Genomic DNA, 225,707 nt, shown 5'->3' with positions numbered 1-225,707 from the left:
GGAGCTTCTCGAACCACTACACCAAGGGCAAGTTCGTGGCCGACAACAAGTGGGACCCGAACGCGGTGTCGAAGCAGTGCGGCGCAGCGGTGATGCTGAAGGCGCTTGTCGAGGCCGGCCACATCGCGCCGCCGGCGTAACGCGCGCTCAATCGAACGACGGGCGGGACTGGCGCAGCTTCTTCACCGACCCGCGGCGCACCTTGGCGTCGACGCGGCGGGCCTTGGCAGCACGGCTCGGCTTGGTGGCGATGCGCGTCTTCGGCTGAGGCAGCGCGGCGCGCACGAGATCGACGAGCCGGGCACGGGCATCCTCGCGGTTGCGCTCCTGCGTGCGAAAACGCTCGGCGCGGATGACCAGCACGCCCTCGTCCGTCAGGCGCCGGCCGGCGAGACGCATGAGACGCTGGCGCACGGCCTCGGGCAGGCTCGGCGAGTGGCCTACGTCGAAGCGGAGCTCGACGGCGGTGGAGACCTTGTTGACGTTCTGCCCGCCCGGACCCGAGGCGCGTATGAAACGCTCCTCGAGCTCACGCTCGTCGATCGAGAGGCTTTTGCTGATCTCCAACATGGCGCGGGTGTAGCAGAATTTTTGGCAGGAGGCGTCAAAGAAGCGAAACGATCGCCAAGGCGATGGCAAGCACGATCGCCGTGGTCGACCATCCCTCGCCACCGACGAGAAAGGCAGCAAGCGCAGCGCACGCCACCAGGATCGGAAGCACCAAATCCGTGAGAACGAACGCCGTTGCGCTCGGCGTAAGGGGACCCGCGAGCCGTTCGCGGCGCTCGCTCCAGGCGTCGGCAAACACGACGACGGCCAGCGTCGCGCCGAGCAGCTTCATCCACCACCACGCCGGTGACGCGCTCTCGCCATAGGCGAAGATCGCGAGTGCGAGCACGATAAATGCCAGCACCATCTGCACGGTCAGGCTTTGCTTCATGTCAGTCGGGTGTCCTCGAAGATCAATCGCTCGACGCAGGCCGCAGCTCCTTGCTGCCAGGGCGGCAGGCGGAGCCCGAACGTGGCCTCGAATTTTGCGCAGTCAAGCTCGGCGTTAGCGGGACGGGGCGCCCGCGATGGATAGTCCGACGAGGCGATCGGCTCAAGCGGCGCGCCGTGCAGCCCGCGCTTGGCGCCCTCCGCCAGAAGCTCGGCAGCAAGGCCATGCCACGACGCCGTGCTCGTGCCGGCAGCATGGTAGGTGCCCCAGGCTTCTTCGCCGAGCTCCTTCGCCGCGAGCTTGTGGGCAATGTCGAGGATGGCTTCGGCCAGATGCGGCGCATACGTGGGGTTGCCGTGCTGATCCGCGACGATGCGCAATGGCCCGTCGCCGCCGGCCGCTTCCAGGACGCGCCGCGCGAACGTCTGCCGCTTGGAGCTGAACACCCAGCTTGTGCGCAAGATGATGTGGCGAGGATTGGCGTCACGGACGGCTTCTTCACCGGCGAGCTTCGAGCGGCCGTAAACCGTAACGGGAGACGGTGCATCTCCCTCGGCGTAGGGCTGGTCCTTCGTGCCGTCGAAAACGTAATGCGTCGAAAGATGGATGACGGGAATATTGCGCCGTGCGGCTGACTGGGCCACCAGCCCCGCGCCATCCCGGTTGAGCGCGAAGGCGCCGTCCACGTCCGTCTCGGCCTTGTCGACGGCGGTGTAGGCGGCGCCGTTGATGACGAGGGTTGGCTCGAGATCGCTGAACGCCCGCGCGATGGAGCGCCGATCGCGAACATCGAGGGCGGGGCGGCCGGCCGCGAGCGCCTTGATCTCGGTCCGCGACGGCGCCGCCTCGATGAGCGCGCGGGCGATCTGACCGTGCCAGCCGGCAATCAGCAATCGCATGGGGCCCCCCGGAGTTGTCTAGGACGACATTGTAGCAGGCTTGGCGGCGTGCGTGCCCGGCAGACGCATCATTGCGCCAACCACAAAACGGCGCCACCGGACCGGGGTTCCGGTTTCGAAGTGCGCCAGTTCGCCATGAAAGGTTCGTCATCCCATCAGGACGAAGCCGTGCGCGCCGGAACGTGCGATAACGAAGCGCGGCCAAAGGAAAGCCTTGAATGTCCGCAAGCCCAGCCAAACCGGAATGGCTTCAAGCCTTCCCTCCGCTCCCCTGCTGATGGATCTTGGTGCATGGATCAGGAAGAGCTCTTTCGCCGCCTTGCCGTGGCACTTGCCATCGGCCTGCTCGTCGGGCTCGAGCGTGGCTGGCAGACGCGCGAGGAAAGCGACAATCAACGCGCGGCAGGCCTGCGTACCTTTGCGCTGACGGGGCTACTTGGCGGCATCTGCGGACTGCTGTCGATCGCAAGCGGACCCGTCGTGCTCGCCGCGGGGTTCTTGGCACTCACGGGGGCCATCGGCAGCTTCAGCTACCTTGAGGCGCGCAGCGAACAAAACTTCAGCGCCACCGGCGTCGTAGCCGCGGCTCTCACCTTCGCGCTCGGTGCCTACGCCACGCTCGGCAACGAGGCCGTTGCGGTCGCCGCGGCCGTGGCCATGGCCATCCTGCTCGCGCTGCGGGAGTCGCTCCACAACTGGGTGCGCAAGCTCACCTGGCTCGAGATCCGCAGCGCTTTGATGCTGCTGGCAATGACGTTTCTCCTGCTGCCGATCCTGCCGAACCGGCCGATCGATCCCTGGCAGGTCCTCAACCCGGCGGAGATCTGGCTGTTCGCCATCCTGATCGCTGCCATCTCGTTCGCCGGCTATGTCGCGATCCGCGCGCTTGGCGAGCGCAAGGGCGTGGCCGTAGCCGCGATCGCCGGCGGGCTCACCTCTTCGACAGCGACGACGCTCTCCTTCGCACGGCTCGCCCGCGACAATCCCCAGAGCACGCGCCTTCTCGCAGGGGGCATTTTGCTTGCGGGCGCGACCATGCTGGCACGCCTCGTCGTGCTGGCGGCGATCATCAAGCCGGCGCTGCTCACCGTGATCCTCGGGCCTGCCGCAGCGGCCGGGGCGGTGCTCCTCACCGCGGCCGGCCTGCTCATGTGGCACGCGGGCGGCGATGGCGCGAAGGCGGCCGCGCTCGAGCTACGCAACCCGTTCGATCTCACCACGGTGCTGCAGCTCGGGGGCCTCATCGCCGTGATCATGGTCGTGGCCAAGGTGCTGGCGGACCGGGCCGACGCGGCGGGGCTCTACCTTCTCGCGGCCGTATCGGGCATTGCGGACGTGGATGCGCTCACGCTCTCAATGGCGCGCTTCGCGGGGACGCAAGTCGGATTCACCGAGGCGAGTACCGCCATTCTCGTCGCGGCAGCGGTCAACACGGTTGCAAAAGCCCTGATGGCGGGCGGCGTCGGCGGGGCCCGGCTGGGCACATGGGTGGGAGGATCGAGCGCTGCGGCCCTCGCCGCGCTTGGCCTCGCGCATTTGGCATTCCGCTAAGGTGCCGTTCTGTTTCAACGCGTTATGTCAGGCCTCGCTAAAAGCGGTGACCGAAACAACGTTGCTACACAAACGCGTGATCGGGAAAAAGCCCCGTTGCGGGAGGTGTTATAGTATAGCATAACCTGCGATGTGAGGGTGATGTTGCACTTGCAGCGGCGTCGATACCCAAACAGCCGGATCAGCGGGCCGCCACCTGCCTCCGGCGTGACGAAGGACGGGCAAGAGCGCGATCGAACAAGCTTTCCTCCTTGCTTGATTGGGTCCCTTCCGTCCGAGGTCGACAGGATCCGGCCGCCCGGCTTTCCGGTGCTATCCGGTCCGAATGAGGTCACGCGGCCGCGAGCGTCAGCGAACTGGCAACGCCATGATCATTTCGCAAGCTCGCGGCTGCGCCCGGCTCCCGCCAGGACGGCCTCCGTCAGCAGATCCGGCACGCCATTTTCCCGCATAAGAACGGAAAGCGCCGCCGCCGTGGTGCCGCCCGGCGAGGTGACGTTCCGGCGCAGTTCGCCAGCATCGAGATCCGAACGAGCGAGAAGCTCGCCGGAACCGGAAACCGTCGCACGGGCGAGGCGGCGGGCAAGCGCGGCATCGAGGCCCGCGGCGATCGCTGCCTTCTCGAGTGCCTCGGCAAGCAAAAAAACATAGGCGGGACCGGAGCCAGAAACCGCGGTCACCGCATCCATGAGCGCCTCGTTCTCGACCCAGGCGACCTCCCCCACGGCCGACATCAAGCCCTCGCAAAGTTGCCGATGCGCGGGCGTCACGTGCGGGTTGGCGGCGCAGACTGTGATGCCGCGGCCAATGGCGGCGGGCGTGTTGGGCATCGCACGAACTACGGCGGAGCCTGGCGGCAGAAGCGTCTCGAAGCTTTCGAGCATTCGGCCGGCGGCAATGGAAACCGTCAACGTGCCCGCATCGGCGAACCTCGCCACGGAGGGAAAGACGTCGTCCATAACCTGGGGCTTGACGGCGGCGATGATGACGCCCGGAGGGGATGGCATCGCCTCGATGCGCGCTTCCGCGGCGATGCCATGGCGGCTGAGGAAGGCCGCGATCTCGGATGGCGGAGCAGGGTCCTGCACCCGCACGCGGCTCGGGGCGAGACCACGCGCGATCAAGCCTTCGAGCAGCGCGCCGCCCATCTTGCCGGCCCCTACGAGAAGGAGCGGCCCCTCGAATGCAAATGCCATGGCCTTACCCGATTGAATGCGAGCGCTGGTGAGCTCTTAGGACTATAGGTCTCCAGGGCCATGTTATGCGGGCCGGGGAGATCCTGTCACGCAGCGGCCCCGGGTCACTCCGAGAAGCGGCTTTCCTGCGGCCGGCTCCAAGCTCAAGCCTGGCCCTCGGTCTGGAACATCGTCGAGACGAGCGCCTCACGGCTTTCCTTGCCCGCCCAGACGACGAACTGGAACGCCTGGTAATAACGCTCGCACGCTTCCAGCGCCGCCTTCAGGATGGCCTCGCACTGGCCGGGCGTCACCACCGCGCCGTTGAGAAGCAGGGCGTGGCGAAACATCACCAACCCCTCCTGGGTCCAAAGATCGAAATGGCCTAGCCAGAGCTGCTCGTTGATCTGGGCGATCAGGCGGTACATTTCGTTGAGCCGGTTCTCCGGCACGCGGAAATCAAACGCGCAGGCGAGATGCAGCGCCTCCAGATCGTCACGCCAGTTGAGCGAGACATGATAGTCGGTCCAATCGCCGCCAACCACGAGCGTCAGCTCATCATCGGCTAGGCGATCTGCAGTCCAGCCGTATGCGGCAGCGAGCTGCTCCACGAGATCAATCGGGTGGATCATGCGCTCGTGGCCCTTTTCGGACGATCCCATTCTGGCTCCTTGAAAACCGGCGACAGCTTTGTAACCGCCGACCGCCCGCGCGGTCCATGACGGGATAGGGCGAAACGCGACTTGTCCTTGGTTAATTCGTCAGATGCGGACGAAAACAGACGACGGGACGAATCGCAAGGCGGCGGCAATCTTGTCCACGAGCATTGTGCCAGCGGCCCCCATCGCACGGCGGAAGCGCTGCAATTGCGCATCGCTCGCAACACAAAACGGAGAGCAAGATCGAAGCGGTGTGGAAACGGCAGGCCACGCTCTCGACAAAATGGGCGAAGCAGCGTGCGACGCATGACTGCCGCACGGAGCGATGCCGCTTCACGCTCAATCGAGGATCGGCATCACGCTGTTTAGCCGACGGCGCCTTCCGCCAGAAAGCCGTCTCCGCTTCCCAGAGCATTCTAAATCAGTCCGGCCTGCGTCGCTGCGTGCAACCGAGGGGAGGCTCGCCTTCGGGCGCGGCTCTTTCCAATCATCGCCCCCGAAAGAAGCACTTTTAAGAGGCGGACCCGCCTTTTTCGAGCGCCGCCACGCGCGCCTCTAACGCAGCAATCACCTCCGCAAGGCGCTCGTTCTCGGCGCGCGCCTTCTCGGCCATCGTACGCACCGCGTCGAACTCCTCCCGCTTCACCATCTCCATGCCATCGAGCATGCGCTCGGCCTGGGCGCGCATGAAGCCCTCAGCCTCCTGGCGCAACCCCTGTGCGGCGCCCGCGGCGTCCGTCATCAGCTTTGCGACCTCGTCCAGCAGGCGGTTCGATGTCTGTGTCATCGGCGTTCCTTCAAGCTCGCGTCGCCTCGAGGCGATCGCCCGACCTTCAAACCGGGACTATGGTAGCTCCGCCGCTGCCGTTCAAGCGGCTCGCCAGCCGTTGCTTGACACTCACACCCAGACCCGGCAGCGTCCGCCGCGCATTCCGAGGGTCGGCAGGCAGCACCTGTCGCGCCGTCCCGACTTTCCTCGCAAACAGGCCTCCGCCCATGAGCCTTCTCGCCATTCCGTTCCCGGACTTCGACCCGGTCGCCTTCTCGATCGGCCCGCTCAGCGTCAAATGGTACGGCCTCGCCTATCTAGCCGGACTGCTCCTCGGCTGGGCCTATATCAAGCGCCTGCTCGCGACGCCGCAGCTATGGCGGAACGATACGCCGCCGTTTCCTCCGGCGAAGGTCGATGACCTTCTGCTTTACATCACGCTTGGCGTGGTGCTCGGGGGGCGCCTCGGCTACGTCCTCCTCTACGAGCCCGCCACCTATCTCTCATCTCCGCTCGAGATCTTCGCGATCTGGAAAGGCGGCATGAGCTTCCACGGGGCCTTTCTCGCCTCGGCGCTGGCGATCTGGCTCTTCGCACGGCGCAACGGCGTCAGCGTGCTCAGCACCGGAGACCTGGCCACGGCGGCACTGCCGATCGGGCTCTTCTTCGGCCGCCTCGCCAATTTCATCAACGGCGAGCTGTTCGGCCGCGTCACGGACGTGCCGTGGGCGATGGTGTTTCCGCACGCCCGGATGCTCTACCCCGCCGTCGAACCCGCGACGCGCCACCCGAGCCAGCTCTATGAGGCGGCCCTCGAAGGGCTACTTCTCTTCATCGTCCTACGTGTGCTGACGCACGCTTTGGGAGCGCTCAAATCTCCCGGGCTCGTGACGGGCACCTTCCTTACCGGGTATGCGCTGGCGCGGTCCTTCTCGGAAATCTTCCGCGAGCCGCACGATGTGCACCTCCTGAACATCGGACCGCTCACGGCGGGCCAAGTCTATTCGCTCCCCATGCTGGCGGTCGGCCTTTACCTCATCTGGCGGGCACGCCGCGAAAATGCGCCAAGCGCCCGATGACGGATACGCCGCTCTCCGCGAAGCTCAAGGCGCAGATCCGGCGCAATGGCCCGATCAGCGTCGACACCTACATGAGCGCCTGCCTGCATGATCCGGAGCACGGCTACTATCGGCGCCAACCGGCTATCGGCGCTGGCGGCGACTTCGTCACAGCGCCCGAGATCAGCCAGGCGTTCGGCGAGCTGATCGGCCTCTGGGCGGCTGTCGTCTGGCAGCAGATGGGGGCGCCCGAACGGCTTCATCTCGTGGAGCTCGGCCCGGGACGCGGAACGCTGATGCGCGACGCGCTGCGCGCGGCCCGCGTCATGCCCCGGTTTCGCGCGGCGCTGGCGGTGCATCTGGTCGACAGCAATCGCACGCTGCGTAAAGCGCAGGCGGATACGCTCTCCGATGCTGGCGTGCCGCTACAGTTTCACGACGAGGCGGCTGCGCTCGCGGATCGGGCGCGCGTGCCAGCCGGCCCGGCGATCGTCGTTGCGAACGAGTTCCTCGATGCGCTGCCGGTTGCGCAGTTCGCGTACGCGGACGGGGGCTGGCGCAGACGCAAGGTCGCGCTCGGAGACCCGCCCGAGGAAACCTTTCGGTTTGTGCCCGATCTCGAAACCGACATGCTGCCCGCAGCGCTACCGACGAACCGCGAACCGCGGGAGGGCGATATCTTCGAAGTGTGCGAAGAGCACGGCCGGCATGCGAAAGAGATCCTCGGTGCACGGGCTCGGCTCGGTCCGCTGGCGGCGCTGTTCATAGACTACGGCCATGCGGCGACGGGCTTCGGCGACACGCTGCAGGGCGTAGCCGGGCAAGCCCATGTCTCGCCCTTTCATGCGCCGGGCGAGACAGACCTCTCGGCGCAGGTCGACTTCCAGCATTTCGGTCAGGAATGCCGTGGCACCGGTCTCGCGGTCGACGGGCCCCTCTCGCAGGCGGAGCTTCTCGGGCGCCTTGGCATCATCGAGCGCGCCTCGCGGCTGATGGCGGCCAATCCGGCACGGGCGGCGGAGATCGAAGCCGGCGTGGCGCGCCTCATCGCGCCCAACGGCATGGGCTCGCGCTTCCTTGCGCTCGGCGTGCGATCACAGGACATGGGACCGCTGCCAGGTTTCGAAAGCTAGAATGGTTGCGCGCGTAGAGCGCTTCTATCGTTGACGAAGGGGAAGACGTTTCATGCTGAGCCCGCTCGAGGCTGACAGCCTCTCCATTCTGCCGGGCGTCCGCCACGGCTTCTTCACCCGGCAGGGCGGCCTCTCGCGCGGCCTTTACACTAGCCTCAACTGCGGAGCGGGATCGCGGGACGATGCGGTCGCCGTGATCGAGAACCGGTCCCGGGTCGCTAAGCACCTCGGCAGCTACTCAGACGACGTTCAGACCGTTTACCAAACCCATAGCGCCACTGCCCTCGTCGTGGACCAGCTCCGCGACCGCCTTGACCTGCCTAAGGGCGATGCGGTGGTAACGCGCACGCGGGGTCTCGCCGTCGGCGTGCTCACCGCCGATTGCGCGCCGGTCTTGTTCGCGGATGCGGACGCCGGCGTCGTGGGCGCGGCACATGCCGGCTGGCGCGGCGCTCTTGGCGGCATTCTCGAGGCGACCGTGGCCGCTATGGAGGGCCTCGGCGCCGAGCGGGCAAGGATTATCGCTGCCCTCGGACCGGCGATCGGAGCCCGCTCCTACGAGGTGGGGCCCGAGTTCGTGGCTGCGTTCGAAGAGGCGAGTGCCGATAACGCCCGGTTCTTTACCATACCCAAGGGGCGCAAAACGCCCCATTTCGACCTGGCGGGATATGTCATGCACCGGCTCGAGGGGCTCGGCCTCAGACGCGCCGAGAGGCAGTCTCCCTGCACTTATGAAAACGAATCGATGTTCTTCAGTTTTCGGCGTGCAACACATCGAAATGAGCCCGATTACGGGCGCCAAATCTCCGCCATTGTTGTGACCTAACTGCAAAATCCACAACTGTGCTGTGGATGTCGCGGATAGAATTCGGCACGTTGCCAGTTCTGGTCCGATTCCGTCTGGACGCGTGGCGGGCGTCTGGCTACAGGACTCATAGAGGGTACCGGCAGCGTTACGCAGAGGGAAGGCCGCAAAGTTTGTACGCCGGCCGCCGGAAAACAGCGGATCAGTCATAGGGGGACGTCATCGTGACGACCATTGATGCTGCTGCGGCATGGCGTGGAAACAAGTCAGTCGTGTTCGCAGTTTGTGCAGCCCTCATGGGCTTCGGTCTCGGGGGTTGTGAGACGGGCTCGAACCTGTTCGCCAGCAATTCCGACGAGAGCTCGATATCGATCGCGGGCCAGCCCCCGGCTACCGCGGCGAACGCTGCCCGGATCGCTGTGGCACCCGTGATCGGTGCGCCTGATACCGTCGCCAAGCAACTCGAATCCCAGGTCGCGAGCGCCATCGAAGCGCAGCGGATCGCAATCGCCAAGGATCCGAACGCCAAGGCTGAGTATACGCTGCGCGGCTACATCGTCTCCGCGCGCGAACAGGGGCGGACGAAAGTCTCCTACATCTGGGACGTCACCGATCCGTCCGGCAAGCGCGTCAATCGCATCACCGGCGAGGAGGTGCTCACCGGCACCCAGTCGAAGGATCCATGGGCCTCGGTCACGCCACAGGTCATCGGCACGATTTCAAACAAAACGGCGGGCTCGCTCGCCGCGTGGCTGCCTTCGCAGAACCCAGCCGCGGTGGCTGGCAGTTCGTCCGCTCAGGGCGGGAACCAGGCGCAGGTCATCGGCGGCACACCGCCATCGACGGCGGGCTACACGCAAACCGCCGCGACGGCACCGGCGACCGGGCCGGCGACCACCGGCAGCATCGCCCGTCCCGGCGCTGTGTCGGCCATGGTGCCGAGCGTAGTCGGCGCACCGGGCGATGGCAGCGTAGCCCTCACCAACGCCATCCAGCGGGAACTTTCCCGCAGCGGCGTGGCGCTGACCACCACCCCGTCGGGACAGACCTATAAGGTCGAGGGCAAGGTCGCCGTCGGGCCAGGGCAGAACGGTAAGCAGCCGATCCAGATCGACTGGGACGTCAAGGACCCGCAGGGCAAGAAGCTCGGCACGGTCTCGCAGAAGAACGAGATCCCGCAGGGCTCGCTCGACGGCGCCTGGGGCAAGACGGCCGACGCGGCGGCTTCTGCTGCTGCGCAAGGAATCGTTAAGCTTCTACCGAAGGTCAACTGACACCGCGTCGAAAGGGCCGACGGGGCTGGTTGGCCACTCTGAAGGAGAGTCTGCTAAACATCGCGGGCCCGGGGAGTTTACACACCCGGGCTCGCGCGTTATTACGCGCGTCATCGGAGCGTCGCATGAGGAGCGTTCATGCCATTCGATGTACGCGGAGAGAGTGGCAGGGGCGGCCAGACCATGAAAATCGTAGCCGGCAACAGCAACCGGCCACTAGCGGATGCCATAGCGAAGTATCTCAAGATCCCACCGGCGAAATCCCAGGTGAAGCGCTTCGCGGACATGGAAGTGTTCGTCGAGATCCAGGAGAACGTGCGCGGACAAGACGCGTTCGTCATCCAGTCGACGTCCTTCCCCGCCAACGACAACCTGATGGAGCTCCTAATCCTGATCGACGCGCTGAAGCGCTCGTCGGCCCGGCGCATCACCGCCGTCATTCCCTACTACGGCTATGCCCGCCAGGACCGGAAGCCCGGTCCGCGCACGCCGATCTCTGCCAAGCTCGTCGCCAACCTCATCGAACGCGCCGGCGCCAACCGCGTGCTGACGGTCGATCTGCATGCCGGGCAGATCCAGGGCTTCTTCGATATCCCGACCGATAACCTGTTCGCGGCCCCCGTCATGGTGCGCGACATCGAGGAGCGGTACGGAACGGAAAACCTCGTCATCGTCTCGCCCGACGTGGGCGGCGTGGTGCGCGCACGCGCGCTCGCCAAGCGCATCGACGTGCCGATCGCCATCTGCGACAAGCGCCGCGAACGGCCAGGCGAATCCGAAGTCATGAACGTGATCGGCGACGTCGATGGCAAGCGCTGCATCCTCATCGACGACATCGTCGACAGTGGCGGCACCGTGGTGAACGCCGCCGACGCCCTGCTCGACAAGGGCGCGACGGAGGTGATGTGCTACGTGACGCACGGCGTGCTCTCGGGGGGCGCGGTGTCGCGCATTCAGAATTCCCGGCTCAAGCACCTCGTGATCACGGATTCGATTTTGCCGACGGCGGCTGTAGAGGCGGCGCGCAACATCCGCGTGCTTTCGATCGCCCCGCTGCTCGGAGAGGCCATCCTGCGCACTTCCCGCGAGGAAAGCGTATCGAGCCTGTTTTATTAAGCCAAGCGGACAGGTAGCGTGGACGCGCTCTGAACTCTAAGCGCAGCAAGCCCGGCGTTTATCCCGCCGCGATCTCGAGAACCTCGCTGATCTGCGGCGGGTATGAGGGCCGCATGTCTTCGCTGTCCCAGACGCCTTCCGCATAGCGTGTTCCGCCTTCGCCCTGGACCGAGACATCCTTGAAACCAGCGGAGCGAAACTTATCGGCGATCATGTCGTTGCTGGCGAGCCGCTCGACGAAGCCGAGCGTGATCGTCGCCCGGTAGCGTTTCCCGCGCTGAAGGTTGAAGATCATTGCAGTACCTCCCCTTCCATTGCGCACGTCACGGCACTCGTGCGCCATGATGCGCATTTTTTCTAGAGCCGTTCCAGTTTAAGTAAAACCCCGGAACGGCTCTAAGTTTTTGTTTTTTTTTGTGCTTCTTTCCGGAAGCACCCTAAGTTCTAGCGCTCAAGCCCTTTCGCTTTGAGATCGGCAAGATATTCGGCCCAGCGCTTATCCTTTTGCAATGACAACATGTGAAGATAGGACCAGGTGAACAGCCCGGAATCATGCCCATCGTCGAAGACAACGCGCACGGCGTAGTTGCCGACGCCGCGGAGCTCCCGGATCTTGACGTTCTTCTTCCCGGCAACGGTGACGCGCTGGTCCTTCGAGTGCCCTTGGACCTCCGCGGACGGGCTCAGAACGCGCAGGAACTCCGCCGGAAGCTCGTGCTCGTCCTTGGTTGCGAACAGGACGCGCAGCGCCTCTCCGCCATGCACCACCTTGAGCTCGGGCGGTTTCATGCCGCGACCGGCTGCCCTCTCAAGCTCGCTCCATGCCTTGGCCGCGATGCTGCGGAAAGCGTCCGCGCTCGGGCTTTCTGGCGCCGTGGCGGTGATGGGGCGGCCGGAATCGGACGTCTCACGGACTTCCATGGTCAAGGGGACCTCGCCAAGGAAGGGAACCTCGAGCTTCTCCGCTTCCGCGCGCGCTCCGCCGTGGCCGAAAATATCGTAGCGCTTGCCCGTATCTGGCGCGATGAAATAGCTCATGTTCTCGACGATGCCGAGCACCGGCACGCTGACCTTACGGAACATGGCAAGGCCCTTGCGGGCGTCGATCAAGGCCAAATCCTGCGGTGTCGAGACGACGACGGCGCCGGAGAGCGGCACCTGTTGGGCGATGGTGAGCTGAACGTCTCCGGTGCCGGGCGGCATGTCGATCACCAGCACGTCGAGCTCGCCCCAAAGCACTTCGCGAAGCATCTGGTTGAGCGCGCCGACGACCATCGGGCCGCGCCAGACGATCGGCGTGTCCTCCTCGACCATGAAGCCCATGGACATGGTCTTGACGCCATAGCCCTCGATGGGGACGAGCTTCTTGCCCTGCGCCTCGGGCTGTTGGCCCGTGACGCCGAGAAGGCGGGGCTGAGACGGCCCATAAATGTCAGCGTCAAGGATGCCGACCTTGAGACCGAGCGCCTGGAAGCCGAGCGCCAAGTTCACGGTGACCGTCGACTTGCCGACACCGCCCTTTCCGGAGGCGACGGCGATGATGTGGCCCACGCCTGGGACGCCCTGCGTCTGGCGCACGGGTGCCGGCCCCGGCTGAGGCGGACGGTGTCCACCGTCCCCGCCGCCGCTCCGCGCGCGCGCTTCCGTCACGCGGTGGTGTTCACGGCCATTGGCGGACGACGCCGCGGGCCGCGCAGCCTGGCCGGGCGCCGCATCCGCCGTCAGCACGGCGACGACGCCCGCGACCCCCTCGATCTCGCGTACGACCTTTTCTGCCGCCTCGCGCAGCGGTTCCAGCTCCTCGGCCCGCGCCGCCGGAACGGTAATCGAGAAATAGACGCGGCCATCCTTGACGAGGATATCGGACACCAGCCCGAGATCGACGATATTTCCGTCGAGATCCGGCCCCTTCACGCGCCGCAACCGCTCGACAACCTCACTTCTCAGATCGGACATTCCACGCCTCTGTTATTGCCTCCCGCGGCCGCGCAGCCGGACGCAGGGGCCAGCCAATGCTCGGTCCAGCCCTACGTCATGCCTGGGGTACCCGCAAGGTGGGTTCTCTGCGGTTCTCCCCTGCCGCCCTTTCCGATATAGGAAGGCGGCAGATGTTCCGCCAGCAAAACGGCACCATTGAAAGACGCTTCATGAAATTGCTGCTGGCCTTGAGCCGTGCCATCGATCGGGCGACCAGCGCAGTCGGGCGATGGGCAGCCTGGCTGATCGTGGCCGCAGCCGTCATCAGCGCGGGCAACGCGGTGGTGCGGAAGGTTTTCGACTGGAGCGCGAACTCGCTTCTCGAGGTGCAGTGGTGGCTGTTTGCGGCCGTCTTCCTGCTCGCGGCGCCCTGGACGCTGGCGGTCAACGAGCACATCCGCATCGATGTCCTAAACAGTCGCCTCTCCCACAGGGTGCGCAATGCCATCGAACTTCTGGGCCATGTCCTCTTCCTACTGCCGATGGCAGCCATGGTCGCCTACACGTCCTGGTTCTTCTTCACCTATTCGCTGGCGCAGAACGAGCAATCCCCCAACGCGGGCGGCTTGCCGCTATGGCCTGTCAAAGCCCTCATTCCGGTTGCCTTCACGCTGCTTTTCCTGCAGGGCGTCTCGGAGCTGATCAAGCGGATCGCAATCATGCGCGGGCTGCTGCCCGAGCCGGCCGCGCAGAGCACCTATCACACGGCGGCCACCGGAGCCGATCCCGACAACGGCATGGCGCCGCCGGCGGACGAGGCGCGATGAACCGGGGCGGGGGACGCGTGCCAGCCCGCGCGCGCGAAAGGGGGATCGACAGCCCATGACGGCATTCCTGGCGCAGAACCTCGCGCCGATCATGTTCGCATCGCTGGTCTTCTTCCTCCTGCTCGGCTACCCGGTCGCGTTCTCTCTCGGCGCGGTGGGGCTCGTCTTCTTCTTCGTCGGCGTGGAGCTGGCGCCTTACTCCGACGGCGCCATCACGCTCTCCTGGCATCTCCTGCAATCCATGCCGGGGCGCATCTTCGACGTGATGCGCAACGACACGCTGCTCGCCATCCCGTTCTTCACTTTCATGGGGCTGATCCTCGAGCGCTCGGGCATGGCGGAGGACCTGCTCGAGACCGTGGGGCAGCTCTTCGGCACGGTACGCGGCGGGCTTGCCTACGCCGTCATCTTCGTTGGCGCACTGCTTGCCGCGACGACCGGCGTCGTGGCCGCAAGCGTGATCTCCATGGGCCTCATCTCGCTGCCGATCATGCTTCGTTACGGCTACGACCGCCGCCTCGCGTCGGGCGTGATCGCGGCTTCGGGCACGCTGGCGCAGATCGTTCCGCCCTCGCTCGTGCTGATCGTTCTCGCAGATCAGCTCGGCCGCTCCGTCGACGATATGTACAAGGCAGCACTGCTGCCCGGCCTCGCATTGGCCGGCCTCTATGCCGTCTATGTTCTCGTCGTATCCCTTATCAAGCCGGCCGCCGCCCCGGGCCTGCCGGCGGAACACATCGTCCACCGCGAGGCGGATGGCTCTCGAGGGCTCCTCTCGATCGCAGTTCTGGCAGCGCTCTCGGCCGTATTTGCCGCCTGGATGATGCACGGATCCGCCTACGCCGGCATCGATCGCGCGATCCTGGCGATGGCATGGGCGATCATGTTCGCCCTCGCCGCGGCGCTCGCGAACCGCGCCCTGGCGTTCGTCTCAGGGCGCAGCCTGCTGTCCACAATCGCCGAGCGCGTCACCTTCGTCATGGTGCCGCCGCTGCTGCTCATCTTCCTCGTGCTCGGCACCATTCTCGTCGGCCTCGCGACGCCGACTGAGGGCGGCGCGATGGGAGCGGTCGGCGCGCTCGCGCTCGCCGCTGCCAAGCGCGTGAGCGACAAAGACGTGCGCCGCTTCAACTTCCGCATCGTGCGGCAGGCCGCGGAGGCGACGGCGAAACTCGCGGCCTTCGTGATGTTCATCCTGATCGGCGCGCGGATCTTCTCGCTCACCTTTTACGGTGTCAACGGCCACATCTGGGTCGAGCACCTCCTGACCTCCATGCCCGGCGGCATGTACGGCTTCTTGATCATGGTGATGGTGCTGATTTTCCTGCTGGCGTTCTTCCTCGACTTCTTCGAGCTCTGCTTCATCCTCGTCCCGCTTCTGAAGCCCGCTGCCGAGGCGATCTTCCGCGTCTCTCCAGAAGCGGTCGCCATCGCCAAGGGCTTCGGCCTCGCCGTCATCACAACCACCGATGCCTCCGGCGCCGTGACGGAAGCCGTGGCGGATGTTTCCCCATTCGTGATCTGGTTCGGCGTGCTGCTGGCCGTCAACATGCAGACGAGCTTCATGCATCCACCGTTCGGATTTGCGCTCTTCTATTTGCGCAGCGTGGCACCGCGAGACGCTTACCGCGATACTGTTACTGGGCGAACCATGGCCCCCGTGCGCACCAGCGAAATCTATTGGGGCGCGGTGCCCTTCCTCTGCATTCAGCTGCTCATGGTGGGCCTGCTCATCACAATGCCGGGGCTCGTCATGAGCAAGCCGGAGGTGCGGATGCATTCGCCCGCAGCGGCCACGCCGACGTCTGCGGCTCCGGTCGCGGCTGGCGTGGAGCACGGGCACGGCTTCGCCCTTCCCCCAACGCCGCCACAGATCGAAGGCGCACCGCATCAGGATGCGGGCGGAGCCAGGGCGCCGACGCTCGACATGCGAGAGCTGCCGAGCTTCACACCTCGCGAGCGCGCGCCCGATCCTGCTTATCCCTAAGCGCTCGCCCTGCAACAAAACAAGCAAAGCTTGATCAGCATGGATGCGCGGCACACATGCATCGGGGCGTGATGCCCCGTCGCGCACATCTCGCTCATCTCTCGCGCTTGCTCCCGTCTCATGGGGCCGTTGCGCCACAGTTGCAACTTCGGCTGTGCGGCGTCACAATTTCATACTAGAGATGCTCTTCAGTCTCTTGCTAAGTGGGAGGAGATCGGGCACGGGGCCAAGCGCCTGTGGGGACGTCGGGAAGCTGCTCAATCTACCCCCATCCATCACAGCCTTATGCGCCGACACTCAGCGTGTGTTCCGAAAGTTATTCATGCGGAAGACAAGAAGACCCGCGTCTGCGACGCTTACAAACAACAACATCGGCGATATCGGCGCTCCCGTAGAGGTGCGCCGGCATCCTGGTGCACGCCGCCTCACGTTGCGCGTCAGCCGTACGCGACGCATGGTGATCGTCACGCTTCCGGTGCAGTGCGACCTCAACGAGGCCGACTCGTTCATCACGCGCAATATCGACTGGGTGCGCGCGCGCCTCGATAGCCTGCCCGATCCCGTGCCCTTCACGGACGGCGTGTTCATACCGCTGCGCGGGGAGGCGCATCGCGTCGTGTTCACCGGCCCGTCGCGGCGCGGACCTGTCGAGCGCCATGTCACGGAGTCCTATCCGGAGCTGCGCGTCGCCGGCCGCGAGGAGCATGCACCACGCCGTCTCAGAGACTGGCTCATGAAGGAAGCGCATCGTAGCCTCGATGAACGCGTGCGCTTCCATGCCAAACGACTCGGCGTGACGGCCAAGCGCATTGCCGTGCGCGATCAAACCAGCCGCTGGGGGTCCTGCTCGACGACGGGCGTTCTTTCATTCTCGTGGCGGCTCGTCATGGCGCCCCCCGACATCCTCGATTACGTGGCGGCGCACGAGGTGGCACACCTCAGAGAAATGAACCACGGGCCGCGCTTCTGGGAGCTTGTCGCCAAGACCATGCCCGGCCTCGAAGAGGCGAAGCGGTGGCTGCAGATCTACGGCATGGACCTGCATCGCTACGGTGCCGCGGCCGACGAAGCCTGAACCGCAAGTGGTTCGGCGAGATCGATCGCTTTGAAGCAAGCTCCACCCTAACGACGTCGCTCTCAGCGCGAGCGCGGTGGATGCACGCGGATGCGGCCCTCCGGCGTGACGACGGCCATCCCATCCTCGGCGCCAAGCGCGGCCGCGCCCCCCTGACCGGAATCGGGACCGGCGCCCAGTGACACGGGGGCGCCTCCGACACCCGCGCCAGTACGGGCTTGGCTCGCCGCATCGGGCGTCGTCGCCTGGACCATCCTGCCGTCGCGCTCGGTATTGCGCACCTGCGGCGGAGCATCGGCGGTGACGTCGATGGCGCCGCCCACCGGCGCATCGTCCGGCACGAGCGTCAGCGGAGAAAAGCGGATGTCAGCCGCGAGGGCCGTTGCAGCCTCCTCCTCGCTGATGAAGCCCGCCTCGCGCATGGCGCCAATGACAACCCGTGCGCGCGCAACCGCCTGGTCAGGGCTCGCGCTCGGCGCATAGCGTGACGGCGCCTTGAGGAGCCCCGCGATGACGGCGGCCTCCGCAAGCTCAAGATCACGCGCCGATTTACCGAAGTAGCGTTGGGACGCCGCCTCGATGCCATGCGCGCCGCCGCCGAAATAGACGCGGTTGAGGTAGAGCTCGAGGATATCGCGCTTCGTCAGCCGCAGCTCCAGCCACAGTGCGAGCACGACCTCCTCTGCCTTGCGCGCCCATGTTCTTTCGGCGGTCAGGAACAGGTTCTTGGCGAGCTGCTGCGTAATGGTCGAGCCGCCCTGCGCCAAGCGGCCCGCGCGCATGTTGGCGATGGCGGCGCGCAGCATGCCGAGCGGATCCAGGCCCGGGTGACCGAAGAAGCGCCGGTCCTCAATGGCGATCACAGCCTCGGCCGCATGCGGGGGCAGCATGTCGAGCGGAATGAAGGCGGGCTCAGCATCAAGCTCGGCCGCAAGGCTGCTGCTGCCCCTGCGGATCTCAGGCGCGGCGGCTTGGAGCCGCATGGAGAGCGGGTCCGGAAACGCGATGGTGTAATAGATAAAAAGCACACCGACGGCGAACGCCGCGGCGGACAGCAGCAGGATGGAGCCACGCAGCAAGAGCCGCCACCGCAGCGGCAGCGCAGGCGCGCCGTCCGGCGGCGGCTGATCGTCGGGCCAGTCCGGATACGGCTCATGCCGGGGATCGGAAAATGACGGCCCATACGGCCGTTGCGGATCTCGGCCGCCATAGTCCATGTGCTTCTGCCCTCACACGAAGCAAGCACGCGGCATCCTGCCCCGTTCGGCCATCATGGGCCGCACGCCGCTAATGGTGCGTTAACCGGAGGCTGAGACGCGGTCACAAACGGCCGCAACGAGCCTGGCCCCGCGGACCAAAATGCAATCGCATCGGTTTTTTTGACGGTCGCTGGTGCAGCGAAGCTGCCATTCTCAGCCCTTTCCTGCCCAAGCTTCGAAAAACGCTGTGGATTCCCCAGTTCGGCCATAGGTGACAGCGCGCGACTCAGCGATGGAGTAGAAGTGCTCAATTTCGGCTGATGGTATTTCCTCTAAAGGGCCTCGCAGGGTCGCAATGCCAAGACTGATCCATCTCACCGCGCTCGTCGCAGTCCTGCTGTTCGCGGGGGCCTGCACGAGAGATGCCGTTCGGGAGATGGGGTCGCTCAAGGACACGGAGTTACGTCCCGCGCATAGAACGGCAGATCGGGCGCACGAGCGTTCCGTCAAGGCAGCGGGCGCCTCGGCCGAGATCGAGCGCGAGGATGAGGCAGACGCGATCGAGACGGGCTCCATCGATACGCAGGACTGCCAGGGCGAGCACATCGCCTATCAGGCCACCAAAGAATATCTGAAGAACTTCGGGCCGAGGCCGCCGGATCAGCCGGGCGAGCGCGGACCCTGCCGGCGCAACGCGCCGGAACGCTGAGCACTGGACCAAGATCGCTTCAAGCCTATCCCTCTGAAGCTGGCATCGTTGGTCCCATCGAAAAGCTGAACCCATTACCGGCGCGTTCTGTTACGGCGAACCGAGATCTACATCTCGGAACGGTCAGTTCATGTGCCAGCCATGACTGACGATGATGCTCTCGCCAGTCAGCGCATTGGTCTTGAAGGACGCGAGAAAAAGCGCGACGTCAGCAATGTCCTCGACCATCGTGAACTGCTTGTCCACGGTCTCGCCGAGCATCACTTCCTTGATGACGCGCTCCTCCGTGATGCCAAGCTCTTCCGCCTGCTCCGGGATCTGCTTATCGACCAGCGGCGTGCGCACGAAGCCGGGACAGATCACGTTGGCGCGCACGCCGTGCTCTGCGCCTTCCTTCGCCATCGTGCGCGCCAGACCCAGGATGGCATGCTTCGCCGCCACATAGGCCGATTTCAGCGGCGAGGCCTCATGGCTGTGCACCGACCCCATGTAAATGAGCGAACCTGAGCCCTTCTTGTACATGTGTCTGACGCAGGCCTTCGTCGTAAGAAACGCACCATCGACATGGATCGCCATGATCTTCTTCCAGTCTGCAAAAGGAAAATCCTCGATGGGATGCACGATCTGGATACCGGCGTTGGAGACCAGGATGTCGACACCGCCGAACGCCGCCACTGTCTTTTCGACGCCTGCGTTGACCTGCTCCTCGTTGGCGACGTCCATGGCCACGGCAATGGACGTCTTGGCGTCCCCCAGCTCCTTTGCCGCGGCAACTGCGGCGTCGAAGTTGAGATCGGCGATGGCAACGCGCGCGCCCTCGGCCGCATAACGCTTGGCGATCTCGTGCCCGATGCCGCTGGCGGCCCCTGTTACGAGCGCGACTTTGCCATCCAGTTTCATGGGGTGCTCCTTTCAGGCTTGAGATAATCGTAGACGACCTTGCCGAGGCCGAGCGTGAGGTCGGCGAGAATGTGTGTTGCAGAGAGGACTTCGAGCACGGGCAGCGCAGCCACGGGAGCCGCCGCATGCGGCCTGAGATCGAGCGCAGCCGGCCCCGTCCAGGCTCCCTTGAGCACCACGTCCTCGAGCCGATAGTCGACGAGCTCGAGAATACGCGGCGACCCGTCCACGTGCGGAATGATCTTGAGGAGGTAGTTGGGCGCCGAGAGCGAGGCGGCCACGTGGCCGAGATCGAGCGCGCGATGCTTGTAGCCCATGGTCCCTGTCGCCACGCGCACGGAGCCGTAGTCGAGGGTGCCGATCAAGGTATCCTTGTCTGGCCTGAGAGACGGCTGGGCATACTTTTTCGGAAACCCCCACAGCTCGCGGCCACCGTAAATCGGCGGTCCGTCGTTGAGGTACATGGCGTGGGTATAGCCGCCCGATCTGCCCTCGAAGGATACCGCGATGACCTGTCCGGATTCGGTATAGTCGCCGAACCCCGTCGAGTCCGGCATGCGGATGAACTCGTATCTAACGATCGGCTCATCGAACGAAAGCGGTTCGGGCACCACGGCGCGCAGCGCTTCGGGATCGGTGCGGTACGAGATGATCAGATATTCGCGATCGATGAAGCGATAAGGACCTGGTGGAAAGGCGGGGCTCGTCAACGGCATGGCAAAGGCGCTTTTCTTGACCTCGGCGATCTTCATGGGTGCCTCTCCGGTCGCGGGGGATCCAGCTCTTTCGTAAGGTCGAGCACGGTGACGCCGCTCGTCGGCCGCTCCCGGTGGATCCAGGAGGGGTGCGAAAGCGTCCGCTCGACGTCATCGCGCCCCGAGCGCCAGTGCTCGTTGATGGTGAAGCGAGAGAACTCGTAGTCGTTGGATTGCGTCGCATAGACTGCGCGGCGGTGTATGAGATGCACGATGGTGATCGCCGCATCGCACCCGAGCGCCGACAAGACATGCCAGTCCATCGACGTCTTGAGGCTGTCCGGCATCTTCGCTTCCAGCCGGCGGATGGCGCGGCGCATAGTCTGAAGCTCGCGGAACACGTCCGTGTTGAGCCGCGTGCGGCTCGAGTAACGGATGTCCTTCTCACGCTGCGTGATGTCGAACACCGTCTCCGGCATGGGCCCTTTGGCGCTGAAGAGATCGAGCTGGAAGACGCACATGTCGCTGCGCGGACCGGTCCGGTCGAGAACGTATTGCAGGGGCGTGTTGGAGACGATGCCGCCGTCCCAGTAGGCCACGCCGTCGATGATCACTGGGGGAAACCCCGGCGGCAGCGCAGCGCTCGCCATGATGTGCTCGGGCCGAAGCTCGAGATGCGCCGTATCGAAGAACTTGAGGTTGCCTGTTTCCACCTGCACGGCGCCGACGCTGACGCGCATTTTTCCGGAGTTGAGGTAATCGAAGTCAACGAGCTCGCTCAAGGTCGCGTGCAGGGGGCTGGTGTCGTAGTAGCTGATCGCCTCGAGCGAGCCCTTAGGGTTCAGAAACGGTGGCGGAATACGCGGGTCGAAAAAGCCGGGCACGCCCGTTACGGCGACGAACGCGGCGCTGAGCTCGTTGTAGATTTTTCGCGATTGGTTATCGGTTGCGATGGGGGCAAGCAGCAACCCGCTCGATACGCGCTCCCAGAACGTCTTGAGCCGCTCCACCCGCAGTTCGGGCGGATTGCCGGCGATGAGCGCGGAATTGATGGCGCCAATCGAGATGCCCGCCACCCATTCGGGACACAGGTCCGCTTCATTGAGCGCCGCGAAGGCACCTGCCTGATACGCGCCGAGCGCGCCTCCTCCTTGCAAAACGAGGATCTTCTTCTCAGCATTCGGGGCGTTTTGGCCGTCCCCTTCGAACCGTGACATGCCACGCGCTCTAAGTCTTTGTTGGAGAGACTGATTCACGTTCTGGAGCGAGCCGAAACGCGAGCCGTGCGTTAATTTCATCTTTGGGGACGAGCTCCCGTTTTCAACCCATGTGCGCTCATCTGGCCCGCGGATTGATCCAGGCACGCGTGACTGCGGATCCCGCACATTGAGGAATGTGCGAGTTCTCTGCGCGGCGGCTGGCCCGCATGGGCCGTGATACCTATGTCAGGGATGCTCCATGGGAGCCCGCTGTAGTATGCAAAGGCCAGCTAACGCAGAATGAGGTCCGTCCCGATGCTCATCCGCAGACCTGCCGATATCCCGCCGTCCGAGATTACGCCGCGGAGCCTCTATCTCCGCCGCCGCGAGTTCGTGGCAGGCAGCCTCGGCCTGGCTGCGCTGGTCCTTCTCCCCATGCGGGGGCAGGCGGCCTATGTCGCTGCAAGGAAAAGCACGTTCTCGACCGACGAGCCGATCACGCGTCTCAAGGACGCGACCACCTATAACAATTTCTACGAGTTCGGCAGCGACAAGGGCGATCCCTCAGCCAAGGCGCACACGCTGACGACCGACCCGTGGTCCGTGAAGATCGACGGCCTCGTGGCAAAGCCCGGAGAGATGGCGCTCGAGGACATCCTGAAGCCGGTTACGCTCGAGGAGCGCATCTATCGCCTGCGGTGTGTCGAAGGCTGGTCCATGGTGATCCCTTGGATTGGCTTCCCGCTTGCGGCGCTCTTGCAGCGTGTGGAGCCGCTCAGCAGCGCGCGCTATGTCGCCTTCGAAACGCTGGTGCGCCCGCAGGAAATGCCGGCGCAGCGCGGCTACTTCCAGCCGCTGCCCTGGCCTTACCGGGAGGGATTGCGCCTCGACGAGGCCATGCACCCGCTCACGATTCTCGCCACCGGCATGTACGACGAGGCGCTGCCAAAGCAGAACGGAGCGCCGCTCCGGCTCGTCGTGCCGTGGAAATACGGGTTCAAGAGCATCAAGTCCATCGTCAGGATCTCGCTCGTCGACAAGCAGCCGGAGACGACGTGGCAAGCCCTGCAGCCGCGAGAGTACGGTTTCTACTCGAACGTCAATCCGGAGGTCGATCATCCGCGCTGGAGCCAGGCGACTGAGCGGCGCATCGGCGAAGGCAATGGACTTTTCGCAAAGCGCCGGCCGACGCTCATGTTCAACGGCTATGGCGAGCACGTGGCCAAGCTCTATGCGGGCATGGATCTCCGTGAGAACTTCTGATCCGATCGGCGCTCCCCAGCGCCAGACGTGGCGGAGGCCCGCGGCGCGAGGCGTGCGGTCAGGAGCGGTTGCGGGTGGGCATGCGCCAGCAAGCGTGCGCGGACGTCCCGGAGGCTCATGGCGCACATGGCTCGCGCCCGGAAGCTGGACGCTCTATGCCGTCGGCCTGCTGCCTGCGGTGTGGACCTTTCATCTCGCCATCACCGACCAGCTCGGCGCCGACCCGCTCAAGACCCTGGAGCGCTCGCTCGGGCTCTGGGCGCTGCGCTTCCTGGTGGCCGGCCTCGCCATCACGCCACTCCGCCGCATGGGCGGGCCAAACCTCATCCGCTGGCGGCGTATGATCGGGCTTCTCGCGTTCGTCTACGCCCTCCTTCACGTGACCGTTTACGTCTGGCTCGATCAGGGGCTCGATGCCGGACTCATCTGGAAGGACATCGTGAAACGTCCCTATATTACGGTCGGGCTTCTTAGCTTCCTCATCCTGATCGCGCTCGCGGCGACGTCGAATGCGACCATGATCAGGCGACTCGGCGCCGCAGCGTGGCAGCGGCTGCACCGTCTTGTTTATGTTGCAGCCGCGGCTGCGGCCCTGCATTTCATCATGCTGGTTAAAGCCTGGCCGCTGGAACCATTCGTCTACGCTGCGATCATCGCGGGACTGCTCCTTTACCGGGCGGGCTATCGCCGGAGGAGGCCGTCCAGCCCATAAGGAAAAGGAGGACGCCCATGAGCAAGATCACACACGACGAGGATTATTGGCGCGAGAAACTCACGCCCGAGCAGTATCAGGTGCTGCGCAAGGGTGGGACCGAGAGACCGTTTACAGGCGAGCACCTGAACACGCATGCACCCGGCACGTTCGCTTGCGCGGCTTGTGGAGCAGAGCTCTTCTCATCGGACACAAAGTTCGAATCAGGCTGCGGCTGGCCATCGTTCGATCAGGCGCTGCCGGGCTCGATCGAATATCATCGGGACACCACTCATGGCATGGTGCGCACGGAGGTGCGCTGTGCAAGCTGCGGCTCACACCTCGGCCATGTCTTCGATGACGGGCCGACAGAGACCGGGAAGCGGTATTGCATTAATTCGGTGTGCCTCGACCATCGGCAAGACACGTGAGCCTACGTGGAATGGATGACGCGGCCTGCCCGATGCTGTCGCACCGATCGCGCCTAACCGGCCTCGCCGATGATGTAGCGGGCGATCCGATCCTCCGGGACGCCCTTTTCGCTCCGGGTCCAGCCGCGCACGGAGATGCCGGCCTGGTGCACGGTTTCAGGATCGCCTGAGATCAGCGGATGCCACCAGGCGAGGCCGCGCCCCTCATCGAGGCGGCGATAGGCGCAACTCTCCGGAAGCCACTTGAGCTTGCGCACCGCCTTGATGTCGATGGACAGGCAGTCGGGCATGCGCTCGAAGCGGTTCTCATAGTCCTTGCAGCGGCATGCACCGATGTCGAGGAGGCTGCAGGCGAGGCGCGTCAGGAAAACGGCGCCGGTGTCCTCGTCCTCGATCTTGACTAGGCAGCATTGGCCGCAGCCGTCGCAAAGCGATTCCCATTCGGCCGGCGTCATATCCGCGAGGCGCTTTTCTTCCCAGAAGGGCTTCGTCTCGCCCTCAGCCCATACGGCGTCATCACTGAAGCGATCCGCCGAAACCCTGGATCCCCGCTTGCGCGGCGCACGCTGGGGTGTGGCGCATCTCGGTTGCTCCGGTGCCTGCTTCCTTCTCGCTGACGAACCCAAACGCTTGCTCATCGGGATGCTTGCCCGCTTGCGTGCTTCGACTTGTAGCTCACAGCCTCGCCGAGGTCGTTTGCCTCGTAGACTCCGCGCGCCACGGCACGTGCGACTGTATCAACGGCAATGGAACCAATGCGCATGAGGTGCATCAGGCGCTCTAGCGGATCCGCGGGAAGGTCGACCGTGCCTGTCGCCAGCACGAAGATTGTATCACCATCGACATGGGAATGGATCGGGCGGATCGCACGGGCGAGGCCGTCTTGCGCCATGATGCCAATGCGCTTCGCCTCGGCCTTCGTGAGGCTCGCATTGGTCGCGACGACACCGATGGTCGTGTTCCCGCCGGGCGCGAGCGGCGAAAGATCCAGACGGCTGCCCCGGAACGGATCTTCTGCGGATACCGGCGGCATCGCCGCCGGCCAGCCCCGCGCGCCGAACTCGCCATCGAGCTCATAGGGGGCGGCCCAGAAATGCCCCTCGCCTCCCATGACGACCGAGCCGAACGGGTTGACGGCAATCAGCGCGCCGACCTGGAGATCGCCATCGCAGGCGCTGGCGGAGCCGAGCCCGCCCTTCAGGTTGCCGGCCATGGCTCCCATGCCCGCGCCGGCGTTGCCAAGGGCGAATTCGCGCGCCACGTCGGCGCACGCCGCGCGCCCCCACTCGCGGTAAGGCGGCGTCTCACCCCAGTTCTTGTCGCCGCCGTTCGGCAGGTCGAACAGCACGGCCCCCGGAACGACGGGCGACACCCGAGGCGTCTCGCCGAGCGCGAAGCCCCGATTGCGCGCGCCAAGCCACGCCACCGCTCCTGACATAGCCTCCAGGCCGTAAACCGAGCCGCCCGAAAGAACGATGCCGTCGACGGCTTCGACGAGGCACGTCGGATCGAGGGCGTCGGTCTCTCGGGTGCCTGGCGCACCGCCGCGCACATCGCATGCGGCAACCACACGCCGATCCGGAAGGACGACCGTAACGCCGCTCCGCACAGTCGCGCACTGCGCGTTGCCGACTGAGATGCCATCGACGTCGGTGATGAGATTGCGCGAGCCAGGGCGTACGGTCATGGTGCGTTGTGCCTCCGGCTGGCGTTCAAACGTGGTGCCCCTGGCCCGACTCGAACGGGCACGTCATTGCTGACAGCAGATTTTGAGTCTGCCGCGTCTACCTGTTCCGCCACAGGGGCCCGGTAACGATCGGGAGCGGGCGCCGCACTATAACGACGCGCCTTACTCAGTCAACGCGCGAAACCCGCAGCGATCGCAGCTATCGCCACGAGTACGTGACGCGCCCGCTGCCGTGAACATGCTCGGCAATCTGCACCCGGTCGCCGACGTGCGGATCGGTCTTCTTCAGCGCCATGACATGGACCAGCCGGCCGTCACCGAGCTTCACGTCGACAGACAGTCCCTCCTCATTGGCGCGGATGGAGCGGCCGACAACTGGCCCCACGGTCTCGACCACGCCCGCCAACTGATGTGTCTCGACCGTCGCATCCAAGCCCATGGCCCATAAGCCGCCGAGCGCAAACACCGCGACCCCTAGCGCCCCGCCAAGCCATTTGACCCGATCCCGCCAGAGCTGGCGCTCCAGCTTGCGTTTCGTCTCGTCGCGCATCGTCCACCCTATGTCTGTGTGTGCCGGCGGCTGCGTACGGGCCCCGCGTCGCTCTGCGGTTGGCACCTCAGCCGCCAGGCGACCGGACCGACCGCCGGCCCGAACCCCTCGTCACACCATGCGTGCCGTGCAGGCCGCGCAGCGCCCGCGCAGCTCCAGCGTCATCGTGTGGACGGTGTATTTGGAGCGCTTCGCCCAACTGTCCAAGGCCTCAACAGCGGCGGGCTCCGAAAACTCCGACACCGTGCCGCAGTCGTCACAAATGGCGAATATGGCCGCGCCGTCGTGATGGTGGTCAGAATGCCGGCAGACGACGAAGGCGTTGAGCGATTCCACGCGGTGCGCTGTGCCGGAGGCGATGAGGCGGTCCAGCGCGCGGTAGACTGTTTGCGGCGCGAGGCTCGCGCGATCGCGAAGCTGATCGATGATCTCATACGCCGATATCGGCCTGCCGGATTGACGCAAGGCTTCGAAGATAAGCTTGTCCTGCTCCTGCGCCGGGCGGCGCTTACTCACTTTTCGCGTCATGCGGCTCCCTTCAGGTGATGGCTTCCCCGCTTATCCGGAAGCGCTCGCTTTTTTCGTGCTCTTTATCGGAAAACTGGCACCACTTTTTCCGGAAGCACGAGGGATAGCATAACCGATCCTGGCCAAATGTGGCCCGGGTGCGATGGTTCGGCTGTGCCGGCAAGGCCTGCCTGGAGACAGCCGACAGGCGCCAAAGCGTCAATTGATAATTGACGGCTCCGCAGCTATAACCCTGCGATCTCAAGCATAAGCGAGAGACCTGCCCGGCACCCTTGGAGGCCGGCTGCAGCCAGGTGGGCCTGTCTCAAGGCCCTTTTTTCATTGGAGAAAATGCCATGTCCGAGATCATGGAGATCAAGGCCACGGCGCGCCCGCGTGCCGGCAAGGGGGCCGCACGCCAAGCCCGCCGAGAGGGGAATGTCCCCGCAGTTATCTACGGAGACGGCCAGCCGGCCGAAATCATTGCCATCAACGGCAACGAGCTCTGGAAGCAGTTCATCAAGGGGCACTTCACCTCCTCGGTGCTCGATATCGCAGTGGGCGATCGCAAGATCCGCGTCATCCCGCGCGATGTCCAGGTCGATCCGGTCAAGGATCATCCGATCCACGTCGATTTCCTGCGCATCGGCAAGGATGGCGTCATCCGCGTCGCCGTGCCGGTCCGCTTCGTGAACCATGGTCTTTCGCCCGGCCTCAAGCGCGGCGGCATCCTCAACATCGTCCGCCACGAGATCGAGGTCTTCTGTCCCTATGACCGCATGCCGACCCACTTCGAGATCGACCTCGGGGGTCTGGAGATCGGCCGCTCGATCCACGTCTCTACTCTTGGATTGCCCGAGTATGTGCAGCCCGTGATCGGCAACCGCGACTTCACCATCGCGACCATCGTCGGCGCTAAGAAGGACGATTCAGGCGGCGACGATGCCGAGGAGAGCTCGGCTGCTCCCACCGAGGCCAAAGCGGCGGCCGGGGCCAAGCCCGCACCTGCAGCCAAGAAGTAATATCACCATCATGGAAAGGCCGGTGGCGCGACATGCGATGCCGGCCTTCTCGCTCTTATTCAAGGCTTTGCCATGAAGCTGTTCGTCGGCCTCGGAAATCCTGGCAGCGAATATGCCTACAATCGCCACAACGTCGGCTTCATGGCCGTGGACCGCATCCGCGACGCGCATGGCTTCGGCCCGTGGAAGCGCAAATTCCACGGCCTTGTATCGGACGGCGAAATCGCCGGCGAGAAGGTGCTGCTGCTCAAGCCCGGCACCTACATGAACGAAAGCGGCCGTGCCGTGGGCGAGGCGGCGCGGTTTCTCAAGATTCCATTGGCGGACATCGCCGTCTTCTACGACGAGATCGACCTCGCACCCAGCAAGCTCAAGGTGAAGACCGGCGGCGGCAATGCGGGGCACAACGGGCTGCGTTCGATTTCGGCGCACGTCGGCAACGATTATGTGCGCGTGCGCATCGGCGTCGGCCATCCCGGCGTCAAAGAGCTTGTCGCCCGCTGGGTGCTCTCCGATTTCGCCAAGGCCGATCAGGAGTGGCTCGAGCCGCTGCTCGATGCGATCGCCAAGGCCGCACCCCGCCTCGTGCGTGACGATCAATCGCGTTTCCTCACCGACGTGGCCAAGGCGCTCGGCGGCGAGCCGGACCCGGCCCCTGGCAAGGGAAGCGACCGCCGTTCCGAGACCAGCACACCCCCGACCTCGCCGGCAGCAACCGCCAAATCCCGCCCGGCCCATCCCACAGGCGAGCGGGCCGGGAAACGTGCCGGCGCTCTTGCCGAAAACCTCAGGAAATGGCTCGCAGGCCGCAAGCCGGACGCTTGAGAACTCCTTCTTCCGAGGCTCTTCGACTTGCAACGCAGGGCACGCCGCGTCCCTTTACCCATTGATCGGTGGGCCCCGGCAGTGTAGGGCCAGCCCGATAAATCAAGGACTTTCTCTCTATGGGCTTCAAGCTTGGCATCGTGGGCCTGCCGAACGTCGGCAAGTCCACCCTCTTCAACGCGCTCACGCAAACGGCTGCTGCAGAAGCGGCGAACTATCCGTTCTGCACGATCGAGCCGAACGTCGGCGAAGTCGGCGTGCCGGATGACCGACTGGATACGCTCGCCGGCATTGCGAAGTCGGGGCAGACCATCCCGACGCGGCTCACTTTCGTCGATATCGCGGGGCTGGTGAGGGGCGCCTCGAAAGGCGAAGGGCTCGGTAACAAGTTTCTCGCCCACATCCGCGAAGTCGATGCCGTGGCCTACGTTGTGCGCTGTTTCGAGGACGACGACGTGACCCACGTCGAGAATCGCATCGACCCCCTCGCCGATGCCGAGGTGGTCGAGACGGAGCTCATGCTCGCCGACATGGAGAGCCTGGAAAAACGCATCGCGACGATCGAGAAGCGAGCAAAAAGCGGAGACAAGGACGCCAAGACGCAACTTGCTATCCTGGAAAAGGCTTTGGCACCACTGCGCGAGGGAAAGCCGGCGCGGCTCGCCGATATTGCGCCGGAGGAGCAGCCGGCATTCGCCGCGTTGCAGCTGCTGACTTCGAAACCCGTGGTCTACGTCTGCAACGTCGAGGAGACGGCGGCAGGCAGCGGAAATGCGCACTCAGCGAAGATGGCTGCGAAAGCCGAGGCGGAAGGCGCCGCCTGCATCGTGATCTCGGCCAAGATCGAAGCCGAGTTCGCGGGCCTCGCACCCGATGACCGCGCTGAGTTCCTGGCCGAGATGGGCCTTTCAGAGCCGGGCCTCAACCGCCTGATCCGCGCCGGCTACCAGTTGCTCGATCTCGTCACCTACTTCACCATCGGCCCCAAGGAAGCGCGCGCCTGGACAATCACGCGCGGCACGAAGGCGCCGCAGGCGGCCGGTGTCATCCATACGGATTTCGAGAAAGGCTTCATTCGCGCCGAGACCATCGCCTATGAGGACTACGTGGCGGCGGGTGGCGAAACGGGCGCTAAGGAAGCGGGCAAGATGCGCCTCGAAGGCAAGGACTACGTCGTCAAGGACGGCGACATCATGCACTTCCGCTTCGCCAACTGAGCGAGCAAGCCGACACCTGACGGCGATGACTGTGCCGCGACGGGACGGAATGCACCATCCCGTCCCGTCCGCTCTCGCAGCCTGCACAGATCTCAGTAGACCTTACCGCTTTCAAAAGAGTCGTGCCGCCTGTGCCTGTGGTGGGCGTAGTGCGCGTGGCGTGCATGATGCATTTCATAGGCCCGCGGCACATAGACAGCTTTGGCCTCGGCTTGCGTCTCCGGATTGATGCCGCCGTTCTGCTCGGTCCAGAAGTCCCAGTTTCCAGGATCGCCGTTTCCGTAGCCGAGGTAATAGGCATTTGCCGCGGTCGAAGAAGCCGCTGCGGCAAGCAAAACGCTGCTGCAAGCGGCGGCGAGATGTATCAGAGATCGTTTCATGACGAGTTCCTTTCCCATTGGGAGAGGCCGGGACCGAAAGCGGTCGGGACCGTCGGCGAGACCTTGCCCCGCCGATATCCTCGAGGTGTTTACTGCCGATCGGGCGCACAAGGGACGATATGCCCACCATACGAAAATGTATGATGCGGATTGCTTGTGAGGCAGCGCGCCCGCGAGCGGTCCGCTGGCTCAGCCATACTTGCGCGACGGCGGCCGCAGAGCGCCCTCGAACCTGAGACCCAGCGTTCGTCCGTTCATCCAAACGAGCGAGCAGGAGACCTCGTGCTTTTCAGTGTCGAAGTAGAGCCAGAGGCCGTCCATGAGGAGGCCCGGCTTGATGGGAGCGCCGAGAATTTCCACCTGTGCGCCGCCGACGGATAGATCCTTGAACATGCAGGGCCGCGGCGCGATCAGCTTGTCCGACCAGACAGCGCCGCTGCGCATCCGCTGCCGCACGCGACGCAGGCGCCGCATCTCCGCGCTGTCGCGGCCGTTTTTTGCCGGCTCGGCCGGGCGCACGGTCCTGAATGTAAGGGCACGTGCAATCGTGTCGAGAAGCGACATGGCCGACCACTCCCACGCCAGCATCGCGGACCGGCAGATACGCAAGGCCAGCCGCCGCGAACAACAGCTGAGATCAGGCTATCGTCCGCGGCTTGAGAATTGGTGAACCTGTGATGCTCGGATTTCAGAGCCGCTGGACAAGCCAATCGGCAACGGGGGCCGGCAGCAGACGCCGGCCCACGGCGGCGAGATAGGTCGGCACCGTCACCTTGTAGCGCCGCTTGGGGCGGGCGCTTTCGACGGCGTGAACGAGCTTGGCCGCCACGGCGTCGGGCTCCAACTTGAAGGTCTGTTTGCCGCCCGCTTCCATGGCGGCGAGACGGGCATGATAAGTCTCGCGATGGGCCGAGTCCTCGATGTCAACGGTCGCACGGAAGTTGGCGAGCGCGTGCTCAACGAAACGCGTGCGGATCGGACCCGGCTGGATGATCGACACGTGGATGCCCGTTCCGGCGAGCTCGTGGCGCAATGCATCGCTCAGCGCCTCGAGCGCAAACTTCGACGCGCAGTAAGCGCCGCGATAGGGAACCGAGACGAAGCCGAGCACGGACGAGCACTGCACGATGCGCCCCTGTCCCGTCGCCCGCATGGCCGGAAGTAGCCGGCGCGTCAAATCATGCGTGCCGACGACGTTGACCTCGAGCTGCCGGCGCAGCACCTCGGGCACGATGTCCTCGACGGCACCCACCTGCCCGTAGGCCGCATTATTGAAAAGCGCGTGCAGGTTGGCGTCCGTAAGCTCGAGTGTCTCCAGTGCGCACCGCGCGATCGAGCCGGGGTCGGCGAGATCGAGATAGAGCGCCTCCACGCCGAGCTCACGGTGCAGCCATTCGAGATCCTCTTCCTTGCGCGCTGTGGCGAGCACGCGCCAGCCCCGCGCCTTCATGAGGCGGGCCGAAGCGAGGCCGATGCCGGACGAGCACCCGGTGATCAGAATGGATCTCTGCATGGCACGGGTTTAATGGCGTCGGCGCGGAAAAGGAAGCACGGCTCGACTCCTGAGCGGGTTTCACACTAGAGGGGCGGCGCCGCCGAGAAGAAGTAGAGCGTATCCAGCAGGCTGATGCCGCCGGGCGCGAAGATGAGCTTCGATGGCTTTCCTTCGCAGCGGATGCCGCTTGCCGCAGTGGAATCAAATGATAGGAAAATGCCGTTGACCCGGAAGCTGTCTGCGGGGATGTCGAAGACACAGCCTTTGCCGACAAAGAGAGCTTGCACGAAGGCCTGCAGCGCTTCGCCGGGAGTTTCCTCGCCCGGATTGGAGATGGCCTCGAGCACGGCGGGCGCCGCGTTCTTGCAGCTCACGTAGCGTTCGGCCTCGAATGCGCAATCCGAAAGCCAGACGCGGCCCGAGCCGGATGCGAACGCCTCCAGCGGCGGCATATCCTCCTGCGCATGAGCCGGCGCACCCGCCCAGAACAGTAGCAGGGCAGGTAGGAAGCGGAGGAGGAGCGTGCGCATCGGCGGTTTCCCGGACGTGGTGGTTCGAGCAAGGTCGCCCGATGGTAAGCTTTTGCACCAGCGCAAGAAATAAACAGTTCGCGAGGAGGCTCAGGCGATATTGAGAAGAACTGCCACACCGGACACGAGGACCAGGATACCCAGCGCCTCGCGGCCGCCCAGCCGCTGCTTGAAGATGCCGTGCGAGACGACGACGGCGAATAGGACCTCGATTAGGGCGACCGTGCGAACGAGGGCGGCGCTTCGGAGCGCGAAAGCGAGAAACCAGAACTGCGCCTCTCCATATATCCCGCGATTCCGCGTGGATGGATGGATCGCGAAATATCCGGCGATGCGCAGGCGGACGCTGGCGTGGGTCCCGGCCTGCGCCGGGATGACGGTGAGAGGAGGCAGGCGGCGTACACGACCGAGACATCGTCATGAGGCCACCCGAGAGAGCCGAGGAAAGCAGGAGCCTTCAACAAGAGAGACGTCATCCCGGCGCAGGCCGGGATCTCCGCAAGGTTCCACAATCGCAAACGCAAACAGGATCCTTGCGCGACGAGGCAACATGGCTGTCCGCGCACGCCTCCGATATGATGAAAAGGCCGCCGCAATTTTCACGGCAGTTCGGCAGACGGCGCATTGCCTAGGCGCCGCGCCGCAGCGCCGATGGCTCTCAGCCCCCGTTCTCGAGCAGACGGCGCGCGATGACTTGCGCCTGGATCTCGGCCGCACCCTCGAAGATGTTCAGAATGCGCGCATCGCAAAGCACGCGGCTGACCGGATACTCGAGCGCGAAACCGTTACCGCCATGAATCTGCAGCGCGTTGTCGGCGTTGGCCCAAGCGACGCGGGCGCCTAAGAGCTTCGCCATACCGGCTTCGAGATCGCAGCGATGGCCTTCGTCCTTCTCGCGCGCGGCGAAATAGGAGAGCTGGCGCGCGATCATGGTCTCGACGGCCATCATCACGATCTTGTTTGCAACCCGCGGGAACGCATAGATCGGCTTCCCAAACTGCACGCGCTCGAGCGCATACTTGAGCGCCAAATCCATCGCGCATTGGGCAACGCCGACAGCACGGGCCGCCGTCTGAATGCGGGCGCCCTCGAACGTGTTCATAAGCTGCTTGAAGCCCTGGCCCTCGACGCCGCCGAGCAGATTTTCAGCCGGCACTTCGAAGCCATCGAAGGAGATGTCGTACTCCTTCATGCCGCGATAGCCGAGCACCTCGATCTCGCCGCCCGTCATGCCCTTGGCGGGAAACGGATCCCCGTCTGTGCCGCGCGGCTTCTCGGCGATGAACATCGAGAGACCCTTGTAGCCCTTCTCGTCCGGGTTCGTGCGCGCCAGCACGGTCATGATATCGGCGCGCACCGGGTGCGTGATCCAGGTCTTCTGGCCGGTGATCTTGTAGACCTCGCCGTCCTTCACGGCGCGCGTGGTGAGAGCGGCAAGATCCGAGCCCGTATTCGGCTCGGTGAAGACGGCAGTCGGCAGCAGCTCGCCGCTCGCAATTCTGGGAAGGTACGTTTCCTTCTGCTCGGGTGTGCCGTTGTTGTGGATCAGCTCGCCCGCAATCTCGGCGCGCGTGCCGAGCGATCCGACACCGATGTAGCCGCGGGACAGCTCCTCTGAGACCACGCACATCGCGAGCTTGCCGAGGCCGAGACCGCCATACTCCTCAGGCAGCGTCAGGCCGAACACGCCGAGCTCGGCTACTTTCTCGACGATCTCGATCGGGATGTAGGCGTTGGCGAGGTGCCATTCGTGCGCGTGCGGCACGACCTCGGCCTCCGAGAACGCGCGCATCTGCTCGTGGATGGCGGCCATGGTCTCGTCGAGCCCCGAGTTGCCAAAGGTCGTGGCCCCTTGCGCGTACTCGATAAGAGTCGCGAGACGGGCCTTCAGGCTCTCGGCGCTGCCGGCTGCGACGATATCGGCGATGGCATCCTCGTAGGCGCGAACCTCGGACTGCGCGACGCCGAGCGCGTCGGGGCGGATGATCTCGAGCTGGCTCATCGGAATGCCGCCCGCGACTTGCGCGCCATACTCGGCGAAGGCTGCAAGCAGGAGAAGCTGTTCGAGTTCGCCGAATGCGCCCTCCTCCTCGAGCCGCGCGGCCCAGAGGTTCATCTGGCGAAGGGCTTCCACGGTGGTGGCGAGCCAGGCGAGGCCATGGGCAGCATGCTGGGCCGCATCGACGCTGCCTAACGCCTCGATCTTGCGCCGCACGCCGTCCTTCGCGAGGTTGAGAATGCGGTCCGCGGCCGCGACGGCGTCCGCTGTGCGTGTGATGAGAGGCTGTGGACCCACTGCGAGAAGATCGGTCTCCAGGTTGACCTCACCAGCCGCCATCGGTCCGTCTCCTCAGCTCGCCCTGTGCAGGGGGATCTATGCTATGGGAGGCCATGGGGACCATGGCGCCCTCTGTTAGGACGCACAATCTGTGGATTTCCGAGGCCGGGCGTCAAGACAAACTCGTCATCCAGCGACAGATGGCGCGGCGAACTGACTGGCACGCCGGGCTGCGGGCCGATGCGTCCACATGCCAGGGTAAATTGACGACGGCCCATGGCGCTCAAGGCATGGACCTCGGCGCACACCTTGACTAGGGTCGCGGCTCGACACGAGCCACAGTCGCCCAGATCAATTGCCGATGAAGCGTTACCGCGCCGTTCTATCCGCCATCTACCGCCTCTACGAGCACTCCGGCTTCGCGATGGCGGGTGCTGTGGCCTTCTCGTTCGTCGTGTCGCTCTTCCCGTTTTGCATCTTCCTCGGAGGGCTCGCGGGCCTGTTCGGCGGCCGGGAACTCGCGGCCACCGCCGTGTCGCAATTGTTCCAGAACCTGCCGCAAGCCGTGGCTGAGGCGCTGGCGCCCCAGGTTGACGCAATTATGGGGCGCACCCGCATCGACCTTCTGACATTCGGCGGCTTCCTCGCGCTCTTCTTTGCGACGAGCGCCGTCGAGACGCTGCGCGCGGCGCTCAACGGCGCCTACCGCGTGGTGGAGACGCGGTCCTATCCCGTCTGCCTCGCACTCAGCATGCTCCTGGTGCTCGTCAGCGGCGCCTCAATGCTCGTTCTGACGTGGGCGGTCGTCGTCGGCCCGGCGTTCGCCTCCCAGATCGCACAGCTTGAGCCGTCATGGATCGAGCCGTCTTGGATCTCCTGGGTCAAATCCCTGCTCGATTCCACCTGGCTCGCGCCGACGGTGCGCTATGCTCTCGGCGGCACAGTGATCGGCGCCCAGCTCCTCGCCTTCCACCTCTGGCTCGCCGCCGGAAAGCGCCGTCTCGCTGATGTCTGGCCGGGCGTCGCCGTATCCGTCATTCTTTGGCTCGCGATCGCAGGCTTCTATTCCTACTATCTCTCGATCAGCAACTATGCCCGCTTCTATGCCGGTCTTTCGCAGCTCATGATTGCCATGATCTTCTTCCAGGTGACGGCGGTCATCATCATCCTCGGCGCCGAGGTCAATCGCGGCATCATGGAGTTCAAGAAGCTGACGAATGGAAACCGCATCGGCGCCATCCTGGCGATGGATGACGACGGCGAGGACTGAAGCGTCGCGGCCCGCGCCGGGATGAAGACTAAAAAGTGCGGCAGGATGTGCCGCACTTTCGTAGTGCTACCTGCTTTCTTAGTCGGCGCCGAAGCGGGCCTGACTCGCCTCCAGAACATCCTCGAAAGTCCTGAGACCCGTTGTCGGTGCCGAGACGAGCACCGCCATGTTGCCCGGCTTGTGCTCGTTCCTCATCATGCGCATGTGCGCCTTGGGAATCTGCGCCCAGGAGAAGACCTCGGACATGCAGGGATCGATGCGCCGCTCGACGACGAGCTTGTTGGCCTGGCTTGCCTGCGCGAGGTTGGCGAAATGGGAGCCCTGCACGCGCTTCTGGTGCATCCAGAGATAGCGGGCGTCCATGGTGAGATTGTAGCCCGTGGTGCCAGCACAGATGACGACCATGCCGCCGCGCTTCACCACCTGCACCGAGACCGGGATCGTTGCCTCTCCGGGATGCTCAAAGACGCAATCGACGTTGACGCCCTTGCCGGTGATCTGCCAGATCGCCTTGCCGAAGTTACGCATCTCCTTGAGCCAGGCGCTGTACTCCGGCGAGCCGACCTTCGGCAGCTGGCCCCAACACTTGAAGTCTTTGCGGTTGATGACGCCCTTGGCGCCGAGCTGCATGACGAAATCGCGCTTGTCCTCGTCGCTCACGACGCCGATGGCGTTGGCGCCCGAGGTGGCGCAGAGCTGCACCGCAAACGAGCCGAGACCGCCGGAGGCGCCCCATACGAGCACGTTGTGACCCGGGCGCAGCACGTGCGGGCGGTGCCCAAACAGCATGCGGTAGGCGGTGGCGAGCGTGAGCGTATAGCAGGCGCTCTCCTCCCACGTCAGGTGGCGCGGGCGTTCGAGGAGCTGGCGATCCTGAACGCGGGTGAACTGGGCGAAGCTCCCATCAGGCGTCTCGTAGCCCCAGATGCGCTGGCTTGGCGAGAACATCGGGTCGCCGCCATTGCATTCCTCGTCATCGCCGTCGTCCTGGTTGCAGTGAACGACCACCTCGTCGCCGACCTTCCAGCGCTTTACCTTGGAACCCACGGCCCACACGATGCCGGAGGCGTCGGAGCCTGCCACATGATAGGGGTTCTTGTGCACATCACGGATCGGCGAGACCGGCGTGCCAAGCGAAGCCCAGACACCATTGTAGTTGACGCCTGCGGCCATCACGAGAACCAGCACATCGTGACTGTCGAGATCCCAAGTCGGAAGCACCTCGACCTGCATGGCCTTGTCGGGATCGCCGTGCCGATCCTCACGGATGGCCCAGGCGTACATGTTCTTCGGAACGTGGCCGAGAGGCGGGATTTCGCCAATCTCGTAAAGGTCCTTCTTGGCCTCGATCAGCGAAGGCCCGGCCGAGGAGGCGGTGCTGTCCCTGGTTGCGGCGCTCTGGCTTGACATGCTCTCGTCTCTCCCTGACGCGAATAAGGGTTCCGCAAGGCCTGGGAGATGCTGCCGGAGGCGCTTCTCCGTACCTTTCGCCAATGTTTCAAGCACTTTTTCGCGGCGCAATAAAGAGTTTGTAACGAAGCCGGCCGATGCGCTTTTGGCCTTTCGTATAGTGAGGCCGAAGCCGCAGGGAGTGCCGTCGCCCGCCCGCTCGCCGCGACACGGAATGTTAAGCGGCGGACGTTAATATATAAGTTTGCTGCTGCTCGAAGCCAAAACGCGGAGCAGATTGGATGACCGGAGTGGATGCCCTCCAGATTTGGAGCGATATCGCCGCGGCAGACCGGACCAGCTACGCCATCGTCGGCGTGATGACGCTCGCCGTCTTCGCCATCATGCGGACCGCGCTCTCCACCAAGCTGCTCGCCATCCTCTTCGCACCGGCTATCTTCTGGAGCGGACTCACCGGGATTTATCTCGTGCCCATCCTGGGCCTTTCCATTCCGGGCGAGAAGACCGCCACTGCAGCCGCTGCGGCGGGGTGCGCGATGATCGTGACCGTCCTCGTCCTCACGCTTCTCGCGCGCGGGATCGAAACGGCGCTCGACGGCCGTGCTGCGTCGCGGGCGGCGGCGCGAGCCGGAGCCGCCGGCCGCAACCGCATTTGACGCGGCCGACACCGCCTAAGCGGCATTGACTTTTGCCTTGCGCACCGCCGTCCTTGCGTTATGGGACTAGGTCGATGGGGCGAGGATTTGAGCATGGCGGATAGAGCGGCCAGCGAAACCAGAGACAAAGGCCCGGAGCGGGACAAGCCCTGGCTGTTTCGCACCTACGCCGGACACTCCACGGCCGCCAAGTCGAACGAGCTCTACCGTAAAAACCTGGCCAAAGGACAAACCGGCCTCTCCGTCGCCTTCGATCTGCCGACGCAGACCGGGTACGATTCCGACCACGAGTTGGCCAAGGGGGAAGTCGGCAAGGTCGGCGTGCCGATCTCGCATCTCGGCGATATGCGCCGCCTGTTCGAGGGCATTCCCCTCGACCAGATGAACACCTCAATGACGATTAACGCCACGGCGGCGTGGCTCCTCTCGCTCTACATCGCCACGGCCGACGAAACGGGTGCTTCACGCACGAAGCTCACCGGCACCATCCAGAACGACATCATCAAGGAGTACCTTTCGCGCGGGACCTACGTGTTCCCGCCGGAGCCCTCGCTGAGGCTCATCAAGGATACGATCGTCTACTCCTATCGCGAGGTTCCCAAGTGGAACCCGACCAACGTGTGCTCCTATCATCTGCAGGAGGCCGGCGCGACGCCGGTGCAGGAGCTCTCCTATGCGCTCGCCACCGCCATCGCGGTGCTCGACACGGTGAAAGCCTCCGGGGAGGTGCCAGACGCCGAGTTCGGAGACGTCGTCGGCCGGGTGTCGTTCTTCGTCAACGCCGGCCTGCGCTTCATCACCGAGATCTGCAAGATGCGGGCTTTCGGCGAGCTGTGGGACGAGATCTGCCAAGAGCGCTACGGCGTGACCGACGCCAAGAACCGGCGCTTCCGCTACGGCGTTCAGGTCAACAGCCTCGGCCTCACCGAGCCACAGCCGGAAAACAACGTCTACCGCATCCTGATCGAAATGCTGGCGGTGACGCTCTCCAAGAATGCCCGCGCCCGCGCCGTGCAGCTGCCGGCTTGGAACGAGGCGCTCGGGCTGCCGCGCCCCTGGGACCAGCAGTGGTCGCTCCGGATGCAGCAGATCATGGCCTATGAGACGGACCTGCTCGAGTACGGCGATATCTTCGACGGCTCGGCGGAGATCGCGCGCAAGGTGGGCGAGCTCAAGGAACAGGCGAAGGGCGAACTCAAGACCATCGAACGCATGGGCGGCGCCATTTCCGCCATCGACTACATGAAGCGCCGTCTCGTCGAGAGCAACTCGGCGCGCCTACGCCAGATCGAGCTCGGCGACCAGATCGTCGTCGGCGTCAACCGCTGGACCGAGACGGAGCCCTCGCCGCTCACGACCGGTGAGGGCTCGATCATGGTCGTGGATCCGGCGGTGGAGGCCGAGCAGATCGAGCGGCTGAAGGCATGGCGCGCGGCCCGCGACGCTAAGACCACCGCCAAGGCGCTCGCCGAACTCGAAGCGGCCGCCAGGGAAGGCCGCAACATCATGGAAAGCTCGATCGCCTGCGCCAAGGCCGGCGTTACGACAGGCGAATGGGGCGCAGCGCTGCGGAGCGTGTTCGGAGAATACCGCGGCCCGACCGGCGTCGCTCAAGCGGCGCCCGAGCGCGGCAGCAACGGCCTCGACTCCGTGCGTGCTGAAGTGGAGGCCGTGTCGGCAAAGCTCGGCCGACGCATCAAGTTCCTGGTCGGCAAGCCGGGACTCGACGGCCACTCGAACGGAGCCGAGCAGATCGCCGTGCGTGCCCGCGACGTCGGCATGGAGGTCGTCTACGAGGGCATCCGCCTGACGCCCACGCAGATCGTACGCGCCGCGGTGGACGAGAGCGTGCACGTCGTCGGCCTTTCGATCCTCTCCGGCTCGCACCTGCCGCTCGTCGGCGAGGTGATGGAGCGGATGCACCGCGAGGGCTTGTCGGACGTCCCGGTCGTTGTTGGCGGGATCATCCCGCCGGAGGATGCGGCAAAGCTCAAGGGAGCCGGCGTGGCGGCGGTCTATACGCCCAAGGACTTCCAACTCAACGACATCATGGCCGACATCGTCCGCCTCGTCGACGGCCACCAGGAGCGGGCCGCTTAAACCGTTCCCGCATACCCGCGTCTTGCAACAACGCGCGCGGCGCGGTCGGATTTTAGCCAAGAATCGAACCCATGCTCGCGTCCGTCGGGGGGCGACTCCAAGGAAGAGCACATTGCTTCTGGGGAGGGACCATGCGAGGGGACGCGCAAGGGCGGCTCGATCGCGGGCCGTGGACACAGCTCGCCGACCACATGCCGAAAATCACCGTACTGGCAGCCCTGCTTGCCGCCGGGTACGCCTATCATGAGACGTCGCGCGCCGAGCGTCACGTTGCCGGCACGGTGCAAAGCGCGGATTGGCGTCTCAACGGCGATACCGGCGAGCACTATCCCTATATCCGGGTGAAACTCGACAGCGGCGCCTCGGTCCGCGTCGGCAACGTCGCGCCTGCGCTGCCGGCCGTCGGCGACCACATCACACTGCGCGAACGGATCCTGCTGTTCGACTACATGACGATTTATGAGTGGGACGGGCCGGACGGCGTGCTGCCCGCGATCGCGCATGGAAGCCGCCAAAATCAATAGGGCGCCCGCCAGTGGCGCGCGCCCTCTTACAACCGGCCTTTACTCAGATGCGCAGCTCAGGCGGCGACCATCGCCTTGCGGGCGCGGGACGCACGTGGCTTGGCCTCTTTCGCCTTCTCCGGCACCGGGCCGCGCGCCTCGGCTGGCGTGCCCCGGAGCTGCTTCGAGACGCGCACCTCGGCGGCCTCGAACGCCTTGCGGAGAACGGGCACGGCACGCGCCGGATCGGCACTGCCGCTCATGAAGATGTCGAGCGCCGCGTAGCCCGTCTCGGGCCAGCTATGGATCGCGATGTGGCTCTCCTCGAGCACGGCAACGCCGGTCACGCCGCCTGCGTGCACGAGCGGCTGCACGTGCATATGCAGAAGCGTGCCGCCAGCGGCCTCGACACATTCCCTAAGGGTCTGTTCCACGTGCCCGATATCATCGAGACGACGGGCGCCAAACAGGTCGACGATCAGATGCCGGCCAGCATGGTTGCGCGCGCTCGTGCGCGTCGCGGTCGTCTCCTCAAGAGCAGTACGTGCACCCTGAGCACGCACAGCGAGATCTTCCTTTTGGGCGGGGCTTGAACGAGTCAAGTCCATCCCCAATTGGAAGAGGGTGTCATTAAAGGCCATATGACCCTCCCCAACCAGCAGACAGATTTAACCCGAACGCTCCTTACCTTGGGGGTGTGGGGATGGAAGTCCTTGACCTTAAGGGCAGGTGGACGAACGGAGACCGCTGATATGGTGCAAGCGCCCCTGCGTCGCAAGCGAAAAATGGGGGCGCGGGACGTAAATGTTTGCGTTCGATCGCCACACCGCCTGAGGCCGGCCCGCCTGACCCGCTCCGTATGCAGAATACATCACTGCGGGCCTAGAAACTGCTCGAGCAGTTTCTTGCCTTTCTCCTTGCGGCTCTTGCTATCGCCGCTCAGGAGATCGTTCACGATCTCGTCCGCTTTCTTGCCCTTGAACTGCTTGCCGATGCCTTTGATAGCCTCAACCGTTTTCGGATCGTTGAGCACGCCGGCGACGTCGGGGGTGTACTTGGGGTTCGCCCAAGGGCCTTGGACGCGCACAGGCACCTCGATGCCGGACAGGTCCTGGGCGCCACCCTGCCCGGCCAGGCTGGCGACGATCTTCGGCCGCAGCGTGTAGTCCACCTCGCGCTGAGGCAGGGCCACCCGGCCCGATCCCGTGAGGCGCAGGAGCGGGCTCACGAGCTTGAGGTCGTCGTTCTCGGCAACGCCGGCTTTGACCGTCCAGGTCGCGCTCATCTCGCTGAAGTCGGTCTTGTCGGTCGGCGCCGCACCGAGACCCGAGAGGTTACCCTTTCCGAGATTGCGTATCATTTCCGGGATGTTGATGCCGAGGACCGCCCCGTCGGCGAAGGCCATCTGAACCCGCCCACTCAACGTCTCAACGATCTCACGCTCGCTTGTGCCCTCGCCCGCGAGGGTCAGGGCAAGGCGCCCGCGGCCCGCGAGCCGATCAACCTCGACCGCATCCTTCAGAAGCGGGAGGGCAGAAACGCCATCCAGCTTGAGATCGGCGGCAAGATTGGCGCTGGTCTCGGCTGCGCCGTCGAGGATGACGGTTCCGCTGGCCGCGCCCTCGTAAAGGCTCACCTTGTCCAGCGTCATGGTCATGACCCGGTTCTTGAGCGCAACCGTGAGGTCCGACCGGTCAAGGTTCAGCGTGCCGATGCGGAGCTTGCCGATCGTCAGGCGCGCGTTGGCGTCCAGAATGCCGAGCTGGGCAAGGTCGAAGGGCTCCTCGCTCCAGCCGTCGCGCTGCGTGAAGCCCTGGACGCGTGGCCCCGGCGGAGCAGGCGCCTCATCGAGCAAGTCCTCGATGGAGCGCGTCTCGCCACCCGCCGGGATGCGCCGCGGTGACCGAGCCGATGCCTTGCGCTTCGAAGCGTAGGTGTTGAGATCGAGCTCGGTGAGCTGCAGGTTGGCATCGACCAGCGGGCGGGCGCCGCGTGCGTCGAAGCTGATGTCTCCGCGCGCCACCGTGTCGTCGAGCTCGATTTCAGCGGTCGTGAACGAGAACCGCTCCGGCATGCCGCGCCAGAGCCCTTTCGCCTTCAGCGCTCCAAAGCCCTCGGATGGCGGAAGATCCGCGCCGAACCAGCCTGCCAGCCCGCGCGCCGAGGTGGACGTGGCGGAGAGAATTCCTTCGGCGCCGAGCTCGCCATGCAGGCTCGCGGAGCCTTCGAATGTGGCATCGAGCACGTTCGTGCCGAGCGCAAGCCTGAGCTTGGCCGGGCGGTGATCGAGGACATCCGCCAGCGAAGTCAGCGTGCCGTCGAAGCGCACCGTCTTGCCCTTCCAGGCGAGATCGCCTTCAGCCTCGAGCGGCGCAGCAAGTGTCGGAAGCGCAAGCTTGACGTTGATGGCGGACAGCTCGGATGTCCGGTCCGTGCGCGCGTCATGGTAGCTCAGCGTGCCGTCGTCGATGCGCACATCGTGCAGCTTGAGATCGGATACGTGGCGTGCGCTTCGGCTCTGAGTGGCCGGGAACCCGGGGTCGGCGTCGGTTGCGGTGGCCTCCTCCGCGCCGGCGCCTTCTGCTTGAGCAAGCCTGATCCGTCCCTGGCGCTCGCCGGACGCGAAATCCCACGAGCGGCGGCCGCTGGCGTCGACCTCGAGATGGAACACCGGCTCGCGCAAGATCAGCGTGTCGACTTCGAACTGACGCCGGAGCAGCGGCCAGAACGCAATCTTGAGATCCAACGCCTTCATGGTCACGAGCGGCTTTGCATCCGCAGCGTCGGGGATGCCGGAGAGCGAGACGCCGGAAAGCGAGATGCCAAGCGACGGAAAGAGCGTGAACGAGGTGGGTCCTGCGATGACAAGATCGCGCCCCGTGCGCTCCTTCACCGCGAGGACGGCGCGATCCCGCACAAAATCGGCGGGGAAGGCCACGAGCGCGAAAGTCACCGCTCCCGCGACCATGGCGAGAAGGCCGAGGCCGGCATAAAGGAGGACGGAGCCGAGCGCGCCTGTGGCACGCCGTTCGGCGGAGCGCGGCATCGCCTGATCGCGCCTGTGCGGCGCCGCCGAGAGCTGGCCCCGCCGGCCCGGACCGGCCTGTCTTGGCCCGTGGGCGGACATCTCGCCGGCCCCTGGCGGCCTCGGCGGAGCATAGCCGTGATGCGCCTCTCGCGCGGGATCGCGGGACGCAGGGCGAGGCGGGTGAAGGGTCGGATCCGGGCGCACCCCCTGTGCCGGCACACCAGGTCTCGGGGGCATGGCCGGCCTCGCCGCGGAGACGCTTGCTGGCCTTGACGGCGGATCGCCGCGCGCGTCAGCGGGCCGGTCGGTGTCCAGGCGGGGCGGCCGCCCGGTGGGCGGGAGTCTATTGGTCATTCAAGGTCCGATATATCGCAACAGCGGCGCGAGGCCGGCTGGCCTCCAGGCTCTAACCCGGAATTGTGTCAGCGCAGGGCCGATCCCGCGATGCCCGCGCCACCTCTTATCCACGCTTCAATCCACGGTGCCGCTGGGCGGCCGAGTACGGCACAACCTCCGGGCGAGCCGACCTCAACGGGCAAAGTTGTATCGATCACCATGAAGAACACCACTTAATTGTTTAAAATTTGCCGCTTTACGGTCTCCCTTTGGTCATTCGACTCTGCCATCATACAACCTATGGCTGAATTTCCCTACACCCGCTTGTCACCGCTTGGATTGGCCCTCGCGCTCGCCGCAGTGGTACTTCTCCGAGCACCGACGGGCGGCCCCGCCCAGGCAGCAAACCCCGATGCAACGGTGCTCAGCGGCGTCGCAACGGTTATCGATGGCGATACTCTCGACATCGACGGCGAGCGGATACGGCTCGAAGGGATCGACGCTCCCGAGGCCGACCAGACCTGCGGCGGAGGTCCGTCCGGATCGTGGGACTGCGGGCGCGCCGCAACGAACCATCTGAGATCCCTGGTGCGTGGCAAGCACGTGGGGTGCGAAACCGCAGGGCGGGACATCTACGGCCGGGTCCTCGGCTCGTGCACGGCCAGCGGCCGCAATATCAACGCCGAAATGGTGCGCAGCGGGCATGCCTGGGCGTTCGTGCGCTATTCGCTCCGCTATCAGGCGCTCGAAGCCGAGGCACGCGGCAAGCGGATCGGCATCTGGAAGGGCGAGGCGGAGCCCGCCTGGGTCTTCCGCGCCGACCGCTGGCAAACGGCAAAAGCGCGGGCTCCGGAAGGCTGTGTCATCAAGGGCAATATATCCGCGAACGGGCGGATCTATCACATGCCCTGGAGCCCCTGGTATGGGGAGGTGCGCATCGAGCCCGGCAAGGGAGAGCGCTGGTTCTGCAATGAGGCCGAGGCGGCTGCGGCCGGTTTCCGGCCCGCGATGGGCTACTGAGAGCCATTTCCCGCGCACAAGCGCTTTGGAATTTGCGTTCTCGATGCGAGCGACCGACTTTGGCTTGCAATCAGCACGCACATCGAGAACGAACGAATCCAGCAGCGCTCTAGAAGCCGTTCCAGCTCAAGTGGAATCAGGGAACGGCTCTAGGCTTTTGTTTCCTCGTGCTTCTTCTCGGAAAATCGGTTCCCACTTTTCCTGAAGCACTCTAGGCGTCGGTCGGCTCGCTGGCGGTGACGGCCGGCACCACCCGCGGCTCGGCGATCTCGCGCTCGCGGCGGCGCGGCTGCGGAGGCTGGAAGGCGCGGCGAGCGTGGAATTCGCAGTACGGCAGGCCGGCAACCTTGGTCTTGCCGCAGAAGTGGAAATCGGCCGCCTGCGGATCGCCGATCGGCCAGCGGCAGGAGCATTCCGTTAGCGTTTGTATGGTGCGGCGCTCCTTGAGCGGGATTACGAGCTCCTCGACCGACTGCGTAAATGGCTCGGCCTCAGGCTGATACAGGGAGCGCAATGCCGAATTGCCCTGTGGCGCAAAGCGGGTCTTCTGCTGCATGCGCCGGGCGGTTGCCGCGGTGCTGCGTGCCCGCGGGCGGTGCGATTTCATGCGCGACGTGGTGGCGCGGCCGGACAGTCCGAGACGATGCACCTTGCCGATCACCGCGTTGCGGGTGACGCCGCCGAGGCGTCCTGCGATCTGGCTGGCGCTAAGCCCTTCAGACCAGAGCTTCTTCAAAAGCTCAACCCGTTCGTCATTCCAGGCCATAGTGGTGCTCCCTCAAGCATAGGCGTTCCCGAGCCCGCGGCTCGGAAAGCGAGGCGTGCGAATGGCTTACGGCTGATCACGACCGGCGGCAGAAAGCACACGCCGAGCGTGAGCAGGGCCGTACCCTACTCGCAACGCGAACTGAAGATGGACGCAGGAACTAGAGCGGACCGGCGGGCGAAAGCCGCGCATCTACACAAGGGTCCGAACGCAGGCCAGACAAGCAACACAGGAGGGCCGCAACACAACGCGACATCTCGTGTCTGGACAGGGTTAACCTACAATAACTTGATTTTCTTGTACAAGCGCAGCCAGCTTGCGCCGAGGCTATTGACAGGGGGCGCGTTGCGCACTCGCCACAGAGTGAGTCGCAACACCCGGCAAGAACGGCCTTTCGCGACTGTCCCCGATATTATTCCGCCCCTTGGCGGCGCAAAAATGGCAGATCAGAACCACACGGTTGCCGCCAATGGGCCGCGCCCCTTGCCCACGGGAGATAGCCCGGCCGCATGCTTGCCGCGGCACCCGGAACGGGTCGGACATCGCCCGGGCGCGGCGGCACTCTTTCACCATGCTCCCTATCCGGCACTTTGAGTGCATGACTTCGCCCAGTCTCTCTCTTGCATGGCTTCGCCCGGTCTTTACTCTTGCATGGCTTCGCCATGACCGGTTCCCGCTTTCCCGGAAGCGCACTTTCCTGGAAGCATGGAGCCTGCACATCAGGCTCCGTTGACTTTATTAACTGGTACGCGTATCACCCGAACCTCGCGCAGCCGCCGGGAGGGCGGCTTTTCTCTTTTTGGGGAGCGGGATTGGCGCCATGTCCAAACCCCTCACAGCATCGGCCGGCTCAACCACGCGCCCGGGCTCGGGCCCGTCGCCAGCGGTCATGGGCACCTATGGCCGCCAGGACATCGTGTTCGTCAAGGGCGAAGGCTCCTGGCTCGAGACCGAGACGGGCGCACGCTATCTCGACTTCGCGTCAGGCATCGCCGTCAATGCCCTGGGCCACTCCCATCCGCGCCTCGTCGCCGCGCTGACCGAGCAGGCGGGCAAGCTGTGGCACACGTCCAATCTCTACCGCGTGGCCGGCCAGGAGCGGCTCGCCGAGCGGTTGACCGCGGCGACCTTCGCCGACCGTGTGTTCTTCTGCAATTCCGGAGCGGAGGCCTGCGAGGGCGCCATCAAGGTCGCCCGCCGCTTCCATTTCGTCTCCGGCCGGCCGGAGCGCTGGCGCATCATCACTTGCCAGGGCGCCTTCCATGGCCGCACGCTGGCCGCGCTCGCCGCTGCCGGAAATCCAAAATATCTCGAGGGCTTCGGTGAAGAGGCGCCGGGCTTCGACCACGTGCCGTTCGGCGATCTCGACGCCGTCCGCGACGCCATCGGCCCGGAGACGGCGGCCGTCATGATCGAGCCCATCCAGGGCGAAGGCGGCATCCATGTGGGCTCCGAGGCCTACCTCCAGGGGCTGCGCAGCCTCTGCGACAAGGCTGGCATCCTTCTCATCCTCGACGAGGTGCAGAGCGGTGTCGGGCGTTCCGGCAAGCTGTTCGCCCATGAATGGGCCGGCATCACGCCCGATGTCATGGCCATCGCCAAGGGCATCGGCGGCGGTTTCCCGCTCGGCGCCATTCTGGCAACGGAGGAGGCGGCAGCCGGCCTCACCCCCGGCACCCACGGCTCCACCTTCGGCGGCAACCCGCTCGCCATGGCCGTCGGCGAGGCCGTGCTTGATGTCGTGCTCGAACCGGGCTTCCTCGAGGGCGTGCAGCAGAAGGCTTTGCGGCTGCGGCAGGGCCTTGCGCGCCTCCGCGACCAGTTCCCCGATCTCGTCGTCGAAGTGCGCGGACAGGGCCTTCTCTCGGGCATCAGGCTATCGTCGGCTCCGGCCGCTGTCGTCGCGGCCGCCCGCGAAGAGGGTCTCCTCGTCGTCGGTGCGGGCGACAACGTCGTACGCATTCTTCCACCGCTCACCGTCGCCGATCACGAGATCAGCGAGGGCATCGAACGCCTGTCGCGGGCGCTCGCGCGCGTTTCCTCACCCAGCAATACCTAACCCCCCAACCTTCCGGATCTGGAGCCGGCCGTCGACCATGGCCAACGCACCCGCTATTCGACATTTCCTGGATCTCGACGAGATCGATCCGCGTACGCTGCGGCGCATCGTCGATGCCGCCCATGCCATGAAGGCGGCCGGGAAGCGCGTGCCTGCCAAGCTCAAGCCGAAAGGCATCGAGGACGACGTCCTGGTCCTCATCTTCGAGAAGCCGTCGACGCGCACGCGCGTGTCGTTCGACGTCGCCATGCGCCAGCTCGGCGGACAGACGATCACGCTCAACCAGAACGACCTCCAGCTCGGCCGCGGGGAGAGCATCGCCGATACGGCGCGCGTGCTCTCGCGCTATGCCGACGCGATCATGATCCGGGCTAACTCCCACGCCACGCTGCTCGATCTCGCCGAGCATGCCACCGTGCCGGTGATCAACGGTCTTACGGACAAGACGCACCCGTGCCAGATCATGGCCGATGTCATGACCTTCGAGGAGCACGTCGGCCCTATCAAGGGGCGCACCGTGGCCTGGGTTGGCGATGGCAACAATGTGGCTGCCTCCTGGATGCAGGCGGCCGCCAAGTTCGGCTTCACCCTGCGCGTCGCGTGCCCGGAGCAACTGCGCCCGAAAGCGGAGATCGTCGACTGGGTTCGCCGCGAGAAGGCCGACGTCTCCATTATGACCGACCCCAACGAGGCGGTGCGCGGCGTCGATTGCATCGTCACCGACACGTGGGTTTCGATGGGGGATACGGACGGTGCGCGACGGAAGAAGCTGCTGAAGCCCTATGCCGTGAATGACGCGCTGATGGCGAAGGCGGCCAAGGGCGCGATCTTCATGCATTGCCTTCCGGCCTACCGCGGCAACGAGGTGACGGAAGCGGTTCTCGAAGGGCCTCAGTCGGTGATTTTCGACGAAGCCGAGAACCGGCTTCATGCACAAAAGGCGATCCTGGCTTGGTGCCTCGGCGCTGGCTGACGCGTCTCCTGCCTCTCTTCTCCGCCCGTGAACGAAAATTACGGACGGAGCCGCGCTCCTTCCCAGCGCCAGCAAAAGGTGCTGTAAGAGCACGCGGTTTCCGCACGCGGGGGAGGACTGCTCATATGACCTTTCGATTTAGGATTGGCCTAGCGCTCGTGCTTGCCCTTGGGCTCGCGGCCGTCGTTTATTTTGCACATGCTGCGGAGCCGCTCGGGCTTCTGGGCGCGGCTGCCGCCGCCAACCTGCTGGTGGCTGCTGCGGGCGCACGTGAGCGCCGCACGCTGCGCGCAGCAAGCGCATCGCGGAGCCTGATCGAGGGCGCAACGGCCCGCACGATGGGCGTGATCTGGCTGTGGGGCGCGGCGGCCCTGGTGCTGATCTACACGACCGTGATGTCGTGGCGCGAATGGACGCATTTTTCAGCGGCTTTCGCCGGCGCCGGCCTTCTCTGCCTCGGCTTTTCGGCACTTCTGAAAAAGGATGCCGACAAAGGCCGCGAGGACGCGACGCTGCTCCGCCTGGGGCGCTATCTCGCCATCGGTCAGCTCCTCGGCATGCTGGCAACGCTTGCCGGCCTTGTCATCGATCCAGACAAGGAGATCCTCTACGCGACCGATAACGACTGGGCCGGCAATGGAATTTTCCTGTTTGGCGCGGTGGCGCTGGCGATCGTGTCCGCCTATGCGTTGATTGACGGACGGAAGGATTCCCCCTAGTCAGGGGCTCGCATGAGCCTCAATCACCAAGGGCGTTCCTACACGTCGGGCATCTCGTTGCGGCCGCTGCTGCCGTGGCTGCTGCTGGCGTCTGCCTTGAGCATCACGATGATGGTGCTGGGAGCCGGGCGCGGCGACGAGGTGCTGCCATCGCTCTCCGCCGGGCTGCTCGTAGCGCTCGTGGTCGGCACCGGGCTCGGCATCAACGCGCCGCTCTGGTCGAAGAGCACGGGCTCGGCAGCCCAGCCGGACGGCTTGGGCTCGATCCGCGAGGCGCTGAGATGCAACGTCTGGCTCGCCGCGCTGGTCTACGCCTGGGGCGCATCCGCGCTTTTTGCCATCTACTCCCTGTCTGATCTCGCGTGGCGTCACGCCTTCCAGTACGGCTTCGGAGCCGCCGTCTTCGCAGCCGGACTCGGCGTGTATGGTATCTGGCTCGGCCGCAGCCGGCAGCGCCGCATGCCGCCCCTCGTGCTCACCCTCGTCCACGGCCTCGCGGCCGCCGGCGGGCTCAGCTACCTTATCGGCGCGGGCAAGCTTGCGACCACGCGGGGCGACTGGGCGGCCAACGAGGTGTTTTTCTGGGGCGGCTTCGCCATCGTCGCGCTCTGCCTCTTTTCAGCGGTGACGCAAACGCGCGTGAGAGGCTGACTGGGCTCGAGCTGCCGTTTAATGCGGATGCAAATAGTCCATGCGGCCGGCGTCGAGAGCGCGCTGCAGCGCATTGGCGAAATCACGGCGCTCATCATCGTTCAAGAGACGCGCGAACTCGAGCTCCCGGCCGTGCGACGCGAGCATCAGGCGATTGCCGCCGTCCGGCCCCTCGGTAAAGAGCAGCCGCACCCAATGGGGGTTGAACTCGAAGCTGCGGCTCTTGCCCGTCGGCGATACCTGCTTCAGGGTGAGCGTTCGCGGCGTGAGATCGACGATCTCATGAGCGAGTCCGGATTTGTAATTGAGCTTGAAAGCAATGTAGACGAGCAGCACGTCGAGGCCGAAGAAGCCCATGATCGGCCAGGCGCCGGAAAGCAGGAAGAACGTCCCGCAGACGAAGCTCACGCCGCCGATGGCCAGCATCAGGATCAGAAAACCGCGCGGGGAGAGCGAACGGTGGGAATACAGAACGGCGCGAAAGACGCTCGCATCCAGGCTCTGAGGTCCGCTATCGTTCATCCGCTTCAGCCTACATTCGAGATTTATCTTGTCAAAGCGCCAAACCTTGCAAGTCCGTTCCCTTTCGCATGCCACCCCTGCGGCCGTCGCCGAGGCCGGCAAAGCGCGCAGGCCGTCGCGCCGCCTCACGCGGACTGAAATTGCGGAAATTTTCCGCCGCTTCTCGCTCGCCAATCCAGAGCCCAAGGGCGAGCTCGAGCATACCAACTCCTATACGCTCCTGGTGGCCGTCGTGCTCTCCGCGCAGGCGACCGACGCAGGCGTGAACAAGGCGACGCGCGCGCTTTTCGAAAAGGCCGACACGCCCCAGAAGATGCTGGCGCTCGGAGAGGACGTGGTGCGCGAGCACATCAAGTCCATCGGGCTGTTCCGCGCCAAGGCGAAGAACGTCATCCTGCTGAGCGAGAAGCTGATCCGCGAGTTCGGCGGGGAAGTGCCGCAAGACCGCGACGCTCTCGAGACGCTGCCGGGCGTGGGACGAAAGACCGCCAACGTGGTGATGAACGTGGCCTTCGGCGCGCCGACGATGGCGGTCGATACGCACGTGCTGCGCGTCTCCAACCGCATCGGGCTTTCTTCTGGAAAGACGCCGCTCCAGGTCGAGAAGGATCTGCTCGCGAAGATCCCACCTGAATACGGCGTGCCCGCGCACCACTGGCTCATCCTGCACGGGCGCTATGTGTGCAAGGCGCGCCGCCCGGCCTGCCCGACCTGCCTCATCCGCGACATCTGCCGCTATCCCGACAAGACGCCACCGGCGGCGTGAGGCTCGCGCTTTTTTCGTCGTGCTTCCCGCCGGTCACCTGAAGACGCAGCAGTCGTCAGGGCATGCGCACGGCGATGCCGGCCGCCGCCATATGGCGCTTGGCCTCGCCGATGGTGTGGGTGCCGAAGTGGAAGATCGAGGCGGCGAGCACAGCACTCGCATGGCCTTCCTTTACGCCCGCGACCAGATGATCGAGCGTGCCGACACCGCCCGATGCAATGACGGGGATGGCCACGGCGTCAGCGACAGCGCGCGTCAGCTCGATATCGAAGCCCGACTTGGTGCCATCGCGATCCATCGAGGTGAGCAGGATCTCGCCCGCGCCGAGCGCCTCGACCTCACGCGCATAGGCGATCGCGTCGAGACCCGTCGGCTTGCGTCCGCCGTGCGTGAAGATCTCCCAGCGCGCCGGCTCGCCCTCCGCCGACACGCGCTTGGCGTCGACGGCGATGACTATGCACTGGGCGCCGAACTTTTCAGAGGCCTCGCGCACGAAATCGCGATTGAAGACCGCGGCGGTGTTGATCGAGACCTTGTCGGCGCCGGCTTCGAGAAGCTTGCGGATGTCCTCCACCGTGCGCACGCCGCCGCCGACCGTGAGCGGCACGAAGCAGCGTTCGGCCGTGCGCTCCACGACGTCGAAGATCACGTCGCGCGCCTCTTGGGAGGCCGTAATGTCGAGGAAGCAGAGCTCGTCTGCGCCGGCGGCGTCGTAGGCCGCGGCTGCCTCCACGGGATCGCCCGCGTCGACGAGGTCGACGAAGTTGACGCCCTTGACGACACGCCCGTCCTTCACATCGAGGCACGGGATGATACGGGTTTTCAGCATGGTGTCCTCAGCTTGCGGCGTTGAGAAGCGCCAGCGCTTCCCGTGGATCGAGGCGTCCGTCGTAGAGCGCGCGGCCGGTGATCGCGCCTTCCAGCATTGCATTCTCAGGCCGCAAGAGCGCCCTCACGTCATCGATCGAAGCGAGGCCGCCGGAGGCGATGACCGGGATCGCCGTGGCGCGGGCGAGCTCCGCCGTTGACTTGAGGTTGAGCCCCTTGAGGACGCCGTCGCGATCGATGTCGGTATAGATGATGGCGGCGACGCCGGCGTCCTCGAAGCGGCGCGCGAGGTCGATGGCAGACAGCTCCGACGTCTCCGCCCAGCCTTCCACCGCCACCTTGCCGCCCCTGGCGTCGATGCCGACGGCGACGCGGCCGGGGAACCTCTTGCACGCTTCACGCACGAGCGCGGGATCGCGGACCGCCACCGTACCCAGGATGACGCGGCGTATGCCGCGCGCGAGCCAAGTCTCGATGGTTGCGAGATCACGGATGCCGCCGCCGAGCTGGGCCGGCATGGCGACCGCCTTCAAAATCGCCTCGACGGCGGACGCGTTGACCGGCTTGCCGGCGAACGCGCCATTCAGATCGACAATGTGCAGGTACTCGAAGCCCTGTTCCTCGAAAGCTTTCGCCTGCGCAGCCGGATCATCGTTGAAGACCGTCGCCTCGTTCATGTCTCCCAGCCGGAGGCGGACGCATTTGCCGTCCTTGAGGTCGATGGCAGGAAATAGGATCACTCGAAACCCTCGCAGTCCCTGAAAGCTCTGGCGGCGCGCCCGCCACAAGTTTGCTATGGTCTTGCCCGATCAACAGAGTTTGTCGCCGAGCGTCAAGTCCGCGTATCAATCATGCAGTCGGCCTATCCCGCAAAATCCTATTCTCGCCCGCACCCGGCGATGGCGCGCCCTTCGCTCACCGAGCGGGACGCTGTCGACATCTGGATCGCGCGCTGGCTCAGAACCCGTCCGAGCGACCTCATCCGGCGCTATGGGTGCGACCCGCGGCGGCTCTACGAGATCTGGCAGGAAGACCGTTTCCCGGGCAGCCGCGATAAGGCGCTGGCGCTTTTTCTCAAGCGGCATCCGAAGCTTGTGGAGCGCATTGATCCGGGGCCGCATGTGCGCCTCACCCGGGGCTCGCATCCGGGCCAGCTTGATCTCTTTGACTAGAGCGCCCCTCGCACAAGCGCAATCTAAGTTGTTGTGCCTAGACATTAATTTCACACAACCGACACGAGGCGTCTCGCCGTGGGTCCACAGGAGAGGGGCGCCCGCACGGACGAGTTGCAGCGCCACAATCTCACATGCAACAATGTGACGTGTTGTGTCGATTGCGCGCGTGTGCCCTAAGTTCTGTGGGCTGCTGGTCGAACCGGGAGGCCCACGAACGACGTCGCAACGGGTCTTTCAGCCTCGGCCCCCACGAGAACAAAGTCCGAACAGACTCTAGACGTGGCTGCCGACTCATGCCACGTTCCCTCTACGTTCTCACCGCGTCGCCCCCCCCTCTTCTCGCCCACGGAGAGCCCCATGCGCACCTATCTCATTTCGTACGATCTCGCTAAGCCGCATCTCATCAAGCACATCGTTGCTCACGCCATCATGGCCGCCGGTCAAAGCTGGGCGCGCCCGCTCGAGCAGACCTGGTATGTGCGCTCGAACGAGAGCGAGGAGGCGCTGGAAGCAAAATTGACCCGCGTGCTCGATATCGATGACGGTCTCCTCATCCAGCGCGTGAAAGACGACGCGATCCTGACCAACACCTCTATCCGCTGGTTCAAGCGCCGCCAGGCGGGCGTCGAAACCGGCGGCGACACCAACATCGTTGCGTTCCCGATGCCGAAGGCCGGCCTCACCGACGAGCCGGAGCTGCCTTTCGCGGAAGCGTGCTAAGCACGTGCGTCCGGAAAAGTGGAAGCTGCTTTTCCGTTCAGAAGCACGATGAGCTTGCGTTCTGTTGCGTCCGTTGCGTTTTTGCGTCGAGCCGCACGGTGCTCCCCCCATCGCGCGCCAAGCGTCGCTCAGCGAAAAGGGAGGCTTTCAAGCCTCCCTTTTCTGCGTCTGGCGAACCCAGGCTAGAGCATTTTCCGTTCGCTTGCGCTCACTGCAAATTCTCTAGTTGCTTGTTTGAGCGAGCATCTTCACCCATTCGGGCGATTTCGTCCGAATGGGATCTGCTCTATATCTCAGGCGATCATGCCTTCAGGAACTCGCTCGCCCTGAAGAGTGACGCGAAGGGGATGCCGGCGTCTGCGTAGAGCTTCGCGGCCCCTTCCTCGCGGTCGAGGATCGAGATGACGAGATCGATCGTCGCGCCCGCGGCCTGGAGCGCTGCAACGGCCTTCATGGCCGAGCCGCCCGTGGTCGTCACATCCTCGACGATGGCGACACGCTTGCCAGCGACGTCGCTCAAGCCCTCGACGAGCTTCCGCGTGCCGTGGTCCTTTACGGTCTTGCGCACGAAGAAGCCCGGAAGCGAGCGGCCCGCACGGCGCGCCGCGATGGAGATAGGCGTGATCAGCGGCACGGCGCCCATCTCGAGGCCGCCCACGATATCGGCGCTGGTCCCCGCAATGCGCGCAGAGATCAGCGTCGCCAGCAACTCCGCGCCCTCGGGGTCGAACATCGTGGGCTTCATGTCGAAGTAGTGGTCGCTCTCCTTGCCGGAGGCGAGCACGACGTGGCCGCGCACGAAGGATTTCGTGCGTACGATCTCGAAGAGGCGGGCGTGGGCGCCGGTGATGTCTGTCATGGGCACGGATCCAAAGTTGCGTGGGTTGCTCATAGACGGCGCGCGGCGAGGCGTCCACTTCATCGGGGCTCGTGCTCCAGGGTGTGCTTAGATTTTCTCGGGGGCGCGTGTCCGCGCCCACCTCAAACGATCCGGCCCCAGGGCCGCCACTTGAGGAAGTTGGCGAGGAGGGCGAGGCCGAGGGCCTGGCTCTTCTCCGGGTGGAACTGCGTGCCGGCGATATTGCCGCTGGCGACGAGGGCCGTAACCGGGCCGCCGTAGTCCGTCTCCGCCACGACGACGGCGCGGTCCTCGGGCACGAAGTGATACGAATGCACGAAGTAGGCATGGAGCCCGTTCGGCCCAGTTGGGATGCCGGCGAGAAGCGGATGCTCGCGGCGCACGTCGAGCGTGTTCCAGCCCATGTGCGGGATCTTGAGCGCGGGATCTGCCGTGCGGATCGCCTGCACCTCGCCCGCAATCCAGCCGAGCCCGTCCGCCGTCTCGAACTCGCGGCCGCGTGAGGCAAGAAGCTGCATGCCGACGCAGATGCCGAGAAACGGGCGGGCGCGGATGCGGACGGCGTCCTCGAGGGCCTCGCGTAAGCCCGGCACGGCTTCGAGGCCGCGCTTGCAATCGGCGAAGGCGCCGACGCCGGGGAGCACCAGGCGGTCTGCCGCACGCACGTCTTCAGCGCGCGCGCTGACGACGATCTCAGAGTCTAGGCCTCCCTCGCGCGCGGCACGCTCGAAGGCCTTCGCGGCCGAGTGAAGATTGCCGGAGCCGTAATCGATGATGACGACGCGCTGCATATGGGGGTCAGGTTTTGACGGCGAACTTGCTGCGAAGGCGAGCGGACAGACGGCGAAGCGCCGTCTCGAGACCCGCGGCGGGATGGTCATAGGCGGCGGAGCCGGACGCTGCTGCGTATCCCGGCATCTCGGCCGGGAGCGAGGGCAGCCACGCGTCGAAGAAACGACGCTCGGCGTCATCCTGCCCGCGGCCGCTGACAGCGGCGATCTCACGCCATCCCTTGCGCGTAAGCGACCAACGCTTGAGTGCGCCGAGCTCGAATCCCGTGAGCACGTTCAGCAGCACGAACGCGAGAGCGCCCCATTCATTGCCGGCACCGGCGAAGCGCAGGGCCGTCGCCAACGCGGCGGCGGCCACGGCATAGGCGGCCAAAGCGAGCCATTCGCCACGCAACAGAAGATAGACCGGGGAGAAAAGCGCCGCGCGCCAGGAAAAGCCGTCGCGGAGAAAAAGCAGCCGCTCGGCTCGCTCGATCCTGGTGCCGCCTGGCTCGGGCGGCTCGTGAACGGTGAAGACAGACACGCGACCCGTCCCGCTAAACAGCAGATGCAGCATCAGGCCAGCATCCCCTTGGTCGAGGGAACGCGCCCCGCCTGCCGTGGATCCAGCGCGACAGCGCTACGAAGCGCGCGCGCCAAGCCTTTGTAGCAGCTTTCGACGATGTGGTGGTTGTTCTCGCCATAGAGGCTTGCGACGTGGAGCGTGATGCCCGCATTCTGCGCGAAAGCCTGGAACCACTCACGGAACAGCTCCGTATCCATGTCGCCGATCTTCGGCTGCGAGAAGTCCACCTTCCAGACCAGATAGGGCCGGCCGGAAATATCGATGGCGACCCGGGTCAGCGCCTCGTCCATCGGGAGGTGCACGTCCGCGTAGCGCGTGATGCCGTGCTTGTCGCCGAGCGCCTTCGCGACCGCCTGGCCGAGCACGATGCCGCTGTCCTCGGTCGTGTGATGGAAGTCGATGTGCAGATCGCCCTTCGCCTCCAGCTTGATGTCGAAAAGGCCATGGCGGGCGATCTGCTCCAGCATATGATCCAGAAAGCCGATGCCCGTTGAGATCTCCGACGCACCGGTGCCGTCGAGATCGACGCTGGCCGTGATCTGGGTCTCCTTGGTCCTGCGGGAGATGGTGGCTTGCCGCTTCACGTTCCATCCTCGATGGGCAGGAGGCCAAACGTACATCCTGCCGTTGTTGCCTTAATGAAACTCAGCGTTTATCAGCTTCGGGAGCCAGGTGCCAGAGTGTGGCCCGGCAGCTTATCGCAGCATTAGGACCCATGACCGACACCCCTCACAGCCCAGCAGGCGCATCCTGGCACGCCACGACCATCCTGACCGTGCGCAAGGACGGCCGCGTTGTGATCGCGGGCGACGGGCAGGTGAGCCTCGGGGCCACCATCATCAAGGCCAACGCGCGCAAGGTGCGCCAGCTCGGCACCGGCGGCGTGATCGCCGGCTTTGCGGGCGCGACGGCCGACGCATTTACCCTGTTCGAGCGCCTCGAGGCCAAGCTCGAGCAGTATCCCGGCCAGCTCATGCGCGCCGCGGTCGAGCTCGCCAAGGACTGGCGCACCGATCGCTTCCTCCGGCGGCTCGAAGCCATGATGATCGTGGCCGACATAGACGTGACGCTGGTGCTCACCGGCACTGGCGACGTGCTCGAGCCGGAGCATCACGTGATGGGCATCGGGTCGGGCGGCATGTACGCGCTCGCGGCGGCGCGGGCGCTCATCGATCAGCCGCTCGATGCGGAGACCATCGCGCGCCGCGCCATGGGCATCGCCGGCGAGATCTGCGTCTATACGAACGACAACCTCGTCCTCGAAAGCCTGCCATCGTCGAAATAACGCCTTCCTTGCGTCGGAGCTCACATGGGTTGGATCTTTCTGTTGCTCGGCGGTGCACTCGAGGTCGCTTTCACCACCGCCATCCGCTATACGGACGGCTTCACCAAATTCCTGCCGACCACGATCGTCCTGGCGCTGGCTGCGATCAGCATCTACTTCGTGTCCAAGTCATCGGAGACCATCCCGCTCGGAACCGCGTATGCGGCGTGGGGCGGTATCGGCGCCATCGGCACGGTCGTCGTTGGCGTCCTCTACTACGGCGAGCCCGTGACGTTCGGGCGCATGTTCTTTCTATCCCTGCTCATCATTTCCCTTGCCGGGTTGAAGCTCGTCACGGATTGAGGCCATCGCTTAATGACCAACTTCTCGCCGCGTGAAATCGTCTCCGAGCTCGACCGCTACATCGTCGGGCAGGGCGATGCCAAGCGCGCCGTCGCCATCGCACTCAGGAACCGCTGGCGGCGCCAGCAGCTCGAGGGGCCTCTCAAGGACGAGGTCCTGCCGAAAAACATCCTCATGATCGGGCCGACGGGCGTCGGCAAGACGGAGATCGCCCGCCGGCTCGCGAAACTCGCCGGCGCGCCGTTCCTCAAGGTCGAGGCGACGAAGTTCACGGAAGTCGGCTATGTCGGGCGCGACGTCGAGAGCATCATCCGCGACCTCGTCGAGGTGGGGCTTCAGCTCGTGCGCGAGGCCAAGCGGAAGGAAGTGCGCGCACAGGCCGAGAAGAATGCCGAGGAGCGCGTGCTCGACGCGCTGGTGGGCCCAACAGCCTCGCCCGGGACGCGCGAGACGTTCCGCAAGCGGCTCCGGGACAACGAGCTCAACGACAAGACCATCGAGATCCATGTGTCGGAGAGCGCGAACCTGCCCATGCTCGACATTCCGGGCATGCCGGGCGCGTCGGTCGGCGCTATCAATCTCGGCGACATTTTCGGAAAGATGATGGGCGGGCGCACGAAGCCGCGCCGCATCAGCGTCAAGGACAGCCACAAGCTCCTGATCGCCGAGGAGAGCGACAAGCTGATCGACTCCGAGCAGATCACGGGAGAAGCGATCCGCGCCGTCGAAAACAACGGCATCGTGTTCCTAGACGAGATCGACAAGATCTGCTCGCGTGGCGAAACGGGGCGCGCGGGCGCGGAAGTCTCGCGCGAGGGCGTGCAGCGCGACCTGCTGCCTCTGATCGAAGGCACGAGCGTATCGACGAAATACGGGCCGGTGAAGACGGACCATGTGCTCTTCATCGCATCGGGCGCCTTCCACGTGGCCAAGCCCGCGGACCTGCTGCCGGAGCTGCAGGGCCGGCTGCCCATCCGCGTCGAGCTCAAGGCGCTGACGCGGGAAGATTTCCGGCGCATCCTGACCGAGCCGGAAGCGAGCCTGATCAAGCAATACACGGCGCTGATGGCGACCGAGGGGCTGGCCCTCAGCTTCACGGAGGATGCGATCGACGCGCTGGCGGATACCGCCGTGCTGGTCAATGCGACGGTTGAAAACATCGGCGCTCGGCGGCTCCAGACGGTGATGGAGCGCGTGCTCGACGAGATCTCGTTCGAGGCGTCGGACCGCAGCGGGGACACGGTGACGATCGACGCCGCCTACGTGACGAGCCGCGTCGGCGAGCTGGCGAAGAACGCGGATCTTTCCAAGTTCATTCTTTGATGGCGTCGGCCGAGGTCTCGGATCGCGGACAGCTCGCGGCGTGCGCGCTTTCGCTGCCTGCGGGAACGGCCGATCCGCACCGCCTGCAGAGCGTATGAGAGCCCGGCTTCACGCCGTGCTCCAGCGCCACACGCTCGTCGAAGACGAAGCATTCGCCTTGCCAGAGGCTATCCTCGGACGGAACCGTCTCGAGGTATTTCAGGATGCCGCCTTCCAGGTGGTAGACCTCGGCAAATCCTTGCGAGAGCATGTAAGCTGAGGCCTTCTCGCAGCGGATGCCGCCCGTGCAGAACATGGCGATGCGCTTGTGTTTTTCGGGATCGAGCCGGGCGGCGACGAAATCCGGAAACTCGCCGAAGGTGCGCGTCACGGGATCGATGGCGCCCGGAAACGAGCCAACGGCAACCTCATAGGCGTTCCGCGTATCGACGACGATGACGTCCGGATCGGCGATCAGCGCATTCCAGTCTCGGGGCGCGACATAGGTGCCGACGCGCTTCGAAGGATCGGCCTCCGGCCGGCGCAGCGTCACGATCTCGCGCTTGAGCCGCACCTTGAGGCGGCCGAATGGCTCCGTCTCGGCGTAGGATTCCTTGCTCACGAGGTCGCCGAAGCGCGGATCGGATCGGAGCCAGGACAGGACGCGGCGCACGCCGGCCTCCGCCCCTGCAATGGTGGCGTTGATGCCTTCCGGCGCGATCAGGATGGTGCCCTTGATCGCGGCGTCCCGCGCTAAGGCGCGCACGCTTTCGCGAAACGCCGGCGGGTCGGCGATGGCGACGAACTTATAGAAAGTCGAGACGGTGACGGGCATGGCGCTTGCGTTTTTTTTCAGAGCCGTACCGGCTTAAGTGGAATTGGGAAACGGCTCTAAGTTTTTGTTTGATCGTGCTTCTTCTCGGACACCTGGCTTGCATGGCTTCGCCCGGTCTTTTTCTTGCATGGCTTCGCCATGACCGGTTCCCACTTTTCCGGAAGCACTCTTAGAGTGCGTCCACGAGCCGGTCGATCGCGCGCTTCATGGCGTCGAAGACGCCGGGCTCAGTCATCGAATGGCCGGCGCTCGGGACGATCTCGAGACTTGCTGCCGGCCAGCGCTTCGCCAGTTCATAGGCCGCGCGAGGCGGGCATAAAAGATCATAGCGTCCCTGGATGATCGCGCCTGGGATGGAGGCCAGCCGCCCCGCGCCATCGAGTAGCGCGTTTGGCGCCAGGAAAAAGCTGTTGGCGATGTAGTGCGCCTCCATGATCGGCGTCGGAGGGATGCGGCCTTCCGTGAGTTCCTGCGCGGACACCTCCGCCGCGGCCGGGGCGAACTCGGATAGGATCCGCTCGAACTGGAACCAGGCTCGAGCCGCGGCCGCCTGCGCATCGGCATCACTGCCCGTGAGGCGTGCGACGTAGGACTTGAGCGGATCGGCGCGCTCGTTCTCCGGCAGAGCGGCGCAGAAGCTTTCGTAAAGGTCGGGGCGCATCTCGGCCGCAGCGCGGCGGAAGGCCCAGTCGACCTCCGCGTCCGTGCCGAGAAACACCGCACGTAGCACGAGCCCCGCGACGCGCTCAGGGTGGGTCTCGGCATAAGCCAGGGCGAGCGTCGAGCCCCAGGAGCCGCCGACGATCAGCATCCGCTCGAAGCCCATGTGGGTGCGGATCCGCTCGATGTCGGCGACGAGATGGGGCGTGGTGTTGGCGTCTCTCGAGAGATAGGGATGGCTGCGCCCGGTGCCACGCTGATCGAACAGCACAGCATGGAAGCGCTCCGGATCGAACAGCAGGCGGTGGCTGCGCTGCGCCCCGCTGCCCGGGCCGCCGTGCAGGAAGAGCACAGGAACGCCGCCGCGCCTGCCGACCTCCTCGACATAGATCCAGTGGCCGTCGCCAACAGACAGCATGATGGCATCGAAAGGCCGTGGGGGTTCCGTGGCCCCGGGTTCGGTGCGCGCAGCGTTTCCTGTCGGAAGCGGCACGGCGCGGCGCCCTATACGTCCAGATTGGCGACGGTGAGAGCGTTCTCCTGGATGAACTCCCGGCGCGGTTCGACCACGTCGCCCATCAGCTTGGAGAAGATCTCGTCCACCTCGGAGACGTCGCCGATCTTCACCTGCAGAAGCGTGCGCGCATCGCGATCGAGGGTCGTCTCCCAGAGCTGCTCAGGATTCATCTCGCCGAGGCCCTTGTAGCGCTGCAGCGAGAGCCCCTTGCGGCCGGACTCGTAGATCGCATCCAGCAACGCGCGCGGGCCTTCGATGAACAGGGTCTCACCCTTGCGCCGCAGCTTGGTGCCGCTCCCGTAGACTTCGGCCAGATGCTCGCGCTTCTCATTGAGACGGCGCGCATCCAGCGAGGAGAGAAGCGCGCGGTCGAGCGCGTGCGCCTCGGTCACGCCGCGCACCTCGCGGCGGAACAGGAAGCCATCGTCACCGAACGTGCCGGACCAATCCTTCTCCGTCTCCTCAGCGACCTCGTTGAGGCGCGCAGCGACGGCGTCGGCCGCGCGGCCTGCCAAAGCGGGCTGATCGAGAAGCGCCGCATCGAACGCGCCGGCGATCGCCGCCTGCTCGACGATGGGACGCGCATAGCGGGAGTGGAGCTGATCGATCAGCCCCACGATCCCCCGCGCCTGATCCACGATTTCGCGCAGATCCCGGCCGCCGCGCTCTGCGCCGCCGGCGATCAGAACGGTGTCCTCGAGCCCGGTGTCGATCAGATAATCCTCGAGCGCGCGCTGATCCTTGAGATAGGCGCTGCTCTTGCCGCGCGTCACCTTGTAAAGCGGCGGCTGAGCGATGTAGACATGCCCGTTCTCCACCAGCTCCGGCATCTGGCGATAGAAGAACGTGAGCAGCAGCGTGCGGATGTGGGCGCCGTCCACGTCGGCGTCGGTCATGATGATGACCTTGTGATAGCGCAGCTTTGAAAGATCGAAGTCGTCGCGGATGCCGGTGCCGAGAGCGCCGATGATGTTCGTCACCTGCTCCGACGAGAGCATCTTGTCGATGCGCGCGCGCTCGACGTTCAGGATCTTACCGCGGATCGGCAGCACGGCTTGATACTCGCGCTTGCGGCCCTGCTTGGCGGAGCCTCCGGCCGAGTCGCCCTCGACGATGAAGAGCTCAGTGTTGGCCGGATCCCGATCCTGGCACTCGGCGAGGCCGCCCGGAAGGCGCAGCCCATCAAGTGCGCTCTTGCGGCGCGTCAGCTCGCGCGCCCGGCGCGCTGCCTCACGCGCAAGCGCCGCCTCGACGATCTTGCCGACGACGGCTTTCGCTTCCTTCGGATGCTCCTCGAACCATGCCGTGAGCTGATCCGAAACCACGCTCTCGACCACGGTCTTCACTTCGGACGAGACAAGCTTATCCTTCGTCTGGCTCGAGAACTTCGGATCCGGCACCTTGACCGAAAGCACGCAGGTGAGCCCTTCTCGCGCGTCCTCGCCCGAAAGGTCGACCTTCTCCTTCTTGGAGATGCCGCTGTCGGCTGCGTACTTATTGATGACGCGCGTGAGCGCGGCGCGGAAGCCCGCCAGATGCGTGCCGCCATCGCGCTGCGGAATGTTGTTCGTGAAGCAGAGCACGTTCTCGTGGTAGGTGTCGTTCCACCACAACGCCACCTCGACGCCGACGCGATCCTTCTCGGTGCGGATCATGATCGGCTCGGGGATGAGCGTCTGCTTCGAGCGATCGAGGAAGCGAACGAAAGCGGACGTGCCGCCGTCGTAAAGGAATTCCTGGCGCTTCACGTCGGCATGGCGCGCATCCGTGAGCACGATCTTGGCGCCGGAGTTGAGGAACGCCAGCTCGCGCAAACGGTGCTCGAGCGTCGCGTAGTCAAACTCCACCATCGAGAACGTTTCGGTGCTCGGAAGGAAGCTCACCTCGGTGCCGCGCTCGTCGCCGGCATCACCGACGATCTGAAGTGGACCGGTCGCGACGCCGTCGCGAAACTCGATCACGTGCTCCTTGCCACGGCGCCAGATGCGGGCGCGGAGCCATGTCGAAAGCGCGTTGACGACGGACACGCCGACGCCGTGCAGGCCGCCCGAGACCTTGTAGGAATTCTGATCGAACTTTCCGCCGGCGTGCAGCTCGGTGAAGACGATCTCCGTCGCCGAGCGCTTCGGCTCGTGGTCGTCGTCCTCCTTGATGCCGGTCGGGATGCCGCGGCCGTCGTCGCGTACGGTGCACGAGCCGTCGGGGTTCAGCGTCACCTCGCAGAACTGAGCGTGGCCGGCCAGAACCTCGTCGATCGCGTTGTCGACGACCTCGTAAATCATGTGGTGCAGGCCCGAGCCGTCATCCGTATCGCCGATGTACATGCCCGGACGTTTGCGCACCGCCTCGAGCCCCTTCAGCATCTTGATGCTGTCGGCACCATAGTCCTCGGGCAAAGGTGTAGTCTTGGCGGGCTGAGCGCTCATTCCGTTCCTGTAGCGAGATTTCTCCTGATCACCGGAAACTCTAGCACAGAGAGGATCAAAAAAGGCGAAAAAAGCGCGTCATAAAGACCGCAGCCCACGCTTATTTTTCATTTTTTATCAAGGCATTGAAGAAGAGGACCGAGAGTCGCGAGCAAAGGCCGCTCAGGCGCCTCGGAAAGGCTCGACGACGCCGTCGCGCACCTGCCAAAATTGCGCCCGTCCCGCAAGGCTCGCAAAGGCCTCACGATCCGTTCCTGTGAGCCAGGCCTGGGCGCCGAGACGCAGGAGTTCCGCGAACAACGCCGAGCGGCGGGCCACGTCCAGATGGGCCGTCACCTCATCGAGAAGCAGCAGCGGCGCCATCCCGTCGCGGCGCACGGCAACCAGCTCCGCGTGGGCGAGAAGCAGCCCCATGAGCAGCGCTTTCTGCTCGCCCGTGGAGGCTTGGCGCGCTGGCGTCGCCTTGGGCCCATGAGTAACAGCGAGATCGCTGCGATGCGGGCCGTCGAGCGCGCGGCCCGCGGCCCGGTCGCGCTCGCGCACCTCGAATAGGCGGCGTGCGTAAGCGTCCTCCACGTCCACAGCGGCACGAAGCGCGAGATCGGCGTCGACGGCGCCCTCAAGGCCTATGCCGCACCAGGGAAACGGGCTCTCCGGATCGCGCTCACGGCGCGCCGCGATCACAGAGGCAAGCGCAGCAACGGCCTCGGCCCGCGCGGCCGCGATGGCGACGCCCATCTCGGCCATGACGATCTCGAGCCCATCGAGCTGGGCTCCGCGCGTCACGCCGTCGGCGAGCAGCCGGTTACGCTGCGCCATGGCGCGTTCGAAGCGGCCGGCACGCGTGCGGTGGCCGGAATCGAAGCAGACGATGAGGCGGTCGAGGAAGCGGCGACGCTCCGAGGCCGGCCCCGTGAAGAGACCATCCGTTGCCGGCGTGACCCACACCATCTCCACATAATCGCCGAGCGCACCGGAGCCGGATTTCTGCTCGCCATCGATGCGCACGAGGCGGCCGGAGGCGCGCTCTCCGATCTGCGCGGGCGCCTGGCCGGTGCCGACGGTCACGGCGCCGTAAGCCGTGTGCACCCGGGCTGAGACGGACCAGCTTCCGTCACCGCCGGCGCGTGCGAGATCGGCAAGCGGCGCCTGGCGCAGGCCCTGCCCCGGCGCCAGCAGCGAGACGGCTTCAAGAACATTGGTCTTACCGGAACCGTTGGGGCCCGTGAGCACGATCGGCTCCGGCGCGAGTTCGAGGGCGAGCGCGCCATAGCTGCGGAAATGCGTGAGCGTCAGCCGCTCGACCCAAAGTCGCGGCGTGCTCTCAGCTTGCGCCGGCGTGCACGGTTCAATGGCTGAGGCCAAGGATCTTGTGTCTCTTCACAAAGCCGTTCCGGTCGAGGTGGAAGCGGGACACGGCACCAGGTTCGTTTGATCGTGCGTCTTATCGCAAAACCGGCATCCACGTTAGAGCACGTTCACGCTTATCGGAATCGGGTTGCGCGACGTGAACGCGCTCTAAGTTTTTTATTCGAGAGCGTGAGTCAGTTTCTCGGTGAATGCGTGTCCGCATCCACCTCAAACGATCAGGCTCAAGTACTACGCCGTCACCCCGGTCCAAGATCCCATGGCGAAGCCTGGCTCCGGCGCCGCCTGCCTCTTTCGGTCTCGCCCAAAAGTGGGAAGGCATTTGCGGACACCGGCCGTCCTCATACGCGCATCGGCATCAGCACGTAGAGCGCGTTGTCTTCCTCGGTGCCGCGGATCATAGTCGGCGAGCCGGGATCAGCGAGCAGGAAGCGCGCCTCCTCGCCTTCGAGCTGGCCGGCGATGTCGAGCAGATACTTGGCATTGAAGCCGATCTCGAGGGGAGCCGCCGTGTAGGTGACGTCGATCTCCTCCGTGGCGCTGCCGCCTTCCGGGTTGTTGACCGACAGCACCAGCTTGCCACTCGCGAGGTTGAGCTTCACCGCCCGCCCGCGCTCGCTGGCGATGGTGGAGACGCGATCCACCGCGCTCATGAAATCGGCGTTGGAAACGCGGAGCTCCTTGTCGTTGCCCTGCGGGATAACGCGTCCATAGTCGGGGAAGGTGCCATCGATCAGCTTCGACGTGAGCGTTACCGAGCCGATCTCGAAGCGGATCTTCGATGCCGAGACGGCGACATCAACAGTCTCCGCACTCTCCTCGATCAGCCGCTGCAATTCATGCACGGTCTTACGCGGGATGATCACGCCGGGCATGCCTTCGGCGCCCGCCGGGCGAGACAGCTCGGCTTGAGCGAGGCGGTGGCCATCCGTCGCCACGGCACGCAGCGTCGGCGCCTCGCCACCCTCCGCGATATGAAAATAGATGCCGTTCAGATAGTAGCGCGTCTCCTCAGTGGAGATCGCGAAGCGCGTTTTGTCGATCAGCCGCTTCAGATCCTTGGCCGCTACATGGAACGTGGTCCCGAGGTCGCCTGCATTGAGATCGGGGAAGTCCTCCGGCCCGAGCGTCTGCAGCGCGAAGCGCGCCTGACCGGCCGCGAGCGTCAAGCGCTCCTTCTCGGCGTCGCGGCGGATATCCACCTGGCTGCCTTCGGGGAGCTTGCGCACGATGTCGTGCAGGATGTGAGCAGGAACCGTGACGGCGCCCGGGGCTGCAACCTCGGCCCGCACCTCCTCGATCACCTCGCGCTCGAGATCGGTCGCCTTGAGCTCGAGCGCCTGGCCCGAGGCGCGCAGCAGCACGTTGGAGAGAATGGGAATGGTTGTGCGGCGCTCGACGACGCTTGTCACATGCCCGAGCGCCCTCAGAAGTTCACCGCGTTCGATCACAAGCCGCATCGGTAGCCTCGAAATTCGCAATCCCCGAACGGAGCGCCGGGGTCGCAGGTGGGGAAGAAAGGTCGCCCGTCTGTCCTCCGACACGCAGAGGGTTGAAGAAGCTCAGCGTTCGTCATGGATGAAAGGAATGGCGTGCGAGCACAACTTGCCCCGATCAGCCCTTGAATTTCAAGAGGCCGGAGCGACACGGGGAGAGCTTTCCCACGTGTCCTGACGGCTATCTCACATCCAGTCCAAGAAAAAACTTCGGGAGCAGCATCCTTGGACGCCGCTCCCGCCCCGCTTGGACGCGGCGTCGATCTCCCTCGAAACGCCGCATCCGTTGCCTCGATCCGTCAGCCTAAAGCCGTTCCGGGTTATGTGAAATCAGGAAACAGCTTCAGTGGCTGATGAGCTTCTTCAGCTCGTCAATCTCGTCACGCAAGTTCGCGTCGCCAGCAATCACGCCCTCGATCTTGCGGATCGCATGCAGGACCGTGGTGTGGTCGCGGTTGCCAAAGCGGCGGCCGATCTCCGGCAGCGAGCGGTGGGTGAGCTGCTTCGCGAGATACATGCCGATCTGGCGCGGCCAGACCACCGAGCGATGGCGGCGCTGCGAGAGGAGATCGCCCCTCGAGACGCCGAAATGGCGCGAGACGATACGCAGAATATCCTCGATCTTGATGCGGCGCGGCTCCACGCCCTGGAACAGATCCCGCACCACCGTCTCGGCGATATCGGGCGTGATCGGAGCGCGCATGTGCTGCCACGTCAGATACAGGCGATTGACGGCGCCCTCGAGCTCGCGCCCGCTTTCGGTCAGCTTGCTGGCTAGAATATCCACCACCTCGCGCGAGAGCTCGAAGCTCGGATCCTGCGTGCGCTTCTCAGCCAGACGCTGGTCGAGCACGCGGCAGCGCAGCTCGTGATCAAAGGTGCCGATCTCGGCCACGAGACCGCGCTGCAGGCGCGAGCGCATGCGCTCGTTCAAGCGCTCGATCTGCGCCGGGTGACGCGCCGAGGCGACGACGACCTGGCGGCCACCATCAAGAAGCGCGTTGATGATGTGATCGAACTCCTGCTCGGTCTTCTCGCCCTGCATGAACTCGAGATCATCGATCAGGAGCATATTGATGCCGCGGAACTTCTCCTTGAAGGAGAGCGGATCCTGCGCGCGCAGCGCCTCGACGAACTGATAGCGGAAGCGCTCGGCCGTGAGATAGAGCACCTGCGCATTCTCGGCGCGCCGCTTCACTTCCCAGGCGATGGCCTGCAGGAGATGCGTCTTGCCGAGGCCCACAGACGAATAGAGATAGAGCGGATTGAACGCCGGGCTGTCGGTGAGCACGGTCTCGGCGACCTGCACCGCGCCGGCGTGGGCCATGCGGTTCGAGGATCCGACGACGAAGTTCTCGAAGGTGTGGTGCGGATCGAGGGGCGAACCCTCGAAGCCATCGACGCTTGTGCGCCCGGCGATGGGGCGAACGATCGGCGCGCGCAAGGGCTCGGCCTGGCCGGCCTGGCGCAGATCTCCGGCCTCGCGCGGAAGCTTCGCCGGCTCCTCGCGGACGATGCTGCGCGCGGGGGCCGCGCCGGGCTGGCGAACCGATACCTCCACGTGCTGCGCGGAATTGAACTCCACCCTGCAGCAGTGCAGGAGCTCATCCATGTAGTGAGACTGAATCCACTTGCGCAAAAACACGACAGGAACCGAGACGCTCACCGTCTTGCCGTCAAAACCATCGAACTCGAGCGCTTTGAACCAGCTCGTGTAGATGTCCTCGCCGAGGCGCGCGCGCAGCATGGCCCGCACCTTGGTTCCCTTGATCTCCCCAACGCCCACATCACCGACGCGTCCGTGATCGATGGCACCCTCGTGGGACGTCCGGCGCATGGTGTGCTCCGGCGTCGACAAAGATGGCTCCGCTTTCGAAATGGCTTGCATCGCTGTACCCCGCACTTGTTGCATCTGCCTCCGCAAGGCAGACAATTCATGGCTCCGCCCGTTCGCCCAAACGAACAGCGCCAACTCTTCAGACGTCCCTATCCTTGCCGCCAGGGCAGTCCGGCTGCTTTCCAGCCGGCCACCCGACCTCGCCTATGGGCGGCATCGAGAGGTCCCTCGAAGCCGTCCGCGACGTTACGGCAGCGCGTATAGCCGACGCCTGCCACTGCAGCGGCAGCCGACCGGCTGCGCGCCCCCGACCGGCAAAGGAAGAACAACTCAGCGTTCTTCGCTACACCGGTCTCATCGAGCAACGTGCTCAGCTTTTCCGCAAATCCCGGATCGACCCGGCCATCCGGAAAAGACTGCCACTCGATGGTCCAAGCGCGCCTGTTCAGCGCGCTGATGTCTGGTAGTCCAACAAACATCCATTCCGCTCGAGTCCGCACATCGATCAGAACGGAGCTGGCATCGGCCGCAAGACGGCTCCAAACTTCCGTAGCCGGCACATCCACTATGTCGACGCAGTCGGCCACTCTTGCCCTCAACCCAAACAACGCCAGCGAAGAACATTGTCCCGAACTGGCACAGTTCACAAAAGTAAAACCCAATAGCACTTCAGAGACGACAAAGAATATCCCGCGCACTCGAGCGAGAAGTCTTTTCACCTCGACGAAATACTGGAGGATTCCGGAGACGCTACACGACAAAACCTGGGCCAGGAGGGGAGGAATACTGACGCTTTACAGCTCGCCTCGCTCCCGCCGCGCTGACGAGGTCTCTTTTAACGGACCGGTAACCTCTTAGCAAGAGCGGCAGCGCGTGGAGAAAGTGCCCGCGACCGAGGGGACACGCCGTGGGCAGGAGGTGGAAAACTTGAGTCCTCTCCACAGGTCCAGTGAGGAACTTGTTTGGGGACAAAGCCAATTCGGAAAGGACGGGGCGCGCCCAAATCGAATTGCGGCGTCGCTGTGGCGAGGGCGGGGGAGGCGCTTTTTTGCTTGCCGGAGGAGGGCGGGTCGGAGCGCTCAGCGGCGACTGGATCGGACCACGCGCGCGGACGGCCACATAAATCCGTCACTTAAGAAGGTCGTGGGAGGGCCGGCGATTCCGCAAGCCGGCCTTCCCTGTAGCGAACAAGCCACACTCATTTGTCGATACGTCAGTTTTGTAAAAGAGCGTGGGAGAACTCGTCAGGCCATGGCCTTTACGCGCTGCGCGAGGCGCGAAACCTTCCGGCTAGCGGCCTTCTGGTGGATCACGCCCTTCTGGGCCGTGCGCACCAGGGCCGGCTCGGCGGCACGCAGAGCGGACACGGCGTCGTCCTTGTTGCCGGAGGCGATCGCCTCCTCAACCTTGCGAACACTGGTCCGCATCGCCGAGCGGCGGCTCTTGTTGACCTCGGTACGACGCACCATCTGGCGCGTCGCTTTCTTCGCCGACTTGGTATTGGCCATTCAGGCTTTCCTTTTCTCCTGGAGGACACCCTTGCGGGGTGCTCCGTGACATTGTCGTGGCTTTATAGAGCCGCGACCTTGTTGACATTCCGTCTGCGCCCCGCACGATTGCCCCTGGTCCGACCGTTACGGATGAAGCATAGCCTCGAGCGCAAGCTCAAATGCATCAACCGCCCGAAACCTGCGTTTCGAGCGGATCTTGGTGAGAGCCGATGACCTAACCGGCCGAATGGCCGGGGACGGCAGGGCCCGGTGGCCCCGTCTATAACTGCGCGAGCCGCCTGCGGTCAACGGATTTGGCCAGGAATTCGGGCCGCAGAGGCCCTGCCGGCGGTCAGGCCGTCTTCCATTTTATCGAACAGCCGAGCGATGGGATCTGCTCGGATGGCCCACGCCCCGTCTCGGCAACGGTCCGCATAGCCTCGAACAGCTCCCGGCGCGCGCCCGGAGGGGCCGGATTGCGGCCGCTGGCATCGAGCCGCCCGCGGTACTGAAGCTCGAGGTCACGGTTAAAGCCGAAAAAGTCCGGAGTGCAGACCGCGCCATAGCGGCGCGCCACGTCCTGGCTCTCATCGTAAAGATAGGGGAAGGGGAAGGCATGGGCGCGGGCCACCTCGGCCATGCGCTCGAAGCTATCTTCCGGATAGGTGATAACGTCGTTCGAGGAGATGGCGACCGTGGCGACGCCGAGCGCCGCCAAGTCGTTCGCATCCCGCACGATGCGGTCGAGCACGGCCTGCACATACGGGCAATGGTTGCAGATGAACACCACCAGCGTGCCGTTTGGCCCTCGAAGGTCCTCGAGGGCATAGACCTTGCCGTCGGTGGCCGGCAGGCGAAAGGCCGGGGCCTTCCAGCCGAAGTCACAAATGGGCGTGGATTCCGCCATTCCGATATCTCCCTTCCGTGACAAACAAGGCTGCGATCACGCGCCGAGGCGTTCGAAGACCAACCCATCATTGCCGGTGAATACGTGCGCGCGGGCACTCGCCTCGGCAGGATCACCAGTGGTCAGAAACGTGCAGCGCGGGGCGTCGGCAGCTTCTCCCTTGTAGCGCGGATGGCGCGCGAGGTAGTCCTCCAGGCTGTCAGCCACGATCTCGGGCTGAGAGAGGATCCGCGTCTGAGGCGGCAGATGGCGCCGGAATAGGTGCTCGACAAGGGGAAAGTGCGTGCAGCCGAGGATGGCGCGGTGGGGAGCCTCGCCGCCGGCTTGGGCCATCGCACCCGCAATGCCCGCCTCGACGAGGCGCTCGAGTTCCGCTTCGGGCGTCCCCTCCTCGATGGCGCCTGCTAGTTCCGAGCAAACCTGCTGCACAACGGTGACCTTCGGACAGCGCTTTCCGATCTCCTCCGCATACACGTTCGAGGCGACGGTGCGCGTGGTGCCGAACACGGCGATGCGATCGGTCAAAAACTTCTGCGGATACTGCGGCGTGGTGACGGCCCAAGGTGTCTGCGTTGCAGCCTCGACGGTGGGCGCGACGATGCCGAGAACGTTGTGGCCACGCTCCTGCCAGGGAGACGCAGGCAGCCACGCCGTTTGAAGGCGCCGGGCCGCGACGGCGGTGGCGGTGTTGCAGCCGAGAAGGACCAGCCCGCAGCCGAGCCCGAAGAGCTGCTCAACCGCGGCACGCGTCAGCTCGACGATCTCGTCGGATGGACGGTCGCCATAGGGGACGTGCGCGTGGTCGCCGAGGTAGGTGAATGCGACTTCAGGAAATCGCCGCCGCAGCGCGGCAAGAACCGTCAGCCCCCCAAGGCCCGAATCGAAGACGCCAATCATGGGGCCCTTGTTTGCGCGGCCGAGGCTGCTGCGTCAATCGCAGGTGGGCGGCGGACTAGAGCATTTTCCGTTCGCTTACGCTCACTGCAAATTCTCTAGTTGCTTGTTTGAGCGAGCATCTTCACCCATTCGGGCGATGCCGCCCGAATGGGATCTGCTCTAGAGCCGTTCCGGTTTTAAGTGGGACCGGGGAACGGCTCCAAGCTTTTGTTTCTTCGTGCTTCTTATCGGAAAAGCGGTTTCCACTTTTCCGGAAGCACTCTATTCCGCCGCCTCCGACGGGGTGCGGCCACCGGCAGTGGCGGCCGCTTCCTGATCGGCAGTCTTCAGCGCGTCGAGGCTCGGCATAGAGATAGTGCTGTAGCCGCAATCAACGAAATGCACTTCGCCCGTCACCGCGCCCGAGAGGTCCGAAAGGAGATACAGCGCCGATCCGCCGACGTCGTTCAAGCTCGGCGTACGGCGCAGCGGCGCGTGCTCTTTCTGGAAGTTGAAGATCACGCGGGCGTCCGATACGCCGGCGCCCGAAAGCGTGCGCATGGGACCGGCCGACAGCGCATTGACGCGGATGTTCTGGGGGCCGAGGTCGGCCGCGAGATAGCGCACGGAGGCTTCGAGCGCCGCCTTGGCGACACCCATGACGTTGTAGGAGGGAACCGAGCGCGTGGCGCCGCCGTAGCTCAGCGTCAGGAGCGAGCCGCCGTTCGGCATCAGCGCCATGGCGCGCTGCGCGATCTCCGTGAACGAGAAGCACGAGATCACCATGGTGTTGGTGAAGTTGTCGCGCGTCGTGTTCACGTAGCGCCCCGCAAGCTCGCGCGGGTCGGAAAAGGCGAGTGCGTGCACGACGAAATCGAGACTGCCCCACACCTCCTTGATGCGCGCGAAAACATTGTCGACCGTCGCAAGGTCAAGGACGTTCACCGGCTCGATGATCTCGGCCCCGATCGACTGGGCCAGCGGAACCGCACGGCGACCGAAGGCTCCATCCTGGTAGCTGAACGCGAGCTTTGCTCCGTGCCCATGAAGGGCGCGCGCGATGCCCCAGGCGATCGAGCGGTCGTTGGCGACGCCCATGATCAGGCCGCGCTTTCCGGCCATCAGCGGTCCGGGGTTGGTGACGTCAAAATCGGCCATCGGAGACCTCACACTTGCACCAAATCTGCGGCCGGTTTCAAACCAGCCGCGTCCTTTTTCGAAAACCTTCATAACGAGACGTCTCCGCGCGGTCACATGACCTTACGGCGCGGGAGCTTGCAACACCTCAGCCATCATATCGGTTAAAGATAAGGGTGGCATTTGTTCCACCGAAGCCGAAGCTATTCGACATGACACTGTTAAGCTCTATGTTGTCGATGCGACTGCGAACGATCGGCATGTCATCGAATGCAGGATCGAGCTCCTCGATGTTCGCGCTTTCACAGAGGAATCCGTTGTTCATCATGAGCAGCGAGAAGATGCTCTCCTGCACGCCGATGGCGCCGAGAGAGTGCCCCGTGAGGGACTTGGTGGCGGAGATCTTGGGAATCTCCTGGCCCGCAAATACCTCGCGGATCGCCTCGATCTCCTTCTGATCGCCCACCGGGGTCGCCGTCGCGTGGGGATTGATATAGTCGACCTTGCCGACGCCGCGACCATTGAAGCCCTGCATGGCGAGACGCATGCAGCGCACCGCGCCCTCTCCCGAGGGCGCCACCATGTCATGGCCGTCGGACGTGGCGCCGTACCCCGTAATCTCGCCGTAGATCCGCGCGCCGCGTGCCTTTGCCCGCTCCAGCTCCTCGAGCACCAAGACGCCGGCGCCGCCGGCGATGACGAAGCCATCCCGGTTCTTGTCGTAGGCGCGGCTCGCCTTGCCTGGCGTATCATTGAAGCGCGAGGACATGGCGCCCATGGCATCGAACAGCACCGACAGCGTCCAGTCGAGTTCCTCGCAGCCGCCGGCGAACATGATGTCCTGCTTGCCCCACTGGATCAGCTCCGCCGCATTGCCGATGCAATGGGACGACGTAGCGCAGGCCGACGAGATCGAATAGTTGAGGCCCTTGATCTGGAAGCTGGTGGCGAGGGCGGCCGAGGGGCCCGAGCACATGGCCTTCGGCACTTCGAAGGGGCCGACCTTCTTCGGATCCCTCTCGCGCGTGGTGTCGGCGGCCCTGACGATGGCGCGCGTCGACGGACCACCCGAGCCCATGATGATACCGGTGCGCTCGTTCACCACTTCGTCGGGGGCAAGGCCCGAATCGCGGATCGCTTGATCCATGGCGATGTAGTTCCAGCCGACGCCGGTCTCCATGAAGCGCTTCGGCTTGCGCGGCACCTGCGCTTCCCAGTCGAGCTGCGGATCGCCGTGCACTTGGCAGCGGAAGCCGAGCTCGGCATATTTCTCCGCCCGCACGATGCCGGACTTGCCCTCTCTGAGGGAGGCGAGCACCTCCTGGGTCGTGTTTCCAATCGAGGAAACAATTCCCATGCCGGTGACGACCACACGTCTCATCGACAACCCCTTCCTCGCCCGCCTGCAGTGATCCAGAATGCCATCCCGATCGCGATGATCAGGCGGCGGGGGCATCCCCCGCCTCGAAAAGACCGACGCGAAGATCGGTCGCAGTGTAGATGACCTCGCCGTCCGCCTTCATCACACCATCTGCGATCGCAAGCTTGAGGCGGCGCAGAATCACACGCTTCATATCCACCACATACTCGACCTTCTTGACCGAGGGGAGCACCATGCCGGTGAACTTCACCTCGCCAACGCCGAGCGCCCGGCCGCGGCCCGGAGCCCCGAGCCAGCCGAGAAAGAAGCCGGTGAGCTGCCACAGGGCATCGAGCCCGAGGCAGCCCGGCATCACCGGATCGCCCTGGAAATGGCAATCGAAGAACCAATCCAACCTGTCGTTGCCTGCGACGGCAAGCTCCGCCACGACCTGCCCCTTCTCATGCGCCCCCTGCGTGTCGGAAATATGCGCGATGCGGTCGAACATCAACATGGGGGGCAGGGGGAGCTGCGCGTTGCCGGGCCCGAACAGCTCGCCACGGCCGCAGGCCAGCAAATCTTCGAAATCATAGCTAGAACGGCGCTCGGCCATCGGTCAGCTTGGTCCCTCTATTCCGCGCCGGCCGTAGCCGACGCTCGTAACGCTGCGGACAGCAGGATGCAGTGCTTTCAACGTCCGGAGGCGCCTGCCGGTGGCCGTGGACCGCGTTGTCCTAGCATATCCGTCAGCCGTTCAAACGATAATCAGGGAGACCGTCAAGTCGCGGCTTGGAAAAGGTGACGGTTTGTCCAGCGTCCAGCGCCCCCGATCGCCCGTTTCACCGCGCAGAACGCCGCAGAAACCGCCGCGGATGGGGCCAGGCCACGGGTTGCAGCGGATGCAGGCTGCTCGTATACTGACGCAACTGGATAATTCGGCTTCCGCCGCACGAAGATCCCTGGATCGATCACGGCGGCGAAGCTTTATGGGCCGGCATGCGGAAATGAGCGACGAAGTTTTCGACGATCTCAGCGCTACAGAAGACAGCCTCCTTCAGTCCGCCATCGCGGACCGCCTGCGGGCGGCAGGCCTGCGCCCGACGCGCCAGCGCGTGGCGCTTGGCATGCTGCTCTTCGGCGAGGAGGATCGCCACGTCTCGGCAGAGATCCTGCATGCGGAAGCACTGATGGCCGGCGAGCAGGTGTCGCTCGCGACGGTTTACAACACCTTGCACCAGTTCACCGGAGCCGGACTCCTGCGGGAGCTCGCCATCGACGGTGGCAAAGCCTATTTCGACACCAACACGTCGAACCACAATCATTTCTTCATCGAGGCCGAGAGCATGCTGATGGACATCCCCGGCGATTCGATTCGCGTGGATGGCCTGCCGGAACCGCCCGAAGGCATGCGGGTCAGCCATATCGACGTGGTCGTCCGCTTGGTTCCGAAGAGCAAGTAACCGCGAGCTTCCACTCTCTCGTTCCGCATGCTCGCCACGGCGAGCCCGTCGCCGTAGCGCGGTTGCGCTCTACTTGACGATCTCGTTCTCGTACACGCCCCAAAGCTGCTTCTGCGGCATGTAACCGCGGAAGCGGTCGATGGAGACGCTGCACCAGCGCCCATCGCAGGAGTGGACGTTAGCGATGACACCCGCTTCAACGATGGCAACCGCTCGCGCACGCTCGCTGTCGCTGTTGCGCACGGGAAGCTGGGGCGCCTGCTGGCCGGACTTTAGATCCCAGGGCGTAACAAGCGCCGTGCGCCGCCCGGAGAGAAGCGACTGCAGAACCCATCCGGTCGCACCTTCCGAATCGCGAACCTGGCGCCATGCCTCAAACTCGCCGATCACCTCCATCGGCAAGCCAGCCCGGCGGTAGACCCATGAGGTCGGGTAGTCGGTGCCCGGCCCAGCGCGGAGGTTCACCCGGTCCGCCTTGAGGCTGACGAACCGCGGCAGCGGCAAGCCGCTCGCCGTCCCCTTAGACGCTGCGGGGGCCTTCGTCGCGGCACCCGACCCCGCCTTGGCTCCGGGAACGGCGCCGAGGCAGACCGCAAGCAGGGCGAGAACCATCCACGGCTCCGCGCTTCGACATCTCGATCGTCTATCGGGTTTTTGCACGTCCCCCCGTCCGCACTTTCCTTGCCCGCGAACACAATCCATCACTTTGTCACCGGCCTGACCTTCTGTTAGACACAGCCAAGATCCTGGATCACGCCTCGTGGAAAAAATATGCCCAACTCTCCGCAGAAGCCCATCGTCGTCGTCACCCGCAAGCTGCCGGATGTCGTCGAGGCCCGGATGCGAGAGCTGTTCGACGCTAGGCTGAATAGCGACGACACGCCGATGACGCAGGCCGAACTCGCCGAGGCGGCCCGGATCGCCGACGTCCTGGTCCCGACTGTCACCGACCGCATCGATCGGGCCGTCATCGCCCAGGCGGGGCCACGGCTCAGGCTAATCGCGAACTTCGGTACGGGCGTGGACAATATAGACCTCGACACGGCGCGCAACCGCGCGATCACCGTGACCAACACGCCGGGCGTGCTGACCGAGGACACCGCAGACATGACGATGGCGCTGATCCTCGCCGTGCCGCGCCGGCTGCCGGAAGGTGCAGCCTACCTCAAGGATGCGAAGAACAAGTGGGCCGGATGGTCGCCCACGTGGATGCTGGGACGGCGCATCTTCGGCAAGCGGCTCGGCATCGTCGGCATGGGGCGCATTGGCCGTGCGGTGGCGCAGCGCGCCAAGGCGTTCGGCTTGCAGATCCACTATCATAATCGGAAGCGCGTCGCGCCTGATGTCGAGGCCGCCCTTGAGGCCACGTACTGGGAAAGCCTCGACCAGATGCTCTCGCGCATGGACATCGTATCGGTCAATTGCCCGCACACGCCCGCAACGTACCATCTGCTTTCGGCGCGGCGGCTGAAGCTCCTCAAGCCGACAGCCTACATCGTCAACACGTCGCGCGGGGAAGTGATCGACGAGAACGAGCTTGCGCGCCTCATCGAAGCCGGAGCGATCGCAGGGGCCGGGCTCGACGTTTTCGAGTACGAGCCCGCCGTCAACCCGAAGCTCCTCGCTTCCGAGCGGGTTGTGGCGCTTCCGCACATGAGCAGCGCGACGGTCGAAGGGCGCATCGACATGGGCGAGAAGGTGATCATCAACATCAAGACGTTTCTCGACGGGCACGCGCCGCCGGACAAAGTGCATCCGGCGATGTTCTAGAGCCGCTCCGGTTTAGGCGGCATCGGGGAACGGCTCTAAATTTTTGATTCGTCGTGCTCCTTCTCGGACATTCAGCTTGCATGGCTCCGCCACGACCGGTTCCCGATTTCCGGAAGCATTCTAGGTTTCGGCAGCCACGGTCGCCACGCCGGCCTCGTGCACGGAAAGATCGAGAATCGTAGGGACGTGGCCCGTCAGGGCGTTGTCGGGATCCCAGGCGACGCGCACGGTTTCGAACCGCCCGCCTTTGGCATCGTAGAGCACTAGGCGGCCGGCAAGGCCCTCGCCGAAGCCTGTGATCTCCTTGATGACCTCCGTGGCCTGGAGGGTGCCGATCACGCCCACGACGGAGCCGAGAACGCCGACCTCCGAGCAGTTCGCTACGAGGCCCGGCGGGGGGGCATCGGGAAAAACACAACGGTAGCTCGGATAAGGCGTGCCGTCCGGCATGGTCATGAACGGTTTCAGCGTGGTGATGTAGCCGTCGAAGGGGCCGATCGCGGCGTGCACCAGTGGCCGATGCGCGAAATAGCAGGCATCCGAGACGAGGTAGCGCGTGGCAAAGTTGTCGGTGCCGTCGGCCACGATGTCGAAGCGGGAGATGATGTCCAACGCATTGCTGGCGTCGAGCCGGAAGTCGAAGGTTTCGACCGCGACATGCGGGTTGAGCTTCGCAAGCGTGTCGCGCGCGCTCTCCACTTTGAGCCTGCCCACGGCATCGGTGACGTGCACGATCTGGCGCTGCAGATTGTCGAGCGAGACATGATCGTCATCGATAACGCCGAGCGTGCCGACGCCGGCCGCGGCAAGATAGAGCAACATGGGGCTCCCGAGGCCGCCGGCGCCAACGATAAGGACGCGCGCCGCCTTGAGCTTTGCCTGCCCCTGGCCGCCGATATCGTGCAGAACCAAGTGGCGCTTGTAGCGCTCGATTTCCTCAGGCGTGAGTGTCATCGCATTGGCTTTCGTGACGGAGCCGTGACGGTTCAGGTGGATCCGGAACGGCCTAGAGCCGTTCCGATTTAAGTGGAATCGGGGAACGGCTCTAAGTTTTTGTTTCTTCGTGCTTCTTTCCGGAAAACCCGTTCCCACTTTTGCGGAAGCACTCTAGGCTCTCGTTGGATCGTGCGCCGCGGGTAGACTTATGCCGCGCAGCCGCCAGCGGCGCACGGTCAGCCGGGGTTCCTGCCGGTCAGGGCTGCCGAGCCAGCGGACTTTCCGGCTTCCGTCCGAGTGATGGCCGGGGCCGTCCACGAACCCTCGAGCTTGAACGCTTTCCGGGCCGCCGCCGCAGCGGCGTTTGCGGCCGTGCCCCCGGCGCCAGGCGCCGGGTCAAACGACACTATGAGATCGAGCAGGCCTTTGTCGATATCAACCTGCCCGGCCGCCGTTACGAGGCGATTGTCGCCGGTCGCAGCCTTGACGTCGTCGGCTGCCACGATGCCGCGATCGACGGTGAGACGGGCAGCGAGGCGGCTCAACGAGGTGGTGCTTGCGCCTACGTCTCCCCAACCCGCAGACGGCGCGACCGAGGCCGGCTCTGCCGGCGCAAGCGCATCGAGATCCAAGCCGATGCGGACACCATCGTCGATATCAAGTGCGAGCTTGCCGGACAGCGATTTCGCAAGCTCGCTCGCACTCGATCCGGACGCGGAGAGATCGAGCTGAATGTCGCCACGCCCCTCGATCGCCGACGGCCCGAGACGCGATGCCACGGCCGCCAGATCCATGTCTCTCAGCTCGGCGCGGATCGTGTAGCGCGGGCTGCGGCCGGTTGCGTCGACCGTGAACTGGGCCTCGCCGCGCCCGCCCTGCTCGAGCTCAAGCTCGGCGAGCTCCCCATAAAGCTTGCCATCGCGGACCGATAGGCTGGCCGCGGCCCGCCCCAGGCGGTCGGAGCCGCTCGTCACGCTGGCCGTGGAGAGGCGGATATCGGCGTCCATGCCGTGTAGGAGCGACGGTGCCGACGGATCGGCGGGGAAACGGCTCGCTATCCAATCCCACACGAGAGCGAGCGCATAGGAGCGCGATGGGGAAACGTAGGGCGTGACATCGAACGAAGAGAAAGCCAGCGTGCCCTCGATGGCCGGTCGCTCGGCGCCGAGCTTCACCATCAGCGTTCCGGTCGCCTTGTTTCCGTCGAGGGTGAACTCGGCGTGCTCGAACGAGGCCGATCGCTCGTCGAGCACCAGGCGGCCGCGCGCCGCGAACGGCCCTAACCCCTGGGCTGGCGGCCACGACATGCCGAGCCATGCAGCGAAGCCGCGCAGATCGTCGACAGACAGGGTGGCGTTGTCGGCCGTGAGGCGCGGACGCTCCCCGAGTGCCAGCATTCCATCGAAAGACAGCGACGTTCCTTCGCCCGTCGCAGCCGCGCGAAGCCGGAGCGGCGCGTCCTCATTGCCGGATGGCGGCCGGGCAAACGCCAGATCAACATCGAAGCTGCGGCCGCGATATTCGATCTGGCCCCTGGCGGTGACGAGGCCGCCGCGCCCAGGCGTCATTTCCATATTGACCAAGGACACGGTCTCATGCGGCCCGTCGCCTGCACTTATGGCGAGGGCACTGTCCAGAATCGTAAGCCTGCGGAATTTGAAGCCTGCGAGAGCGGTCGCTATCGGGCGCAGATCCTCGGGCGGCGCGGCAACGGGGGACGATTCTGAACCTCCCGTGCGATCGACGACGAGATGCGCACCGTCGAGAACGAGGTCAGCGTCCGCGCCCGCCGTCAGAGCCCGCAGAAGCTGCCCTCTATGAGACGCGTCGTTCGATGTATCGACGAGCGCGATCGTTCCTCGTTCGAGCATCAGCAAGGACGACCCGCCCAAGGGGATGGGCGCTGTGACCGCGATACTTTCATGCGAGCTTGCACGCACGAAGGCGCCGGGGATGGGCTCGCCCTTGCGCGCGCCGATCAGCACCGGAGCCACCAACGCGGCGCCGATCGCAGCGACCAGCGCGACCGCTACGAGCCAAGGCCGACGCCTGTCATCATTGCCGGTCATCAAGCCGATGCCCCGCACCTGGACACTCTTGCGTGAGAAATCCCACCAACTGCGCCGATCATCCCCGAGATCCGCGTGCTTCCCCTTTTAGGGAGCGCGCGCTTTCCCTGCAACTCATCGCGAGGCTCAGGCGCCCCGACAGAGTGACGAAAAAACCTGCTGCGTCAGATCTCTACGCCCTCGCCCCCAAACACTTTTCGTCCGAACAGAGACGAATTGCGGGCGAGACACGCGTTCCGTCGCCGTACATCACACGAGACGGCGATAAGACGGCCTAATTTCGGCGACAAGGAGACGGTGGCCGCGAAGCAGGTCTCTCGGCAGCACCGGCGAAATCCCTCGCGCCACGCGCGCGGAGCGAGGGATCTGATCTCAATCAATCAAGCGCGAAACGTACCTGCTCCGGCTCGTGCCCCGGCAGGGTCAAAGAGACGACGACAGTCGTCCCCTTGCCGGCATTGAAGCCGCCTGAGCCCTTGAGAGCGTTACCGCCGGCCGGCTCCAGAGCGACTTTCTCCACCTTGCCGTCCGCCAGGACGGTGGCCGATGCCTGGGCCGCGCTTGCATCCTCCGGCGCGCCGCTTTCGTCCGTCACGTACAGTTTGATGGTGTCCCCTTTGGCGACGAGCTCCAGATGATGGTGGCCACTATGCTCGACAATGCCGCCATGCTTGGCGCTGTGGTCGTGGGCGTGCTCGCCGTCCGCAGCCAGGGCGACGCCACCGCCTATGACGAGCGCGGCGAGGCCAACAACAAGGGTTCGGATCATCGTGTCTCCTTTCGATTGATTGCATCAGAAGGCTTCGGCGTGAACGGATTGCGCGCGCTCCCGGCACAGACGCTCCAGCGGCTTTCTTCCGAAAAGCAGGAACAGGACGGGCGTGAGGAACGCATCGAGAAGCGTGGCCGAGAAGAGGCCGCCGAAAATGGTGATGGCCACCGGGTGCAGGATCTCTTTGCCGGGCTCGTCGGCGCCGATCATCAGCGGCATCAGTGCGATACCGGCCGCAAGCGCCGTCATCAGCACTGGTGTCAGCCGCTCGAGCGTGCCGCGGATGACCAGCTTGCGCCCGAAGCGTTCGCCTTCAAAGAGCATCAGATTGATGTAATGACTGATCTTTAGGATGCCGTTGCGGGTGGCGATGCCAGTGAGTGTGATGAAGCCGATGGCACTCGCAACCGAGAACGGCTGACCGGCGATGATGAGCGCCGCTACGCTGCCGATCAGTGCAAGAGGCACGTTGCCCATAATGATGAGGGCGAGTGCGGTGGACCGGTAGCGCGTGTACAGCACGACGAAGATCAGCGCCAGCGAGACGACCGATAGCAGCGCGATCAGGCGCGAGGCCTCCTCCTGGGCCTGGAACTGGCCTTCGAGGCGCGTGAAATAGCCTTGCGGCAAGGGTGCCGTGGCGATCTCGGCGCGAACGGCCTCGATGATGCGCGCCATGTCGGACCCGTCCGTGTTGGCGAGCACCGCGATGCGGCGGCGGCCGTTCTCACGCAGGATCTGGTTCGGGCCGTCGGTCTCGATGACGTCGGCGACGTTCCTGAGCGGAATGCGACCTGCTGGACTCTCGATCAGCATATCGCCGAGCGCGCGCGTGGTGCGGTCGGAATCTGAGAGACGCAACACGACGTCGAAGCGCTTCTGCTGATCGACGATCTCGGAGACTACGCGGCCATTGGACAACGTCTCGAGGGTTTGCGTGATCGTGCTCGGGTTGAGCCCGTAACGTTTCGCCCGCTCGTAATCGACGCGCACCTGCAGCTCGGGGATGCGAACCTGGCGCTCGGTCTGAAGATCGACGATGCCGGGAACACGACGCAGGCGCGTTTCGAGATCGGCGGCAAGGGAACGCAAGGCGTCATAATCGTCGCCGTAGATCTTGAGCGCAATCTGGGCGCGGACGCCGGAGAGCATGTGGTCGAGGCGGTGGGCGATCGGCTGGCCGACCGTGATGGAGGCGGGCAGCACCGCAAGACGCGCGCGGATATCCGACAGAACCTCTTCCCGGCTGCGCTCCGAGCGCACGAGATCCACATCGAGCTCGCTCACGTGCACGCCCTCGGCATGCTCATCGAGCTCCGCACGTCCCGTGCGGCGTCCGACGGAGCGCACCTCGGGCACTTTCGCGATCAGGCTTTCGGCGACGCGGCCGATGCGGTCCGACTCTGCAAGGCTGATGCCCGGCTGGAGGGAGACCGAGACCAGAACAGTTCCCTCGTTGAAAGCGGGGAGGAACGAGCGCGGCAGCATTACACCGGCGACGAGCGCGGCCATGACGGCCACGACCGGCATGCCAACGACGAAGAGCGGCCGCTCAAAGCACCATTCGAGGCCGCGCTTCTGCCAGCGCTTCAGAACGCGAACGATCGGGCTTTCGCGCTCGGCCAGATGCTTCATGCGCGGCAGGAGCCAATAGGCGAGCACCGGCGTCACGGTCATGGAGACGAGCAGGCTCGCGAGAATGGAAACGACAAAGGCGATGCCAAGCGGCGCGAACAAGCGGCCCTCGATGCCGGAAAGCGCGAACAGAGGAAGGAATACCAGCACGATGATCGCCGTCGCGTAGAGGATGCCGGTGCGGACCTCGATCGAGGCATCCGCCACGACCTCCTGCGTCGTGCGTGGGTCGCGCCCTCTCGCCAGGCGATGGAGGCCGAGGCGGCGATAGATGTTCTCAACATCGACCACCGCGTCATCGACCAGGGCGCCGATGGCGATGGCGATGCCGCCCAGCGTCATGGTGTTGATGGAAAGCCCCATGAACTGAAAGACGATAACGGTCATCAAAACCGAAAGAGGAATGGCGAGAAGAGAGATGAACGTCGTCTGCCAGTTGAGAAGGAACGCGAAGAGGACGATGGCAACGACGAGCAGTGCCTCGACCAGCACACGCTGGACGTTGGCGGTGGAGGTCTCGATGAATGTCGCCTGCCGGAATTGCACGTCTGTCACGCGTACGCCGTCCGGCATCACGCGCTGCAGCTCCGGCAACATGCGCTCGATCTCGTGCGTGATGGTGACGGTGTCGGCATCGGGCTGCTTCTGGACTCCGAGGATCACCGCCGGCTTGCCGTTGAATCCTGCGTCGCCCCGCTTGGTGCGAGCCGCGAAATCCACATCCGCCACCTGACTCAGCGTCACCGCCTGCCCCGCGCGGTAGGCAACGACGAGGTTCCGCAAATCCTCAATGCGCGAGGAGCGGGCGATGTTGCGGATCAGGAACTCACGCGTCTTCTGATCGACGAAGCCACCGCCGGTGTTGACGCCGAAGGACCTGATGGCGCTCTCGATGGCTTCGAAGCCGATGTCGAGACCCGCCATGCGGCGCGGATCGGGGACGACGCGGTATTGGCGCACTTCGCCGCCGATCGGGATCACCTGCGAGACACCGGGCACGGTCAGAAGCTGCGGGCGCACGGTAAAGTCCGCGATCTCGCGCAGCTGCATCGGATCGACCGCGCCTGCATCTGCGCTCGTGGACGGCGCCTCGGACGACAGCGCAATCAGCATGATCTCGCCCATGACGGATGAGATCGGGCCCATCTGCGCCGTAACGCTTGGCGGAAGCTGCTCACGGACGAGTTGCAGGCGTTCGGCAACCTGCTGGCGTGCCCGGTAGATTTCGGCCGACCAGTCGAACTCGACGTAGACGATCGAGAGGCCCACGCCGGACACCGAGCGCACGCGCGTGACGCCGGCCATGCCGTTCATGGCGGTTTCGATGGGGAAGGTAACGAGCTGCTCGACCTCCTCCGGCGCGAGCCCTTCGGCCTCCGTCATCAGCGTCACGGTCGGGCGATTGAGATCGGGAAACACATCGACCGGCAAGCGGGCCAGCGTGACCAAGCCGTAGACGCTGACGGCGATCGCGGCGATGAGCACCAGGAGGCGATTGGCGAGGCTGGCGCGAACGATGGCATTGAACATCGATGTATCCTTAGCGAGCGTTCACTCTTGAGCGCCGCATGTGTCTGCGAGATCGGGTTTTGGCTTCGAAGCGACGCTCATGATCAGCGCACCTGATTGATCAGCTCGGCCGCCTGGATCACGATCCGATCGCCCTCGGCGAGGCCCGCAGACACCAGGGCCCGCTCGCCATCGAGAGGGACGGTGCGGACAGGCCGCGGTGCAAAACGCTCCGGTGCGACCTTGATCCAGACCTGGGGCAAGCCGCTCGGCGCGCGCACGATCGCGGCGTCCGGAACGACGATGCCTTTTACATGCTCGCCATGACGGGCCAGCACCTTGACCGTGCGGCCGATGCCCAACGAGGCATGAGGCTCCTCGACGCGGAACAGAAGCGGCAGCGCCTGCTGGCGCAAGGCGGGCGCGCGCCCGACGAAGGTCAGCGGAATCGTATGGCCATCGGCGTCGAGCGCCGTGGCCTCGGTGACGGGGCTCTCGTCATCGGTGCCCGGAATGCCGATGGCCTCGATCCAGAGTCGCTTGGGATCGACAATCTCGAAGAGCGTGTCGCGGGCGGAGACGACCTGGCCGGCGCGGACAGTGGCAACCGAGATGATGCCGGAGACCGGCGCCTTGAGCGCCATGCGCTCGGCCGACTTCGGCTCGAGCACGCGCTTCTGCTCACGCAGGGATTCGATCTCCGTTCTCGTGTCATCGATCTCCCGCTGCGGGATGTAGTCGCCCGAGATGCGGGTCAGCCGGGCGAGCTTCTGCTCGGCAATGCGCAGCTTGCCCTCGACTTCAGCGGTGGCCTGCTGCAGCGAGCCCCGGTCGTAGACCGGCATGGCGGGTGCAAGCAGCGCCAGCACGTCGCCCGCCTTCACGACCTGTCCGACATAGGACACGCCACCTGCGGCAAGCTCGATCTGACCTTCCATCGGGGCCTGCACACGCCCCTCGTGCGCCGGATCGGCGACCACGGTGCCGACAAGCTCGCTTGCTGGCTGCGTGGTCTCGAACACCGCCGGCGCGGTGCGGACCGCGAGCAAGCGCTGCGTCGCCTTGGGCAGGAACACGTCTCCGCTCGGGAGCTTGGCGGGCGCGCTGCCCGGTGCCGCGGGCGGCGCGGCGGGCCCATGGTCGTGCCCCTCGTGCGCAAAGGATCGCTCAGGGAGCACCGCAACGGAAAGCGCGGCAATCAGCACGATCTCCGCCGCGCCTTTCAGGGTTCGGGGAAGCGATGCAGCAGGCGGTTCCGCAATATCGTCCGGCGGCAGGGCAAGGGGGCGGAACGCGAAGCCGAGAAAGAAGCCGCCCAGGCCGAGTGCGAACGCCAGGAGCCAAAGCTCATACCGGCTGGCAAGAGCCAGCCATCCGGACGCAGCGGCGTCATCGGCCTCAGCGGCGCCGTCCGGAACGACCAGCATTCCGGCCAGGAGATCGGCCGCGTCGCCGGCCATGACAACGAAGGTCAAGGGCCAGGTGCCCGGCTCATGGACCCAGTCGGCCTCGATCTCGTAGACGCCGTCGCCGATCTCCGTGGCTGCCGTTTGCGGCACGCCTTCGCCCATCACATCGATCTTCGCACCCTCGATCGGCGCATTGGTCGCGCGGTCGTCAAGATAGATCGTGAGCGTGTGCTCCTTTGCAGTCGCGACGAGTTCCAGTGCCGAGCCTTCGGCAGTCAAACTTGGCATAACCGGCGCGGCCGAGGCAGCGGGCTCATCGTGAGAGTGGCCGTCATCGCCATGGGCGTAAGCCGGCGCCGAAAGCGCAGCAAGGCCGAGCATCAGCGCGCTCACGGCTCTGAGGATGGAATACGTCATAAGTGCGCCTCGCGGCTGGAGGGGTTGCCTCGTGCGCGGAGCGGGGATGACTGAAGGCGCCGCTCGGCGCATACGATACGAGCCGTGGACGCATGAGGTTGCGCCGCTGCTGGCTCGTGAGGCCGCTTCGCTGCCTGGACGTGATTTGCTAGCCCAAAGCGCAATTGGCGGCCTTGGCCTCATATTCGGCATGGGGATGCCGAGAGGCCGATCAGGCGATGGCGCAGGGAGGGCGGTAAAGAGGTGAGGCGAGCTGGCCGGCCGGTATGTGGGAGGTGGCGACCGGAACGGACATGCGTTCGGGGGAGAGCTTCAGAGCGAGATCCGCGGCGGGGACTGCATAAGAGCAGCAGCTGTGCACATGGATCTGGGCGCATAGGCTGCATTGCGACGCTGGATCATCATCATGCTCGGCGGCGCCGACCATGGCGGGGGCATCGCCATCCGCGTGGTGGTGTAGGCCGTGATCGTGCGCCGCGTGAACGCCGTGCTCATCCGCTTCGAAAGGCGCAAGCCCTGCCGCATAGGCGCTCACGCCACCGGCTGCAAGCAGAACGGCGATCATGAGAGCGTTTAGAACCTGGCGGGCCAAGTGGCGCATGATCAAAGAGAAACCCGAAGATTCGCAGGCGGTCAAGCCGCTGAGTAACGGCTGTTGTGTCAGAAAGATGTGGCGGCGTGATGGTCGCTCAGTCGAGCATCGCCGCCATGGCGGGGGTGAGATGCTCGGTGAGCCGGCCCTCCTCTACCCGCACGAAGCGGGCTGCGATGCGATTGGCCGCGGCAAACGCCGGTCCCTTTTCCGGGCCCAGCACCGTGAGCGCCGTGGCGAGGGCGTCCGCGGTCATGCAGTCTTCGGACGCGACGGTGACCGAGACGAGATCGTGCCTCACGGGGGCCCCGGCGCGCGGATCGAGCGTGTGCTGGTAGCGGCGGCCCTCGACGTCGAAGTAGCGGCGCTCATCCCCGGAGGTTGCGACTGATAGGCCCGCCAAGGCCAGGATCGTCACTGGCAGCGCACCTGCGGCGCGCGAGGAGCGCGGGCGCTCAAGCTCCACCCACCACGGCGTTCCATCCGGCTTCACGCCTTCGCCCCGCAGCTCGCCGCCGATCTCCACGAGCAGATGGCCGACACCCTGGCCGCGAAGTGCGCGCACGACCTCATCCACCGCGAAGCCCTTGGCGATCGATGACAGATCGAGCTCAAGCCCGCCCGGCTGGAGGGCGCTTCCCGTTGCACGGTCGAGCGTCACCCGGTGCCAGCCGCCGCGCTCCCGAGCCTCGCACACCGCCTCGGCCGCGGGAAGCACGCGGTTCGCCGGTGCAGGCCCGAACCCCCAGAGATTGACTGCGGCTCCGACCGTCGGATCGTAAGCGCCATCGGTGCGCTCCGCCCAATGGAGGGCCGCCGACAACACTTTGAAGAAGCCATCGGGCAGGCGATGCCACGTCCCAGCAGGAGCGGTGTTGAAACGCGTGATGTGGGAACCGGGCTCCCAGGGGCTCATCTCGTCGATAACGCGCGCCAGCACCTCCTCGATGACGCGTGCGAGCGGTGCGATATCCGTGCCGGCGGGAACGGCAAGGCGGGCGGACCATGTGGTGCCCATGGTCTCGCCGCCGAGTTCCTTGACGATCAACGTGCGCAGCAGAGCGAGCCGAGGGGGCGGCGCGATACGAAGGGGTATCAGAACCCGCCGCTCGGCCGCTGCAGAACTCAATGGCCCTCCGCTCACCGCGCGCTCCTTCACTCCGGCAGAACCTCAAGGGTCGCGGCGTAGCCGGCGCGGCGCTCCTTGGCTTCCTTCAGCGTCGCCTTGTCGTCGTTGACATTGGCTTCCAGCCAGTACATGCCGGCTTCCGGCCACGTGTACTTGAACACGCCGTCGTCGCCCGTCGTTACCGTCGTATCGCCGAGCTGGTTCCTGTAGCGGATGCCGCCGCGTACAATCTCGACCTTCACGCCCGCCGCGGGCTTTCCATCGAGCAGCAGCCGGAACTCCGCCTCGTCGTTCGCAACGAGATCGTTCGGGTGCGTGATCGGCTCGAGCTCAAGGCCCTTGCCCGTGGGCTTCAAGGCCGCTTCGTCCGGATTGCCGGCGGTGACGAACGTCTCGAGCCGCCGGGCGCTCTCGGTGACGACAAGATCGGTTGCATCCGCCGGGATCTCCTTGGCGAGCCCGTCCGCGCGGCCGCGCCAACGCTTCTGCTCGCCATTCACCTTGTAGCGGGCGAACACGCCGTCCATGACCAGCGCTACGCGATAGGTTCCGGGCGCCTTCAGCGCAACGTCGAATGAGCTGCGGTACTTGCCGGTGCTCGCGTTCTCGGGCTTGACCTCGGAACCATCCGGCGCGGTGATCACGAGATTGTCGAGGCGCAGCGGACGGTGATCGAAATAGAAGAGATCGTTGGAGGCCGCGGCGTCGATGGTGACGGCGAGATCGTCCTTTCCGGAGAGCACGGTCGAGGACGGGAGCAGCCAAGCCTTGTGCGCGCTGGCCGGGACCGCGAGGGAGCCCACGAGTACGAGGGCGGCGGCGGTGCGAAGCAGAGACGTCTTCATGGATATTCTCCTCGATCGGTTCACGGCTTGACGTTGACGGCGACGCTGCCGAGCTCATGCTCGCCCTTGGCGGCGGCCGTTGCGCCCTTCTCGGGCGGCCATTGCAGCGGGATGCGCACGACCTCGCGCCCGCCGACCTCTCGGGCGGCCTCGACGATCAGCTCGTACTGGCCGGCGGCGAGATCCTTGAGCGCGGGGTGAGAGGCGTCGAGCTTCACGTCATGCGTGCCGGGCGCGCGTGTGGCGCTGGTCAGACCGTCGGCGGGGACGGTCAGCGTGCGCCCCGTGCGGCGCCACCACTGGCGCAAATCCTTCAGCCACTTGTCGCCTTCCTTCTTGGCGTTGGCGACGTCGTACCAGACGGCCAGATTGGCAGCGACCTTCTTGTCGGGCCCTTCGAGCCAGACGGCGACGTAGGGGCGATGGTACTCGGCGACGTCGAGCTTCGGGATCTCGATCGAGATCTCCATCTCGGCCGCAAAAGCCGGAGCTGCCAGGAGCCCGGTGAGGCCGACCGTTAGAAGTATGCGCATGTATCACCCTCGCTGGTGGATTGGATGTCAGTGAATGAGGAAGACGGCGAGCAGCACGGGAAGGCCGAGGCCGAGACCGACGAGCGGCCATGTGGATTTGCGGCTCTTGGCGTACATCTGCAGCAGCAGAAGACCAGTGACGCAGAAGACGATGCTGCACAGCGCGAAGAGGTCGATGAAGAGGCTCCACGCCGCGCCGGTGTGACGGCCCTTGTGAAGGTCGTTGAGATAGGAGACCCAGCCGCGGTCGGTCCGCTCATAGGTCACGGCGCCGCTGTCGCGTTCGATGGAGATCCAGGCGTCGCCGCCCGGGCGCGGCAGGGAGACGTAGGCTTCGCTCTCTGACCATTCCGCCTCGCGGCCGGCGACATCGATGCCGACGGCATCGGATACGGCCCGGGCGATGTTTTCGGGAACAGGCGCGCGACCGGTGGCGGGGGCTTCCGACAAAGCGGAAACCGCAGCCTCGCCAAGGGTCGCTTCGTTTGTGGTGACCTGGGGCTTAGCCTCGATGACCGACGAATGGTTGAGCGTGATGCCGGTGACGGCGAACAGCAGCATCGAGACTAGGCTGATGGCGCCGCTGATCCAGTGCCACTGGCGAAGCTGGCGCATCCATTGCGCGCGGCGGTTCGCCTGGGCAGCGCGCTCGGCGGCAAAGTCGCGGACGTTGACGTTCACGTGAGGCTCCCCCCTTCTTTGTCTACCGCGTGGGCCAGATGCCTAAGCTCGGCGAGCGTATGCGCGCGCAGCATGTCCAACGCCTCGGCGCGAAAATCTTCGGGCGCGTGCGCCAAAGACGCGCGGAACCATCGAATTCCGTCGCTGACGCGCCCGTCTGCGACAAGATGGCGTCCGTAGTGGAACTGGCCGCGGAAGCAGCCCCGCTCCGCCGCCCACCGATACCACAACACCGCCGAGCGCCGCTGCCGGCGCGGCAGGCTGGACGCTTCGCGGAAGCGGCCGATCATATTCATGGCCTTGGGGTTGCCCCGTCTCGCCGAGCGCACGAGCAGGGCCAACGCCTGTCGCTCGTCGTAGGGCACGCCGCGACCCTGGGCGTACAGACTAGCCAGGTTAAACTCGCCCCAAGCGTGCCCCTTGTCGGCGGCCCGGCGATACCACTCGGCCGCTTCCCTGTCATCGGGTGGAACACCCCAGCCGATCTCATGGCAGCGCCCGACCATGTTGAGCGCTTCCGGGTCGCCGCTGCGGGCAGCGATGGTGAACCAGCGAAATGCCGCCTCCGCATCGCGCGCCACACCATGGCCATGCAGCAAGCAGCGCGCCCAGCCGATCTGGGCATCGACGGAGCCTTCCACGGCCCGGCGGCGGAGCTCGTCAGGCGGGATCTCGGGCGGCGGCGCAGCGCGATCGAGGACGCGGACATAGAGCGTGCGGAACGCCAGGCCTTCGGCCACGGCGAGCTCAAAGTCATCCTCGATCCTGATATCGGTGTTCATCCGGTGGTCGCACAGGCTCTCGGCCGCATGGCACCCCGCCGCGGCGGGGAGAGATCAGCAATATTGACCTAAAATTTCAAGATATATGTGTGTCGGTCTCGCTGCGGGCCGGTGCAGACAAGAAGAAGGGCGCAAAATGCGCCCTTCTTCTGTCCGTGGATGGATGGACGTAGCGGCTTAGAACGCGTTCCGATTTAAGTGGAAACCGGGAACGGTTCTAAGCTTTTGTCCGATCGTGCTTCTCTTCGAGAAACCAGTGCCCACTTTTCCGGAAGCACTCTAGAATCTCTTGCCGATCGTGAACACGGCACTGCGGCCAGGCGCTACAACGGCGCGGTTTGCGAAAGCTGCATCGTAATTCAACTCGTCGGTCAGGTTGTAGCCGTTGAGCGCGAAGCGCCAGCCGTCCCGCTCGTAGGAGGCCATGGCGTCGAGCGTGAAGTTCGACGGGACCTCCGCCGTGTTCCCCGAGTTGACGTAATACCCATCGGCATACGTTACGCCGCCGCCGAGGAGGATCTTGCCATCGACCGGCAAGTGCTTCGAAATCTCGTAGGTCGTCCAAAGGGAGAACGAGTGCTCGGGGACGAATGAGACCCGGTTACCCTTGTTCGCGTTTTCTGCAACCGGATTGTTGCCCGTCGTAGCCGGGTTATACAGGATCTCGCTGTCGAAATAGGCGTAGGCAGCCTGCACGATCCAGGCATCGGTAATGCTTCCGGTGACGCCGAGCTCAACACCCTGCACGCGCTGTTTTTCACCGGTGACAACGGTATCGCCGGCCGCGTCGGGGTAGGTCGAATTGCCCTTTTCGACGCGGAACAGCGCCGCGGTCAGGCCGAGTCTGCCGTCAGGCGTGCTGAGCTTGGTTCCGACTTCCCACAGCTCGTTCTCCTCGGGATCAGCCAGGTTCTGTCCCACAGTGGTAGGGATGGACGCGTTGTCGTTGGTGATGAACTGCCCGACCGGGGAGAACGACTTTGCCCAGGACGCGTAGTAAGTCTGATACTTGGTCGGCTCCCAGATCACGCTAAGCTTGGGACTCGTGAACTCGGAGGTCGTATCGGTATCCACCGCCGTTCCGCCGGTCCAGGAGCCCGTCGTCGTATCCGTCGCCTGATACTCGGCCGAGTAGCGGTCCCAGCGAATACCGCCGAGGATCGAGAAGGTATCCGTCAGCCAAACCCGGTCGCTCGCGAACAGACCGATGTTGTCGGACTCGGCGGATTTCAAGCTCAGCGGATTGTGCTGGACCGTGTAGCCCGAGGCCCGGAAAATCGGATTTCCGATGGTCCCAGCATTCTTGGTACCGACGTTCATGAGCTGCGTGCGATCGTCCTCCTGATAGAAGACGTCGATACCCGCGACAAGCTCATGACGCAGAACACCCGTATTGAACTTGGCAACAGCCGTCGTGATATTCTGTGCGCCCCAGGTCTCTTGATCGAAGCCCGCAGGGCCGCCAAAGCCGTGCTCGATATCGAACGTGCCGGCAACGACGCTTCCCAGACAGGTCGACGGGTCATCGCCGCTGCCGGGACAGTTTGGCACGGTCTGCGCGAAATAGCGTTCGTACCAGGCGATGCGCGTGTCGTTATGAATCGTGAGCCAGTCATTCACCTTGCTGGTGAGGCGGGCGGTGACCATGTCGACGCTGTAATCGTCCTTGTCAGTCTCCTTGCCATAGAAGTTCGTGCGAGGAACGCCGAACTCCGTTACGGGCTTTCCCTTGATGGAGCCTGCAGCGCCGTCAGGATCGACGATCGGCACGCCGAAGTCCGGCAGGCGCTCGCCATCCTGATGGAAATAGTTGACGGTGAGCTTCGTGTCTGTGCCGAGGCCGAAGCCCAACGAGCCGAGGAAACCGAAGCGCTCGCTGTAGAGATGATCGCGGTCTGCGAAATCCTGGTCGTGATAGAGCGCAACGGCGCGGGCGGCCGTGGTGGCGTTGATCTGCTTGTTGATGTCGACCATGGCCCGGTAGTAGTCGTCGGTGCCGATGGACGCCTCGAAATTGTAAGAGTCACCCAAGTGGGCGGTCTTCTGCGTGAGGTTGATGGCGCCGCCCGTCGTGCCCATGCCGAAGCTCTCGGACGAGGGGCCCTTGAAAACCTCAACCTGCTCGAGGGCAAAACTGTCGCGCACGTAGACGCCAAAGTCGCGCAAGCCGTCGACGTACATGTCGCCCTTGGCCTGAAAGCCGCGGATGCGGAACTGGTCGCCGTTCATGCCACCGCCGCCTTCGCCGATGTTGACGGTGACGCCGGGAACGCTGCGCAGCGCCTGGTCAAGAGTATTGACGCCCCGCTCTTTCATCTCACGTTGCGAAACGACGTTGACGGTCTGCGGCGTGCTCTGGAGCGTGCCCTGCAGACGGCCGAGACCGGTGCCGGATTGCAGCGTGTTGCCGGTCGAGGGCGTGAGAGCCGTGCCATCGCCGAAGGCCGGCTCAGCCAGTTCCTGATCAGCCGCATCCGGCTCGAACGCCATCGGGGCCGGCGAGCTGGCCGGAGCGGGCGCTTTCTTGGCTACGGTTTTCTTCTTCGCGGCCTTCTTGGCCGTGACCTCGAGCGGCGGCAAATCCGTCGCCGGCTCAGCGGCCTGCTGCGCGGACGCACCCGTCGCCGCCATCATCGAAACTAGGCCGAGCGACATGGCGCTCAGCGTCGCACTATCGCCAGCAAACCCAGCAGGCGTACGGCCGCAGGACGCGTCTTCCCCCACACACATATCGGCATTCTCCCCCAATAGAGACTGATATGTCACGACGCACGGGGGCTTGGTCTTAGGTGGCCTGGCTACCGTAAAGATACGTCTGTGAACGCACTCGCGTGACTGCGCGGAGTCTGCTTACATAACTTTTCTTGTCAAGTTATCCCGCGCTGCACGGCACCGTTTCGCCCGCTGGGGACAACATTTCTGCCACAGTGAAGAAATCCGCCGTAGAGAGCGGAAAAATGTGGAATCAACGCTGATTCTGAAGCGTTTTGAAGCGCCGTCAAGCCGACGCTCTCAGTTCGAAGAACGTGTGGATATGCTTCGAACATGGCATGCAAGCCGCACTTCGGTTTTGGCGCGAGGCGCTCGTCCGAGTCTTGCCAGAAGGCTGTTATTTGTCAGCCTTCGGCAAACGTTTTCGCTCGCCTTCGGCAAGACGGGCGAATCGCAAGCGATCAGGGGCTTCAGCGGATGTTGAACTGGATCGGCATGGTGAAGTCGCGCTCTCCGCCAGCCGGCATTTCCGGCGGCGGCGGAATCGGGCTCGCGCGCGACAGCATCTTCAGGGCTTCCTCGTCGAGCAGAGGTGAGCCGGATCCCCGCACCATGCGTGCGCTCTTCACGCGGCCTTCGCGATCGACCGAGAAGCTCACCGTCACGACGCCCTGGATGCGGCGGCTGCGCGCTTCTCCCGGATAGCGCTTATGCTTGCTGAGATGCAGGTTGAGCGCGCGCTGCCAGGACAGCTCAGCCTGATTGGGCTTGCGCGAGGCGCCCTGGCGTGGCGCGGCCGGCTTCGGCCCTTTTTCTGCCGCCTCGATGGGCGGCGGCGCGCTGGCAATGGAAGCGACCGTCTGAGCCTGGATCTCTTCCTGGGGCTTCTTCTCTTCTTCCTCTTCCTTTTCCTCGACCGGCTTCACCTTCTCCAGCGCCACCTCGGGCTCCGGAGCAAGGGGCGCCTCCTCGACGGCGGGAAGCAACTCGTCCGGCGAGGTTTCTTTCACCTCCTCGCTCGGGGGAACCGGAACGGAATCTTCGGACAGGGGGCCCGGCGCCAGATTGATCCGCTCCTCGGCCGGCGCGATCGGCATCGGCGCGAGCTCGACCATCATTGCGCCTTCCGGCTCTTCGTCGAACTCCTCGCTCTCCCATTGCCAGAGCGCCGCCGCGGCCCCGCCGACATGCAGCGTCAGCACGAGCAAACCGGCACCGATCCAGCGGTGCCAGCCTCGCCAGGAGGATTCCAGCAGCTCGAACGTGTTGATCATGGACTCGTGCCCGGTCCCGTCCCAGATGGTGCAGGTGATTGTTGACCTGGAACGGCAGGATTTGCAAGAGGCGCATCCTCAAGACCGACGAGGGCGACCTTGAGGTAGCCGGCGGCGCGCAAGAGGTTCATCACGACCATCAGCTCGCCGTAGGGAACTGTCTTATCTGCGCGCAAAAAAATGCGCTGCTGGCGATCCGATCCCGTGACTCCGTCCAGCGTGCCTGCAAGCTCGCCGCGCATGACGGTGTCGTTGCCGAACGCCAGCGTCAGGTCGGATTTTACAGTGAGGAACAGCGGCTTCTGCGGGCGCTGCTTGGGCTTGGCGCTGGCGACCGGCAGGTCGACGGGAACGTCCACAGTCGAGAGCGGCGCCGCCACCATGAAGATGATCAGCAGCACCAGCATCACGTCGATGAATGGCGTGACGTTGATCTCATGATTATCAGCCAGATCATCATCGTCGAGCTTGCCTGCCATGGACCTGCCCTCACTCTGCGGCGCGTGGCTGCGCAATTTTGATGCCGCGGTCGAGATCGCGGGATACGAGGCGCATGACCTCTGCCGAAGCCTCAGCGATCATGGCCCGATAGCCGCCGATCTGACGCGCAAAGTGGTTGTAAATGATGACGGCCGGGATGGCCGCGACGAGGCCGAGGGCGGTCGCGAGCAGGGCTTCGGCAATGCCCGGCGCGACAATCGCGAGGTTGGTGGTCTGGGCTTCGGAGATGCCGATAAAGCTGTTCATGATGCCCCAGACGGTGCCGAAAAGGCCAACGAAGGGGGATGTCGAACCGATAGTGGCGAGAACGCCGGTTCCACGATTCATATCGCGGCCCGCTGCAGCCGCAAGGCCGTCCAGCCGCGAGCTCACACGCTCCTTGATGCCGGCTTTGTCCGATACATCTGAAGAAAGCCCCAGCTCCATGACGGCAAGGTCGATCAAACCCGAGACGACGCCTTTCTGCCGGCTGAGGCGCTGAGCAGCCTCCGTCAGGGTGAGCGAGGCGTGAATGGTGGCGAACGATCGCGTAAGCCGGCGCTTCGCCCATGCCAACTCCAGCGACTTGGCCAGCCAGACCGTCCACGTGACGACGGACGCGAAGGCCAAGCCGATCATCACCGCCTTCACGACAATGTCGGCGGCAAGAAACATTCCCCAGGGCGAGAGGTCGCGCGGGAGATGGGACACGTCCGCAGCCGGGGCAGTCGTCGTGTCCTCCTCATCCGACCCATCGAGCGAGGTGGAGAAGGGCGCCGAGGCCGGATCGCCATTCTGCTCCGAAGACGGCTCGAAGGGATGCCCGGAAGACGTCCCCGCCGGCGTTGGCTGGGCCGGGGTCAGAGGCGATGTCGTATCTGCGGGAGCGGTCTCGGAAGGCGCCGCTTCGGAAGCGGGCCGCAGCCCGGGGTCTTCTGCGGGAGCCGCCGGTGGGGTCGCGGCGGGCTCTTCGGTCACCGTCATCGCGGGCATCGTCTCACCGAATGACGGGCGCTCCGCCCGGGCCGGATCGCTCTCGAGCAGCGTGTCCGGTGCCGCAGGGGTCGTCACGGCGGGCGCCGGGATTTGCTCTTGCGCCAGAACGGGGGACCAAGCCGTGCTCGCGGCGATGAGCAAAGCGGCGGCTGCGCGCACGGGGCGGGCTCTCCGGTTGCTACGTCCTGAACCGTTCGGCGAACAAAGTGTCATGGCTTTTACGGACCCGCGCGAGTGACAAAGATTTCCAAGGACATAAATTAAACTATACTCGTCCTGTCAATATTAGTCGTGCACGCATGCCCCAGGCTTCATCAGATGAGCCTGTGGAATACTGTCGCGCGCTGCGGCCTGCGCAGCAATGATGAGGCGGACCCCTCCTTTTTCACATCCCGAGGCTTGTGTCACCAACTATCGAAGGCTGGTCTATTGGGACTTGCGGCCCCCGGCGCCGGCAAGTCGCGAAATCAACGTAAGTGCTGGCTGGGAGCTAGGGTGCCGACATTTCCGCGGGATCCGGCTGAAATGCGCTTGCCTCCTCCGGCAAGCCGATTTGGCCAAAACTTTCGACCGGCTCGATCCAGTAGCTCAAATGTGGAATGGCGGTGGGGATCATAATCGTCTCGAGCAGATCAGCCGCACGCGCGCGCGGAAGAACGGCGACCAGAACGGTCCGTTTCACGCGGCCGCGGACACGCTCGGCGACGCTGGCCTTCTCAAAACCATGGCCATGCCCTTCGGCCGGCCACGATGTGAAGCCGCCGACAGGTGGCTCAGCCGCGAGGATCAGCTCGACGATACGGTCCGATCCTTTTGCTGGAGCGACGAGGGTGAGCTTGCATAGGGATTGATCCATATGGGCCTCCGTAGATCTTTCGGCTGGCCGGGAGACGAGCCGACACCAAAGCGCCGAAACAGGATGGGAAGAAGCAGGAGCGTCAGCATCGTCGAGGTGATCAGGCCGCCGATGACGACGATCGCAAGCGGCTTCTGAATTTCCGAGCCCGGACCGGTGGCAAACAGAAGCGGGACAAGGCCAAGAGCGGCGATACCTGCCGTCATCAGAACGGGGCGCAACCGGCGCGCCGCCCCTTCGAGAATGGCTTTTTCAAGCGGAACGCCCTCTGCCAAAAGCTGATTGAAATAGCTGACCAGCACGAGGCCGTTGAGCACCGCAATGCCGAGCAGAGCGATAAATCCAACAGATGCCGGAACCGACAGATAGGCACCCGAGATCCAGAGTGCCAGCATGCCGCCGACCAGCGCGAACGGCACATTGGCGAGGATCAGAAGCGTCTGGCGGAGCGAGCGCAGAGTTGCAAGGAGGACGCCAAAGATCAGGCTTATTGCCATCGGTACGACAATGGCAAGCCGCGCCGCCGCACGCCGCTGGTTCTCGAACTGGCCTCCCCACACCAAGCGATACCCCGGAGGCAGCACAACTTTCTCGTTTACCAACCTCTGAGCATCGTCGACGAACCCCACGAGGTCGCGGCCCGCGACATACGCTTGGATGATCGCAAAGCGCGACGCATTCTCACGATCAATCTTGACCGGCCCAGCCTCACGGCTGAGCTTCGCGATATCGCCGACACGCACCAGTCCGCCATCTCCAGCCGCGAGCTGCGTTCGTGCAAAGAGCTCCGGTGTGTCGCGGACGACCTTAGGCCCGCGGATGACGATGTTCGTGCGGCGGCCAGCCTCAGCGACGATCCCGGCGGAGGCGCCTTCGAGCAGGGCTCGCAGTTCGTCCTGGACATCCGTGACCGAAAGACCAGTACGGCCGGACGTCATCCGATCGATGTCGATCTGCAGATAGTCCACCGTATCATTCGCAACGGTCGACACTTCGGCGGCGCCCGGCACTGTCCCGAGCACCGCTTGTATCTGCCCGGCCAATTCGGATAGCGTCTCGAGATCCGGTCCGAACACCTTGATGGCAAGATCACCGCGCGCACCTGTCAGCATTTCTGCCGTGCGCATCTCGATCGGCTGGGTGAAGGCGAACTCGAAACCAGGCAGATCAGCCATGGCATCCCGCAGCGAGGCGATGAGCCAGTCCTTATCCGGCACGCGCCATTGTTCTTTCGGTTTTAGAACCAGGAACGCGTCTGTCTCGTTGAGGCCCATCGGATCAAGGCCGAGTTCGTCGGATCCCACACGGGCGACAATGCTTTCAATCTCCGGCACACGCTCCTTGAGCGTGCGCTGGATCAGAAGGTCTCCCCCGATGCTCGCTTCGAGATTGATCGAGGGCAGCTTGGTGACCTGCATGATCACCGATCCCTCGTCCATGGTCGGCATGAACGACTTTCCAATGGCGACATAGGCAATCACAGTCAGAGCAAGGCCGGTTAACGCCAGCGCGTAGACTGGCAGCGTGAACCGCAGCGCCGCAGAGAGCAGCGCACGATACCCCCGATTGAGGACACGCATAAGAAGCGGCTCTCTGTGCTGCCCGCTCCGCAGTAGGAAGGAGGAAAGCACCGGGGTCAGCGTCAACGAGATCACGAGCGACGCGCTCAGCGCAAAGACGATGGTGAGAGCGACGGGCGCAAACAACTTTCCTTCGAGGCCTTGCAGCGACAGAAGCGGAAGAAAGACGAGGCAGATGATGAGAATGCCCGAGGCAACCGGCGTCGCCACTTCGCTCGCAGCTTGATAGATCTTGTGCAGGAACGGAACGCGAGCATCGTTCGCATCCTGCTGGAGATGTTCGACGGCATTCTCCACGACCACGACGGCCGCGTCGACGATCAAGCCGATGGCGATCGCCAATCCGCCTAGGCTCATGAGGTTCGCCGACATGCCAAAGACGCGCATCATGGCGAAGGTTACGAGCGCGGCGAATGGCAGCGTCACGGCAACGACCAGCGCCGCTCTCAGATTTCCCAGGAACGCAAGCAGCAGAACGACGACGAGGACCGTCGCTTCCATGAGCGACTCTCGGACGGTTCCGACCGCGCGCTGGATCAAGTCCGAGCGATCGTAGAAAACCTCCAGGCGGACACCATCCGGAAGGCCCGGCTGCAACTCCTGAAGCCGCGCCTTGATGGCGGTAACCAGAGCACTGGCATCGGCGCCGCGCAGCGAAAGCACGAGCCCCTGCACGGCTTCGCCTTTGCCGTCCCTGGTGACGGCGCCATAGCGGGTGAGGCTGCCGATCCGAACCGTCGCCACATCCCCGAGGCGCAGAACGCGCGGCCCGTCCATCTTCAGAACGACCTGGGTCAGATCATGCGGGGTCTGGATCGCACCCTCTGCGCGCACGACGATGGCCTTCTCCCCATCGCCGAGGCGGCCGGCACCGTCGTTCCGGTTGCCCTTTCCTATGGCGTCGATCACGTCCGATACCCCGAGCCCGGCAATGGCAAGCGCCGCGCTGTCAGGGATGACCTCGAACGTACGCACAAAGCCGCCAAGCGCATTGACATCGGCCACACCCGGAATGGTGCGCAGGGCCGGACGGATCGTCCAGTCGAGCAAGGTGCGTCTCTCCTCAAGCGAGAGATCGCCACCCTCGATGGTGAACATGAACACATCCGACAGCGGTGTCGAAACTGGCGCTAGCCCGCCTGTGACGCTTGCGGGCAGCTCGTCCCGTATGCCGGCGAGGCGCTCCGCCACCTGCTGGCGCGCCCAATAGATATTCGTGTCATCCTCAAAATCGAGCGTGATGTCGGCGACGGCGTACTTGGCCATCGAGCGCAGGATAGTTTGGTGCGGAATGCCGAGCAGCTCGAGCTCGATCGGCGTGATCACGCGCGTCTCGACCTCCTCTGGCGTCATCCCGGGCGCCTTCAGGATCATCTTGACCTGAACGGGCGAGATGTCCGGGAAGGCATCTATAGGAAGTTGGCTATACGCATAGCCGCCGAGCGCAGCGACGAATGCTGAAAAGAGCAGTGTGAAGGTGCGCTGCGTGAGCGAAAATCCGACCAGCCTGCGAAGCACGTCATTCCCCCGAAAGCATGGCTTCGAGCTGCGGAAGACCGTTTGCGGCAACTTCCTGACCAGGACGCACGTCGCCGGCAACCGTTGCCCGTAACGGCGACCTTCCGCGAACCGTCACGGGCGTGAGCGTGAAACCGGCGTCGCTCCGCACAAACATCACATGCGACTTGCCAATCCACGCAACAGCTGCTGCGGGCACGTCCAATCCGCCCGTCTCGGTCGGGCGCAGAAGGCTGAGCGTAACCATCTGGCCGGGAAGAAGCCCGGATCCGGCGGGGATGGAAGCGAGCATCAACGCAGACCGGGTCGTACGGTCGAGCGAGCCGCTGATCGAGATCACCGCTCCTTGAGGGCCGTCCATAACCTGGACCGCATCGCCAGGGCGAATACGCGTCACCAGCTCTGCCGGAACCTGCGCCTCGACCCACACTTCGGGGCGCGTCGCGATGGTTATCGCCGGCGCCATGGCCGCAAGCGTCGCGCCCGGCGTCGCCTGGGTGTCGATCACGACGCCGGATTCCGGCGCCACAATGGTATATTGCCCGCCTTCGCCGACGCGGAGGCCGCCAAGCGAGAGCGTCCGCTTATGCTGCTCGAGAACCGCGCCGATTTTGATCACCTGGGCCTCGGCCTCGTCCGCCACCAGAGCGTTTGCGATGCCCTTATTCGCGAGATCGCGTTTTCTGGCCGCCACCGCCTCGGCGATCTGGAGCTCGGCTTCGGCTTGTTTGAGCTGGCTCAATGCATCGAGCAGATCCCGGCTTTCAATAACGGCCAGCGGCGCACCCTTGGCAACGGTTTGTCCGGGAAGCACAAAGACACGGATGACAGACCCCGCAAACGACGCAGCCGCGACGAGACGCGCGTTGAGGGCTGGTACGATGGTGCCCGGAAGCACGGCGACGGCCTCCGTGTCGGCACTTTTGACCTCGGCCAGCTTGATCTCCATGCGCTCGACCTGCTCAGGGCTGAGCGTCAGTCTCTGGGCACTGGCGATCGATGCGGAGCCGAAGAGGGCTACCAGAGCGAGCGTGCCAATTGGGATGCGACGGGCCACGGCGAAACCTTTTTTCTGTCAACGACAGATGCGGTGTGCCGTGCCGAGCTGAACGCAACCTGAATGGGCTGGGCCCCATAAACCTTTTCAGCTTGCTTTCAGGTCATCCATGCACAACCGCGACCGCTATTACGGAGGCGGACAATTCATATCCTTCTGGTCGAAGATGACGACGAGATCGCCCGGCGCATTATCGCCGGGCTGACGCTGGCCGGGTTCGCGGTGGAGCGCGCGGATAATGGCGCCGACGGCTATGCCATGGGCGCCAGCGACGATTTCGATGCGGCGATTCTCGACTTGGGCCTTCCTGAAATGGAAGGGCTCGATGTGCTGCGGCGCTGGCGCCGGGAAGGCCGGGCGCTTCCGGTGCTGATCCTGACCGCGCGAGGCACATGGTCAGAGAAGGTCGATGGCCTCAACGCCGGTGCCGACGACTACATCTCGAAGCCATTCCATATTCCGGAGATCGTCGCACGCCTTAAAGCACTGATCCGAAGGACATCCGGGCACGCCAGCGCTCTGCTTACCCATGGGCGCGTCGTGCTCGATACCGCAGCCGGTCGCGTTACGCTCGACGGCGAGCCCGTGGAGCTAACGGCCCGCGAGCTCAGAATGCTCAATTACTTCATGCACCGCATCGGACGCATCATTCCGCAAGCCGACCTGGTCGAGCACCTCTACACCATCGATGAGAGCCGCGAGTCCAATACCATCGAGGTCTATGTCAGCCGACTGCGCCGCAAACTCGGCGCTGAGGTCATTACGACCGTGCGAGGCCTCGGCTACCGCATGGACTAGCGAGGATACCATGAGCCTCAAACGCAGGCTGATCGTGGTCGCATCGATCTGGATCGTCGCCGGGATGATCGTCGGCGGCTTCCTGCTGTCTGCGATATTCCGGGAGCTCGTCACCGTTCAATTCAATGACGAGCTCCATGTTCACCTCGACGAATTGCGGCGCCTTGCTGAAATCTCGCCTGACGGAGCCATCTTGCAGCGCGACCTGAGCGACCCGCGTTACGATGTGCCGGAATCCGGTTTCTACTGGGAGATCCAAAGAAACGGCAGCATCATCGCACGCTCAAAGTCGCTCGACGGCCCTGCGTTGGATATTCCCGCGGATCCTCCAACGAACACATACATTCATTCCTATTCGATCGCCGGCCCAACAGGGACGCTGATGGTCCTTGAGCAGGCAAAATGGATTGATCCCTCCGGAACGCCCGTGCGCTTTGTCATCGGCACCGATAAGCGCCACCTCGATGATGTCCTGCACAGCTTCGACAGCATGCTCGGATATACCTTGGCGGCGTTCGCCGCGCTCATGATCGCCGCCTCGGCGCTGCTCATTCTCTACGCCATGCGCCCGTTCGACCAGCTCCGGACCGCCCTCGGTACCGTGAGGTCAGGGCAATCGACGGAGGTAGGCGGAACCTTTCCGAGAGAGGTTCAACCGCTGGTGGATGATCTCAATACGCTCCTCAAGTCCACCGCCGAGCTTATCGGACGCGCTAGAATTCAGGCCGGAAACGTTGCGCATGGCCTGAAGACGCCGCTCGCTGTGCTAACCGACGAAGCGTATCAGATCAAAGAGAAGGGGCTTCACCAATCGGCTGCGATTATTCTCGATCAATGCCGAAAAATGCAAACTCAGATCGATTACCAGATCACCCGTGCGCGAGCGGTGGCCATGCGCTCGGCACCGGGCATGGTTGCCTCCGTGCAAAAGGCGGCGCTCGAGGTCACGAGCGCGTTGAGCCGCCTCCACAAGGCGCGCCCCATATCGATTGAAACCAATATTCCGCCGTCCGTCTCGGTAGCGTGTGATGCGCAAGACCTGAACGAGATGATTGCCAACCTGGTCGACAATGCATGCAAGCATGCACGCAAACGCGTCGGCATATCGTTAGCGCAGCCATTGCAGCAGGATCGTGTCACGGTAGCCGTGGAGGATGATGGCGCCGGCCTTCCACCGGAGGCCTACGAGATCGTGTTCAACGTCGGCGAGAGATGGGACAGCCAGAAGCCAGGATCGGGTCTCGGGATGGCGATCGTGCGCGATCTGGCGAGGCTTTACGGCGGCGATGTCCGCCTCGGCTCATCAACATACGGTGGGCTCGCAGCCTATCTCGAGCTTCCGAAAGCTACGCAATAAGGCCAGCAGAAGGATTGCCCTATGGCCAAGTCACGAGCGCACTCTGTAAGGCCTTCGGGTTTCCCCGGCCTCGTCGTGGCGTTGCTTTTCATCGTGGCGGCTTTGCTGCCGCTCATAGCAGCCCTAAGCACCGGGATGCAGTTGGGACGCACGTCTGCCGAGTTTGCGACGGCGCTCGGGTTGACCGCTGCCGCCCTCTTGTTTCTGCAATTCTGGAGCTCAGGCCGCTACGAGAGCATCTCTGGCCGCATCGGTATCGACCGCACGATGGGATTTCACCGCATCGCGGCCTACGCTCTGCTCGCCTTCGCAATACTTCATCCCTTGAGTTACCTGGCAAATACCGCGCTCGCCGATCCGGTCGCGGCGTGGAACCGGCTCATGGCCATGGCATCCAGTCCGCGTTTGCGCAGTGGCGTGGTCGCGCTGGCCGGCTTGATTATCATTGTCTTCCTGGCCGCGCTGCGCACACGCCCCTACATGCGCTACGAGTTCTGGCGTATGTTCCATGGGCCGCTGGCCATTCTCGTGGCGGGCCTGGTCCTGCATCACGCCCTGACAACCGGTGCCTATAGCTCTCAGGCGCCGCTGCGCTATCTCTGGATCCTATATGCCGTCGGCGCCATGGCGGCGATCGTTCTCGTTTACGTGGTGAGGCCCTGGCGCATGTGGCGCGAGGATTGGCGTGTCGAGCAGGTGCGGAGGCTCGGCGAGCGGACCGTCGAAATGATCCTGCTCGGGCCCGTGACCACCCAGCTTCGCTTCCGCGCAGGTCAGTTCGTTTGGATGACACTCGCGCCCCATCGGCCGCCCTTCCACGATCATCCCTTCTCGATCGCATCAGCTCCCGCCGAGCTTCCCCACTTGCGGCTCGTGATCAACGAGGTTGGCGATTGCACGCGCTCCTACGAGCGCACGGCACCGGGCACCCGCGTCGCTATTGACGGCCCACACGGCAGTTTTATCGTACCTTCGGATAAAGCTCCGGTATTACTGCTGGCTGGCGGCGTCGGCATCGCGCCGCTTCTCGGCGCCATTGAGGACGCTGCGGCCCGCGGCGATCCAAGGCCCTACCGGCTTCTCTTTGCGGCACGACAACAAGAAGATTTGATTTGCCTCGATCGGCTGCGCGAATTGCAATCGAAGCTCGATCTCTCCATTCGTTGCTTGGTCGATGAAGGCCATCGCGAAAACCAAACCGGGACCGGACCGCTGAACTCGCGCCACGTGCGTGATCTCGTCGAGGGCATCGATCCCCAAGGAGCGGTTGCACTCGTCTGTGGCCCGCCCGGAATGATGGAGGTGGCTACCGATGCACTTCTCGCGGCCGGTATTCCTGGGAACTCCATCCTATACGAACGATTTGACTTCGGCGCTGGCAAGAGCCGGCTCGACAAGAGGCGTCGCAATCAAGCGTTGCTGATACTGGCGGCAATCATCGCAGCGATGGCAGCTTTCAGCGTACGATAAACAGAGAGCCGCGTGCCTCCTGCCTGACGCTTATCGGACCATTCGAGAGTGGTCGTCCGTCAAGGTCAATCGGCTGTCTCCATCGGAGCTCGACATCGTCGAGCTCCGATGGAAGCGTTTCAGAAGCTCACGGTCAGCCCAACATTGAACGAGCGTCCTTCGCCGGGCACGTTGCCTCGCGGCGAAGCCCAGTAGTAGTGACCGCCAAGTGGATCTTCGAAATACGTATCGAAGACGTTCTTCACTCCGGCATCGAGCCGAAGGTTGTCCCACTCGTAACTGCTCCGCAGATTGACGAGGGTGTAGCCGCCGGTTTGCAACTCGTTGCGCACCGTATCGACGTTGTGCTTCCCCGCAACGGCATAAAGCTCGATCGCACTCGTCCAGGGCCCCACAGAGTGGATCAGCGCGAGCGTGCCGTGCAGCGGCATCATATGATAGAGGCTGATGCCTGTGTCGGCATTCTCACCGCGTACGTAGCCGGCCGATCCTATCAGGGCAAAGCGGCCGAGCTGGCTTGAGTCCGCGAGCAGAAGGCTGCCCGAGATGTTGACGCCATAGAGCTCGGCATCATGATTGGCGAACTGGAGATAGACCGTTCCGGTCGATCCGCCGCTCAGTTTCTCGACGCCGATATAGTCCTCCACGAAGGTGTAGTATGGCGTTACCTTGAGCTCCCAGTCCTTTGCCGGGCCGCTGCTCCAGCCGGCCGTGAAGCTCACCGTATGCGCGACCTCCGGATCAAGCTCGGGATCGCCGACATAGCCGTTGAGGTCACCGAACCATCCGATCATGCGCATGGCCATGCCACCGACACCCCACGTGTAACGCTCATAGAGATTTGGCGACCGCGTTTTTCGTGCGTATCCGACCTCATAGCTTTCCGAGATCGACGGCTCGTATCTCGCAAGCGCCGTCACATCGAAATTGGCGTCCGTACGTGCATGGTCCCGGGAATTGAATGCCACCGCGGCGGCGGCATCGGGGTTCGGCATCATGCACCCCATGCCGAGGCAATTCGCGGTGCTATAGGGCGCGACCTTGCCGGTATCCATCCACACCATGTCATTGCGCGCGCCGAGCAGGGTCGACCATGCGCGGTCCCAGCGGCGTTCCCACTCGACGAAGGTGCCGAGGCGGTCGCGCGTGCCGTCGTTGATGTTCCAGAAGGTATCGGGACTCATCATCGTCCGCCCTGCAACGGGCGGCCACCAATCATCGAGCCCCTGGTGGTAAAACTCGTTGCCGATGTGCACCACGTCACGGTCGGTCAGCGCGATCTCGGCCCTCACCGAGTACCCCGCATCTTCGCCCTTTGTGTTCATCGGCATATCCCTGGGCGGGGTCGAGGCATACTTCTTGTCGTCGAGGAAGTTCATCTTGTGCGCGGTGTTCTGGTAGAAGGCCTTAGCCTCGAGCTTCCCCCAGGCGAACGTTCCGACATAGCGAGAGTTCAAGAACCAAGCCTCGTTCTCGACCATATCCATGGCCTGGTTCACATAGCCCTGAGCCGGGATGTACTGGACGCCGCCCTGGATAACGAAGAGATCTTCACCGTTACGGACGGCGAGCTGAACGGAGTGGTTCTGCGCCTCGTACTCGGACGACATGACCTCGGCGCCACGACCGTCCTCATAATTGCCGGAGCGCGTCCATGCTCCGGCATAGTTCACGCTGACGTTGTGACTTGCCGCATGTGCAGTCGCCGACGTCCCCACGCCATCTCCGTTGCTGCGATAGAACGCGGTGACGCTGCCCGCCGTGTGGACGCTCTCGCCGGCTCCCGCAAAGTGCGGCGGTAGGGTTTCGACCAGTACCGTTCCGCCGAGGCTGTCGCCGCCTTTCGACACTGGTGTCACGCCGGCCAGCACCTCCACATATGCAATTTGTGATGGGTCCGCGTAGGAGAGCGGCGGGTTCATGTGGTTACCGCAGGCCGACGCGACGACCATCCCGTTCAGCAGCACCTTCACGCGATCGTCATTGAGCCCGTTGATGACTGGGAGGCCGGACACGCCACCGGCTTTAAAAATGCTGACGCCAGGCGCATGCCGCAGGAGCTCGGCAGTGTCGCTCGACTGGGGAATTCGCGATTGGATCTCGCGCCGGCCGATTGCCATCGATGAGAGCGGAGCGGCGAGCTTACCGGCGCTGGTGTCGACCATCGTCTGATCGTCCGCTGTGGCTGCCACATCGTCCGTAGCAACAGCCGAAGAGGGTTCGCCGACGGATTGAGCGCCGGCTTCCTGAGCGCGCGGGGATGATTTTGCTGCCTTGATTTTTGCCTTGGATGGCGCCGGCTGAACGACTGTGATTTCCGGCAGGCTTTCGGCCTCTTGAGCCGCCGCTGGCGGACATGTGGCCATAAGAGAGCCGAGTGCGGTCGACGAAAGCAGAACCGCCTTCGCCCGCGTTACGCGAAGCAAGCAGAGCATGGTGACAATTCCCTGGAAAGACCTGGACGATGAGCCCGGGGCAGGCCCGGACGAGGAGAGAGGTCAGGCCAATGCAGGGGGGCCGCGGGCCGATGCGGCGCCGGGCTGAAGTGTCAGACTGAACAGAAGCCGCGCCGACGCATAGGTAACGGAGGCATATTCGACAGCGGCTGACAGTACCGTCGCCTCGCTCGCGAGGCCGAGCAGAGCCGAAAGCGCGAACGGACATGTTTCATGGGATGGCTGGGGTTGCCGCGGATCGGTCTCACCCTCGTCGAGAACAATCTCCTGCGGCCCATGCTCCGTGCAGATCACCACCGTGAAGCCGATGGATGCCGCTGTCACCGGCGCAAGCATAAATCCGGCAGGGACCAGTGCGCGCACCAATAGCGCAAGCAGCATGAGGCAGGTTAGTCGTTGGCGCATGCTCGAAGGCCGTACCGTCCAGACAGATCAGCCAAGCTCTAGCCCTGCTCGAAACTCGAAAACAAGCCGAATAACATCGCGATGCTTCACAGCGCAATGACCTGTAACAGAAGCGGCACGACTTCATTGACATAGATCACAAAACATCGGAATTGACCGCCATTCGGGGCAACGAGAGATCCACCTGCCCGGGGGAAACACCATAGCGCCAATTCAGACTCCAACCCACACAGAGCTCCAAGCGAAACCACGCGAAACAATACTTTTGCCGCATTGTTTTATCAAATTTGACAAATATCAAAATTGACAATCGCCACTGCGACTACCCGCCGTTAGCCTGCCAAAATCGAAAACAATTCGAATACAACGCAGCCGCACATGCGCACCTGCAACGCACGAAAAATCACGACACTTTGGGAACCTTGAGCCTAGTCATCGCCATGCTTCAGCGCTGACAACCCCTTGTTGTCACTAGTGTTTTTACCTGAGAAATAAAGTATTAAAAATACAAACACACACCAAATCTCAAAAGCCAAGATAAAAGCATGTTTAAATGCACACTTTCTGCAATTTAATTCAATTTTTATCATTGACCATGAGTCTCGCGCGAGCCACCCGATCATTGGAGATCGACATGCTCAACAAGATTCCTTTTCCAACACTCTCGATTGGTTATCGCCTTGGCGCTGGATTTTCTTTAATTACCGCAATTCTGACCATCGCCGTCGGCACTACGTTTGTGATCGTGTCCGGTTTATCGACGACAGTGGAGCGGATGACTAACCTGAGAATGCCGGTTTCGATATTGAGCACTGAGCTCGAGGGACGCGTACTCTCGACGCTGGCCACTTTGCGCGGGTATCTCCTCACAGGAAACGCCGCGATGAAGGCGAATTTCAATGCGGCGTGGGAAGATCTCGACGCGACATCCAAAGCATTCGATCAGCAAGCCGCGCGCTTTACTAATCCGGCTAACAGAGAACGATGGGCCGAAGCGAAGACAACCCTGCAAGAGTTCAAGGACGTCCACGAACAGATTATGCGCGTCGCCTTCACGGATGATGCGTTTCCGGCAACGAAACTCCTGTCGGAAGATGCAACGCCCCGTCTCGCCACCATGCTTTATGAGATCACGAATATGATCAATGAGGAGGAGAGTCTGGGCGCTGACTATGAGCGCAAGCGGCTGCTCAAGACCATGGCTGACGTGCGCGGCAACCTCACCTCCGCTGCCGCCCATCTCCGGACGTTTCTTCTCACAGGGGATGCTACCTCGAAAGAGGAGTTCCAGCAGACTTTGGAACTCTTCTCCGCCGCCCTGGGGATGCTCTCAAGCCAGAGTGCGGCGTTATCTTCGACGCAAGAGAGCGCATTCGCAACGTTCACGATGGCTCACGCCGAATTCCCGGCCATTACGGCTCGCATTATTGCTGCTCGCGAAGCGCCCGATTGGAACCGCCCGGCATATCTCCTTGCAACCGAGGCGGCGTCACGCGCGGATAAGATCCTCGATCTTATGATCGGCGCGAGAGGGGCGAATGGATCACGCTCGGGCGGCATCAAGGGCGATCAGCAGGAGATGCTGCTGGCCGACTCCGCCAACATCGCCCGTGAAACGGCGTTCCTGAATTCGATGCAGTGGCTTCTTCTTGTCGTGGGGCTTGTGGGTGCTGCAGCCATCACCCTTTTCACAACAAGGAAGATCGCTCCACCCATCCGGGCCATGACGCAAACCATGAAGGTTCTGGCTGACGGCGAGACCTCGGTGGAAATTCCCCACCTCGGGCGCAAGGATGAAATCGGCTCTATGGCGAGTGCCGTCCAGGTCTTCAAGGACAACCTGATCCGCACACGCAAGCTCGAAGAGGAGGCGGAAGCACAGAAGGCCGCAGCCGAGATCGAGCGCCGCCGCGCAGTTCTTGAGCTGGCCGACAATTTCGAGCAAGCCATCGGCTCCGTGGTGCAGACTGTTTCCGACGCAGCTACTGAACTGCTCGTGGCAGCGCAAACTCTGTCGGCTTCGTCCGAGGAAACGTCGACGCAATCAACAGTCGTGGCGGCAGCATCTGAACAGGCAGCTACGAATGTCCGCGGTGTTGCTGCAGCGGCGGAGGAACTGTCCGGCTCTGTGCGGGAGATCAGCCGCCAGATCGATGAGTCCACACGAATTGCCGAGCAGGCAGCTGAAGAAGCACGTCGTACCGACGTCCAAGTGACAGAGCTTTCCGATGGCGCGAATAAAATCGGAATGATCGTCGAGTTGATCAGCAATATCGCTCGCCAAACTAATCTTCTGGCCTTGAATGCGACCGTGGAGGCGGCGCGGGCAGGAGAAGCGGGCAAAGGTTTCTCGGTGGTCGCTCAGGAGGTGAAGGCACTAGCTGAACAGACGACCAGGGCAACGGCAGAGATTGCATCGCAGATCGGCACGTTGCAGGCGTCCACGGAGCACGCCGCGAAGAGTATATCGGTGATCAGCAAGACCGTCGGGGATATGAACGGCATTGCATCGGCCATCGCTGCGGCTGTAACCGAGCAGAGCGCTGCGACCGATGAGATTACGCGCAACGTTCACGAGGCGGCCAACGGTACTACAGAGGTGACGGCCAACATAGCTGGCGTTCACCAGGCAGCGGAGAGTTCGAGTGCAGCGTCCAGCCAGGTTCTGACTGCCGCGGGAAATCTATCTGAACAATCGGAGCAACTCCGGGCCGAGGTAAACCGCTTCCTGGCCACGGTCAGAGCTGCTTAAACGCGAACTTCAGGCTTAGCATCTGACCCCGGATTGCTCTGGGGTCAGATCTGGCCTGCTGACACGATGATTGCACGCTTGGCTGCGGATGGGCTTTGGATCTCGAATTTACATCTGCCGTGATACCTGCTGCCGCGACTACCTCAACGACAACGGCGCTGTCTCCTTCACGGTGCGGATCACGATATTGCTGCGAATGTCTTTGACCATCGGCAGCAGAAGCAGTTTGCCTAACAAGAACTGCTCATAGTGGGCCAGATCCGGCACGACAACCTCAAGCAGAAAATCGGTTTCCCCGGACAAGAGGTGGCAGGCGACAACCTCCGGCATCTCAATGAAAGCCGCCTGAATCACTCTCGCATTCTCATCTCGGTGACCGTCTACCTTGACGCCGACCATGACGGTAAGCCCCAAGCCGACCTTGGCCCGGTCGAGCAGCGCGCGATATCCCGTGATTGCGCCCGCCTGCTCCAGGGCCTTCACGCGCCTCAAGCAGGGGGTGGCCGACAGTCCGATCCGATCGGCCAGATCGGCGTTGGTCATGCGTCCGTCAGCCTGCAGTGCGCTCAGGATCTTCAGATCGATCTCGTCGAGGGATATTGGCATAATCCACTTTTCTTGCCGTGGAATTGAGTGAAAACAACTACGGTAGCCTGCATTCCCTGTCCAGAACGCGAGGACATGCTCCGTCCTTTCGTGGGACCTTTGCGTCGAGCGGGAAGGATGTGGGATGAGCTTTCGAGATGAAGCCGCAATGACGGTCACAGCGCTGCAGGCTTATGCTGAACGAGCAGCGACCCGCGAAGGCCGTGGCGCACAGCGGCGGGCGCCATCGCCAGTGTTATCGAACGGCAAACCGATCTCGCGCAGGCGGCTGCCGACCTGCTCCGCGCGACTCCCGGTATCGAGGTCGCTGTCCAGCCACAAACCAACATCGTTTGCGTCAGGCTTCAGGGCACAGATGAGTTGCAGCTCTCCGTCCGCAAGCGGCTGACGCACGATGGCGCTTTTTATATCTCGACCGCGGAGGCTTTGGGAAAGCGGTGGCTTCGGCTTGCACTCATGAATCCGGAGGCGACGATCGACGACATCGCTGAACTTCGAACGGACGTTCTGGCTCTCCGGCAGATCCCATCATTGAGGCGGATATGAACTTTTCCCAGTTCGTCGCTGGCGGCAGCCGAGCAATAACGGAAGGAGCCGTGCTTGAGCGCGTCAGGCGCGACCCTGATCTCGCCCTCGATTCGCACATCCTCAACGGTGGCTTCGTCTACGATGCAAAAGCCCGCGGCCGATTGGCCGAGATCCATACTAACTACCTGAGTTTGGCGCGAGAGGCGCGGCTTCCGATCCTCGCGTTCACCGACACTTGGCGATGTTCCCAGCGTGCGATTGACGCCTCGCGTTTCAAGGGGCGGGCCGTCAACCAGGATAATGCCCGCTTCTTGAACGAGCTGCGCGCCTCCCTTGGAGAGGGCTCTCCAATTTTCATTGGCGGGCTCGTTGGCCCCTCGGGTGACGCTTACAAACCCGAGGACGGTCTCGACCGACGTTCTGCCGCCGACTTTCATCGCCCGCAAATTCTTGCGCTCGCATCTGCGGGGATCGACTTTTTGCATTTGGCGACGGCCCCTAACGTTGAAGAGGCCCTGGGGGTCGCCGATGCGATGGCAGAAACGGATCGGCCTTATGTCATCAGCTTCGTCATTCGCCGCACCGGCGTCGTGCTCGACGGAACACCACTTGTTCAGGCCATGGATCGGATCGACGCGGATGCCGCCCGTCCTCCAATCGGCTTCTCCATCAACTGTGTCCATGCTCGGGTGCTGGAGACGGCGCTGGAAGCGGTCGCAACCACTCGCCCCGAGGCCTGTCGGCGCATCCTGACTTTCCAGGCCAACACCGCCGACGCCGAGGTGGAAGAGTTGGATAACAGCGAAGTGCTGGTGACCGAACCGGCGGAGGAGTTCGCGGATCGCATCGCAAGGCTGGCGAGCCGGTTCAGCCTGCGTGTCCTTGGCGGCTGCTGCGGTACAGAGGGTAAGCACATCGAGGCCCTGGCAAGCAAACTGACCGGCAAAGAGACCTTGGCCTGATGCGCGGGCGGCTTGCGCCCATCATCAGTCGAGTCGTCGAACCGCAGGACCTATGAGTCCATACCGCTATAGCAAGAGAACAACTCTATGATCGATACTGCCACGCTCATCAAAGGCGCGCTCATTGGCATCGCCGGAACCGTTCTTCTGGATGTCTGGGCGCTATTCCTTGCCCGCGTATGGAACATCCCGGCGACCAACTGGGCGATGGTCGGCCGATGGCTCGGCCATATACCCCGCGGCAAATTCCACCACACATCGATGAGCGAAGCGGAATCCGTGAAGGGGGAGCACGCAATCGGGTGGATTGCGCATTACGTGATCGGCATCGGATATGGCCTTCTTCTTCTCGCGCTTTGGGGATCCGCATGGCTGACGGAGCCGACGATCCTTCCGCCGCTCGTCTTGTCTTGGGTGCTCTTGGTCGCTCCATATTTTCTGATGATGCCGAGTATGGGAATGGGCTTCTCCGGCTCCAAGACGTCAAAGCCTGCAATCACACGCATCAAGAGCGTCGTGTCCCACTCGGTTTTCGGGCTCGGGATGTATCTCGCCGGGGAAGCACTGGCGCATCTATGGCCGACGGCAGTGTAGAGCCGTTCCGGTTTAAGTAGAATCGGGAAGGGCTCTAAGTTTTTGTCCGGTCGTGCTTCTTATCGGAAAACCGGTTCCCACTTTTCCGGAAGCACTCTAGGGGCTTCGTACGAATATGACGTGATGCGAAGCGATGTGCGCCGTGGCGCATAAGGTCGCCCCAACGCCGTTGGGACAGATGCCGCTGAGCATCGAGGGCAATCTCGCGAAGATGCCGAATCAAGAACAAATGAAGTACGCCGCGGCTGCATGGGATGGTACCGCCTCCCCGGATCGAACGGGGGACCTCTAGATCCACAATCTAGCGCTCTAACCAGCTGAGCTAAGGCGGCTTACCAATTATTGCGGCCGGCCCGGCGAAGAACGGAACTCAGAGGAGGTCCTGTCCACCGGCTGCATACGGGCGGTCAGAGGCGCCTTATAGAAGCTCGCACCGCTGCCTGCAATCCTCATATCCATCGTAGCGCAAACCTTCAAGCCGGGATAGCATCGAGGCCGCAACCCATCCTCACATATCGATTTTTGGAAGGTTGTCGGGCAGGGTTCCCGGCGGCAGGCACGGGCGGCCCGAAGCGCGGCAATGAAAGACGCCACGGCCGTCCTGGCGGCACTCCATGGCCCGTTTATCGGCGTTGTCCCAGTCCTGGTAGCCGCGGCCGAGGGCTCCGGCGCGAGACGACCACCATTGCTGAGCCGCTGCGTGCGCCTCCTCCTGCGTCGCGCCCGAGGAAAGGCCGCTCTCGAGCGGGTCGCCGCAGTATTTTCCGGCCGCGAGGCCCGCTTGCGACGCAATGGTCACCAGAAATCCTGTCGCGGCACCCAGCAAACCCGCTCCAATCCGCATGCCCTATGCTCCCTTTCGACGGCTGCTTCTCATGGCAGCCGCGCTCCAATGACAATCCCCCGCGGGCCGCCCGCGCATTTGATGCGATGGATCTCCCGCCCCCGTTCGAGATCGACCACGGAAATGTCGTCGGAAAACCAGTTGGCGACGTAGGCCCGCCGGCCGCCGGCACCGATGGTGACACCTTCGGGGTAGCCGCCGACCCGTACCGAGGGAGACGGCGCGCCGCTCCTGTCAAGGATGGAGAGCGTGCCTGCCTGCTGGTTCGTGACGACGAGACGCGAACCATCGGGCGTCACCGCCGCGCCGTAGGGCATGGCGCCGCCGCTCGCCCACGTCTCGATGACCTCCCGCTTCCCCGTATCGATCACGGAGACGGTGCCAGCCTGCACGTTGGCAACGTAGAGGCGCGCCGCGTCGGGCGAGAGCGCCAATGCAAACGGCGCGCGCCCCACGGGAATGGTGGCTGCGACCGTGAGATCATCCGTACGGACGACGCTCACGTCGTCGCTTTCGCGATTGGCAACGAAAAGGAGGCTTTCGTCAGGTGACAGAAGCAGATGAGCCGGCGCACGCCCGACCGCCACGCGCGTGGGAGCGGCCCGACCATCGGCGTCGAGAATCGAAACATGAGCACCGTTCCAGTCGCCGACGAAGATCCGTCCGTCCGAAGCTACGGCGATGCCGAAGGGAGAGCCGCCGATCTGAAGCTTCTGCGTAACGCGGCGGCTTGCGAGATCGACGACGGTGACCTGGCCGAGATCGGGGTGCGTGATGTAGGCCCGGGCGGACGCCGGAGCCAGAGCCATCGCGGCCGGCGCCTTGTCCAAAGCGAGCGTGAACAGCGTCTCCGCTTCGGACTCGTCCTCGAACGCGCTCAACGCGGAGCCGGACTGGCTCAGGACATAAATGCGCTCGCCGGCCCCTGCATCGCTTGTAAACAGCGCTGCCAGAGCAGCGGACAGCGTGAGCAGCCGCAGGCGAGATCGCATCGTCCTGGTCTCCTTCAGCCGCCGCCTTCGACCTTTGCCTTGAGGCCCTTGAGGCCTTCCTGCATGAAGCTGGTCATGGCCTTCACGGCCGCCTCGTCATTCAGATGATCGGGTGGGAAGTTGCTCGTGTCGCCACGGTAGAAGCGGCTGATCCATGTCACCTCACTGCCATCGCCCGACGGCGCGACGGCGATGGTCGCCGAATAAAAGCTGACCGGAAGCACTTCGACGTCTTCCGTCGAAAGGCGATAGCCGTAGAACATCTCCGCATCGTTGTACTCGTCGAGGCCCTCGACGAGGTCGCCGCTCTCCAACGTGATGGTGCGCGTGGCGCCCGCCTCGTTGCCACCACTCGCCTCTGCCTTCTTGATCCCGGGGTGCCAGCTCACATCCCCGAACGCCTTGAGGGCGGCCCACACGTTCGCGGGCGGGGCGCCGATCGTGATCTTTTCCTCAGCCTTCTGCGGCGTCGGTCCATGCGCGAAGGCCGGTATCGCGACGGCGAAGCCGAGCGCCAGGGCGCACATTACGCGGGCTATGAGCATTGCTAGTTTCCTCGCTGACAGTCGTTACGGTTTCAAAGATGCGGCAGGCGAGAGGCGCTTTAGTGCGGCAGAGCGTGCCCGCGCCGGATAAATCCGCGAGAAAAGCGGGGCGCCGTAGAGCCCAATCAAAAACAAGAGCGCCAGCGCCGCCGGTAGCGGACGGATATCGACCGCCACCTCGATGGGACGCGTGCGGGCGTGCATCTCAACCGCGTCGAGAAGATCGGGGTTGTCTATCAAGTCCACATGGCCGAAGCCGACCCGCGCCGCCAGTGCGGCCAGATGATCGCTGCGGACGGATGTCAAGTGCTCGTCGCCGCCCGGCGGATCAGTTCCGAACGGCGCCCATTTCGGATGATAGCCAGGCCTCAGATGCGCATCGGGCGGCGGGGGGCCGGTGCGGTTCTCCTGCGGTATATCCTCGCGCGCATACGTCCCGATCTCGTGGCCTTCGTCATCGAATTTCAAGAGAGGTACTTTCTCGCGGCCACCGACGCCGAGCAGCAGCCCCCGAGCCTTCCCCGGCGTGCCCTCGAACTCGGGAAGTATCGTGCCGCCGCCGGGAAGCGGGGGCGCCTCCTGTCCGTCGGTGGCGAAGATCAGGTCGGCCTTGAGATCCTCGGCGAAACCCACGGCCTGAAAGAAACCCTTGGCGATCATGCTGTCGCCATCCCACGCCATGCGCCAATCGAGTTCCTGAATGGCCGTCTCAACGGGTGCGAAATTCTCGCAAACCTCGACAGGATTGAAGAGCAGAAAGGAGCGGCGCTCGGTGAACACTCCAAGCCCGAGCCGCGACTGGCACGGCAGATCGGTCAAAAGCCGTTTCAGGGCGCTCTTCGTGGCATCGAGACGGCTCGCGGGCTTTCCCGCCACCGTCATGTCGCGCGTGTTCATGCTGCCGGTAATGTCGACGACGGCGATGAGATCGTAGACGTCGCGCGTCAGCGTGACCCGCGGCGCCACGATGGCGAGGCACGTGAGCGCAACCGCGGCGAGTAGCGCCCAGAGTCTGGCGTCCTCCAGCCGCTCGCGCATCAGGGCAGCCCTCCCGGCACGCCCGGCAAGTCGGTCCAGAGCCGCTTCGGCGCATCCGGGGGCGCTTCTTCCCCTTCCATCTCGTAGCCCGGGAAATCACGCACGATGCGCATGGCGACATCGTAGTTGAACTTGATGTCCCATGCCTCGGGATCGAGCCGCAGGGCGAGGCGATACTCATCCTTGGCGAGGCGTGTGAGAGGAATGGCCCGATCCTGATCGCCGCGCTCGATAGCGGAGATGGCATGGCGGATGCGCGCGTTGGCATGGTTGTAGAGTAGACGCGCGCGCAGCTTCGTGTCCGGCATGCTCGCCGACGCGTCGAGAAGCGTCTGCGCATCCTCCTCCCGGTCACGCGCCAGCAGGAACGCCGAGCGGGCAAACAGCACCTCGCCCGAGGCCGTGCGCAAATCGACGGCCACGTCGTCGCCCGCCTTCAGAGCTGCGATCACGGCATTGTCGCGCCGCACTTCGGAGATCCGCCATGTCAAAACGGCGAGCGCCGTGAGCGAGACCACGAGCAGCACGGCGAGCACCGGTGTGCGCACTTTCCGCGCCACGGCGCGCGCCAGATCTAGAGGGTGGAGGATGCCTTTTTTCCTTGGCGGCTTCATCACGCGTCCTCCGCAGTCGGAACGAGACGAACCTCGGCGAGCTTGGCGAGCAGGAGAAGGAGAAGGGCCACGAGGGCGACGGCAAACGCGTGCGTTTTGAGATCCTCCTGCGGAACGCGCTCGTAGTACTTGATCGGGCTCTGCTCGAGCTTGCTGATCTCGGTGATGGCGCCGCCGATAGCCTCTGGATTTTCCGCCTCGAAGGCGCGGTAGGGGATGTTGAGCGACTTGAAAAACTTATCGAGGTGACGCTCCGGCATGGCCTGCGGCGTATCTTCCTGGCCCGGCTCGGGGATGGTCGAGATGCCGGGCGTACCTGCCGTGCGGAGGAACAGCCAATAGAGGTTCATGGGGCGGCGGGCGAACGCGGCGCGCAGCGTCTCCTGTACCTTGCGATCGATCACCGCCGCGCCATCGGAGACGAGCAGGATGACGCGGGCGGCGGGAGAGGTGTCGGCTTCGTGCATGTCGAGCGCGAGAGCCAGCCCCCGCCCGATGTTGGTGAAGGCCAGTCCCGGCCGATCCATTGCGTCGATCGCCGCCTCCACCGCCTCCTTGTGATCGGTCATCGGCAGAATATGCATGGGCGAGGTCGAGAAGGCGGCAACGCCCACGAGGTCGTGCTCGCGCTGGAGGATGAAGTCCTTGAGAAGGCGGCGTGCGGCAGACGACTTGCTCTCCTCATCCCCCGCGGGCGCACGGCCGGCGAACGTGTTGTCCATGCTCGAGGAGCGATCGATGAGCAGCACCATATGCGCGCCTTCGCCCGTCTTCTCGATGGTGCGGCCAAGACGGTGCAGCCCGCCGATGCCGAGAATGAGCGTGGCGATGGCGATGACGCCTGCGATGCGCAAGGCCCAGTCGAGCAGCAGGGAGATAAGATCGATCTCCATGCCATCGAGCGACGGGTAGGTCTGGAGCCGCTGCGCGGACATGAGCAGCGGAAGCAGAGCCAGCGGCATCAGGAACAGAACACTCGGCGTGGACAGGGCGAGGTTCATCGCGCAGCCCTCTCCTGGCGCGCAAGCGCCGTCGCCAGCGCCTGGAGATCGGCGGGAGGCAAGTGTGACTTCCCTTCGCTCGGCGCGTCACCGAAGAACACGGAGCGGGACGCAGAAAAGAAGCGCTCAAGCAGCGGGCGGCTTTCGCCATGCTCGGGATGTGCGGCGAGAAACGTATCGAGATCCGCGGCCATGAGGCGATGACCGGCCGCGGCGTCAAACGCACGATGCAGCGCCAGGAGGGCCAGGCGGTAGCTCTCGGCGCCACCCTTCGCAAGCGCGCGGCTGATATCTCGCACAGCACGCGAGAACGGGCGCGCCGCGCGATGATGGAACGGCCACCAAGCGAGATCGCGCGCGAGCAGCAGCAAGAACAACAGCGAGAGCGCGAGTGCCGCGAGGGCTGTGGTGCGCAAGCCGCCGGAGTGGCGCAGGGCCGGTGGCGCGTCCGGACGCAGGAACGTCTCCGACGTCTCGCCGCTCTTTTCCGGAAAGATCTCGCGGATCGGCGACATGATCGTCGTGAACGACGGAATGGTCACCGTCTCGTTTCCGCCGGGTCCGCGCAATGAGATCTCTGTTTCGGGGATGACCACCTTCCGCGGATCGACCGCCGCATAGAACGACTGATAGGTGATCTCCAGCGTGTGCCGGAGCCCATCCCCGCGCCGCGCCGAAGACGTCTCGACGGAGCGCACCTCAAGCCAGTAATTCGAGGGGCCAGTGCGCGGCAACGATGCCGGCACGATCTTATCGCCCGGTCCCGTGTCGATCTCGACCGTTCGCGTCAGCGTGTCGCCTAGGAAATAGCCGAAAGACCGAGGATCGATCACATGCACGGACCGCACCTCGGCCGCAGCGCGGACCGTGAGTGTGAGCAGCATCAAGAGTACGAAGCCGGCCCGCACCATCGCTCAAGCCCCCGTCGCGAGATGGGCTCCAAGGCGATCCCATGAGATGGTGTCGGTGATCTCGAACGGCTCGCGCCCATAGCGTCCGGCAAGCGAACGGAAAAGGGACCGGCGCGCCTCGAACCTCCTTTGCCATTCCGCCCGCAGGGCGGGCCTCATGGCCACGAGTCGCCGCCGGCCAGTTTCAAGATCGGAAAGCTCCACGAGGCCCCAGGCGGGCAACGTCGCACTTTCACGGGAATCGGCGATGCGGATCGGCACAACATCATGATTGGACAGCGCCTCGAACACATCCTCGAGCTGCTCCTCGGGGAGAAGAAAGTCCGACACCACGAGCACGAGATTGCGCCTGTGGCCGACCATGCGGGCGGCGTCGAGCAGGCCCGACGCGCCCTTGCGCTCCGGCACATGCGCGCGCAGCCTCGCGATCATCTCGGCTTCGCCTGCCCGCGAACGTGTCGGCGGAACGGACAACTCCTCGCGTATCGCCTCGTCGGCGGCGTAGAGCGCGAACGTGTCGCCAGCGCGGCGCACCGAGGTAGCGAACACCTGGGCAAGATCGGCCGCGAGCGCCATCTTGCGGGCCGCGCCTTCGAAACCCATCGACCCCGAAATGTCGAGGAGCATGACGACGCCGGTCTGGCTTTTCTCCTCGAAGCGGCGGACGTGAATGCCTTCGAAAGGATCCCGCAGGGTCTGGCGAAGATCGATCCGCCGCGGATCGTTGTATTCGAGAAGCGTCGCGAGGTCGCGAAAGAGACCGCCGGCGCCCGATTGAATGCTCCGGTGCATGCCCTGGCGCAAGGCCCGGCTTTTCCAGACGATGCGATAGGGCAATTCAACCGGGAGCGGTCTGCTCGTCGGATTGGCGGTCGTGATACCGCTGCTCATGGCACCGGGACCGTCTGGAACAATGCGTCGATGAGCTCGCGGGCTATGGTATCGCGCCGCATCTCGTAGACCGGCTCGAAGAATATGCGGTGCGCCATGGTCTCGAAGAACACCGCACGCACGTCCTCGGGAACGGCCATGTCGCGGCCGTCGAGCCACGCTGCCACGCGAGCTGCACGCACGAGATAGGAGAGGCCGCGCGGGCTGGCCCCGGCGGCGACCAGACGCGAGGTGTCGACGCCCGCGATCTCTATGCCGGCCGCGCCTGGATTGCGCACCGCCTGCCATAGGTCGAGCACATAGCGTTCCAGAGCTTCGCTGGTCTTGATCTCGTTCTGGATCGCGCGGCCGACATCGTTCAGTTCGGCATAGGACAGAATGCCTTCCTCGAGCGAGTCGATCAGGCGGTCTCCATCGTGGAAGCGGGGATTGAAGGCCAGGGCGCGGCGCACCTCGGCGTCCTCCGGCGTCGCGATCGAGATCTCCATGAGGAAGCGGTCGCGGGCGGCGGCCGGCAGCTCAAAGGTCTCCTCCCGCTCGACGCGGTTGCGGTCGGCGAAGACGACGAGGTGAGGGAAGCTGAATTCGCGGTTGAAGGCCGAAACGCTGCGCTCCGCCATGAGACGCAAGAGAAGCGAATGCACCTGAGGGCGCGCGCGGTTGATCTCGTTGAAGAAAAAGATCGCGAGATCTTCGCCGGCGCGAAGGACTGGGCCTTCCTCAACACGCGGGCGGCCATCCTCCGCAAGGTACGTGTGATAAATGAGATCGCCGGGCATCAGGTCGATGGTGCCCTCGATGCGCTCATAGGCACCGCCGACGCAACGCGCCGCGGCACGCAGCAGCGTCGTCTTGCCGACGCCCACGTCACCTTCGAGCAGCACGTGGCCGCGCGCGAACAGCGCAATCGTAAGGAGACGAATGACGCGCTCCTGGCCGATGACGGCCTTGGCGATCTCAGCCTCAAATCGCGCGGCGCGGGTGCGCCACGCCGACAGGTCACAGCGTCCGGCGGTTTCGCCGGCTTCGATCGTATCGTGCGGCATCGCAACCTCATGGCGCGCGACGGAGAGCCGCCGCTTCGCTCAAAAGGAGGTGCGGCCGAGGCCGCACCTCAAGAACCCTCGGAGAGGAAGCAGAGCGCTATTTGCAAGCGTGGCACTGCAGCCGAGGAGACCGATGCGTCCAGCCGCTCTAGAGCTTCGAGACGTCGTATACCCACTTGCCAGTCTTCTTGAAGTGGTCGGCGCGCTTCTTGTTGCGAGCAGCCTGGTCATCAAGAGCCTTCTGCTGCTTTGCGAGCTCCTTCGGATCGTGCTTCGGATCATACTTCGATCCCGCAACCTTATCCGGGTAGCCAGGCTTGGGCTCCCAGCAGCTGCCGGGCGCCTTGCACTTGGTGCCGTCATAAGCGGCTGCCGCGCCGGCACCGACGGCGAGGATCACCGCACTTGCGGCGACCGTGATAAAGGACGTCATCTTCATGGGTCAGTTCCTCCAATCCACGTCTTCCACTTCGGACGGTTCCCTCCGTCCTGGACATCCGCACTCCTGCGCAAGCGACCGGTGAGGGCGCCTGTGCCCGGCTAATTTGCGGATACCTTGCACTCGCCCCCTTCGGCAGGCTTTTCGCTGCCTTCCGCGGACGCGTGTTCCTCTGGCTTGAACGGCGTGAAGCTTTTCTTCTGCTCGTCGGTCAGCCAATCCGCCTCGCTGATGTCGTCGGAGTACATGTGCCGGATCCAGGCGATGAGCTTTAGAATCTCATCGAGCTGAAGATCGCTATGCGGCCCCATCATGCCCTGTGCGCCACCATAGATGGTCTCGAAGAGACCCTTATCTGTCTTGTTCTTGGGATAGGTCCAATACGCGTCCGCCAACCCCGGACCCAGCTTGCCCTCGCCGTGGTGGCCATGGCAGCCCGAGCATGCGGTCAGATAGATCTCCTCACCCTTGGGCAGGCAGGCCTTCACCTCCGTGTAGAGGTTGGTCCCCGTCTCAAGGAAATGCTTTACCGCCTCCGTATCCCGTCCCTCGGGGTTGGCAGTTTCGGGCACCTTCAGATCCTCACCGGTGACCGTGTGATGGAACGTGTTGGCCCAAACGGCAGCACTTGCGCATACGCTGATCATCGCCGCGGCCAGGACAAACTTGATGCTTTTCATTCTTTGATCGAACCTGTTGTTTCTTGCACTTCTCTCTCGAAACGCCGACGCGGGTTTCAGGCTCATGAGCGCGACGTCCCGGCGATGAGAGGAATGCCTTCGTTTTTGAGGATCTCTTCGATTTTCGGAAGGGCTTTATCGAGCGCGAGGTTCAGCGCCGATAGAAGCGCCGTATCGTCCTTGCGGACCGCCACGGACTGATCGAAATGGTGCGGAACCTTCTCACCGTCGGCGCGCACGTTGTCATCCGGAATGACCGTAAGCTTGAGCTTATCGGAGGCCTTCACGTAGCGCGCGACTTCGGGGGCAAAGTTGACGGCGAGATCAGCCGTGCCATCCGCCACCTCATTGACCATCCGCTGAGGCGGAACGCGCGAGAACTTGTTGCGCCGATCCTGGAAGTTGGTCAGCGAGTGCATATAGTTGAAGTTCTCGCGGAACAGACCGAGCTTCTCGAGCATGATCTGCGCCGGCGTGCCGGGCGTGAAGCCGATCTTTCCGGCCTTTGCGAGATCCGGGCTGCTCCAGTCCTGGATGTCGAGATTCGTATCCTTGCGCTGGATGAAAACGTAGGATGCGCGATAATAGGGTTTCGTTGTCGCCACACGGGGATCGTCCGTGTCGACGCCCATCACGACATCACACATCTTCATCTCGAGCTGATCGCGGATGATGTAGATGCCCGGGCGGGAGAACCACACGAACAGTGGCTTGCGGCCCATGGCCTCCGCGAGCGCTACAGCGATTTTGTTCTCGAAGCCTGAGCCATCGCGGTTCGAATACGGTAGTTCTTCGGCAGCGGCGCAGATGCGCAGGATATCGGTGTTGTCGGCAGTCTCCTCAGCCGCCTCGGCCGACCCTGCCGCCAGGCCTGCGATCAAGAGCGACCCGCAAACTGTGGCCGCCAGGGAGGAGAAGCGCGACGACGCGAAACGCTTCATCATTTCACCTTTTTTCCTCTTGCTTGCCCAAGCTTGCCGTCTCTTCATCCGCCAGCCACTCATGGCCGAGACTTGCGGCTTTCAACTCGAGCGTTCCCCTGTGCGGACGCCTTGGCGGCGCCTTCTTCGTTCGTTGAGGGAAGGTGGTTTTGCTATGCGGGCAGGCGGCGGATCGGACCGCCGCAGCGCCTTTCCAAGGAAGGATCGGCGCTGCGGCTAATCTCGATCAGGCGCTATCAGCCCTTCTCAAACTCGCCGACGTGGATGTCCTCGGAGTAGGGGTTCTTGCCGTCGAGCGAGAACACCTGGAGGCCACCACCCATCTGCGTGTAGTTCTGCAGGTTCTTGAAGGCGCCGACGGCACCCAGACCAGCGGTCGGATCCTGCAGGTCGAACACGAGGCCAACGCCCGGCCAGCCACCGACGCCGTACATGATAGCGATGTACTGCGTGCCTTTGTGCTCATACGTCATCGGATGACCGATCACGCCGGAGGGAAGCTTGTACTTCCAGAGCAGCTCGCCAGTGTCGGAGTTGCGAGCCTTGATGAAGCCGTCCAGCGTTCCGTAGAACACCAGGTTACCTGCGGTCGACATGGTGCCACCCCAGACAGAGAAGCGCTCCATCTTCTCCCACTTGTAGTCGCCGGTGATGGCGTTGTAGGCCTTGATCTGACCGAGGCCGAGGTAGTTCTGGCGATCGCCCTTCGGACCCGGATACATCCACAGCGTGGCGCCGACGAAGAACTGGCCGGCACGATACGGAAGCATGAACGGCTCCCAGTCCATGCAGATGTGGTTGATGCCCATGAAGAAGAGTTCCTTCGTGGGATCGTAGCTGTCGTGGCCCTGGTTGTGATACCCCATGGCCGACGGGCAGATTTCCTTCGCCTTATGGTCCATGCGCGTGCCGAACTCGGGATCGCGAACCGGGAGGCCCGTCTTGAGATCGACCTGCTTCACCCAGTTGACCGTGTCGTCCAGCTTGTTGGCCGAGACGAGGTCGCCGTTCTCGCGATCGAGCGTGTAGACGATGCCGTTACGGTCCGGATGGGTGAGGAGCTTACGCTTCTTGCCTTCCTTGTCCGTCTGCTCCGAGAGGATCATGACGTTGACGCCAGCGTAGTCCCACTCGTCGTGCGGCGTCTTCTGATAGCCGAACTTGGCCTTGCCGGTATCCGCGTCGCGGCCCCAGATGGTCATCGTCCACTTGTTGTCGCCCGGACGCATGGTCTCGTTCCACGGCGCCGGGTTGCCCGAACCGTAGTGGAAGAGGTTCGTATCGGGATCGTAAGCATACCAGCCCCAGTTGGTGCCGCCGCCGATCTTCCAAGCGTCGCCTTCCCACGTGCCGGTGCCGAGACCCTTCTGGCCATAATGCGGGTTGGCGCTGTTGAAGTCGTCGGCAAGGCCGATGTCCTCATCCGGACCGGTCGCATACACGCGCCACACCTGCTCGCCCGTCTTGACGTTGTAGGCGGTGGTGTAGCCCCGGACACCAAGCTCGGCGCCGGACGATCCGACGAGAGCCAGATCCTTGATCACGTACGGCGCCTGCGTGAGCGTCTGCCCGGCCTTGATGTCGCCGTTCTCGACCTTCCAGTATTCCTCGCCGGTTTCGGCGTTGAGGGCCACGAGATGTGCGTCGAGCTGCGTCTTGATGATGAGCGGGGGCGTATCTCCGTCGCCCGGCCAGTAAGCCAGACCGCGGTTCACGATGTCACAGCAGGCGACCGAGCGGGCAGCCGGATCCTGCTTCGGCTTATGCTGCCAAAGGATGTGGCCAGGATCGTTGAGATCCAGGGCGAACGTATTGTTGGGGAAGGACGTGTGGACGTACATGACGCCATTCACGACCAGAGGCGTACCCTCGTGCCCATGCAGCAAGCCCGTCGAGAACGACCAAGCGGCGCGAAGCTGCTTCACGTTCTCGCTGTTGATCTGCGTGTTGGGGCTGTAGTTCTGTGAGCTGTAGTTCTTGCCCGGCATGATCCAGGCCTCGTTGCTCTTCGACAGCTCGTTGAGCTTGTCGTTGGCAAACGAGGAGGATGCCATGGTGACTGTCAGCGCGACGCAGGACGCGCCAGCCAGCAGCCCCTTACCCAGGTGCTTTATCATTCCCAAAACCTCGCGTTATCCATCCCAAGGCCGAGACGAACCTTCCCCGAAAACATGCGGGAAACCCCGCAAACGCCTCCGCGAATGCCTGTCTCTCTCGATTGTCGCAGAAGCCCCGACCACGTACGGAACCCCAGCGCCTGCGAGCCCTATCTGCCATCCCGTCAAAGACTTGTTCCGCCTTGCTCGGGCTGCCTCTCGGGCTGCAGCCGCACGCTAGACCGCGACATTCGGCGGCGTCTTTAGTCCAACTGGCAGACATGGACGGGACAAACTTGCAAAGGAACCGGGCGAGCGCGCGGGGCGAGCATAAGCGTAACGATGTAACGTTATTGTGATCGCCAGTTAGGACGATCTTGTGCTGTCTCAGACCTCAATGAGCGACGCGCAAAAACCGCGCGCGCAATCAAAGCGTCACAGCGGAGGACAGTGATGATGATGCACAGTCGTCCTGTGGCGAGCGGCGCATATCACCCGCCACTCGCCGCAATCGTTGTCACGCTCGCTTGCCTAATCGGTCCGGGGATCTCCGGTTGCAGCGAAGAGGAGCCAGCCTCTTATGACAGGAGGGAAGACGGCGGAGCCGCCGTCACCCCGCGCACGATCACATGGCTCAATATGAGCAGCCCGATCGATCCGGCGCAGTGGCTCGCAAGCCGTGCCGAAGAACACCTGCGGCCGCCAAGCGATCCTGAGGTGCAGCGTATTGCCGGATTGCTCGCGGCCGCGCATAGGCGCTATCGGGAAAGCAGCCGCATGATTGCGAACCGATCCGTGCAGGTCGAGGAAATGCTCGAACAGCTCGGACACGAAGAGGGCGCGATTTCCATCCTCGACGGACTGACGGGCATCGACATCGCGGCCGGGCATGTCGAAGGCTACGGCGCGATCAGCCACTACTATTTCAATCTCAGGGCGGCCGACGTCTCGCGCGAGGAGGCCCTCGCGATGCTTAAGGCGCGCTATGGGTCAAAACCCTGACAGAACGACGGACATTACCAATGGGACTAGCTATGACGCAAAGTGCTGAGCCGCTCCGCGTGCTCATCATCGATGATCATCCGTTCGTGAGGCAGGGATGCGCGCGCATTCTCGAGGATGCGGAGATTGCACGCGTACTGCAGTCCGGAGGCTTGGCTGATGGCTATCGGCAGTATCGCGCGCACAACCCGCACGTGATCATCGTCGACCTCTCGATGAAGACCGCCTCGCTCGGCGGGCTGTCGTTCGTGCGGCGCCTCAGGCTGCATGACAAGAAAACGCCGATCCTCGTGCTCAGCATGCACAACGACCCGATGATCATCCGCCGCGCGCTCGAAGCGGGCGCGACGGGCTATTTGCTCAAGGACGCCCCCTCCGACGAGTTTCTCAAGGCGTTTCACACCGTGCGCCAGGGCCGCCCTTATCTCAGCCATGAGGTGGCCTCCGAGATCGCCTTCAGCGAAACGCGCCTTAACCAGAGCCCGCTGCAGGCACTGACCGTCCGTGAGTTGCAGACGCTCTCTCTGATCGCTGAAGGGAAGTCCTATGGCGTCATCGCGGAAGAGCTCAACATCAGCTATAAAACCGTGGCCAACACCACATCGCAGATCAAAATGAAGCTCGGGGCGCGCAGCCTGCCGGAGCTCATGCGCATCGCGATCCAGCACCTGCCTGGCCCCTCCGGGCGGCGCAGCCGGACTTAGCGTCGCCCCATAGGGCGTGAGAGCACTTGTGCTTTCCGCGATGAAGGACCTCGCACTTAGGCGCGCGGGCGGTTAGTGTCACGCCCAATGATCAGGGCCCGCATCATAACCTTTGCCGGGGATTTACCCCGGGCCGTCCTGGACGAGCTCGAAAAGAGCCCGGAGGCAGCGGCGTGGGCTATCGAGCTTTCCGGCGGCGGAGTGCTCGCTGCCACCGCGGCCGGAGCGGAGCTCTTCGGGCTGGAAGACAGCGGTTCGGCCATCCCCAAGCTCGACGCCGCGATGCCGGCGCTCTCGCGGATGAGAACGCTCGCGGCCGAGACGCCTGCTGGTGGCAGCGTGCTCGAGCCCCTCACGCTGTGGACGCCGGTGGGCGTGATACTGGCGCCGTGCGGCATGACCTTCTATCGCGCCGATACGCTCCTGCTCGCGGTGGTGAGAACGCCGGCTGGTGCGGATAGCCCGGCAGAACACGGTCCACACGCGCGGGATGAGACACCGGCCGCAGCTCGCGCTCTGCGCGCCGCTCTCGCGCACGAACTCAAGACACCGCTCAACGCCATCGCGGCGGCGGCCGAGATCATGAAGGATCAGCGTTTCGGGCCTCTCGGCTCGGCCCGCTACGCCGACTACGCGGCCGACATCCACGGCAGCGCGCAGCATGTCCTCCGCATCATCGACCGGATGCTCGACGACGGCGCCATGGCGCAGTCCCCGCTCGACTTCGCCGAGATCGACACGGCAGCGGTTCTCGCCGCTGTCGCGTCCCAGCTCAGGCCTCTCGCCGAGAGGGCAGGCGTCGCGCTCGCACTCGAGCACACGCCCCGGTTGCCACACATCATCGCCGACGCGACAAGCCTGCGGCAGATCGTGCTCAATCTCGTTACCAATGCCCTGAAGTTCACCGACCGGGGCGGGTATGTGACAATCCGGGCTCGCTACGATGGCGCGGGGCCGCTTGCGGTCACGATCGCGGATACGGGGCGGGGCATGAGCGACGACGACATCGCACGCGCCCTGGGATCCGGCGCTGTCACGGGAGAGCCGAGGTCCGGCAACCCGGCGAGCAGCGGCGGACTTGGGCTCGGCCTGCCGCTCGTTCAAAAACTCGCACAGGCCAACGGCGCCCAGTTCATCATCGAGAGCACGCCCGGACAGGGAACGTCGGCCTCTGTCATATTCGACAAGGGGCGCGTGGTTCCGGTTTGAGTTCGGCTTCGGGCCCCAGCCGCCCCCGCGACACACGGCGCTCTCGCGATCCGGGGCAAAAAATCGTCTGTCGCGAATTGTTGACTTTCTTGACGTAGTTATCACCTGCTGCTCTATGGACGGCGCGTCTTGCAGGCGCGATCGCCGGAGAATGCTCCGACGGTGGCCAGCCGATAGCGGGACCTTGACCCCGATTATTGGAGACATGCTCATGATCCCCTCACGACACACCAGGCGGCGTGGCGCGCCCTCTCTGCTCGCGCTGCCCGTTCTTGCCTTCGCCGCACTCGCAGGATTTCACGCAGCCGCCAGTGCCGCTGAAGAGGTGAACGTCTATTCGTACCGCGAGCCCGGGTTGACCGATCCCATATTCAGGACCTTCGAGAAAGAAACGGGGATCAAGGTCAACGTCGTCTACGCGCGAGACGGTCTCATCGAGCGCATCGCCGCCGAGGGGCGCAACAGCCCGGCAGACATTCTCCTGACGCCGGAGTCCGGCCTCCTCATTCGCGCCAAAGAGGCCGGTATTACCCAGCCGCTCAGGTCGAAGGTTCTTGAGGATGCGGTCGCCGCGAAGCTGCATGACCCGGAAGGTCATTGGTTTGCGCTCACGCGGCGCGCGCGCGTCGTCTATGCATCGAAAGAGCGGGTGCAGCAGGACCAGATTACTTACGAAGAACTCGCCGATCCGAAATGGAAGGGCAAGATCTGCATCCGTTCTGGCCAGCATACCTACAACATCGCGCTCATCGCCTCGATCATCGCCCATGATGGGGAGGAAAAGGCCGAGGCGTGGCTCACGGGGCTGCGCGACAACCTGGCCCGCAAGCCAGCCGGCGGCGACCGAGAGGGCGTGCGCGACATCCATGCCGGTCTTTGCGATCTCGCCATCGGCAACACCTACTACATGGCCGCCATGCTCAAGAATCCGGAGCAGAAGCCGTGGGCAGATTCGGTGAAGATCCTGTTCCCGAACGCCGAGGACCGCGGCACGCACATCAACGTCTCGGGCGCGGCGCTGGCTGCGAATGCCCCGCACCGCGAGAACGCCGTGAAGCTGATCGAATTCCTAGCTTCCCCGGAAGCACAGGAGATCTACGCCGAGAGAAACGGCGAATATCCGGTGCTGCCCAGTGCCAAGACGTCAGAGCTCGTAAAGAGCTGGGGCGAGCTCAAGGCGGACCCGATCCCGCTCGCAGATCTTGCCAAGCTGCGCAAGAAAGCATCCGAGCTGGTGGACAAGGTGCGCTTCGACGCTGGGCCCAGCTCCTGAGGGGCTCATGAGCAGCCCGGCTAGCGCGCGCCAATGTGACCGCTACCGGGCCGCTGCCTTCCACCTGAAGCGCCCTCAAGATTAAGCACCCCGCGGCGTGGAGGCGCGCGAAGACCGGCAGGCCTGCCAAAAGCTTCGCGCTAAAATCAGGAAGAGCTTGACGGGTGCACACCTGCCCGCAATGGTCGCGCCAATGAGCCTCACCCCGCCAGCGTCGGTCGCTCAAGAGCGGCGCCCTCCAGAAAATTCGAAACATGCTCTCGGCGCATGGCTGCGGCGTTCGCATGCGCCGGGATGGAGCCTCGCGGCGGGGCTCGTGCTCGGCATCGTGGTCCTGCCGATCGGGGCCGTGCTCTACCTCGCCGCGACCGCCACCGACAATGACTGGCCGCACCTCTTGCATACCGTGCTGCCCGTCACGCTCGGACAGACCCTGCTGCTGACGCTCGGCACCGGTACCCTCACGCTCATCACCGGCACGGGCACGGCGTGGCTCGTCACCATGTACCGCTTTCCCGGGCGGGCGCTGATCGACCGGTTGCTCGTGCTGCCGCTTGCCATCCCGACCTACATCGCCGCCTATTGCTATGGTGACCTCTTCGACTATGCAGGCCCCGTGCAGTCTGGATTGAGATCTCTCTTCGGCTGGACGGCGGCCGATTATTGGTTCCCGAGCGTGCGCTCCCTCGAAGGCGCCGTGCTCATCATGTCGGCGGTGCTTTATCCTTACGTCTATCTCGCGGCGCGGGCGAGCTTCGTGCAGCAGTCGGTCTGCGCGCTCGAGGTCGCGCGCACGCTCGGGTGCCGCTCATTCAGAACCTTCTGGTCCGTCGCGCTGCCGCTTTCCCGGCCAGCGCTCGCCGCGGGCGTGGCGCTCGTTGCCATGGAAACGCTCAACGACCTCGGCGCCGTGCAGCACCTCGGAGTCGAAACCCTGTCGGCCAGTATCTATGCAACGTGGCTGCAGCGCGCGAACCTCGGCGGCGCGGCGCAGATCGCGAGCGTCATGCTCGTCCTCATCTTCGTTCTGCTGGCCGGCGAACGCATGGCACGCGGCGGCGCCAAGGTGCATCACACGACCGGGCGCTACCGCGCCATCCCCTTTCAAGACATCGAGGGATGGCGCGGCTATGCGGTGGCGGCCCTCTGCGCGCTGCCGTTCGTGCTTGGATTCGTCATCCCATTCCTGCAGCTCGCCAAGTCTGCCGTGGGCCATGCCTCTGTTGCCATCGAAGGCGGCTTCCTCCGCGCCGCTGCCAACAGCGTGCTTCTCGCCACCCTGGCCGCCCTAGCTGCGATTGCGCTCGCGGTGCTGCTCAGCTATGCGCCGCGCGTAGCACGGACGCGCTTCACCGGCGCGGCGGCGCAGATCTCGGGCTTCGGCTACGCGCTGCCAGGCACCGTGCTAGCGCTCGGCGTGCTGATCCCGCTCGCCGCGCTCGACAACGGCATCGACGAACTGGCACGCACGTATCTCGGCGTGTCCACAGGGCTCATTCTTTCCGGGTCCATCGCGGCGCTGGTCTACGCTTACGCCATCCGCTTCCTCGCCGTCGCGCGCGGCGGGATCGAAGCCGGCCTCGAGCGCATTTCGCCGAACCTCGATGCGGCGGCACGCGCGCTTGGCGAAAGCGCAGGCTCGACGCTGCGGCGCATCCATCTGCCACTGCTGGCCCCGGCGCTCGGCGCGGCGGGCCTTCTCGTCTTCGTCGATGCCCTCAAGGAGTTGCCGACGACGCTGCTCTTGCGTCCGTTCAACTTCGATACGCTGGCGACGCACGTCTATGCGTTTGCCGCGCTCGAGCAGATCGAGAGCGGAGCGCTCGGCTCGCTGACCATCGTCCTCGTGGGCCTCATTCCACTGGTGGGCCTGCACCGCACGATCGCGGGACGAACCGGAAGCTGACACAGCCCATAAAAAAAGGCCCGGCAAGCCGCGCAATCGCGCTCGCTTGCCGGGCCGCATGCATAAACCGCGTTACTGCTGCACGCCTTCGACATCCAGCGTCAGCTCGACTTCTTTCGACGCCGGGCCAAGGTCGAAGGTGATGCCGTAATCCGCAAGCACGATGCTGGTCGTGCCTGAGAAACCGGTACGATTGCCGCCCCAGGGATCTGCACCGCCGCCGACGTATTCGGCGTCAATCGCGACCTCCCGCGTCACGCCGCGCAGCGTGAGGTCTCCAATAATCTTCGCCTTGCCTTCGCCCGCGGGCTCCACCTTCTTGCTGACGAACGTCGCCTTGGGAAACTTATCGACGTCGAGAAAGTCAGAGTTGCGCAGATGCTTGTCGCGCTCGGCGTGATTGGAGTTGATGCTTGCCGTATCGATCTCGACGCTCACCTTGGACGCCTCGGGCGCCTTCTCGTCATAGCTGTAGGTCCCCGTAAAGCGATCGAAGCGGCCCGTCAGCCAGCTGAAGCCGAGATGCTTGATGCGGAAGCCGATCGAGGCATGCGCCCCATTGGAGTCGATCGCATAGTCGGCGGCCGGCGCGGCGGACGGCAGGGCGACGGCGGCTGCGAGAGCCAGCGGAGCAAGATAACGCTTCATCAGTTGTAGTTCCCTCTTCATATGTGGGTGGAAAGTTTCGCTCAATTCTTCGGCGCGCCGGACCACATCCGCGACAGAACGCGGGTGCGATCGACGACATGATGTTTCACGGCAGCGGCGGCATGAATGGCGGCCAGCGCAATAACCAGATACGCGAGCCACGCGTGCACCTCGCCCGCACGATCCTCGAGGCCCTTGTTCTCACCTGGCGACGGCACCTGAAAAAGGCCGAACACGTCGATCGGGCGGCCATCCGCTGTGGAGATGAGATAACCGCTGACCATCAGCGCGAGGAGCAAAGGATAGAAGCCCCAATGCAAGATGCGGGCAGCGATGCGCTCGACCCAGGCGAGATCTGCGTCCTCCGGCCGGACATTCGCGATCCGCCAACCGAAACGCAGCACGAGCGCGATCAGCAGAAGCATGCCGGCGGCCTTATGCACGTACGGAGCCGAATGATAATAAGGACTGTAATAGCTGAGATCGACCATCCAGAGCCCGAGGCCGAACAGAGCAAAGATGGCCACGGCCATCAGCCAATGAAACAAGCGGCTCAGCAGGCCGTAACCTTCAGCCGTATCGCAAATGCGCACGTCGTTTCCCTCGCCCTCCGCTTCGACCAATACGGTAGATAAATGTGCACCGCGTCATTTCAATGTCGCGGAGCAACAGCGGATGGGGCAGTAGCGGAAACAATGCGGTGCGCACGGCGCATCAATCCGCATGGGGCCGTTCCGCCTTAAGCCGATCAGGAATGGCTTTAACTTTTTGTTTCCGGATGCTTCTTCTCAGAACTCCGGACCAACGGCGCATAAAAAACCGGCCGCAAGCTGATGCCCGCGGCCGGTTATGCTCAATCGCCTATCATCCTAGAGCTTCATCATTCGTTCGGGCGCTGCCAGCCCCGAATGGGGATCGGCTCTAAAATCCGAAATACAGGCCAAAGCGCGGCCGGTGGCGATAGTAGCGATAGGGCCGATAGTAATACGGGTAATAGCCCCCGTAGTAATACGGCCTGTAGTGCCTGTGGCGATGCCACCGGTGGTGACGATAGTGGCCGCGGTGCCGATGATACCGGCGCTTCCGCACATCATGGACGGCGCTTTCTCCTGCAGCAGCCGACGTTGCTATTCCGGCACCTGCGGTGGCAGTCATGGCCTGCGCAGGAGCGGAAGCGGCAGAAAAGACGAGTGCGCTGGCCCCTATTGCGGCCATGGCGATCAAACTTCGCATGGCTGGTTTCCTTTCACTGTTGGTCCCGGCTGATAGTACAAGTGTACTACGAAACCCTGCAGGATCAGATCACCCAAATTGGCTCGTAGTTAGGCGCTGGTGGACACGATCCGCATGCCAACGTTCTTCTGGAGCGATGCGGCATTGCAGCGCCTGCCCGGATTGCGCTAACAGAGCTGCAATTCTCAGCATCTCCGGCACCTATCGCCGGTATCAACGTCTGCCTCATTCGATGGTTCCTATCGTGTCGATCTGCTCGCCTTCTGCGGGGCGCATTCATGCGGTTGAAACGCCGCGCCTCAATGCGATGGCCGTGTTGAGCAAGATCAAACCTCAGCAATGCTTATCGCCAAGATGGGGCACCACTTGAGCCAACCGCCGGGTCGCTCGTCGCCTTCGCTGCCATACTTGCCGCACGTGGACGGATTGCGTGCCCTCGCGGTCGCGCTCGTGGTCGTCTTCCATGCCTGGCCGCAATCCCTCAGCGGAGGCTTCATCGGGGTCGACGTCTTCTTCGTCATCTCCGGATTTATCATCACCCGGCAAATCCTTTCGGAGATGGAGGCTCAGACGTTTTCCTTCCTGAGCTTCCTGGGCCGGCGGGCGCGGCGCCTCATACCCGCGGCACTCGTCTGCTGCCTCCTGGTGACCGCTGCCGCCTTCATCCTCCTCATGCCAGATGCGCTCGTGCTCTACAGCGAGAGCCTGGCCGCGACATGGACGATGACGGCCAATTTCTACTTCTTCCAGCATGCGGGCTATTTCGATGCACCGGCGGCGGTTTCGCCCCTCCTCCACATGTGGTCGCTCGCCGTCGAGGACCAGTTCTATCTCACGTGGCCGCTGCTGCTCTTGCTGCTCGTAGGCAGGCTCGCGACGCGGGGCCGCATCGTCGCCGCCATAGGCGCGATCGCGCTCGTCTCCCTCCTGCATGCACAGTACAGTGCCCGGACAGATCCCAGCCTCGCCTTCTATCTTCCGTTCTCACGGGTGTTCGAGCTTCTCATCGGCGCCGCGCTCGCAGCGGCTTATCCGCTGATGCGGGCACCCGCCGCCTGGGCGCGCGCCGCACTCGATACGGCTGGCGTGATCCTCATCGTCGTCTCGGCACTGGTGCTCGATGCGAGCATTCCCTTCCCGGGCCTGTCGGCGCTTCCCGCCGTGATCGGCACGGCGCTCGTGATCGGAGCTGGCCTCTATGGCCCAACCCCTGTCGCACGTCTTCTCTCTGGCGACCGGGCCGTCCTCATGGGCCGCATGAGCTATTCGATCTACCTCTATCATTGGCCCCTTATCGCGCTCGCGACGTATGCGCTCGGGCGCGCACCGGACGCGGGCGAAGCGGCCTTGCTCGTTGCCGCCGGCCTCATCCTCGCGGCCCTGTCGTGGGTGTACGTCGAGCAGGGACTCACCCGCCGGCTCGGCCTCTACACCATGACGCCAACCCGACTGATCGGGCGAACCGTGGCGATCTCGACAGCCTTCTGCCTCGTGGCTGTGGCGGGCCTCGCTGGACGCGGCTGGCCGGAACGGCTCGACGAGCCGGCCTACCGCGTCTACCGCGCAGCTGCTGCCGGAAACCCCTTGCGCAAAGCCTGCGACGGTTACGACCAAGCCTTCACCAACGATCACCAATGCAATTTTGGCATCCCCCGCACAAAGGGCGGCTCCTATGACATCGCCGTGTTCGGCGACTCCAACGCCGATCACTTCGTGCCCATGATCGCAGAGCTTGCCGAGAAGGCGGGCTTTTCCGGACGCCAGGTCACTCAAAGCGCCTGTGGGGCCTTGATCGGCGCCGACGGCGCCGGCCGCCCCCAGCGCGAGGTCGAGACATGCGCACGCTATCAGGAAACCATCCTGGAGTTTCTTGACCGCAACCCCGGGCTGAAGATCGCCATCCTGTCATCGGCGTGGGGCGGCTACCGCAACGCCGCTCCGAACCGGATGTCTCCGCATCCCAGCGGCGAGCGCATTTCATTTGCGCGCGCCGCTGCGGACACCATCGCCATCTTCCGCAAGCGCGGGATCGAGGTGCTCGTGATCGGCCAAGTCCCCCATCTCGAAACCTTCTCGCTCAACTGCCTCGCAGACGCTGCGCGCAACGACAGTGAAGAGATGGATTGCGCGACGCCCAAGGCGAAGATCGATACGGAGCTGGATACGTCCGAACTCGCTTTCCGCTCCATCGCGGCCGGCGACCGGGACGTGACATTCATCAGCATGCGCGATCTGCTCTGCGAGGGCGCCATCTGCAGCCCGTTCAAAGACGAGATCCTGATCTACCGCGATCACGGGCACCTCAACGCCATCGGCGCCGCCTATCTTTCACGATACGCGACGCTGCCGGAACTCGAGCACTGAGGCGGTTTCGTGCCGTGAACGAGGCGCGCCATACCGGCCCGCGCACCTGCACTCCGCTTACAGCGGAATGTTGTCGTGCTTCTTCCAGGGGTTTTCGAGCGTCTTGTTGCGCAGCATGTTGAGCGCGCGGCAGATGCGCCGGCGCGTGCCGTGCGGCAGGATCACCTCATCGATGTAGCCGCGCTCGGCCGCCACGAACGGGTTGGCGAAGCGCTTCTGATATTCGTCGATGCGGGCCTGGATCTTCTCGGGATCGCCGAGCTCGGCGCGATAGAGAATCTCGGCTGCGCCCTTGGCGCCCATGACGGCGATTTCAGCCGAGGGCCAGGCGTAGTTCACGTCGCCGCGGATGTGCTTCGAGCTCATCACGTCGTAGGCCCCGCCGTAGGCCTTGCGCGTGATCAGCGTCACCTTCGGCACGGTCGCCTCGGCGTAGGCGAAGAGCAGCTTGGCGCCATGCTTGATGAGGCCGCCGTACTCTTGCGCCGTGCCCGGAAGGAAGCCCGGAACATCGACGAAGGTCACGATCGGAATCTCGAAGCAGTCGCAGAAGCGCACGAAACGCGCCGCCTTGCGCGAGGCATCCGAGTCGAGCACGCCGGCCAGCACCATCGGCTGGTTGGCAACGATCCCGATCGTCCGCCCCTCCATACGCGCAAAGCCGGTGACGATGTTCCTCGCGTAGGCGTCCTGGATTTCGAAGAAATCGCCCTCGTCCACGACCTTCAGGATCAGCTCCTTGATGTCGTAGGGTTTGTTGGGATTGTCGGGGATCAGCGTGTCGAGCGAGTGGTCGACGCGATCGGCGCTGTCAACGGTCGGCAGCGATGGCACGCCCGACTTGTTATTGGATGGCAGGAAGTCCATCAGCCGGCGCATTTGTAAGAGCGCCTCGACATCATTCTCGTAAGCGCGGTCGGCGATCGAGGATTTGGTGGTGTGCACCTTGGCGCCGCCCAGCTCCTCGGCGGTGACGCTCTCGTTCGTCACCGTCTTCACGACGTCGGGGCCCGTCACGAACATGTAGCTCGTGTCCTTCACCATGAAGATGAAGTCGGTCATGGCGGGCGAATAGACGTCGCCGCCGGCGCACGGCCCCATGATCACCGAGATCTGCGGGATTACGCCCGAGGCCATCACGTTGCGCTGGAACACCTCGCCGTAGCCGCCGAGAGCGTCTACGCCTTCCTGGATACGCGCGCCGCCGGCGTCGAACAGGCCGATGATGGGCGCGCGGTTCTTAAGGGCCATATCCTGGATCTTGGTCATCTTCCGGGCGTGACTTTCCGAGAGGGAGCCGCCCATGACCGTGAAGTCCTTGGCGAAGACGTAAACCACGCGGCCGTTGATGGTACCCCATCCGGTGACCACCCCGTCGCCCGGGATCTTGTGCTTCTCCATGCCGAAATCGGTGCAGCGATGCTCGACGAACGTGTCGAACTCCTCGAAGGAGTTCTCGTCCATGAGGAGATCGATGCGCTCGCGGGCGGTTAGCTTGCCGCGCTTATGCTGCGCCTCGATGCGGGCGATGCCCCCGCCGAGCCGCGCGTTGTCGCGCCGGCGCGCAAGCTCCTCGATGACTTCCTTCATGGAGATGTTCCCCGTATGTAGATGTGCGGTGACTGCATAGGGCTGGCGTGGGATAGCACAGCGCTCAGCAGGCAGCCAATGGACTAACACGGGCTCAGCGCTGCCATAGCCAGCGCCTCGGACAGGGAGACGGACCGCCATGGCCAAGGCAATCCATATGATGGTGCGGGTTCTGGATGAGGCGCGCAGCGTCGCCTTCTACAGCCAGGTATTCGGCCTCTCGGTCGCCGAGCGAGCCGATTTCGACGATTTCACGCTCGTCTACATGAGCAACCCCGAAGCCGACTTCGAGGTCGAGCTGACCATCAACAAAGGCCGGACCGAGCCTTATGATCTCGGAAACGGCTATGGGCACGTCGCCTTCTCCGTCGCAGATCTCGAGGCGGAAAGAGAGCGGATTCAGGCGCTTGGTTATTCCCCGAAGGATATCAAGCAGATGACCCACAATGGAAAGCCCTTCGGCCGCTTCTTCTTCATCGAGGATCCGGACGGATACAAGATCGAGGTGCTGGAGCGGGGTGGCCGGTTCCGCTAACGGGCCCGCGGTCTCCGGCCCGGCTCGGGTCCGCTCGTCGGGTGCCGAACAAAGCGTAAGCTCCACATCAGCGAATGTCGGTAAGCCTCTGACTCAACGTATCGTTTTATGCCCGGCACATTATGATGCAGCGATCCGCTGAATCGTATGATGCCAGCGGCTGCAACGGATCGTGCCGCATCCAGACTTCAGAGGCTGCGACGTGCACCAGATCGTGCCACAGGCATCATGTGTTGCGGAGGATATGCATCCTCTCGTGCCAGGCTCTTCGGGCTCGGGGAACGCGCTGGCCTGCCCACATAGCGGTGACGCCTGCGCAGCGCTGGCGCCGCTTTTTGCGTCGCTTGCACCCTCTCTTGACGGAGCGGCGGCCGCCTGGGTGCAGGGGTTGGCTCCGTGCGTCGGCTGCCGGGTGACCTTCGAGGCGGGCCGCCGCAGCCTTCGTCGGCTGCGTCTCGGCCAAAGGGAGCGAGAGCTTCTCATCGCCGCGTCGGCTACGGAAGGTGGAGAGCCGCTCACGGTCACGGCGCCGGGGATGTCGCGCTCCGAAAGCGCCGCACGGCGCCGGGCGGCGCTCTCCCTCAGCAAAGCGGGCCTCGCAGCCGCCTGCGCAAAAGGCCGCAATCGGCGTGCCGCCATTTCGCTCACGGAGCTTGGCCACTATGTGATGGCCGCCTACGGCCGCTACATCGTTACGGGTAAGCCCATACGCTGGACCCGGCCGGCGCGGGGGGCGGCGCTTCCGGGGCGCGAGCCGGCGGAGCTTCGCGACGAGGCGCTGGCGCGCACCGAGGCGGCGCTCCGGAGCACACTCGACGACCTGAAAAAGGTTCTGCTAGCGGCGATCGGCGGCCGGTACAAAAACGATCCTGCCGGCCTCGAGGAGGCGTCACGGCAACTGGAACGCAAGGCCACGCTGCTCAAATCGGTGCTAGAACCGACTGGGGCGGCGAAAATGGCCGATCCGGGCTACAAATCGCATAAGCCCGCAGCTTGAACGGCGGGCAGTCCGCTCCAATATCAGGGACATCTTACCAGTGCCCAAAAGGGGCTGGTCCGGCGGTGATCCAATCGGATGCCGCTGCGTTTAACAAAGTAGAAGGTCGCTTATCGAAAGGACTTTCGCTGTCATGAGCAGACTATCTGTGCTGTCCAACCCGCTCCTTCTCGGGTTCGAGGAGATCGAGCGCCTTATTGATCGCACGAAGACCGGCAACGAGGGCTACCCTCCGTACAACATCGAGCGCATCGGCGCAGCGGATGGCGCGAAGGAAAAGCTTCGGATCACGATTGCGCTCGCAGGCTTCACGCGCGACCAGCTCGAGATCACGGTCGAGGACAATCAGCTCACCGTGAGAGGCCGCCAGCAGGACGACAGGGAGCGCGAGTTCCTCTACCGGGGAATCGCGACACGCCAGTTCACGCGCACGTTCGTCCTTGCGGATGGCATTGAGGTGCAGTCGGCGGAGCTGTCGAACGGGCTGCTTGCAATCGATCTCGTCCGCCATGAACCGCACCGTCTCGTGCGCAGGATCGAGATCGGCGCGGGGTCATCCTGACGTGGCAAAGCCGGTTCGGCGCGATGGAGCGATCGTTCCTGCCAACGTCAGAAATGGCGCGAGGCTGAACGGCAAGCCGATTGATTTGGCTCGCCCAGGCGCCCGTCCGCTACAGCCAGGGGCATCGAATCATAGGATCATGGCATGGGGTGGCGAAGGAAAATGAACGCCTGCCTCGTTACCATGACGTTGGACCTCGAGAGAGGAGGAGTTGCGTCATGAAAGAGAATACGACAAAGCGGCGCCCGAAGGCGCAGTCCGCGGTCGCTCCGGTGATGAGCGACATTGAGCTGGCAAGGCTCGGCGGTGGCCAGGTGGCCTATATCAAGACCATGTCCTCCGACGAAGCGCTTCGCATGTTCCCCGCGATCGAGGACCTGCCGCGTGGCATCAACCTCTTCGCGCTGCATGCGGCGGATGGTACGCCGATCGCGTTGACCGATACGCGCCAGGCGGCACTCAGCCATGCCATGGACGGCGAGCTCGAAATCGCGAGCTTGCACTGATCTAGAGTGCTTTCGGAAAAGTGGGACCCGGTTTCCCAAAAGAAGCACAAGAAAACAAAAGCTTAGAGCCGTTCCCCCATCCCACTTAAACCGGAACGGCTCTAATGACACGAGGGCGCATCCGGAGACGGGTGCGCCTTTACACGTTCAGCACGGGTTTCCTCGGAAGTACCGGGCTGGCCCTCGGCAAGATTTTCGTCTCACGCGATCAGGCTCTAAGGGCGGCCATGGAGTCCGTGATCTTGTCCATCGTGGCACGGGTCGCCGGCGTCCAGGGTGCGACGTTTGAAGCGATCAAGTTGGCCTGGGAACGCAGGATCAGGCCGTCATCGAGAATCCGCAGGCCGTTGGCCTTGAGCGTGGTGCCGGTGGTCGTGATGTCGACGATCAGCTCGGCGGTACCAGCGGCCGGCGTCCCCTCCGTGGCACCAAGGCTTTCGACAATCCGATAATCGGCAAGCCCTCGGGCGGCGAAGAAGCGCCGCGTGAGGTTCAGGTATTTGGTCGCGACGCGATAGCAGCGGCCGTGCGCGCGGCGGAAGGGCATGGCAATCTCGGCCAGGTCGGCCATGGTGCGCACGTCGATCCAGCAATCGGGCACGGCGACGACGACATCGGCATGGCCGAAGCCAAGCTCTCTCAGAAAGCTGACGCGTGTGGTGGCATCCGACATCTGCTCATTGACGAGATCGGCGCCGGTCACACCGAGATGCACGCGGCCGGTCTTGAGATAGTTTGCGATCTCGGAGGCGGAAACGAAGGCCACGTCGACCTCGGCAACCTCGGCAATCTCTCCACGATAGCCGCGCTCGTTGCCGGTCTTGCGGAGCGTGAGGCCGGCGGCCGCGAAGGCTTCCGCCGTCTGCTCCATAAGCCGGCCCTTGGACGGCACACCGAGAATCAGCCGGTCCGATGTGGTCACGGGGCGCCTCCGTTCAAGGCGGAGAGGAGACGGTCCGTATGCACGGCGGCGCCCACGGCGGGCACATCATTGGCGGCACCAACGGCCTTGAGGAGGCGATCGTAGCGCCCGCCACCGGCGACCGGGCTCTTGCGGCCAAGGCAGGGCGTCACGACCTCGAACACGAATCCGGTGTAGTATTCGAGCGCCCGCCCGAAGTCGGCCGAGAATTCCGCATGGTCGAGATCGACTCCCGCGCTCGCAATCAGCTCAAGGCGCTGCTCGTAGGCTTCGATGGCCGCGCCGATATCGATCCCCATCAGCGTCGCCAACTCCCGCACACGCCGCGCGGAGGCCCGCGCGGGCGCGACGATCGCCACGTAGCTCGCGATGAACTGCGCGGTCTTGGCCGACAATGGCTCCGAACGCGCATCCGCCACGCGGCCGATGAGGTTTTCGGCGATCTCAGCCACGCTGCGAACGCCGATGGCCTCGATGCCGCTTGCCTCCAGATAGTCCGCCACGGCGCGTTCGGCCGCCTCAGGATCGTCAGGATCGAGGACCGAGCGCAGCTCTCCTGGAATGCCGCCGGCGGCCGCCTCCGGCTCGATCGTCAGGCGCCGGAGTTCGGCTCTGAAGGCATCCGGATGCCAGAAGAGGTGAACCAGGCGCTGGCGCCAGCGCTCGGGAATGTCGGCCGCGTGCAGGATCGCCCGCATGAGCCCGAGATCGCCGAACCGCAAGGCGTAGGTCGAGAGGCCCGCCGCCTCGAGGCCGGACAGGACGGTCGCCACGATCTCGGCTTCGGCGTGCTCGCGGTCCAGGCCACCGAAGGCTTCGATGCCGGTCTGGCGGAACTCACGCGGGTGGGCGCGTCCGCTTCCTTCCGGCTGAAAACGGAAGGCCGGCCCGTTGTAGCTGTATTTCGCCGCCACTTTCGCCGCAGGGTGGCGTTCGATGTGCAGGCGGCATGTCGGCACCGTAAGGTCGGGCCGCATGCAAAGCTCATCGCCGTCCGGATCGGTGAACACATACGTGCGCGCCCGCAGCCTCTCGCCGATGACATCCAGAAAGACGTCCGCGGGCTGGATGATGGCAGGAGACACAGCTTCATAGCCGACGCGCGTGAAAACGCCGAGCAGTGTCTGCGCGGAAGCCTCCAGGGCCTCGAATTGTTTCGCCGTCTCGGCGGGCATTGGATCCTCGGAACGGTCCCTGCGTCTTCCTCCCGCGGAAGAGCGTCGGGAAGGGCCGTTCATAGGGGCGAAGGGGCGGCAGGGCAAGACGCTGGCCCGGAATTTGGTTCATTCCGCGGGCCTTTGCGCAACGGGCCCGCGGTGAACATTGTCGCGGCACCCGGGATGGCGTAACTGGCATCGTGCCTTTGGAGAAGTTCTTGATCCGCAATATGTCAGCCCCGCGCCAAACCCGCCGCAAGCCCGTAAAGCCTACTCGGACGCCGCGGCGATCGAAGCCCTCGGGCTACGAAGCCCGGGCGACGGCCGTCCGGTGCCTCGTCTCCGTCCTCGATCGGGGACGGCCGCTCGACGACGCTTTCGAAGCGGCCCTCGCCAAGGGCGAGCACCTCGCGCCGCGCGATCGCGCCTTCGCCCGCCTCTTGGTCATGACCGTGCTGCGCCGCAAGGGCGAGCTCGAAATGGTGGCCAGCTCTTTCCTAGAGAAGCCGCTTCCGCCTGATAGCGGCAGCCTATGGCCCATCCTGCTCACGGCATCGGCGCAGCTTCTGGTGCTCGAGACGCCGCCGCATGCGGCGATCAGCCTCGCCGTGGATCTGTGCCGCGCCGATCCCAGAGCGCGGCGCTTCGACCGGCTGGCCAATGCCGTGCTCAGGCGCGTCGCGACCGCGGGCAAGGACATCCTGTCCGAGCTCGATCCCGTCGCCACCAACATTCCAAGCTGGCTTCTCGAGCGATGGCAGGCGGCCTACGGGCCAGAGCTCGCGCGCGAAATCGCTGCGGCCTCGCTCACGGAGGCGGCGCTCGACCTTTCCGTCAAGACCGACGCTGACGCCTGGGCCAAGCGGCTCGGAGGCATGAGGCTCGCCACCGGCACCGTGCGCCTCGACCGCACGCAAGCGGGCCGCATCGAGGATCTCTTGGGTTACGCCGACGGTATCTGGTGGGTGCAGGACGCAGCGGCCGCCCTTCCGGCGCGATTGCTTGGCGACGTCGCGGGGCAGCGGATCGCCGATCTGTGCGCGGCTCCCGGCGGCAAGACCGCCGAGCTCCTGGCCGCAGGCGCCATGGTCACGGCCGTCGACCTCTCCCCGGTGCGGCTCGACCGGTTGCAGCAGAACCTCACGCGACTGAAGCTGACGGCGGATGTGATCACAGCCGACGTGCTGACGTGGGATCCGGGACGGACCTTCGACGCCGTGCTTCTCGACGCACCGTGCAGCGCCACCGGCACCATCCGCCGCCATCCGGACATCCTGCATCTCAGGCGCAAGGACGACACCAGCCCGCGCGTTTCCCTGCAACGGCGGCTGCTCGAACGGGCGGCCGGGCTCGTACGGCCCGGCGGGCTGCTGGTCTATTGCACCTGCTCGCTCGAGCCGGAGGAGGGAGGCGACCAGGTTGCACAGTTTCTGGACGCGCACCCTGATTTCATCCGGATCCCGATCACTCCGGGCGAGGCCGGCATCGCAGCCGAATGGATCACGCCTGACGGAGACCTCAGAACGCTGCCGAGCCATCTCCCGCATGAGGAGGCGGCACTTGCTGGAATGGACGGCTTCTACGCAGCCCGGCTCCAACGGCGCGACGCGCTTTCGCCGGCATAAATCCTGGAAGCTTGATTGAGGAGCGCGGACGGCATGCTAAATTGCCTCCCTATTTCAGAGCCGGTCCGGCCTGCGCAGAACTTTGCCGGGCGTCTCTCGATCATCGTTCGGTCGTGCCGAACTCTAGGACGCAACGCGAAGACACTGATGATCGTTCACCGTTGACCGGCCCGGACACGCATGGCGCGGCTCAAAATTTCCGAACGTATCCGCATCACCCATCTTGCCGCAGACCGCCTGCGCCGCGAGGCGATCTCATCTGTTCTCCATTCCCCGCCGTTTCGCTGGCAGTTCGGCGCCTCCTCGGCCGAGCAACTGCTGATCGTGCCGCAGGATCTGCGAACCGCAGACCCGAGCTTCTGGGACGAGGTGGAGATCGGCCAGTTCGGCCTCGCAGGAGCCGTCGCGCTCGCCGAAGACGTTTCGCCATTCGATATCACGCCACCGAGCGATGGCTGGGCGCGAGCGTTGCATGGCTTTGCCTGGCTGCGGCACCTGGACGCCGCGGGGCGACCGGAAGCGCGCGAGATGGCGCAGCTCCTCGCCTCGGAGTGGGCACTGCGTCACCGCGGCGGAGGAGGCATCGCGTGGGAGGCGCACACCACCGGGCGCCGCCTCATCTCGTGGATGTCCCATTCCGGCCTTCTGCTGGAGGAGGCGGACGCGGAGACTTACGAGATCATCACGGAGAGTCTTGGCCTCCAGCTCGTGCGCCTCGCCGCGGGCTGGCGCAACAGTCCGAGCGGTTATCCGCGCCTTCTGTCGCTGCTCGCGCTGCTCCTGGCGCAGCTTTGCATCTCCGGGCACGAGGGACAGGTCGCTGAGACGGAGAAGCTGTTCGTCGCCGAACTCGAGCGGCAGATCCTCCCCGACGGCGGGCACATCGGGCGCAATCCCGGCGTCCTGGTCGAGCTGATCCTCGATCTCCTGCCGCTCGGGCAATGCTTCACCGCGCGGAGCCGCAAAGTGCCGCCGCACTTCGCCGCGGCGCTCAATGCGATGCTTGGGATGCTGAAATACATGCGGCTGGGTGACGGTATGCTGGCACGCTTCAACGGCATGGGTGTCGGATCGCCCGCGGGGCTCGCGACCGTGCTGGTCTATGACGACAACCCAGGGACCATTCCTGCCCGTGCACCGGCTTCCAACTACGTCCGGCTCGAGCGCGGCGCCTCGATCCTGCTTCTCGATGCCGGATCGCCGCCGCCGCTCGAATCCGCAGCCGACGCGCATGCGGGCTGCCTATCGTTCGAGTTCAGCGCCGGGACGTCCCTGATGCTCGTCAACGGAGGCGCGCCGTCCGCGGCCAATACCGAATGGCGCGCCGCTTCGCGTGCAACGGCGAGCCACAACACGCTCTGCCTTGGCGAGAAGTCCTCATCGAAGCTGATCCGGCACAAGCGCCTCGAGGAGCTGGTTGGCGGGGCGCCGATCCGATATCCCGACCGCGTTGCCTACGCACTCGAAGAGCACGACGGGACCCTCGAGGTCACGGCCAGCCACGATGGCTATGCGCGGCGGTTCGGCCTCGTGCATCAGCGGACGCTGGCGCTCGCGCCCACAGGCTCCCGCCTGCTCGGCATCGACCGCCTTTCCGGACACGGCGGCGCGCTGCGCTTGCGCCAGGACATTCCGTTTGCCATCCACTTCCATCTGCATCCCGCCGTCCGCTGCCGGCGGAGCGACGACCCGAGCATCGCCATCATCGAACTCGCCAACGGGGAAGCCTGGTGGTTCAATCTCGAAGGGGCGCTGCTCGCCATTGAAGAAAGCACATATTTTGCGGATTCCGCCGGCCCGCGCCGCGCGCTGCAGATCGTTGCGCGCGGAGCGACATTCGGCGAGACGGAGGTCCGCTGGGTGCTCGAACGGCACGACGAGATCATGAGCTAGAGTTCGTGCTCGCCTCCGGCAAGACTGTTGCCCCGCTCGCCTCGGCATGACTCCAACGATCAGGCTCCAAAGAGCTCAAGGAAGAAACGACCCATGAAAGACGCAAATCCCCGGATCCGCCGCGCCCTGATTTCGCTCTCGGACAAGGCGGGGCTCGATGAGCTGGCGCAAGCCCTGGCCGAGTGGAACGTCGAGCTGATCTCGACGGGCGGAACGGCGGCCAAGCTCAAGGGCGCTGGATTCGCCGTCAGGGACGTTGCAGACGTCACGGGGTTTCCCGAGATCCTCGATGGGCGCGTGAAAACCCTGCACCCCACCATTCACGGCGGATTGCTCGCGGTGCGCGGAAATGCCGAGCACATCGCGGCCACGGAGACGCACGCGATCTCCGCCATCGATCTCTTGGTCGTCAATCTCTACCCGTTCGAGGAGACGCTCGCGAAGGGTGCCGCTTACGCTGATTGCGTCGAGAACATCGACATCGGCGGCCCGGCGATGATCCGCGCGGCAGCCAAGAACCACGCCTCGGTGACGGTGATCGTCGATGCCGCCGATTATGGGGCACTGCTTACCGAGATGCGCGCCAACGGCGGCAAGACGACGCTTGCATTCCGGAAGCGTATGGCCGCGAAGGCCTATGCCCGCACAGCCGCTTACGACGGCGCGATCAGCAACTGGCTTGGCACGGCCGCCGAGCATCCTGAGGGCAAGGCAGACGGCTTCCCGCCCACCTTCTCGACGCAGTACCGCAAGGCACTCGACATGCGCTACGGGGAAAATCCGCATCAGCGAGGCGCCTTCTACGTCGCGCAACAGCCGGCTTCAGGAACTATCGCGGCGGCGACGCAACTGCTCGGCAAGGAGCTTTCCTACAATAACGTTGCCGATAGCGATGCCGCGCTCGAATGCGTGAAATCCTTCGCGGACCGGCCAGCGTGCGTCATCGTCAAGCACGCCAATCCGTGCGGGGTCGCCGAAGCCGGGACCCTCGCCGAGGCCTACGACCGCGCCTATCGCACGGATCCCGAATCGGCGTTCGGCGGCATCATCGCCTTCAACCGCGAACTGGACGGCACCACGGCCGCCCGCATCATGGAACGGCAGTTCGTCGAGGTCATCCTGGCGCCCTCCGTGACCGACGGGGCGAGAGAGGCTGTGTCGGCGAAGAAGAACGTGCGCCTGCTCGTCACCGGCGATTGGCCAGCTGCGACAATGCCGCGCCTCGAATCCCGCACGGTGACAGGGGGCCTGCTCGTGCAGGAGGCCGATCTCGCGCTTTACGACCGGCTGCAGGTCGTCACGAAGCGGCAACCGACCGAAACTGAGATGGCCGATCTTCTGTTCGCTTGGAAGGTCGCCAAGTTCGTCAAGTCGAACGCCATCGTCTACGCCAAGGAGCTGGCAACCATCGGCATCGGCGCGGGCCAGATGAGCCGCGTCAACTCCTCGCGCATCGCGGCCATCAAGGCGGAGATGGCGGGCCTCGAGATCAAGGGCGCGGCCGTCGCCTCGGACGCGTTCTTCCCGTTCGCCGATGGGCTTCTCGCGGCGGCGGAGGCGGGTGCGACCGCCGTCATCCAGCCGGGCGGCTCGCTGCGCGACGACGAGGTCATCCGCGCTGCCGACGACGCGGGCCTTGCCATGGTGCTGACGGGCATGCGCCACTTCCGCCATTAACGATGACTGCGGCGGCTCACATCCGTCTGCGGCCGGCCTCACGCGCCGACTTCGGGATGATCCGACGCTGGCTTGCGCGGCTGGACATCCAGGACTGGTGGGGACCGGCCGCCGCCACGGAGGCGGAGGTTCTGATCGCGCTCGATGCAAAGCATGCGATCTGCCGCATCATCGAGGCGGACGGCGTGCCGGTGGGCTATGCGCACGCCGTCGACGCGACGCTCTGGGGCGACAACCTGCCGGACGAGCTCGAGCCCGGCACCTGGGACCTCGACCTCTTCGTCGCCGCGGAGGAGCATCGCGGCAAGGGCGTCGGACAGGCGGCGCTCGGGCTACTCCGCGACGAGGTGTTCGCCACCACGCTCGCGGTTGCAGTGTGCATCTTCCCCTCGGTCAAGAACGAGCGCGCGGTGCGGGCCTACGAAAAGGCGGGCTTCCGCTGGCAAAGCGTGTGGCACGATCCCCAGACCGGACCGGCGTGGTTCATGGTGTCGAAGCGGGGTTAGACGCCTGCCGTAGGGCGCGTTGGAGGTCTCGTACTTCTCACGCGCTGTGTTTGTGGAAGCTTGCATGGACCCCGACCTTCGTCGGGGTGACGTTGTGTTTGTCGCGCGGTTTGGCGCGCGTGAACTCATCGCAGCGAAAGCGTGTCCGACGGCGCTCGGACGGCGAGCATCAGGACGAGCCCGGAGATTAGAAAGAGCGCGATCGAGGCCATGCCGATGCGCTGGCTGTCCGTGGCCTGCGTGACGACCGCTACAAGCAGAGGCGCAAGGAAGGCGGTGACCTTTCCGGAGAACGCGAACAGACCGAAGTATTGCGTCATCTTCTCAGGCGGCGCGAGGCGCGCGAGAAGGGCGCGGCTTGCCGCTTGCACGGGCGCGGCGACGAGACCGACAAGAATGGCGAAGGCCAGGAAGACGCGCTCGCCCGTCGACGAGAACGGATGCGAGCCCGCCGCCTTCGGCGCCACCTCGCTCACGAACAGCACGTGGGTGCTGTCTACAGACAGGATGCCGAACGCACCCACGATCAGGAGCAGCAGCGATAGGATGATCACCGTCCTCGAGCCGATGCGATCATCGAGCACGCCCCCGATCACGGCACCGAATACGCCGGTCAACGTCAGGACGATGCCGAAAAGGCCGAGTTCCAAGGCACCCCAGCCGAAGACCGCCGCACCATAGATGCCGCCGAAGGCGAAGATCGCTGCGAGGCCGTCGGCATAGAGCATGCGCGCGATGAGAAACAGCAGCAGATCCCGATGCGAGGGCAGGTCGCGGATCGTCGCCCACAGCTCGGCCAGCGGGGGACGCGCCGGCGCGGTGCGAGCGCCCTCTCTCTTGTCCGGCACGAACAGAAAAAACGGAATCATGAAAAGCGCATACCAGAGCGCGGCGAACGGACCGACGAGGCGGTCGCCCTCGCGGGCTGCGCCGTCCAGCGCGAACATCGGTTCCAGGCCGAGGAGCGTGCGGCCGGTTGCCGGATCGGCGACGACAAGGCCCGCCATGATGGCGAGGCTCAACAGCCCGCCAGCGTAGCCGACCGCCCAGCCGATGCCGGAAAGCCGCCCAAGCTGACGGGCCGGCACGAGGTCCGGCATGATGGCGTTCGTGAATACGGTCGTGAATTCCGCCATGGCGGTGGCGATGACGAAGGCCAAGAGCACGAGGGCGATCGTTGACGCATCCGCGCCGGGCACCGCGAACCACAGCATGGCGAGGCCGGCAACGAACAGCGTCGAGAACAGCGCCATCCAGGGCTTACGACGCCCGCCGCCATCGGCGACGGCGCCGAAGAACGGGCTGCCGACCGCAATCACGATCCCCGCAATCGCCGCCGCATATCCCCACAGCGCCTGCCCTTCCGCTGGAGTGGGCGCGACGGCGTTGGCGAAGTAGGGCGCGAAGAGGAAGGTGAGGACGAGCGTGTAATAGGGTTGTGCAGCCCAATCGAAGAACGCCCACGAGACGAGTGCGCGCAATGGCGCCGCGCGCTCCACTTCAGCGTTCTTTGTGCGGTCCTGCACGGCGCGCGCTCCCCCCATACCGAGCTTGTGTAAAGGAAAGCTCTATAGCCCAGGCACGCGGATTGCAGCGCAATTCCTTTTCTATGCGTCACCACCCCACTGGCCGGCGTAATCAGCGCCGCCGCGCAGGTGGAATGTGTCTTCGACCACGTAAGGGCCGCCGCCGATCTTGGGCCGCGAGGATAGCAACGCAAAGCTCTCGACTTGGAACGGCTGGCTCGTGAATGCGCCGAGCCCACCGAGCACGCGGGCGACCGCCTCTGGGCGCGTGCCCTTCAAGCGGGCGAGCGTCACGTGCGGACGGAACGGATGCTTCGCCGGCTTCAGCCCAGCGTAGCGGGCGGCGCGATCGTTGGCGCGGGCGAGCGCATCGAGCCACGTGCTCTCGGCAACGCCCGCCCACAGCGTGCGCGGCTCACGGCCGCCGAACGCGCCGAAGCCTTGGACGCGAAGCTCGAAGGCTGGTTCGTCGATGGATGCGAGGGCGGCATGGAAGGCATCCGCCGTCGGGTTGTCCACGTCGCCTGCAAATCGGAGCGTGATGTGCATGTCCTCGGGCTCGAGCCAGCGCGCACCGGCCAGCGGAACGGCGAGGCTCGCCAGCGTTTCAGCAATCGGTCGCGGCAAGGCGATGCCGGTGAAGAGACGGGGCATGGCAAGGATCCCTGATCAGGACTTCGACGAGGACGCGCGCCGATCGCGCACGCGGCCGATCAATTCTTCGACCTTGGGCAGAATGCGCTCCACGATGACGCCGACACCGGATGCGGTGGGGTGCAGGCCGTCCTCGAGATTAAGCTCGGCATCCATCGCGATCCCGTCGAGAAAGAAAGGATAGAGCAACGCCCCGTGCTTTGCGGCCAGATCGGCAAAGATCGTTTCGTAGCGCGTCTCGTAATCCTTACCCCAGTTCTTCGGCGCTTTCATGCCGGCGATCAACACGTCGATATTGCGCTCGCGGAGCTTTGCGAGGATGTGGTCGAGATTGGCGCGCGTCACATCCGGGTCGATGCCGCGCAAGGCGTCGTTGGCGCCAAGCTCGACAATGACGGCATCGGTGCCCTCGGGGATGGCCCAATCGAAGCGCTCGAGGCCCGCTGCCGTAGTGTCACCCGAAACGCCAGCATTCGCAATTTCGACGGGATAGCCCTTGGCCTCAAGCGCTGCGGCAAGCTGCTCGGGAAAGGCGTCACGCTGCGCCAGCATGTAGCCGGCGGTGAGACTGTCGCCAAAGGCAACGATCCGCAAGGGCGCAGCGGCTTCTGCCGCCAGTGCCGCCCCAAAGCTCGCCACGAGCCAGAGGTTGACGAGCGCCATGCGTCTCACCATCTGACGGAGCACGGCGGAAGCGCTTTGCTTTACCTTCATTTTTTTGCCTCACCTCGCCTTGAAACTCTTGCGCCACGGCCCGCCATCGCGGGCCCACATGGAGCCCCGCCTCGTGCCACATCCGATCATCCAACTGACCGACGTCCGGCTCAACCTCGAAAGCCGCGCGGGCTTGGTCGAGATTCTCAAGGGCATCACTCTTTCGGTCGCGAACGGACAGTCGCTCGCCATCGTCGGGCCGTCAGGCTCGGGGAAAACCTCGCTGCTCATGATCCTCGCCGGCCTCGAGCGAGCCACCAGCGGGGATGTGCTCGTTGCCGGGCGCGATTTCAACGCTCTCAACGAGGATCAACTGGCACTGGCGCGCGGCGCGGACATCGGCATCGTGTTCCAGTCCTTTCATCTCATCCCGACCATGACGGCGCTCGAGAACGTGGCGCTGCCGCTCGAGTTCGCAGGACAAACGGCGGCCAGGGAGCGGGCGCGCGCGCTTCTTGCCGATGTGGGGCTCAGCGCACGGATCGACCACTTTCCCGCCCAGCTCTCGGGTGGCGAGCAGCAGCGCGTGGCGCTCGCCCGCGCGCTCGTTCCGCAGCCGAAGCTCCTGCTCGCCGATGAACCGACCGGAAATCTCGACGGAAAGACCGGGCGACAGGTGGTGGACCTGATGTTCGGGCTGAAACGTAAAAGCGGCGCCACGCTGGTGCTCGTCACGCACGACGAGCGCCTCGCCAAGGATTGCGAGCGCACGATCCGCATGGCTGACGGAAAGATCGTCGCCGACGAACGCACCGTGGCAGCCGCATGACAGCCTCCGCATCTCGCGCCGGAATGGCCGCGCCCGAAGCCCGCTCGCAACTCTCCATTTTCCGCCTGATCACGATCGCCCTCGGCGAGCTGAGGGCGGGGGCCAGCGGCTTTTACGTCTTCATGGCGTGCGTCGCGCTCGGCGTGGCGGCGATCGCGACAGTTGGGACCGTCGGAGACGCGCTCACCGCCGGCATCGAGCGCCAGGGAAAGATCCTGCTCGGCGGCGACGTCGCCTTCTCGCGCATGCACGCGCGCGCTACGGATGCCGAGCGAAGCTGGCTCGCCGCCCACGGGCGCGTCAGCGAGCAGGCCACGATGCGGACCATGGCGCGGCGGCTCGACGGCAGCGAGCAGGCGCTGGCCGAGATCAAGGCCGTGGATAGCGCTTATCCGCTCGCCGGCGAGGTCGAGCTGAAAGGCGCACGCTTTGCGGACGCCATCGCGGCGCCCAACGGAGCCGTGGCCGACCCTGTGCTCGTGAGCCAGCTCGGGCTTTCGATCGGCGACACGATGAAGATCGGCGACGCTGAGGTGACGGTGATGGCGACGCTCGTCTCCGAGCCGGACGCCATCGCAGACCGCCTGACCTATGGGCCGCGTGTGTTCCTCTCCCAGGCCACGCTGCAAAAGACCGGGCTTGCAGAGCCGGGGGCGCTGGTGCGGTGGCGCTATGCGGTGGCGCTCGAACCGGACGCGGGCGGGAAACCGATCGATCTCGCGCAGTTTCGCACTGCGGCGCAGGCGGAGCTGGCTTCTTCCGGCTTCGTCATCGCCGACCGGCGCGATCCCTCGCCCCAGGTCACCCGCACGCTGGACCGGCTGCGCCAGTTCCTGACCTTCCTCGGGCTCGCTGCGCTCTTCGTGGGCGGCGTGGGAATCGCCAACGCGGTGGCGGCGCTGATCGAGAAGCGGCGCCATGCCATCGCCACCATGAAGGCCCTCGGCGCGACGAGCGGCAGCGTCTTGTCGATGCTCCTCGTCCAGGTGCTCGCCATCACGCTGGCTGGAATTGCAGCGGGGTGGACGATCGGCCTTTTGGCGCCGCAAGCGCTCCTCTCGGCTTACGGAGACCAGCTCCCGATCCAGGCCGAGTTCGCACTTTCACCAGCAAGCCTTCTTACAGGCGCCGCCTACGGCACCTTGGTGGCGCTCCTGTTCACGCTTTGGCCGCTCGGACGGGCCCAGCTCATCCGGCCAAGCGTTCTGTTTCGCGACGAGGTGGCGCCGGAGCGGGTCTGGCCTGGGCGGGGCATCATGGCGGCCACGGCGCTCATCGCCGCCGCTCTGCTGGCGCTCGTGTTGGCCATGGCCGAATCCATGCGCATCGCTCTCTATCTCTGCGGCGCGCTGGCGCTCGTGCTCGTCACATTTGCAGGGCTCGGAACACTCGTGACCGTGATGGCACGGCGCATACCGCGGCCGAGGTGGCCAGAGCTGGCGCTTGCCATCGGCAATCTCGGTGCACCGGGCGGCCTCACGCGGTCGGTGGTCATCTCGCTCGGCGCGGGGCTGTCGCTCCTCGTCGCCGTGGCGCTCGCGGACGCATCCCTCGTCAACGAGTTGACGAGCCGGCTGCCGCAGAAGGCGCCAAGCCATTTTCTTCTCGACGTGCCACGCACCGAGGCCGACAGGCTGGTCGGCATCGTGGAGGAGACGGCGCCGGGTGCGCATGTCGTCGAAGCCCCGATGCTGCGGGGACGCCTCGTCTCGCTCAAGGGCCGCAAAGCGGAAGATATCCGGGTTCCGCCCGAAGCGCAGTGGGTGCTCAACGGCGACCGCGGGCTGACCTATGCGGAGACGTTGCCCGAAGGCTCCACGCTGGTCGACGGAGCGTGGTGGCCAGCCGATTACGAGGGCGCGCCTCTGGTGTCCTTCGAGCGTGACCTTGCGGGCCATCTCGGCGTCGGCATCGGAGACGAAGTGACGGTGAATGTGCTGGGGCGCAATCTCACGGCGCGCATCGCCAACCTACGCGAGGTGACGTGGGAGAGCCTCAGGCTCAACTTCGTCATGGTGTTCTCGCCAAACGCGCTCAAGGGTGCGCCGCACAACCTGCTCGCCACCGTCAGCCTGCCGCCCGACGTCGCCCCCGATACCGAGGCAGCCCTCGGCCGCGCGATCGGCAAGGCGCTGCCCACCGTGACCGTCATCCGCGTGAAGGACGCTCTCGACGCGGCCACCACCATTCTCGAGAAGGTCATGGCCGCCGTCCGGGTTGCAGGCGCCGTGACCCTGGTCGCCGGCGCTCTCGTGCTCGCCGGCGCGCTGGCGACGGCCCAGAGGCGGCGCGTCCTCGAAGCCGTGGTGCTCAAGATGCTCGGCGCGACGCGCCGGCGGGTGATCACCTCGCACGTGCTCGAATATCTTTTGCTCGCCCTCATCGCAGGGACGTGCGCGGCGGCCCTCGGCGCGTTCGCGGCATGGATCGCAGTTGGGGAGGTGATGCGCATCCCGTTCACCTTCAGCACGACCGCGGTTCTGCGGGCCCTCGCGCTGGCAATGGGCCTCGTGCTCCTGTTCGGCTCGCTTGGGACCTGGACGGTCTTACGTGCCAAAGCCGCCCCAATGCTCAGATCTCAATAGACGTAACCGGCGGGCTTCGTTCGCTATTAAGGATGTTCACCTAAGTATCGCGACCAATATTCGCCGAGATGCGGCGTTAACATCACGACCGAATTACCCTATATAAGGGGCCGGCTGCCCAGTTTATCGGCGCGCCCTCCTTGAAGAGGGACGCCCATGCTCCGATATGCTCCGGGCGAATTCGGTTCGCTAGAGCATTTTCCGTTCGCTTGCGCTCACGGCAAATTCTCTAGCTGTTTGCTTGGGCGAGCATCTTCACCCATTCGGCCGATTCCGTCCGAATGGGATCTGCTCTAGAAGTCTTTATGGGGACTCAAACACGATGGCACAGTTTGACAGCAGATATTCGCAGGCGACGACCGTCGGCCGCGCCGATGTCGACGAAGGTCTGCGCGCTTACATGCTGGGCGTTTACAATTACATGGCGGCGGGCGTCGCGCTCACCGGCATCGTCGCTTATTTGATCTATTCGATGGCCGTGACGACCGATCCGGCCTCCGCTGCCGCGACGCTCCCGAACGGCCAGGCACTCACCGCGTTCGGCGTGGCGCTCTACACCAGCCCGCTCAAGTGGCTGCTCTTCCTGGCGCCGGTCGGGTTCGTCTTCTTCTTCGCCTTCCGCGCCAACAGCATGAGCGTCGGCGCCGCCCGGATCTCGTTCTGGATCTACGCGGCACTCGTCGGCGCGTCCCTGTCGTCGCTGCTTCTGGTGTTCACGGGCAACTCCATCGCCAACGTGTTCTTCATCACCGCAGCGGCGTTCGCCAGCCTCAGCATCTGGGGCTACACGACCAAGCGCGACATCTCGGGCTGGGGCTCGTTCCTGTTCATGGGCCTCATCGGCGTGATCATCGCCATGGTGGTCAACATCTTCATGCAGTCGAGCGCCATGCAGTTCGCGATCTCTGTCATTGGCGTGCTCGTGTTCGCGGGCTTCACCGCCTATGACACGCAGCGCATCAAGGACGTCTACTACGAGGTCGCTGGTAACGCGGAGGCCGCAGCCAAGGCTTCGATCCTCGGCGCGCTTTCGCTCTACCAGGACTTCGTCGGCCTGTTCGTCAACCTGCTCTCGCTCATGGGCGAGCGCGAGTAAGCGCGAACCACCGATTAGAATTGAAGAGGGCTCCGCAGCGTTGCGGGGCCCTTTTTCGTTTGAGGACGCCGTGACCACGGCTGCAGCTCACCCGGGAAGCGCGATCAGTGGCTGAGCTTCATGCTCTCGCATGCCGCGAGCACGCGGGCCAAGTCGTGGCCCCGTCTCAGCACCGCACCGCTGCGCAGCACGAGGCTATAGGCTCCGTATCGCCGCGCCAGCTGCGGGCATTTCTCCAAGCGGAAGAGGGGATACTCGGACGCGCACTGGAAGATTGCGAACACAGCCTTTTCACGATCCATCCGAAGTGCGTAATCGCGCCATTCACCCGCCGCGACCTTGCGGGCGTAAACCGCGAGGATGGCATCGAGCTCGGCGCGGGCGAAGACGACGACAGAAGGGGAGATGCGGGGCGAGGCTGCGGGAAACGAGGCAAGCTGCGCTTGGCTGCGTGCTCCGCCCAGCTCACGCAGGCGGAAGCGTATGGGGTCGGACTCGCTCAAGGGCGCCTCCTGCTGCCTCATTGCATGATCGCCCCGCGTACTTGATTTTTCAAGCGTGTCGCAGGCGAAGAATTCATAGCGCCGCCACAAAGCCTCCTCGGGCAGGCCCCATTGGTCCCTATAATAGAAATCATAGCGCGTACGGCCCGGTCCATTCCCCGGCCTCGGATCTCTCCCCCCAAGCCCCGGATCCGAGGCTCATCTCCCTGGACCGGGCCCCATTCTCCCCACATCGAAGATGTGCCTCTCGGCACGGAAGATAACGGCCGCGTCCCGCGCTTACACATTCGCGCGAGGGCGCCGGGAGCACCGAACCAGCCTTTGTCTTTCGATGGTCATTCCGGTATCGATTTCTCCGCCGATATCGAAAGAGGATGATCATGGCGAAGAATGGCAGCGCCGCTCCAGCAGGCAGTCCCCGCACGCAGAACCCTCTCCTCGCTCCATGGCGCACGCCATTCAAGGCGCCGCCATTTCCAGCGATCAAGCCGCAGCACTTCAAGCCCGCATTCTCTGCAGCGCTGGCGGCGCACCGGCAGGAAATCGCCGCTATTGCCGCGAAGCAAGCCAAGCCGACGTTCGCCAATACCGTCCTCGCACTTGAAAAGAGCGGCGCGCTGCTCAGCAAGGTGGCGGACGTCTTCTTTAATCTCGCGAGCGCCGATACCAATCCTGCGCTGCAGGCCGTCGAGCGCGATATCGCGCCCAGGCTCGCAAAGCATCAAAGCACCATTCTGCTCAACCGGCGGCTGTTTCTTCGTATTGCCGATGTTTACGAACGGCGCGCCGACCTCGGCCTCGATCCGGAGGCGCTGCGGCTGCTCGAGCGGACCTATCGCAGCTTCGTTCGTGCAGGGGCCAAGCTCGACGCCAAGGCGCGCCGGCGCATCGCCGAGATCAACATGGAGATGGCGACGCTGGGCACGCGGTTCAATCAGAACGTGCTCGCCGACGAGCAGGCGTGGCAGCTCGTGCTCGAGGGTGAGCGCGACCTTGCGGGACTGCCCAGCTCCGTTCGTGCGGCAGCCGCCCAGGCCGCAGTGCAGCTCGGCATGCCGGGCAAGCACGTCATCACGCTGGCGCGCTCGAGCGTCGAGCCGTTCCTGCAGTTCTCGTCTCGCCGCGATCTTCGGGAAGACGCCTGGAAGGCCTGGATCAAGCGCGGCGAGCTTGGCGGCGAAACCGACAATCGGGCCATCATCGTGCAGATGATCGCGCTCAGGTGGGAGCTTGCCCGCCTGCTCGGGTTCGAGACCTTTGCCGCCTACACCCTCGATGACACGATGGCGCGCACGCCGGGAGAGGTGCGCAAGCTTCTCGACAAGGTCTGGCCGGCGGCGCTCAAGCGGGCACGGGCCGAGCGCGATGCCCTGCAAGCGCGGACACGCGCCGAGGGCGAAAACTTCAAGATCGCCGCCTGGGACTGGCGCTATTACGCGGAACAAGAGCGCAAGGCCCGCTACGATCTCGACGAGGCCGAGGTGCGCGCGCATCTCGTTCTCGAGAACGTGCTAGAGGCGGCCTTCTACACGGCCGGCCGGCTGTTCGGCCTCGTGTTCGAGGAGCGGACCGACGTGCCCGTCTATCACCCGGACGTGCGCGCCTGGGAGGTGAAGACGAAGGCCGGCGAGCACGTGGGGCTCTTCTACGGGGACTACTATGCGCGCCCCTCGAAGCGCTCCGGCGCGTGGATGTCCTCCTACCGGACGCAGCAAAAGCTCACCGGCAACGTTCGCCCGATCGTCGTCAACGTCATGAGCGTGGCGCGCGGAGCGCCCGGCACGCCGACGCTGCTCTCATTCGACGATGCACGCACCCTGTTCCACGAAATGGGCCACGGGCTGCACGGGCTCCTTTCGGACGTGACGTATCCCACGCTCGCCATGACCAACGTGCTGCACGATTTCGTCGAGCTGCCGTCGCAGCTTTACGAGCACTGGCTATCGCGCCCCGAAATCCTGAAGCGCTTTGCCCTCCACGTGGAAACGCGAAAACCGATGCCGCAGCGCCTCCTCGACCAGCTCGAGGCGGCGCGCACGTTCAATCAAGGCTTCCAAACCGTCGAATATACAGCTTCGACGCTGCTCGACCTGGAGCTGCATTCGCTCTCCGATGCAGCAGGGCTCGACGTCGATGCGTTCGAGAGTGAGATGCTGGCAAAAATCGGTATGCCGGCCGAGATCGTGCCGCGGCACCGAATTCCGCACTTCCAGCACATCATCGGCGGCTACGCGGCAGGCTATTACAGCTATCTATGGTCCGAGGTGATGGACGCAGATGCGTTCGCGGCCTTCATCGAAGCGGGCAACGTGTTCGACCGCAAGATCGCGGCGAAGCTCAAGACGCACATTCTCTCGGCCGGTAACACGCGCGACGCGCTCGACGCGTATGTTGCATTCCGCGGCCGCCCGCCGGAGGTGGAGGGACTTTTGCGCAAGCGCGGGTTAGCGTGAGCAGCACTTTCATCCCGGCCGGCAACGTTGCCAATCAACTGTCCGACCGGGATTGAGATGCGGCTTCAGCCTGCCTTGCGGCTCTGGCGGTTCGAGATCAGCTCGTCGACGACGGACGGATCGGCCAACGTCGAGATGTCGCCCAGGTTGCCGAACTCGTTCTCGGCGATCTTGCGCAGGATGCGGCGCATGATCTTGCCCGAGCGCGTCTTCGGCAGGCCAGGCGCGAACTGCACCACGTCGGGCGAGGCGATGGGGCCGATCTCGTGGCGGACATGCTGCACGAGTTCCTTGCGCAGCTCCTCTGTCGGCTGCTCGCCGGTTATCAGCGTCACATAGCAATAGATGCCTTGGCCCTTGACGTCGTGCGGATAGCCGACGACTGCGGCCTCCGCCACTTTCGGATGCGCCACCAGCGCGCTTTCGACCTCCGCCGTGCCCATGCGATGGCCGGACACGTTGATCACGTCATCCACGCGGCCGGTGATCCAGTAATAGCCGTCCTCGTCGCGCCGGCAGCCGTCGCCGGAGAAATAGGTTCCGGGATAGTTGCTGAAGTAAGTCTGCACGAAGCGGTCGTGATCGCCGAAGAGCGTCCGCGCTTGCCCTGGCCAGCTGTCGAGAATCACCAAATTTCCCTGAGCGACGCCTTCGAGAAGCACGCCACGGTCATCGACGATCCCGGGGCGCACGCCGAAGAAGGGAAGCGTCGCCGAGCCCGGCTTCAGATCGATGGCGCCCGGCAGCGGCGAGATGAGGATCCCGCCGTTTTCCGTCTGCCACCATGTGTCGACGATGGGGCACCGCCCTTCGCCCACCACGCGATGATACCACTCCCAGGCCTCCGGATTGATCGGCTCGCCGACGCTGCCGAGGAGGCGCAGCGACGAGCGGCTGGCGCGCTTCACGAAGTCATCACCAGCGCCCATAAGCGCGCGGATCGCGGTCGGCGCCGTGTAGAACGTATTCACCTTCCACTTGTCGACCACGTTCCAGAAACGCGACGCGTCAGGATAGGTCGGCACGCCTTCGAACATCAGCGTGGTGGCGCCGTTGGCGAGCGGCCCATAGAGGATGTAGCTGTGGCCGGTGACCCAGCCGACATCGGCCGTGCACCAGTAAATGTCCCCGTCGTGGTAATCGAACACGTACTGGTGGGTCATCGCCGCGAAGACGAGATAACCACCTGTCGTGTGCACCACACCCTTAGGCTTTCCCGTCGAGCCCGACGTATAGAGAATGAAAAGGGGGTCCTCGGCGCCCACTTCCACCGGCGGGCAATCGGCCGAGACCTTCTCGATCTCCTCATGCAGCCAAAGATCACGGCCGCCGGTCCATGAGATCGGGTTGCCGGTGCGGCGCACGACGAGCACCTTCTCGCCGCCCGTGGCGCACTTCTTCAGCGCCTCGTCGGTGTTCTTCTTAAGCGGGACCGTCTTGCCGCCGCGCAATCCCTCGTCGGCGGTGATGATGAACTTCGAGCCCGCGTCCTCGATGCGCCCCGCGAGGCTATCCGGCGAGAAGCCGGCGAAGACGACGGAGTGAACGGCGCCGAGACGGGCGGCAGCGAGCATCGCGTAAGCCGCCTCGGGGATCATCGGCAGATAGATGGTGATACGATCGCCCTTCGTGACGCCGTGCGCCTTGAGTACGTTCGCGAACCGGCACACGCGCTCGTGCAGCTGGCGATAGGTGATCGTGGCGTCCTCGGTCGGGTCATCGCCTTCCCAGATGATCGCGACCTGATCGCCGCGCGTCTCAAGATGGCGGTCGATGCAGTTGGCGGTGACGTTCAGCGTGCCGTCCTCGAACCATTTGATCGAGACGTTCTGGGGATCGAAACTCGTGTTCTTTACTTTGGTGTAGGGTTTGATCCAGTCGATACGGCGGCCGTTCTCGCCCCAGAAGCCTTCCGGATCATTCACCGAGCGCTCATAGAGGCTTTTGTACTTCGCGCTGTCGAGCCAAGCCCGGCTCGCCCAGTCCGGCGTGACCGGGTATGTCTTTTCCGACATGTGAATTCCTCCCGAAGCTCGATCTTTGTTCTCAACGTATTATGGGCAAGCGGGCGGCGAGCGACAACTTCCCCCTTGGTCGAAGGGCTCGCAGCCGATCTCAAATGGCTTCGCCGCAGCGCACAATCAGACGCGGCTTCATCGCGCCGTGGCAGCGCGGAAACCGAGCCGGGGCTCGTTCGCACCGGAATCATCGGGCTCGGGACCGGGATCATCCGGCGCATGCGGCGCTCTGAAAATTTCCATGCGCGGCGGGGCCGTTTCCCCTTCCGATGAGCGTGGGGCCGGCTTCGGCGCGGGCGGCTCAACGGGCGTCTCTGCCGGCGCGCTCGGCGTCTCCTCGGCAGACGGCGCCTGAGGCGCAGTGGTGGCCGCCGGCGGCGCGTTGGGCGGCGGCTCGCTTTGTGGCACGTCGCCTTGCGGCTTCGGATTGTCATCGACAGCGACCGCCCGCACGATCACTGTTTCAGGCTCGCTCGAGGCGATGAACTCGGTCAAGTCGGCACCGAGGATACGCTCTTCGCCGCTTTCGACATCGTCGGCCGGAACGCGCCAGGAGAACGCATCGAGCGCGCCGGTCACAGGCGAGACCGGTGCCCAGCGATCGGCAATCACGCCATCAGCGATCCAGGCCGCGTCACGCGGCGCCGTGACGGCGCGAGCCAGCCACTCACGCGCCTTGCCCTTGTCGCCGCTCTCCTCGGCCTCGATGCGGGCCATCAACGCCGCCATGCGCCGCGTGAGCCCCTCTTCGAGGAACGGCTGCAAGATGCGCCGCGCCTCCACATAGTCGCGTGCTTCGATGGCGGCCACTGCAACGGCGATGGAGCTTTCAACGGACATGGGGTTCAGCGTGAACAAATGCTTCACGCGGTCGAGCCGGTCCCGCGGACTGTCGCCGATGCGCGCATAGGCGTAGGCCGTGGCGAGCTCGGGATGCGGCGCCCTCGTCCACGTCTTCTGGATGACGCGGGCCGCGCGCGGCGTGTTGCCCCGTGCGGCGAGCAGGCGCCCGGAGATCGCGGCCGCAGGTATCAGCGACGGCGCGAGGCCATGCGCCTCGAGTGCCAGCGTCAGCGCCTTTTCGGAATCGTTTTCTTCCAGCGCCTGAGCCTGGGCGGCGAGAAGCACGGCGCGGCGGCGATCCGCCACCGGCCGCTCCACATGCCCATGGCGCCTCGCGAGCGCGAGCGTCTCAAGTGCGCCGCTCCAATCACCGGCCTTGCACTGGAGCTCGAACAGCGCCTCGACCGGCCAGGAGAGTTTCGGATTGAGCCTCAGCGCACGCTCGGCAAACTGGCGCTGCGCCTCCGTCTCGCCTTCGCGGCCCGCTTCGAGGAACAGGCCGCGCAAGCCGAGCTGCTCCGTATCCGGGGATGCGAGCATGGCTTCGAAAATGCGCCGCGCCGTCGCCTTGTCGCCGGAGAGCTGCGCTGCCTGGGCGCGCAAGAGATGCGTCAGCGGCTCGTTCGGAAGGGACTTGCGCGCCTGCAGCGCGTAGCGCGTCGCCATGGACCGATCCCCGGCGCCGATGGCGATCATGCCCGAAGACAGCGCGTCAAGACCACGCCTGTGGCGCCGCCGGGTGAGGAAATGGCTGACTGCGGCGGGGCTCGACCAGACCTGGCTCAAAAGATTCCAGACGAGCAACGCGAAGCCGATCAACGCGGCGAAGATCACGACCGCGCGGAACACGCTGGTCTCGATCTCATAGCCCTGCCAGGTGAGGAGGAGCGAGCCCGGCCGGTCGGCGAGCCAGGAAAGGCCGCTGGCAAGCAGGACGACCGCGAGGAGAAAAAGGACGAGACGCGTCATCGCTCGCAGCCCTCTTAGTTCTGTTGCGGAGCTGGAGCCTCATCCGGCACGGCGGCCGGGGGCGCCGGCTCGGATGCACCGGAGAGCGAGGCCTTGAGGCGGTTCTCCACGCCGGCGATGGCACGGTCCACCGTGTCGCGGGCCGTGACCTTGATCAGCCAATCCTCGAGCGGAATGCGCGCGCGCTGCGGCAGGGTCTTGGCTTCCGACAGCACGTCGCCAAGGCGGCCTTCGTCGAGGGCCGCCTCCATCCGGGAGACGATGGCCTCGGTGCTGGTATCGCCCGGATCGTGGCTGATCTTACGGACGCGGACGACGGACTTCGCGCCGGCGAGCAGGCGATCGAAGACGGAGGCATCCGCAGGCTCGAGATCGGCGTCGAGGACGGCATTGAGAAGCGGACGGAACTCCGCCTTGAGTTGAGCCGGCGTGGCGACGCCGGCCTCCTGAAATCGTTCAAGGGGCGAGAGATCGAGCTGGCCGCCCGAAACCTTCCGCACCTCGTCGAGCTCGGCGGAATAGCCATAGCCGAGGCCGCGGTCGAGCGCACGTTTAAGGCTCGAAAGCTCGAGCGAGAGCACGATCCGCTCGGCGTTCTGGCGGCGAATCTGCTCGTGCTGCACGACGCTCTGCACGTTCTGCTCAAGCTCGGCGAGCTTGCTGTTCACCGTGCCAACGGCTGCCGTCACGTCGGCGGGCTTGGCAAACGCCTGGAGCCGGGAGTCGAGAGAGCTTCTAAGCTCGCCGAGCGCGCTCGAAAGACGCGCCGTCTCCTCTTTGGTCACATCGACGGAGGCGGTGAGACGCTCCGTATCCGCCTTGGCGGCCTCTGCCCGCTCGGCGCCGCGCGCCTGCTCGGTGCGGATCTGCGAGAGCTCGCGATCAAAGCGGAGCGTCGCCGACCTCGCAGCCTCGGCCGACTCCTCGGCGGCCGCAAGGCGCCGGTCAGTCTCGGCGGGAATGCTCTTACGAAGCTCGGCCAGCTCGGCCTTCAACGCTGCTTCGACGTCGGCGATCTTGCCGGAGATGGCCGCAAGCTGCGGAACGCCGCCCTCCGTATTTCCGCTCGCCTCGCCGATCATGCGAAGCTGCTCCTCGAGGCGAGAGATGCGCTCCTCGCTGCCGTTCTGCTGTGCCGCGGCCGCAAGCGATTTCTGCTCGGTCTCGAGCGACTGCTGCGTCGCGCTCAGGGCCGTCAGGCTGCGCTCCAGATCATCGAGCTTCGCGAGACGGCTCTCCGCCCCGCCGATGCGGGCATCGAGCGCGGCAACGTCGCCGCTCTCCCGCGGTAGGGCTTCGAGCGCCGCGATCCGGGACGCCAGATGCGACAGGCTTTCGTTGGTTCCGTCGGACAGCCAGCCGGGGCCGAGAACCGAGGCGCCGGCATAGACGAGCGCGCCGCCGATCACGCCGGCACCGACATGGGAGAAGAAGCCGCCGCGCGGGGCGCCTGTGGGCTGCGGTGGCGGCGTCGGTCTCGCCTTCGAGCCGGCCTCCGGTTTCGTGCCGGTTTCGGATTTCGGCTGATCTTGGGGTTTCTGGGCGGACGAGGGCGCTCCCTTGGCAGACGTAGCGGGAGAGACAGTCGGCTTCGCGGGCGCAGCCGAGGACGCTCCAGACGGTGTCGAGGACGCGGGCGTTGCCGTCGAGGGTGAGCCGGACGCGGCTTTTCCAGGCGAGGGCGCGGCCGCCCCGGGGCCCGCGGCAGGCGCCTCAGGCGCAGGCGGCTTCACCTCGGTCGCCTTGAGGTCCAGCGTCGCGTGGGGCCGCTTGGCGGCAGATGCATCGCTGCGGCCAGCATCCTTCGCGGGATCGGGCTTGTCGATCATGGGAGCAGGGTCTCCAGAGACTTGCGGCCAGCCTGAGGGTAAGGCGGAACCTTAATCCAAGTCTGGCGTCTCGCGTGCGATAAGAGCAAGCATTTCTTGCGAATTGGGCAAGCGGGCGACGGCGGCATCCGCCACTCCGAGGGGCGCAAGCTCTCGGGCCACGGCTTCCGAGAGGCAGAAGTGGCGCAGACCGCCGATCATGGAAGCAAGAGCAGCATCGGCGACTAATTTAGCGTAAACCCGCGCCGTTCTCGGCGACATCAGAACCACGCCGTCGAAACCTCCCTGGCGCAGCCGATCCGCAACCGCTGCGGGGAAGGCCGTCGTCGTTTCCGTCCGGTAGACAACCTCGGTGCGGATCTCGTAGCCCAAGGGGGCGAGCGCGCCTTTCATGTCGAAGGCCAGCGTATCGCTCGCAATGTGCATCAGCGCGCCGGCGGCAGGCGTGGCCTCGGCACGGATGATTTCGGCCAGCTCGCGCCCGGTTCCCGGGCCCTCCACGACATGGCGGAAGCCTAAGGCGCGGGCCAGCTCGCCCGTGCCCGGCCCGACTGCGAACAGCGGCAGATCGAGGGCACGGCCGAAAACGGGTGCCACGGCGCGCAACCCATTGCGGCTGGTTACGATCAGCGCCTGGACGCCATCGATGGGCGGCATCGGTCCCGTCAGGCTGATCGCGAGCAGCGGGGCCTGCGTGATGTGATGGCCCGCCGCCGCCAGCGCCTTGCTCAGGGGATCAGGCTCGCCATCGAGGTCCGGCCTCGTCATCAAAAGACGCATTACGCGGACCGCCATAGAACGGAGTTCGCGCCCTGCTCGATGAGCACCTCGGCGGCGGCATGGCCCAGCGCGGCGGCCTCGGACACCGGCGCCTCGCGCGTGGTTTCGAAGCACTGCGCGCCATCGGGCGAAAACACCATGCCGCGGAAGCGCAGTGTGCCGGCGGCGAGCTCGGCTAGGCCCGCGATCGGCGTGCGGCAGTTGCCGTCGAGCCGCGCCAGAAAGGCGCGCTCCGCCGTGACGCACAGGGCCGTGGGTTCATGGTTAAGCGAGGCTGCGAGACGCCCGGCCTCGGCATCGTCCTCACGCACCTCGATGGCGATCGCACCTTGCGCGACGGCCGGCAGGATCGCATCCGTCTCGATCGGTGCGGTGATGCGGTCCGCCATGCCGAGACGGTTGAGCCCGGCACAGGCCAAGAGCGTGGCGTCGGCGACGCCCTCGGCAAGCTTGCGCAGCCGCGTCTGGACGTTGCCGCGGAAGCCCACGATCTCGACATCGGGCCGGATGCGCTTCACCTGGGCCTGCCGCCTGAGGCTCGACGTGCCGACCACCGCCCCTTTGGGCAGCGCTGCGAGTGAAGCATGCGCCAGGGAAATGAAGGCGTCGCGCACATCCTCGCGCGGCAGCACGGCACCGATGGTGAGCCCCTCCGGCAGCCGCGTCTGCATATCCTTCAGCGAATGCACCGCAAGGTCGATCTCACGCGCGAACAGCGCCTCCTGGATCTCCTTGGTGAACAATCCCTTGCCGCCGACCTCCGCCAGCGGGCGATCCTGGATGGCGTCTCCGCTCGTCTTGTAGATGCGCACTTCGAAGGCCTCTTCCGGCAGGCCGTGCGCTGCCATCAGGCGGCCCCGCACCTCGTGGGCCTGGGCGAGGGCGAGGGGCGAGCCGCGCGTGCCGATGCGGATGGTGCGTGCTTGCAAGTCGAGGGCTCCAGGTGTTAGGGCCACGGGGCTCCGCGGCGGGCGGCGCCATTAATGCCCGCCTCCGCAATCGAACGCAAATGGGCCTTGCTCAGATGACCGGCCTCCGCATTTTACCGCCAAACCGCATGGTCAGGATTCCTGAGGCGCTCATGCCAGACTGGGCGGGGCACCACTACCCTAAGCGGCAGAGGCGCCTTTCGTGACGACCGTGCAGAACACCAGTGAGCAGCGGCTCCTCGTCCTCGGCATCGAGACGAGCTGCGACGAAACGGCCGCCGCCGTGGTGGTGCGGGACGGGGAGGCGGAGGGCCGCATTCTCTCCAATGTCGTGCGCTCGCAACTCGCCGAGCATAGCCCGTATGGGGGCGTCGTGCCGGAGATCGCCGCGCGCGCCCACGTCGAATGCCTGGATACACTCGTGGCGGCGGCCCTTGCCGAGGCCGGCGTCACCCTGGCCGACCTCTCCGGCATCGCCGCGACGGCTGGGCCGGGGCTCAATGGCGGCCTCGTCGTTGGGCTCGTCACGGGCAAGACGCTCGCGCTGGCCGCCGGCAAGCCGTTCCTCGCCATCAACCATCTCGAAGCTCACGCTCTGACGGTCGGGCTCACGGATGGGCTGGCGCCGCCCTATCTGGTCCTGCTCGTGTCGGGCGGGCATACACAAACGCTGCTCGTGGAAGATGTCGGCCGCTATCGCCGGATCGGGACCACCGTCGACGACGCCATCGGGGAAGCCTTCGACAAGACGGCGAAGCTGCTCGGCCTCGGTTATCCGGGCGGCCCGGAAGTGGAGCGTGCAGCGCGCGCCGGCGATGCCAGGCGCTTCCCGCTGCCGAGGCCCATGGTGGGGCGCGCGGAGCCGCATTTCTCCCTCGCCGGCCTCAAAACAGCGCTGCGCCAGCGGGCCGAGGCCGCCGCCCCGTTGAGTGACCAGGATATCGCCGACCTCTCGGCCGCGTTCGAAGCCGCCGTGTGCGACATCATCGTCGATCGCGTGGGGCGCGCCATGGATCTCTCAGCAGGAAGCCTCGGCGAGGGCGCGCGGGTTCTCACCATCGCCGGCGGCGTCGCGGCCAATAAATCCATCGCCCGGGCGCTGGCTGGGCTTGCGGACGCGCGCGGTTTCCACCTTGCTGTGCCGCCTGCCGCATTGTGCACGGACAACGGCGCCATGATCGCCTGGGCGGGCGCTGAACGCCTGGCACGCGGGCTCACGGACGAGCTCGACGTCGCTGCGAAACCCCGTTGGCCGCTCGATCCCGGGGCGCCGGCCGCCATCGGTGCAGGGGTGAAGGCGTGATGCAACGAGCCGCCACGGCCAGCCGTGCGGAGAAAACGAGGGCGCGATGCCATTGACGATAAACAGCATCGGCGTGATCGGCGGCGGCGCTTGGGGCACGGCGCTGGCGCAAACGCTGACGCTCGCCGGGCGCCGGGTCGTGCTTTGGGCCCGGGAGCCGGAAACGGTCGCCGATATCTCGACCCGGCACGTCAACCGGGCCTTCCTGCCAGGAATAGAGCTCGATCCACGTCTCGAAGCCACCAGCAGCCTCAGGGACTGTGCGGCGTTGGATGCCATCCTCCTCGTCTGCCCGGCACAGCATGTGCGCGCTGTCACGCAGGCGCTGGCGCCGCACGTCCGCGCGGGACAACCGCTCATCGTCTGCGCCAAGGGCGTCGAGCAGGCGAGCGGAAAACTGATGGGCGAGATCCTGGCCGAGACCGTGCCGGACATGGTGCCGGCCGTCCTCTCCGGCCCGAGCTTCGCCGCAGACGTGGCGCGCGGGCTCCCGGCGGCGCTCACCATCGCCTGCCGCAACGAGGTGCTCGGCAAAACCCTCGCCGAACGGCTCGGAGACCGCCAGCTTCGCCTCTACTGGTCGGACGACCTGATCGGCGTCGAACTGGGAGGCGCACTCAAGAACGTGCTCGCCATCGCGGCCGGGATCGTTGACGGCAAGGGGCTCGGAGCGAGCGCGCATGCCGCCATCGTCACACGCGGGTTTGCAGAAATGCGCCGGCTGGGGCGTGTGCTCGGCGCACGGCCGGAGACCATGATGGGGCTTTCCGGCATCGGCGATCTCGTGCTCACCTGCGGCAGCAAACAATCGCGCAACATGAGCCTAGGACGCGCGCTCGGTCAGGGAGAATCGGTGGAAGCCGTTCTCGGACAGCGGATCGCCGTGACGGAGGGCGTCTACACGGCTGCGGCGGTGGTCCGGCTGGCTGAGCAGAAGCGGATCGACATGCCGATCACCATGGCCGTGCATGCGGTGCTCGAGGCGCGGCTCTCAGTGGACGACGCCATCTCCGGGCTCATGAGCCGTCCGTTCAAGGCCGAGGACTGAGGGCGCAGGGCCGTTTCCGGTTTAACTGGCACGTGGATAGCTCTCATTTATTCGAGATACCGTTCACGCTCTCGATGCTGGCGGCCGCCGTTACGCCGACCTCCAGCTGGACGGCTCGCATCTCAAGCGATCAGGCTCTAAGGTTGCGACACCTGTTCAATTCTACTGAGCGAAGTGAGAGACGCATGGCCTATTGGCTGCTCAAATCCGAGCCCGACGAATTCTCCTGGGACGATCTGGTCGCGAAGGGCGCCAAGGGCGAGCCTTGGACAGGCGTGCGCAACTACACGGCCCGGAACAACATGAAGGCCATGCAGATCGGCGATCTCTGCTTCTTCTATCATTCGAATATCGGCAAGGAGATCGTGGGCATCTGCGAGGTGATCGCGCTCGCCCACCCGGACGATACGGACGACACTGGCAAATGGCAGTGCGTGGATGTCGCTGCGCGCGAGCCGCTGCCGAATCCTGTGACCCTCGCCGATGCGAAGGCCAATCCGAAGCTTTCCGACATGGCGCTCGTTACGGCCTTCCGGCTCTCCGTGCAACCGGTGCGCAACGAGGAATGGGCGGAGGTATGCCGCATGGCTGGACTTCAGCCGGCAAAGCGCCCGAAAAAGAAGATATGAGCGGCGCGCTCAATCCTGCCGATCCCGTTTCCGCCGCGCGCTTCATCATCGCCAACACCCGGCCTCTCACGCCACCGCTGGTGCCGGAGATCCGTCTGCACCTGGCCGAGGAAAGCCTGCCCATTTGGCAGAAGACGGAAGAAGAGCTGGGCGAGATGAACGTGCCGCCGCCGTACTGGGCCTTCGCCTGGGCGGGCGGGCAGGCGCTCGCACGCTATCTGCTCGATACGCCGCATCTCGTCGCAGGAAAGGCGGTGCTCGATCTCGGCTCGGGGTCGGGCCTCGCCGCCATCGCCGCGATGCGCGCCGGGGCGGCGTCGGCGCTGGCCGCCGACATCGACCAGCTCGCCATCGCGGCCGTGAGACTCAACGCGACGCTCAACGCGGTCGAGATTGCGACAACCGATGACGATTTGCTCGCAACCGAACCGGTTCACGTCGGTGTCGTGCTCGTCGGCGATCTTTTCTACGAGCGGGACCTGGCCGGGCGTGTGATGGCTTACATCGAAACGGCAGCCGCGGCAGGAGCTCTGGTGCTCGTCGGCGATCCCAAGCGCAGCTACTTTCCGGAGGCGCGCTTCACGAGGGCGGCGGAGTATCACGTGCCGGTCACGCGCGAACTCGAGGATGCGGAGATCAAGCGCTCCTCAGTGTGGCGGATGTAGCGGTTTTTCCGTGAATGCCGCGAGGCGTCGCGGTCATCGCGCGTCATTGCTTCGTGCGCGGCTCGCGTTGGCGACGCGAAAGCTTGGAATGCAGAGCCCGCGCGGTGGCTTCGATCTCGTGCATGCGGCCGTGACGCATCTCGGACGCGACGATCTTCACGGCGGCTGGAAGGGTGACCGGATGCGTGAGGCCGAGACGTACCATGATGCGCAGAGCCTCCTCCTCGGCGGCATCCTGAACATTGATCGGCTGGCGCATCCGCAAGATGAGGCTGTCCAGAACCGGGTTCCGCGGCGTCATGACTACTCCCCCTCAGGATACCGGAAGCAGGCGAGCTTCAGCCCTCATTAAAGCCTTGAACGCCAAGGCGGGTTCCGCGCCTATCGCCGCATCCCTTTCCTTAAGGACTGCACGTCACAAACTGTAACCCTGCCCCTTGAACGGCAGACCGTTTCAGCCTATCAAGACGCGCCGCCGGAACGTTTCCTGCTTTTCGGCGCCGGCATCGCCGCAATAGCTCAGTTGGTAGAGCACGTCATTCGTAATGACGGGGTCACAGGTTCGAGTCCTGTTTGCGGCACCATTCTCATTATTCTCATTCGCATAGCGTCGCATTGCTCCTGCCTGCCATGAGTTCGGTGGTGGAAGGGTGCTGTGCTGCACCCCTTGGGCCTAGAGCGCTTTCACTCTCATCGGAATCGGATTGTGCGACGTGAACGCGCTCTAAGTTTTTATTTGAGAAACTGATTCACGTTCTTGGTGAATTCGCATCACCTCAAACGATCAGGCTCTAGAGCATTTTCCGTTCGCTTGCGCTCACTGCAAATTCTCTAGTTGCTTGTTTGAGCGAGCATCTTCACCCATTCGGGCGATGCCGCCCGAATGGGATCTGCTCTAGGCCGTGCCGGACCAGCATGCAGCAAGCAGTGGCAGATCGAGCGCGAGAAGGTCGATCGCGCGGCGGGCGATCTGGTCGATGATTTCGGCCGTGGTCTGGGGCGCAAGATAGAACGCCGGCACCGGCGGCGCGACGATGGCGCCATACTCCGTCACCGCGGTCATAGCGCGAAGGTGACCGAGATGGAGCGGGCTTTCCCGAGCGACCAGCACCAGCCGCCGCCGCTCCTTCAGGTGAACGTCCGCCGCGCGTGTGAGAAGGTTGTCCGCCAGCCCCGACGCGATCGCCGACGTCGTGCGCATGGACGCTGGCGCGACGATCATCCCTGCGGTGCGAAAGGACCCGCTGGCAATGGTGGCGCCGATATCGCGAATGGGATGGCGGTGGAAGGCCGCCTCCTCAAGGGTGCGCAATCCTTCAGGCCCGGTCTCGTGGGCGAGCGTGCGCTCGGCGGCCGCGGTGACGACGAGATGCAGCTCCACCTCTGCCATGGCACCGAGGATGGTAGCGATGCGGACGGCGATTGCGGCGCCCGACGCCCCGCTCACGCCCAGCACGATACGCTTGCGCTCCATCAACGCTCCTCCGAAGTTGCGGTCTCGCCGAGGCCTAGCCGCTGCCACATCTCATCGACGCGCGCCGTTACGTCTGGGCTCATCGCCAGCACGCGTCCCCATTCCCGCTCCGTCTCTGCGCCGATCTTGTTGGTTGCGTCGATGCCAAGCTTACCGCCAAGCCCTGACAGAGGAGACGCGAAATCGAGATAGTCGATGGGCGTGCGGTCGATGACCATAAGGTCGCGCGAGGGATCCATGCGCGTCGCCAGCGCCCAGGAGATGTCGCGCCAGCTGCGCACGTCGATATCCTCGTCCACCACAACGATCACCTTCGTGTAGGAGAATTGCTGAGCGAGGCCCCAGAGCGCCATCATCACGCGGCGCGCCTGGCCGGCGTAACGCTTCCGGATCGATACCACCGCCATGCGGTAGGAGCAGGCATCGGGTGGAAACCAGCAATCGGCGACTTCCGGGATCTGGCGCTTGAGAATGGGCACGAAGAGATCGCCCAGCGCCGCACCGATGATCGACGGCTCGTCGGGAGGCCGCCCGGTGTATGTGGAGAGATAAATGGGATCGGCCCGCATCGTGATGGCGGTGACGCGCATCAAGGGAAACGGCTCGACGGAGTTATAGTAGCCCGTATGATCGCCGAACGGTCCTTCCGGCCTCGTCTCTTGCGCCGAGACCATCCCTTCGATGACGATCTCGGCGTCGGCCGGAACCATGAGCGGCACGCTCACGCAGCGGGCGAGCCTCGGGCTCTCGCCCCGCAGGATGCCGGAGAAGCGCAGTTCCGACAGCGTTTCGGGAAGTGGGAGCACCGCTGAGAGAATGGTGGCCGGATCAGCACCGATCACAACCGCGACCGGCATATCGCGACCTTCAGCCGACCACAGCCGATGATGCGCAGCGCCACCGCGATGGGCAAGCCACCGCACGATGGCCTCGTTAGGCCCCAACACCTGCATGCGGTAGACGCCAGCATTGTAGCGCGAGATGTGCTCATCGTCCGGCGGGCGGGTCAGCATCAGCGGCCAGGTCATGAGCGGGCCGGGCTCTCCCGGCCAACAGGTCTGGATCGGCAGCCGGTCGAGGGCGATGTCGGCGCCGGTCAGCACGCGCTGCTGTACGGCAGGGCGGCCAACGAACGTGGGCCGCATGCTGAGGATGGCCTTAACCATCGGCCAGCGCTCCATCACGTCGCGCAGCCCATTCAATGGCTCCGGGTCGCGCAGCGCGGCGAGCAGCGCGCCGAGGCGGCCGATGCCCTGATCGGCGACGCCAAATCCCCAGGCTACGCGCTCTGCCGTGCCGAACATATTGACGAGAACCGGCATATCCGACTCCGTCTCGTCGGCTCGTACGGGGCGCTCGAATAGAAGTGCCGGGCCGCCGCTCTCGAGCACGCGCCGGTGGATCTCCGTCATGTCATGCACGACCGAGACCGGCGCAGTGATGCGCGTCAGCGCACTCTTAGCGTCGAGGAACTTCAGAAAGGCACGCAAATCGCCAAACTTCGGCAGATCCCGCACGGCGCTCGGTCTCCGTCATCGATGTCCGGGGCAGTAAGCATCGAGCCGGGATGGACGGTTTAACCTCGGTCAAGCGATGCGCGGCGCGGCGCGGCTAAGAAGATCGCGAGGAGGCGTCATGCTTCAACCTGCATCGCGACCCGTCCGCCGCTTGCCCGCCATCGTCGCGCTGGCCATGCGGCCATTGCCGCTGCTGCCGCTGCAGATGGCTCTCGAGCGTCTGCTGGCCGGCATTCTCGCGCGCCATCCCGATCTCGTCGGACGGCTTTCCGAAATCGAGCGGCGGCGCATCGCCATCGAGCCCGATGATCTCCCCTTCGTCATCGTTCTCGAGCCCCTGCGCGGCACCATGAGCTTGCGCGTGGTGCGCACACTCGAGACGGAGCATGTGCACGCCCGCATCCGCGGACCGCTGCCGGTTCTGACCGGGCTCGTGGACGGGCTTTATGACGGAGACGCTCTCTTCTTCTCGCGCGATCTCGTCGTCGAGGGCGATATCGAAGCCGTTCTCGCCCTGCGCAATGCGATCGACGATGCGGATGTCGATCTCGTCGCGGAGATCGCCAAGACCTGCGCCGCCTTCGGGCCGCCCATCGGCGGTCTCAAGCCGGCGATCACGCGCATCCTGCGCTCGGTCATCGGCAGTGCAAGCGGGGCCGGAGCGAGGCCACTCCAATGACGCAACAACCTCAAGGCGCGCTCGAGCTCGTGTGTCCGGCGGGTACTCCGGCCGCGCTGCGAACCGCCATCGACGCCGGCGCGGATGCGGTCTATTGCGGCTTCCGCGACGAGACGAACGCGCGCAACTTTCCCGGCCTCAACTTCAGCCGCGACGAGATGCGGACTTCGATCGCCTATGCCCACGAACGCGGCGCAAAGGTGCTTATTGCCATCAATACGTTCGCGCGCGCCGGCGATGTCGCGCCGTGGCTTCGCGCCGTGGACGATGCGGCGGCGCTCGGGGCGGATGCCGTCATCGTCGCAGATCTTGGCGTGCTCCATTACGCGGCCGAAACGCACCCCGATCTGCGGCGGCACCTCTCCGTGCAGGCTGCAGCAGCCAGCGCCGACGCGATCGACTTCTATGTGAAGACATTCGGCGTGAAACGTGTCGTGCTGCCGCGCGTGCTGACGGTGGCTGAGATCGCGGCCGTGACGCGCGCGGTCTCGTGCGAGACGGAAACGTTCGCCTTCGGCGGCCTCTGCGTGATGACGGAAGGCCGCTGCTCGCTTTCCTCCTACGCGACGGGGAAATCCCCGAACATGAACGGCGTGTGCTCTCCCGCAAGCCACGTCAGCTATCGCGAGGACGGCGGCAGCCTCGTCTCTCGTCTCGGAGCGTTCACGATCAATCGCGCCGAGGCCGACCAGCCGGTCGGCTATCCGACGCTTTGCAAGGGGCGCTTCCGGACCGAAGCCGGAGAAGGTTATCTTTTCGAGGAGCCTGTGAGCCTCGACGTGCGCACCCTACTGCCGGATTTGCGCAAAGCCGGCGTGACGGCGATCAAGATTGAGGGCCGCCAGAGAAGCCGCGCCTACATCAAGGCCGTGGTCCGCGCCTTCCGGGAGGCGCTGGACGCGCTCGGCACCGACGGCCCGGTTCCCATCGCGCCTCTTGCGTCCATGACCGAAGGGCAGAGCATCACGGCCGGCGCCTATCGGAAGACGTGGCGGTGACGCCGCACGGAGGACGTCTGGACATGTCTCGGATATCGCTGTCGCTCGGCCCCGTGCTCTTCAACTGGCCCGCCGCACAATGGCGGGACTTCTATGCGCGCATCGCCGACGAAGCGCCCGTCGATTGCGTCTATGTCGGCGAGGTCGTCTGTTCGAAGCGTCAGCCGTTCTTTGCGGATTCGCTGCCGGACGTCATCGAGCGGCTGGAGCGCGGCGGGAAGACCGTCATCCTGAGCTCGCTCGCATTGCCGACTCTCGAGCGCGAGCTCAAGTATTGCGCTTCGCTCGCGGACGCCACGCAGATGGTCGAGGCGAACGACGTCTCGATGATCCCACATCTCGTCGGCCGGCCGCACACGATCGGTCCTTTGATCTCAGTCTACAACGAAGCCGCCGTCCGCTTCCTGATTGGAGGCGGTGCCAAGCGCATCGCGCTGCCGCCCGAGCTGCCGATGACCTCGATCACGGCCATTGCAGCGGCTGCTAAAGAGGCGGGCGCGGACATAGAGGTTTGGGCTTTCGGCCGCATCCCGCTCGCCATCTCGGCGCGCTGCTATCACGCGCGGCTGCACGGGCGCACCAAGGATTCCTGCCAGTTCGTCTGCGAGGACGATCCGGACGGGCTTCGCGTCGATACACTCGACAATGAAAAATTTCTCGCCATCAACGGCGTGCAGACGCTCTCCCATACGTATTGCAACCTGATTAGCGAGACGAAGGCACTCGGCGACGCCGGCGTCTCAACTCTGCGGCTCTCACCTCACACCTGCGACATGGTCGCTGTGTCGCGCATCTTCCGCGATGTTCTCGATGGCGTGTGCGAACCTTCCCATGGCATGCAGCGTCTTCAGGCGACGACACCCGACGCGGCGTTCTCGAACGGTTTCGTGCACGGCGTGGATGGGGCGACGCTCGTCGTCGGGTGAAGGGCGCGCGCTGAGATGACGACGCTTCGTGTCTCCATCATCGGTGCTGGCATAGCGGGCCTCTGGCAAGCCTATACGCTCGCGTTTCGAGGGCATGCCGTACATCTCTCCGACCGGGCCAAGAACCCCTTCGGAAAAGCCGCAAGCGCCTATGCCGGCGCGATGCTGGCGCCCTTCTGCGAGCGTGAGGCCGCCCCACCCATCGTGCAGGATCTCGGGTTGCGATCGCTCGACATCTGGCGGGCAACGTTTCCGGGTGTCGTGAGCAACGGCACGCTGGTGGTGGCGCACCGGGAAGACGAAAGCGAGCTTATCCGTTTCTCCCGCCTGACCGAAGGTTACCGGTCGCTCGACGCAGATGAGGTCGGGGCGCTCGAACCGAATCTCGCGCAGCGCTTCCAACGTGGCCTCTTCTATGCGGAGGAAGCCCATGTGGAGCCGGCCGCCGCGGCAGGCTTTCTTCTGCGCGCCATTCGGCGGCTCGGCGCGCGCATCTCCTTCGATCACGACTGCCGGCAGGACGAGGCTGACGCGGACTACGTCATCGATTGCCGCGGCATGGGCGCAAGCGAGGAGATCGCGCGTCTCCGCGGCGTGAGGGGCGAGCGCCTCGTGGTGCAAAACCCGCTGATCTCGCTCCGCCGCCCCGTTCGCCTGCTTCACCCTCGCGCACCGCTCTATGTGGTGCCGTGGGAGATGGGCACCTACATGATCGGAGCGACGGTGATCGAGAGCGACGAGCAGGGGCCGGTGACGCTGCGCTCCGCAATGGATCTTCTCGCTACCGCCTACACACTGCACCCGGCGTTCGGCGATGCGCGCATCGTGGCCATCGACGCCGGTGTGCGACCCGCCTTTCCCGACAACGTTCCGGGGATCATCGCACGCGGGCGACGCATCGTCGTGAACGGCCTTTACCGCCACGGCTTTCTGCTCGCCCCCGCCTTGGCCGAGATCGTTGCGGATCATATTGCCGGAGGCTCTACGCTGAGCCCGCTCATCAGCGAAGAGTAACGCCCGCTACTCGGTGCCTGCGTCTCTCGCTATCCGCGCCGGCGCTTAAAGTCGGCCATGAAGCCCGCAAGCGTATCCACCGCCGCTTCCGGCACGGCGTTGTAGAGCGAGGCTCGCATCCCGCCGACGGCGGAGTGACCCTGCAGGTGACATAGCCCCTCGGCCTCGGCTTCCTCCAGAAACATGCGATCAAGCGCCGGATGCGGAAGACGGAAGCAGACGCTGATCGCCGAGCGATGCCCGGGCGCCGCGTGAGCCTGATAGAAACCGCCGTCGTCGATGACGGCGTAAAGCTTGGCGCTCTTGGCTGCGCTTCTCTCTGCTGCAGCGTCCAAACCGCCCTTGGCGCGCAGCCAGGCGAGCATGCGGCTCGCTACAAGCACGGAGAACGTCGGAGGCGTGTTGACGCGCGACCGGCCTTCCGCCTGACGCCCATAGTCGAACGGCGGCGGCGTCCCCGGCCATGCGCGGCCGAGGAGATCCTCGCGCACGATCACAATCGTGAGGCCGGCCGCGCCGAGATTTTTCTGAGCGCTGGCGTAGATGAGGCCGAAGCGTTCCACCGGGACGGGGCGGGTCAGGAAGTCAGCGGTCATGTCGGCGACGAGCGGAACGTCTGACGCGCCGGGGAAGGTCTGGAATTGCAGGCCGTCCGCGGTCTCGTTGGTCGTGTAGTGGCAATAGGCGGCGTCCGCCGAGCGGTCCCAGCAGCGCGGATCGGGCAAGGCGTCCTCGCTGGCCGAGGCGACGATGCGCACCTTGGCATGCGGTTGGGCGGCCACGATCGCCCGGCGTGACCAGTGTCCGCTCGCGACATAGTCACAGCACGATGCGCCGCCCAAAAGGTTCATCGGCAGCAGAGAAAAATGCGCCGACGCACCGCCCTGGAGGAGCAGGACCCGATAGTTGTTGGGCAGCGTGAGAAGCGCCCTCAAATCATGTTCAGCAAGAGCTGCGATCTCCGCATATTCTTTGCCGGTGAACGGCAGCTCAAGCGCCGAAAGGCCGCTCCCGTTCCACTCGACGATGTCTGCGCTGAGGGCACTGAGAACTTCACCCGGAAGCGTCGAGGCAGCGGAGGCGAAACTCAGGACCGACATGGCGGGCGGCCTCCCCCCTCACAAGAGGGAAACGCCGTGCGCACCGCTGATCATCAGCAGCAGCGTCACCATCGAGAGCACGGTGTTGGTGCGCGACGAAAGAAACGTAATGCGGGTGCATCTGAGACGTTCATCTGTCGACGCCGGAACGAAGCCAAGCACCTTCTTCTGGTGGGGCCACAGCACGAACCACAGGTTCAGCACCATGAGCGTTCCCGTCCATACGCCGAGTCCAAGAGTTGCAGAGGAGCCCGAAAGCATGAGCGCTTCGGCCACATCGCCGCGCCGCCATAGCATGTAAAGGCCGGTCGCAAGGACGATCAGCGACGCATGGCGGAAGATGCCGTGCTCACGCTTTGAGGCGGAGATGAAGACGCTCCGCACTGCGTCGGGAGGATCGGCTGGAAGAACGCGGCGGAACACCGGCGTCTGCACCACATTCACCCAGTTGTGGCCAACCCATATGATGACGCCAGCAACGTGCAGAAGCCGTGCCGAAATATCGATGATGGCGAATTCCATGTGCGTTCCGTTCGCGCTCCGGCGCATGCATAGCGCGTGTCTAAACACGCGCCATGCGATGGCCTGTTCGAGGCTGCGCTCTTCTAAATCTTAGTCTGAGCGCCTGTGCGCCGGGGATAGCCCCCTTCGCGCATGAGCAGCGTCTTCGCGCCTCCGCCGACGCGGGTCTCGGCCTTGGCGATCAGCGTGTCGATGAGATGGCGATGAGGCGACTTTGCACACACGGGATCCGTGTTGGCGGCGTCGCCGGTCATCAAATAGGCTTGGCAGCGGCAGCCGCCGAAGTCCTTCTCCTTTTCGTTACAGCTCCGGCACGGCTCCTTCATCCAGGAGTCGCCCCTGAACTGATTGAAGGCGGACGATTCATTCCAGATCCAGTCGAGCCCGTGCTGGCGCACGTTGGGGAACTCGATGTCCTTGATGAGGCGTGCCTCCTGACAGGGAAGCGCGGTGCCGTCGGGCGCGATCGTCAGATGGATCGATCCCCATCCGTTCATGCAGGCCTTGGGGCGATTGTCGTGATAGTCGGGCACCACGTAATAGATGGTGAGCCCATTGCCGAGCCGCTTGCGGGCGGCGTTTACAGCGGCTTCCGAGCGGGCGAGCTGCTCACGCGTGGGCAACAGCTCCGCGCGGTTCAAGAGCGCCCAGTTGTAGTACTGCAGATTGGCGAACTCGATGTACTCGACGCCAAGGTCGGCGGCGAGATCGATGAAGGCTTCCGTCTGATCGATATTGTAGCGGCTGACCGGCACGTTGAGCACCATCGGCAGCCCCTCGGCCTTAATGGCACGGGCGATCGCGACCTTGTGCTCGAAGACGTCGAGACCGACGAGTTTTTCGTTCAGCTCCTGATCGCAGGCCTGAATGCTGAGCTGCACCTGCTTCAGACCCGCCTTCTTCAAAGCCTTCAGGCGTTGCTGATTGAGACCGACACCCGAGGTGATCAGGTTCGTGTAGTAGCCGAGACCATCGGCCTCCGCGACAAGCTCCTCGAGATCGCGCCGGAGCATCGGCTCGCCGCCCGTGAAGCCGAGCTGCAGCGATCCGAGCCGCCGCCCCTCACGCAGAACCTCCTTCCACTCCTCGGTGGAAAGCTCATTACGATAGCGGTCGAAGTCGACGGGGTTGCTGCACCAGGGGCATTTCAGCGGACATTTGTAGGTCAGCTCGATCACCAGCCACAGGGGCATGCCCAGGCCGTCAAGACTTAACCCGGATCCAGCCTTTGGCATGGGCGACCTCCAAAAACTTGAGAACCTCAGCGCCAATGTTGCGCTTGTTATAACGGCGGGCGAGCTCGGCCGAGCCGTCAGCGATCGAAGCCGAACCGGTGCACGCCTCGAGAATTGCAGCCGCGGTCTCGTTTAGCTTTACGATGCCTTCGGGATAGAGGAGCACATGGGCTTGCTGCGGCTCTTCCCATCGGAAGTGGTAGTTCGGATTGAGCTCGACCGCGTCCTCCGGTCTGAGCTGCCTTTCGGCCTCCATGTGCTCCTCCACGCTGAGAGGCCCGAACGCGGGCCTTTCCCCCTATCAGCGAACGTAAACGTACGCCGTCACTTCAAAGCCGAGACGCACGTCGCAATAGGCGGGTGCGACCCAGGTCAGGGTGACGTTGCCGTCGAAGCAGGCGGGATCGAGGTATTTCATCTGCGTTCCTCCTTATGTCGTGACGAGAGGGGCCGTTGCGGCACCCGGCGCACTATCCCGCACACCGTCGGAGGCAGTTTGATATTTGTTAAACCGGAGCGGGTGGTTTCGCCTGAAATGGCTGCACTCACGCGCTTTTGATACGTCGGCATCAAAGCGGGAGGAGGCATCTCACTGACGTTGCGCGCGATTGCTCGCGAGCGCAGCGGATGGGCTCCATGCCTTACTGGTCGCCTTCGGAGGTGAACTCGACGTAGCTCAGAAGACGGCCGATGTCGGCGATGGAGATCGTCCCGCGGTCGACCGTGACGCCCTGCGCGCGCAGTTGCGCCAGGGCCCGCGAGAAGCTCTCGGGCTTCATGCCGAGGCGGTTCGCCAGCAATCCCTTCTCAAAGGGCAGCTCGATCACCGCAGCCCCTTTGCGCACCTTGGTCATGCGGACGAGAAAGTCCGCGATCCGCTGCGGGGCCGAGCGCACCTTGATCTGCTCGATCTGCTCGACAAGAATTTTGAGCTGATAGGACGCAGAGGCGAGCATCGACATGGCGAGGGCAGGCCGCTCCTCGATGCGCGCGCGGAAGGCCGCGCCATCGATCCTAAGCAGACGTGACGGAGCTACGATCTCACTGCTCGCCGGATAGCGGCCACCGAGGAATATCGCGGCCTCGGCGAACGTCTCGCCGCTGGTGCAGACGTGAAGCACGACTTCAAGGCCATCGGGCGTGGTTCGATAGATCTTCACCCATCCGTCGAGAACGATGTAGAAGGCCTCGGCCGGCTCTCCTTGCAGAAAGAGCGTCGTGCCCTTCTCATAGAGGCGGGCCGGCGTGTGCCCCACGAGCGACTGCGCTGTTTTCGATGCCATGGCACCGAAAAGCGGCGTGGACTTGATGATATCCCAGTCAGCTGCGTCCATGATCCAGAGAGCCCAGCTCGCATGCCATTCCGCGAACCGGAACCTGTTTCCTAAGCGATTACCTTGGCACTTTCTCTTGCGGCATCTCGGCGGACCAAACTTGATCTTGCGCAAATAACCGCGGGGCGCGCGCGGCCCCTGCGATCAAATTCGGGTGATCGAGTAGCCCCGCTCTGCGCCCCTTGACTTCACGCCTTTTCCGCTAAACGCCGTGGCGCTGCAGGATAGTCTCGATATCTCCGACGCTGCGGATCTCCATCATCTCGTCCATCGAAAGACGGACGGAGAACGTGCTCTCCAGGGCACGAACCAGAGCGATGTGCTGGAGCGAATCCCACCGGCCGATGTCGTCGGGCGAGGTCGTGCGCGTGAGAGGCTCCGTATGCTGGAAGACCTCCGCAAAGATCGTCACGATCTCCGGATAGGAGAGGCTCGTTCCGGATGCAGACACGTCCATTCAATTCTCCCAGCTTACCGCCACATGGCGCGAGGCTGGCGCGTTCTCGGCGCCGCCCGCATGGATCCAAGTCGTCGTTCCATCGTCCTCGGCGCTCACCTGCTCGAACCCGCAGGAGGCGTAGAAATCGCGGACCATGGCGTTTTTCGGTGTCGGACTGTAGGTGCCCCGGACGCGCCTCACGCCGCGCTTCGCAAGCGCCCGGATCAGCTCTCCCAGGAACGCCCGCTCGACCTCTCGGCCGATCACGCGGCAACTCATGAGGAAGGTCCGGATCTCCGCATCTATCCCGTCAATGCTCACGGTTGAGGCCACGACGATGCCGTGGTCGCCAAACCTGTCCGCGACCGACCCCAGCACAGCCAAGCTGCCCGCCTCGTCGCCGGACAGGCTCGCGATCTCGGCATCCGTCAAGCGCAGCGTGGTCAGATTGAACTGGTTGGTTCGCTGGTGCATCTGGGCGGCGCGCGCGACGGTTCTGTCGTTGACGAAACTCAGCACAAGGCGCTGCTCGAGGCTTGCGAGATAGTCGTCGAGGCTTGCGGCGCCTTGCCTCACGCGCTCAGCTTCACGGCTGACGGCGTAAAGCCCCGCCCGCGTCTCATCCTCCGCCGTGAGCCGGATGGGCCACGTCGCGGTGAGCTGTCTGAGCCAGGCTGGCCTTTGTGCCGGGTCCTGCGGCAGTTCCGGCACCAAAACCTCAGGGCAGATCTGGCGCATGGCCTCACGCTCATGCGGACTGTCGTCGATGAAGATGAAGCTATCGAGCCCCAGGTTCAGCTCAGCCGCGAGCTTGCGGATGTTCTGCGGCTTGGGCTCCCAGTTGATCGCCGTCGCCGCGAAGTCGTCCGCACGCAGGATCATTCCGGGATGATGCTCGAACACCGTGATGGCGTCGGCGTTGTTCTTGCTCAGAGCCGCCAGCAAAACGCCCTGGCCTTTGAGCCTCAGGCACTCCTGCTGCATGGCGCGGAAGGCATTGCCGGGCGCTTCGTGGCCGCATGCAAGGCGGTCAATCCCATCGTCGCCGTAGACGCCGCCCCACAGCGTATTGTCGAAATCAATGGCCAGCACCTTCGCCGGGCCGCGCTTCATGAGCCGCCAGCCTTCCGCATACGCATAGGCCAAAAGGCGCACGGCATCCGCCGAATAGGCAATCCTACCATAGTACCAGAGCCGGGGATCGCTGTGCTCGCGCGCCGCCAGTGAGGCGAGCACCTGATCCGAGTCGATGACAACGATCCGGCCCGATCGCTCGGCGGCCTCGAGAAGGCGCGCGTTCAGAAGGTCGACTGCATGGCGGAGGCCGAGAGCGTGCCGGCGGTCGAGGAAGCCAGCCGTGGGGGCCGATGGCACGGGCAGCGTGTTGATCAGCAGCGTCATGCGCGAGTGTGCGGCGAACGCGTCGAGAGCGTTTTCAAGCGCGTCGGCATACTCCGAAATCCGGGCCTCCATCTCGGCCGACCCGGCCCGCCAGTCGCAAGGTGCAAGGCCCTCATGGTCCAGTAGAACGAGCAGCGCATCGGCGTCATCGGCCGGCTGCATCATTTCCGCAAGCGCGCTCGCGAACGGGGTTTCCGTGATTACGGCACCATGGCCGCCGGCGGCAAACGCTGGCTGCAACGCATCGATCAGGCTCCATGTCGTCGACGTTCCCGCAACGCGCAGCCGAAGGCGGGGCAGCGTTTCAATATGCGCGCCGATAAGGTCTCCGGCGATCTTCAAAACCTGCGGCGCGTGGTGGAAGTGCGCGAGCGCCAGGCGGAGCGCATCCTCGTCCCAACTCAGCGCCATGAGGCGGCGGACGAGGGCGGTCACGACGTCCGCCTCGAGATCGGCGCCCTGCATCAGGGCGGCGAGCATGAGAGCGGCCGCCTCCCGCTCGCCCTGTTCCCCCATCGCATCGTTCAGCCTGTTCAGCGCCGCGAGGCCTGGAGGGAGCGTCCGCGCTGCGTCGCCTTCGAGGGTGTGGCCGGCAAGGAGAAGAGTCTTCGCGAGCCATCGTGGAATGGTGAGACAGGCCTGCTCGAGCGACGATAGAAGCAGGCCCACCTTGTGAGGCGTCACCCGGGACCAGTCGATGGCCGGGAGGATGACGCGCTCGCGTACGCATTCGGGCGCCGCCGCGATGGCTGCTTCGACGATTTCGTCGATCTTGTCGTCCGCCACGGGTGCTCTCGATGGCTGGCGCCTGTTCGGCGCGCCGTCTCCGCTCTGTGGGTGGCGAAAGGTTGATGGCATAGGCTCACCTCAAAGCATGTGCTCGCCGCCGGTAACGAGCAGGTTTTCTCCGGTGATGAAGGCGGCATACGGGGAGGCGAGCATCAGGGCCGCGCCGGCCACATCCTCCGCCCGCGCCAGACGGCGGAGCGGCGTGCGCGAGACCGTCATCTCCCGCATGCGGTCCGGCACGTTGGCTACGAGATCGGTCTCCACCAGCGACGGGGAGATCATGTTGACACTGACGCCGTCCGGGCCGAGCTCCTGGGCGAGGTTCTTTCCCATCGCAAGAAGCGCGCTCTTGGCGGTGACGTAGGGCAGCCAGTTGTGTGCCGTGCGGCCGAGCGCCGCCGACGACACGATGGTGATGATCTTTCCACGGCGCCGCTTCAAGGCCGGCAGGGCGGCCTGCGTGACGCGGAAGGCGCTGCCGACGATCTGCTCGTAGGCTCCGGCCATGTCGCTCCAAGCGAGGCGCGCAAATGGGGACGAGACGATTTTCGGCCCGGCGTTGTTGACGAGGATGTCGAGCTCGCCTTCCGCCGTCACCTGCTCCATCATGCGCGCGACATCCCGCTCCTGCGTCACGTCCGCCTGGACCGGGCGGCAGATGCCGCCATGCGCCGCAATCTCCTCAGCGAGCGTCTCCGCCGCGCTGCGGCTCTTGTGGTAATTGACCCAGACCTTCGCGCCATTCTGGCAGAACAGGCGCGCCACGGCGCGTCCGATGCCGCGCGACGCGCCAGTTACGAGCGCGACCTGGCCTTCGAGAAGGCGTGACTCGGCCACCGGTGCCGCCGACTCTTTTTCGGACTCTGGATCGGACTCTGCAAGGCGGAGCACTTTCACCGTCGCCGTGCCGCGCATGACGCAATCCTGATCCGAGCGGAGGATTTCCGTGCGCAACGTGACGAGACGCGTGTCGAGGTCTATGGCCTCCACGGTGGCGCGCGCCTCAACGGTGTCGCCGATGAAGACCGGCTTCGTGAACGCGATGCTCTGCGACACGTAAAGCGCGCCACGGCCGGGCAGCTTCATGCCGACCAGCGTCGACAGCAGGCTCGCGTTCAAAAAACCGTGTACGACGCGCTGGCCGAACTCCGTGCGGGCGGCGAACTCATCGTCGACGTGCAGCGCATTGTGGTCACCGGACAGACGCGCGAACGCTGCCACGTCCTCGCCCGTGATCGTGCGGGACAGGCTCTCGGTCTGGCCGATTTTCAACGCCAGGAGGCGATCTGATCCGCTCGGGGGCATGGGCGTGGTTCCGGTTGCGCGTGGCCCCAAGCGATAGCCGCCGCTACGCGCAGCGGATTTGACTTCGGTTAAGCGCGGCGCCCGGCGCCGCTGCTAGTAGCCGGGAAGGCTGGCGCACGGGGATCCCCGCCCTCTGAGGACCGCTGCACAGCCGGTGAGGTTTCCTCGCAATCAACCACATCCGGGAGCAGGCACATGGCCTCAACCTTCGAAACCGTTGCTGGCATCATCTCCTCGAGCAGCGACGTTCCCATAGAGCGGATCACACCCGAGAGCCATGTGAAGGACGACCTTGGCGTCGACAGCCTCGCCTTTCTCGACATCGCCTTTGAGATCGATCAAACTTTCGGGATCAAGCTTCCCGTGGAAGACTGGATCGCCCGCGTGAACGAGGGCAAGGACAAGGGCGAGGCGTATTTCATCGTCGGCAACCTCTGCGCCCAGATCGACTCCATTCGCGTCGCCACAGCCCACTGAAACGGCGCCAATCATGCGCCTCGAATACTTTCAGATGCTCGACGAGATCGAGAGCCTCGACAGGGCTAGCGCCTCTCTCGTCGCGGTCGCGCGCGTCCCGATGGAAAGCCCCGTCTTCGAGGGGCATTTCCCGGGCCATCCGATCATGCCGGGTGTGCTTCTGCTCGAGACGATGGCGCAGGCGGCCGGATACCTCATCATGACGCTGGACGGGTTCGACCGCATGCCCTTCTTCGCCGGCGTCAAAACCGCGGGCTTCCGCTCCTTCGTGCTCCCGGGATCGACGTTGAAGGTGACCGCGACACGCATTCACGCCGGCTCGGGGTATGCGGTGGTGGGTGCCAGCATCCTCTGCAACGGGGGCCGCGTCAGCGACTCCCAGCTCACCATGCGCACCCTGCCGTTTCCTTCCGAAGCGCTCGCGCAGCACGTCCGGCGCGAAGGCGAGCGCCTGAAGCTGAAGACGGCGGAGGTCGGATAATGCCGAACGTGCGCGAGCACGTCTGGATCACAGGCATCGGCCTCGTGAGTTCGCTCGGCGCGGGCGCGGCACAGCATTGGCAGGCGCTCGCGGAGACCGCACGGGTGGCCCCAGTCCTCGAGATGGAGCGGTTCGCGCCCTATACGGTTCATCCGCTCGCGGGCATCGACTTCGCGACGCAGATTCCGCGGACGAGCGATCAGCGCCAGATGGATCGCTGGCAAAAGACCGGCGTCTATGCCGCGGGCCTGGCGCTGGCCGACGCCGGGCTTTCCGGCGACGAGGATCTTCTCGGGCGGACCAATCTCTGCATCGCCGCCGGCAACGGCGAACGCGACCTCGCGCTCGATGCGCGCATTCTCGGCGGCACCGGAAGCGGCTGCGCAGAAGGCGGCTATCTCAATCAGGCGCTCGCCAACGGACTGCGGCCGACGCTCTACCTTGGGCAGCTCTCCAACCTTCTCGCCGGCAACATCTCGATCGTACACAAGGCCACGGGATCCTCGCGAACCTTCAAGGGCGAGGAGATGGCCGGGGTTTCGGCCGTCGCAGACGCGGCAGCGCGGATCGAGGCCGGCCAGGGAGATGTGTTTCTGGTCGGCGGCGCGGTCAATGCGGAGCGGGAGGACGCTCTGCTCTGCGCGGAGCTCGCCGGTGCCCTCTACAGCGGACCCTACGCCTCCGTCTGGCAGCGGGGCGCGCATGGCGGCGGCATGGTGCCGGGCAGCCTCGGCGTATTCCTCGTGCTCGAAGCGAGCGACCACGCCCGCAGGCGCGGTGCGGTGCCTTATGCCTGTCTCTCGGGTGTCGTTTCCGAGAGATCGCGACGACAACCGGGAGACGCGGCCGCTGCTGCAGGCCGTCTCTTACACCGTCTCGGAGCGGAGCGTGATATCGGCGACGGAGCCGTCGGCGTGCTTTCGGGAGCGAGCGGTGTGGAGCCGGCGACAGCGGAAGAACGTCAGTTTCTCGCTGATCTCGCAACGATTCGGAAGACGCCCGCTGTCCGCGCGTGGGGCAGCATGCTCGGCCATTCGCTCGAAGCGCACTTCATTGCCGGGCTCGCGCTGGCGGCTTTGGCGATCTCCAAGGACAAATTCTATCCGCCCTTCGATACGTCGGATGCGGAGCGTGCCACGGATGCCCGCCTCGAGCGCATTCTCGTCACCGCCTTCGGCCACTGGCGCGGCGAGGCCCTGGCGCTCGTCAGGCCGGCATGGTGAGGGCGGCCGAAATGGGCAACGATCTGCGCGACCGGAAAGGGCGGCCCGTGGTGGTCGTCACCGGCATCGGGCTCGTGACCTCCCTCGGCGTCGGCGCGAGCGCGTGCTGGAGCCGGCTCCTCGCCGGGAATTCGGGCGTGAAGCCGATCACGCGCTTTCCCACCGATGGGCTGCGGACCACGATTGCGGGCACCGTCGACGACCTCGTCGCCCCGTACTCGGCTCACGATCTTTCTCTGGCGATGGCCGAGGCGGCCGCCAGTGAAGCGATCGCTCAGGCTGGCATCGGGCGGCCCTCGCGCTTTCCGGGCCCTCTGATCGTCGCCACGCCGCCGTCCGAGCTCGAATGGCCGCACCTCAATACGCTTTACGGTGATGCGCCGGATGAGGAGCTTGCGGGCTATTGGCGGCTTCTCGCCAATGCGCGCACGGGGGCATTTGGCGATCTTGCGCGGCATGTGCGCTTCGCCTCGATCGCGGACAGTCTGCAGAAGCGGTTCGGCACGCAGGGCGAGCCGCTTTCCGTCTGCACGGCCTGCGCGTCGGGCACGACGACGATCCAGCTTGGGCTCGAAGCCATCCGGCGCGGAGACACCGAGGCGGCGCTCTGCATCGGAACGGATGCCACCGTGCATCCCGAAGGCCTGATCCGCTTCTCTCTCCTTTCGGCACTCTCGACCGCGAACGACCGGCCGGAGGCGGCATCGAAGCCATTCTCGAAGCGGCGCGATGGCTTCGTCATGGCCGAAGGTGCCGGCGCGCTGGTGCTCGAATCCTACAGCGCGGCGAAGGCCCGCGGCGCCCGCATTCTGGCGGTGGTGCGCGGCTGCGGAGAGAAGGCCGACGACTATCACCGCACGCGGTCGGGGCCGGATGGCGCAGCTATCATCGGCGCCATCCGCAAGACGCTCGACGATGCGGACGTGGCACCCGAGGAGATCGACTACATCAACGCCCACGGCACGAGCACGCCGGAGAACGACAAGATGGAATACATCTCGCTCCATGCCGTCCTGGGCGACCATCTAGCCCGCACTCCGATCAGCTCCAACAAGTCCATGCTCGGCCATACGCTGATCGCAGCAGGGTCCGTGGAAGCTGTCATTTCCATACTCACCCTCGGCAACGCCATGCTGCCGCCGACCATCAATTACAACGAGCCCGATCCAGAGCTGCCGCTCGACGTGGTGCCGAACGTCAGCCGGGCGGCGCGCGTGGAAAGGGTGCTCTCCAATTCATTCGGCTTCGGTGGCCAGAACGTGTGCGTCGTCTTCTCAGGCGAGCCCGCATGACGCGGCGTGGACACGCGACAGCAAAGATCGGGAAGGAATTTCATCATGTACGGTAGCGAAGGAGCGCGGATGCGCAGCACGACCATGAGGACAGCCGAGCTGCGCGGGCAGCGCTATGTCGTCGTTCGCGAGATCGACAATCCGCCCCCGCCCGCGCCCGACGAGGTGACGATCCGCATCCGCGCCGTGGCCCTCAACCACATCGATGTCTGGAGCTGGCGCGGCATGGCCTTCGCCAAGCGCGAGCTGCCGCTCATCCTCGGCGCGGAGGCCGCCGGCGAGGTGATTGCCGTCGGCGATGAAGTCGAGCATCTGTTCCGCGGCGACGTGGTTGCCCTCTACGGCGCAAAAACGTGCGGCACATGTGCCGCCTGCCGCGAGGGGCGCGACAATTTCTGTGACGGCCAGTCCGCCATGTACGGCTTTCACATCGACGGCTTCCTGCGCGAGCGCATCAATGTGCCGGCCCGCCTTGCCGTCAAAGCCCCCAAGGGCCTCGATGTGGTGGCCGCGGCGATGGCGCCGATCACCTTCGGTACTGTCGAGCACATGCTGTTCGACAATGCCCGGCTCGAGGCCGGCGAGACCGTTCTCGTGCACGCGGGCGGCAGCGGCATCGGGTCGGCCGCGATCCAGCTCGCCAAGGCCGCGGGCGCGACTGTGATCACGACGGTCGGCAGCCCCGAAAAGGCGAAGAAGGCGGCGTCGCTCGGCGCCGACCACGTCATCAACTATCGCGAGGAACGCTTCGAGGGACGGGTGCGCAAGATCACCGGACGCCGGGGCGTGGACGTGGTGTTCGAGCACGTCGGACCGGCGACGTGGGAGGGCAGCATCGTCTCGCTTGCGCGCGGCGGACGCCTCGTGACTTGCGGCTCGACCACCGGCGTCTCGGCAAGCACGAACCTCTATCTGCTGTTTCAGCGCCAGTTGCGCCTGATCGGCAGCTTCGGGTGCCGCATGAGCAACATGTCGAGCGTCATGGAGAAGATGGGCAAAGGCCTCGTCGCGCCTGTGATCGACACTACCCTACGGCTTGAGGACCTGGATAAGGGCCTGGCGCGGCTCGAGGCGCGCGATGTCTTCGGCAAGATCGTGGTGACTCTCTAGAGCTGTTCCGGGTGCCCCTTCGTTGGATCATGCGTTGAAAATTGGAGGCTCGCAGTGAGCCAGACGACAGACAGTAACGAGATATGGGTCACCGGTGTCGGACTCGTAAGCTCCCTCGGCGCCGACACGGCGAGCCATCTCGAGGCGCTCTTTGCGGGTGCCTCCGCGCCGCCGCCCAATCTCGAGGAGGCGCGCTATGCACCCTATCCGGTGCACCCATTGGTGCCGCTCGACGTCTCGAGCCAGATCCCGAAGAAGAGCGATCAGAAGCAGATGGAGCTCTGGCAGCGCATCGGAGTTTACGCTGCGGGGCTGGCGCTTTCGGACGCCGGCATCGCGCACGATCCGGAGCGTCTCGACCGGACACATCTCGTCGTTGCGGCCGGCAGCGGAGAGCGCGACACAAAGGTCGACTGTGAGGTTCTGGAAAAGCTCGGCCCCCGCGACGATGCCGCGCTCCTCGCCAAGGAGATTCTGCCGAGCGCGCTCCGTCCGACGCTCTTTCTCGCGCAGCTTTCCAACATGCTCGCGGGGAACATCTCCATCGTCCATAACGTCACCGGCTCCTCGCGTACCTTCATGGGCGAGGAAGCCGCCGGCTTCGCCGCGGTGGACAACGCGGTGCGCCGCATACGGGCTGGCCAGGCGGACCTTGCGCTCGTCGGCGGCGCCCTCAACGCCGAGCGCGAGGACCTGCTGCTCGGCTACGAGATCGGCCACAATCTATGGCGCGGGCCATTCCGTTCCGTGTGGGATCGTGGTGAGAACGGCGGAGGCTTCATTCCCGGCAGCGTCGGCGCCTTCGTCGTGCTCGAGCAACGTGCGCATGCGGAGGCCCGTAGCGTCACGCCGTACGCACGCATCCTGGCCGCGGAGACGGAGAAAGCTGGCCGGGCGCCCGGCGAAACGACCCGCGCCATGGCCGAGCTGTTCGCGGGCATCGACGCCCCCACCAGCGCGAAAGCGCCTCTGCTGATCTTGAGCGGCGCAAGCGGGGCCGAGCCGGCCACCAGTGAGGAGCTATCCTTTCTCACGGACCTCACGGCACAGGATCAAGACACAGCCGTGCGTGCGTACGGCAGCCTCTTCGGCCATGGCGTGGAAGCACACTTTCCCCTCGGTGTCGCGCTTGCGGCCCTGGCTCTCAAGCGAGGTGCCGCACCAGGGGCTGCGGGGACGGGAGCCGTCGAGCGCCCATTTGTCGGCGCTCCTGGCCGCGTGCTGGTCACGGGCGTGGGCCACTGGCGCGGCGAAGGCCTGGCGCTTCTAGAAGCTGTCGAGTGAGGACGTCATGAGCAAAGCATATCGCGACAGCAAAGGCCGCCCGCGCGTTGTCGTGACGGGCATGGGGCTCGTCACATCGCTCGGCCGGGGCAAGGCCGATAACTGGAACGCGCTCGTTGCAGGGCAGTCGGGCATCCGCACCATCAGCCGGTTTCCAACTGAAGGGCTGCGCACCACGATTGCCGGCACGGTGGATTTCCCGGAGGTTTCGCCTTACTCCGCGTCGGCGCTCTCGGCTGCGATGGCATTGGCCGCGGGAACGGAAGCGGTCGGAGAGGCCGGCATCGGCTCGCGGGCCGTATTTCCGGGCCCGCTCTATCTCGCGACACCACCGGCCGAGATCGAATGGCCACAGCGCCGTGCGCTTTACGATGCGTCCGCTGGCTCCAACGAGACCGGTTACAAACGCCTTCTCGCCGCTGCCCGCGACGGCACGTGGCCCGACCTTCATGCCATCTCCCAGTTTGCGAGCGTCGCCGAGCAGGTGGCGGGCGAGCTTGGCACACGGGGACTTCCGATCTCGGTCTCGACGGCCTGTGCTTCTGGGGCGACGGCGATCCAGCTCGGTGTCGAAGCCATCCGGCGTGGCGACACGGATGCCGCGCTTTGTATCGGCACGGACAGCTCGGTGCAGATCGAGGCCCTGATCCGCTTCTCGCTGCTCTCCGCGCTTTCGACCCGGAACGATCCCGCGGCCGCGGCCTCGCGCCCATTCTCAAAGGATCGCGATGGCTTCGTTATGGCGGAGGGGGCCGGGGCCGTCGTGCTCGAATCCCACGCAGCGGCCGTCGCACGGGGCGCGAGGATCCTTGGCGTTGTCCTCGGCTGCGGGGAAAAAGCCGACGATTATCACCGCACCCGCTCGAAGCCAGACGGGACGGCGATCATCGGCGCTATCCGCAACGCGATTGCCGATGCCGGTGTCGCCCCGGACGCGATCGACTATGTCAACGCGCACGGGACGAGCACGCCCGAGAACGACAAGATGGAGCACCTGTCGCTCCGGGCCGTGCTCGGCGAGCACCTCGACGCGACGCCGGTGAGCTCGAGCAAATCCATGATCGGGCATACGCTTTCGGCGGCCGGCGTGATCGAAGCCGTGATCTCTCTGCTCACCATCGCCAACGGGGTGCTCCCCCCCACCATCAACTATGAGACGCCGGACCCCGAAATCCCAGTCGACGCCGTGCCCAACGCAGCACGCCCAGCGACCGTGCGCACCGTGCTTTCAAACTCGTTCGGGTTCGGGGGGCAGAACGTCTCGCTCGTGCTCGGAGCCCTGTGAAACGTTTGATCCGCATCAGGTGAGCTATGGCATGCTGGTGCAGAATGACGGCGCTGAGTCGCGACCGGTTCAAGCGACGGCTGGGATAGATCCGACGGGGATAACCACTGCATGCGAGTTTCTACATCGGCGGGCTATCGCCCGGTTGCGCTTAGCCTGGCGGCGCTACTTGGGCTCGCAGCCGTAGGATCGTCCCCGGCGACCGGGGCCGATCTCGGTGCCGCCTGTTGCGCCGATCTCGAGGAGCGGATTGCGGAGCTCGAGTCCACGGCCGCGCGCAAAGGGAACCGCAAAGTCTCGCTCACCATCTCAGGCTACATCGCCCATGAGATCACCGTGTGGGACGATGGACGCGAGACCAACGCCTATCTGCACGGCCTCGGACCAACCCAGACCTCGCACGTCAAGTTCAACGGCCAGGCCGTCATCATGCCGGGGTGGACCGCCGGCTACATGCTGCGCCTCCAGGATCTCACCGGAAACGCCTTCTCCGGCGGCCCTAGCGCCATGAACCAGAACAATCCCTTTAACAACGCCGGGCTCAATACCCAGATGGCGTTCTGGTATTTGCAAAACGAAGATCTCGGCAAGGTCTCCGTCGGACGGCTTGCGCACGCCGCCAAGAGCGCGGCCATGTTCACTGATCTCTCCGGCACGCAGATCATCGACAACTACACGTTTCTCGCTGGCTTCCCTCAGTTCACGATCCGGACCGGGGGCGACCTCAGCCCAGCCGCGCTTACATGGGGCCAACTCGCCTTCTGCTATGCTCAGTCCCTTCCGCTCGGGGGCGACTGCAGCGGCATCGTGATGAACGGCATCCGCTACGACAGTCCGGCGTTCGGAGGCTTTTCCGTTTCGGCCTCCTGGGGCGAGGACGACTTCTGGGAGGTTGCAGCCCGCTACGCCGGGGAGGTCTCCGGCTTCAAGCTCGCCCTCGGCGCCGGCTATACCGAGATGCGCGACGAAGTCATTACGGGCGGGGCCGTATCAGACCGCAAGGATACGCAATTCTTCCAGATTGGCGGCTATGTGCAGCATCTCGAGAGCGGGCTTTTCGTGCACGCCGCCTATGGGCATGAGAACAATAACAATACGCTGCTTCTGAATGGCCGCCGCGCCGAGAACGGCGAGCACTGGTACGTGAAGACCGGCATCCGCAAGGCGTGGACGTCTCTCGGCGCCACCATCGTCTATGGCGATTTCGCCCGCTACAGCGATCAACTCGGCCCGGCGGCCCTAGCGCTCGGCGCTACGTCGAGCACGTTCGACCGGTTCGGCGGCGGCATCGCCCAGGAGATCGACGCGGCGGCCATGACGCTTTATCTCAAGGTGCAGCACTACGAAGCCGAGATCAGCGGGCCGGCGCTTTCCCCCACAGTCGCCGATCTCGAGGATGCCGACTTCATAAGCTTCGGCGGCCTGATCAACTTCTAATGCCGGACACTTCGCTTGCATGGCTTCGCCATAACCGGTTTCCACTTTTCCGGAAGCACTCTAAATATTTGTTTGAGAGACTGATTCACGTTCTCGGTGGTCGCATGCTGCGTCCACCGATCAGGCTCTAGGATTGCGCATCCTGCTTGATAGAGGTCAACGTGGGCTGTCCGGGCGTCTGGCTCCATCCCAGATCGCACGGTGAGAGCCTGGAGGCGGACGAATGAACATCGCGGCAATTTTGTATGAGGGCGATCAGGGCCCGACGGTGGACGCGCTCCTCGCGGAGGTGGCCTATCACCTGCGGGCCGATGGATGGAAGCTTGCGGGCGTCGTTCAATCGCCGAGCGCTCCACGCAACAGCCGGTGCGAGATGACCCTCGAGGATCTCGCCACAGGGAAATGTATCGAGACGGCGGATGGCCTTGGCCCGACCGTGCCGGGATGCCGCCTCGATACCGAAGCACTCGAGGATTCCGCCGGCCTTGCAGGGGCATCGCTCGATCCCGATACGCGTCTCGTCATTCTCAACCGCTTCGCCAAGCAGGAGAGCGACGGCCGTGGCTTCCGGTCGATGATCGAGAACGCGGCCGTGCTCGGAGTTCCCGTTCTGGTCGGGTTGAAGCGCATCCATCTCGACTCCTGGGCGAGCTTCATCGGCGAGGAGCCTCTGTTCCTGCCTCATCGCCGCGACGAGGTCCTGCGCTGGTGCGAAACCGCCGCATCCAGCAGGGCACCGGCTTAACGAACGCACCGCAATCAGGACGGCGCGTGGCTCTCATCGCGCCTTTGATGAGGGGTGCGAACCTGGCCCCCTCCCGCGTGCACCATGGCCAGCGCGGCCTGCACGATGTCTCTCTTTCCGGGACGAAGCGCCTCTTCGAGTGGCGGCGAAAACGGCATTGCAACGTCTTCGACCGTGAGCCGGCGCACTGGCCCCTTGAGGGCCGAGAACGCTCGTTCGGCCGCGATCGCCGAGATATGGCTCGCCGCGCCGCAGGTGTTGTGGGCTTCGTCCACCACGATGAGGCGGCCCGTCTTCCACACGGACACCAGGATCGCTTCCTCATCGAGCGGAAACAACGTGCGCGGATCGAGAACCTCGGCCTCGATGCCGAGGCTTGCGAGCTCGTTGGCGGCAATCAGCGCCTGCTTTACCATGGCGCCGATGGCAATGATGGTGATGTCCCGCCCTTGGCGCTTGATGGCTGCCCGGCCAAGCGGCACGACGTAGTCTTCATCCGGAACCAGATATTGCTCCCGGCTGCGTCCGGCAGCCTGAAGAAACACCACCGGGTTGTCGTCGCGGATCGCCGCCTTGAGCAGGCCCTTGGCGTCTGCCGGCTCTGAGGCCACCACCACCTTCACGCCACCGAGATTCATGAGCGCCGGATAGATGCAATCGGAATGCTGGGCGGCCGTAGACTTGCCGCCGCCGATCACGCCCATGTAGACGAGCGGCAGCTTCACCTGCCCGCCGGTCATATAGCGGAGCTTGGCAGCCTGGTTCGCGATCGCGTCGAAGCCCGTGTAGATGAAGTTGCCGTACATCAGGTGACATACGGGCCGGTAGCCAGCGGCAGCGGCTCCGACCGCCATGCCGCTGATCAGGGCTTCCGAGATCGGCGTGTTGCGCACCCGCTCCATTCCGAACCGATCGCGCAAGCCTGCCGTCTCGCCGAACATGCTCGCTTCGACATCCTCGCCGAACACGACGACGCGCGGATCGCGCTCCATCTCTTCGGCCAGCGCGTCCTGGATGGCCTGCACCATGCGTTTTCTAGCCACCGGCGAATCCTCTCAGGCAAACATGAAATCGGCGGCGCCTCGCGCATCCGGCCAGGCCGCTGCCTTGGCGCCTTGCTTGGCGCGAGCGACCTCTTGCTCCACCTCGGATTCGAGGTGCGCGAGATCCTCCGCCGACACCTGCCCACGGGCGAGCATTCTGGCGCGAAGCTGCTGGATGGGATCGAGCGCCTCCCTGGCCTCGACCTCTTCCTGCGAGCGATAGGCCTCTCTGAGGAAGGCCATCTCCTGTTCCATGTGCCCGCGCAGGCGGTAGGTCTCGAACTCGATGAGGATCGGGCCCGCCCCCGAACGGGCATGGGCGACGGCTTCGGCCGAGGCTTGCCACACCGTCTCGAGATCGTTACCGTCCACGGTCCGGTAGGGAATGCCGAACGGGGCAGCACGCTCGGCGATGCGGCCGGAAGTGACGGTGCCGGTCGGCGAGAATTCGGAGAACCCGTTGTTCTCGCAGACAAGAACCAGCGGCAGCTTCCAAAGCGCGCCCAGGTTCAGCGTTTCCATCAGCACGCCCTGATTGGATGCGCCGTCTCCGAAGAAGGCCACGGCGATGCGACCTTTGCCCTCGAGCTGAGCGGCCCACGCAGCGCCGGCCGCAAGAGCGAGGCCGCCCGCCACGATGCCGTTGGCCCCGATGATCCCGCGGGAGAAGTCCGCCACATGCATGGAGCCTCCGCGGCCGCCGCAAATACCGCTGGCACGCCCGAAGACCTCGGCCACCATGGCGGTGATGTCTCCGCCCTTTGCAAGAAAATGTCCGTGGCCGCGATGGGTGCTGGCGATCCAATCGTCAACCCTGAGGTGATCGCAGACGCCCACCGCGATCGCTTCCTGTCCAACGTACAGGTGTACCGGCCCCGGCAGCTCGGCGGCACGCGAGGCGTTCCCGAGCATTTCCTCAACCTTCCGGATGAGCACCATCTTGCGATAGAGCGCGAGCTGGCGCTCGCTGTCGAAAGCTGGCCTTGCGTCCGCGATCGACGCCACACGGCAGTGGGAACCGTTTACAGACATTCGCACCAATCCAAACGATGGACTGGCATTGCCTTACCGGCCTCCCTCCGACGCGGTTTAACTTAGATCAAATTTGCCGGATAAATTTTTAACAACGTTAACATTCTGCCTCCGAAGGCGCCGGCCGTATCGGCCAACCCTCGGCCACATAGCGACGAAACCAGACGCTGAACCTCTCCGGCCCGGCAACGATGTCGTCGCGGATGGCTTCAGGGTGGCGCCACTCGTAGGCTTCCACCTCGGATGCATCGGGCTCGATCGGCCCGTCATAGCGGCCGCGGAAGACGTGCACGATCTCATGCTCGGTGAGGCCATTGTCGAATGCGGCCCGGTAGCGGACGACCCCCAGCCATTCGAGAGGGCAGGTAAAGCCCATCTCCTCGTCGATCCTGCGTGCGGCGGCAGCTTCGGCCGTCTCGCCCGGGCGGGGATGGCCGCAGCACGCATTGGTCCACAAGCCCGCGGAATGATATTTAGCCTGCGCCCGCTTCTGCAGCAGCAGGCGGCCGTGCCGATCCCAGACGATCACGGAAAATGCGCGATGCAGCAGACCGCGCCGATGGACGTCGAGCTTTTCGCCGGTGCCAATATCCCGGTCAGCGTCGTCGACGAGGATGAGGGGCTCGGAATTCGTTTCCACTCTCGCCTCCTCAAGTCTCGAAAAGGTGGGACAGGATCGCGGCCTTCACATCCTCCGCGCGGACCGGACCATCCGGAACGAGATGCGGCTCCGACGATATGAAGACCGGGCCATGCGCCTCCGGCGTATCCGCCCGGCCGTGCGAGCCACGAACGAGGGACGCATCGAGCGGGATGACATCCATGAGCGTGCGCTGGCCGAGCGCTTTCTTCAGGAGCCGCCAGCCGATGGCCAGCTTCGGTGCGCGGATCGCCGGATCGATGAACAGCTCCGCCGGATCGTAACCGGGCTTCTTGTGAATATCGACGGTGCGCGCGAAATCGGGAGCCCGATCGTCGTCGAGCCAATAGTAATACGTGAACCAGGCGTCAGGCTCGGAAATGACGACAAGCTCGCCCGAGCGATCGTGATCGATATTCCAGTCTGCCTGCGCCGCGCGGTCCAGCACATGGGCGACACCGGCAAGGCGCTCGATGGCCGCGCGGGCGGCGGCAAGATCAGCGTCATCTTTGACATAGACGTGGGCGCATTGGTGATCGGCCAGCGCAAAGGCGCGAGAGCGGGGGACGTCGAGGATCTCTCCGCCGTCCTCTTCCCGCACAGCGAGGAGCCCCGCTTCACGCAAAGCGCGATTGATGTGAACGGGGCGGCGCACGGGAACAATGCCGTATTCGGACAGTACGATGACGCGCCGGCCGAGCGCACGCGCATGGTCGATGAGATCGCCGGCTACGGCATCGATCTCGGCCAGATCTTTCGCGACGCCGGGATGATCCGGCCCGAGCCGCTGCAGGCCATAGTCCAGATGCGGCAGATAGACGAGCGCGAGTGTCGGATCGCGGGTCGTAAGCACGTGCTTCGCCGCGTCCGCAATCCAGCGGCTCGACTCGATCGAGGTAGCCGGCCCCCAGAAACGGAACAGGGGAAATGTGCCGAGCTTTTGCGTCAGCTCGCCGCGCAAGTCCGGCGGATCGGAATAGCAGTCCGGCAGCTTGCGTCCGTCTGCCTTGTAGATGGGCCGGGGCGTGACCGAAACGTCGGTCGAGGCCGCCATGGCGTACCACCAGAAGAGATTGGCCGAGGTGAAGCGTGAATCCCGCGCCTTGGCCGCGTCCCAGACGCGCTCGCCGTGCACCAGCCGGTTCGACTGGCGCCAGAGCCAGACCTCCATCAGATCGCGGAACAGCCAGCCGTTGCCGACGATGCCATGCTCACGCGGGGTGAGCCCGGTGATGAACGTCGCCTGCACGGAGCAGGTGACGGCCGGCGTGACGGTGGCGAGCGGGCGCAGGCATCCGTCTGCGGCAAGCCGCGACAGATGTGGGGTGTGGCGCCCGATCAGCGCCGGGGCGAGCCCCACGACATTGATGACGACAGTTGGATGCATGGATCGCCCTTGAGTGCTTCCGGAAAAGCGGGAGCCGGTCATGGCCGCACCCTCCTGCAAGGGTTAGCGACCGGGAGAAGCACGATCAAATAAGCCAAGCCGTTCCGCGATACCCGCTTGAACCTAGCGGACCTAAGCCTCCCACGCGCGTACGCAGGAACCAGCTACTTTTTCAGCGTGTGAATGTAGGCGATGATCTTGAGTATCTGATCCTGCGTGACGCCCCGGTCCGCGAAAGAGCGCATGGCGCCGGACGCGCCAGAATGGATGATCTCGAACATGCCGACATCGGTGTTTGCGCGCTCATTCACATAGACGTCGTCGACGAGGCTCGGACCCATGCCGCCCGTACCGTCGCTGGCATGGCAGCTCTGGCAGTCGTTATCGAAAAGCTCCTTCCCTGCAGCGATGGCGTCGGCGTTGCCATTGTAGGGGTTCTTCCCGTCCTTCCGAAAGGATGTCACAGCATCCGTGATGGTCTCGCCCGAGATGGGCGCGAGATCGAGCGGCGAGTCATCGAGAGCATGGCGGAATTCCACATCCGCCAGCGCCGGCGCCAGGGCTGCCGCGGCAAACAGGGAGGCAGCCAACACGGCCGCTCCAGCGGAAAAAGACTGCAGTTTCGGCGACATCGATTTCCTCGACTGGTTATGGTTTCGGCACACAACATAAAGAAGGCTCTCCCGCCCAAGGGCGCAAGAGCCTTCCTCTCTTCACGTTACCGATCAGCGTCGCGACGCGATCGTTACTTTCTGGTCTTCGCGACCTCGGCTCCTTCCGGAACCTGATCGGCGGCAACGATCCTCCAGAGAGCGCCGGGCGGGTTGGCGCCCGCGCCCTTGTCCTCGAGATAGAAGCAGTTGCAGTTCACGGCGAGAACGCTGCCGTCCTCGTCGTTATTTCCGGCCGTGAATTGCAGCGCCGTCTGCGCGAGCTCCTGGAGCTGCCACTTGCTGCCGTCCCAGCCGGTTCCGAAGACGCGTCCCGAGCACCAGTCGCCCGTGAGATAGACGCCGTCCATGCCGGCGTAGTTGGCAACGCCGAGACCCTGCACCGAGCAACCCCAGCCGTCCTTCAGCTTCTCCGCGCCCGGATAGGGCTCCTGGTGCGGATATTCGGATACCGGTAGCACGCCGACCTGCGGGCACTTGTCGTCAGGCCCGGTCATCGGGTGGCAGTTCGTACCCATGTTGAACTTCCAGCCGTAGTTCTCGCCGCCCTTGCTGGAGGCCGGCTGCCAGTCGATCTCCTCGAGATGGTTCTGGCCGACGTCGGCGATGAAGAGATCACCCGACTTCTTGTTAAAGTGGAAGGAGTACGGGTTGCGCAGACCGTAGGCCCAGATCTCACCGCGGGCGCCCATGTGGATCTTCGAGAAGCCCTCCTCGGTAATGCCGAAGAGCGTCATCATGCGAGCCTGATAGGCGTTGGCCCAGGGGTTGTCCTTCGGGATCGTGTACGCCACGTCATCGGGCGTATCGATGTCGATGCGCAGCATCTTGCCCCACAGGACATCCTTGCGCTGGCCGGCGTCGAGCGGATCGCCTTCCCAGCCTGCGTCGCCCTTGCCGATGTAGAGATAGCCATCCGGACCGAACTGGATGCCGCCGCCGTAATGATTGTAGTAGGGCTGCGGGATGTTCATGATGACTTTGACGGTCTTGTTCGCATGCTCGACCGAGACGACGTCAGGGCTTGCCGGGTCCACGGTGTAGCGAGCGATGACGTGAGCGCCGTTGAACGGCAGCGAAGCGTAGCTCACGAAGAAGTGGCCGTTCTCCTTGAACTTCGGATGGAACGCCACGGCCCACAGGCCCTGCTCAACGAAACCCGTCTGTACTTCACTTCCTAGCGGGCTGTTCTTAGTGAGGTCCAAGAACGGCTTCTCGTTCACCTTGCCGTCTTTGGTTACGACCCGGATCTTGCCCTGGCGCTCAACGACGAAGATACGCCCCGTGCCATCGTGGGCCGACGCCACCCCGACAGGATCGAGGAAGCCGTCAGCAACTTTGACGAGGGCAATCTTCGGATCGCCGGGCAGCTTCCCGCCGGGCCGTGCCACCTGATCGGCTGCCGTGGGAACCTCTTGCGCAACGGATTCCCATCCGGTTGCCACAAGGAGGCCGGCCGCCAAAACCGACGCGGACGTTATGAACCGCATTCGCATTTGGACGTTCTCCCGTTTACTTTCGTGTCTACACAGATTGTCGTGCGTGACGGCGGACAATTGCATCGCGCAAAAGTACAAGTGACGCAGCGAAAATACCTCACTTGTCTCTCTTTTCAGATTACCGACCGTTCCCAATAGAGCAACGAGTTCAGCCGCTGGGTCAATCAACAAAAGTTGAACATCGCGAAAAACGAAGGAAACGGACCATTTAGCCTTGGGAGACCCGGGATGGTTCCCTGAATTACTCGGGACTTTTGCCTGACATACCGGCTTCCGCTTCACCAATCTGCCCTCGCGATAACGATAAGCGCATGGACGTCCGCGACGATCCCGCGGCCGGTTGCCAGAAAGTCGTAATTGGAGGACAACAACTCTGCGGGCTAGAAAAGCCAACCAGGACGCGTTCTATGAAACAGGAATAATTCCTGGCTGCCGGCTCGTTTGGGTGTCTGTCGCCGCCTGCCAAATGACTTAAAACTCGCTGGGAAAACATCGTGTCGCAAGGAATTGCCTTTTCGCTGTCTCCGTTGGATTCTGCAGGAGACGACAGGCTGTTCGTGCAGCGATTTTCCGTCGAGCACGCGTTTTCCGTCGCGTTCACACGGGATATTTTCTCGCTCGAGAACCGGACGCTCGCCGATCTCATTGCGGCAGGCGCAACGTCGGGGCCCAACCTGGTCAGCTTCGTCATCGATGAGGCGGTGCTGCGCGAAATGCCGGATCTCAAGCGGCGCATCACGGCCTACGTCGCCGCCGAACCCGGGATGACGCTTGCGGGCCTGATGACGGTCGTCGGAGGCGAAGCCGCCAAGAACGATCCAACGCTCCTCGGCGAGCTGCAGCGATCGTTCGTCGAGCACGGCCTCGATCGCCATTCCTACGTCATTGGTGTCGGGGGCGGTGCCGTGCTCGACCTCGTGGGCTATGCAGCCGCTACGACGCATCGCGGCATCCGACACATTCGCGTTCCGACCACAGTTCTCGCGCAGAACGACTCCGGCGTCGGGGTCAAGAACGGCATCAACGCCTTTGGCATGAAGAACATGCTCGGCACGTTCGTGCCGCCGTTCGCGGTTATCAACGATTCCGCCTTCATCGACATTCTACCCGGGCGAGACAAGCGCGCGGGCATGGCGGAAGCCGTCAAGGTGGCACTCATTCGCGACCGGGCGTTCTTCGAGTGGCTCGAGGAGCAGGCCGAAGCGCTGGCGATCTTCGCCTCTGAGCCGCTCGACAAGCTTATCCGCCATTGCGCACTGCTCCACATGCGCCAGATCGCTCATGGGGGTGATCCGTTCGAGCGGGGCAGCGTGCGCCCATTGGATTTTGGGCATTGGGCCGCTCACAAGCTTGAGGTCCTTTCCGACTACGAGCTGCGCCATGGCGAAGCGGTGGCCATCGGCATCGCGCTCGACACGCGCTATTCCGTGCTCGCGGGATTGCTGCCCGAGGGCGAGGACCTGCGCGTGATCCGTCTGCTGCAACGCCTCGGCTTCTCGCTGTGGCACGACGACTTGGATCTTCGCGACGAGAGCGGCCAGTTGCTTCTCCTCAAAGGCCTCGAAGAGTTCCGCGAGCACCTTGGTGGCGACCTGACAATCACGCTCCTTCGCGAGCTTGGGGTCGGTGTCGAGGTTCATGTCATGGATGATCGGCTGATCGGCGAGGCGCTCGCTTGGCTGCGCGCGGGATCGAACGCCTGATGCAACTTGCGCTTCCGGGGCAGCCGCATCTCACCTACTGCACGAATATCCATCACGGAGAGACGTGGAGCGAGATCGACGCAGCGCTTCAACGGCATTTGCCAGCCATCAAGCAGCAAATCTCTCCCCACGCGCGCATGGGCGTGGGGCTCAGGCTCTCGGCTCTCGCCGCACGCGAACTCGCGGAGCCCTCCGCATGCGCGTCCTTCTCCCAGTTCCTCGAAACAGGCGGCTTCTACGTTTTCACGCTCAATGCGTTTCCCTATGGGAACTTTCACGGCGAGCGCGTGAAGGAGCGTGTCTACGAGCCTGACTGGCGGACGCTCGAGCGGCTCCGCTTCACGGCGGACGCGGCCGGCGTGCTGGCGAAGCTTCTTCCCGAGGGGGATGCCGGCAGTATCAGCACCGTTCCCGGCGGTTTCCGTGCGCGCGTGACGACGCCGGAGGATGTCAGAACCATCGCAGAGGGGCTTGGTCGCGCGGCCGCGCATCTCGACCGGCTTTTCGAGACGACCGGCAAAACCATCGTGCTCGCCATCGAGCCCGAGCCGGCGTGCTTCCTCGAGACGACCGACGAGGCGATCCAGTTTCTCGAGGATCACGTCTTCGCGGGGGCGGGCGCGGAACTGTTTGCAAGCCTGAGCGGCGTGGCACCCTCGCGGGCGGAGGAGGCATTGCGCCGCCACATCGGCCTTTGCTTCGACGTCTGTCATTCCGCTGTCGAGTTCGAGGATCCCGTGGCGGCGCTTGATCGCGTCTACGCCGCGGGCATTTCCGTGGCGAAGCTGCAGCTGAGCGCCGCCCTCGCCGCCGATGCGGATACGCCCGATCTCGAGCATCTGCTCGAACGGTTCGATGACGGCGTCTATCTCCATCAGGTGGTCGAGCGCCGGGACGGCGCGCTCACCCGCTACACGGATCTGCCGGAGGCGCTGACTGCCGCCCGGCACGGTGCCCTGGGCGGCGAGTGGCGCATCCACTGCCATGTCCCTGTGTTCCTCGATGGGTTCGAAGGCCTCGGCTCGACGCAAGCGAACCTCCGCGAGGTTCTCGCCCTCTGCCGGCGGCGCGCCGTCTCGCCCCATCTCGAGGTCGAAACCTATACCTGGAACGTGCTCCCGGCCGGTGCCCGCAACAGCGACCTTTCGGACGATATCGTGCGCGAGCTTCGCTGGATCCGCTCGGAGCTTGCCGCGTGAAAACCGCCATCGCCCTGCTGCGACTCGCCCGCGTCTCCAACCTGCCGACGGTCTGGAGCAACGTGCTCGGTGCATCGGTCATCGCCGGCGGCCTGGGCGCTTGGGACCTCGCCACCGTCATCGTCGCCATGTCGGCGTTCTACACCGGCGGCATGATGCTCAACGATGCTTTCGACCGCGATGCCGATGCGGCCGAGCGGCCGGAGCGCCCGCTGCCCTCAGGCGATTTTTCGCCTGCCGCAGCCTGGACGCTCGGCTTTGCTCTGCTTGGCCTGGGTGTCGCGCTTCTCGCGATATTCGGCCTTGCCAGCGCCGTGGCCGGCCTGGCGCTGGCCGCCGCCATTCTGCTCTATGACGCCTGGCACAAGGGCAACCCGCTCTCACCCGTGATCATGGGCGCGTGCCGGGCGCTCGTTTATGCCGGAACCGCGCTCGCCGCAGGCGCAACCCTCTCGCCGCCGGTGATCGGCGCGGCGCTGGCGCTGCTGCTCTACGTGGCGGGGATCACGCTAGCGGCCAAAGGAAGCGCATCCCGGTCCGCCTCCGCGCTCTGGCCTGCCGTACTTCTCACCGCCCCGATCGTCGTGGCGCTCCTGCAAGGGCAGGCTACGACAGAGACCATCCTCATCTCTGCAATGGCCGCAAGCGGAATCGCGTGGGCGGTCGCAAAGCTACGATCGGGCACGGCGGCGGGACGCGAAGCTGCAGTCGGGCTTATGATCGCGCTGATCGCAATCATGGATGCCGTTGTCGCGAGTGCGCACGGTGACGTCGGGATGGCGCTCGTTGCAGGCATACTGTTCATCCTGACCCTGGTGCTGCAGCGGTTCATCGCGGGAACTTGAAGGAGGGCGAACAACACGATGGCCAAGCCTGAAGACGCGACAGATAAACTCTCCGCCTACGCTTCGCTTCTGCACTCGTGGCTTGCGGCCCGGCTTTCGGCCGACGCCCTAGGCTGGCTCGACCAGCAGATCGCGAGCGTCGCAGCGGGAGATCGCACGCTGGCGCTCGGCCTCGCCATAGGCCTTGCTCCGCGGAAGGTCGGAAAAGCGGACTTCGATCTTACGGCAGCAGAGAAGGAAGCTGGACAACACCTGCGGCCCGGTCTCGATGCCAGCGGCTGGAGCCTTGACCAGGGGGCGCGCATCCTCCTTGCCTTAACGAGCTTCCGCGGCGACGAGGCTGCGTTTGCAGCGGGTCTCGACCGCGTGTTCGCCACAGCAGAAATCGGCGAACAAATTGCGCTCCTCAAAGGGCTCGCGCTCTTTCCGGCCCCGAAGCTTTTCATTGCGCGTGCAGCCGAGGGCGTTCGCTCCGCCATGCAGCCGGTCTTTGAAGCGGTCGCCCACGCGAACCCGTATCCGCGCGAAGAGTTCAGCGAAGCGCAATGGAATCAGATGGTGGTGAAGGCCTTGTTCATCGGCAGCCGCCTGGCGCCGATCCAGGGTCTCGACGCAAGGCGCAATGCGGACCTCGCCCGCATGCTCATCGATTACGCAGACGAACGCAGGGCTGCCGGGCGGTCCATCTCGCCAGAGCTTTGGCGGTGCGTTGCCCCGTTCGCCACGGAGAAGGACGTGGCACGTCTCGGCGCCATCCTTCGCGACGGGACCGAAGCGGAGGCAGCCGGTGCAGCCCTGGCGCTTGCGGACTGTCCGCTGCCCTCGGCGCGCGATGCCATCGAAGCGCGACCCGAGCTTGCGTCCGCAATTAAAGACGGACAGCTCACCTGGGCAGCCGTGGCCTGAGCCCACACTCTCAGCAGGATGCCCGATAGAGCGGAGCGTTCCTGCAATCAGTCAAAACCGGATAGCCTCAAAGACACTCCCGGAGATCCAGCATGTACATCGACCCGCACGCCCACATGATCTCGCGCACCACCGATGATTACGAGGCCATGGCCAAAGCCGGCATCGTAGCCGTCATCGAGCCCGCCTTCTGGGTCGGCCAGGCGCGAACCAATGTCGGCAGCTATGCGGACTATCTCTCGCACATTCTCGGCTTCGAGCGCTTCCGCGCCGGACAGTTCGGGGTGCGCCATTACTGCTGCATCGGCCTCAACTCCAAGGAAGCGAACAACGAGGCGCTGGCCGAGGCCGTGATGGAGATCCTGCCAGGGTTCGCAACCAAGGAGGGCGTCGTCGCCATCGGCGAAATCGGCTACGACGAGCAGACGCCGCTCGAGGACAAGTATTTCCGTTTGCAGCTCGATCTCGCGCGCGAGCTGGAGCTTCCGGTCATGATCCACACGCCGCATCGAGACAAGAAGCGCGGCGCCTCGCGCTCCATGGACGTCATCTTCGAGCACAAGGTCGATCCCGGCCGCGTCGTCATAGATCACGTCAACGAGGAGACGATCCAGGAGGTGAAGGACCGCGGCTTCTGGGCGGCCTTTTCCATCTATCCGCATTCCAAGATGACGGCGGAGCGCATGGTCGAGATCGTCAAGCGCTACGGAGCCGAGCGCCTGATCGTGGATTCGGCTTGCGACTGGGGGGTCTCCGATCCGCTCTCGGTGCCGAAGACCGCCGCGCTCATGGCCGAGCAGGGGCTCTCCGCCGAGGACATCCGCCTCGTGACCTACGCCAATGCGCTCGCGGTCTACGGACAAAGCGGGCAGATGGCGGAAACCGACTGGCTCGCCCCGTCCGCGGTCGACCAGCGGACGCTCTATCAAGGCAACACCGTTCTTCGCGGGGGTCAGGAGCCGCGCGTGGCCAAGCCAAGCTCGTGACATCACGGGCTACGTCGCGCCAGCGTCCGGCGGCTCGTACGCACCTTTGCACCGGAACGAATTCCTGGAACCCGGCGTTTTGCGTTCGAACTTTCCAGCTTCATTCCATCAGCAAGGAGTGGCACATGGCCCAATCGTACGAGTCATTTCAGGGCACGGCTGAAACACGTGCAGGCGAAACTGCGGAATCCATTCGCCAACTCAAGCAGAAGGCGGGCGAGGCCGCCGAGGCCGCAGCCGATCAGGGAGAGCGCGCCTTGAGGGCGGCCGAAGAAACCGCCTCCGACGCCTTTGCGGCGACGAAGCGCTTCGTTCAGGAGCAGCCCTATGTCGCCATCGGCGCTGTTGCCATCGCCGCATGCGCCCTCGGCGCCCTTTGGAAAATGTCGTCGGGGCGCCGCTCCACCGGCTCGGATCTGGCCAATCGCATATCCGAATACGTCGAGCCCGGCTATCGGGCCCTCCGGCGCCGTATGTGATTACGTCACGTCGCTCAAGACCCGCTTACTTACCGCAAACCCGTCTGCTCACCGGACGGGTTTGTCGCATGCGGGAAACGGAACCGAGCGGCGCCGGCTCGTGTTTCATTCTGTTCCCGTAATCGAATGGGAGGATTGGGCATGACGTCCGCCGGCAAGGGAAAGACCGAGCTTGAGAAGGAGCTCGATGAGGCACTCGAGGCGACGTTTCCAGCAAGCGATCCCGTCAGAGTGGGGTCGGAAACGTCCGGCGGCCCCGATCGTCCCGTGGGGCGCAAGCCGCCGCAAATCGATAAGAAGCTAGTCGACAAGCTTGCCAAGCAAGTGGCGGACAAGAAGGGCGCCGCTTGATCGAGCCGTTCCGTTGCAAAACAGCTGAAAAACGAGTGGCGGCAGCCTGAGGGAGCGATGCTCCCCCGCCTGGCTGCCGCTCGACACCAAGGTACGCGGGACCTTATCCCTGGCGCGTCCCGCTATTGGACCCCAAAAACGTTTCAACTCTACAAACGTCGAGCGGATTTCGTGGCGCACGTCGTCGAATTCGACGCTTGGAGTGATTCCGGTTTAGGTGAAAATGGGGAGCGGCTCTAAGTTTTTGTTTCTTCGTGCTTCTTTCCGGAAAACCGGTTCCCACTTTTCCGGAAGCACTCTAGCCTTTTTCATCCGCGCCATTGCGGAGGGTGACGCCCAGCAACGCGCCGACGATCGGCACCGTTATCGCGTGCGGCAACAGCTTCACTGCGAGCTGCGCGGCTTGCGGAACGAGACCCGGGACGATCACCCGTCTTCCGATCTTGAAACCGCGGTAGGCGCTGCGCGCTACGGCATCCGCGCTGAGCGCCGGCAGTGCCGACCGATACAGAGCATACTCGGCGCGCATGGCGTGGTGAAACCCCGTGTCCACGGGGCCCGGCGCCGCCACAGCGATGCGCACGCCGCGGCCGCGCGTCTCAAAGGCCACGGCCTCCGTCAACGAAATCAGATAGGCTTTGCTGGCATAATATGCGGCCTGGTGCGGGCCTGGCACGAGCCCGCCGAGCGATCCCACGTTGAGGATACCCCCGCGGGCGCGCCCCAGCATGGACGGAAGAACATGGCGCATGAGCCGGCTCGCGGCTGTCATGTTGAGCGCGATCAGTTGCTCGATGCCCTCCCACGGCTGATCGACAAACGGGCCCGCAAGCCCCATGCCCGCGTTGTTGACCAGCACGTCGGCGTAGAGGTCCGCAGCGGCGAGCGCCGCATCGATCCGGGCCGGGGCATCGGGCAAGGTGACATCTAGCGCGAGCGGCACCGCGCGTACGCCGGCGTCGCGCGAGATTGCGCTTGCGGCCTCCTCGAGCGCCGGCATCTCGCGTGCAATCAGCAGCACGGCCTGCCCATCCGCCGCGAAACGCGCCGCCAAGGCGCGTCCGATCCCCCTCGAGGCGCCTGTGACAACGACAGCCGGCGCGCGTCCGCTCACGGCAGCCAGCGCCTCGCCGCGAGGAACGGCGCGCCTGCCGATCCAAACATCGGCAACAGAGTTCAGTACATTGAGCATGGCGATCCAGACCTATGCAGGCGACAGCGGCGCGCTTATCCGATGGCGGCGCCTCCGATCGGCTCGGACATCAAACCACGGAATATCCTGGAAACGTTTCGCTTTTGCTGCGAATGGCGAACGTTTGGCGAGAGCGCTCGCGCGTCGCAAATACGCCCGGTTTCTGTTGGTAACGTGACGTAATGCGTGCCAGGTCCCCGAACGATGACGGCACGGTTCGACCCGCGTGCGCCGACGTGCGTCAGCGCCCCTTCCGGCGCCCGCCTGTAACGCTAGAGCACCTTTACGCTTGATAGACCCGCCGTAGCGGCGCGAACGTGCTCTAGGTCTTTGTTCGAGAAACTAAGTCACGTCTCGGTGGTGCGTGTCCGTGCCCACCCCAGACGATCAGGCTCAAGAGTGCGACCGGGCTTTTCTCCGGCTAAGGCCAACGACCTGACGTGCAACCAACCGAAGGCGTCGAGCATTGCATGATTTGGGACCGCTTCGATTATTTAGCGCTGCCAAACGCAGTTCATCGATCATGCCGCCACTTCGGCCTGCTCGTCGGCAAGCTTAGCGATCCCGGTTCGGGCTCAAGAGCGACGAGAGCCGGACGCAACGAGATGAAATTTCGACCTTCGATCTCTCTGGAGGATGTGTCGCAAAGTCGATGACCGGTGAGGAGCGTACCATGAATGCAAATGCGTCAAGATCGCTTGCCGACCAGAGCTTGGACAGAAGTCCTGGCTTTGCCTCATTCGAGGCCTGGATGAACTTCAACCGTCCCATGTTCGCTGCAATGACGGAGCTCAACGGCAGGTTCTTCGAGCAGGTCTCGAAGGCGAACGATGAATGGATGGGCTTCGTCAACCGGCGCTTGAATGAGGACATGGCAGCCTCGCGGCGCTTCATGGAATGCAAGACCGTGCAGGATCTGTTTTCCGCCTACACGGACTTCATTCAGCGCGCGCAGCAGCAATACCAGGCCGAGTTCCAATACTTTGCGCGGCTGAACCAGAAGCTCGCCGATGAGACGGCCAACGTGATCAAGTCCCACATGGACGACGTGGAAGCGGACACTCGGCATTAGAGGCCTCCAGGTCTCTCGTGCCTTCGGCATATCCCGCAGACGCCCGCAGTCTGGCCTCCCTTATTCACCGGAATGTGCCTACATGGCCGGGTAGGGCGGTTTCGCGCCATCGCCGATCGCCGCGCGGCGAGCCAGAGGGGAAAGCAGAATAATTATTGCTAGCAACGCAAGCCCGAACACTAGCATCAGGGAAATTTCGTCGGCTCCCGAGCCCAGATAGCGGACGATAATCGATACGAGAATGTCGTATTTGAACACGGCGATGGTGCTCGCCGCGACACCTGCGAGCTTGGCCGCAAGTTCAAGATCCTGATCGTGCTGACGGAACGAGAATAGGAGCAGCAGCATCGCCCAAGCGCCGAAGAGGAAACTCATGAGCGGCACGATGGAGCGAAAGCCTCCCTTCTGCTGCACGCCGAACAGCGCATCCGCGGACTGCACATAAGCCTGGCTCATCAGCGGGAAAAAGATCATCGCTGCGGCCCCGACCAGCACGCCGACTTCGATGCGCCCGATGCGGGCCGGATAATGCCGCTTCACGCCCGAATGGCGCACCGTGAGCAGAATGCTGATGGCGAGCAGAATGAACAAGAAAAACACTTTGCCGGGGAGCAGCAGCTTGTGGATATGGCTCGTCATCGATTGCTGATCGGGATCGAGATAGAGCCGGTCGATTGTGGACTGATACCGCTGCTGGGCCTGGCAGCAAGCTTCGTCCGTGGCGAGGACCGGCGTCGCCGACAATGGTGTCGAAGCAAAGCAGAACCGCTTCACCTCCTCGGCCCCGTTGCTGGCGATCAGCGGTTCGGGCTGGCATGAGCGGTAGAACTCCCGCACACCGAGGCGCCGCTGGCTTACCGCGCGCAGGTTGGTCACGCCCTCGAGGAGAGAGATCCGTTCGCAGGGCGCATCAGCGCTGCCGCAGCCCGCAGGCTCGCTCTTGTCAGCTGTCAAAACGGCGGGTTTGAGATCCCAGACTGAGCGGTGCGGGTTGGCCGAAAGACCCAACGCGATATGGGCGGCAGCGGCGCCAATCAGCGCCAGGCCGATCAGAAAACGTAACGGTCCGAACGAAACATGGCGCCAATACATATCCACGAAGGCGCAGGACGGCATGTAGAAGGCGGCGAGGGCGACGAGCCCGAGCGTCGGAAAGAAAAGAAACAGGTGGCTGTCGAAGGTGGCGAAGGTCATGGCCTTCTCGGGGCCGAATTCCCACACCAGCACCGCCGGCACCGCAATGAACGAAAGCCCCAGCCCGAGATAGACAAGGAACACGAACACACGCGCACCAAGAGACATGGATCGATCCTGCTGCAGAAGCCCCCACCTTAAAGCATGCTCACGTTCGATAAGTCGGCCTTGTGATGTGAGCACGCCCTAAGCCATTGTTTAAGCGCCTAAATCTACGGTCTCGGCTGGCGCGCGTCCGCGCCCTCCTCGAACGATCAGGCCCTAGCGAGGGAGTATGCCCATCGAACCCGGCGCAGCCTAGGGTTTCCTAGCAATCGCTGGCGATTGCCGGCGGCTGTGGTAGCTGCGCACTGGAGCAGCTCCCGGATCGAGGCAATGATGGGGCGCCTGATTCGATCGGGGGGACCAGCATGCAAAAGCAGGCGATCTGCTATTTCGTCCTCGGCGCAAGCCTGACGGTGCTTCTTCAAAATCTTGCGAGGCGCCGCGCACATGCGGCCGCGCAGTCCGTGCCCGGGCGGCCGCAGATCCCAACGCCGGCCGGCAGCGATGTGATCGACCTCGCGGCTTGGAAGGCGTCCCGCGCGGCCGCGCACGCGCTCGAATAGCCATACGGCGGCTTCCGGCCGGGACCCTTTCCTGAGAGAGATGCACCGCTCCCGTCCACGGGACGCGTGCTGCGTTCAAGCCACCCGCAGGTCGGATGCTTGGGGCAGGGTGACCCCTTCGATCTTCGCGGCGCTTGCCAAGCGCGCGATGTATTGGGCAACGGCAGTGCGCTGCGACCTGTCCGCCAGATAGGCGGCAATCCTTTCGTGCACGAGCTCGAACGGCAGCTCCGCCCCTGCAATCCTCCGGTCGAGACGGATGATGTGGAAACCGTAGCGGGTTTCGACCGGACGCGGTGTCATCTCGCCGGGCGCGAGAGCCATCACCGCAGCCTCAAACTCCAGTGTGGTCTCGCCGACGGTGATCTGCCCGAGGTTGCCGCCATGCTCACGGGACGGGCAGGCCGAGTGCGCTTTCGCGAGCGCGGCGAACCGGTGCGGCTCCTGCGCCAGAACGCCGAGGGCCGCGGCCGCATCGTTACGGGCTCGCTCGAACGACGCCGGATCGTCGCGGCGGGCAGCAAACAGGATATGAGCGACCTCGAAGATTTCGGCAGAGCGGAAGCGGCGGCGGTTGCGCTCATAGTATCGGCGGCAGGCGTCCTCATCCGGGTCTGGCGTCGCGACCTCCTGCTCGATGAGGATGCGGATCATGGCGTCCTCATCCGTTTCGCGACGTCCTCGTTCATCGCACAAGGGGGAGGGCGCGATACCGACGCGGCCGGCCTCTTCCAGCAGCAGCGCACGGACGACGAGGGCACGGGCCGCCGCCGTCCAGGCCGCCAGCGGCGTTCCAGCCCCGTGGTTCTGTGCCTCCCGCGAGATAGCGTCATGAGGAATGACGATGCCGTCGACGGTCACGGGCTTGCGTGCCGGGGCGTCGATGCCGGTATGAATGGAACAGCTCATGGTGCTCACTCCGCAGGCAGGGTTCTAGCGCGCGCCACGGCCGGGCCCGGCGTGCCGCCGCCGGAACGCGACCGCACGACCTGATAACCGCGCCGGCCGAGATACCAGACGGGTGCGCTCCAGATGTGCACGAGGCGCGTGAACGGGAACACGAGGAAGATCGTCATGCCGAGGAACAGGTGCGCCTTGAAGATGGGGTGGGCGCCCGCAATGAGGCTCGAAACACCGGGCTCGAGCGTGAGAATGCCCTGTGCCCACGTCATGAAGCGCACCATCTCGTGGCCATTGAGATGATCGAGCGAGACGAAAATGGTGGCGAGACCGAGACTGAGCTGAACGAAGAGAAGCAAAAGAATGGCGATGTCGCCGAAGGACGACGTGGTGCGGATGCGTGAATCGAACAAGCGCCGATGAATAAGCAGCACCATGCCTACGAAGCAGGCCACGCCTGCGACACCGCCCACCACGATGGCCAGCATCTGCTTGAAGCCGTGGGAGATGCCCATCGCATCGAAGATCCAGATCGGCGTCAGAAGGCCGACGAAGTGGCCGAAAAAGATGACGATGATGCCGACATGGAACAGGTTCGAGCCCCACATCAGCTGGCGCCGGCGCAAAAGCTGGCTCGATCCCGAGCGCCACGTGTATTGCTCGCGATCGAAGCGGGAGAGCGATCCGAGCAGAAATACGGTGAGGCAAAGATAGGGATACCAGCCGAAGACGATATGATTGAGCGTGTCCTGCATGGCTGCCTCCTCAAGTCCGCGTCGGGGACGTATGGGTCACGGTTGGACGCCTCGGCTCGGGCGAACGAACTCCCGGCGCGGGGCGCCGGCCCGCTCTGATCCTGGAGGCGAGCCCCTCGGTGCCGCAGCCCGCATCCGCGTCCGACCCGAAGCGCACTTCCTCTTCCTTCCAGGCCGCATCGAGAGCCGCGAGATCGTTGGGATCGTCGTCGGGAGCCTCGAGGATCGCGCCGAGAATTTTAGCGTCGGGCTTTTCCTCGCTCAGGATCTCCAAGGCGGCGAACACGTCGGCATAGGCCGACCGGCGCTTCTCGAGCCGCTGGCGTAGCGCGGCGAGGATGTGCACCGTTTCCGCCAGCGTCCGGCGCGCTTCATCCTCGGGGATCGCGGACAGGAACTCGAGAAACAGCGGAACGAAGTCCGGGAGCTCCGACGTGCTGGGCTCGAGCCCGTGCCGCCTGTAAAGCTCGGCCAGATCCACCATGGCCTGGCCCCGATCGCGACTCTCGCCATGGACGTGCTCGAAGAGATGCAGCGAAAGCGAGCGGGTGCGATCGAACAGCAGGACGTAGCGCTCCTGCAGGTCGTAGATGTCCCCATCGGCGATCTCTGCCAAGAGCCGCACGATCCCGCCGCGAACGGCGGGGGGCAGGACGCCTTCCGCCTCGATCGCGTTCTGCATGGCAGATGCTTCGGCCTGAAACTCCGCCGTGGGATAGGTGAGGAGCGCCGATAGCGCCTTCAGCGTTGCTTTCATCGTGCCACCTCCATCGGCGTTCTCGCCCGCTTCGGGACGCCAAAGAGACTCGTCTCCGTGCGCCCGTCGGCGCAGCCGTTGCCGAACGAGAAGCCGCAAGAGCCGCGGAGGTCATAGGCGTCCTCGCTAAGCTCGCGGTGAGCCGTCGGTATGACGAAGCGATCCTCGTAGTTGGCAATCGCCATCAACTGATACATCTCGTCGATCTGATGCGCGGTGAGCCCTACCTTGCGGGCGATGCTTTCGTCGATCACGCCGTCGACGGTCTTGGCGCGCATATAAGCCCGCATGGCGAGCATCCGCTCGAGCGCCAGCGCGACCGGCTCCTCCTTGCCCGCCGTGAGAAGGTTCGCGAGATAACGGATCGGAATGCGCAGACTGCGCACGTCCGGCATCTCTCCGTCGTGGCCGATCTTTCCCGCTTCCGCCGCGGACTGAATCGGTGATAGCGGCGGCACGTACCAGACCATGGGCAGTGTGCGGTACTCGGGATGGAGCGGGAAGGCGATCTTCCATTCCATCGCCATCTTCCAGATGGGAGACTGGCGCGCACCTTCGAGCCAGCTCTCCGGCACGCCGTCGGCTCGCGCCTGGCGAATGACCTCTGGATCGCTGGGATCGAGGAAGATGCTGAGCTGGGATTCGTAGAGATCCCCTTCATCGGGCACGCTCGCAGCCGCCTCGATGCGGTCCGCGTCGTAGAGCACCACGCCGAGATAGCGGATGCGCCCGACGCAGGTCTCCGAGCAGACTGTCGGCTGGCCGGCCTCGATGCGCGGATAGCAGAAGATGCACTTCTCCGATTTTCCGCTCGACCAGTTGTAGTAGATCTTCTTGTACGGACAGCCCGAAACGCACATGCGCCAGCCGCGGCACTTATCCTGATCGATAAGAACAATGCCGTCCTCTTCGCGCTTGTAGATGGCGCCAGACGGGCAGGAGGCGACGCAGGCGGGATTGAGACAGTGCTCGCACAGCCGCGGCAGGTACATCATGAAGGTGTTTTCGAACTGGCCATAGATCTCCTTCTGCACACCTTCGAAGTTATAATCGGCGCTGCGCTTCTCGAACTCGCCGCCCAGGATCTCCTCCCAGTTCGGCCCCCAATGGATCTTCTCCATGCGCTCCCCGGTGACGAGCGAGCGCGGGCGTGCCGTCGGCATAGCGGGCACTTCCGGTGCCTTCTGCAGGTGCTCGTAATCGAAGGTGAAGGGCTCGTAGTAATCGTCGATCTCGGGCAGATCGGGGTTGGCGAAGATGTTTGCCAGCACGCGCCATTTCGATCCGATGCGAGGCTCTATGCGGCCGTTCTTCTTGCGGACCCAGCCGCCATTCCAGCGCGCCTGGTTTTCCCAGTCCTTAGGGTAGCCGATGCCGGGCTTGGTCTCGACGTTGTTGAACCACGCGTATTCCATGCCTTCACGGCTGGTCCACACGTTCTTGCATGTGACGGAGCAGGTGTGGCACCCGATGCATTTATCGAGGTTCAGCACCATGGCGATTTGAGCGCGGATTTTCATTCTGCGGCCTCCGCAGTTGGGATCCTGGACAGGGCGGGCGGCTGGTCGGCGTTCGGCGTGTCGAGCCAGTCGACGTCCGTCATCTTGCGCACGATGACGAACTCGTCTCGGTTCGAGCCGACGGTGCCGTAGTAGTTGAAGCCGTAGGCCTGGTGGACGTAGCCGCCGATCATGTGTGTCGGCTTCAAGACGGTGCGCGTCACCGAGTTATGGATGCCGCCACGCTGGCCGGTGAGCTCGGACCCCGGCACGTTCACGATCTTCTCCTGGGCATGGTACATCATGCACATGCCTTCCTTGACGCGCTGCGAGACAACGGCGCGGGCAACAAGCGCGCCGTTGCTGTTGAAAGCTTCGATCCAGTCGTTGTCGGCGATGCCGGCCTTTTTCGCATCGATCTCGCTGATCCACACGATGGGGCCGCCGCGCGAGAGCGTCAGCATCAGGAGATTGTCGGTATAGGTGGAGTGGATGCCCCATTTCTGATGCGGCGTGATGAAATTGAGAATAACGGGTTTGTGACCGTTGGGACTTCGGGCCAGCACGGGCCCGACGGTCTTGGTATCGATCGGCGGGCGATATACGCACAGCGCCTCGCCGAACGCGCGCATCCAGAGGTGATCCTGGTAGAGCTGCTGGCGGCCCGAGAGCGTGCGCCACGGGATCAGCTCGTGCACGTTCGTGTAGCCCGCGTTGTAGCAGACCTTCTCGGATTCGAGACCTGACCAGATCGGCGAGGAGATGATCTTGCGCGGCTGGGCAACAACGTCGCGGAAGCGGATCTTCTCGTCCTCCTTCGGTATCGCAAGGTGCTCGTGATCGCGGCCCGTAAATTCTCCGAGCGACTGCCACGCCTTGACGGCGACCTCTCCGTTGGTTTCCGGGGCCAGCATCAGCAGCACCTCCGCCGCATCGATATCGGTATCGATACGCGCGAGCCCCTTGGTCGGGCCGGGCTCGGTCACCACGCCATTGAGGCGGCGCAAATGCTCGACCTCATGCTGGGTGCTCCAGGACATTCCCTTGCCTCCATTGCCGAGGCTATCCATGAGAGGCCCGAGCGACGTGAACCGCTTAAACAGGTTCGGATAGTCACGCTCGACCACCGTCACCTGCGGCATGGTCTTGCCCGGAATGGGCGCAACATCGCCCCGTTTCCAGTCCTTCACATCGAGCGCCTGCGCGATCTCGCCCGGCGTGTCGTGCATGATCGGTGTCAGCACCACATCCTTTTCGACGCCCAGCACTTCCGGTGCGGCCTTGGAGAACGCCTTGGCGATGCCCTTGTAGATCTCCCAGTCGCTGCGTGCTTCCCAAACGGGATCCACCGCAGCCGTCAGCGGATGGATGAAGGGATGCATGTCCGATGTGTTGAGATCGTTCTTCTCGTACCAGGTGGCCGTCGGCAGAACGATGTCGGAATAAACGCAGGTCGTCGACATGCGGAAATCGAGCGTCACCAGGAGGTCGAGCTTGCCTTCCGGCGCCTCGTCACGCCAGACGACCTCGTGCGGCTTCTGCCGGCCGGTCTCTCCGAGATCCTTGCCCATAACACCGTGCGAGGTGCCGAGCAGGTGCTTCAGAAAATACTCATGTCCCTTGCCCGACGACCCGAGAAGGTTGGAGCGCCAGACGAACAGGTTGCGCGGCCAGTTCACGGGATTGTCGGGATCCTCGCACGCAAGGCGAACCTCGCCTGACTGGAGCGCCTCGGGAAGATAGTCGCGAACGTCGAGGCCCTTGGCGTCAGCCTTGGCTGAAATGCTCAGCGGGTTCTCGAAAAGCTGCGGGGCGGACGGCAGCCAGCCCATGCGCTCGGCGCGCACGTTGTAATCTATGATCGCCCCGTCCCACGGGCCAGGCGGGGCCGTGGGCGAGACGATCTCCTTCACGTCCAGCGTTTCGTAGCGCCACTGGTCGGTGTGCGCATACCAGAAGGACGTCGCGTTCTGCTGGCGCGGCGGCCGACTCCAGTCGAGCGCGAAGGCAAGCGGCAGCCAGCCGGACTGCGGGCGTAACTTCTCCTGGCCCACATAGTGAGACCAGCCGCCACCGGACTGGCCGATACAGCCGCACATCACCAGCATGTTGATGACGCCGCGGTAGTTCATGTCCATGTGGTACCAGTGGTTCATCGCCGCGCCGATGATGACCATGGACCGGCCACGCGTTTTCTCGGCGTTGAGCGCAAACTCGCGCGCCACGCAGATGATCTGGTCGCGCGGCACACCGGTGATGGCCTCGGCCCAGGCCGGCGTATAGGGCACGGGCTCATCGTAGCTCTTGGCTACGAACTCGCCGCCGAATCCACGATCCAGGCCATAGTTGGCGACGAAGAGATCGTAGACGGTGGCGACGAGCGCTTCGCCGCCGGCGAGTGCCACCTTCTTTGCGGGCACCCGGCGGGGAAGAACGCTCGGATGATCGGTGCCGGTGAAGTGATCGTGCTCGATGTTGCCGAAGTAGGGGAACGCGACCTCCGCGAGATCGTCGTAGGCGTCGGCCAGGGTCAGCCGCAACTTGGTGTCGCGGCCCGCCGCGTCACGCTCTTCGAGATTCCACTTGCCTTTTTCGCCCCAGCGGAAGCCCGCCGAGCCGCGCGGCACCACGATCTCACCCGTGGTCTCGTCGTAGGCGACGGTCTTCCATTCGGGATTGTTGTTCTCGCCGAGGCCCCCCTCGAAATCCGACGCGCGCAGGAGGCGCTCCGGAACCAGCCGGCCCTCCTGCTCCACGAGACGCACCAGCATCGGCATGTCCGTGTATTGGCGCACGTAGTCGACGAAATAGGAGGCCTGGCGGTCGATATGGAATTCGCGCAGGATGACGTGCCCCATGGCCATGGCGAGCGCGGCATCGGTGCCTTGCTTCACGGAAAGCCACATGTCTCCGAACTTGGAGGCTTCCGAATAGTCCGGGCAGATGACGACGCTCTTGGCGCCGCGATAGCGCGCCTCGGTATAGAAATGCGCGTCGGGCGTGCGCGTTTGGGGAACGTTCGAGCCCCAGAGGATGAGGAAGCCGGCGTTGTACCAATCGGCCGATTCAGGAACGTCCGTCTGCTCGCCCCAGGTTTGAGGCGAGGCCGGCGGCAGATCGCAATACCAGTCGTAGAATGATAGGCAGACGCCGCCGAGCAGGGACAGGTAGCGCGCGCCTGCGGCGTAGGACACCATCGACATGGCGGGAATGGGCGAGAAGCCGGCCACGCGATCAGGACCATAGGTCTTCGTCGTGTAGGCGTTGGCCGCGCCGATGATCTCGTTCACCTCGTCCCAGGTGGCACGCACGAAGCCGCCGTGACCCCGCTTGGTGGTGTAGGCGGCGCGCTTCTTGGGATCGCCGACAATGGACGCCCAGGCTGCCACTGGCGTCTGCAGAGCCCGCGCATCGCGCCACAGCTTGAGAAGCCGCGAGCGCACCAGCGGATACTTCACGCGGTTGCCTGAATAGAGATACCAGGAGTAGCTCGCGCCCCGTGCACAGCCGCGCGGCTCATGATTGGGCAGATCGGGACGCGTCCGCGGATAATCGGTCTGCTGGGTCTCCCAGGTCACGATTCCGCCCTTGACGTAGACCTTCCAGGAGCAGGAGCCGGTGCAGTTCACGCCATGCGTCGAGCGCACGATCTTGTCGTGCTGCCAGCGCTTGCGATAACCGTCCTCCCAGGTTCGATCCTCGCGGGTGACCACGCCGTGGCCATCCGAGAACTCGTCAACGACGCGGTTGAAGAACGTCAGGCGATCGAGAAATTGGCTCATGGACGCTTCCTATCCGGCCGGTTGCAGGGTTGGTTTCAGCGGCGATGGAGCAAGGCCGCGCTCGATGTCGTAAAGGAGGCCGCCGCGGCGCGCGTAGACCCACCACGTGATGGCGATGCATGTGACGTAGAAGATGAGGAACGCCCAGAGCGCGGCCTCGGGCCCGCCCGTGGCGGCGATGGACGTGCCGTAGCTCTTGGGAATGAAGAAGGCGCCGTAGGCTGCGATCGCCGAGCTGAAGCCGATGATCGCCGCGCTCTCTTTCTCGGCGTTGCGCAGGCGCTCGGCACTCTCGGCATGGGGCATCAGCCGGTCCATCTCCTTGCGCATGATGGCCGGAATCATCTGGAACGTGGATGCGTTGCCCACGCCGCTCACCAGGAACAAGACCATGAACATGGCGAAGAAGCCGGGGAAACTTCCCACGCTCAGGAAATAGAGAACGCCTGCGACCCCGGCCGTCATGCCGATGAATACCCACAGCGTCACCCGCGCACCGCCCCACCTATCGGCAATCCAGCCCGTCGCCGAGCGCGAGAGCGCTCCAACCAGGGGGCCAAGGAAGGCGTATGCGAGCGCGTTCGTCTCGGGGAACTGGATTTTGGCAAGCAGTGGGAACCCCGCAGAATAACCGATGAACGAGCCGAAGGTCCCAGTGTAGAGCCAGCACATGATCCAGTTGTGCTTACGCTGGAAGATCACCGATTGCTCCGCGAACGAGGCCCGGGCGGAGGCGATGTCGTTCATGCCGAACCAGGATGCGAAGGCGGAGACGACGATGAACGGCACCCAGACGTATCCGGCGTTCTGCAGCCACATGGGGAACGTGTGGCCGTCCTCCGTCACCATGATCGGATCGCCGCCAAGCCAGCCGAACACGCCAACCGTAATGGCGAGGGGCACGAGGAACTGCGCCACGCTCACGCCGAGATTGCCGAGCCCGGCGTTCATGGCCAGCGCGTTGCCTTTCTCGCTCTTGGGGAAGAAGAACGAGATGTTCGACATGGACGACGCGAAGTTGCCGCCGCCGAACCCGCACAGGAGCGCCAGCATGAGCAGGATCCAATAGGGCGTTTCCGGATGCTGCACAGCCATGCCGATGCCGAGCGCGGGGAAGATCAGCGACCACGTCGCGAGCGTCGTCCACAGGCGGCCGCCGAAAACAGGCACCATGAAGGAATAGAAGATCCGCAATGTCGCGCCCGAGAGGCCGGGGACGGCAGCCAGCCAGAAGAGCTGGTCGGTCGTGTACTGGAAACCGACAGCGGGCAGCTTGGCCACCACCACCGACCACACCATCCACACCGCGAATGAGAGCAGGAGCGAGGGGATCGAGAGCCACAAGTTGCGGCGCGCGATGGCGCGGCCGGTCTTCTCCCAGAACTCCGCATCCTCGGGCCGCCAGTCGTGTATGAGCGACGGCCCCATGGCGCCGACATGCTGCGGCTTGTGGATCGGCAGCATCTCGGGAAGCTGCGGGAGCCGCGCGAGATCCTGTTCGGCGACGTCGCGCTCCATGCGCCGGATCGAGAGGTGCATCCAGGCGAGCGAAACCGAGACGATCAGGAACAGCAGCATGAAGCAACTGGTCCAGATGCCCGTGAGGTCATTAAGCAGGCCGAACACGATCGGCAGCACGAAGCCGCCGAGGCCGCCAATCATGCCGACAAGGCCGCCGACGGCGCCGACGCTCTCTGGGTAGTAGACCGGGACGTGCCTGTAGACCGCGGCCTTGCCCAGGCTCATGAAGAAGCCGAGCACGAAAATGATGACGGTGAACGGGACGAGGCCAACCTCGAGCTCGAACGTTATCGGGCCCTGAATGCCGCGCACCACGTATTCCGTCGGCGGGTAGGACAGCACGAACGTGCAGGCGATCGAGACCAGGAACGTCCAATATAGGACTCGGCGTGCGCCATATTTGTCGGACAAGTGTCCGCCATAGGCGCGGAAGATGCTGGCGGGAATGGAGTAGGCCGCAGCGATCATGCCGGCCGCGGCGATGCCGAGACCGTAGACATCGATCAGGTAGCGCGGCAGCCATAGCGCCAACGCGACGAAGGCGCCGAAGACGAAGAAATAGTAGAGGCCAAAGCGCCAGACCTGAACGTTTTTCAGCGGGGCGAGATCGAGCCAAGCGCTCTTCGGACGCTCCCCACGCCGCCTCTGCTCGCGCTGCACCGGATCATCCTCGGTCGCGAACCAGAAGACGACCGCCATGACCACGAGGGCGGCTGCCCAAACTTGCGCTACGGTCTGCCAACCGTAGGCCACGAGCACGAACGGCGCCAGGAACTTGGTAACGGCGGAGCCGACGTTGCCGGCACCGAAAATGCCGAGCGCCGTTCCCTGCTTGCCGGAGGGATACCAGCGCGAGACATAGGCGACACCGACGGAGAACGCGCCGCCTGCGATGCCGACCCCGAGCGCCGCGACAAGCATCTGCGGATAGGTCTTGGCGTACGTCAAAAGCCAGGTTGCGAGCGCGGCCGACAGCATCACCAATGCGAAGATGCGGCGCCCGCCGTAGCGGTCGGTCCATATTCCGAGTGCCACCCGGATCAGAGATCCCGTGAGGATAGGCGTGCCGACCAGCAAGCCGAACTGAGTCTCGTTGAGACCCAAATCCGTCTTTATCTGGACTCCGATAATCGAGAAAATGGTCCAGACTGCAAAACAGACGGTGAAAGCAACCGTCGAAAATCCGAGCGCCGTGTGCCGCCCGGCCGCGCCATCGCTTGTCGCAGGATCCATGATCCAGTGCTCCGCTCAGTGTTCGGCAGAAGCAAAACTGCCGACACGCTACGCGAAACCGAAGCAGCGACTTTGATCGAAATTAAACGGCTTTGATATTCGAACGCGCATCACCCAAAAATGCCGCGCAGGCTGAAATAATCCGCCATTTGTTTTCACATCCGAACTCATTGAAAACGGTAGCGGAATATTTAGATTGCGCGGCGCTTGGCGCTTTCAAAGCGACGCAGCATGCGTCAATGCCGCGCATCAGCCCGGCGGGCGGAAAGCCTGACACTTCGCGGCGTCGGTCTCAAGACGCGGCCCCCCGATGAGATCGATCGCGAAGGGAATCGCGGGGAACACCGCCAACATGCAGAGGCGAATCGACGATGGCCGCCCCGGAAGATTGACGATCAGCGACCGCCCTCGAATACCTGCAGTCTGCCGCGACAGAATAGCGGTGGGCACCTGAGCGAGGCTGCGCTCGCGCATGAGCTCCCCAAAGCCCGGCAGCATCTTGTTGCAGACAGCCTGCGTGGCTTCCGGCGTCACGTCGCGGAGGGCCGGGCCGGTGCCGCCCGTCGTGAAGATGAGGCTGCAGGCTTTAGAATCCGCCAATTCGATGAGCGTATCGGCAATTTTCTGCTCGTCGTCCGCGACAAGGCGTGTGACAGGCTGCCACGGTGAGACGAGGATCTCCCCCAGCACCTCCGCGATGGCGGGGCCGCCCTTGTCCTCATAGGTCCCAGAGCTGGCGCGATCCGAAACAGTCACGATTCCAATGTTCGCCGTCATGCCGTCATGTCCTCCAGTGAAGCGCGATCGTCCGCATCATAGCCTGTCATGCATGACATCGCGCAGAGAGCACCAGCTCGCAACCCGATGTGGTCGAAGCGAACGGGGCGCCGAGATGCCCGGATGAATAGATCTCGTTTTCACCAGATAGAGTCTCGGGTGGAGATACGGCGCCTTTTAATTTTCTTTTATCCATCGCATTCCGAGCAATCCGGCGGGGGCTAAAGTGCCGCATGCGCACAAGCTCCATATTTGCTCCGCAGCAAAGAGCGCATCCCAAATGCTCCTACAAAAGAGAAAACGGGCGATGCTCGTTCGAGCTCTACTGGAAAAGGAGAAGGGCAATGGCTGAGCAATTCAAAATATCACGCCGCACCATGGTTGCGAGCGCGGCGATGGCTGGAGCGCTCATGCCCCTGGCTACGTCCGCTTCGGCGCGGGCCGACAAAGTCGAGGTCAAGGCGGCGCCGGTCGACGTCGCGTCCTTGCCGCGCGTAAAGGCCGAACTCGTGGCGCCGCCCTTCGTCCATGCCCACACGCAGAAAGCAGAGGGCGGCCCGAAGATCGTCGAGTTCACGATGGTCATCGAAGAGAAGAAGATGATCATCGACGACCAGGGCACGGAGGTCCACGCGATGACCTTCAACGGCTCCGTTCCGGGTCCGCTGATGGTGGTGCACCAGAACGACTACGTGGAGCTGACGCTCATCAACCCCGCCACCAACAGCATGCCGCACAACATCGACTTCCACTCGGCAACGGGCGCGCTCGGCGGCGCGGGGCTGACGCTCATCAGCCCAGGAGAGAAGACCAAGCTGCGCTTCAAAGCGACGAAAGCCGGCGTCTTCGTCTATCACTGTGCGCCTCCGGGCATGGTGCCCTGGCACGTCACCGCCGGCATGAACGGCGCCATCATGGTGCTGCCGCGTGAAGGCTTGACCGACGGCAAGGGTAACGAGCTTCCCTACGACCGCGTCTACTACGTCGGCGAGCAGGACTTCTACATTCCCCGCGACGAGAAGGGGAACTTCAAGAAGTACGACTCGATCGGCGACTCCTACGCCGACACCGTGGAGGTGATGCGCACGCTGACGCCGACCCACGTCGTCTTCAACGGAGCCGTGGGCGCGCTCACGGGCGATAACGCGCTCAAAGCCGCCGTTGGCGAAAGAGTGCTTATCGTGCACTCCCAGGCGAACCGCGATACGCGCCCCCATCTCATCGGCGGGCACGGCGACTATGTCTGGCCGACGGGCAAGTTCCGTACGCCGCCGGATGTCGATCAGGAGACGTGGTTCATTCCAGGCGGGACCGCGGGTGCGGCCTACTACACCTTCGAGCAACCTGGCATCTACGCCTACGTGAACCACAATCTCATCGAGGCTTTCGAGCTCGGCGCGGCCGCTCACTTCACCGTCACCGGCGAATGGAACGACGACCTCATGGTCTCGCTGATGGCTCCCTCGGAGAGCTGATCCGCTTCAGGGCCGTGCCGGGAGACTTCCGCGGCGCGACCCTTCCGGCGCCGGCGGCTTTGATCCTGCTCGGATCCGCCGGCGCCGCCTCAGACGACACCGATGCGACACGTCCCGAACGCACGGAGGCCCGCCATGGCTGCACTTGCCGGAAGACGCAACGCCCTTGCAGCGCCACTCGCCGCACTTCCCCTGATGATCGGCCTCGTTGCCGGCGCGATGGTGCTCAAGACAGGGTTTACGGGCGGGGCCCCGGAGATACCGCTCGTGAGCTCCCCGCAAACGGTGGTCATTGCGCCACGCACGTTCAGCTATCGCGCTCCGGGCGAGTACACGCGCGGTGGGTATGCGGTCGACGCCCCCATGCTCGAGGTTTCGGCAACGCGCGCACTCACGATCATGAAGCATCAGGTGAGCAAGGGCGACTATGCGCGCTGCGTCGCGGATGGCGCGTGCGCGCCGCCTGAGCCCGAGTTCAACACGCCCGGCAACGATAACGTCCCGGCGACGGGCATCAGCTTCGATGACGCCCGCATCTACGCGGAGTGGCTCAGCCGGCAAACCGGCGAGGTGTGGCTTCTACCGACAGACGAGCAGCTTGCATTCGCGGCCGGCTCACGCTTCCCGGATGATGCTCTCGGCACGGGCGAGGAGGACGCATCCAACTCCAATCCCGCGACCCGCTGGCTCGAAAATTATCGCCGCGAGACGGCGCGCGGCTTAGCGCGCGATCCGGCACCGAAGCCGCTTGGCGCATTCGGTGAGAACGAATACGGCCTCGCAGATTTCGGTGGCAACGTATGGGAGTGGACCACGAGCTGCTATCGCCGCATCGCGTTGGATGGCGCCGGCCGCACGGGCACCGATACGACCTCCTGCGGGGTCCAGCTCGTAGCCGGACAGCACCGGGCGGCCATGGTCTTCTTCGTTCGCAATCCCAAGGGGGGTGGCTGTGCCGTGGGAACGCCGCCCGACAACCTGGGTTTCCGCCTCGTCAAGGATACGAGATGGTATGCCTCGCTGATCAAGGCGCTGCGGGACAGAGGGCTGCTATCCTGACACCAGTCCAATCCGGCTGCGGTGCCCATTTCGAAACGCGCATTGGGGAACGGGCGACAAAGCCACTCATCTCATGCAGATCGGGCGCTTCTTTCCGGATACTTCCCAGCATGGTAGCGTCGCTCACACTCTGTGGTGAGGCTGCCTAATCGTGAAGATGGACTGGTTCGCCGTCAGGTCGTTCCCGTTGTTCGAGCGGATCAGTGATGCCGATCTCGATGCGTTTCTCGATCAGGCGTCATGCCGCCGCGTGCCGCAGGGAGAGTCGGTCTTCAAGCAGGGAGAGCAGGCGGCCCACTTCTATCTTCTCATCAGCGGGCGGCTCAAGGTCACCCAGGTCACGGGCGACGGGCAGCAGGTCATTGTCCGGGTCGTAAATCCCGGCGAGCTGTTCGGCTTCGCCATGGCGCTCAAGCGCACGGACTATCCCGGAACCGCAACGGCGGCCATCGACAGCGTCGCCCTTTGCTGGCCAAGCCATCTCTGGCCGCAGCTCGTCGAGGAGAACGGGCGTCTCGCCGTCAACGCCATCCAGATCATCGGGCAGCAGCTCGAGGACGCCCATACGCGCATTCGCGAGATGTCCACGCAAGAGGTGGAGCGGCGTGTCGCCCATGCGATCCTGCGGCTTTCGCTTCAAGCGGGCCGAAAAGAGGAGAGCGGCATACAGATCGCGTTTCCGATCTCGCGTCAGGACATCGCCGAGATGACGGGCACGACCTTGCACACAGTGTCGCGCATTCTGAGCGCCTGGGAAGCGCGGGATCTCGTCAAATGCGGGCGGCAGAAGGTGCTCGTCCGCGATCCGCGCGGTCTGTCGCTTCTGGCCGACGGCAAGCGGGAGTGAGGCTGCTTACCGTTCATTTCCTTCCTGCGCCTGAGTTTATGGACCGACGCCTGAGGCCTCGGAACCGCAATCGCCAATCCGCTCGCCATATTGGATCTCGACGTGCGTCAGCGCATCGTGGCCATCCTTGACCTCGATGCGTCCGCGAAAAGCATTCGGCTCGAGGGCGAACATTCCGACGGCGGACGCGGGATCACTTGCCTCGCACTGCGCCATGAACCCGGTGCGGAATTCGCCCGCACAGATTTCATATTTCGGGCAGGATGACGCCGGCGTGCTGCTGAGCATCTCGAAGGTCGTATGATTGACGATGGCCTCGGGCGCGAAGCACCTTTCGACCTGCCGCACCGTCTGCTGCTGGCCACTCCGGGGATCCTCGACGATCACGTCGATCCGATAGCGGCCAGGCTTCAGAATGTGCGCGAATCCCGTAGCCCACACGGGAGCCGGCATCGAGCCCCAAGTGACCAGCGCGACGGCGGCGGCGCACGTCTTTGCTTTCATCATCCCCTCGGCACGCGTGTTGCGAGGCAGGCGGGAACGGGACGCCCGCTGATCCGATGCACCTGAGTGCTATCTCTTGGGAGGCGGCTCGGGGAAATACTGGATGTCGAAGGGACGGGAGAGCCTCAAGTAGAGCACGCACGGCTCGCTGGAGCCGCATTCGAGCCCGTGCGGCGGTGCGTTGCCGGGGAAGCTTATATAGGTGGGCCCAGTGAACTGCGTGCGCGTTCCATCATGCGCTACGAGCGTGAACTCTCCGCTCAGCCAGACGTAAAGCTCATCGGACGTGTGACTGTGGTTGGGGACTATGTAGCCCGGCGGAAACCGCAGAAGCGCTTCGGACTCGCCCTTCGAAAGGTCGCCGCGGAGGAGAGCAATCTCACCGCCCTTCGGCAAGCCTTCTACGTCGAGAGGGCTCCATACGACTTTGGTCACGTCGATGATGGTCTGGTCCTTACCGAAGGACAGCGGGTTTGCATTGGAGCCTATCTCGGCGGCGCTGGCTGGCATTGTTGCGGCCAGCAGCGCGCCGAGCCAAACATAGGGTTTCAACATCGCGTTTCCTTCCGTTCCTTTATGCGGACGCCGATCGAGCGCGGCGCTTGGGGACGTCAGGATAAACCCAGCGCATCGGACGCGGGAACATGGCTCGTAATCAGATTGCGGAATTTGTGATCAAGCATCCAGCGGCCGCGGCTCGAGCCGGAGAAGCCTGCACAGCCGCAGCGTGTGCTCTGGCCAGCTCGCGGGAACGCCGGAGCTTACGATTCGCGATGCAATATCAATATGAAATGGCGGAGAGAGTG

At 64.4% G+C, this 225,707-nt stretch carries 208 protein-coding genes, 3 tRNA genes and 4 pseudogenes; 87 read left to right on the top strand and 128 right to left on the bottom strand.

The window, feature by feature from the left end:
* Positions 1-147: 147 nt before the first annotated feature.
* Genes arfB through rfbD form a run of 3 tightly spaced genes read right to left on the bottom strand, consistent with a single transcriptional unit; the run spans position 148 to position 1,839 of the window.
* Positions 148-570, bottom strand: coding sequence for an alternative ribosome rescue aminoacyl-tRNA hydrolase ArfB (arfB, locus tag V7P99_RS02260; RefSeq protein ID WP_333793196.1), 423 nt, complete (start codon positions 568-570; stop codon positions 148-150).
* A gap of 34 nt (positions 571-604) precedes the next feature.
* A complete protein-coding gene (locus V7P99_RS02255; RefSeq protein WP_333793195.1) occupies positions 605-940 on the bottom strand; it encodes a hypothetical protein in 336 nt (111 codons plus the stop codon).
* Entirely contained in the window at positions 937-1,839 is a 903-nt protein-coding gene (gene rfbD / locus V7P99_RS02250; RefSeq protein ID WP_333793194.1) for a dTDP-4-dehydrorhamnose reductase, read from the bottom strand. The genes V7P99_RS02255 and rfbD overlap by 4 nt, the downstream gene beginning before the upstream one ends.
* 291 nt (positions 1,840-2,130) lie before the next feature.
* Here rfbD and V7P99_RS02245 point away from each other — a divergent pair, with 291 nt between their 5' ends.
* A complete protein-coding gene (locus V7P99_RS02245; RefSeq protein WP_333793193.1) occupies positions 2,131-3,390 on the top strand; it encodes an MgtC/SapB family protein in 1,260 nt (419 codons plus the stop codon).
* A 371-nt stretch (positions 3,391-3,761) separates the two neighbouring features.
* Here V7P99_RS02245 and proC read toward each other — a convergent pair whose 3' ends face one another.
* From proC to V7P99_RS02230, 3 genes are all read right to left on the bottom strand, one after another.
* Positions 3,762-4,586 carry a pyrroline-5-carboxylate reductase gene (gene proC, locus V7P99_RS02240; RefSeq protein WP_333793192.1) on the bottom strand — a complete coding sequence of 275 codons (825 nt, stop codon included), beginning with the start codon at positions 4,584-4,586 and terminating at the stop codon, positions 3,762-3,764.
* Positions 4,587-4,729: 143 nt separating this feature from the next.
* Complete coding sequence (locus tag V7P99_RS02235; protein WP_333793191.1) at positions 4,730-5,227, bottom strand: YbjN domain-containing protein; 498 nt, start codon at positions 5,225-5,227, stop codon at positions 4,730-4,732.
* A 508-nt stretch (positions 5,228-5,735) separates the two neighbouring features.
* Positions 5,736-6,011 carry an accessory factor UbiK family protein gene (locus V7P99_RS02230; RefSeq protein WP_333793190.1) on the bottom strand — a complete coding sequence of 92 codons (276 nt, stop codon included), beginning with the start codon at positions 6,009-6,011 and terminating at the stop codon, positions 5,736-5,738.
* A gap of 209 nt (positions 6,012-6,220) precedes the next feature.
* Between V7P99_RS02230 and lgt the strand changes: the two genes are divergently transcribed.
* From lgt to V7P99_RS02205, 5 genes are all read left to right on the top strand, one after another.
* A complete protein-coding gene (lgt, locus tag V7P99_RS02225) occupies positions 6,221-7,072 on the top strand; it encodes a prolipoprotein diacylglyceryl transferase (protein WP_333793189.1) in 852 nt (283 codons plus the stop codon).
* Positions 7,069-8,184 (top strand): class I SAM-dependent methyltransferase, encoded by a 1,116-nt coding sequence (locus V7P99_RS02220; RefSeq protein WP_333793188.1) that lies wholly within the window; start codon positions 7,069-7,071, stop codon positions 8,182-8,184. Before lgt ends, V7P99_RS02220 begins: the two co-directional genes overlap by 4 nt.
* 52 nt (positions 8,185-8,236) lie before the next feature.
* Complete coding sequence (gene pgeF / locus V7P99_RS02215; protein ID WP_333793187.1) at positions 8,237-9,010, top strand: peptidoglycan editing factor PgeF; 774 nt, start codon at positions 8,237-8,239, stop codon at positions 9,008-9,010.
* Between the two features lie 203 nt (positions 9,011-9,213).
* Complete coding sequence (locus V7P99_RS02210) at positions 9,214-10,263, top strand: hypothetical protein (RefSeq protein WP_333793186.1); 1,050 nt, start codon at positions 9,214-9,216, stop codon at positions 10,261-10,263.
* Between the two features lie 183 nt (positions 10,264-10,446).
* Positions 10,447-11,379 carry a ribose-phosphate pyrophosphokinase gene (locus tag V7P99_RS02205; protein WP_333793185.1) on the top strand — a complete coding sequence of 311 codons (933 nt, stop codon included), beginning with the start codon at positions 10,447-10,449 and terminating at the stop codon, positions 11,377-11,379.
* Between the two features lie 58 nt (positions 11,380-11,437).
* Here the strand turns inward: V7P99_RS02205 and V7P99_RS02200 are convergent, their stop codons facing one another.
* The 3 genes and pseudogenes from V7P99_RS02200 to V7P99_RS02190 all read right to left on the bottom strand — a co-directional run.
* On the bottom strand, positions 11,438-11,674 hold the full coding sequence (locus V7P99_RS02200) for a hypothetical protein (RefSeq protein ID WP_333793184.1): 237 nt from the start codon (positions 11,672-11,674) through the stop codon (positions 11,438-11,440).
* 149 nt (positions 11,675-11,823) lie between these two features.
* Positions 11,824-12,126 (bottom strand): annotated as a pseudogene (locus V7P99_RS02195) (gamma-butyrobetaine hydroxylase-like domain-containing protein); the annotation flags it as partial.
* A gap of 24 nt (positions 12,127-12,150) precedes the next feature.
* A pseudogene (locus tag V7P99_RS02190) lies at positions 12,151-13,335 on the bottom strand (Mrp/NBP35 family ATP-binding protein); the annotation flags it as partial.
* A 191-nt stretch (positions 13,336-13,526) separates the two neighbouring features.
* Here V7P99_RS02190 and V7P99_RS02185 point away from each other — a divergent pair.
* From V7P99_RS02185 to V7P99_RS02175, 3 genes are all read left to right on the top strand, one after another.
* Entirely contained in the window at positions 13,527-14,123 is a 597-nt protein-coding gene (locus tag V7P99_RS02185) for a TRAP transporter small permease subunit (RefSeq protein ID WP_333793183.1), read from the top strand.
* Between the two features lie 55 nt (positions 14,124-14,178).
* The gene (locus V7P99_RS02180) at positions 14,179-16,110 is read left to right on the top strand and encodes a TRAP transporter large permease (RefSeq protein ID WP_333793182.1); all 1,932 of its coding nucleotides are present in this window, start codon (positions 14,179-14,181) and stop codon (positions 16,108-16,110) included.
* 322 nt (positions 16,111-16,432) lie between these two features.
* The gene (locus V7P99_RS02175) at positions 16,433-17,185 is read left to right on the top strand and encodes a M48 family metallopeptidase (RefSeq protein ID WP_333793181.1); all 753 of its coding nucleotides are present in this window, start codon (positions 16,433-16,435) and stop codon (positions 17,183-17,185) included.
* Between the two features lie 62 nt (positions 17,186-17,247).
* On the opposite strand, the gene V7P99_RS02170 is transcribed toward V7P99_RS02175, so the two are convergent.
* Complete coding sequence (locus V7P99_RS02170) at positions 17,248-18,402, bottom strand: transglycosylase domain-containing protein (protein ID WP_333793180.1); 1,155 nt, start codon at positions 18,400-18,402, stop codon at positions 17,248-17,250.
* 337 nt (positions 18,403-18,739) lie between these two features.
* Between V7P99_RS02170 and V7P99_RS02165 the strand changes: the two genes are divergently transcribed.
* A complete protein-coding gene (locus V7P99_RS02165) occupies positions 18,740-19,093 on the top strand; it encodes a hypothetical protein (RefSeq protein ID WP_333793179.1) in 354 nt (117 codons plus the stop codon).
* A 123-nt stretch (positions 19,094-19,216) separates the two neighbouring features.
* On the opposite strand, the gene V7P99_RS02160 is transcribed toward V7P99_RS02165, so the two are convergent.
* Genes V7P99_RS02160 through V7P99_RS02150 form a run of 3 tightly spaced genes read right to left on the bottom strand, consistent with a single transcriptional unit; the run spans position 19,217 to position 21,905 of the window.
* A complete protein-coding gene (locus tag V7P99_RS02160; protein WP_333793178.1) occupies positions 19,217-19,993 on the bottom strand; it encodes a 3-hydroxybutyrate dehydrogenase in 777 nt (258 codons plus the stop codon).
* The gene (locus V7P99_RS02155) at positions 19,990-20,745 is read right to left on the bottom strand and encodes an acetoacetate decarboxylase (RefSeq protein WP_333793177.1); all 756 of its coding nucleotides are present in this window, start codon (positions 20,743-20,745) and stop codon (positions 19,990-19,992) included. The genes V7P99_RS02160 and V7P99_RS02155 overlap by 4 nt, the downstream gene beginning before the upstream one ends.
* Complete coding sequence (locus tag V7P99_RS02150; RefSeq protein ID WP_333793176.1) at positions 20,742-21,905, bottom strand: patatin-like phospholipase family protein; 1,164 nt, start codon at positions 21,903-21,905, stop codon at positions 20,742-20,744. The genes V7P99_RS02155 and V7P99_RS02150 overlap by 4 nt, the downstream gene beginning before the upstream one ends.
* Before the next feature lie 297 nt (positions 21,906-22,202).
* Here V7P99_RS02150 and msrP point away from each other — a divergent pair, with 297 nt between their 5' ends.
* From msrP to msrB, 3 genes are all read left to right on the top strand, one after another.
* A complete protein-coding gene (msrP, locus tag V7P99_RS02145) occupies positions 22,203-23,150 on the top strand; it encodes a protein-methionine-sulfoxide reductase catalytic subunit MsrP (RefSeq protein WP_333793175.1) in 948 nt (315 codons plus the stop codon).
* 94 nt (positions 23,151-23,244) lie between these two features.
* Entirely contained in the window at positions 23,245-23,862 is a 618-nt protein-coding gene (gene msrQ, locus V7P99_RS02140; RefSeq protein WP_442909853.1) for a protein-methionine-sulfoxide reductase heme-binding subunit MsrQ, read from the top strand.
* 17 nt (positions 23,863-23,879) lie between these two features.
* Positions 23,880-24,272 (top strand): peptide-methionine (R)-S-oxide reductase MsrB, encoded by a 393-nt coding sequence (msrB, locus tag V7P99_RS02135; protein WP_333793173.1) that lies wholly within the window; start codon positions 23,880-23,882, stop codon positions 24,270-24,272.
* A 53-nt stretch (positions 24,273-24,325) separates the two neighbouring features.
* Here the strand turns inward: msrB and V7P99_RS02130 are convergent, their stop codons facing one another.
* The 5 genes from V7P99_RS02130 to V7P99_RS02110 all read right to left on the bottom strand — a co-directional run bounded on the left by V7P99_RS02130 (position 24,326) and on the right by V7P99_RS02110 (position 27,037).
* On the bottom strand, positions 24,326-24,910 hold the full coding sequence (locus V7P99_RS02130; RefSeq protein ID WP_333793172.1) for a YcgN family cysteine cluster protein: 585 nt from the start codon (positions 24,908-24,910) through the stop codon (positions 24,326-24,328).
* Positions 24,907-25,959, bottom strand: a complete 1,053-nt coding sequence (locus tag V7P99_RS02125; RefSeq protein ID WP_333793171.1) for a P1 family peptidase — start codon at positions 25,957-25,959, stop codon at positions 24,907-24,909. Before V7P99_RS02125 ends, V7P99_RS02130 begins: the two co-directional genes overlap by 4 nt.
* 32 nt (positions 25,960-25,991) lie before the next feature.
* Positions 25,992-26,078: transfer RNA gene (locus tag V7P99_RS02120), tRNA-Leu, on the bottom strand.
* A gap of 80 nt (positions 26,079-26,158) precedes the next feature.
* Positions 26,159-26,509, bottom strand: a complete 351-nt coding sequence (locus V7P99_RS02115; protein ID WP_333793170.1) for a hypothetical protein — start codon at positions 26,507-26,509, stop codon at positions 26,159-26,161.
* Between the two features lie 111 nt (positions 26,510-26,620).
* Positions 26,621-27,037: a Fur family transcriptional regulator gene (locus V7P99_RS02110; RefSeq protein ID WP_333793169.1), complete on the bottom strand. Its 417-nt coding sequence runs from the start codon at positions 27,035-27,037 to the stop codon at positions 26,621-26,623.
* A 335-nt stretch (positions 27,038-27,372) separates the two neighbouring features.
* Between V7P99_RS02110 and V7P99_RS02105 the strand changes: the two genes are divergently transcribed.
* From V7P99_RS02105 to ychF, 3 genes are all read left to right on the top strand, one after another.
* The gene (locus V7P99_RS02105; protein WP_333793168.1) at positions 27,373-28,038 is read left to right on the top strand and encodes a 50S ribosomal protein L25/general stress protein Ctc; all 666 of its coding nucleotides are present in this window, start codon (positions 27,373-27,375) and stop codon (positions 28,036-28,038) included.
* 72 nt (positions 28,039-28,110) lie between these two features.
* Positions 28,111-28,863, top strand: a complete 753-nt coding sequence (gene pth / locus V7P99_RS02100; RefSeq protein WP_333793167.1) for an aminoacyl-tRNA hydrolase — start codon at positions 28,111-28,113, stop codon at positions 28,861-28,863.
* 119 nt (positions 28,864-28,982) lie between these two features.
* Positions 28,983-30,080, top strand: a complete 1,098-nt coding sequence (ychF, locus tag V7P99_RS02095) for a redox-regulated ATPase YchF (RefSeq protein WP_333793166.1) — start codon at positions 28,983-28,985, stop codon at positions 30,078-30,080.
* A 92-nt stretch (positions 30,081-30,172) separates the two neighbouring features.
* On the opposite strand, the gene V7P99_RS02090 is transcribed toward ychF, so the two are convergent.
* The 6 genes and pseudogenes from V7P99_RS02090 to V7P99_RS02065 form a co-directional block, all read right to left on the bottom strand.
* Positions 30,173-30,460, bottom strand: coding sequence for a hypothetical protein (locus V7P99_RS02090; RefSeq protein WP_333793165.1), 288 nt, complete (start codon positions 30,458-30,460; stop codon positions 30,173-30,175).
* A gap of 189 nt (positions 30,461-30,649) precedes the next feature.
* Positions 30,650-31,024: a PilZ domain-containing protein gene (locus V7P99_RS02085; RefSeq protein ID WP_333793164.1), complete on the bottom strand. Its 375-nt coding sequence runs from the start codon at positions 31,022-31,024 to the stop codon at positions 30,650-30,652.
* 124 nt (positions 31,025-31,148) lie between these two features.
* Positions 31,149-31,973 carry an SDR family NAD(P)-dependent oxidoreductase gene (locus V7P99_RS02080; protein WP_333793163.1) on the bottom strand — a complete coding sequence of 275 codons (825 nt, stop codon included), beginning with the start codon at positions 31,971-31,973 and terminating at the stop codon, positions 31,149-31,151.
* A 65-nt stretch (positions 31,974-32,038) separates the two neighbouring features.
* The gene (locus tag V7P99_RS02075; protein WP_333793162.1) at positions 32,039-32,485 is read right to left on the bottom strand and encodes a hypothetical protein; all 447 of its coding nucleotides are present in this window, start codon (positions 32,483-32,485) and stop codon (positions 32,039-32,041) included.
* 90 nt (positions 32,486-32,575) lie between these two features.
* A pseudogene (locus V7P99_RS02070) lies at positions 32,576-32,761 on the bottom strand (EamA/RhaT family transporter); the annotation flags it as partial.
* Between the two features lie 382 nt (positions 32,762-33,143).
* Complete coding sequence (locus V7P99_RS02065; protein ID WP_333793161.1) at positions 33,144-34,823, bottom strand: acyl-CoA dehydrogenase family protein; 1,680 nt, start codon at positions 34,821-34,823, stop codon at positions 33,144-33,146.
* A gap of 301 nt (positions 34,824-35,124) precedes the next feature.
* Here V7P99_RS02065 and V7P99_RS02060 point away from each other — a divergent pair, with 301 nt between their 5' ends.
* A complete protein-coding gene (locus V7P99_RS02060; protein WP_333793160.1) occupies positions 35,125-36,033 on the top strand; it encodes a YihY/virulence factor BrkB family protein in 909 nt (302 codons plus the stop codon).
* A 78-nt stretch (positions 36,034-36,111) separates the two neighbouring features.
* Here the strand turns inward: V7P99_RS02060 and ccrA are convergent, their stop codons facing one another.
* Positions 36,112-37,443, bottom strand: a complete 1,332-nt coding sequence (gene ccrA, locus V7P99_RS02055; RefSeq protein ID WP_333793159.1) for a crotonyl-CoA carboxylase/reductase — start codon at positions 37,441-37,443, stop codon at positions 36,112-36,114.
* 281 nt (positions 37,444-37,724) lie between these two features.
* On the opposite strand from ccrA, the gene V7P99_RS02050 reads away from it, so the two are divergent.
* From V7P99_RS02050 to V7P99_RS02040, 3 genes are all read left to right on the top strand, one after another.
* Positions 37,725-38,099 (top strand): hypothetical protein, encoded by a 375-nt coding sequence (locus V7P99_RS02050; RefSeq protein ID WP_333793158.1) that lies wholly within the window; start codon positions 37,725-37,727, stop codon positions 38,097-38,099.
* Positions 38,100-38,192: 93 nt separating this feature from the next.
* The gene (locus V7P99_RS02045; protein WP_333793157.1) at positions 38,193-40,199 is read left to right on the top strand and encodes a protein meaA; all 2,007 of its coding nucleotides are present in this window, start codon (positions 38,193-38,195) and stop codon (positions 40,197-40,199) included.
* A 131-nt stretch (positions 40,200-40,330) separates the two neighbouring features.
* Positions 40,331-40,723: a hypothetical protein gene (locus V7P99_RS02040; protein WP_333793156.1), complete on the top strand. Its 393-nt coding sequence runs from the start codon at positions 40,331-40,333 to the stop codon at positions 40,721-40,723.
* Between the two features lie 56 nt (positions 40,724-40,779).
* Here the strand turns inward: V7P99_RS02040 and speD are convergent, their stop codons facing one another.
* Together speD and V7P99_RS02030 are read right to left on the bottom strand one after the other, a co-directional pair.
* Positions 40,780-41,265 carry an adenosylmethionine decarboxylase gene (gene speD / locus V7P99_RS02035; RefSeq protein ID WP_333793155.1) on the bottom strand — a complete coding sequence of 162 codons (486 nt, stop codon included), beginning with the start codon at positions 41,263-41,265 and terminating at the stop codon, positions 40,780-40,782.
* A 308-nt stretch (positions 41,266-41,573) separates the two neighbouring features.
* Complete coding sequence (locus V7P99_RS02030; RefSeq protein WP_333793154.1) at positions 41,574-43,829, bottom strand: AsmA family protein; 2,256 nt, start codon at positions 43,827-43,829, stop codon at positions 41,574-41,576.
* Positions 43,830-44,366: 537 nt separating this feature from the next.
* Between V7P99_RS02030 and V7P99_RS02025 the strand changes: the two genes are divergently transcribed.
* Positions 44,367-45,086 carry a thermonuclease family protein gene (locus V7P99_RS02025; protein WP_333793153.1) on the top strand — a complete coding sequence of 240 codons (720 nt, stop codon included), beginning with the start codon at positions 44,367-44,369 and terminating at the stop codon, positions 45,084-45,086.
* 211 nt (positions 45,087-45,297) lie between these two features.
* On the opposite strand, the gene V7P99_RS02020 is transcribed toward V7P99_RS02025, so the two are convergent.
* Positions 45,298-45,852, bottom strand: a complete 555-nt coding sequence (locus tag V7P99_RS02020; protein ID WP_333793152.1) for a GcrA family cell cycle regulator — start codon at positions 45,850-45,852, stop codon at positions 45,298-45,300.
* A gap of 889 nt (positions 45,853-46,741) precedes the next feature.
* On the opposite strand from V7P99_RS02020, the gene V7P99_RS02015 reads away from it, so the two are divergent.
* From V7P99_RS02015 to V7P99_RS02000, 4 genes are all read left to right on the top strand, one after another.
* Positions 46,742-47,911: an aspartate aminotransferase family protein gene (locus V7P99_RS02015; protein ID WP_333793202.1), complete on the top strand. Its 1,170-nt coding sequence runs from the start codon at positions 46,742-46,744 to the stop codon at positions 47,909-47,911.
* Between the two features lie 37 nt (positions 47,912-47,948).
* The gene (gene argF / locus V7P99_RS02010; protein ID WP_333793151.1) at positions 47,949-48,884 is read left to right on the top strand and encodes an ornithine carbamoyltransferase; all 936 of its coding nucleotides are present in this window, start codon (positions 47,949-47,951) and stop codon (positions 48,882-48,884) included.
* 125 nt (positions 48,885-49,009) lie between these two features.
* Complete coding sequence (locus V7P99_RS02005) at positions 49,010-49,603, top strand: hypothetical protein (protein WP_333793150.1); 594 nt, start codon at positions 49,010-49,012, stop codon at positions 49,601-49,603.
* Positions 49,604-49,615: 12 nt separating this feature from the next.
* A complete protein-coding gene (locus tag V7P99_RS02000; RefSeq protein WP_333793149.1) occupies positions 49,616-50,254 on the top strand; it encodes a hypothetical protein in 639 nt (212 codons plus the stop codon).
* Positions 50,255-50,272: 18 nt separating this feature from the next.
* Here the strand turns inward: V7P99_RS02000 and V7P99_RS01995 are convergent, their stop codons facing one another.
* A complete protein-coding gene (locus V7P99_RS01995; protein ID WP_333793148.1) occupies positions 50,273-50,776 on the bottom strand; it encodes a DUF2244 domain-containing protein in 504 nt (167 codons plus the stop codon).
* Positions 50,777-50,915: 139 nt separating this feature from the next.
* Between V7P99_RS01995 and nth the strand changes: the two genes are divergently transcribed.
* Positions 50,916-51,542: an endonuclease III gene (gene nth / locus V7P99_RS01990; protein ID WP_442909852.1), complete on the top strand. Its 627-nt coding sequence runs from the start codon at positions 50,916-50,918 to the stop codon at positions 51,540-51,542.
* A 55-nt stretch (positions 51,543-51,597) separates the two neighbouring features.
* Here nth and hisF read toward each other — a convergent pair whose 3' ends face one another.
* Positions 51,598-52,371, bottom strand: a complete 774-nt coding sequence (gene hisF / locus V7P99_RS01985; RefSeq protein ID WP_333793146.1) for an imidazole glycerol phosphate synthase subunit HisF — start codon at positions 52,369-52,371, stop codon at positions 51,598-51,600.
* 7 nt (positions 52,372-52,378) lie between these two features.
* The gene (gene hisA, locus V7P99_RS01980; protein WP_333793145.1) at positions 52,379-53,110 is read right to left on the bottom strand and encodes a 1-(5-phosphoribosyl)-5-[(5-phosphoribosylamino)methylideneamino]imidazole-4-carboxamide isomerase; all 732 of its coding nucleotides are present in this window, start codon (positions 53,108-53,110) and stop codon (positions 52,379-52,381) included.
* A gap of 111 nt (positions 53,111-53,221) precedes the next feature.
* Here hisA and V7P99_RS01975 point away from each other — a divergent pair, with 111 nt between their 5' ends.
* Both V7P99_RS01975 and V7P99_RS01970 read left to right on the top strand, forming a co-directional pair.
* Positions 53,222-53,542, top strand: a complete 321-nt coding sequence (locus V7P99_RS01975) for a hypothetical protein (RefSeq protein ID WP_333793144.1) — start codon at positions 53,222-53,224, stop codon at positions 53,540-53,542.
* Positions 53,543-53,902: 360 nt separating this feature from the next.
* The gene (locus tag V7P99_RS01970) at positions 53,903-54,265 is read left to right on the top strand and encodes a hypothetical protein (protein ID WP_333793143.1); all 363 of its coding nucleotides are present in this window, start codon (positions 53,903-53,905) and stop codon (positions 54,263-54,265) included.
* Between the two features lie 301 nt (positions 54,266-54,566).
* Here V7P99_RS01970 and pyrE read toward each other — a convergent pair whose 3' ends face one another.
* The 4 genes from pyrE to hisB form a co-directional block, all read right to left on the bottom strand.
* A complete protein-coding gene (gene pyrE / locus V7P99_RS01965) occupies positions 54,567-55,124 on the bottom strand; it encodes an orotate phosphoribosyltransferase (protein ID WP_333793142.1) in 558 nt (185 codons plus the stop codon).
* 122 nt (positions 55,125-55,246) lie between these two features.
* Positions 55,247-55,915 (bottom strand): imidazole glycerol phosphate synthase subunit HisH, encoded by a 669-nt coding sequence (hisH, locus tag V7P99_RS01960; RefSeq protein ID WP_333793141.1) that lies wholly within the window; start codon positions 55,913-55,915, stop codon positions 55,247-55,249.
* Positions 55,916-55,922: 7 nt separating this feature from the next.
* Positions 55,923-56,471 carry a DUF2628 domain-containing protein gene (locus V7P99_RS01955; protein ID WP_333793140.1) on the bottom strand — a complete coding sequence of 183 codons (549 nt, stop codon included), beginning with the start codon at positions 56,469-56,471 and terminating at the stop codon, positions 55,923-55,925.
* On the bottom strand, positions 56,471-57,100 hold the full coding sequence (gene hisB / locus V7P99_RS01950) for an imidazoleglycerol-phosphate dehydratase HisB (RefSeq protein WP_333793139.1): 630 nt from the start codon (positions 57,098-57,100) through the stop codon (positions 56,471-56,473). The genes V7P99_RS01955 and hisB overlap by 1 nt, the downstream gene beginning before the upstream one ends.
* Before the next feature lie 95 nt (positions 57,101-57,195).
* On the opposite strand from hisB, the gene hslV reads away from it, so the two are divergent.
* From hslV to hslU, 3 genes are read left to right on the top strand one after another with little or no spacing between them, the layout of a single operon-like run.
* On the top strand, positions 57,196-57,765 hold the full coding sequence (hslV, locus tag V7P99_RS01945) for an ATP-dependent protease subunit HslV (protein ID WP_333793138.1): 570 nt from the start codon (positions 57,196-57,198) through the stop codon (positions 57,763-57,765).
* 24 nt (positions 57,766-57,789) lie between these two features.
* Positions 57,790-58,107, top strand: coding sequence for a DMT family transporter (locus V7P99_RS01940; protein WP_333793137.1), 318 nt, complete (start codon positions 57,790-57,792; stop codon positions 58,105-58,107).
* Positions 58,108-58,119: 12 nt separating this feature from the next.
* The gene (gene hslU / locus V7P99_RS01935) at positions 58,120-59,430 is read left to right on the top strand and encodes an ATP-dependent protease ATPase subunit HslU (RefSeq protein WP_333793136.1); all 1,311 of its coding nucleotides are present in this window, start codon (positions 58,120-58,122) and stop codon (positions 59,428-59,430) included.
* On the opposite strand, the gene trhO is transcribed toward hslU, so the two are convergent.
* The 13 genes from trhO to fabA form a co-directional block, all read right to left on the bottom strand.
* Positions 59,420-60,244, bottom strand: a complete 825-nt coding sequence (gene trhO, locus V7P99_RS01930) for an oxygen-dependent tRNA uridine(34) hydroxylase TrhO (protein ID WP_333793135.1) — start codon at positions 60,242-60,244, stop codon at positions 59,420-59,422. The two genes, hslU and trhO, sit on opposite strands and share 11 nt — an antisense overlap.
* A gap of 169 nt (positions 60,245-60,413) precedes the next feature.
* Positions 60,414-61,397: a prolyl aminopeptidase gene (gene pip, locus V7P99_RS01925; protein ID WP_333793134.1), complete on the bottom strand. Its 984-nt coding sequence runs from the start codon at positions 61,395-61,397 to the stop codon at positions 60,414-60,416.
* Positions 61,398-61,408: 11 nt separating this feature from the next.
* Entirely contained in the window at positions 61,409-63,847 is a 2,439-nt protein-coding gene (gene gyrB, locus V7P99_RS01920) for a DNA topoisomerase (ATP-hydrolyzing) subunit B (protein ID WP_333793133.1), read from the bottom strand.
* 162 nt (positions 63,848-64,009) lie between these two features.
* The gene (gene recF / locus V7P99_RS01915) at positions 64,010-65,212 is read right to left on the bottom strand and encodes a DNA replication/repair protein RecF (protein ID WP_333793132.1); all 1,203 of its coding nucleotides are present in this window, start codon (positions 65,210-65,212) and stop codon (positions 64,010-64,012) included.
* Positions 65,213-65,556: 344 nt separating this feature from the next.
* Positions 65,557-66,675 (bottom strand): DNA polymerase III subunit beta, encoded by a 1,119-nt coding sequence (gene dnaN / locus V7P99_RS01910; protein ID WP_333793131.1) that lies wholly within the window; start codon positions 66,673-66,675, stop codon positions 65,557-65,559.
* 379 nt (positions 66,676-67,054) lie between these two features.
* On the bottom strand, positions 67,055-68,548 hold the full coding sequence (gene dnaA / locus V7P99_RS01905) for a chromosomal replication initiator protein DnaA (RefSeq protein ID WP_333793130.1): 1,494 nt from the start codon (positions 68,546-68,548) through the stop codon (positions 67,055-67,057).
* 149 nt (positions 68,549-68,697) lie between these two features.
* On the bottom strand, positions 68,698-69,135 hold the full coding sequence (locus V7P99_RS01900; protein WP_333793129.1) for a rhodanese-like domain-containing protein: 438 nt from the start codon (positions 69,133-69,135) through the stop codon (positions 68,698-68,700).
* Between the two features lie 657 nt (positions 69,136-69,792).
* The gene (gene rpsT / locus V7P99_RS01895) at positions 69,793-70,056 is read right to left on the bottom strand and encodes a 30S ribosomal protein S20 (RefSeq protein WP_333793128.1); all 264 of its coding nucleotides are present in this window, start codon (positions 70,054-70,056) and stop codon (positions 69,793-69,795) included.
* Positions 70,057-70,390: 334 nt separating this feature from the next.
* Entirely contained in the window at positions 70,391-70,945 is a 555-nt protein-coding gene (locus tag V7P99_RS01890; protein WP_333793127.1) for a thioredoxin family protein, read from the bottom strand.
* A gap of 36 nt (positions 70,946-70,981) precedes the next feature.
* Positions 70,982-71,842, bottom strand: a complete 861-nt coding sequence (locus tag V7P99_RS01885; RefSeq protein ID WP_333793126.1) for a glutamate racemase — start codon at positions 71,840-71,842, stop codon at positions 70,982-70,984.
* Between the two features lie 261 nt (positions 71,843-72,103).
* Positions 72,104-72,979 (bottom strand): SDR family oxidoreductase, encoded by an 876-nt coding sequence (locus V7P99_RS01880; protein ID WP_333793125.1) that lies wholly within the window; start codon positions 72,977-72,979, stop codon positions 72,104-72,106.
* 127 nt (positions 72,980-73,106) lie between these two features.
* A complete protein-coding gene (fabB, locus tag V7P99_RS01875) occupies positions 73,107-74,339 on the bottom strand; it encodes a beta-ketoacyl-ACP synthase I (protein WP_333793124.1) in 1,233 nt (410 codons plus the stop codon).
* Positions 74,340-74,397: 58 nt separating this feature from the next.
* On the bottom strand, positions 74,398-74,931 hold the full coding sequence (gene fabA, locus V7P99_RS01870) for a 3-hydroxyacyl-[acyl-carrier-protein] dehydratase FabA (protein ID WP_333793123.1): 534 nt from the start codon (positions 74,929-74,931) through the stop codon (positions 74,398-74,400).
* Positions 74,932-75,322: 391 nt separating this feature from the next.
* Between fabA and irrA the strand changes: the two genes are divergently transcribed.
* Entirely contained in the window at positions 75,323-75,778 is a 456-nt protein-coding gene (irrA, locus tag V7P99_RS01865; RefSeq protein WP_333793122.1) for an iron response transcriptional regulator IrrA, read from the top strand.
* 69 nt (positions 75,779-75,847) lie between these two features.
* Here irrA and V7P99_RS01860 read toward each other — a convergent pair whose 3' ends face one another.
* Positions 75,848-76,390: an SH3 domain-containing protein gene (locus tag V7P99_RS01860; RefSeq protein ID WP_333793121.1), complete on the bottom strand. Its 543-nt coding sequence runs from the start codon at positions 76,388-76,390 to the stop codon at positions 75,848-75,850.
* 159 nt (positions 76,391-76,549) lie between these two features.
* Between V7P99_RS01860 and V7P99_RS01855 the strand changes: the two genes are divergently transcribed.
* A complete protein-coding gene (locus V7P99_RS01855; RefSeq protein WP_333793120.1) occupies positions 76,550-77,548 on the top strand; it encodes a 2-hydroxyacid dehydrogenase in 999 nt (332 codons plus the stop codon).
* Positions 77,549-77,668: 120 nt separating this feature from the next.
* Here the strand turns inward: V7P99_RS01855 and V7P99_RS01850 are convergent, their stop codons facing one another.
* From V7P99_RS01850 to V7P99_RS01765, 18 genes are all read right to left on the bottom strand, one after another.
* Entirely contained in the window at positions 77,669-78,502 is an 834-nt protein-coding gene (locus V7P99_RS01850) for a HesA/MoeB/ThiF family protein (protein WP_333793119.1), read from the bottom strand.
* 218 nt (positions 78,503-78,720) lie between these two features.
* Complete coding sequence (locus V7P99_RS01845; protein WP_333793118.1) at positions 78,721-80,553, bottom strand: AsmA family protein; 1,833 nt, start codon at positions 80,551-80,553, stop codon at positions 78,721-78,723.
* Between the two features lie 376 nt (positions 80,554-80,929).
* Positions 80,930-81,322 (bottom strand): hypothetical protein, encoded by a 393-nt coding sequence (locus V7P99_RS01840; protein WP_333793117.1) that lies wholly within the window; start codon positions 81,320-81,322, stop codon positions 80,930-80,932.
* A gap of 24 nt (positions 81,323-81,346) precedes the next feature.
* Positions 81,347-84,490 carry an efflux RND transporter permease subunit gene (locus V7P99_RS01835; protein WP_333793116.1) on the bottom strand — a complete coding sequence of 1,048 codons (3,144 nt, stop codon included), beginning with the start codon at positions 84,488-84,490 and terminating at the stop codon, positions 81,347-81,349.
* A gap of 83 nt (positions 84,491-84,573) precedes the next feature.
* Positions 84,574-86,295 (bottom strand): HlyD family efflux transporter periplasmic adaptor subunit, encoded by a 1,722-nt coding sequence (locus V7P99_RS01830; RefSeq protein WP_333793115.1) that lies wholly within the window; start codon positions 86,293-86,295, stop codon positions 84,574-84,576.
* A 211-nt stretch (positions 86,296-86,506) separates the two neighbouring features.
* The gene (locus V7P99_RS01825; protein WP_333793114.1) at positions 86,507-86,860 is read right to left on the bottom strand and encodes a hypothetical protein; all 354 of its coding nucleotides are present in this window, start codon (positions 86,858-86,860) and stop codon (positions 86,507-86,509) included.
* Positions 86,861-86,984: 124 nt separating this feature from the next.
* Complete coding sequence (locus tag V7P99_RS01820) at positions 86,985-88,016, bottom strand: FAD:protein FMN transferase (protein WP_333793113.1); 1,032 nt, start codon at positions 88,014-88,016, stop codon at positions 86,985-86,987.
* Positions 88,017-88,042: 26 nt separating this feature from the next.
* Positions 88,043-88,861, bottom strand: a complete 819-nt coding sequence (locus tag V7P99_RS01815; protein WP_333793112.1) for a DUF4198 domain-containing protein — start codon at positions 88,859-88,861, stop codon at positions 88,043-88,045.
* Positions 88,862-88,881: 20 nt separating this feature from the next.
* Positions 88,882-89,394, bottom strand: coding sequence for a DUF2271 domain-containing protein (locus tag V7P99_RS01810; RefSeq protein ID WP_333793111.1), 513 nt, complete (start codon positions 89,392-89,394; stop codon positions 88,882-88,884).
* Between the two features lie 27 nt (positions 89,395-89,421).
* Positions 89,422-90,075, bottom strand: coding sequence for a PepSY-associated TM helix domain-containing protein (locus V7P99_RS01805; protein WP_333793110.1), 654 nt, complete (start codon positions 90,073-90,075; stop codon positions 89,422-89,424).
* Complete coding sequence (locus tag V7P99_RS01800) at positions 90,072-90,857, bottom strand: tetratricopeptide repeat protein (protein ID WP_333793109.1); 786 nt, start codon at positions 90,855-90,857, stop codon at positions 90,072-90,074. The genes V7P99_RS01805 and V7P99_RS01800 overlap by 4 nt, the downstream gene beginning before the upstream one ends.
* 279 nt (positions 90,858-91,136) lie before the next feature.
* Positions 91,137-93,587, bottom strand: coding sequence for a TonB-dependent receptor (locus V7P99_RS01795; RefSeq protein ID WP_333793108.1), 2,451 nt, complete (start codon positions 93,585-93,587; stop codon positions 91,137-91,139).
* 452 nt (positions 93,588-94,039) lie between these two features.
* Positions 94,040-94,843 (bottom strand): energy transducer TonB, encoded by an 804-nt coding sequence (locus V7P99_RS01790; protein ID WP_333793107.1) that lies wholly within the window; start codon positions 94,841-94,843, stop codon positions 94,040-94,042.
* A complete protein-coding gene (exbD, locus tag V7P99_RS01785; RefSeq protein WP_333793106.1) occupies positions 94,840-95,322 on the bottom strand; it encodes a TonB system transport protein ExbD in 483 nt (160 codons plus the stop codon). The genes V7P99_RS01790 and exbD overlap by 4 nt, the downstream gene beginning before the upstream one ends.
* A gap of 10 nt (positions 95,323-95,332) precedes the next feature.
* Positions 95,333-96,478, bottom strand: coding sequence for a tonB-system energizer ExbB (exbB, locus tag V7P99_RS01780; protein ID WP_333793105.1), 1,146 nt, complete (start codon positions 96,476-96,478; stop codon positions 95,333-95,335).
* 331 nt (positions 96,479-96,809) lie between these two features.
* Positions 96,810-97,175, bottom strand: coding sequence for a DUF3240 family protein (locus V7P99_RS01775; protein WP_333793104.1), 366 nt, complete (start codon positions 97,173-97,175; stop codon positions 96,810-96,812).
* Positions 97,106-100,273, bottom strand: coding sequence for an efflux RND transporter permease subunit (locus V7P99_RS01770; RefSeq protein ID WP_333793103.1), 3,168 nt, complete (start codon positions 100,271-100,273; stop codon positions 97,106-97,108). Before V7P99_RS01770 ends, V7P99_RS01775 begins: the two co-directional genes overlap by 70 nt.
* A gap of 1 nt (position 100,274) precedes the next feature.
* Positions 100,275-101,330: an efflux RND transporter periplasmic adaptor subunit gene (locus tag V7P99_RS01765; RefSeq protein ID WP_333793102.1), complete on the bottom strand. Its 1,056-nt coding sequence runs from the start codon at positions 101,328-101,330 to the stop codon at positions 100,275-100,277.
* A gap of 144 nt (positions 101,331-101,474) precedes the next feature.
* On the opposite strand from V7P99_RS01765, the gene V7P99_RS01760 reads away from it, so the two are divergent.
* From V7P99_RS01760 to V7P99_RS01750, 3 genes are read left to right on the top strand one after another with little or no spacing between them, the layout of a single operon-like run.
* The gene (locus V7P99_RS01760; protein WP_333793201.1) at positions 101,475-102,128 is read left to right on the top strand and encodes a response regulator transcription factor; all 654 of its coding nucleotides are present in this window, start codon (positions 101,475-101,477) and stop codon (positions 102,126-102,128) included.
* Positions 102,129-102,138: 10 nt separating this feature from the next.
* Positions 102,139-103,485, top strand: coding sequence for a HAMP domain-containing sensor histidine kinase (locus tag V7P99_RS01755; RefSeq protein WP_333793101.1), 1,347 nt, complete (start codon positions 102,139-102,141; stop codon positions 103,483-103,485).
* A gap of 21 nt (positions 103,486-103,506) precedes the next feature.
* The gene (locus tag V7P99_RS01750) at positions 103,507-104,955 is read left to right on the top strand and encodes a ferredoxin reductase family protein (protein WP_333793100.1); all 1,449 of its coding nucleotides are present in this window, start codon (positions 103,507-103,509) and stop codon (positions 104,953-104,955) included.
* 119 nt (positions 104,956-105,074) lie between these two features.
* Here the strand turns inward: V7P99_RS01750 and V7P99_RS01745 are convergent, their stop codons facing one another.
* Entirely contained in the window at positions 105,075-107,120 is a 2,046-nt protein-coding gene (locus tag V7P99_RS01745; RefSeq protein WP_333793099.1) for a TonB-dependent receptor, read from the bottom strand.
* A 333-nt stretch (positions 107,121-107,453) separates the two neighbouring features.
* Positions 107,454-107,816: a DUF2946 family protein gene (locus V7P99_RS01740; RefSeq protein ID WP_333793098.1), complete on the bottom strand. Its 363-nt coding sequence runs from the start codon at positions 107,814-107,816 to the stop codon at positions 107,454-107,456.
* Between the two features lie 634 nt (positions 107,817-108,450).
* Here V7P99_RS01740 and V7P99_RS01735 point away from each other — a divergent pair.
* Positions 108,451-110,568, top strand: a complete 2,118-nt coding sequence (locus V7P99_RS01735) for a HAMP domain-containing methyl-accepting chemotaxis protein (RefSeq protein WP_333793097.1) — start codon at positions 108,451-108,453, stop codon at positions 110,566-110,568.
* A gap of 138 nt (positions 110,569-110,706) precedes the next feature.
* Here V7P99_RS01735 and V7P99_RS01730 read toward each other — a convergent pair whose 3' ends face one another.
* Positions 110,707-111,174, bottom strand: coding sequence for an Lrp/AsnC family transcriptional regulator (locus V7P99_RS01730; RefSeq protein WP_333793096.1), 468 nt, complete (start codon positions 111,172-111,174; stop codon positions 110,707-110,709).
* A 542-nt stretch (positions 111,175-111,716) separates the two neighbouring features.
* Here V7P99_RS01730 and V7P99_RS01725 point away from each other — a divergent pair.
* Together V7P99_RS01725 and V7P99_RS01720 are read left to right on the top strand one after the other, a co-directional pair.
* Entirely contained in the window at positions 111,717-112,664 is a 948-nt protein-coding gene (locus V7P99_RS01725; protein ID WP_333793095.1) for a homocysteine S-methyltransferase family protein, read from the top strand.
* Positions 112,665-112,751: 87 nt separating this feature from the next.
* The gene (locus V7P99_RS01720; protein ID WP_333793094.1) at positions 112,752-113,258 is read left to right on the top strand and encodes a DUF2938 domain-containing protein; all 507 of its coding nucleotides are present in this window, start codon (positions 112,752-112,754) and stop codon (positions 113,256-113,258) included.
* A 255-nt stretch (positions 113,259-113,513) separates the two neighbouring features.
* Here the strand turns inward: V7P99_RS01720 and V7P99_RS01715 are convergent.
* From V7P99_RS01715 to V7P99_RS01650, 14 genes and pseudogenes are all read right to left on the bottom strand, one after another.
* Positions 113,514-113,590 (bottom strand) — tRNA-His (locus tag V7P99_RS01715).
* Between the two features lie 176 nt (positions 113,591-113,766).
* A complete protein-coding gene (locus tag V7P99_RS01710; protein WP_333793093.1) occupies positions 113,767-114,102 on the bottom strand; it encodes a hypothetical protein in 336 nt (111 codons plus the stop codon).
* Between the two features lie 29 nt (positions 114,103-114,131).
* Positions 114,132-115,094, bottom strand: coding sequence for a YncE family protein (locus tag V7P99_RS01705; RefSeq protein WP_333793092.1), 963 nt, complete (start codon positions 115,092-115,094; stop codon positions 114,132-114,134).
* 14 nt (positions 115,095-115,108) lie between these two features.
* Positions 115,109-115,639 carry an SRPBCC family protein gene (locus V7P99_RS01700; RefSeq protein ID WP_333793091.1) on the bottom strand — a complete coding sequence of 177 codons (531 nt, stop codon included), beginning with the start codon at positions 115,637-115,639 and terminating at the stop codon, positions 115,109-115,111.
* A 24-nt stretch (positions 115,640-115,663) separates the two neighbouring features.
* Positions 115,664-116,677 (bottom strand): vWA domain-containing protein, encoded by a 1,014-nt coding sequence (locus tag V7P99_RS01695; RefSeq protein WP_333793090.1) that lies wholly within the window; start codon positions 116,675-116,677, stop codon positions 115,664-115,666.
* Positions 116,677-117,291, bottom strand: a complete 615-nt coding sequence (locus V7P99_RS01690; RefSeq protein WP_333793089.1) for a hypothetical protein — start codon at positions 117,289-117,291, stop codon at positions 116,677-116,679. Before V7P99_RS01690 ends, V7P99_RS01695 begins: the two co-directional genes overlap by 1 nt.
* Complete coding sequence (locus V7P99_RS01685) at positions 117,291-118,292, bottom strand: vWA domain-containing protein (protein ID WP_333793088.1); 1,002 nt, start codon at positions 118,290-118,292, stop codon at positions 117,291-117,293. Before V7P99_RS01685 ends, V7P99_RS01690 begins: the two co-directional genes overlap by 1 nt.
* Positions 118,289-119,203: a nonribosomal peptide synthetase MxaA gene (locus V7P99_RS01680; protein WP_333793087.1), complete on the bottom strand. Its 915-nt coding sequence runs from the start codon at positions 119,201-119,203 to the stop codon at positions 118,289-118,291. The genes V7P99_RS01685 and V7P99_RS01680 overlap by 4 nt, the downstream gene beginning before the upstream one ends.
* Positions 119,204-119,206: 3 nt before the next feature.
* A complete protein-coding gene (locus tag V7P99_RS01675; protein WP_333793086.1) occupies positions 119,207-120,094 on the bottom strand; it encodes a DUF58 domain-containing protein in 888 nt (295 codons plus the stop codon).
* Entirely contained in the window at positions 120,091-121,140 is a 1,050-nt protein-coding gene (locus V7P99_RS01670; RefSeq protein WP_333793085.1) for an AAA family ATPase, read from the bottom strand. The genes V7P99_RS01675 and V7P99_RS01670 overlap by 4 nt, the downstream gene beginning before the upstream one ends.
* 148 nt (positions 121,141-121,288) lie before the next feature.
* A complete protein-coding gene (locus V7P99_RS01665) occupies positions 121,289-121,579 on the bottom strand; it encodes a methanol dehydrogenase (RefSeq protein WP_333793084.1) in 291 nt (96 codons plus the stop codon).
* 101 nt (positions 121,580-121,680) lie between these two features.
* Entirely contained in the window at positions 121,681-122,259 is a 579-nt protein-coding gene (gene moxG / locus V7P99_RS01660) for a cytochrome c(L), periplasmic (RefSeq protein ID WP_442909849.1), read from the bottom strand.
* Positions 122,260-122,321: 62 nt separating this feature from the next.
* Positions 122,322-123,203, bottom strand: coding sequence for a methanol oxidation system protein MoxJ (gene moxJ, locus V7P99_RS01655; RefSeq protein ID WP_333793083.1), 882 nt, complete (start codon positions 123,201-123,203; stop codon positions 122,322-122,324).
* A 233-nt stretch (positions 123,204-123,436) separates the two neighbouring features.
* Positions 123,437-125,242 (bottom strand): annotated as a pseudogene (locus V7P99_RS01650) (methanol/ethanol family PQQ-dependent dehydrogenase); the annotation flags it as partial.
* 693 nt (positions 125,243-125,935) lie between these two features.
* Between V7P99_RS01650 and V7P99_RS01645 the strand changes: the two are divergent.
* The 5 genes from V7P99_RS01645 (at position 125,936) to V7P99_RS01625 (ending at position 131,390) form a co-directional block, all read left to right on the top strand.
* Positions 125,936-126,298, top strand: a complete 363-nt coding sequence (locus tag V7P99_RS01645) for a hypothetical protein (protein WP_333793082.1) — start codon at positions 125,936-125,938, stop codon at positions 126,296-126,298.
* 32 nt (positions 126,299-126,330) lie between these two features.
* Positions 126,331-127,002 carry a response regulator transcription factor gene (locus tag V7P99_RS01640; RefSeq protein ID WP_333793081.1) on the top strand — a complete coding sequence of 224 codons (672 nt, stop codon included), beginning with the start codon at positions 126,331-126,333 and terminating at the stop codon, positions 127,000-127,002.
* 87 nt (positions 127,003-127,089) lie between these two features.
* The gene (locus V7P99_RS01635) at positions 127,090-128,211 is read left to right on the top strand and encodes a sensor histidine kinase (RefSeq protein ID WP_333793080.1); all 1,122 of its coding nucleotides are present in this window, start codon (positions 127,090-127,092) and stop codon (positions 128,209-128,211) included.
* A 211-nt stretch (positions 128,212-128,422) separates the two neighbouring features.
* On the top strand, positions 128,423-129,484 hold the full coding sequence (locus tag V7P99_RS01630) for a Fe(3+) ABC transporter substrate-binding protein (RefSeq protein ID WP_333793079.1): 1,062 nt from the start codon (positions 128,423-128,425) through the stop codon (positions 129,482-129,484).
* Positions 129,485-129,641: 157 nt separating this feature from the next.
* Positions 129,642-131,390, top strand: a complete 1,749-nt coding sequence (locus V7P99_RS01625; protein WP_333793078.1) for an ABC transporter permease — start codon at positions 129,642-129,644, stop codon at positions 131,388-131,390.
* A 72-nt stretch (positions 131,391-131,462) separates the two neighbouring features.
* Here V7P99_RS01625 and V7P99_RS01620 read toward each other — a convergent pair whose 3' ends face one another.
* The 3 genes from V7P99_RS01620 to V7P99_RS01610 form a co-directional block, all read right to left on the bottom strand.
* Positions 131,463-132,038, bottom strand: a complete 576-nt coding sequence (locus V7P99_RS01620; RefSeq protein ID WP_333793077.1) for a YceI family protein — start codon at positions 132,036-132,038, stop codon at positions 131,463-131,465.
* A 41-nt stretch (positions 132,039-132,079) separates the two neighbouring features.
* Positions 132,080-132,631, bottom strand: a complete 552-nt coding sequence (locus tag V7P99_RS01615) for a cytochrome b (protein ID WP_333793076.1) — start codon at positions 132,629-132,631, stop codon at positions 132,080-132,082.
* Between the two features lie 328 nt (positions 132,632-132,959).
* The gene (locus V7P99_RS01610; protein WP_333793075.1) at positions 132,960-133,271 is read right to left on the bottom strand and encodes a hypothetical protein; all 312 of its coding nucleotides are present in this window, start codon (positions 133,269-133,271) and stop codon (positions 132,960-132,962) included.
* Between the two features lie 366 nt (positions 133,272-133,637).
* Between V7P99_RS01610 and V7P99_RS01605 the strand changes: the two genes are divergently transcribed.
* Positions 133,638-135,635: an acyltransferase family protein gene (locus tag V7P99_RS01605; protein ID WP_333793074.1), complete on the top strand. Its 1,998-nt coding sequence runs from the start codon at positions 133,638-133,640 to the stop codon at positions 135,633-135,635.
* Between the two features lie 57 nt (positions 135,636-135,692).
* Here the strand turns inward: V7P99_RS01605 and V7P99_RS01600 are convergent, their stop codons facing one another.
* On the bottom strand, positions 135,693-137,225 hold the full coding sequence (locus tag V7P99_RS01600; protein ID WP_333793073.1) for an acyl-CoA carboxylase subunit beta: 1,533 nt from the start codon (positions 137,223-137,225) through the stop codon (positions 135,693-135,695).
* Between the two features lie 139 nt (positions 137,226-137,364).
* Between V7P99_RS01600 and V7P99_RS01595 the strand changes: the two genes are divergently transcribed.
* The 4 genes from V7P99_RS01595 to V7P99_RS01580 all read left to right on the top strand — a co-directional run bounded on the left by V7P99_RS01595 (position 137,365) and on the right by V7P99_RS01580 (position 139,825).
* Positions 137,365-137,760: a VOC family protein gene (locus tag V7P99_RS01595; RefSeq protein WP_333793072.1), complete on the top strand. Its 396-nt coding sequence runs from the start codon at positions 137,365-137,367 to the stop codon at positions 137,758-137,760.
* A gap of 244 nt (positions 137,761-138,004) precedes the next feature.
* Positions 138,005-138,757: a hypothetical protein gene (locus V7P99_RS01590; RefSeq protein WP_333793071.1), complete on the top strand. Its 753-nt coding sequence runs from the start codon at positions 138,005-138,007 to the stop codon at positions 138,755-138,757.
* Positions 138,758-138,890: 133 nt separating this feature from the next.
* Complete coding sequence (locus V7P99_RS01585) at positions 138,891-139,319, top strand: Hsp20 family protein (protein WP_333793070.1); 429 nt, start codon at positions 138,891-138,893, stop codon at positions 139,317-139,319.
* A gap of 218 nt (positions 139,320-139,537) precedes the next feature.
* Complete coding sequence (locus tag V7P99_RS01580; protein ID WP_333793069.1) at positions 139,538-139,825, top strand: DUF1150 domain-containing protein; 288 nt, start codon at positions 139,538-139,540, stop codon at positions 139,823-139,825.
* Positions 139,826-140,033: 208 nt separating this feature from the next.
* Here the strand turns inward: V7P99_RS01580 and hisG are convergent, their stop codons facing one another.
* Positions 140,034-140,747, bottom strand: a complete 714-nt coding sequence (gene hisG / locus V7P99_RS01575; protein ID WP_442909848.1) for an ATP phosphoribosyltransferase — start codon at positions 140,745-140,747, stop codon at positions 140,034-140,036.
* Complete coding sequence (locus V7P99_RS01570) at positions 140,744-141,922, bottom strand: ATP phosphoribosyltransferase regulatory subunit (protein WP_333793068.1); 1,179 nt, start codon at positions 141,920-141,922, stop codon at positions 140,744-140,746. The genes hisG and V7P99_RS01570 overlap by 4 nt, the downstream gene beginning before the upstream one ends.
* Positions 141,923-142,134: 212 nt before the next feature.
* Between V7P99_RS01570 and V7P99_RS01565 the strand changes: the two genes are divergently transcribed.
* The 4 genes from V7P99_RS01565 (at position 142,135) to V7P99_RS01550 (ending at position 147,605) form a co-directional block, all read left to right on the top strand.
* Complete coding sequence (locus V7P99_RS01565) at positions 142,135-143,529, top strand: RsmB/NOP family class I SAM-dependent RNA methyltransferase (protein ID WP_333793067.1); 1,395 nt, start codon at positions 142,135-142,137, stop codon at positions 143,527-143,529.
* A 180-nt stretch (positions 143,530-143,709) separates the two neighbouring features.
* Positions 143,710-145,422 (top strand): heparinase II/III family protein, encoded by a 1,713-nt coding sequence (locus V7P99_RS01560; RefSeq protein ID WP_333793066.1) that lies wholly within the window; start codon positions 143,710-143,712, stop codon positions 145,420-145,422.
* A 93-nt stretch (positions 145,423-145,515) separates the two neighbouring features.
* Positions 145,516-147,099, top strand: a complete 1,584-nt coding sequence (gene purH, locus V7P99_RS01555; RefSeq protein ID WP_333793065.1) for a bifunctional phosphoribosylaminoimidazolecarboxamide formyltransferase/IMP cyclohydrolase — start codon at positions 145,516-145,518, stop codon at positions 147,097-147,099.
* 2 nt (positions 147,100-147,101) lie between these two features.
* A complete protein-coding gene (locus V7P99_RS01550; protein ID WP_333793064.1) occupies positions 147,102-147,605 on the top strand; it encodes a GNAT family N-acetyltransferase in 504 nt (167 codons plus the stop codon).
* A 125-nt stretch (positions 147,606-147,730) separates the two neighbouring features.
* Here V7P99_RS01550 and V7P99_RS01545 read toward each other — a convergent pair whose 3' ends face one another.
* The 3 genes from V7P99_RS01545 to V7P99_RS01535 form a co-directional block, all read right to left on the bottom strand.
* Positions 147,731-149,149, bottom strand: coding sequence for an MFS transporter (locus V7P99_RS01545; RefSeq protein WP_442909847.1), 1,419 nt, complete (start codon positions 149,147-149,149; stop codon positions 147,731-147,733).
* Between the two features lie 63 nt (positions 149,150-149,212).
* A complete protein-coding gene (gene thpR, locus V7P99_RS01540; protein WP_333793062.1) occupies positions 149,213-149,785 on the bottom strand; it encodes an RNA 2',3'-cyclic phosphodiesterase in 573 nt (190 codons plus the stop codon).
* Positions 149,786-149,800: 15 nt separating this feature from the next.
* The gene (locus V7P99_RS01535) at positions 149,801-150,499 is read right to left on the bottom strand and encodes an arylesterase (RefSeq protein ID WP_333793061.1); all 699 of its coding nucleotides are present in this window, start codon (positions 150,497-150,499) and stop codon (positions 149,801-149,803) included.
* Positions 150,500-150,557: 58 nt separating this feature from the next.
* On the opposite strand from V7P99_RS01535, the gene V7P99_RS01530 reads away from it, so the two are divergent.
* The 3 genes from V7P99_RS01530 (at position 150,558) to V7P99_RS01520 (ending at position 154,949) form a co-directional block, all read left to right on the top strand.
* Positions 150,558-151,268: an ABC transporter ATP-binding protein gene (locus tag V7P99_RS01530; protein ID WP_333793060.1), complete on the top strand. Its 711-nt coding sequence runs from the start codon at positions 150,558-150,560 to the stop codon at positions 151,266-151,268.
* A complete protein-coding gene (locus tag V7P99_RS01525; RefSeq protein ID WP_333793059.1) occupies positions 151,265-153,853 on the top strand; it encodes an ABC transporter permease in 2,589 nt (862 codons plus the stop codon). Before V7P99_RS01530 ends, V7P99_RS01525 begins: the two co-directional genes overlap by 4 nt.
* 322 nt (positions 153,854-154,175) lie before the next feature.
* On the top strand, positions 154,176-154,949 hold the full coding sequence (locus V7P99_RS01520; protein WP_333793058.1) for a Bax inhibitor-1/YccA family protein: 774 nt from the start codon (positions 154,176-154,178) through the stop codon (positions 154,947-154,949).
* A 104-nt stretch (positions 154,950-155,053) separates the two neighbouring features.
* On the opposite strand, the gene V7P99_RS01515 is transcribed toward V7P99_RS01520, so the two are convergent.
* Complete coding sequence (locus V7P99_RS01515) at positions 155,054-155,452, bottom strand: DUF2794 domain-containing protein (RefSeq protein ID WP_333793057.1); 399 nt, start codon at positions 155,450-155,452, stop codon at positions 155,054-155,056.
* 374 nt (positions 155,453-155,826) lie between these two features.
* Here V7P99_RS01515 and V7P99_RS01510 point away from each other — a divergent pair, with 374 nt between their 5' ends.
* Positions 155,827-157,905, top strand: coding sequence for a M3 family metallopeptidase (locus V7P99_RS01510; RefSeq protein ID WP_442909846.1), 2,079 nt, complete (start codon positions 155,827-155,829; stop codon positions 157,903-157,905).
* A gap of 65 nt (positions 157,906-157,970) precedes the next feature.
* Here V7P99_RS01510 and acs read toward each other — a convergent pair whose 3' ends face one another.
* The 5 genes from acs to hemC all read right to left on the bottom strand — a co-directional run bounded on the left by acs (position 157,971) and on the right by hemC (position 165,273).
* Positions 157,971-159,920, bottom strand: a complete 1,950-nt coding sequence (gene acs / locus V7P99_RS01505) for an acetate--CoA ligase (protein WP_333793055.1) — start codon at positions 159,918-159,920, stop codon at positions 157,971-157,973.
* A gap of 138 nt (positions 159,921-160,058) precedes the next feature.
* A complete protein-coding gene (locus V7P99_RS01500; protein ID WP_333793054.1) occupies positions 160,059-161,735 on the bottom strand; it encodes a heme biosynthesis protein HemY in 1,677 nt (558 codons plus the stop codon).
* A 14-nt stretch (positions 161,736-161,749) separates the two neighbouring features.
* Complete coding sequence (locus V7P99_RS01495) at positions 161,750-163,564, bottom strand: hypothetical protein (RefSeq protein ID WP_333793053.1); 1,815 nt, start codon at positions 163,562-163,564, stop codon at positions 161,750-161,752.
* Between the two features lie 51 nt (positions 163,565-163,615).
* Complete coding sequence (locus V7P99_RS01490) at positions 163,616-164,332, bottom strand: uroporphyrinogen-III synthase (protein ID WP_333793052.1); 717 nt, start codon at positions 164,330-164,332, stop codon at positions 163,616-163,618.
* An 11-nt stretch (positions 164,333-164,343) separates the two neighbouring features.
* On the bottom strand, positions 164,344-165,273 hold the full coding sequence (gene hemC / locus V7P99_RS01485; protein WP_333793051.1) for a hydroxymethylbilane synthase: 930 nt from the start codon (positions 165,271-165,273) through the stop codon (positions 164,344-164,346).
* A 211-nt stretch (positions 165,274-165,484) separates the two neighbouring features.
* Here hemC and tsaD point away from each other — a divergent pair, with 211 nt between their 5' ends.
* From tsaD to V7P99_RS01465, 4 genes are all read left to right on the top strand, one after another.
* On the top strand, positions 165,485-166,576 hold the full coding sequence (gene tsaD / locus V7P99_RS01480; RefSeq protein ID WP_333793198.1) for a tRNA (adenosine(37)-N6)-threonylcarbamoyltransferase complex transferase subunit TsaD: 1,092 nt from the start codon (positions 165,485-165,487) through the stop codon (positions 166,574-166,576).
* Between the two features lie 46 nt (positions 166,577-166,622).
* A complete protein-coding gene (locus V7P99_RS01475) occupies positions 166,623-167,624 on the top strand; it encodes an NAD(P)H-dependent glycerol-3-phosphate dehydrogenase (RefSeq protein ID WP_333793050.1) in 1,002 nt (333 codons plus the stop codon).
* Positions 167,625-167,809: 185 nt separating this feature from the next.
* Positions 167,810-168,253, top strand: coding sequence for an EVE domain-containing protein (locus V7P99_RS01470; protein ID WP_333793049.1), 444 nt, complete (start codon positions 167,810-167,812; stop codon positions 168,251-168,253).
* The gene (locus V7P99_RS01465; RefSeq protein WP_333793048.1) at positions 168,250-168,918 is read left to right on the top strand and encodes a class I SAM-dependent methyltransferase; all 669 of its coding nucleotides are present in this window, start codon (positions 168,250-168,252) and stop codon (positions 168,916-168,918) included. The genes V7P99_RS01470 and V7P99_RS01465 overlap by 4 nt, the downstream gene beginning before the upstream one ends.
* Before the next feature lie 43 nt (positions 168,919-168,961).
* Here the strand turns inward: V7P99_RS01465 and V7P99_RS01460 are convergent, their stop codons facing one another.
* Positions 168,962-169,219: a hypothetical protein gene (locus V7P99_RS01460; protein WP_333793047.1), complete on the bottom strand. Its 258-nt coding sequence runs from the start codon at positions 169,217-169,219 to the stop codon at positions 168,962-168,964.
* A 207-nt stretch (positions 169,220-169,426) separates the two neighbouring features.
* Between V7P99_RS01460 and V7P99_RS01455 the strand changes: the two genes are divergently transcribed.
* Positions 169,427-169,502: transfer RNA gene (locus V7P99_RS01455), tRNA-Thr, on the top strand.
* A gap of 311 nt (positions 169,503-169,813) precedes the next feature.
* Here the strand turns inward: V7P99_RS01455 and V7P99_RS01450 are convergent.
* Positions 169,814-170,392: a UbiX family flavin prenyltransferase gene (locus V7P99_RS01450; protein ID WP_333793046.1), complete on the bottom strand. Its 579-nt coding sequence runs from the start codon at positions 170,390-170,392 to the stop codon at positions 169,814-169,816.
* On the bottom strand, positions 170,392-171,909 hold the full coding sequence (locus V7P99_RS01445) for a UbiD family decarboxylase (RefSeq protein ID WP_333793045.1): 1,518 nt from the start codon (positions 171,907-171,909) through the stop codon (positions 170,392-170,394). The genes V7P99_RS01450 and V7P99_RS01445 overlap by 1 nt, the downstream gene beginning before the upstream one ends.
* A gap of 118 nt (positions 171,910-172,027) precedes the next feature.
* On the opposite strand from V7P99_RS01445, the gene ubiT reads away from it, so the two are divergent.
* From ubiT to thiO, 4 genes are read left to right on the top strand one after another with little or no spacing between them, the layout of a single operon-like run.
* Positions 172,028-172,588: a ubiquinone anaerobic biosynthesis accessory factor UbiT gene (ubiT, locus tag V7P99_RS01440; protein WP_333793044.1), complete on the top strand. Its 561-nt coding sequence runs from the start codon at positions 172,028-172,030 to the stop codon at positions 172,586-172,588.
* A complete protein-coding gene (gene ubiU / locus V7P99_RS01435) occupies positions 172,585-173,586 on the top strand; it encodes a ubiquinone anaerobic biosynthesis protein UbiU (RefSeq protein ID WP_333793043.1) in 1,002 nt (333 codons plus the stop codon). The genes ubiT and ubiU overlap by 4 nt, the downstream gene beginning before the upstream one ends.
* A gap of 32 nt (positions 173,587-173,618) precedes the next feature.
* Positions 173,619-174,512 (top strand): ubiquinone anaerobic biosynthesis protein UbiV, encoded by an 894-nt coding sequence (ubiV, locus tag V7P99_RS01430; protein WP_442909851.1) that lies wholly within the window; start codon positions 173,619-173,621, stop codon positions 174,510-174,512.
* A gap of 15 nt (positions 174,513-174,527) precedes the next feature.
* A complete protein-coding gene (thiO, locus tag V7P99_RS01425) occupies positions 174,528-175,526 on the top strand; it encodes a glycine oxidase ThiO (RefSeq protein ID WP_333793041.1) in 999 nt (332 codons plus the stop codon).
* A 29-nt stretch (positions 175,527-175,555) separates the two neighbouring features.
* Here the strand turns inward: thiO and serC are convergent, their stop codons facing one another.
* From serC to V7P99_RS01380, 9 genes are all read right to left on the bottom strand, one after another.
* On the bottom strand, positions 175,556-176,626 hold the full coding sequence (gene serC, locus V7P99_RS01420) for a 3-phosphoserine/phosphohydroxythreonine transaminase (RefSeq protein WP_333793040.1): 1,071 nt from the start codon (positions 176,624-176,626) through the stop codon (positions 175,556-175,558).
* Between the two features lie 18 nt (positions 176,627-176,644).
* A complete protein-coding gene (locus V7P99_RS01415) occupies positions 176,645-177,148 on the bottom strand; it encodes a urate hydroxylase PuuD (protein WP_333793039.1) in 504 nt (167 codons plus the stop codon).
* Positions 177,149-177,231: 83 nt separating this feature from the next.
* Positions 177,232-178,341 carry a pyrroloquinoline quinone biosynthesis protein PqqE gene (gene pqqE / locus V7P99_RS01410; RefSeq protein ID WP_333793038.1) on the bottom strand — a complete coding sequence of 370 codons (1,110 nt, stop codon included), beginning with the start codon at positions 178,339-178,341 and terminating at the stop codon, positions 177,232-177,234.
* A gap of 10 nt (positions 178,342-178,351) precedes the next feature.
* Positions 178,352-178,639: a pyrroloquinoline quinone biosynthesis peptide chaperone PqqD gene (gene pqqD, locus V7P99_RS01405; RefSeq protein ID WP_333793037.1), complete on the bottom strand. Its 288-nt coding sequence runs from the start codon at positions 178,637-178,639 to the stop codon at positions 178,352-178,354.
* A gap of 45 nt (positions 178,640-178,684) precedes the next feature.
* A complete protein-coding gene (gene pqqA / locus V7P99_RS01400) occupies positions 178,685-178,801 on the bottom strand; it encodes a pyrroloquinoline quinone precursor peptide PqqA (RefSeq protein WP_333793036.1) in 117 nt (38 codons plus the stop codon).
* A 223-nt stretch (positions 178,802-179,024) separates the two neighbouring features.
* On the bottom strand, positions 179,025-179,717 hold the full coding sequence (locus tag V7P99_RS01395) for a Crp/Fnr family transcriptional regulator (protein ID WP_333793035.1): 693 nt from the start codon (positions 179,715-179,717) through the stop codon (positions 179,025-179,027).
* A gap of 202 nt (positions 179,718-179,919) precedes the next feature.
* On the bottom strand, positions 179,920-180,174 hold the full coding sequence (locus V7P99_RS01390) for an acyl carrier protein (protein ID WP_333793034.1): 255 nt from the start codon (positions 180,172-180,174) through the stop codon (positions 179,920-179,922).
* Positions 180,175-182,343 carry an HAD-IIIC family phosphatase gene (locus tag V7P99_RS01385; protein ID WP_333793033.1) on the bottom strand — a complete coding sequence of 723 codons (2,169 nt, stop codon included), beginning with the start codon at positions 182,341-182,343 and terminating at the stop codon, positions 180,175-180,177.
* Positions 182,344-182,424: 81 nt separating this feature from the next.
* Complete coding sequence (locus V7P99_RS01380) at positions 182,425-183,651, bottom strand: SDR family oxidoreductase (RefSeq protein WP_333793032.1); 1,227 nt, start codon at positions 183,649-183,651, stop codon at positions 182,425-182,427.
* 195 nt (positions 183,652-183,846) lie between these two features.
* Between V7P99_RS01380 and V7P99_RS01375 the strand changes: the two genes are divergently transcribed.
* The 9 genes from V7P99_RS01375 (at position 183,847) to V7P99_RS01335 (ending at position 192,985) form a co-directional block, all read left to right on the top strand.
* On the top strand, positions 183,847-184,128 hold the full coding sequence (locus V7P99_RS01375) for an acyl carrier protein (RefSeq protein WP_333793031.1): 282 nt from the start codon (positions 183,847-183,849) through the stop codon (positions 184,126-184,128).
* A 13-nt stretch (positions 184,129-184,141) separates the two neighbouring features.
* On the top strand, positions 184,142-184,609 hold the full coding sequence (locus V7P99_RS01370) for a 3-hydroxyacyl-ACP dehydratase FabZ family protein (protein WP_333793030.1): 468 nt from the start codon (positions 184,142-184,144) through the stop codon (positions 184,607-184,609).
* Positions 184,609-185,832, top strand: coding sequence for a beta-ketoacyl-ACP synthase (locus V7P99_RS01365; protein WP_333793029.1), 1,224 nt, complete (start codon positions 184,609-184,611; stop codon positions 185,830-185,832). Before V7P99_RS01370 ends, V7P99_RS01365 begins: the two co-directional genes overlap by 1 nt.
* An 11-nt stretch (positions 185,833-185,843) precedes the next feature.
* A complete protein-coding gene (locus V7P99_RS01360) occupies positions 185,844-187,124 on the top strand; it encodes a beta-ketoacyl-ACP synthase (protein WP_333793028.1) in 1,281 nt (426 codons plus the stop codon).
* Between the two features lie 84 nt (positions 187,125-187,208).
* Positions 187,209-188,234 carry a zinc-binding dehydrogenase gene (locus V7P99_RS01355; RefSeq protein ID WP_333793197.1) on the top strand — a complete coding sequence of 342 codons (1,026 nt, stop codon included), beginning with the start codon at positions 187,209-187,211 and terminating at the stop codon, positions 188,232-188,234.
* A gap of 54 nt (positions 188,235-188,288) precedes the next feature.
* Positions 188,289-189,518: a beta-ketoacyl-ACP synthase gene (locus V7P99_RS01350; protein ID WP_333793027.1), complete on the top strand. Its 1,230-nt coding sequence runs from the start codon at positions 188,289-188,291 to the stop codon at positions 189,516-189,518.
* A gap of 7 nt (positions 189,519-189,525) precedes the next feature.
* Positions 189,526-190,803, top strand: coding sequence for a beta-ketoacyl-ACP synthase (locus tag V7P99_RS01345; protein WP_333793026.1), 1,278 nt, complete (start codon positions 189,526-189,528; stop codon positions 190,801-190,803).
* A gap of 111 nt (positions 190,804-190,914) precedes the next feature.
* Positions 190,915-192,240, top strand: coding sequence for a porin (locus V7P99_RS01340; RefSeq protein ID WP_333793025.1), 1,326 nt, complete (start codon positions 190,915-190,917; stop codon positions 192,238-192,240).
* Between the two features lie 223 nt (positions 192,241-192,463).
* Positions 192,464-192,985 (top strand): DUF2478 domain-containing protein, encoded by a 522-nt coding sequence (locus V7P99_RS01335; protein ID WP_333793024.1) that lies wholly within the window; start codon positions 192,464-192,466, stop codon positions 192,983-192,985.
* Between the two features lie 14 nt (positions 192,986-192,999).
* Here V7P99_RS01335 and V7P99_RS01330 read toward each other — a convergent pair whose 3' ends face one another.
* From V7P99_RS01330 to V7P99_RS01305, 6 genes are all read right to left on the bottom strand, one after another.
* On the bottom strand, positions 193,000-194,028 hold the full coding sequence (locus V7P99_RS01330; RefSeq protein ID WP_333793023.1) for an alpha-ketoacid dehydrogenase subunit beta: 1,029 nt from the start codon (positions 194,026-194,028) through the stop codon (positions 193,000-193,002).
* Positions 194,029-194,040: 12 nt separating this feature from the next.
* Positions 194,041-195,060 (bottom strand): thiamine pyrophosphate-dependent dehydrogenase E1 component subunit alpha, encoded by a 1,020-nt coding sequence (locus V7P99_RS01325; protein ID WP_333793022.1) that lies wholly within the window; start codon positions 195,058-195,060, stop codon positions 194,041-194,043.
* A gap of 97 nt (positions 195,061-195,157) precedes the next feature.
* Positions 195,158-195,700, bottom strand: coding sequence for an isopentenyl-diphosphate Delta-isomerase (idi, locus tag V7P99_RS01320; RefSeq protein ID WP_333793021.1), 543 nt, complete (start codon positions 195,698-195,700; stop codon positions 195,158-195,160).
* Between the two features lie 10 nt (positions 195,701-195,710).
* Positions 195,711-197,129: an alkaline phosphatase family protein gene (locus tag V7P99_RS01315; RefSeq protein WP_333793020.1), complete on the bottom strand. Its 1,419-nt coding sequence runs from the start codon at positions 197,127-197,129 to the stop codon at positions 195,711-195,713.
* 122 nt (positions 197,130-197,251) lie between these two features.
* The gene (locus V7P99_RS01310) at positions 197,252-197,719 is read right to left on the bottom strand and encodes a c-type cytochrome (RefSeq protein WP_333793019.1); all 468 of its coding nucleotides are present in this window, start codon (positions 197,717-197,719) and stop codon (positions 197,252-197,254) included.
* Between the two features lie 113 nt (positions 197,720-197,832).
* Positions 197,833-199,254, bottom strand: coding sequence for a PQQ-dependent sugar dehydrogenase (locus tag V7P99_RS01305; RefSeq protein ID WP_333793018.1), 1,422 nt, complete (start codon positions 199,252-199,254; stop codon positions 197,833-197,835).
* Positions 199,255-199,751: 497 nt separating this feature from the next.
* Here V7P99_RS01305 and V7P99_RS01300 point away from each other — a divergent pair, with 497 nt between their 5' ends.
* From V7P99_RS01300 to V7P99_RS01270, 7 genes are all read left to right on the top strand, one after another.
* Positions 199,752-200,960, top strand: a complete 1,209-nt coding sequence (locus tag V7P99_RS01300; RefSeq protein ID WP_333793017.1) for a 3-dehydroquinate synthase — start codon at positions 199,752-199,754, stop codon at positions 200,958-200,960.
* Positions 200,960-202,159 (top strand): metabolite traffic protein EboE, encoded by a 1,200-nt coding sequence (gene eboE, locus V7P99_RS01295; protein ID WP_333793016.1) that lies wholly within the window; start codon positions 200,960-200,962, stop codon positions 202,157-202,159. The genes V7P99_RS01300 and eboE overlap by 1 nt, the downstream gene beginning before the upstream one ends.
* A complete protein-coding gene (locus V7P99_RS01290) occupies positions 202,156-203,004 on the top strand; it encodes a UbiA family prenyltransferase (protein WP_333793015.1) in 849 nt (282 codons plus the stop codon). Before eboE ends, V7P99_RS01290 begins: the two co-directional genes overlap by 4 nt.
* A gap of 18 nt (positions 203,005-203,022) precedes the next feature.
* Positions 203,023-203,910, top strand: a complete 888-nt coding sequence (locus V7P99_RS01285; RefSeq protein ID WP_333793014.1) for an EboA domain-containing protein — start codon at positions 203,023-203,025, stop codon at positions 203,908-203,910.
* A 92-nt stretch (positions 203,911-204,002) separates the two neighbouring features.
* Positions 204,003-204,896, top strand: a complete 894-nt coding sequence (locus V7P99_RS01280; RefSeq protein WP_333793013.1) for a TatD family hydrolase — start codon at positions 204,003-204,005, stop codon at positions 204,894-204,896.
* Between the two features lie 125 nt (positions 204,897-205,021).
* Positions 205,022-205,375 carry a hypothetical protein gene (locus tag V7P99_RS01275; RefSeq protein WP_333793012.1) on the top strand — a complete coding sequence of 118 codons (354 nt, stop codon included), beginning with the start codon at positions 205,022-205,024 and terminating at the stop codon, positions 205,373-205,375.
* Positions 205,376-205,516: 141 nt separating this feature from the next.
* Positions 205,517-205,726: a hypothetical protein gene (locus tag V7P99_RS01270; RefSeq protein WP_333793011.1), complete on the top strand. Its 210-nt coding sequence runs from the start codon at positions 205,517-205,519 to the stop codon at positions 205,724-205,726.
* A 298-nt stretch (positions 205,727-206,024) separates the two neighbouring features.
* Here the strand turns inward: V7P99_RS01270 and V7P99_RS01265 are convergent, their stop codons facing one another.
* A complete protein-coding gene (locus V7P99_RS01265; RefSeq protein ID WP_333793010.1) occupies positions 206,025-206,918 on the bottom strand; it encodes an SDR family NAD(P)-dependent oxidoreductase in 894 nt (297 codons plus the stop codon).
* A 673-nt stretch (positions 206,919-207,591) separates the two neighbouring features.
* Between V7P99_RS01265 and V7P99_RS01260 the strand changes: the two genes are divergently transcribed.
* Entirely contained in the window at positions 207,592-207,990 is a 399-nt protein-coding gene (locus V7P99_RS01260) for a phasin family protein (protein ID WP_333793009.1), read from the top strand.
* A gap of 78 nt (positions 207,991-208,068) precedes the next feature.
* On the opposite strand, the gene V7P99_RS01255 is transcribed toward V7P99_RS01260, so the two are convergent.
* Positions 208,069-209,292, bottom strand: a complete 1,224-nt coding sequence (locus V7P99_RS01255) for a hypothetical protein (RefSeq protein WP_333793008.1) — start codon at positions 209,290-209,292, stop codon at positions 208,069-208,071.
* A gap of 302 nt (positions 209,293-209,594) precedes the next feature.
* Between V7P99_RS01255 and V7P99_RS01250 the strand changes: the two genes are divergently transcribed.
* Positions 209,595-209,792: a hypothetical protein gene (locus tag V7P99_RS01250; RefSeq protein ID WP_333793007.1), complete on the top strand. Its 198-nt coding sequence runs from the start codon at positions 209,595-209,597 to the stop codon at positions 209,790-209,792.
* Between the two features lie 75 nt (positions 209,793-209,867).
* On the opposite strand, the gene V7P99_RS01245 is transcribed toward V7P99_RS01250, so the two are convergent.
* The 7 genes from V7P99_RS01245 to mog all read right to left on the bottom strand — a co-directional run bounded on the left by V7P99_RS01245 (position 209,868) and on the right by mog (position 221,016).
* Positions 209,868-210,701 (bottom strand): peptidylprolyl isomerase, encoded by an 834-nt coding sequence (locus V7P99_RS01245; RefSeq protein ID WP_333793006.1) that lies wholly within the window; start codon positions 210,699-210,701, stop codon positions 209,868-209,870.
* Positions 210,702-210,706: 5 nt separating this feature from the next.
* Positions 210,707-211,447 (bottom strand): respiratory nitrate reductase subunit gamma, encoded by a 741-nt coding sequence (gene narI, locus V7P99_RS01240; protein WP_333793005.1) that lies wholly within the window; start codon positions 211,445-211,447, stop codon positions 210,707-210,709.
* Positions 211,448-211,457: 10 nt separating this feature from the next.
* Complete coding sequence (gene narJ / locus V7P99_RS01235; protein WP_333793004.1) at positions 211,458-212,204, bottom strand: nitrate reductase molybdenum cofactor assembly chaperone; 747 nt, start codon at positions 212,202-212,204, stop codon at positions 211,458-211,460.
* Entirely contained in the window at positions 212,201-213,724 is a 1,524-nt protein-coding gene (gene narH / locus V7P99_RS01230; RefSeq protein WP_333793003.1) for a nitrate reductase subunit beta, read from the bottom strand. Before narH ends, narJ begins: the two co-directional genes overlap by 4 nt.
* Positions 213,721-217,485 carry a nitrate reductase subunit alpha gene (locus tag V7P99_RS01225; protein WP_333793002.1) on the bottom strand — a complete coding sequence of 1,255 codons (3,765 nt, stop codon included), beginning with the start codon at positions 217,483-217,485 and terminating at the stop codon, positions 213,721-213,723. The genes narH and V7P99_RS01225 overlap by 4 nt, the downstream gene beginning before the upstream one ends.
* A gap of 9 nt (positions 217,486-217,494) precedes the next feature.
* On the bottom strand, positions 217,495-220,239 hold the full coding sequence (locus V7P99_RS01220) for a nitrate/nitrite transporter (protein ID WP_333793001.1): 2,745 nt from the start codon (positions 220,237-220,239) through the stop codon (positions 217,495-217,497).
* A gap of 249 nt (positions 220,240-220,488) precedes the next feature.
* Positions 220,489-221,016 carry a molybdopterin adenylyltransferase gene (mog, locus tag V7P99_RS01215; protein WP_333793000.1) on the bottom strand — a complete coding sequence of 176 codons (528 nt, stop codon included), beginning with the start codon at positions 221,014-221,016 and terminating at the stop codon, positions 220,489-220,491.
* Between the two features lie 344 nt (positions 221,017-221,360).
* On the opposite strand from mog, the gene nirK reads away from it, so the two are divergent.
* The 3 genes from nirK to V7P99_RS01200 all read left to right on the top strand — a co-directional run bounded on the left by nirK (position 221,361) and on the right by V7P99_RS01200 (position 224,397).
* Complete coding sequence (gene nirK / locus V7P99_RS01210; protein ID WP_333792999.1) at positions 221,361-222,491, top strand: copper-containing nitrite reductase; 1,131 nt, start codon at positions 221,361-221,363, stop codon at positions 222,489-222,491.
* A gap of 135 nt (positions 222,492-222,626) precedes the next feature.
* Positions 222,627-223,550, top strand: coding sequence for a formylglycine-generating enzyme family protein (locus tag V7P99_RS01205; protein ID WP_333792998.1), 924 nt, complete (start codon positions 222,627-222,629; stop codon positions 223,548-223,550).
* A gap of 157 nt (positions 223,551-223,707) precedes the next feature.
* Positions 223,708-224,397: a Crp/Fnr family transcriptional regulator gene (locus tag V7P99_RS01200; protein WP_442909850.1), complete on the top strand. Its 690-nt coding sequence runs from the start codon at positions 223,708-223,710 to the stop codon at positions 224,395-224,397.
* Positions 224,398-224,433: 36 nt separating this feature from the next.
* On the opposite strand, the gene V7P99_RS01195 is transcribed toward V7P99_RS01200, so the two are convergent.
* Together V7P99_RS01195 and V7P99_RS01190 are read right to left on the bottom strand one after the other, a co-directional pair.
* Positions 224,434-224,904, bottom strand: coding sequence for a hypothetical protein (locus tag V7P99_RS01195; RefSeq protein ID WP_333792996.1), 471 nt, complete (start codon positions 224,902-224,904; stop codon positions 224,434-224,436).
* 66 nt (positions 224,905-224,970) lie between these two features.
* Entirely contained in the window at positions 224,971-225,456 is a 486-nt protein-coding gene (locus V7P99_RS01190) for a cupin domain-containing protein (protein WP_333792995.1), read from the bottom strand.
* Between the last annotated feature and the right edge of the window lie 251 nt (positions 225,457-225,707).

This window comes from Hyphomicrobium sp. (assembly GCF_036780825.1).
Classification (GTDB): Bacteria; Pseudomonadota; Alphaproteobacteria; order Rhizobiales; family Hyphomicrobiaceae; genus Hyphomicrobium_C.
This window is presented reverse-complemented; position numbering and strand designations above follow the sequence as displayed.

Excerpts from the sequence above, each read along its gene's own strand:
- pgeF (WP_333793187.1), top strand. The coding sequence starts at position 8,237 with ATGCTGAGCCCGCTCGAGGCTGACAGCCTCTCCATTCTGCCGGGCGTC.
- fabB (WP_333793124.1), bottom strand. The coding sequence starts at position 74,339 with ATGAGACGTGTGGTCGTCACCGGCATGGGAATTGTTTCCTCGATTGGA.
- V7P99_RS01475 (WP_333793050.1), top strand. The coding sequence starts at position 166,623 with ATGCCATTGACGATAAACAGCATCGGCGTGATCGGCGGCGGCGCTTGG.
- hisF (WP_333793146.1), bottom strand. The coding sequence starts at position 52,371 with ATGCTGAAAACCCGTATCATCCCGTGCCTCGATGTGAAGGACGGGCGT.
- hslU (WP_333793136.1), top strand. The coding sequence starts at position 58,120 with ATGACCAACTTCTCGCCGCGTGAAATCGTCTCCGAGCTCGACCGCTAC.
- pth (WP_333793167.1), top strand. The coding sequence starts at position 28,111 with ATGAAGCTGTTCGTCGGCCTCGGAAATCCTGGCAGCGAATATGCCTAC.
- V7P99_RS01190 (WP_333792995.1), bottom strand. The coding sequence starts at position 225,456 with ATGTTGAAACCCTATGTTTGGCTCGGCGCGCTGCTGGCCGCAACAATG.
- fabA (WP_333793123.1), bottom strand. The coding sequence starts at position 74,931 with ATGGCCGAGCGCCGTTCTAGCTATGATTTCGAAGATTTGCTGGCCTGC.
- gyrB (WP_333793133.1), bottom strand. The coding sequence starts at position 63,847 with ATGAGCGCTCAGCCCGCCAAGACTACACCTTTGCCCGAGGACTATGGT.
- V7P99_RS02160 (WP_333793178.1), bottom strand. The coding sequence starts at position 19,993 with ATGAAACTGGATGGCAAAGTCGCGCTCGTAACAGGGGCCGCCAGCGGC.
- rfbD (WP_333793194.1), bottom strand. The coding sequence starts at position 1,839 with ATGCGATTGCTGATTGCCGGCTGGCACGGTCAGATCGCCCGCGCGCTC.
- dnaN (WP_333793131.1), bottom strand. The coding sequence starts at position 66,675 with ATGCGGCTTGTGATCGAACGCGGTGAACTTCTGAGGGCGCTCGGGCAT.
- V7P99_RS02175 (WP_333793181.1), top strand. The coding sequence starts at position 16,433 with ATGCGGAAGACAAGAAGACCCGCGTCTGCGACGCTTACAAACAACAAC.
- V7P99_RS01855 (WP_333793120.1), top strand. The coding sequence starts at position 76,550 with ATGCCCAACTCTCCGCAGAAGCCCATCGTCGTCGTCACCCGCAAGCTG.
- V7P99_RS01470 (WP_333793049.1), top strand. The coding sequence starts at position 167,810 with ATGGCCTATTGGCTGCTCAAATCCGAGCCCGACGAATTCTCCTGGGAC.
- V7P99_RS01720 (WP_333793094.1), top strand. The coding sequence starts at position 112,752 with ATGATCGATACTGCCACGCTCATCAAAGGCGCGCTCATTGGCATCGCC.
- V7P99_RS01830 (WP_333793115.1), bottom strand. The coding sequence starts at position 86,295 with ATGACGTATTCCATCCTCAGAGCCGTGAGCGCGCTGATGCTCGGCCTT.
- V7P99_RS01840 (WP_333793117.1), bottom strand. The coding sequence starts at position 81,322 with ATGATCCGAACCCTTGTTGTTGGCCTCGCCGCGCTCGTCATAGGCGGT.
- V7P99_RS01370 (WP_333793030.1), top strand. The coding sequence starts at position 184,142 with ATGCGCCTCGAATACTTTCAGATGCTCGACGAGATCGAGAGCCTCGAC.
- V7P99_RS01315 (WP_333793020.1), bottom strand. The coding sequence starts at position 197,129 with ATGACCGGCTCCCGCTTTTCCGGAAGCACTCAAGGGCGATCCATGCAT.
- V7P99_RS02125 (WP_333793171.1), bottom strand. The coding sequence starts at position 25,959 with ATGACCGTACGCCCTGGCTCGCGCAATCTCATCACCGACGTCGATGGC.
- V7P99_RS02165 (WP_333793179.1), top strand. The coding sequence starts at position 18,740 with ATGCCAAGACTGATCCATCTCACCGCGCTCGTCGCAGTCCTGCTGTTC.
- V7P99_RS02015 (WP_333793202.1), top strand. The coding sequence starts at position 46,742 with ATGGGCACCTATGGCCGCCAGGACATCGTGTTCGTCAAGGGCGAAGGC.
- V7P99_RS01825 (WP_333793114.1), bottom strand. The coding sequence starts at position 86,860 with ATGATCGCCGTTCTGCTTGCAGCCGGTGGCGTGAGCGCCTATGCGGCA.
- V7P99_RS02110 (WP_333793169.1), bottom strand. The coding sequence starts at position 27,037 with ATGACGCGAAAAGTGAGTAAGCGCCGCCCGGCGCAGGAGCAGGACAAG.
- V7P99_RS01880 (WP_333793125.1), bottom strand. The coding sequence starts at position 72,979 with ATGGCCGATTTTGACGTCACCAACCCCGGACCGCTGATGGCCGGAAAG.
- V7P99_RS01775 (WP_333793104.1), bottom strand. The coding sequence starts at position 97,175 with ATGGATCAATCCCTATGCAAGCTCACCCTCGTCGCTCCAGCAAAAGGA.
- V7P99_RS01275 (WP_333793012.1), top strand. The coding sequence starts at position 205,022 with ATGGCCCAATCGTACGAGTCATTTCAGGGCACGGCTGAAACACGTGCA.
- V7P99_RS01305 (WP_333793018.1), bottom strand. The coding sequence starts at position 199,254 with ATGCGAATGCGGTTCATAACGTCCGCGTCGGTTTTGGCGGCCGGCCTC.
- V7P99_RS01265 (WP_333793010.1), bottom strand. The coding sequence starts at position 206,918 with ATGCTCAATGTACTGAACTCTGTTGCCGATGTTTGGATCGGCAGGCGC.
- V7P99_RS01885 (WP_333793126.1), bottom strand. The coding sequence starts at position 71,842 with ATGATTGGCGTCTTCGATTCGGGCCTTGGGGGGCTGACGGTTCTTGCC.
- V7P99_RS02050 (WP_333793158.1), top strand. The coding sequence starts at position 37,725 with ATGACCGGAGTGGATGCCCTCCAGATTTGGAGCGATATCGCCGCGGCA.
- V7P99_RS01220 (WP_333793001.1), bottom strand. The coding sequence starts at position 220,239 with ATGGATCCTGCGACAAGCGATGGCGCGGCCGGGCGGCACACGGCGCTC.
- V7P99_RS01255 (WP_333793008.1), bottom strand. The coding sequence starts at position 209,292 with ATGTCTCTTGGTGCGCGTGTGTTCGTGTTCCTTGTCTATCTCGGGCTG.
- V7P99_RS02040 (WP_333793156.1), top strand. The coding sequence starts at position 40,331 with ATGCGAGGGGACGCGCAAGGGCGGCTCGATCGCGGGCCGTGGACACAG.
- V7P99_RS02170 (WP_333793180.1), bottom strand. The coding sequence starts at position 18,402 with ATGGACTATGGCGGCCGAGATCCGCAACGGCCGTATGGGCCGTCATTT.
- ubiU (WP_333793043.1), top strand. The coding sequence starts at position 172,585 with ATGACGCAACAACCTCAAGGCGCGCTCGAGCTCGTGTGTCCGGCGGGT.
- V7P99_RS01795 (WP_333793108.1), bottom strand. The coding sequence starts at position 93,587 with ATGTGTGTGGGGGAAGACGCGTCCTGCGGCCGTACGCCTGCTGGGTTT.
- V7P99_RS01535 (WP_333793061.1), bottom strand. The coding sequence starts at position 150,499 with ATGAAGGTAAAGCAAAGCGCTTCCGCCGTGCTCCGTCAGATGGTGAGA.
- acs (WP_333793055.1), bottom strand. The coding sequence starts at position 159,920 with ATGTCGGAAAAGACATACCCGGTCACGCCGGACTGGGCGAGCCGGGCT.
- pqqE (WP_333793038.1), bottom strand. The coding sequence starts at position 178,341 with ATGCCCCTGTGGCTGGTGATCGAGCTGACCTACAAATGTCCGCTGAAA.
- V7P99_RS01685 (WP_333793088.1), bottom strand. The coding sequence starts at position 118,292 with ATGAACCTCGCCCTGTCCACGCCGAGTGTTCTGTTCCTGATGCCGCTG.
- V7P99_RS01790 (WP_333793107.1), bottom strand. The coding sequence starts at position 94,843 with ATGATCAACACGTTCGAGCTGCTGGAATCCTCCTGGCGAGGCTGGCAC.
- V7P99_RS01395 (WP_333793035.1), bottom strand. The coding sequence starts at position 179,717 with ATGGACGCAGCTGACTGGGATATCATCAAGTCCACGCCGCTTTTCGGT.
- thiO (WP_333793041.1), top strand. The coding sequence starts at position 174,528 with ATGACGACGCTTCGTGTCTCCATCATCGGTGCTGGCATAGCGGGCCTC.
- V7P99_RS01380 (WP_333793032.1), bottom strand. The coding sequence starts at position 183,651 with ATGCCCCCGAGCGGATCAGATCGCCTCCTGGCGTTGAAAATCGGCCAG.
- V7P99_RS01495 (WP_333793053.1), bottom strand. The coding sequence starts at position 163,564 with ATGATCGACAAGCCCGATCCCGCGAAGGATGCTGGCCGCAGCGATGCA.
- V7P99_RS01530 (WP_333793060.1), top strand. The coding sequence starts at position 150,558 with ATGGAGCCCCGCCTCGTGCCACATCCGATCATCCAACTGACCGACGTC.
- V7P99_RS01745 (WP_333793099.1), bottom strand. The coding sequence starts at position 107,120 with ATGGTCGACACCAGCGCCGGTAAGCTCGCCGCTCCGCTCTCATCGATG.
- pyrE (WP_333793142.1), bottom strand. The coding sequence starts at position 55,124 with ATGACAGACATCACCGGCGCCCACGCCCGCCTCTTCGAGATCGTACGC.
- trhO (WP_333793135.1), bottom strand. The coding sequence starts at position 60,244 with ATGCCCGTCACCGTCTCGACTTTCTATAAGTTCGTCGCCATCGCCGAC.
- V7P99_RS01280 (WP_333793013.1), top strand. The coding sequence starts at position 204,003 with ATGTACATCGACCCGCACGCCCACATGATCTCGCGCACCACCGATGAT.
- V7P99_RS01630 (WP_333793079.1), top strand. The coding sequence starts at position 128,423 with ATGATCCCCTCACGACACACCAGGCGGCGTGGCGCGCCCTCTCTGCTC.
- hisB (WP_333793139.1), bottom strand. The coding sequence starts at position 57,100 with ATGTACGTTTGGCCTCCTGCCCATCGAGGATGGAACGTGAAGCGGCAA.
- proC (WP_333793192.1), bottom strand. The coding sequence starts at position 4,586 with ATGGCATTTGCATTCGAGGGGCCGCTCCTTCTCGTAGGGGCCGGCAAG.
- moxJ (WP_333793083.1), bottom strand. The coding sequence starts at position 123,203 with ATGATGAAGCGTTTCGCGTCGTCGCGCTTCTCCTCCCTGGCGGCCACA.
- V7P99_RS01705 (WP_333793092.1), bottom strand. The coding sequence starts at position 115,094 with ATGCGATCTCGCCTGCGGCTGCTCACGCTGTCCGCTGCTCTGGCAGCG.
- V7P99_RS01450 (WP_333793046.1), bottom strand. The coding sequence starts at position 170,392 with ATGGAGCGCAAGCGTATCGTGCTGGGCGTGAGCGGGGCGTCGGGCGCC.
- arfB (WP_333793196.1), bottom strand. The coding sequence starts at position 570 with ATGTTGGAGATCAGCAAAAGCCTCTCGATCGACGAGCGTGAGCTCGAG.
- V7P99_RS02255 (WP_333793195.1), bottom strand. The coding sequence starts at position 940 with ATGAAGCAAAGCCTGACCGTGCAGATGGTGCTGGCATTTATCGTGCTC.
- V7P99_RS01565 (WP_333793067.1), top strand. The coding sequence starts at position 142,135 with ATGTCAGCCCCGCGCCAAACCCGCCGCAAGCCCGTAAAGCCTACTCGG.
- V7P99_RS01525 (WP_333793059.1), top strand. The coding sequence starts at position 151,265 with ATGACAGCCTCCGCATCTCGCGCCGGAATGGCCGCGCCCGAAGCCCGC.
- V7P99_RS01810 (WP_333793111.1), bottom strand. The coding sequence starts at position 89,394 with ATGCGCATACTTCTAACGGTCGGCCTCACCGGGCTCCTGGCAGCTCCG.
- V7P99_RS01550 (WP_333793064.1), top strand. The coding sequence starts at position 147,102 with ATGACTGCGGCGGCTCACATCCGTCTGCGGCCGGCCTCACGCGCCGAC.
- V7P99_RS01635 (WP_333793080.1), top strand. The coding sequence starts at position 127,090 with ATGATCAGGGCCCGCATCATAACCTTTGCCGGGGATTTACCCCGGGCC.
- V7P99_RS01940 (WP_333793137.1), top strand. The coding sequence starts at position 57,790 with ATGGGTTGGATCTTTCTGTTGCTCGGCGGTGCACTCGAGGTCGCTTTC.
- V7P99_RS01465 (WP_333793048.1), top strand. The coding sequence starts at position 168,250 with ATGAGCGGCGCGCTCAATCCTGCCGATCCCGTTTCCGCCGCGCGCTTC.
- V7P99_RS01590 (WP_333793071.1), top strand. The coding sequence starts at position 138,005 with ATGCATCCTCTCGTGCCAGGCTCTTCGGGCTCGGGGAACGCGCTGGCC.
- narI (WP_333793005.1), bottom strand. The coding sequence starts at position 211,447 with ATGCAGGACACGCTCAATCATATCGTCTTCGGCTGGTATCCCTATCTT.
- V7P99_RS01850 (WP_333793119.1), bottom strand. The coding sequence starts at position 78,502 with ATGACACTCACGCCTGAGGAAATCGAGCGCTACAAGCGCCACTTGGTT.
- V7P99_RS02220 (WP_333793188.1), top strand. The coding sequence starts at position 7,069 with ATGACGGATACGCCGCTCTCCGCGAAGCTCAAGGCGCAGATCCGGCGC.
- mog (WP_333793000.1), bottom strand. The coding sequence starts at position 221,016 with ATGACGGCGAACATTGGAATCGTGACTGTTTCGGATCGCGCCAGCTCT.
- V7P99_RS01800 (WP_333793109.1), bottom strand. The coding sequence starts at position 90,857 with ATGAACACCGATATCAGGATCGAGGATGACTTTGAGCTCGCCGTGGCC.
- V7P99_RS01375 (WP_333793031.1), top strand. The coding sequence starts at position 183,847 with ATGGCCTCAACCTTCGAAACCGTTGCTGGCATCATCTCCTCGAGCAGC.
- V7P99_RS01890 (WP_333793127.1), bottom strand. The coding sequence starts at position 70,945 with ATGGCGGAATCCACGCCCATTTGTGACTTCGGCTGGAAGGCCCCGGCC.
- V7P99_RS01580 (WP_333793069.1), top strand. The coding sequence starts at position 139,538 with ATGAAAGAGAATACGACAAAGCGGCGCCCGAAGGCGCAGTCCGCGGTC.
- narJ (WP_333793004.1), bottom strand. The coding sequence starts at position 212,204 with ATGAAAGCAACGCTGAAGGCGCTATCGGCGCTCCTCACCTATCCCACG.
- V7P99_RS02060 (WP_333793160.1), top strand. The coding sequence starts at position 35,125 with ATGAAGCGTTACCGCGCCGTTCTATCCGCCATCTACCGCCTCTACGAG.
- V7P99_RS01675 (WP_333793086.1), bottom strand. The coding sequence starts at position 120,094 with ATGAGCAGCGGTATCACGACCGCCAATCCGACGAGCAGACCGCTCCCG.
- V7P99_RS02235 (WP_333793191.1), bottom strand. The coding sequence starts at position 5,227 with ATGGGATCGTCCGAAAAGGGCCACGAGCGCATGATCCACCCGATTGAT.
- V7P99_RS01545 (WP_442909847.1), bottom strand. The coding sequence starts at position 149,149 with ATGGGGGGAGCGCGCGCCGTGCAGGACCGCACAAAGAACGCTGAAGTG.
- V7P99_RS01500 (WP_333793054.1), bottom strand. The coding sequence starts at position 161,735 with ATGACGCGTCTCGTCCTTTTTCTCCTCGCGGTCGTCCTGCTTGCCAGC.
- V7P99_RS01690 (WP_333793089.1), bottom strand. The coding sequence starts at position 117,291 with ATGAAGCCGCCAAGGAAAAAAGGCATCCTCCACCCTCTAGATCTGGCG.
- V7P99_RS02080 (WP_333793163.1), bottom strand. The coding sequence starts at position 31,973 with ATGCAGAGATCCATTCTGATCACCGGGTGCTCGTCCGGCATCGGCCTC.
- V7P99_RS02115 (WP_333793170.1), bottom strand. The coding sequence starts at position 26,509 with ATGCGCGACGAGACGAAACGCAAGCTGGAGCGCCAGCTCTGGCGGGAT.
- lgt (WP_333793189.1), top strand. The coding sequence starts at position 6,221 with ATGAGCCTTCTCGCCATTCCGTTCCCGGACTTCGACCCGGTCGCCTTC.
- ccrA (WP_333793159.1), bottom strand. The coding sequence starts at position 37,443 with ATGTCAAGCCAGAGCGCCGCAACCAGGGACAGCACCGCCTCCTCGGCC.
- V7P99_RS01510 (WP_442909846.1), top strand. The coding sequence starts at position 155,827 with ATGATCATGGCGAAGAATGGCAGCGCCGCTCCAGCAGGCAGTCCCCGC.
- V7P99_RS02130 (WP_333793172.1), bottom strand. The coding sequence starts at position 24,910 with ATGAGCAAGCGTTTGGGTTCGTCAGCGAGAAGGAAGCAGGCACCGGAG.
- V7P99_RS01355 (WP_333793197.1), top strand. The coding sequence starts at position 187,209 with ATGAGGACAGCCGAGCTGCGCGGGCAGCGCTATGTCGTCGTTCGCGAG.
- eboE (WP_333793016.1), top strand. The coding sequence starts at position 200,960 with ATGCAACTTGCGCTTCCGGGGCAGCCGCATCTCACCTACTGCACGAAT.
- V7P99_RS02185 (WP_333793183.1), top strand. The coding sequence starts at position 13,527 with ATGAAATTGCTGCTGGCCTTGAGCCGTGCCATCGATCGGGCGACCAGC.
- V7P99_RS01815 (WP_333793112.1), bottom strand. The coding sequence starts at position 88,861 with ATGAAGACGTCTCTGCTTCGCACCGCCGCCGCCCTCGTACTCGTGGGC.
- V7P99_RS01195 (WP_333792996.1), bottom strand. The coding sequence starts at position 224,904 with ATGATGAAAGCAAAGACGTGCGCCGCCGCCGTCGCGCTGGTCACTTGG.
- pqqA (WP_333793036.1), bottom strand. The coding sequence starts at position 178,801 with ATGAAATACCTCGATCCCGCCTGCTTCGACGGCAACGTCACCCTGACC.
- V7P99_RS01835 (WP_333793116.1), bottom strand. The coding sequence starts at position 84,490 with ATGTTCAATGCCATCGTTCGCGCCAGCCTCGCCAATCGCCTCCTGGTG.
- V7P99_RS01645 (WP_333793082.1), top strand. The coding sequence starts at position 125,936 with ATGAGCAGCCCGATCGATCCGGCGCAGTGGCTCGCAAGCCGTGCCGAA.
- V7P99_RS01340 (WP_333793025.1), top strand. The coding sequence starts at position 190,915 with ATGCGAGTTTCTACATCGGCGGGCTATCGCCCGGTTGCGCTTAGCCTG.
- serC (WP_333793040.1), bottom strand. The coding sequence starts at position 176,626 with ATGTCGGTCCTGAGTTTCGCCTCCGCTGCCTCGACGCTTCCGGGTGAA.
- V7P99_RS01520 (WP_333793058.1), top strand. The coding sequence starts at position 154,176 with ATGGCACAGTTTGACAGCAGATATTCGCAGGCGACGACCGTCGGCCGC.
- V7P99_RS01710 (WP_333793093.1), bottom strand. The coding sequence starts at position 114,102 with ATGCGGATTGGAGCGGGTTTGCTGGGTGCCGCGACAGGATTTCTGGTG.
- V7P99_RS01860 (WP_333793121.1), bottom strand. The coding sequence starts at position 76,390 with ATGGTTCTCGCCCTGCTTGCGGTCTGCCTCGGCGCCGTTCCCGGAGCC.
- V7P99_RS01610 (WP_333793075.1), bottom strand. The coding sequence starts at position 133,271 with ATGCGAAGTTTGATCGCCATGGCCGCAATAGGGGCCAGCGCACTCGTC.
- V7P99_RS02090 (WP_333793165.1), bottom strand. The coding sequence starts at position 30,460 with ATGAAACGATCTCTGATACATCTCGCCGCCGCTTGCAGCAGCGTTTTG.
- V7P99_RS01200 (WP_442909850.1), top strand. The coding sequence starts at position 223,708 with ATGGACTGGTTCGCCGTCAGGTCGTTCCCGTTGTTCGAGCGGATCAGT.
- V7P99_RS01670 (WP_333793085.1), bottom strand. The coding sequence starts at position 121,140 with ATGCCGCACGATACGATCGAAGCCGGCGAAACCGCCGGACGCTGTGAC.
- msrB (WP_333793173.1), top strand. The coding sequence starts at position 23,880 with ATGAGCAAGATCACACACGACGAGGATTATTGGCGCGAGAAACTCACG.
- V7P99_RS01665 (WP_333793084.1), bottom strand. The coding sequence starts at position 121,579 with ATGAAGATGACGTCCTTTATCACGGTCGCCGCAAGTGCGGTGATCCTC.
- V7P99_RS02205 (WP_333793185.1), top strand. The coding sequence starts at position 10,447 with ATGAAAATCGTAGCCGGCAACAGCAACCGGCCACTAGCGGATGCCATA.
- V7P99_RS01735 (WP_333793097.1), top strand. The coding sequence starts at position 108,451 with ATGCTCAACAAGATTCCTTTTCCAACACTCTCGATTGGTTATCGCCTT.
- V7P99_RS02105 (WP_333793168.1), top strand. The coding sequence starts at position 27,373 with ATGTCCGAGATCATGGAGATCAAGGCCACGGCGCGCCCGCGTGCCGGC.
- V7P99_RS01585 (WP_333793070.1), top strand. The coding sequence starts at position 138,891 with ATGAGCAGACTATCTGTGCTGTCCAACCCGCTCCTTCTCGGGTTCGAG.
- V7P99_RS01845 (WP_333793118.1), bottom strand. The coding sequence starts at position 80,553 with ATGACCGGCAATGATGACAGGCGTCGGCCTTGGCTCGTAGCGGTCGCG.
- nirK (WP_333792999.1), top strand. The coding sequence starts at position 221,361 with ATGGCTGAGCAATTCAAAATATCACGCCGCACCATGGTTGCGAGCGCG.
- hisH (WP_333793141.1), bottom strand. The coding sequence starts at position 55,915 with ATGCAGCGCGTCGTCATCATCGATTACGGCTCCGGCAATCTTCACTCG.
- V7P99_RS02000 (WP_333793149.1), top strand. The coding sequence starts at position 49,616 with ATGAGCCTCAATCACCAAGGGCGTTCCTACACGTCGGGCATCTCGTTG.
- V7P99_RS01460 (WP_333793047.1), bottom strand. The coding sequence starts at position 169,219 with ATGACGCCGCGGAACCCGGTTCTGGACAGCCTCATCTTGCGGATGCGC.
- V7P99_RS02025 (WP_333793153.1), top strand. The coding sequence starts at position 44,367 with ATGGCTGAATTTCCCTACACCCGCTTGTCACCGCTTGGATTGGCCCTC.
- V7P99_RS02200 (WP_333793184.1), bottom strand. The coding sequence starts at position 11,674 with ATGATCTTCAACCTTCAGCGCGGGAAACGCTACCGGGCGACGATCACG.
- V7P99_RS01390 (WP_333793034.1), bottom strand. The coding sequence starts at position 180,174 with ATGGACGTGTCTGCATCCGGAACGAGCCTCTCCTATCCGGAGATCGTG.
- V7P99_RS01260 (WP_333793009.1), top strand. The coding sequence starts at position 207,592 with ATGAATGCAAATGCGTCAAGATCGCTTGCCGACCAGAGCTTGGACAGA.
- V7P99_RS01285 (WP_333793014.1), top strand. The coding sequence starts at position 203,023 with ATGGCCAAGCCTGAAGACGCGACAGATAAACTCTCCGCCTACGCTTCG.
- V7P99_RS01345 (WP_333793026.1), top strand. The coding sequence starts at position 189,526 with ATGAGCAAAGCATATCGCGACAGCAAAGGCCGCCCGCGCGTTGTCGTG.
- exbD (WP_333793106.1), bottom strand. The coding sequence starts at position 95,322 with ATGGCAGGCAAGCTCGACGATGATGATCTGGCTGATAATCATGAGATC.
- V7P99_RS01600 (WP_333793073.1), bottom strand. The coding sequence starts at position 137,225 with ATGAAGGAAGTCATCGAGGAGCTTGCGCGCCGGCGCGACAACGCGCGG.
- V7P99_RS01975 (WP_333793144.1), top strand. The coding sequence starts at position 53,222 with ATGCAGTCGGCCTATCCCGCAAAATCCTATTCTCGCCCGCACCCGGCG.
- pqqD (WP_333793037.1), bottom strand. The coding sequence starts at position 178,639 with ATGGAGGCCGAAAGGCAGCTCAGACCGGAGGACGCGGTCGAGCTCAAT.
- V7P99_RS01620 (WP_333793077.1), bottom strand. The coding sequence starts at position 132,038 with ATGAAGCGTTATCTTGCTCCGCTGGCTCTCGCAGCCGCCGTCGCCCTG.
- V7P99_RS02075 (WP_333793162.1), bottom strand. The coding sequence starts at position 32,485 with ATGCGCACGCTCCTCCTCCGCTTCCTACCTGCCCTGCTACTGTTCTGG.
- V7P99_RS01365 (WP_333793029.1), top strand. The coding sequence starts at position 184,609 with ATGCCGAACGTGCGCGAGCACGTCTGGATCACAGGCATCGGCCTCGTG.
- V7P99_RS02180 (WP_333793182.1), top strand. The coding sequence starts at position 14,179 with ATGACGGCATTCCTGGCGCAGAACCTCGCGCCGATCATGTTCGCATCG.
- V7P99_RS01750 (WP_333793100.1), top strand. The coding sequence starts at position 103,507 with ATGGCCAAGTCACGAGCGCACTCTGTAAGGCCTTCGGGTTTCCCCGGC.
- V7P99_RS02085 (WP_333793164.1), bottom strand. The coding sequence starts at position 31,024 with ATGTCGCTTCTCGACACGATTGCACGTGCCCTTACATTCAGGACCGTG.
- V7P99_RS02245 (WP_333793193.1), top strand. The coding sequence starts at position 2,131 with ATGGATCAGGAAGAGCTCTTTCGCCGCCTTGCCGTGGCACTTGCCATC.
- V7P99_RS01490 (WP_333793052.1), bottom strand. The coding sequence starts at position 164,332 with ATGACGAGGCCGGACCTCGATGGCGAGCCTGATCCCCTGAGCAAGGCG.
- V7P99_RS01250 (WP_333793007.1), top strand. The coding sequence starts at position 209,595 with ATGCAAAAGCAGGCGATCTGCTATTTCGTCCTCGGCGCAAGCCTGACG.
- rpsT (WP_333793128.1), bottom strand. The coding sequence starts at position 70,056 with ATGGCCAATACCAAGTCGGCGAAGAAAGCGACGCGCCAGATGGTGCGT.
- V7P99_RS01245 (WP_333793006.1), bottom strand. The coding sequence starts at position 210,701 with ATGAGCTGTTCCATTCATACCGGCATCGACGCCCCGGCACGCAAGCCC.
- V7P99_RS02020 (WP_333793152.1), bottom strand. The coding sequence starts at position 45,852 with ATGGCCTGGAATGACGAACGGGTTGAGCTTTTGAAGAAGCTCTGGTCT.
- V7P99_RS01415 (WP_333793039.1), bottom strand. The coding sequence starts at position 177,148 with ATGGAATTCGCCATCATCGATATTTCGGCACGGCTTCTGCACGTTGCT.
- V7P99_RS01695 (WP_333793090.1), bottom strand. The coding sequence starts at position 116,677 with ATGCGCGAGCGGCTGGAGGACGCCAGACTCTGGGCGCTACTCGCCGCG.
- thpR (WP_333793062.1), bottom strand. The coding sequence starts at position 149,785 with ATGCCCCGTCTCTTCACCGGCATCGCCTTGCCGCGACCGATTGCTGAA.
- V7P99_RS01755 (WP_333793101.1), top strand. The coding sequence starts at position 102,139 with ATGAGCCTCAAACGCAGGCTGATCGTGGTCGCATCGATCTGGATCGTC.
- V7P99_RS01570 (WP_333793068.1), bottom strand. The coding sequence starts at position 141,922 with ATGCCCGCCGAGACGGCGAAACAATTCGAGGCCCTGGAGGCTTCCGCG.
- V7P99_RS02005 (WP_333793150.1), top strand. The coding sequence starts at position 49,010 with ATGACCTTTCGATTTAGGATTGGCCTAGCGCTCGTGCTTGCCCTTGGG.
- V7P99_RS02030 (WP_333793154.1), bottom strand. The coding sequence starts at position 43,829 with ATGTCCGCCCACGGGCCAAGACAGGCCGGTCCGGGCCGGCGGGGCCAG.
- V7P99_RS01325 (WP_333793022.1), bottom strand. The coding sequence starts at position 195,060 with ATGTCTGTAAACGGTTCCCACTGCCGTGTGGCGTCGATCGCGGACGCA.
- V7P99_RS01225 (WP_333793002.1), bottom strand. The coding sequence starts at position 217,485 with ATGAGCCAATTTCTCGATCGCCTGACGTTCTTCAACCGCGTCGTTGAC.
- V7P99_RS01640 (WP_333793081.1), top strand. The coding sequence starts at position 126,331 with ATGACGCAAAGTGCTGAGCCGCTCCGCGTGCTCATCATCGATGATCAT.
- V7P99_RS02230 (WP_333793190.1), bottom strand. The coding sequence starts at position 6,011 with ATGACACAGACATCGAACCGCCTGCTGGACGAGGTCGCAAAGCTGATG.
- V7P99_RS01725 (WP_333793095.1), top strand. The coding sequence starts at position 111,717 with ATGAACTTTTCCCAGTTCGTCGCTGGCGGCAGCCGAGCAATAACGGAA.
- hslV (WP_333793138.1), top strand. The coding sequence starts at position 57,196 with ATGACCGACACCCCTCACAGCCCAGCAGGCGCATCCTGGCACGCCACG.
- V7P99_RS01270 (WP_333793011.1), top strand. The coding sequence starts at position 205,517 with ATGACGTCCGCCGGCAAGGGAAAGACCGAGCTTGAGAAGGAGCTCGAT.
- V7P99_RS01560 (WP_333793066.1), top strand. The coding sequence starts at position 143,710 with ATGGCGCGGCTCAAAATTTCCGAACGTATCCGCATCACCCATCTTGCC.
- V7P99_RS01335 (WP_333793024.1), top strand. The coding sequence starts at position 192,464 with ATGAACATCGCGGCAATTTTGTATGAGGGCGATCAGGGCCCGACGGTG.
- V7P99_RS01970 (WP_333793143.1), top strand. The coding sequence starts at position 53,903 with ATGCGCACCTATCTCATTTCGTACGATCTCGCTAAGCCGCATCTCATC.
- V7P99_RS02155 (WP_333793177.1), bottom strand. The coding sequence starts at position 20,745 with ATGAAGATCGCCGAGGTCAAGAAAAGCGCCTTTGCCATGCCGTTGACG.
- dnaA (WP_333793130.1), bottom strand. The coding sequence starts at position 68,548 with ATGCGCCGGACGTCCCACGAGGGTGCCATCGATCACGGACGCGTCGGT.
- V7P99_RS02045 (WP_333793157.1), top strand. The coding sequence starts at position 38,193 with ATGGCGGATAGAGCGGCCAGCGAAACCAGAGACAAAGGCCCGGAGCGG.
- V7P99_RS01310 (WP_333793019.1), bottom strand. The coding sequence starts at position 197,719 with ATGTCGCCGAAACTGCAGTCTTTTTCCGCTGGAGCGGCCGTGTTGGCT.
- V7P99_RS01205 (WP_333792998.1), top strand. The coding sequence starts at position 222,627 with ATGGCTGCACTTGCCGGAAGACGCAACGCCCTTGCAGCGCCACTCGCC.
- msrP (WP_333793175.1), top strand. The coding sequence starts at position 22,203 with ATGCTCATCCGCAGACCTGCCGATATCCCGCCGTCCGAGATTACGCCG.
- V7P99_RS01595 (WP_333793072.1), top strand. The coding sequence starts at position 137,365 with ATGGCCAAGGCAATCCATATGATGGTGCGGGTTCTGGATGAGGCGCGC.
- ychF (WP_333793166.1), top strand. The coding sequence starts at position 28,983 with ATGGGCTTCAAGCTTGGCATCGTGGGCCTGCCGAACGTCGGCAAGTCC.
- V7P99_RS01730 (WP_333793096.1), bottom strand. The coding sequence starts at position 111,174 with ATGCCAATATCCCTCGACGAGATCGATCTGAAGATCCTGAGCGCACTG.
- narH (WP_333793003.1), bottom strand. The coding sequence starts at position 213,724 with ATGAAAATCCGCGCTCAAATCGCCATGGTGCTGAACCTCGATAAATGC.
- ubiT (WP_333793044.1), top strand. The coding sequence starts at position 172,028 with ATGCTTCAACCTGCATCGCGACCCGTCCGCCGCTTGCCCGCCATCGTC.
- V7P99_RS02150 (WP_333793176.1), bottom strand. The coding sequence starts at position 21,905 with ATGTCACGGTTCGAAGGGGACGGCCAAAACGCCCCGAATGCTGAGAAG.
- V7P99_RS01700 (WP_333793091.1), bottom strand. The coding sequence starts at position 115,639 with ATGCTCATAGCCCGCGTAATGTGCGCCCTGGCGCTCGGCTTCGCCGTC.
- moxG (WP_442909849.1), bottom strand. The coding sequence starts at position 122,259 with ATGAAAAGCATCAAGTTTGTCCTGGCCGCGGCGATGATCAGCGTATGC.
- V7P99_RS01360 (WP_333793028.1), top strand. The coding sequence starts at position 185,844 with ATGGGCAACGATCTGCGCGACCGGAAAGGGCGGCCCGTGGTGGTCGTC.
- V7P99_RS01995 (WP_333793148.1), bottom strand. The coding sequence starts at position 50,776 with ATGAACGATAGCGGACCTCAGAGCCTGGATGCGAGCGTCTTTCGCGCC.
- purH (WP_333793065.1), top strand. The coding sequence starts at position 145,516 with ATGAAAGACGCAAATCCCCGGATCCGCCGCGCCCTGATTTCGCTCTCG.
- argF (WP_333793151.1), top strand. The coding sequence starts at position 47,949 with ATGGCCAACGCACCCGCTATTCGACATTTCCTGGATCTCGACGAGATC.
- V7P99_RS01740 (WP_333793098.1), bottom strand. The coding sequence starts at position 107,816 with ATGCGCCAACGACTAACCTGCCTCATGCTGCTTGCGCTATTGGTGCGC.
- V7P99_RS02065 (WP_333793161.1), bottom strand. The coding sequence starts at position 34,823 with ATGGCGGCTGGTGAGGTCAACCTGGAGACCGATCTTCTCGCAGTGGGT.
- V7P99_RS01955 (WP_333793140.1), bottom strand. The coding sequence starts at position 56,471 with ATGCTGCATCTGCTGTTTAGCGGGACGGGTCGCGTGTCTGTCTTCACC.
- irrA (WP_333793122.1), top strand. The coding sequence starts at position 75,323 with ATGAGCGACGAAGTTTTCGACGATCTCAGCGCTACAGAAGACAGCCTC.
- V7P99_RS01680 (WP_333793087.1), bottom strand. The coding sequence starts at position 119,203 with ATGGTGCGGGCCGGCTTCGTACTCTTGATGCTGCTCACACTCACGGTC.